Origin of the sequence: Streptococcus cristatus AS 1.3089, from assembly GCF_000385925.1 — a bacterium.
GTDB lineage: Bacteria > Bacillota > Bacilli > Lactobacillales > Streptococcaceae > Streptococcus > Streptococcus cristatus_B.
In genome coordinates, this window is sequence record NC_021175.1 from 22501 (window position 1) to 253186 (window position 230686).

Annotated in this window: 215 protein-coding genes, 2 tRNA genes, 3 rRNA genes and 13 pseudogenes (2 of these 233 running past the window's edge); 199 read left to right on the forward strand and 34 right to left on the reverse strand. The window is 42.7% G+C overall.

What is annotated here, in order from left to right; all coding sequences use genetic code 11:
* From mreC to I872_RS00180, 8 genes are all read left to right on the forward strand, one after another.
* Positions 1–334, forward strand: partial view of a rod shape-determining protein MreC gene (mreC, locus tag I872_RS00145; protein ID WP_015604170.1) — the final stretch only. Its footprint begins 482 nt before the window's first position; 334 of the gene's 816 nt are visible here — the last part of the coding sequence; its start codon lies off the left edge, out of view; the stop codon is at positions 332–334.
* A 1-nt stretch (position 335) separates the two neighbouring features.
* Positions 336–836 carry a rod shape-determining protein MreD gene (mreD, locus tag I872_RS00150; protein WP_015604171.1) on the forward strand — a complete coding sequence of 167 codons (501 nt, stop codon included), beginning with the start codon at positions 336–338 and terminating at the stop codon, positions 834–836.
* 98 nt (positions 837–934) lie between these two features.
* Entirely contained in the window at positions 935–2122 is a 1188-nt protein-coding gene (pcsB, locus tag I872_RS00155; protein ID WP_015604172.1) for a peptidoglycan hydrolase PcsB, read from the forward strand.
* A 253-nt stretch (positions 2123–2375) separates the two neighbouring features.
* Positions 2376–3341 (forward strand): ribose-phosphate diphosphokinase, encoded by a 966-nt coding sequence (locus I872_RS00160; protein WP_015604173.1) that lies wholly within the window; start codon positions 2376–2378, stop codon positions 3339–3341.
* Positions 3342–3465: 124 nt separating this feature from the next.
* Complete coding sequence (locus I872_RS00165) at positions 3466–4638, forward strand: pyridoxal phosphate-dependent aminotransferase (protein WP_015604174.1); 1173 nt, start codon at positions 3466–3468, stop codon at positions 4636–4638.
* Complete coding sequence (gene recO, locus I872_RS00170; RefSeq protein WP_015604175.1) at positions 4631–5428, forward strand: DNA repair protein RecO; 798 nt, start codon at positions 4631–4633, stop codon at positions 5426–5428. Before I872_RS00165 ends, recO begins: the two co-directional genes overlap by 8 nt.
* Positions 5409–6413: a phosphate acyltransferase PlsX gene (plsX, locus tag I872_RS00175; protein ID WP_015604176.1), complete on the forward strand. Its 1005-nt coding sequence runs from the start codon at positions 5409–5411 to the stop codon at positions 6411–6413. Before recO ends, plsX begins: the two co-directional genes overlap by 20 nt.
* Positions 6410–6652 (forward strand): acyl carrier protein, encoded by a 243-nt coding sequence (locus tag I872_RS00180; protein ID WP_015604177.1) that lies wholly within the window; start codon positions 6410–6412, stop codon positions 6650–6652. Before plsX ends, I872_RS00180 begins: the two co-directional genes overlap by 4 nt.
* 218 nt (positions 6653–6870) lie before the next feature.
* On the opposite strand, the gene I872_RS00185 is transcribed toward I872_RS00180, so the two are convergent.
* A complete protein-coding gene (locus tag I872_RS00185) occupies positions 6871–8817 on the reverse strand; it encodes a GBS Bsp-like repeat-containing protein (RefSeq protein ID WP_015604178.1) in 1947 nt (648 codons plus the stop codon).
* Positions 8818–9192: 375 nt separating this feature from the next.
* Between I872_RS00185 and purD the strand changes: the two genes are divergently transcribed.
* The 12 genes and pseudogenes from purD to purB all read left to right on the forward strand — a co-directional run bounded on the left by purD (position 9193) and on the right by purB (position 16796).
* Positions 9193–10458 carry a phosphoribosylamine--glycine ligase gene (gene purD / locus I872_RS00190; protein ID WP_015604179.1) on the forward strand — a complete coding sequence of 422 codons (1266 nt, stop codon included), beginning with the start codon at positions 9193–9195 and terminating at the stop codon, positions 10456–10458.
* Between the two features lie 224 nt (positions 10459–10682).
* A complete protein-coding gene (gene purE, locus I872_RS00195; RefSeq protein WP_015604180.1) occupies positions 10683–11171 on the forward strand; it encodes a 5-(carboxyamino)imidazole ribonucleotide mutase in 489 nt (162 codons plus the stop codon).
* Positions 11158–12249, forward strand: coding sequence for a 5-(carboxyamino)imidazole ribonucleotide synthase (gene purK, locus I872_RS00200; RefSeq protein ID WP_015604181.1), 1092 nt, complete (start codon positions 11158–11160; stop codon positions 12247–12249). The genes purE and purK overlap by 14 nt, the downstream gene beginning before the upstream one ends.
* A 1-nt stretch (position 12250) precedes the next feature.
* Positions 12251–12514 (forward strand): hypothetical protein, encoded by a 264-nt coding sequence (locus I872_RS00205; RefSeq protein WP_002931759.1) that lies wholly within the window; start codon positions 12251–12253, stop codon positions 12512–12514.
* Between the two features lie 20 nt (positions 12515–12534).
* Positions 12535–12762 (forward strand): hypothetical protein, encoded by a 228-nt coding sequence (locus I872_RS00210; RefSeq protein WP_015604182.1) that lies wholly within the window; start codon positions 12535–12537, stop codon positions 12760–12762.
* Positions 12763–12765: 3 nt separating this feature from the next.
* Positions 12766–13458 carry an aspartate/glutamate racemase family protein gene (locus tag I872_RS00215; protein ID WP_015604183.1) on the forward strand — a complete coding sequence of 231 codons (693 nt, stop codon included), beginning with the start codon at positions 12766–12768 and terminating at the stop codon, positions 13456–13458.
* A 2-nt stretch (positions 13459–13460) separates the two neighbouring features.
* A pseudogene (locus I872_RS00220) lies at positions 13461–13556 on the forward strand (phosphoribosylaminoimidazole carboxylase); the annotation flags it as partial.
* Position 13557: 1 nt separating this feature from the next.
* On the forward strand, positions 13558–13824 hold the full coding sequence (locus I872_RS00225; protein WP_095666445.1) for a hypothetical protein: 267 nt from the start codon (positions 13558–13560) through the stop codon (positions 13822–13824).
* Between the two features lie 19 nt (positions 13825–13843).
* The gene (locus tag I872_RS00230) at positions 13844–14071 is read left to right on the forward strand and encodes a hypothetical protein (RefSeq protein ID WP_015604186.1); all 228 of its coding nucleotides are present in this window, start codon (positions 13844–13846) and stop codon (positions 14069–14071) included.
* 75 nt (positions 14072–14146) lie between these two features.
* On the forward strand, positions 14147–14980 hold the full coding sequence (locus I872_RS00235) for a hypothetical protein (RefSeq protein ID WP_148284580.1): 834 nt from the start codon (positions 14147–14149) through the stop codon (positions 14978–14980).
* Positions 14981–15024: 44 nt separating this feature from the next.
* Positions 15025–15231: a hypothetical protein gene (locus tag I872_RS00240; protein WP_015604188.1), complete on the forward strand. Its 207-nt coding sequence runs from the start codon at positions 15025–15027 to the stop codon at positions 15229–15231.
* Between the two features lie 269 nt (positions 15232–15500).
* On the forward strand, positions 15501–16796 hold the full coding sequence (gene purB / locus I872_RS00245) for an adenylosuccinate lyase (RefSeq protein ID WP_015604189.1): 1296 nt from the start codon (positions 15501–15503) through the stop codon (positions 16794–16796).
* A 424-nt stretch (positions 16797–17220) separates the two neighbouring features.
* Here the strand turns inward: purB and I872_RS00250 are convergent, their stop codons facing one another.
* Positions 17221–17937 carry a GntR family transcriptional regulator gene (locus I872_RS00250; RefSeq protein ID WP_015604190.1) on the reverse strand — a complete coding sequence of 239 codons (717 nt, stop codon included), beginning with the start codon at positions 17935–17937 and terminating at the stop codon, positions 17221–17223.
* 139 nt (positions 17938–18076) lie between these two features.
* On the opposite strand from I872_RS00250, the gene I872_RS00255 reads away from it, so the two are divergent.
* The 7 genes from I872_RS00255 (at position 18077) to I872_RS00285 (ending at position 25115) form a co-directional block, all read left to right on the forward strand.
* Entirely contained in the window at positions 18077–19864 is a 1788-nt protein-coding gene (locus I872_RS00255; RefSeq protein ID WP_015604191.1) for a glycoside hydrolase family 35 protein, read from the forward strand.
* Entirely contained in the window at positions 19861–20337 is a 477-nt protein-coding gene (locus I872_RS00260; RefSeq protein ID WP_015604192.1) for a PTS sugar transporter subunit IIB, read from the forward strand. Before I872_RS00255 ends, I872_RS00260 begins: the two co-directional genes overlap by 4 nt.
* A 26-nt stretch (positions 20338–20363) precedes the next feature.
* Positions 20364–21278: a PTS mannose/fructose/sorbose/N-acetylgalactosamine transporter subunit IIC gene (locus I872_RS00265; protein ID WP_015604193.1), complete on the forward strand. Its 915-nt coding sequence runs from the start codon at positions 20364–20366 to the stop codon at positions 21276–21278.
* Complete coding sequence (locus I872_RS00270; protein WP_015604194.1) at positions 21265–22083, forward strand: PTS system mannose/fructose/sorbose family transporter subunit IID; 819 nt, start codon at positions 21265–21267, stop codon at positions 22081–22083. The genes I872_RS00265 and I872_RS00270 overlap by 14 nt, the downstream gene beginning before the upstream one ends.
* A gap of 11 nt (positions 22084–22094) precedes the next feature.
* Complete coding sequence (locus I872_RS00275) at positions 22095–22499, forward strand: PTS sugar transporter subunit IIA (RefSeq protein WP_015604195.1); 405 nt, start codon at positions 22095–22097, stop codon at positions 22497–22499.
* Positions 22500–22606: 107 nt separating this feature from the next.
* Complete coding sequence (locus tag I872_RS00280; RefSeq protein ID WP_015604196.1) at positions 22607–23770, forward strand: SIS domain-containing protein; 1164 nt, start codon at positions 22607–22609, stop codon at positions 23768–23770.
* A 307-nt stretch (positions 23771–24077) separates the two neighbouring features.
* On the forward strand, positions 24078–25115 hold the full coding sequence (locus tag I872_RS00285) for an aldose epimerase family protein (RefSeq protein ID WP_015604197.1): 1038 nt from the start codon (positions 24078–24080) through the stop codon (positions 25113–25115).
* Between the two features lie 99 nt (positions 25116–25214).
* Here I872_RS00285 and I872_RS00290 read toward each other — a convergent pair whose 3' ends face one another.
* On the reverse strand, positions 25215–25478 hold the full coding sequence (locus I872_RS00290; protein WP_015604198.1) for a YiaA/YiaB family inner membrane protein: 264 nt from the start codon (positions 25476–25478) through the stop codon (positions 25215–25217).
* A gap of 346 nt (positions 25479–25824) precedes the next feature.
* Here I872_RS00290 and ruvB point away from each other — a divergent pair, with 346 nt between their 5' ends.
* The 22 genes and pseudogenes from ruvB (at position 25825) to I872_RS00385 (ending at position 46198) form a co-directional block, all read left to right on the forward strand.
* On the forward strand, positions 25825–26823 hold the full coding sequence (gene ruvB, locus I872_RS00295; RefSeq protein WP_015604199.1) for a Holliday junction branch migration DNA helicase RuvB: 999 nt from the start codon (positions 25825–25827) through the stop codon (positions 26821–26823).
* Positions 26820–27394: pseudogene (locus tag I872_RS00300) on the forward strand (nucleotidyltransferase family protein). The gene ruvB and the pseudogene I872_RS00300 overlap by 4 nt, the downstream one beginning before the upstream one ends.
* Before the next feature lie 174 nt (positions 27395–27568).
* On the forward strand, positions 27569–27991 hold the full coding sequence (locus I872_RS00305) for a low molecular weight protein-tyrosine-phosphatase (protein WP_015604200.1): 423 nt from the start codon (positions 27569–27571) through the stop codon (positions 27989–27991).
* 3 nt (positions 27992–27994) lie between these two features.
* The gene (locus I872_RS00310) at positions 27995–28408 is read left to right on the forward strand and encodes an MORN repeat-containing protein (RefSeq protein WP_015604201.1); all 414 of its coding nucleotides are present in this window, start codon (positions 27995–27997) and stop codon (positions 28406–28408) included.
* The gene (locus I872_RS00315) at positions 28398–30212 is read left to right on the forward strand and encodes an acyltransferase family protein (RefSeq protein ID WP_015604202.1); all 1815 of its coding nucleotides are present in this window, start codon (positions 28398–28400) and stop codon (positions 30210–30212) included. The genes I872_RS00310 and I872_RS00315 overlap by 11 nt, the downstream gene beginning before the upstream one ends.
* A 278-nt stretch (positions 30213–30490) precedes the next feature.
* Positions 30491–33145, forward strand: coding sequence for a bifunctional acetaldehyde-CoA/alcohol dehydrogenase (gene adhE / locus I872_RS00320; protein WP_015604203.1), 2655 nt, complete (start codon positions 30491–30493; stop codon positions 33143–33145).
* Between the two features lie 271 nt (positions 33146–33416).
* Entirely contained in the window at positions 33417–34337 is a 921-nt protein-coding gene (locus I872_RS00325) for a helix-turn-helix domain-containing protein (RefSeq protein ID WP_015604204.1), read from the forward strand.
* Between the two features lie 187 nt (positions 34338–34524).
* Positions 34525–34673, forward strand: a pseudogene (locus I872_RS11240) (ABC transporter ATP-binding protein); the annotation flags it as partial.
* A 53-nt stretch (positions 34674–34726) separates the two neighbouring features.
* Positions 34727–34936: a hypothetical protein gene (locus I872_RS00330; protein ID WP_015604206.1), complete on the forward strand. Its 210-nt coding sequence runs from the start codon at positions 34727–34729 to the stop codon at positions 34934–34936.
* A 20-nt stretch (positions 34937–34956) separates the two neighbouring features.
* On the forward strand, positions 34957–35106 hold the full coding sequence (locus I872_RS11975) for a hypothetical protein (RefSeq protein ID WP_167320504.1): 150 nt from the start codon (positions 34957–34959) through the stop codon (positions 35104–35106).
* Positions 35107–35118: 12 nt separating this feature from the next.
* Positions 35119–35265 (forward strand): hypothetical protein, encoded by a 147-nt coding sequence (locus I872_RS11980; protein WP_015604207.1) that lies wholly within the window; start codon positions 35119–35121, stop codon positions 35263–35265.
* A 335-nt stretch (positions 35266–35600) separates the two neighbouring features.
* Positions 35601–36197 (forward strand): annotated as a pseudogene (locus tag I872_RS00335) (transposase); the annotation flags it as partial.
* Between the two features lie 466 nt (positions 36198–36663).
* Positions 36664–37662 (forward strand): acetylxylan esterase, encoded by a 999-nt coding sequence (locus I872_RS00340; RefSeq protein ID WP_015604209.1) that lies wholly within the window; start codon positions 36664–36666, stop codon positions 37660–37662.
* Positions 37663–37920: 258 nt separating this feature from the next.
* Positions 37921–38619 (forward strand): N-acetylmannosamine-6-phosphate 2-epimerase, encoded by a 699-nt coding sequence (locus I872_RS00345; RefSeq protein WP_015604210.1) that lies wholly within the window; start codon positions 37921–37923, stop codon positions 38617–38619.
* Between the two features lie 14 nt (positions 38620–38633).
* Positions 38634–39770: an ABC transporter ATP-binding protein gene (locus I872_RS00350; RefSeq protein WP_015604211.1), complete on the forward strand. Its 1137-nt coding sequence runs from the start codon at positions 38634–38636 to the stop codon at positions 39768–39770.
* A 240-nt stretch (positions 39771–40010) separates the two neighbouring features.
* A complete protein-coding gene (locus tag I872_RS00355; protein ID WP_015604212.1) occupies positions 40011–41330 on the forward strand; it encodes an ABC transporter substrate-binding protein in 1320 nt (439 codons plus the stop codon).
* Between the two features lie 95 nt (positions 41331–41425).
* Positions 41426–42313: a carbohydrate ABC transporter permease gene (locus I872_RS00360; RefSeq protein WP_015604213.1), complete on the forward strand. Its 888-nt coding sequence runs from the start codon at positions 41426–41428 to the stop codon at positions 42311–42313.
* Between the two features lie 16 nt (positions 42314–42329).
* Complete coding sequence (locus I872_RS00365; RefSeq protein WP_015604214.1) at positions 42330–43160, forward strand: carbohydrate ABC transporter permease; 831 nt, start codon at positions 42330–42332, stop codon at positions 43158–43160.
* Between the two features lie 25 nt (positions 43161–43185).
* On the forward strand, positions 43186–43638 hold the full coding sequence (locus I872_RS00370; RefSeq protein ID WP_015604215.1) for a NanQ anomerase/TabA/YiaL family protein: 453 nt from the start codon (positions 43186–43188) through the stop codon (positions 43636–43638).
* A 55-nt stretch (positions 43639–43693) separates the two neighbouring features.
* Positions 43694–44344, forward strand: a complete 651-nt coding sequence (locus tag I872_RS00375) for a DUF624 domain-containing protein (RefSeq protein WP_015604216.1) — start codon at positions 43694–43696, stop codon at positions 44342–44344.
* Positions 44345–44377: 33 nt separating this feature from the next.
* Positions 44378–45295, forward strand: a complete 918-nt coding sequence (locus I872_RS00380) for a dihydrodipicolinate synthase family protein (protein ID WP_015604217.1) — start codon at positions 44378–44380, stop codon at positions 45293–45295.
* 18 nt (positions 45296–45313) lie between these two features.
* Positions 45314–46198, forward strand: a complete 885-nt coding sequence (locus I872_RS00385) for an ROK family protein (protein ID WP_015604218.1) — start codon at positions 45314–45316, stop codon at positions 46196–46198.
* Positions 46199–46426: 228 nt separating this feature from the next.
* Here I872_RS00385 and I872_RS00390 read toward each other — a convergent pair whose 3' ends face one another.
* The gene (locus I872_RS00390) at positions 46427–47272 is read right to left on the reverse strand and encodes a MurR/RpiR family transcriptional regulator (RefSeq protein ID WP_015604219.1); all 846 of its coding nucleotides are present in this window, start codon (positions 47270–47272) and stop codon (positions 46427–46429) included.
* 350 nt (positions 47273–47622) lie between these two features.
* On the opposite strand from I872_RS00390, the gene I872_RS00395 reads away from it, so the two are divergent.
* The 16 genes from I872_RS00395 to I872_RS00460 all read left to right on the forward strand — a co-directional run bounded on the left by I872_RS00395 (position 47623) and on the right by I872_RS00460 (position 58841).
* Entirely contained in the window at positions 47623–48318 is a 696-nt protein-coding gene (locus tag I872_RS00395) for a GNAT family N-acetyltransferase (protein WP_015604220.1), read from the forward strand.
* Positions 48319–48589: 271 nt separating this feature from the next.
* The gene (thrC, locus tag I872_RS00400) at positions 48590–50074 is read left to right on the forward strand and encodes a threonine synthase (protein WP_015604221.1); all 1485 of its coding nucleotides are present in this window, start codon (positions 48590–48592) and stop codon (positions 50072–50074) included.
* A gap of 337 nt (positions 50075–50411) precedes the next feature.
* The gene (gene imm48 / locus I872_RS00405; protein ID WP_015604222.1) at positions 50412–50798 is read left to right on the forward strand and encodes an Imm48 family immunity protein; all 387 of its coding nucleotides are present in this window, start codon (positions 50412–50414) and stop codon (positions 50796–50798) included.
* A gap of 68 nt (positions 50799–50866) precedes the next feature.
* The gene (locus tag I872_RS00410; protein ID WP_015604223.1) at positions 50867–51577 is read left to right on the forward strand and encodes a hypothetical protein; all 711 of its coding nucleotides are present in this window, start codon (positions 50867–50869) and stop codon (positions 51575–51577) included.
* A 251-nt stretch (positions 51578–51828) separates the two neighbouring features.
* The gene (locus I872_RS00415) at positions 51829–52134 is read left to right on the forward strand and encodes a hypothetical protein (RefSeq protein ID WP_015604224.1); all 306 of its coding nucleotides are present in this window, start codon (positions 51829–51831) and stop codon (positions 52132–52134) included.
* A 154-nt stretch (positions 52135–52288) separates the two neighbouring features.
* Positions 52289–52471, forward strand: a complete 183-nt coding sequence (locus tag I872_RS12450) for a ribonuclease domain-containing protein (RefSeq protein ID WP_200860790.1) — start codon at positions 52289–52291, stop codon at positions 52469–52471.
* Between the two features lie 10 nt (positions 52472–52481).
* Positions 52482–52976 (forward strand): hypothetical protein, encoded by a 495-nt coding sequence (locus I872_RS00420; protein ID WP_015604226.1) that lies wholly within the window; start codon positions 52482–52484, stop codon positions 52974–52976.
* Positions 52977–53143: 167 nt separating this feature from the next.
* The gene (locus I872_RS00425; protein ID WP_015604227.1) at positions 53144–53683 is read left to right on the forward strand and encodes a T6SS immunity protein Tdi1 domain-containing protein; all 540 of its coding nucleotides are present in this window, start codon (positions 53144–53146) and stop codon (positions 53681–53683) included.
* A 118-nt stretch (positions 53684–53801) separates the two neighbouring features.
* Positions 53802–54512 (forward strand): hypothetical protein, encoded by a 711-nt coding sequence (locus I872_RS00430; protein WP_015604228.1) that lies wholly within the window; start codon positions 53802–53804, stop codon positions 54510–54512.
* Between the two features lie 77 nt (positions 54513–54589).
* Positions 54590–55075 carry an immunity protein YezG family protein gene (locus I872_RS00435; RefSeq protein WP_015604229.1) on the forward strand — a complete coding sequence of 162 codons (486 nt, stop codon included), beginning with the start codon at positions 54590–54592 and terminating at the stop codon, positions 55073–55075.
* A gap of 58 nt (positions 55076–55133) precedes the next feature.
* Positions 55134–55586, forward strand: coding sequence for an SMI1/KNR4 family protein (locus tag I872_RS00440; RefSeq protein WP_015604230.1), 453 nt, complete (start codon positions 55134–55136; stop codon positions 55584–55586).
* Between the two features lie 189 nt (positions 55587–55775).
* Positions 55776–56087, forward strand: a complete 312-nt coding sequence (locus I872_RS12105; RefSeq protein WP_231913943.1) for a hypothetical protein — start codon at positions 55776–55778, stop codon at positions 56085–56087.
* Positions 56069–56398 carry a hypothetical protein gene (locus tag I872_RS12110; protein ID WP_231913945.1) on the forward strand — a complete coding sequence of 110 codons (330 nt, stop codon included), beginning with the start codon at positions 56069–56071 and terminating at the stop codon, positions 56396–56398. Before I872_RS12105 ends, I872_RS12110 begins: the two co-directional genes overlap by 19 nt.
* A 45-nt stretch (positions 56399–56443) precedes the next feature.
* Positions 56444–56929 (forward strand): immunity protein YezG family protein, encoded by a 486-nt coding sequence (locus I872_RS00450; RefSeq protein ID WP_015604231.1) that lies wholly within the window; start codon positions 56444–56446, stop codon positions 56927–56929.
* Positions 56930–56952: 23 nt separating this feature from the next.
* On the forward strand, positions 56953–58230 hold the full coding sequence (locus I872_RS00455) for an MATE family efflux transporter (RefSeq protein ID WP_041826758.1): 1278 nt from the start codon (positions 56953–56955) through the stop codon (positions 58228–58230).
* Complete coding sequence (locus I872_RS00460; RefSeq protein WP_015604233.1) at positions 58227–58841, forward strand: HAD-IA family hydrolase; 615 nt, start codon at positions 58227–58229, stop codon at positions 58839–58841. Before I872_RS00455 ends, I872_RS00460 begins: the two co-directional genes overlap by 4 nt.
* 189 nt (positions 58842–59030) lie before the next feature.
* Here I872_RS00460 and I872_RS00465 read toward each other — a convergent pair whose 3' ends face one another.
* Entirely contained in the window at positions 59031–59516 is a 486-nt protein-coding gene (locus I872_RS00465) for a YcxB family protein (RefSeq protein WP_015604234.1), read from the reverse strand.
* Between the two features lie 202 nt (positions 59517–59718).
* On the opposite strand from I872_RS00465, the gene I872_RS00470 reads away from it, so the two are divergent.
* From I872_RS00470 to I872_RS00485, 4 genes are all read left to right on the forward strand, one after another.
* Positions 59719–63915, forward strand: a complete 4197-nt coding sequence (locus I872_RS00470; RefSeq protein WP_015604235.1) for an NACHT domain-containing protein — start codon at positions 59719–59721, stop codon at positions 63913–63915.
* A 91-nt stretch (positions 63916–64006) separates the two neighbouring features.
* Positions 64007–66649 carry a DNA polymerase I gene (polA, locus tag I872_RS00475; RefSeq protein ID WP_015604236.1) on the forward strand — a complete coding sequence of 881 codons (2643 nt, stop codon included), beginning with the start codon at positions 64007–64009 and terminating at the stop codon, positions 66647–66649.
* A 418-nt stretch (positions 66650–67067) separates the two neighbouring features.
* Entirely contained in the window at positions 67068–67505 is a 438-nt protein-coding gene (locus I872_RS00480; RefSeq protein ID WP_015604237.1) for a CoA-binding protein, read from the forward strand.
* A 51-nt stretch (positions 67506–67556) separates the two neighbouring features.
* Complete coding sequence (locus I872_RS00485; protein ID WP_231914012.1) at positions 67557–68009, forward strand: P-loop NTPase family protein; 453 nt, start codon at positions 67557–67559, stop codon at positions 68007–68009.
* A 308-nt stretch (positions 68010–68317) separates the two neighbouring features.
* Here the strand turns inward: I872_RS00485 and I872_RS12455 are convergent, their stop codons facing one another.
* From I872_RS12455 to I872_RS00500, 4 genes are all read right to left on the reverse strand, one after another.
* On the reverse strand, positions 68318–68533 hold the full coding sequence (locus I872_RS12455) for a DUF7720 family protein (RefSeq protein WP_231914027.1): 216 nt from the start codon (positions 68531–68533) through the stop codon (positions 68318–68320).
* 138 nt (positions 68534–68671) lie between these two features.
* Positions 68672–69109, reverse strand: coding sequence for a protein-export chaperone SecB (locus tag I872_RS00490; protein ID WP_015604239.1), 438 nt, complete (start codon positions 69107–69109; stop codon positions 68672–68674).
* Positions 69106–69396, reverse strand: a complete 291-nt coding sequence (locus I872_RS00495) for a hypothetical protein (protein ID WP_015604240.1) — start codon at positions 69394–69396, stop codon at positions 69106–69108. Before I872_RS00495 ends, I872_RS00490 begins: the two co-directional genes overlap by 4 nt.
* A complete protein-coding gene (locus tag I872_RS00500; RefSeq protein WP_015604241.1) occupies positions 69390–69944 on the reverse strand; it encodes a hypothetical protein in 555 nt (184 codons plus the stop codon). Before I872_RS00500 ends, I872_RS00495 begins: the two co-directional genes overlap by 7 nt.
* Before the next feature lie 158 nt (positions 69945–70102).
* Here I872_RS00500 and I872_RS10715 point away from each other — a divergent pair.
* A pseudogene (locus tag I872_RS10715) lies at positions 70103–70276 on the forward strand (N-terminal phage integrase SAM-like domain-containing protein); the annotation flags it as partial.
* Between the two features lie 92 nt (positions 70277–70368).
* Positions 70369–71835, forward strand: a complete 1467-nt coding sequence (locus I872_RS00505) for an alpha-L-fucosidase (RefSeq protein WP_015604242.1) — start codon at positions 70369–70371, stop codon at positions 71833–71835.
* 193 nt (positions 71836–72028) lie between these two features.
* On the opposite strand, the gene I872_RS00510 is transcribed toward I872_RS00505, so the two are convergent.
* Complete coding sequence (locus tag I872_RS00510; protein ID WP_015604243.1) at positions 72029–72862, reverse strand: DUF975 family protein; 834 nt, start codon at positions 72860–72862, stop codon at positions 72029–72031.
* Positions 72863–73009: 147 nt separating this feature from the next.
* On the opposite strand from I872_RS00510, the gene tgt reads away from it, so the two are divergent.
* From tgt to I872_RS00735, 46 genes and pseudogenes are all read left to right on the forward strand, one after another.
* On the forward strand, positions 73010–74152 hold the full coding sequence (gene tgt, locus I872_RS00515; RefSeq protein ID WP_015604244.1) for a tRNA guanosine(34) transglycosylase Tgt: 1143 nt from the start codon (positions 73010–73012) through the stop codon (positions 74150–74152).
* Positions 74153–74178: 26 nt separating this feature from the next.
* Complete coding sequence (locus I872_RS00520; RefSeq protein WP_015604245.1) at positions 74179–74817, forward strand: uridine kinase family protein; 639 nt, start codon at positions 74179–74181, stop codon at positions 74815–74817.
* Between the two features lie 376 nt (positions 74818–75193).
* Positions 75194–75502 (forward strand): 30S ribosomal protein S10, encoded by a 309-nt coding sequence (rpsJ, locus tag I872_RS00525; RefSeq protein ID WP_005591304.1) that lies wholly within the window; start codon positions 75194–75196, stop codon positions 75500–75502.
* A gap of 80 nt (positions 75503–75582) precedes the next feature.
* Positions 75583–76209 (forward strand): 50S ribosomal protein L3, encoded by a 627-nt coding sequence (gene rplC, locus I872_RS00530; RefSeq protein ID WP_015604246.1) that lies wholly within the window; start codon positions 75583–75585, stop codon positions 76207–76209.
* Positions 76210–76233: 24 nt separating this feature from the next.
* Complete coding sequence (rplD, locus tag I872_RS00535) at positions 76234–76857, forward strand: 50S ribosomal protein L4 (RefSeq protein WP_015604247.1); 624 nt, start codon at positions 76234–76236, stop codon at positions 76855–76857.
* On the forward strand, positions 76857–77156 hold the full coding sequence (locus I872_RS00540) for a 50S ribosomal protein L23 (protein ID WP_005591301.1): 300 nt from the start codon (positions 76857–76859) through the stop codon (positions 77154–77156). The genes rplD and I872_RS00540 overlap by 1 nt, the downstream gene beginning before the upstream one ends.
* A 17-nt stretch (positions 77157–77173) precedes the next feature.
* On the forward strand, positions 77174–78007 hold the full coding sequence (gene rplB / locus I872_RS00545) for a 50S ribosomal protein L2 (protein ID WP_002894482.1): 834 nt from the start codon (positions 77174–77176) through the stop codon (positions 78005–78007).
* Between the two features lie 86 nt (positions 78008–78093).
* Positions 78094–78375: a 30S ribosomal protein S19 gene (rpsS, locus tag I872_RS00550; RefSeq protein ID WP_000533766.1), complete on the forward strand. Its 282-nt coding sequence runs from the start codon at positions 78094–78096 to the stop codon at positions 78373–78375.
* Positions 78376–78386: 11 nt separating this feature from the next.
* Positions 78387–78731: a 50S ribosomal protein L22 gene (gene rplV, locus I872_RS00555; protein WP_005591300.1), complete on the forward strand. Its 345-nt coding sequence runs from the start codon at positions 78387–78389 to the stop codon at positions 78729–78731.
* A 12-nt stretch (positions 78732–78743) separates the two neighbouring features.
* Positions 78744–79397: a 30S ribosomal protein S3 gene (gene rpsC, locus I872_RS00560; RefSeq protein WP_015604248.1), complete on the forward strand. Its 654-nt coding sequence runs from the start codon at positions 78744–78746 to the stop codon at positions 79395–79397.
* Between the two features lie 3 nt (positions 79398–79400).
* A complete protein-coding gene (gene rplP, locus I872_RS00565; RefSeq protein WP_015604249.1) occupies positions 79401–79814 on the forward strand; it encodes a 50S ribosomal protein L16 in 414 nt (137 codons plus the stop codon).
* A 9-nt stretch (positions 79815–79823) separates the two neighbouring features.
* The gene (gene rpmC, locus I872_RS00570; protein WP_005591297.1) at positions 79824–80030 is read left to right on the forward strand and encodes a 50S ribosomal protein L29; all 207 of its coding nucleotides are present in this window, start codon (positions 79824–79826) and stop codon (positions 80028–80030) included.
* A gap of 27 nt (positions 80031–80057) precedes the next feature.
* A complete protein-coding gene (rpsQ, locus tag I872_RS00575) occupies positions 80058–80318 on the forward strand; it encodes a 30S ribosomal protein S17 (protein ID WP_002885836.1) in 261 nt (86 codons plus the stop codon).
* Between the two features lie 25 nt (positions 80319–80343).
* The gene (gene rplN / locus I872_RS00580; protein ID WP_002894494.1) at positions 80344–80712 is read left to right on the forward strand and encodes a 50S ribosomal protein L14; all 369 of its coding nucleotides are present in this window, start codon (positions 80344–80346) and stop codon (positions 80710–80712) included.
* An 80-nt stretch (positions 80713–80792) separates the two neighbouring features.
* Complete coding sequence (gene rplX, locus I872_RS00585) at positions 80793–81098, forward strand: 50S ribosomal protein L24 (RefSeq protein WP_015604250.1); 306 nt, start codon at positions 80793–80795, stop codon at positions 81096–81098.
* 23 nt (positions 81099–81121) lie between these two features.
* Complete coding sequence (rplE, locus tag I872_RS00590) at positions 81122–81664, forward strand: 50S ribosomal protein L5 (RefSeq protein WP_015604251.1); 543 nt, start codon at positions 81122–81124, stop codon at positions 81662–81664.
* A gap of 17 nt (positions 81665–81681) precedes the next feature.
* Entirely contained in the window at positions 81682–81867 is a 186-nt protein-coding gene (locus tag I872_RS00595; RefSeq protein ID WP_001085697.1) for a type Z 30S ribosomal protein S14, read from the forward strand.
* A 213-nt stretch (positions 81868–82080) separates the two neighbouring features.
* Positions 82081–82479, forward strand: a complete 399-nt coding sequence (gene rpsH, locus I872_RS00600; RefSeq protein ID WP_002899666.1) for a 30S ribosomal protein S8 — start codon at positions 82081–82083, stop codon at positions 82477–82479.
* 185 nt (positions 82480–82664) lie between these two features.
* Positions 82665–83201: a 50S ribosomal protein L6 gene (rplF, locus tag I872_RS00605; RefSeq protein WP_015604252.1), complete on the forward strand. Its 537-nt coding sequence runs from the start codon at positions 82665–82667 to the stop codon at positions 83199–83201.
* A gap of 85 nt (positions 83202–83286) precedes the next feature.
* Positions 83287–83643 (forward strand): 50S ribosomal protein L18, encoded by a 357-nt coding sequence (rplR, locus tag I872_RS00610; protein ID WP_009659213.1) that lies wholly within the window; start codon positions 83287–83289, stop codon positions 83641–83643.
* A gap of 18 nt (positions 83644–83661) precedes the next feature.
* Positions 83662–84156 (forward strand): 30S ribosomal protein S5, encoded by a 495-nt coding sequence (rpsE, locus tag I872_RS00615; RefSeq protein WP_015604253.1) that lies wholly within the window; start codon positions 83662–83664, stop codon positions 84154–84156.
* 13 nt (positions 84157–84169) lie between these two features.
* Positions 84170–84352, forward strand: a complete 183-nt coding sequence (gene rpmD / locus I872_RS00620) for a 50S ribosomal protein L30 (RefSeq protein ID WP_002894509.1) — start codon at positions 84170–84172, stop codon at positions 84350–84352.
* A 153-nt stretch (positions 84353–84505) separates the two neighbouring features.
* Positions 84506–84946, forward strand: a complete 441-nt coding sequence (gene rplO / locus I872_RS00625; RefSeq protein WP_015604254.1) for a 50S ribosomal protein L15 — start codon at positions 84506–84508, stop codon at positions 84944–84946.
* Positions 84947–84958: 12 nt separating this feature from the next.
* The gene (gene secY, locus I872_RS00630; protein ID WP_015604255.1) at positions 84959–86269 is read left to right on the forward strand and encodes a preprotein translocase subunit SecY; all 1311 of its coding nucleotides are present in this window, start codon (positions 84959–84961) and stop codon (positions 86267–86269) included.
* 93 nt (positions 86270–86362) lie between these two features.
* The gene (locus tag I872_RS00635) at positions 86363–87001 is read left to right on the forward strand and encodes an adenylate kinase (RefSeq protein ID WP_015604256.1); all 639 of its coding nucleotides are present in this window, start codon (positions 86363–86365) and stop codon (positions 86999–87001) included.
* 115 nt (positions 87002–87116) lie between these two features.
* Positions 87117–87335, forward strand: a complete 219-nt coding sequence (gene infA / locus I872_RS00640; RefSeq protein WP_001029883.1) for a translation initiation factor IF-1 — start codon at positions 87117–87119, stop codon at positions 87333–87335.
* Between the two features lie 24 nt (positions 87336–87359).
* A complete protein-coding gene (gene rpmJ / locus I872_RS10720; RefSeq protein ID WP_001808836.1) occupies positions 87360–87476 on the forward strand; it encodes a 50S ribosomal protein L36 in 117 nt (38 codons plus the stop codon).
* A 17-nt stretch (positions 87477–87493) separates the two neighbouring features.
* Positions 87494–87859: a 30S ribosomal protein S13 gene (gene rpsM / locus I872_RS00645; RefSeq protein WP_005591288.1), complete on the forward strand. Its 366-nt coding sequence runs from the start codon at positions 87494–87496 to the stop codon at positions 87857–87859.
* A gap of 19 nt (positions 87860–87878) precedes the next feature.
* On the forward strand, positions 87879–88262 hold the full coding sequence (gene rpsK, locus I872_RS00650; protein WP_001118385.1) for a 30S ribosomal protein S11: 384 nt from the start codon (positions 87879–87881) through the stop codon (positions 88260–88262).
* A 45-nt stretch (positions 88263–88307) separates the two neighbouring features.
* Complete coding sequence (locus I872_RS00655) at positions 88308–89246, forward strand: DNA-directed RNA polymerase subunit alpha (RefSeq protein ID WP_015604257.1); 939 nt, start codon at positions 88308–88310, stop codon at positions 89244–89246.
* Positions 89247–89257: 11 nt separating this feature from the next.
* On the forward strand, positions 89258–89644 hold the full coding sequence (gene rplQ / locus I872_RS00660) for a 50S ribosomal protein L17 (protein ID WP_005591286.1): 387 nt from the start codon (positions 89258–89260) through the stop codon (positions 89642–89644).
* Positions 89645–89863: 219 nt separating this feature from the next.
* Positions 89864–91135 carry a glutamate-cysteine ligase family protein gene (locus I872_RS00665; protein ID WP_111694605.1) on the forward strand — a complete coding sequence of 424 codons (1272 nt, stop codon included), beginning with the start codon at positions 89864–89866 and terminating at the stop codon, positions 91133–91135.
* A gap of 349 nt (positions 91136–91484) precedes the next feature.
* Positions 91485–93037: ribosomal RNA gene (locus I872_RS00670) — 16S ribosomal RNA — on the forward strand.
* A 52-nt stretch (positions 93038–93089) separates the two neighbouring features.
* Positions 93090–93162: transfer RNA gene (locus I872_RS00675), tRNA-Ala, on the forward strand.
* 128 nt (positions 93163–93290) lie between these two features.
* Positions 93291–96188: ribosomal RNA gene (locus I872_RS00680) — 23S ribosomal RNA — on the forward strand.
* A gap of 100 nt (positions 96189–96288) precedes the next feature.
* Positions 96289–96404 (forward strand): 5S ribosomal RNA (rrf, locus tag I872_RS00685).
* The 16S, 23S and 5S rRNA genes sit together here with 2 tRNA genes alongside, the layout of an rRNA operon.
* Before the next feature lie 5 nt (positions 96405–96409).
* Positions 96410–96483 (forward strand) — tRNA-Asn (locus I872_RS00690).
* A 168-nt stretch (positions 96484–96651) separates the two neighbouring features.
* Entirely contained in the window at positions 96652–97095 is a 444-nt protein-coding gene (locus tag I872_RS00695) for a zinc-dependent MarR family transcriptional regulator (RefSeq protein WP_015604259.1), read from the forward strand.
* Positions 97092–97802 (forward strand): metal ABC transporter ATP-binding protein, encoded by a 711-nt coding sequence (locus I872_RS00700; RefSeq protein ID WP_015604260.1) that lies wholly within the window; start codon positions 97092–97094, stop codon positions 97800–97802. Before I872_RS00695 ends, I872_RS00700 begins: the two co-directional genes overlap by 4 nt.
* Positions 97795–98601, forward strand: coding sequence for a metal ABC transporter permease (locus I872_RS00705; RefSeq protein ID WP_015604261.1), 807 nt, complete (start codon positions 97795–97797; stop codon positions 98599–98601). Before I872_RS00700 ends, I872_RS00705 begins: the two co-directional genes overlap by 8 nt.
* Positions 98602–98610: 9 nt before the next feature.
* Entirely contained in the window at positions 98611–100113 is a 1503-nt protein-coding gene (locus I872_RS00710; protein ID WP_015604262.1) for a zinc ABC transporter substrate-binding protein AdcA, read from the forward strand.
* Between the two features lie 148 nt (positions 100114–100261).
* Positions 100262–100705, forward strand: a complete 444-nt coding sequence (locus tag I872_RS00715; protein ID WP_015604263.1) for a CopY/TcrY family copper transport repressor — start codon at positions 100262–100264, stop codon at positions 100703–100705.
* A complete protein-coding gene (locus I872_RS00720) occupies positions 100705–102966 on the forward strand; it encodes a heavy metal translocating P-type ATPase (protein ID WP_015604264.1) in 2262 nt (753 codons plus the stop codon). Before I872_RS00715 ends, I872_RS00720 begins: the two co-directional genes overlap by 1 nt.
* Position 102967: 1 nt before the next feature.
* Positions 102968–103183, forward strand: coding sequence for a heavy-metal-associated domain-containing protein (locus I872_RS00725; protein ID WP_015604265.1), 216 nt, complete (start codon positions 102968–102970; stop codon positions 103181–103183).
* A 68-nt stretch (positions 103184–103251) separates the two neighbouring features.
* The gene (locus I872_RS00730) at positions 103252–103818 is read left to right on the forward strand and encodes a DUF6287 domain-containing protein (protein ID WP_015604266.1); all 567 of its coding nucleotides are present in this window, start codon (positions 103252–103254) and stop codon (positions 103816–103818) included.
* A 300-nt stretch (positions 103819–104118) separates the two neighbouring features.
* Positions 104119–105247 (forward strand): annotated as a pseudogene (locus I872_RS00735) (ABC transporter ATP-binding protein).
* Between the two features lie 76 nt (positions 105248–105323).
* Here I872_RS00735 and I872_RS00740 read toward each other — a convergent pair.
* Positions 105324–106172, reverse strand: coding sequence for a methyltransferase domain-containing protein (locus tag I872_RS00740; RefSeq protein ID WP_015604267.1), 849 nt, complete (start codon positions 106170–106172; stop codon positions 105324–105326).
* 155 nt (positions 106173–106327) lie between these two features.
* Between I872_RS00740 and I872_RS00745 the strand changes: the two genes are divergently transcribed.
* Both I872_RS00745 and I872_RS00750 read left to right on the forward strand, forming a co-directional pair.
* The gene (locus tag I872_RS00745; RefSeq protein ID WP_015604268.1) at positions 106328–106606 is read left to right on the forward strand and encodes a DUF6110 family protein; all 279 of its coding nucleotides are present in this window, start codon (positions 106328–106330) and stop codon (positions 106604–106606) included.
* Between the two features lies 1 nt (position 106607).
* Positions 106608–108671, forward strand: coding sequence for a heavy metal translocating P-type ATPase (locus I872_RS00750; protein ID WP_015604269.1), 2064 nt, complete (start codon positions 106608–106610; stop codon positions 108669–108671).
* A gap of 89 nt (positions 108672–108760) precedes the next feature.
* Here I872_RS00750 and tyrS read toward each other — a convergent pair whose 3' ends face one another.
* A complete protein-coding gene (tyrS, locus tag I872_RS00755) occupies positions 108761–110017 on the reverse strand; it encodes a tyrosine--tRNA ligase (protein ID WP_015604270.1) in 1257 nt (418 codons plus the stop codon).
* A 194-nt stretch (positions 110018–110211) separates the two neighbouring features.
* Between tyrS and pbp1b the strand changes: the two genes are divergently transcribed.
* The 18 genes from pbp1b (at position 110212) to I872_RS00835 (ending at position 130994) form a co-directional block, all read left to right on the forward strand.
* Entirely contained in the window at positions 110212–112626 is a 2415-nt protein-coding gene (pbp1b, locus tag I872_RS00760; RefSeq protein WP_015604271.1) for a penicillin-binding protein PBP1B, read from the forward strand.
* 415 nt (positions 112627–113041) lie between these two features.
* The gene (rpoB, locus tag I872_RS00765; RefSeq protein ID WP_015604272.1) at positions 113042–116614 is read left to right on the forward strand and encodes a DNA-directed RNA polymerase subunit beta; all 3573 of its coding nucleotides are present in this window, start codon (positions 113042–113044) and stop codon (positions 116612–116614) included.
* A gap of 38 nt (positions 116615–116652) precedes the next feature.
* Complete coding sequence (gene rpoC, locus I872_RS00770) at positions 116653–120297, forward strand: DNA-directed RNA polymerase subunit beta' (protein ID WP_015604273.1); 3645 nt, start codon at positions 116653–116655, stop codon at positions 120295–120297.
* Between the two features lie 257 nt (positions 120298–120554).
* On the forward strand, positions 120555–120995 hold the full coding sequence (locus I872_RS00775; RefSeq protein ID WP_234702197.1) for a hypothetical protein: 441 nt from the start codon (positions 120555–120557) through the stop codon (positions 120993–120995).
* Entirely contained in the window at positions 120992–121225 is a 234-nt protein-coding gene (locus tag I872_RS12120) for a CPBP family intramembrane glutamic endopeptidase (protein WP_234702198.1), read from the forward strand. Before I872_RS00775 ends, I872_RS12120 begins: the two co-directional genes overlap by 4 nt.
* A gap of 148 nt (positions 121226–121373) precedes the next feature.
* Complete coding sequence (locus I872_RS00780; protein WP_015604274.1) at positions 121374–122003, forward strand: hypothetical protein; 630 nt, start codon at positions 121374–121376, stop codon at positions 122001–122003.
* Between the two features lie 185 nt (positions 122004–122188).
* Positions 122189–123139 carry a dihydropteroate synthase gene (folP, locus tag I872_RS00785; RefSeq protein WP_015604275.1) on the forward strand — a complete coding sequence of 317 codons (951 nt, stop codon included), beginning with the start codon at positions 122189–122191 and terminating at the stop codon, positions 123137–123139.
* Positions 123140–123141: 2 nt separating this feature from the next.
* Positions 123142–124485: a bifunctional folylpolyglutamate synthase/dihydrofolate synthase gene (locus I872_RS00790; protein WP_041826760.1), complete on the forward strand. Its 1344-nt coding sequence runs from the start codon at positions 123142–123144 to the stop codon at positions 124483–124485.
* Positions 124466–125020 (forward strand): GTP cyclohydrolase I FolE, encoded by a 555-nt coding sequence (gene folE, locus I872_RS00795; RefSeq protein ID WP_015604277.1) that lies wholly within the window; start codon positions 124466–124468, stop codon positions 125018–125020. The genes I872_RS00790 and folE overlap by 20 nt, the downstream gene beginning before the upstream one ends.
* A gap of 27 nt (positions 125021–125047) precedes the next feature.
* On the forward strand, positions 125048–125860 hold the full coding sequence (folK, locus tag I872_RS00800) for a 2-amino-4-hydroxy-6-hydroxymethyldihydropteridine diphosphokinase (RefSeq protein WP_015604278.1): 813 nt from the start codon (positions 125048–125050) through the stop codon (positions 125858–125860).
* 94 nt (positions 125861–125954) lie between these two features.
* Positions 125955–126662, forward strand: coding sequence for an ABC transporter ATP-binding protein (locus I872_RS00805; RefSeq protein WP_041826854.1), 708 nt, complete (start codon positions 125955–125957; stop codon positions 126660–126662).
* A gap of 1 nt (position 126663) precedes the next feature.
* A complete protein-coding gene (locus tag I872_RS00810) occupies positions 126664–127452 on the forward strand; it encodes an ABC transporter permease (RefSeq protein ID WP_015604280.1) in 789 nt (262 codons plus the stop codon).
* Complete coding sequence (locus tag I872_RS00815; RefSeq protein ID WP_015604281.1) at positions 127452–128174, forward strand: ABC transporter permease; 723 nt, start codon at positions 127452–127454, stop codon at positions 128172–128174. The genes I872_RS00810 and I872_RS00815 overlap by 1 nt, the downstream gene beginning before the upstream one ends.
* 12 nt (positions 128175–128186) lie before the next feature.
* Positions 128187–128885: a response regulator transcription factor gene (locus I872_RS00820; RefSeq protein ID WP_015604282.1), complete on the forward strand. Its 699-nt coding sequence runs from the start codon at positions 128187–128189 to the stop codon at positions 128883–128885.
* Positions 128852–129889, forward strand: a complete 1038-nt coding sequence (locus I872_RS00825; protein ID WP_015604283.1) for a sensor histidine kinase — start codon at positions 128852–128854, stop codon at positions 129887–129889. The genes I872_RS00820 and I872_RS00825 overlap by 34 nt, the downstream gene beginning before the upstream one ends.
* 296 nt (positions 129890–130185) lie before the next feature.
* Positions 130186–130389, forward strand: coding sequence for a helix-turn-helix transcriptional regulator (locus I872_RS00830; protein ID WP_002896748.1), 204 nt, complete (start codon positions 130186–130188; stop codon positions 130387–130389).
* Positions 130386–130550: a hypothetical protein gene (locus I872_RS11245; RefSeq protein WP_015604284.1), complete on the forward strand. Its 165-nt coding sequence runs from the start codon at positions 130386–130388 to the stop codon at positions 130548–130550. The genes I872_RS00830 and I872_RS11245 overlap by 4 nt, the downstream gene beginning before the upstream one ends.
* A 9-nt stretch (positions 130551–130559) precedes the next feature.
* Positions 130560–130994: a DUF2178 domain-containing protein gene (locus tag I872_RS00835; RefSeq protein WP_015604285.1), complete on the forward strand. Its 435-nt coding sequence runs from the start codon at positions 130560–130562 to the stop codon at positions 130992–130994.
* Positions 130995–131047: 53 nt separating this feature from the next.
* On the opposite strand, the gene I872_RS00840 is transcribed toward I872_RS00835, so the two are convergent.
* Together I872_RS00840 and pepA are read right to left on the reverse strand one after the other, a co-directional pair.
* Positions 131048–132532 (reverse strand): DUF1846 domain-containing protein, encoded by a 1485-nt coding sequence (locus tag I872_RS00840; protein WP_015604286.1) that lies wholly within the window; start codon positions 132530–132532, stop codon positions 131048–131050.
* A gap of 119 nt (positions 132533–132651) precedes the next feature.
* Positions 132652–133716, reverse strand: a complete 1065-nt coding sequence (pepA, locus tag I872_RS00845; RefSeq protein ID WP_015604287.1) for a glutamyl aminopeptidase — start codon at positions 133714–133716, stop codon at positions 132652–132654.
* Between the two features lie 125 nt (positions 133717–133841).
* Between pepA and I872_RS00850 the strand changes: the two genes are divergently transcribed.
* From I872_RS00850 to I872_RS01020, 39 genes and pseudogenes are all read left to right on the forward strand, one after another.
* Positions 133842–134126 carry a DUF4651 domain-containing protein gene (locus I872_RS00850; RefSeq protein WP_015604288.1) on the forward strand — a complete coding sequence of 95 codons (285 nt, stop codon included), beginning with the start codon at positions 133842–133844 and terminating at the stop codon, positions 134124–134126.
* Entirely contained in the window at positions 134126–134440 is a 315-nt protein-coding gene (locus I872_RS00855; RefSeq protein WP_015604289.1) for a thioredoxin family protein, read from the forward strand. The genes I872_RS00850 and I872_RS00855 overlap by 1 nt, the downstream gene beginning before the upstream one ends.
* Before the next feature lie 30 nt (positions 134441–134470).
* A complete protein-coding gene (gene ytpR / locus I872_RS00860; RefSeq protein ID WP_015604290.1) occupies positions 134471–135097 on the forward strand; it encodes a YtpR family tRNA-binding protein in 627 nt (208 codons plus the stop codon).
* Positions 135098–135177: 80 nt separating this feature from the next.
* Entirely contained in the window at positions 135178–135573 is a 396-nt protein-coding gene (locus tag I872_RS00865) for a single-stranded DNA-binding protein (RefSeq protein WP_015604291.1), read from the forward strand.
* 260 nt (positions 135574–135833) lie between these two features.
* Complete coding sequence (locus tag I872_RS00870) at positions 135834–136130, forward strand: WXG100 family type VII secretion target (RefSeq protein WP_015604292.1); 297 nt, start codon at positions 135834–135836, stop codon at positions 136128–136130.
* Positions 136131–136209: 79 nt separating this feature from the next.
* A complete protein-coding gene (locus I872_RS00875) occupies positions 136210–136629 on the forward strand; it encodes a DUF5082 domain-containing protein (RefSeq protein WP_015604293.1) in 420 nt (139 codons plus the stop codon).
* A gap of 15 nt (positions 136630–136644) precedes the next feature.
* Positions 136645–136908, forward strand: coding sequence for a hypothetical protein (locus tag I872_RS00880; RefSeq protein ID WP_015604294.1), 264 nt, complete (start codon positions 136645–136647; stop codon positions 136906–136908).
* A 23-nt stretch (positions 136909–136931) separates the two neighbouring features.
* On the forward strand, positions 136932–137153 hold the full coding sequence (locus tag I872_RS12125) for a hypothetical protein (RefSeq protein WP_015604295.1): 222 nt from the start codon (positions 136932–136934) through the stop codon (positions 137151–137153).
* Positions 137150–137590, forward strand: a complete 441-nt coding sequence (locus tag I872_RS00885; protein ID WP_234702199.1) for a DUF4176 domain-containing protein — start codon at positions 137150–137152, stop codon at positions 137588–137590. Before I872_RS12125 ends, I872_RS00885 begins: the two co-directional genes overlap by 4 nt.
* A pseudogene (locus I872_RS12515) lies at positions 137587–138311 on the forward strand (T7SS effector LXG polymorphic toxin); the annotation flags it as partial. The gene I872_RS00885 and the pseudogene I872_RS12515, both read left to right, overlap by 4 nt.
* A gap of 120 nt (positions 138312–138431) precedes the next feature.
* Positions 138432–138980, forward strand: a complete 549-nt coding sequence (locus tag I872_RS12520) for a hypothetical protein (protein ID WP_336884610.1) — start codon at positions 138432–138434, stop codon at positions 138978–138980.
* Positions 138981–139014: 34 nt separating this feature from the next.
* The gene (locus tag I872_RS00895; protein WP_015604299.1) at positions 139015–139761 is read left to right on the forward strand and encodes a hypothetical protein; all 747 of its coding nucleotides are present in this window, start codon (positions 139015–139017) and stop codon (positions 139759–139761) included.
* A 161-nt stretch (positions 139762–139922) separates the two neighbouring features.
* Positions 139923–140237, forward strand: a complete 315-nt coding sequence (locus I872_RS00900; protein ID WP_015604300.1) for a DUF4176 domain-containing protein — start codon at positions 139923–139925, stop codon at positions 140235–140237.
* 119 nt (positions 140238–140356) lie between these two features.
* Positions 140357–140569, forward strand: coding sequence for a hypothetical protein (locus I872_RS12130; RefSeq protein WP_041826761.1), 213 nt, complete (start codon positions 140357–140359; stop codon positions 140567–140569).
* A 48-nt stretch (positions 140570–140617) separates the two neighbouring features.
* Positions 140618–141712, forward strand: a complete 1095-nt coding sequence (locus I872_RS12135; protein WP_041826762.1) for a hypothetical protein — start codon at positions 140618–140620, stop codon at positions 141710–141712.
* Positions 141652–141939: a hypothetical protein gene (locus I872_RS00915; protein ID WP_015604301.1), complete on the forward strand. Its 288-nt coding sequence runs from the start codon at positions 141652–141654 to the stop codon at positions 141937–141939. Before I872_RS12135 ends, I872_RS00915 begins: the two co-directional genes overlap by 61 nt.
* 427 nt (positions 141940–142366) lie before the next feature.
* Entirely contained in the window at positions 142367–142912 is a 546-nt protein-coding gene (locus I872_RS12140) for a hypothetical protein (RefSeq protein ID WP_234702200.1), read from the forward strand.
* Positions 142913–143362, forward strand: a complete 450-nt coding sequence (locus I872_RS00925; RefSeq protein WP_015604303.1) for a hypothetical protein — start codon at positions 142913–142915, stop codon at positions 143360–143362.
* Entirely contained in the window at positions 143362–143823 is a 462-nt protein-coding gene (locus tag I872_RS00930) for a DUF5085 family protein (RefSeq protein ID WP_015604304.1), read from the forward strand. The genes I872_RS00925 and I872_RS00930 overlap by 1 nt, the downstream gene beginning before the upstream one ends.
* A 960-nt stretch (positions 143824–144783) precedes the next feature.
* Entirely contained in the window at positions 144784–146079 is a 1296-nt protein-coding gene (locus I872_RS12145; RefSeq protein ID WP_015604305.1) for a T7SS effector LXG polymorphic toxin, read from the forward strand.
* 34 nt (positions 146080–146113) lie between these two features.
* Positions 146114–146770 carry a hypothetical protein gene (locus I872_RS00940; RefSeq protein WP_015604306.1) on the forward strand — a complete coding sequence of 219 codons (657 nt, stop codon included), beginning with the start codon at positions 146114–146116 and terminating at the stop codon, positions 146768–146770.
* 66 nt (positions 146771–146836) lie between these two features.
* Complete coding sequence (locus I872_RS00945; protein WP_015604307.1) at positions 146837–147085, forward strand: DUF4176 domain-containing protein; 249 nt, start codon at positions 146837–146839, stop codon at positions 147083–147085.
* A gap of 875 nt (positions 147086–147960) precedes the next feature.
* Positions 147961–148380 carry a type VII secretion EssA family protein gene (locus tag I872_RS00950; protein ID WP_231913956.1) on the forward strand — a complete coding sequence of 140 codons (420 nt, stop codon included), beginning with the start codon at positions 147961–147963 and terminating at the stop codon, positions 148378–148380.
* Positions 148349–148603, forward strand: coding sequence for a hypothetical protein (locus tag I872_RS00955; protein WP_041826857.1), 255 nt, complete (start codon positions 148349–148351; stop codon positions 148601–148603). Before I872_RS00950 ends, I872_RS00955 begins: the two co-directional genes overlap by 32 nt.
* Positions 148596–149732 carry a type VII secretion protein EssB gene (essB, locus tag I872_RS00960; RefSeq protein ID WP_015604309.1) on the forward strand — a complete coding sequence of 379 codons (1137 nt, stop codon included), beginning with the start codon at positions 148596–148598 and terminating at the stop codon, positions 149730–149732. The genes I872_RS00955 and essB overlap by 8 nt, the downstream gene beginning before the upstream one ends.
* Entirely contained in the window at positions 149725–150129 is a 405-nt protein-coding gene (locus tag I872_RS12150) for a hypothetical protein (protein ID WP_015604310.1), read from the forward strand. The genes essB and I872_RS12150 overlap by 8 nt, the downstream gene beginning before the upstream one ends.
* Positions 150126–154163: a type VII secretion protein EssC gene (gene essC / locus I872_RS00965; RefSeq protein WP_015604311.1), complete on the forward strand. Its 4038-nt coding sequence runs from the start codon at positions 150126–150128 to the stop codon at positions 154161–154163. The genes I872_RS12150 and essC overlap by 4 nt, the downstream gene beginning before the upstream one ends.
* A 109-nt stretch (positions 154164–154272) precedes the next feature.
* Positions 154273–157017, forward strand: a complete 2745-nt coding sequence (gene esaA / locus I872_RS00970; RefSeq protein ID WP_015604312.1) for a type VII secretion protein EsaA — start codon at positions 154273–154275, stop codon at positions 157015–157017.
* Positions 157018–157220: 203 nt separating this feature from the next.
* Positions 157221–157361 carry a hypothetical protein gene (locus tag I872_RS11985; protein ID WP_167320505.1) on the forward strand — a complete coding sequence of 47 codons (141 nt, stop codon included), beginning with the start codon at positions 157221–157223 and terminating at the stop codon, positions 157359–157361.
* 273 nt (positions 157362–157634) lie between these two features.
* The gene (locus I872_RS00975) at positions 157635–159854 is read left to right on the forward strand and encodes a RelA/SpoT family protein (RefSeq protein WP_015604313.1); all 2220 of its coding nucleotides are present in this window, start codon (positions 157635–157637) and stop codon (positions 159852–159854) included.
* A 48-nt stretch (positions 159855–159902) separates the two neighbouring features.
* Positions 159903–160346: a D-aminoacyl-tRNA deacylase gene (dtd, locus tag I872_RS00980; RefSeq protein WP_015604314.1), complete on the forward strand. Its 444-nt coding sequence runs from the start codon at positions 159903–159905 to the stop codon at positions 160344–160346.
* A 359-nt stretch (positions 160347–160705) separates the two neighbouring features.
* A pseudogene (locus tag I872_RS00985) lies at positions 160706–161295 on the forward strand (CDP-archaeol synthase).
* 1 nt (position 161296) lies between these two features.
* Positions 161297–163804 (forward strand): PEP/pyruvate-binding domain-containing protein, encoded by a 2508-nt coding sequence (locus I872_RS00990; RefSeq protein WP_015604315.1) that lies wholly within the window; start codon positions 161297–161299, stop codon positions 163802–163804.
* On the forward strand, positions 163791–164423 hold the full coding sequence (locus I872_RS00995) for a CDP-alcohol phosphatidyltransferase family protein (protein ID WP_015604316.1): 633 nt from the start codon (positions 163791–163793) through the stop codon (positions 164421–164423). The genes I872_RS00990 and I872_RS00995 overlap by 14 nt, the downstream gene beginning before the upstream one ends.
* Entirely contained in the window at positions 164416–165288 is an 873-nt protein-coding gene (locus tag I872_RS01000) for a phosphatidylserine decarboxylase (RefSeq protein ID WP_015604317.1), read from the forward strand. Before I872_RS00995 ends, I872_RS01000 begins: the two co-directional genes overlap by 8 nt.
* Complete coding sequence (locus I872_RS01005; protein ID WP_015604318.1) at positions 165273–166172, forward strand: UbiA family prenyltransferase; 900 nt, start codon at positions 165273–165275, stop codon at positions 166170–166172. Before I872_RS01000 ends, I872_RS01005 begins: the two co-directional genes overlap by 16 nt.
* A pseudogene (locus I872_RS01010) lies at positions 166172–168654 on the forward strand (phosphoenolpyruvate synthase). The gene I872_RS01005 and the pseudogene I872_RS01010 overlap by 1 nt, the downstream one beginning before the upstream one ends.
* Positions 168641–169717, forward strand: coding sequence for a hypothetical protein (locus I872_RS01015; RefSeq protein WP_015604320.1), 1077 nt, complete (start codon positions 168641–168643; stop codon positions 169715–169717). Before I872_RS01010 ends, I872_RS01015 begins: the two are co-directional and overlap by 14 nt.
* 160 nt (positions 169718–169877) lie before the next feature.
* Positions 169878–178283: an SIALI-17 repeat-containing surface protein gene (locus I872_RS01020; protein WP_041826765.1), complete on the forward strand. Its 8406-nt coding sequence runs from the start codon at positions 169878–169880 to the stop codon at positions 178281–178283.
* A gap of 84 nt (positions 178284–178367) precedes the next feature.
* Here the strand turns inward: I872_RS01020 and I872_RS01025 are convergent.
* Positions 178368–179160, reverse strand: a pseudogene (locus I872_RS01025) (nucleotidyltransferase domain-containing protein).
* A gap of 139 nt (positions 179161–179299) precedes the next feature.
* Here I872_RS01025 and I872_RS01030 point away from each other — a divergent pair.
* Positions 179300–179734, forward strand: coding sequence for a hypothetical protein (locus I872_RS01030; protein ID WP_015604324.1), 435 nt, complete (start codon positions 179300–179302; stop codon positions 179732–179734).
* Between the two features lie 52 nt (positions 179735–179786).
* Positions 179787–180416 (forward strand): GNAT family N-acetyltransferase, encoded by a 630-nt coding sequence (locus I872_RS01035; protein ID WP_041826766.1) that lies wholly within the window; start codon positions 179787–179789, stop codon positions 180414–180416.
* 82 nt (positions 180417–180498) lie between these two features.
* Here the strand turns inward: I872_RS01035 and I872_RS01040 are convergent, their stop codons facing one another.
* The 3 genes from I872_RS01040 to I872_RS01050 all read right to left on the reverse strand — a co-directional run bounded on the left by I872_RS01040 (position 180499) and on the right by I872_RS01050 (position 182116).
* Positions 180499–180909, reverse strand: coding sequence for an EVE domain-containing protein (locus I872_RS01040; RefSeq protein ID WP_015604326.1), 411 nt, complete (start codon positions 180907–180909; stop codon positions 180499–180501).
* Positions 180902–181363 carry a MarR family winged helix-turn-helix transcriptional regulator gene (locus I872_RS01045; protein WP_015604327.1) on the reverse strand — a complete coding sequence of 154 codons (462 nt, stop codon included), beginning with the start codon at positions 181361–181363 and terminating at the stop codon, positions 180902–180904. Before I872_RS01045 ends, I872_RS01040 begins: the two co-directional genes overlap by 8 nt.
* A 105-nt stretch (positions 181364–181468) precedes the next feature.
* The gene (locus tag I872_RS01050; protein ID WP_015604328.1) at positions 181469–182116 is read right to left on the reverse strand and encodes a metal-dependent transcriptional regulator; all 648 of its coding nucleotides are present in this window, start codon (positions 182114–182116) and stop codon (positions 181469–181471) included.
* Positions 182117–182319: 203 nt separating this feature from the next.
* On the opposite strand from I872_RS01050, the gene I872_RS01055 reads away from it, so the two are divergent.
* From I872_RS01055 to I872_RS01075, 5 genes are all read left to right on the forward strand, one after another.
* Positions 182320–183402, forward strand: a complete 1083-nt coding sequence (locus I872_RS01055; protein WP_373279005.1) for a DUF3114 domain-containing protein — start codon at positions 182320–182322, stop codon at positions 183400–183402.
* Between the two features lie 15 nt (positions 183403–183417).
* Positions 183418–184245, forward strand: a complete 828-nt coding sequence (locus I872_RS01060; protein WP_015604330.1) for a Cof-type HAD-IIB family hydrolase — start codon at positions 183418–183420, stop codon at positions 184243–184245.
* Positions 184246–184878, forward strand: coding sequence for an SGNH/GDSL hydrolase family protein (locus tag I872_RS01065; protein ID WP_015604331.1), 633 nt, complete (start codon positions 184246–184248; stop codon positions 184876–184878).
* A 107-nt stretch (positions 184879–184985) separates the two neighbouring features.
* Positions 184986–186059 (forward strand): hypothetical protein, encoded by a 1074-nt coding sequence (locus I872_RS01070; RefSeq protein ID WP_015604332.1) that lies wholly within the window; start codon positions 184986–184988, stop codon positions 186057–186059.
* A gap of 1 nt (position 186060) precedes the next feature.
* A complete protein-coding gene (locus I872_RS01075; RefSeq protein WP_015604333.1) occupies positions 186061–187188 on the forward strand; it encodes a hypothetical protein in 1128 nt (375 codons plus the stop codon).
* A 271-nt stretch (positions 187189–187459) separates the two neighbouring features.
* On the opposite strand, the gene I872_RS01080 is transcribed toward I872_RS01075, so the two are convergent.
* Positions 187460–187897: a GNAT family N-acetyltransferase gene (locus I872_RS01080; protein WP_015604334.1), complete on the reverse strand. Its 438-nt coding sequence runs from the start codon at positions 187895–187897 to the stop codon at positions 187460–187462.
* 338 nt (positions 187898–188235) lie between these two features.
* Between I872_RS01080 and spxB the strand changes: the two genes are divergently transcribed.
* The 4 genes and pseudogenes from spxB to I872_RS01100 all read left to right on the forward strand — a co-directional run bounded on the left by spxB (position 188236) and on the right by I872_RS01100 (position 193579).
* Complete coding sequence (gene spxB / locus I872_RS01085; RefSeq protein WP_015604335.1) at positions 188236–190011, forward strand: pyruvate oxidase; 1776 nt, start codon at positions 188236–188238, stop codon at positions 190009–190011.
* A gap of 305 nt (positions 190012–190316) precedes the next feature.
* Positions 190317–191756 (forward strand): annotated as a pseudogene (locus tag I872_RS01090) (6-phospho-beta-glucosidase).
* Positions 191757–192020: 264 nt separating this feature from the next.
* Positions 192021–192701 (forward strand): response regulator transcription factor, encoded by a 681-nt coding sequence (locus tag I872_RS01095; RefSeq protein ID WP_015604336.1) that lies wholly within the window; start codon positions 192021–192023, stop codon positions 192699–192701.
* Positions 192702–192703: 2 nt separating this feature from the next.
* Positions 192704–193579 carry a sensor histidine kinase gene (locus I872_RS01100; RefSeq protein WP_015604337.1) on the forward strand — a complete coding sequence of 292 codons (876 nt, stop codon included), beginning with the start codon at positions 192704–192706 and terminating at the stop codon, positions 193577–193579.
* Between the two features lie 41 nt (positions 193580–193620).
* Here the strand turns inward: I872_RS01100 and I872_RS01105 are convergent, their stop codons facing one another.
* The 3 genes from I872_RS01105 to pabB all read right to left on the reverse strand — a co-directional run bounded on the left by I872_RS01105 (position 193621) and on the right by pabB (position 197365).
* Positions 193621–194385: an ABC transporter permease gene (locus I872_RS01105; RefSeq protein WP_015604338.1), complete on the reverse strand. Its 765-nt coding sequence runs from the start codon at positions 194383–194385 to the stop codon at positions 193621–193623.
* Positions 194382–195311 (reverse strand): ABC transporter ATP-binding protein, encoded by a 930-nt coding sequence (locus I872_RS01110; RefSeq protein WP_015604339.1) that lies wholly within the window; start codon positions 195309–195311, stop codon positions 194382–194384. Before I872_RS01110 ends, I872_RS01105 begins: the two co-directional genes overlap by 4 nt.
* Positions 195312–195643: 332 nt before the next feature.
* On the reverse strand, positions 195644–197365 hold the full coding sequence (gene pabB, locus I872_RS01115; RefSeq protein ID WP_015604340.1) for an aminodeoxychorismate synthase component I: 1722 nt from the start codon (positions 197363–197365) through the stop codon (positions 195644–195646).
* Between the two features lie 131 nt (positions 197366–197496).
* On the opposite strand from pabB, the gene I872_RS01120 reads away from it, so the two are divergent.
* The 11 genes and pseudogenes from I872_RS01120 (at position 197497) to I872_RS01175 (ending at position 215950) form a co-directional block, all read left to right on the forward strand.
* A complete protein-coding gene (locus tag I872_RS01120; RefSeq protein WP_041826859.1) occupies positions 197497–197838 on the forward strand; it encodes a hypothetical protein in 342 nt (113 codons plus the stop codon).
* A gap of 107 nt (positions 197839–197945) precedes the next feature.
* On the forward strand, positions 197946–199040 hold the full coding sequence (locus tag I872_RS01125) for an AI-2E family transporter (RefSeq protein ID WP_015604342.1): 1095 nt from the start codon (positions 197946–197948) through the stop codon (positions 199038–199040).
* 567 nt (positions 199041–199607) lie between these two features.
* Positions 199608–202670: a type I restriction endonuclease gene (locus I872_RS01130; protein WP_015604343.1), complete on the forward strand. Its 3063-nt coding sequence runs from the start codon at positions 199608–199610 to the stop codon at positions 202668–202670.
* Complete coding sequence (locus tag I872_RS01135; RefSeq protein ID WP_015604344.1) at positions 202670–204274, forward strand: HsdM family class I SAM-dependent methyltransferase; 1605 nt, start codon at positions 202670–202672, stop codon at positions 204272–204274. The genes I872_RS01130 and I872_RS01135 overlap by 1 nt, the downstream gene beginning before the upstream one ends.
* Positions 204267–205409, forward strand: a complete 1143-nt coding sequence (locus tag I872_RS01140; RefSeq protein ID WP_015604345.1) for a restriction endonuclease subunit S — start codon at positions 204267–204269, stop codon at positions 205407–205409. The genes I872_RS01135 and I872_RS01140 overlap by 8 nt, the downstream gene beginning before the upstream one ends.
* Before the next feature lie 33 nt (positions 205410–205442).
* Positions 205443–207571: pseudogene (locus I872_RS01145) on the forward strand (AAA family ATPase).
* A 153-nt stretch (positions 207572–207724) separates the two neighbouring features.
* Positions 207725–208063 carry a type II toxin-antitoxin system RelE/ParE family toxin gene (locus I872_RS01155; protein WP_015604346.1) on the forward strand — a complete coding sequence of 113 codons (339 nt, stop codon included), beginning with the start codon at positions 207725–207727 and terminating at the stop codon, positions 208061–208063.
* Positions 208056–209141 carry a HigA family addiction module antitoxin gene (locus tag I872_RS01160; RefSeq protein ID WP_015604347.1) on the forward strand — a complete coding sequence of 362 codons (1086 nt, stop codon included), beginning with the start codon at positions 208056–208058 and terminating at the stop codon, positions 209139–209141. Before I872_RS01155 ends, I872_RS01160 begins: the two co-directional genes overlap by 8 nt.
* 379 nt (positions 209142–209520) lie before the next feature.
* Entirely contained in the window at positions 209521–211773 is a 2253-nt protein-coding gene (gene metE, locus I872_RS01165; protein WP_015604348.1) for a 5-methyltetrahydropteroyltriglutamate--homocysteine S-methyltransferase, read from the forward strand.
* Between the two features lie 103 nt (positions 211774–211876).
* A complete protein-coding gene (gene metF, locus I872_RS01170; RefSeq protein ID WP_015604349.1) occupies positions 211877–212755 on the forward strand; it encodes a methylenetetrahydrofolate reductase [NAD(P)H] in 879 nt (292 codons plus the stop codon).
* A 165-nt stretch (positions 212756–212920) separates the two neighbouring features.
* On the forward strand, positions 212921–215950 hold the full coding sequence (locus I872_RS01175; RefSeq protein WP_015604350.1) for an ATP-binding protein: 3030 nt from the start codon (positions 212921–212923) through the stop codon (positions 215948–215950).
* A 78-nt stretch (positions 215951–216028) separates the two neighbouring features.
* Here I872_RS01175 and hutG read toward each other — a convergent pair whose 3' ends face one another.
* The 8 genes and pseudogenes from hutG to I872_RS01215 form a co-directional block, all read right to left on the reverse strand.
* Positions 216029–217018: a formimidoylglutamase gene (gene hutG, locus I872_RS01180; protein ID WP_015604351.1), complete on the reverse strand. Its 990-nt coding sequence runs from the start codon at positions 217016–217018 to the stop codon at positions 216029–216031.
* A 141-nt stretch (positions 217019–217159) separates the two neighbouring features.
* Entirely contained in the window at positions 217160–218701 is a 1542-nt protein-coding gene (hutH, locus tag I872_RS01185) for a histidine ammonia-lyase (RefSeq protein WP_015604352.1), read from the reverse strand.
* A 35-nt stretch (positions 218702–218736) separates the two neighbouring features.
* Positions 218737–220077: an APC family permease gene (locus I872_RS01190; protein WP_015604353.1), complete on the reverse strand. Its 1341-nt coding sequence runs from the start codon at positions 220075–220077 to the stop codon at positions 218737–218739.
* Positions 220078–220152: 75 nt separating this feature from the next.
* Positions 220153–220752, reverse strand: coding sequence for a HutD/Ves family protein (locus I872_RS01195; protein WP_015604354.1), 600 nt, complete (start codon positions 220750–220752; stop codon positions 220153–220155).
* 12 nt (positions 220753–220764) lie between these two features.
* Positions 220765–222438 (reverse strand): formate--tetrahydrofolate ligase, encoded by a 1674-nt coding sequence (locus tag I872_RS01200; protein ID WP_015604355.1) that lies wholly within the window; start codon positions 222436–222438, stop codon positions 220765–220767.
* A 66-nt stretch (positions 222439–222504) separates the two neighbouring features.
* Positions 222505–223130, reverse strand: a pseudogene (locus I872_RS01205) (cyclodeaminase/cyclohydrolase family protein).
* A 14-nt stretch (positions 223131–223144) separates the two neighbouring features.
* Entirely contained in the window at positions 223145–224044 is a 900-nt protein-coding gene (ftcD, locus tag I872_RS01210) for a glutamate formimidoyltransferase (protein ID WP_015604356.1), read from the reverse strand.
* A gap of 119 nt (positions 224045–224163) precedes the next feature.
* Positions 224164–226194: a urocanate hydratase gene (locus I872_RS01215; RefSeq protein ID WP_015604357.1), complete on the reverse strand. Its 2031-nt coding sequence runs from the start codon at positions 226192–226194 to the stop codon at positions 224164–224166.
* A 195-nt stretch (positions 226195–226389) separates the two neighbouring features.
* Between I872_RS01215 and hutI the strand changes: the two genes are divergently transcribed.
* Positions 226390–227655, forward strand: a complete 1266-nt coding sequence (gene hutI, locus I872_RS01220) for an imidazolonepropionase (protein ID WP_015604358.1) — start codon at positions 226390–226392, stop codon at positions 227653–227655.
* Positions 227656–227792: 137 nt separating this feature from the next.
* Here the strand turns inward: hutI and I872_RS01225 are convergent, their stop codons facing one another.
* From I872_RS01225 to sstT, 4 genes are all read right to left on the reverse strand, one after another.
* Positions 227793–228212, reverse strand: coding sequence for a hypothetical protein (locus I872_RS01225; protein ID WP_015604359.1), 420 nt, complete (start codon positions 228210–228212; stop codon positions 227793–227795).
* A complete protein-coding gene (locus tag I872_RS01230) occupies positions 228193–229101 on the reverse strand; it encodes a phosphodiester glycosidase family protein (protein ID WP_015604360.1) in 909 nt (302 codons plus the stop codon). Before I872_RS01230 ends, I872_RS01225 begins: the two co-directional genes overlap by 20 nt.
* Positions 229098–230147, reverse strand: coding sequence for a bifunctional glycosyltransferase family 2/GtrA family protein (locus I872_RS01235; RefSeq protein WP_041826770.1), 1050 nt, complete (start codon positions 230145–230147; stop codon positions 229098–229100). Before I872_RS01235 ends, I872_RS01230 begins: the two co-directional genes overlap by 4 nt.
* Positions 230148–230468: 321 nt before the next feature.
* Positions 230469–230686, reverse strand: the end of a protein-coding gene (gene sstT, locus I872_RS01240; RefSeq protein ID WP_015604362.1) for a serine/threonine transporter SstT. 1000 nt of this gene lie beyond the right edge of the window; the window shows 218 of its 1218 coding nt (coding positions 1001–1218); its start codon lies beyond the right edge, outside the window — the gene reads right to left on this strand; it ends in the stop codon at positions 230469–230471.

Here is a 230686-nt window from a genome sequence, read left to right on the forward strand (position 1 = left end):
CTCTTCAAGTATTGTTAGTCTGCTTACAAATGAAAAGAATGATAGTTCTATTGCCATTAAAATTCAGACAAAGACTGGCTTTGCCTATGGCATTATTGTTGGTTTTGACACTGATAAGTCAGCTTTTATCGTCAGTCAGCTAAATACGGTGGATGGAATTGAAGAAGGAGCAACTGTGACGACAAGTGGTCTAGGTACTTATAATGCCGAGAATGTCTTGGTTGGCCAGGTTCTATCAATATCAGCTGGCAAGGATCAATTAAACAAAGAGGTTTTAGTGAAGCCTGCTGCTGATTTGTCAGATATTCAAGCGGTTCTGTTAGTGAGAAATTAGTATGAAAATTCTAAGAGAAAGCTTTTTTACAACTTTGTTTCTATTTCTAATCTTCTTTATTGATGGTCAGTTATCAAGAGGATTTGTAGATTTATTTGCTGAGAAGTGGCATCCAGCAAGTCATATCTTATTGTTCTTTACGGTTTTCTTGTTTCTAAACTTTTCTAAGGAATACATTTTTTTCCTTTTCTTTACTCTAGGTCTTTTTTACGATGTTTATTATCTACATGTGATTGGACTTTTTACCTTTATCTTGCCCTTACTGACAGTTGTCATCTATCATTTTCTTTCTGTATTTTTGCTAAATCGTTGGACACGTGTTTTGGCTATTATTACGATTGTTTTCTTTTTTGAAATGATCAGCTTTGTTTCTGCGTCGTTATTGCACCTAGCAAGCTTGACTTTCCCTGATTTTATCATCTATGCTTTGGTGCCAACTTTAGTATTTAATGCCCTTCTATTCCTACTATTACAGCCTTTGTTCGAAAAAGTCTATTTATGATGAATTAGAAATAGAAATGTAACGAATGCGTAATATATAGTCAGAATTTTTTTGATATACTATATAATGTCTTACTAAGAAGGAGTGTTAATATTTTTATGAAGAAAAAGCTACTTACATCAGTTTTATTGAGTGCAATGATCCTTTCTCAAGGTGCTGCGCTAGTAAATGTTAAGGCTGATAGTACGGATGATAAAATTGCAGCTCAAAATAGTAAAATTAGCAGTTTAACGAATCAACAAAAAGCAGCACAAGCACAAGTTGATGAAATTCAAGAACAAGTTTCAGCTATTCAAAAGCAACAAGAAGTGCTTCAAGCAGAAAATGAAAAATTGAATGCTGAGTCTGCTAAGCTTACTGCTGAGATTGAAGAGTTATCAAAGAATATTGTTGCTCGTAATGAGTCTCTTGCAAACCAAGCGCGTAGTGCTCAAACAAATGGTACAGCAACAAGCTACATCAACACTATTATCAACTCTGCTTCAATCACTGAAGCTATCTCTCGTGTAGCAGCTATGAGCGAAATCGTTTCAGCTAACAACAAAATGCTGGAACAACAAAAAGAAGATAAAGAAGCAATTGCTGAAAAACAAGTTGCTAACAATGAAGCTATCAATACTGTCATTGCAAACCAACAAAAACTTGCAGACGATGCTCAAACATTGACAACTAAGCAAGCTGAACTCAAGGTTGCTCAATTGAACCTTGCAGCTGAGAAAGCTAGTGCTGAAAATGAAAGAGATAGTCTCTTAGAACAAAAAGCAGCGGCTGAAAAAGCAGCAGCTGAGGCAGCAGCAGCAGAAGTAGCATATAGAAGCCAACAACAAGCGCAACAACAAGCTATTCTTGCTTCAGCAAATACAAGCTTTACAGCGCAAGTTCAAGCAGTAAGTAACACAGCTGAAGCTCCTGCAGCGGTTCAACCAGCAGTTGCTGCAACTCCAACATATAGCCTTTCAGCATCAACTTATCCTGTAGGTCAATGTACTTGGGGTGCTAAGACTCTGGCACCATGGGCAGGCGACTTCTGGGGTAACGGTGGCCAATGGGCAGCTAGTGCAGCAGCAGCAGGCTTCCGTACTGGTTCACAACCGCAAGTTGGAGCTATCGCATGTTGGAATGACGGTGGCTACGGACACGTTGCAGTCGTAACAGCGGTTCAATCTGCTAATAACATTCAAGTATCAGAAGCAAACTATGCTGGTAACCAATCAATCGGTAATCACCGTGGATGGTTTGATCCAACAAATGCACAAGGATATGTAACATATATCTATCCAAACTAATGAAATATGAAGGAGGCTGGGACAAAAGTCCTAGCCTCATTTTTTCTTTGGATTGTCGAGCAAGACGCAGTAGTAGAGCCCTACTCAACTGTGCGGAGGTGGAACGACGAAATCGAATTCTAACGAATTACCGATTTCTGTCCCACTCTCTCTTTTATTTTTTATTGAAAAATTACTAGAAAAGCGTTACAATGGTAGGTAGGACAAATGTAATTGGTTACAATAAAAGGCGATTTAGAATCTGGAGGGAATCATGTCTTTTTCTGAATTAAAGCTCTTTGCTCTTTCTTCTAACCAAGAATTAGCGAAACGTGTTGCAAAGGAGATTGGTATACCGCTTGGTAAATCAACGGTTCGTCAATTTTCTGATGGGGAAATTCAAGTAAACATCGAAGAATCGATCCGTGGTAATCACGTTTTTATCTTGCAGTCGACTAGCTCACCTGTCAATGACAATCTGATGGAGATCTTGATCATGGTGGATGCCTTGAAGCGGGCTAGTGCAGAGTCTATCAATGTGGTGATGCCTTACTATGGCTATGCTAGACAAGACCGAAAAGCTCGTGCTCGTGAGCCAATTACATCTAAATTAGTGGCTAATCTGATGGAAATTGCCGGGGTCGACCGCCTATTGACCATTGATTTGCATGCTGCTCAGATCCAAGGTTTCTTTGATATTCCTGTTGACCATTTGATGGGAGCGCCTTTGATTGCTGATTATTTTGAGCGTCGGGGCATGGTCGGTAGCGACTATGTGGTGGTCAGCCCAGACCACGGTGGTGTGAGCCGCGCTCGTAAGTTGGCAGAATTTCTCAAGACTTCGATTGCGATTATTGATAAACGTCGTAGCGTTGATAAGATGAATACCAGCGAAGTCATGAATATCATTGGTAAAGTTGAAGGTAAAACTTGTATCTTAATCGATGATATGATTGATACGGCGGGAACTATTTGTCATGCGGCAGATGCTTTGGCAGAGTCGGGCGCTGTAGAAGTCTATGCGAGCTGTACTCACCCAGTCTTGTCAGGGCCAGCTATGGAAAATATCCAGAAATCAGCTATTAAAAAATTAGTAGTTTTAGATACCATCTATCTTTCAGAGGAGAGATTAATTGATAAGATTGAGCAGATTTCTATCGCTCATCTATTGGCAGAAGCCATCGTTCGAATCCATGAAAAACGCCCACTTTCCCCCCTTTTTGAAAGACATAATATATAAGTATTGTGGAGTATTAGAGATTTAGCAACTTGCTAAATCTCTTTCTTATTCCTATTTGTAATAAAATTTTGCTGTAGTACTGCATTTATAGTATAATAGTTCTATTAGATTATCGGAGGCGGCTATGGATTTGACTAAGAAGTTTAATAAGAATTTAGATAAAATTGAAGTGTCTCTGATTCGTCAGTTTGACCAGTCTATTTCTACGATTCCAGGCGTTCTGCGGCTGACCTTGGGCGAGCCGGACTTTCCGACACCGGATCATATCAAGGAGACGGCCAAGGCCGCGATTGATGCCAACCAGAGCCACTATACAGGAATGAGCGGGCTTTTGGAGTTACGGCAGGCTGCGGCTGATTTTGTCAAGGAGAAGTACCATCTGAACTATCGCCCAGAAGATGAAGTCTTAGTTACTATTGGGGCAACCGAGGCTCTGTCTGCGACTCTGACGGCTATTCTGGAGGAGGGCGACAAGGTCTTGCTGCCAGCGCCAGCTTATCCAGGCTATGAGCCGATTGTCAATTTGGTCGGGGCAGAGATTGTCGAGATTGATACGACAGAAAACGACTTTGTCTTGACCCCTGAAATGCTGGAGCAGGCTATCTTGGAGCAGGGGGATGCGCTCAAGGCGGTTATTCTCAACTATCCAGCCAATCCGACTGGCGTGACCTATTCACGGGCACAGATTGAGGCTTTGGCAGCAGTATTGAGCAAGTATGAAGTATTTGTCGTTTGTGATGAGGTTTATTCTGAGTTGACTTATACGGAGCAGGGACACGTTTCTCTGGCGGAATATTTGCCTGAGCAGACCATCGTGATCAATGGCTTGTCCAAGTCTCATGCTATGACGGGCTGGCGACTAGGCTTTATCTTTGCTCCTGCTGCTTTTACCGCTCAATTGATCAAGAGCCATCAGTATCTAGTGACAGCAGCCAACACCATGGCTCAATATGCAGCTATTGAGGCCTTGACGGCTGGTAAGGATGATGCCCAACCCATGAAGACGGAATACATCCAGCGGCGAGATTACATTATCGAAAAGATGACAGAGCTGGGCTATCAGATTATCAAGCCAGATGGAGCTTTCTATATTTTTGCCAAAATTCCAGAGGGCTACAATCAATATTCTTTTGCTTTTTTGCAGGATTTTGCTGAGAAGAAGGCTGTGGCCTTTATCCCAGGAGCGGCCTTTGGCCAGTACGGAGAAGGTTATGTCCGCCTGTCTTATGCAGCTAGCATGGAAACCATCAAAGAAGCTCTGAAACGGCTCAAGGAGTACATGGAAGACCATGCTTAGACCGTTAACGAGTAAGAGTTTGATTCTCTATAATCGGAATTTTCGAGAAGATGATAAGCTGGTCAAGATTTTTACGGAACAGGCTGGCAAGCGAATGTTTTTCGTGAAACATGCGGGAAAATCCAAGCTGGCACCAGTCATCCAGCCTCTAACTACGGCAGAACTCTTGATGAAAATCAATGACGACGGACTCAGCTACATCGAAGATTACCAAGCTGTGGAAAGTTACGGGCAAATCAAGAGCGATCTCTTTGTCATGGCTTATGCTAGCTATGTGGCAGCCTTAGCAGATGCCAGTATTCAGGACAATCAGCCAGATCCAGCCCTCTTTGCCTTTCTGCAGAAGACACTAGATTTGATGAATCAAGGGCTGGATTATGAGGTTTTGACAAATATCTTTGAAATTCAGATTTTATCTCGCTTTGGCGTTTCTCTGAATTTCCATGACTGTGTTTTTTGTCATCGGACAGGTCTGCCTTTTGACTTTTCCTTTCAATATGGCGGAGTGCTTTGTCCAGAGCATTATCACAAGGATGCTCATCGCAGTCATCTCAATCCCAATATTCCTTTTTTGCTCAATCAGTTTCAGGCGGTTCAGTTTAGTGAGCTGGAGACAATTTCGCTCAAGCCTGAAATCAAGCGACAGATCAGGGACTTTATAGATCAACTTTATGATGAATACGTAGGCATTCATCTCAAATCAAAGAAATTTATCGACTCTCTGGGCGACTGGGGCAGTATTTTACAAGACAAACATGAGGAAGAACAGCATGAAAAAAATAGCTATTGATGCCATGGGCGGAGACAATGCCCCTCAGGCTTTAGTCGAAGGTGCCAATCAGGCTCTGAGAGACTTCTCGGATATTGAGATTGTTCTCTATGGGGATGAGGCCAAGATAAAACCTCTGTTGACAGCGACAGAGCGCGTTAGCATCGTTCATACGGATGAAAAGATTGATTCGGATGATGAGCCGACCAAGGCTATTCGCAAAAAGAAGCAAGCTAGCATGGTTTTGGCAGCTAAGGCAGTCAAAGACGGGGAAGCAGATGCGGTCCTGTCTGCTGGTAACACAGGGGCGCTTTTGGCAGCGGGCTTCTTTATCGTCGGACGGATCAAAAATATTGACCGACCAGGACTTTTGTCCACTTTACCGACTGGAGATGGCCGAGGCTTTGATATGCTGGATCTGGGGGCAAATGCTGAAAATACCCCTCACCATCTGCACCAATATGCTATCCTAGGTTCTTTTTATGCGGAAAATGTTCGTGGCATTAAGCAGCCACGGGTCGGTTTGCTCAATAATGGCACTGAAGCCAGCAAGGGAGATCCTCTGCGTAAGGAAACCTATGCACTGCTGGCGGCGGATGACAAGCTGAACTTCATCGGCAATATAGAGGCGCGTGACCTTATGAATGGAGTGGCAGATGTTGTCGTAGCAGATGGCTTTACGGGCAATGCTGTACTCAAGTCTATCGAAGGAACGGCCATTAGCATCCTAGGTCAGCTTAAAAAGGCTGTGCTAGGTGGTGGTCTTAAGGCTAAACTAGGGGCTTTATTGCTTAAAGATAGCTTACAAGAGATGCGCAAGAGTCTGGACTACTCCAGTGCTGGCGGGGCCGTTCTCTTTGGTCTCAAGGCGCCAGTAGTCAAGACACACGGCTCTAGCGATGCAAAGGCCGTATATAGTACTATTCGTCAGATTCGGACCATGCTGGAGACAGATGTTGTCGGAAAATCTGTGGTAGAATTTTCAAAAGAGGTGGAAAGAGAATGAATCAAGAACAAATTTATCAAAAAGTAACAGAAATTATCCAAGAACGTCAGGGAGAGGACTTTGTGGTCCAGCCAACTTTGGGCTTAAAAGATGATTTAGGCGCTGATTCTGTTGACTTAATGGAATTTATCCTGACTTTGGAGGATGAGTTTGCGATTGAAATTTCAGATGAGGATGTTGATCGCTTTGAAAATGTCGCAGATATTGTCGCGTATTTGGAAAAGAAACTAGCGAAGTAAGAAATCGACTTTGATTTGAATAGATGAAAAGAGGCTGGGACAAAAGTCCTAGCCTCTCAATTGTCTTTGGATTGTCGAGCAAGACGCAGTGGTTGAGTGGGCTCTACTACGCTGATTTCATCAGCTTTTACAGCCCTACTCAACTGTGCGGAGGTGGGACGACGAAATCGAATTCTAACGAATGACCGATTTCTATCCTACTCTCTATTTTAGTGGATTTATTTTGGATAGATATAGCTGACAGCTCCTTGACCAGCGGCGTAGGGATTGAACCAGCCGCGGAAGTTGCCAATATACTGTTTGCCCGCATAGTTGGATTCTTTGATTTGGATGCGGGTGTTGGATTCGACATGGGTGACAACACCGACATGCCCATAACCACCATCGGTCCAGCAGATGATGGCTCCGACTTGTGGTGTGCTTCCTGTTCGGAAACCAGCTGCGCGTGCGCTAGCTGCCCATTGGCCACCGTTGCCCCAGTAAGGACCAGCCCAAGGAGCCAATACTTTTGCTCCCCAAGTACACTGACCATGAGGATAAGAGGAGGCTCCCGCATAATCAGGGGTGTAGAGGGTTGGCTCAGGCGTAGTTGGTTTTTGAACCTGATAGCTGGTGCCTGTAAGTCCAGTCATCTGACCATTGAGATTACGGTAAACATGGGTATGGAAGAGTCCATTTCCAGCATGCTGTTGCGTATTGATGGTAAATTTATACAAGCCATCGCCCACTTTGTTAGCAGTGTACCATTTGATGTCATCCTGGCCATTGACCTCTGACCAAGTTGGTAGAGAAATGGTTCCTGGGCCAAAAGCATCGGAAACGGTCACTTCGTAATTGTAGGCAGATATTTTATTGACAGAAACCCTGGCTTTGATATTTTCAGCAGAGAGAGTGACGCTGTCTGTCGCATAGCTATGTTCGCTGCCATCTTTATATTTGACGTAGATATGATTGATATAATTGCCAGATAAGGCTTGGTGGTTGCGAATATTAAATTGTGCAGTAAAGGTCCCATCTCCATTATTACTTGCCTCATACCATTTGATATTGCTTTGTTTATGGGTGCTCCAGATGGGAACGCGAACGGACTGAATTGGCTTAGATGTTGAAGTCTCACTGATTTTTACAGTATAGGTTCCCTGCTCAGGATTGATATTTTCAACAGAGAAAAGCGGTTTTTGCTCTTCTGGGGAAGGCAGCTTTCCGACATCTATCGTAGCAGTTGTTCCTGCTAATCCTGTAAATTCAGGCTTGACATAGCTTTCACCGTAGAGATGGATATGGTAGGTTCCTGTATCGTAATTGTGTTTCTTCAGTTCTACTCTTACTCTGTAACTGCCATCAGAATTTTTACTTGCCTCGTACCATTGCAAATCATCCTGACCTTTGTTTTCAGACCAAGTTGGCACAGTGACCTTGTACATGGTGTCAGGAAGATTTTTGATAAGGATTTCCATAATGCCAGGTTCAGGGAAGCTTGTCTGAATGGTCGGATTAGGCTTTTCGAGATGGAAAGTGGTACCTGATTGGTAAATCATTTTGCCATTTTTATTTTCATAAGTATCTACGAAATATTTTCCATATCCCTTGTGCTTAGAAAAGTTAAATTCAGTACTCTCTTGCCCAGCTTCATACCAATTAAGGTCATCGCCACCATTTTCATCAGACCAAACTGCATGGACAATTTTTGAGTTCCCTTGGTCTTTATTTCGCGTAAAATTGATTCGGCCGATTTGTCCAGATGTTGTGACGCTTGTCTTGCTAGCAGGTTTATTAACAGTGAAGGTAGTGCCATTCAAGCCAATCATTTTCCCATTGATATTAATGTAAGTGTGCACATGTAAGGTGCCGTAGCCAGCGTGCTGCCGAAGGTCAACGGCTGTGCTGGATGTTTGAGGCGTAGTGTACCATTTCAAATCATCCTGCCCATTTTCGTCGGACCAGACCGCGTGGGAAATGGTATAGGGAACCTGAGCCTTGGAGCGGGCGTAATGAATCTGTGCCGTATCCCCAGTGACATTGACGGTTACATTGCTGGCACGATCAGTGGGACCTAGGACTTTATTCCCAGCTTCAGTCGATGCAACAGCTTGAACCGTGGAATGACTGGCAAATAGCCCAAGGACTGCTCCGGATAATAAAAACAGCTTCTGATATTTCTTCATAAATCTCCTTTGAATAAGTAATTTGGATGATTCCATTTAGATTATTCGAGAAAAAATATAAAAAAGAAAAATTTTAAAAGATGATGGAACTTGAGTTTCTAATTTATTTTAGTTTCATGAAATCTTTGATATTTGAAAGAAAAGTAATGAAATAGTCAAAATACAAAAAAATAATATAGGTAGATTTTATTTGTCAGAGATGGATATTCCTAACAAAAGTGGATTATTTCTCTTCTTTTCCTGCTCATCATGGAATAAAGCGAACGATTGTGATATAATTTAGATAAATAATTCGTAAAAATACGATGATTTTTACGTGATGTGTTGCCTTGGTGCGTAAGCACCTGTGATGATGGATGTTGAGGTATCTTAGCTATGAAGCTTTTAGTTGTTGGTTCAGGCGGTCGTGAGCATGCGATTGCCAAGAAGTTGTTGGAGTCTCAGGATGTGGAGCAGGTCTTTGTAGCACCTGGAAATGATGGCATGATCTTGGATGGGCTAGACTTGGTGAATATTGGAATTTCCGAACATTCTAAATTGATTGAGTTCGCAAAGGCGAACAATATTGTTTGGTCTTTTATTGGGCCAGATGATGCCCTTGCTGCTGGGATTGTGGATGATTTTAACCGAGCTGGGCTCAAGGCTTTTGGTCCGACAAGATTGGCAGCGGAGCTGGAGTGGTCCAAGGATTTTGCTAAGGAAATCATGGTTAAATACGGTGTGCCGACAGCAGCCTATGGCACATTTTCCGACTTTGAGGAAGCCAAGGCTTATATCGAAAAGCAGGGAGCACCTATCGTGGTCAAGGCGGACGGCTTGGCTCTGGGCAAGGGTGTGGTCGTAGCCGAGACAGTGGAGCAGGCGGTCGAGGCAGCTCACGAGATGCTCTTGGACAATAAATTTGGTGACAGCGGTGCGCGTGTGGTTATCGAAGAGTTCCTAGACGGTGAGGAGTTCTCTCTCTTTGCCTTTGTCAATGGCGACAAGTTTTACATTATGCCGACCGCTCAGGATCACAAGCGTGCCTACGATGGGGACAAGGGCCCTAATACAGGCGGTATGGGAGCCTATGCGCCAGTTCCTCACTTGCCACAGAGTGTGGTTGACACAGCGGTTGACACTATTGTCAAGCCAGTCCTTGAGGGCATGATCAAGGAAAGTCGCCCTTATTTGGGTGTGCTCTACGCGGGCTTGATTCTGACAGCAGACGGGCCTAAGGTCATCGAGTTCAACGCTCGCTTTGGGGATCCGGAAACTCAGATTATCCTGCCGCGCCTGACGTCTGACTTTGCTCAAAATATCACGGACATCCTTGATGGCAAGGAGCCAAACATCACGTGGACGGACAAGGGCGTAACTCTGGGTGTGGTTGTCGCATCTAATGGCTACCCGCTAGATTATGAAAAGGGTGTCGAGTTGCCAGCCAAAACCGATGGCGACATCATCACCTACTATGCAGGGGCTAAGTTTGCGGAAAATAGCAGAGCACTGCTCTCAAACGGCGGACGTGTCTATATGCTCGTCACCACCGCAGATACCGTCAAAGAAGCCCAAGACACCATATACAGCGAACTTAACAAACAAAACACAGAAGGTCTCTTTTACCGAACAGATATCGGAAGCAAGGCCATAAAAGATTGACAGATACTATAGTTGTCATGGCGAGCGAAAGCGAACCACTATAGGAATAATCGTCGCAGTAAAAGAAAAACTGTAAGAAAGGAGTATTCAGTTAGTTTCCCTAACTGAACACGGGACTAAATTCCTAGGAAAAAAGATAAAACTGCCTAGACGTAACGTCGTCGTTAGTTTTCCTATTTTTCTACGGGATTTTTCGCAAGCGAATCGTCCCTTTGTATCTTAATATGAAACCAATTATTTCCATCATCATGGGCTCTAAATCTGACTGGGCAACCATGCAAAAAACTGCCGAAGTCTTAGACCGCTTTGGTGTAGTCTACGAAAAGAAAGTCGTCTCTGCCCACCGCACACCAGACCTCATGTTTCAACATGCGGAAGAAGCTCGCAGCCGTGGTATCAAGGTTATCATTGCAGGTGCTGGAGGCGCAGCCCATTTGCCGGGGATGGTTGCTGCTAAAACAACCCTTCCTGTCATCGGTGTGCCCGTCAAATCACGTGCTCTCAGCGGTCTGGACTCACTTTATTCGATTGTGCAGATGCCGGGTGGAGTACCAGTCGCAACCATGGCTATCGGTGAAGCAGGTGCGACAAACGCGGCTCTCTTTGCCCTCCGTCTCCTGTCAGTAGAGGATCAGGCTATCGCGACAGCTTTGGCAGATTTTGCTGAAGAACAAGGAAAAATCGCTGAGGAGTCAAGTAATGAGCTCATCTAAAACAATTGGAATTATCGGTGGCGGTCAGCTGGGGCAGATGATGGCCATTTCTGCTATCTACATGGGGCATAGAGTTATCGCGCTGGATCCTGCGAAGGATTGCCCGGCCTCTCGCGTGGCGGAAATCATCGTGGCACCTTATAACGATGTGGATGCCCTTCGTCAGTTGGCGGAGCGATGCGATGTCCTGACCTATGAGTTTGAGAATGTCGATGCCGACGGTTTGGATGCTGTCATCAAGGATGGTCAGCTCCCTCAAGGGACAGACCTACTCCGCATTTCTCAAAATCGCATTTTTGAAAAGGATTTTCTCGCAAACAAGGCGCAAGTCACCGTGGCACCCTACAAGGTCGTGACTTCTAGCCAAGATTTGGCAGATATCGACCTGTCTAACAACTATGTCCTCAAGACTGCGACTGGTGGTTATGATGGACATGGACAAAAGGTCATTCGTTCAGAAGCAGATTTGGAAGAAGCCTGTGTGCTAGCAGATTCAGCAGCCTGCGTCTTAGAAGAGTTTGTCAATTTTGACCTTGAAATTTCTGTCATCGTATCAGGAAATGGTAAGGACGTGACAGTCTTCCCAGTTCAGGAAAATATTCACCGTAACAATATCCTCTCTAAGACCATTGTGCCAGCTCGCATTTCGGAAAGTCTAGCAGATAAGGCAAAAACCATGGCGGTGCGAATTGCAGAAAAACTGAGCCTCTCTGGAACCCTTTGTGTGGAAATGTTTGCGACAGCTGATGACATCATTGTCAACGAAATTGCCCCCCGCCCACATAACTCTGGCCACTACTCGATTGAGGCCTGCGACTTCTCACAGTTTGACACACATATCCTAGGTGTTCTCGGAGCACCATTGCCAGCCATCAAACTGCATGCCCCAGCTGTCATGCTCAACGTTCTCGGCCAGCACGTCGAGGCCGCTGAAAAATATGTCTCAGAAAATCCAAGCGCCCACCTCCACCTGTATGGTAAAATAGAAGCGAAGCACAACCGCAAGATGGGACATGTGACTTTGTTTAGTGATGCGCCGGATAGTGTGGTTGAGTTTGGTGAGGGGATTGATTTTTGAAATGACAGAAGAATTTGATGAATTGCTAGATGATGAAATAACGACCGTAACACTGACTTATACGGACGATTTGATTGTTCCAGAGATTGCGGATAGAGAGGGGATTCATATTTTAGAGAGAGCTGGCAATCAGCTAGTCTTAGAATATTCTTGTTCCGTGAAGGAAGTTAAGGATTATCTGAGTAGTTACGGCCTGCCTAGACATCCTGAGAGAATTTCATTTGAATTTTCTATACATGAAGACTCAGAAAATGATAATCTTTAAAGTTAAATGGAGACCAGTTTATGATTCAAATTATTGTCAACGCTTTTGTGGAGGAAGGAAAAGAAATCGCTGTTGTGGAAGTGCTCTTTGCCAGTACCGACCATGAAAAAGTAAAAGTCAAATATCAGGAATTAAAGATTGAATATCCAGACAATTATCTGGCTATCTATGATTTACCATTGGATACAAATCTAAGTAGCTTGCCACACTATCCGTCGGTGGCGATAAGCAAGGAGGAGTTTGATTAGTCTATGAAAACTATCGGTCTGATTGGTGGTATGAGTTGGGAAAGTACCACATCTTACTACCAAATCATCAACGAAACCATCAAAAAAGAACTGGGTGGCTTGCATTCAGCTAAGATTCTGCTTTATAGTGTTGATTTTGCAGAGGTTGAGCATTATCAAGCAGTCGGAGACTGGGAGAAAAGCGGTCAACTTTTGGCAGATATTGCTCAGCGCTTGGAGCAAGCTGGTGCAGATTTCATCGTTATTTGCACCAACACCATGCACAAGGTTGCTCCGCAGATACAAGAAAAGATTACGATTCCAATCTTGCATATTGCACAGGCAACTGCGCAGGCCTTGTTGGCTGACGGTATTCAAAAAGTCGGCCTCCTAGGGACCAAGTACACCATGACTCAAGATTTTTACAAGGAAAAATTAATAGAGTCTGGGTTAGAAGTACTGATTCCAGACCAAGCTGGTATTACAGAGGTCAATCGAATCATTTATGACGAGCTCTGTCTAGGAGATATCAGAGACAGTTCAAAGCAGACTTATCTTGCTGTTATAGATGATTTGAAAAAAGCGGGCGCAGAAGCTGTTATCTTGGGTTGTACCGAGATAGGCCTTCTCATCAAACAATTCGATACTGACCTGCCTCTCTACGACACAACGGTGATCCATGCAGAGAAAGCAGCGGAGTGGGCAGTAAATAAATGATTATAGAAGTCAAGCACAACCATAGATTAGGGCATGTAACTTTGTTTAGTGATGCGCCGGATAGTGTGGTTGAATTTGGGGAAGGGATTGATTTTTAAAATGATAGAAGAATTCGATGATGTATTTGAAGATGATATTACTACTCTAACATTTACTTATGCGGATGATGTAGTCATTCCAGAAATTCCAGATGCAGAAGGGATTCATATTGTAGAGAGAACAAATAATCAACTGATAATAGAGCATACGCGCGATGATGATGAGGTCTATGATTATATAAAGAGTTTTGGATTAACGAGCCGTCCTATAAAACTTTCGATTGAATTTTTTGCTTACGAAGATCCTGAGGAAGAAGAAGATTTTTAGAATTTAATGGAGAAAATCTATGATTCAAATCATCGTGAATGCATTTGTTGAAAAGGATAAGACCGGAGCAGTCGTCGAAGTCTTGTATGCTAGTAGCGACCACGAAAAAGTGAAAGCTAAGTATGAAGAGCTAGTTGCACAATTTCCTGAAAACTATATAGCTATCTATGATGTCCCGTTAGATACGGATTTGAATACACCGGCCCATTATCCATCTGTTTGGATTGGGAAAGAAGAATTTGAGTAGTTAAATAAGACATAAATGGAAGGTTTAATGATTTGCGTTTAGGATTGCATTCATAAAATGAAAGGACAATGCCAGGTGAAAGAATCGGAATTATATATTAGGCTTGGGATTTCAGGGGAAGACGAGCTGGGTAAAATACTTGGATTCGAAGCTAAGTACTGTGAGCAGAATACTTACTTTAAAATATTGAGAAAAAAGCCTATTGTGAGTAGGTTGGTAGGTGCTAAGTCTCAAGGATGGCGTACTATGTTAGATGGAGGAATCCCGAACAGTAAGTCTCCAAATTTAAATTTAACAATGAAACTTCCGAAGGGAAATCCTCAAAAAATAAACGGGCAGAATTTTTTTCATCAAGGACACATTCTAGCAAAAGAATTTTACAATTTCATTCCTAATAAAGACGAGGCCTATAGAAAAATTAAAAATAATTCTAAAAATGGATTTATTCAATTTAGTGTAGCTAACATGCAACAAAGTAAAAAGAATGAAGTCTTTAGATATAGTCAAGCGTACTATGAAAATAGAGTTGCGAAATATCTTACAGATACAGGAAATAAAGTTATTTATGAAGTGAGAATTTATTTTTACAATAAGAATGATAAAATTCCAATAGGAACTAGAATATTGTTCGAAGCAGAAGATAAAAGTTTAGAAAATGAATTATGTAATGATATTTTTATTCCAAATTTTGATGAAGATTTTGACCTATCAAGGATTCAGGGATATTTAGGTAGGAAGTCTTATAGAGAATTTTATGCTTATGGGTATGATGAAAGATATAAGAAATGTTTTAAAAATATTGCTATGATAGATAATGGCGATTCATTTAGTCGAACATTTGATGAAAATCATAACCAAATTTTTTATTGTGTACAAGAGAATAAAAAATTAAACCAGGTTTATTTTTAACATGTAAAGATGTGTATGAGACATATCCTTTAGAACCAGAGGATATGATAATTGAAAGTTATACGAAAGAAGAGCTATTCAGTAAATATAAGCACCGAAAGTATTGTTATTATCCTGCCAAAAAGGAAAAAAGTAATTTTTCAGCAATATTCTTTGATTGGCCTACTGTAGATAGATTGTCAGGATTTTCAATGAGAGGTTTAAAAAAACAAGGCACTTTGGAAGGAGCTTTTAAACAGTTGAGTTGGTAGCCTGAAAAAATGAGATAGATTTGTTAGGCAACTATACTTACTCTAACACATCTCTTCTTTTATAAAAGGATATATTTAAAACTATAAAAATAAAGGAACAAGAGCTCACATATTCACCAAAACTGAATACGGGCTACGGACTTCCTAACTGTAAATAAAGAAAGGGAATGGGCATCTAGTTTGCAGAACTGAACCCGGGCGGAAAGCTCGGAATTTAGATTGGTTTCCTAAAATTCAGTCGCTTTCTAGTCGCCCTTGGTATCTTAATCATGATCAACCGTTACTCTCGCCCTGAGATGGCGAACATTTGGACCGAAGAAAATAAATACCGTGCTTGGCTTGAGGTGGAAATCTTGGCTGACGAGGCATGGGCTGAGTTGGGGGAAATTCCCAAGGAAGATGTGGCTTTGATTCGCGAGAAGGCGGACTTTGACATCGACCGTATTTTGGAGATTGAGCAGGAAACACGTCACGATGTGGTAGCTTTCACGCGTGCGGTTTCTGAGACTCTTGGTGAAGAGCGCAAGTGGGTTCACTATGGGTTGACCTCTACTGACGTGGTGGATACTGCCTACGGTTACCTTTACAAACAGGCTAACGACATCATCCGTCGTGATCTTGAAAACTTCACCAACATCATTGCTGACAAGGCTAAGGAACACAAGTTCACCATCATGATGGGTCGTACCCACGGTGTCCACGCTGAGCCGACAACTTTTGGTCTTAAATTAGCGACTTGGTACAGCGAAATGAAGCGTAATATCGAGCGTTTCGAGCATGCGGCTGCTGGAGTGGAAGCTGGTAAGATTTCTGGTGCGGTTGGGAACTTTGCCAACATCCCACCATTTGTAGAGGAATATGTCTGCGAAAAATTGGGCATCCGTGCTCAAGAAATCTCTACACAGGTGCTTCCTCGTGACCTTCATGCTGAGTACTTTGCAGTTCTTGCTAGCATTGCGACTTCCATCGAACGTATGGCAACGGAGATCCGTGGCCTGCAAAAATCGGAGCAACGCGAAGTAGAAGAGTTCTTTGCCAAGGGTCAAAAAGGATCTTCAGCAATGCCTCACAAACGCAACCCTATCGGTTCTGAAAACATGACAGGTCTGGCGCGTGTTATCCGTGGTCACATGGTGACGGCCTATGAAAACGTCGCTCTCTGGCACGAACGTGATATTTCTCACTCATCAGCTGAGCGTATCATCACACCGGATACGACCATTTTGATTGACTACATGCTCAACCGTTTTGGAAATATCGTCAAGAACTTGACGGTCTTCCCAGAAAACATGATCCGCAACATGAACTCTACTTTTGGTCTTATCTTTAGCCAACGTGCCATGTTGACCTTGATTGAAAAAGGCATGACGCGTGAACAAGCCTACGACTTGGTGCAACCAAAAACAGCCCACTCTTGGGACAACCAAGTAGACTTCAAACCGCTTCTCGAAGCAGATCCAGAAGTAACCTCACGCCTCACTCAAGAAGAAATTGATGAAATCTTCAACCCGACTTACTACACTAAGCGCGTGGATGAAATCTTCAAGCGCCTGGGCTTAGATTAAACAAAAAAAGATGAGGCTGGGACAAAAGTCCCAGCCTCTCAATTGTCTTTGGATTGTCGAGCAAGACGCAGTGGTTGAGTGGGCTCTGCTAGGCTGATTTCATCAGCTTTTACAGCCCTACTCAACTGTGCGGAGGTGGGATAACGACATCGAATTCTAACGAATTACCGATTTCTGTCCCACTCTCATTTTTATTATTCTCGAATGTATTATAAAGTTTTGTTTTTGTTGGTTTTCAGTTCTAGAATAGTAAAAAAATATACGAAATTGAAAAATTCTGTTTATTTTCTATCATTTTTTGATTTTTATTAAACAAAAATCGTTCAAATGTATTGCAAATTGGTATAGATAGGTTTATAATAATGATAGGTTAGTTGGTCAGGAAATGAAAAACGACAGCTCATGAGAACCATCGTTTTTCAGATTAATGATCGCGACTAGAAGAAATAAATTTGATTTTAAAGAAATCGCCACGCTTGTAGGTTTCGCTGTACTCTAGGATTTGTCCAGTATTTTCCAGTTTTGTGATCTTGACTTGATGCACAGTTGGGAAGTTTGGATCGATTTCTAAGGTCTTGGCAATGTCTTTTGGCGTTGGAAAGACGATTTCGTTGATTTCTTCGAAATACTCATCATTCATGTGGATGTGATAATCCGTCTTGAAGCGATTGTAGATCGAGCTGTAGTAGTCCAGATCTGGATAGTTTGGATTGATGTACTGTTCAGGAATGTAGGTTTGGTGATAAATATAGACTTTATCGCCGGTCCTTCTGATACGGTCAATCTTGTAGTAGAACTGGGACGGAGTTAGTTCTAGTTTTTCCAAGATCCTCAATTCATTTCCACGTTCGATGGACAGAACAGTCACCTTATCCTTTTGGATAGGGAAAGTTTCGATATCAGAGAATTCCACACGCTTGTGTTTTCTTGCGCGTGAAACAAAAGTTCCCTTCCCTTGCTGACGGATGATGTAGCCATCATTCGCAAGTTCGTTCAAAGCGCGGACAACGGTGATGGAACTGACGTTGAACATCTTGATTAATTCAGCTTCTGTGTAGAATCTATCACCGTTTTCAAAGTTACCAGAAATGATTTGTTGTTTCAAGTCATCTTTGATTTGTTGATATTTAGGAATAGCCATTGTGCTCACCTCTCTTTTTTATTCCTCTCTATATTGATTTTAACATATTTTTTAAAAAAATGTTGACATTTATGTAAAAGTTTATTATATTAATATTATCAAGAAATGAAAGCGTTTTAAATCTAGGAGGAATAGGGAGATGAAGAGATTTGAAATAGGCTCTTCTTTCTACTTGGATGGTCAGGAGTTTAAGATTTTATCAGGAGCGATTCACTATTTTCGGATTCAGCCGGAAGACTGGTATCACTCGCTCTATAATCTTAAAGCTCTCGGCTTCAATACAGTTGAGACCTATGTTCCTTGGAACATGCACGAGCCAAAGAAAGGCCAGTTTGACTTTCAAGGGATTTTAGATATTGAGAAGTTTCTTCAGATTGCTCAAGATTTAGGATTGTATGCCATTGTTCGCCCTTCGCCCTTTATCTGTGCGGAGTGGGAATTTGGCGGTATGCCAGCCTGGCTCTTGACTGAGGATATGAGAATCCGTTCTTCTGATGCTCCTTATCTTCAAGCTGTTGCAGACTACTATGATGAGTTGCTTCCTCGCTTGCTTCCAAGGCTCTTGGACAAGGGGGGGAATATCCTCATGATGCAAGTGGAAAATGAATATGGCTCTTACGGGGAGGATAAAGACTACCTAAGAGCGATTCGGCAGATGATGTTGGATCGAGGTGTTGATTGTCCGCTCTTTACATCGGATGGCCCTTGGCGGGCCACGCTGAGAGCTGGCACGCTGATTGAGGAAGATTTATTTGTTACAGGAAATTTCGGCTCCAAGGCAGATTATAATTTTGCCCAGATGCAGGAATTCTTTGATGAGCATGGCAAAAAATGGCCGCTCATGTGTATGGAGTTTTGGGATGGTTGGTTCAATCGTTGGAAAGAGCCAATTATCAAAAGGGATCCTGAGGAACTGGCTCAAGCTGTCCGTGAGGTTCTGGAACAAGGCTCTATCAATCTCTATATGTTTCATGGCGGAACCAATTTTGGCTTCATGAATGGCTGCTCGGCCAGAGGTGTGACGGATTTACCACAGGTGACTTCGTATGATTATGATGCTCTGCTCGATGAACAGGGAAATCCAACTCCGAAATATTTTGCGGTGCAAAAAATGATGGAAACCTACTATCCTGAGCACCCACAAATGAAACCGCTCACAAAAGAATCTTTTGAATTGAGAGACATTGCTCTGAGTGAGAAGGTGAGTTTGTTTGAGACATTAGCTGATTTGGCTCAGCCAGTGGAGAGTCTCTATCCTGTCAAAATGGAGGATTTGGGACAGAGCTATGGTTACTTGCTTTATCGTACCGAAGCCAGCTGGGATGCGGATGAGGAAAAGATTCGGGTGATTGACGGGCGAGACCGGATGCAGCTTTTTGTGGACGGCAAGCTTATGGCAACCCAGTATCAAGCAGAGATTGGACAAGATATCTTTGTTGCTGGGGAAAAGAAAGCCACCCACCGTATTGACATCTTGATGGAAAACATGGGGCGGGTCAATTACGGGCATAAGTTCTTGGCAGATACCCAGCGAAAAGGGATTCGGACGGGCGTTTGTAAGGATTTGCACTTCTTGCTAAATTGGCAGCAGTATCCACTTTCCTTTGAAAATACAGAAAACATCGATTTTTCAAAAGGATGGCAGCCTAAGCAACCAGCTTTCTACGCTTTTGACTTTGAAATGAAAGCGCTTAAGGATACCTATTTAGACTTGTCTGGTTTTGGAAAGGGCCTTGCCTTTATAAACGGCGTCAACATCGGTCGTTTCTGGAATGTCGGTCCAACCTTATCGCTTTATATTCCGCATAGTCTTCTGAAAGAAGGACATAACCGAATCATCATTTTTGAAACGGAAGGGGAATATGAAGAATCAATTAACTTAGTTAAACAACCTACATTTAAAACAATAAAGGGGGAAAATTTATGACAATAGTAGGTGCACGTATCGATGGACGTTTGATCCATGGACAGGTAGCCAATCTCTGGACTACCAAGCTCAATATTTCACGCATTATGGTGATTGACGATGAGGTAGCTGAAAATGCTATCGAAAAGAGCGGACTTAAGCTGGCTACGCCACCAGGAGTGAAGCTCAGCATTTTGCCAATCGCTAAAGCAGCAGAAAACATTCTGGCTGGTAAGTATGACTCACAGCGACTCTTTATCGTTGCTCGTAAACCAGATCGTTTCCTTCGTTTGGTAGAAGCTGGTGTTCCATTGGAAACACTTAACGTCGGAAATATGTCTCAGTCAGACGAAACTCGTCCAATCACTCGCTCCATCAATGTGGTTGATGCAGATGTGGAAGCTTTCCACAAGCTGCATGAAAAAGGAGTTAAGCTGACAGCTCAGATGGTTCCAAATGATCCGATTGCGGATTTTATGAATTTGTTAAAATAAGGAAAAATTTTTAGGAGGTCATTGTCATGATACAATGGTGGCAAATTTTACTACTCACTCTGTACTCAGCTTATCAAATCTGCGATGAGTTGACGATCGTTTCTTCAGCAGGTTCACCTGTATTTGCTGGATTTATCACAGGTCTCATCATGGGAGATATGGGTACAGGTCTTTTCATCGGTGCTTCTCTTCAATTGGTAGTACTCGGTGTTGGTACATTCGGTGGTGCGTCTCGTATTGATGCTACTTCTGGTGCGGTTCTTGCAACTGCCTTCTCAGTAGCTCAAGGGCTTGATCCAGAGCTTGCTATTGCTACAATCGCTGTGCCGGTAGCAACTTTGTTGACATACTTCGATATCCTTGGTCGTATGACTACAACTTACTTCGCTCACCGTGTGGATGCTGCGATTGAACGCTTTGACTACAAAGGCATCGAACGCAACTATCTCCTTGGTGCGATTCCTTGGGCTCTTTCTCGTGCCCTCCCAGTTTTCTTTGCTCTTGCCTTTGGTGGAGCTTTTGTAGAAACTGTTGTTACAGGTCTCGCTAATGTACAATGGTTGGCAAACGGTCTGAAACTTGCAGGTCAAATGCTTCCAGGTCTTGGATTTGCAATCTTGCTTCGTTATCTTCCAGTTAAACGCAACCTTCACTACTTGGCACTTGGATTTGGCTTGACAGCTATGTTGACAGTGCTATACAGTAATGTTCAAAGCCTTGGTGCTGCAGTGTCTAGCATTGTTGGTTCTGAAGTGTTCTCTAAACTTCCAAAAGAACAAGCTATTACTTTTGTTAACAACTTCAAGAGTGTATCTATGATTGGTATCGCCATCATCGGTGTCTTCCTTGCAGTACAACACTTCAAAAACAGCCAACGTACAGTCGTAGCTGCTCCAGTAACTGAATCAGAAAGCGGGGAAATTGAAGATGACGAATTCTAATTACAAACTAACAAAAGAAGATTTTAAACAGATTAACAAACGTAGCTTGTTTACCTTCCAATTGGGTTGGAACTATGAGCGTATGCAAGCTTCTGGTTACCTTTACATGATTTTGCCACAATTGCGCAAAATGTATGGAGACGGTACACCTGAACTGAAAGAAATGATGAAATTGCATACGCAATTCTTCAATACTTCACCATTCTTCCACACCATTATTACTGGTTTTGACCTTGCTTTGGAAGAAAAAGATGGTGTGAAATCAAAAGATGCGGTCAATGGTATCAAGACAGGTCTCATGGGACCATTCGCTCCTCTTGGAGACTCAATCTTTGGATCATTGGTACCAGCTATTATGGGTTCAATCGCAGCAACTTTGGCTGTTGCAGGAAACCCAGCCGGTATCTTCCTATGGATCGCTGTAGCAGTTGCTTACGACATTTTCCGTTGGAAACAATTGGAATTTGCTTATAAAGAAGGGGTTAACCTCATCAACAATATGCAAAGTACTTTGACAGCTTTGATTGATGCTGCATCTGTACTTGGTGTCTTCATGGTTGGTGCCTTGATTGCCAGCATGATTGGTGTTGAAGTTTCATGGGCTCCACACATCGGGGACAAAGCAATTGAAATTCAAGACATGCTTAACCTCATCTTCCCACGTTTGGTACCAGCAATCATCACAGGTGTAATCTACTGGTTGCTTGGACGTAAGGGTATGAACTCTACAAAAGCTATCTTGCTCATCATTCTTGCAGCGATTGCATTCTCAGCATTTGGTCACTTCTTCTTTGGAATGGCATAATGGTGTAAATTATGAGCAAACAATTAATTTTGATTAGTCATGGTCGCTTTTGTGAAGAACTGAAAACAACTACGGAAATGATTATGGGGCCTCAAGCGGATATCCATGCCGTTGCCTTGTTACCAGAGGAGGGACCAGATGATTTCACAGCTAAGTTCTTAGACACAGTCAAGGATTTTGATGACTATATTGTCTTTGCAGATCTCTTGGGAGGCACACCATGTAATGTAGTCAGCCGCCTTATTTTAGAAGGTAAGGATATTGACTTGTACGCCGGCATGAATTTGCCGATGGTGATTGAGTTTCTCAATGCTTCTCTGACAGGAGCTGATGTTGACTATCCGAAAAATGCAGTCGAAAATATCGTTAAGGTTAATGATATCTTAGCAGGCTTATCAGATGATGAGGATGAGTAGGACTGTTTTGCAAGGAAAAAAGAAATGAAGGGGAGTGGGGAATTTTCCCATTCCCTCTTTTAAAGACAAATAACTAATATATCAATGTTTATTTTGAAAGGACTACCATGCTAGATTATTCAAAAGAGAAACTGGTTGAATTAGGCGCGGAAATCACCACGCGTGAAATCTACCAACAGCCAGATGTTTGGCAGACAGCTTTTAATCATTACAAGGCTCAAGCTGACCAAGTCGCTGCTTTTCTGAAAGGTATCGAAGAAAAGCATGATTATATAAAAGTTATCTTTACAGGTGCGGGAACTTCGGCTTATGTAGGCGATACGCTATTACCATATTTCAGAAAGCTTTATGATGAGCGCAAATGGAATTTTAATTCGGTTGCGACGACTGATATTGTGGCTGATCCTGAGGTGCATCTGCATAAGGATATTCCAACGGTTCTCGTTTCTTTTGCCCGCAGTGGCAATTCGCCAGAAAGTGTTGCGACAGTGGACTTGGCCAAGCAGTTGGTTGATGAGCTTTACCAAGTGACCATTACCTGTGCTGCAGAAGGAAAACTAGCTCAGCAGGCACATGGCGATGAACGGAATCTCCTTTTATTGCAACCAGCTCCATCAAATGATGCTGGCTTTGCTATGACTTCCAGCTTCACCTCTATGATGTTGACAGCTCTCTTGGTCTTTGATCCAGCAGATTTGGCTCGAAAAGAAGCAAGAGTAGCTGAGTTGATTGCCTTGAGTCAAAAGGTTTTGGCAGATGTGGCTGATGTTCAGGCTTTGACAGAATTAGACTTTAACCGGGTCATCTATCTTGGAGCAGGACCATTCTTTGGTCTGGCGCACGAAGCTCAGCTGAAAATTTTGGAATTGACCGCAGGGAAGGTTGCGACCATGTATGAGAGCCCAGTCGGCTTCCGCCATGGCCCAAAATCTCTGATTAACGAAGAGACGCTTGTGCTGGTATTTGGCTCAAGAGATGAGTACACCAAACGTTACGACTTGGATTTGGTGCGTGAAGTGGCAGGAGATCAGATTGCTCGCAAGGTGGTCTTCTTTACAGAGCGCAGAGAAGACTTGGAAAATGTTGAGCAAGTGGTTCTTGAAAGTGATATCTTGGAAGATAGCTATCGAGCATTCCCTTACATCGTCTATGCTCAGCTCTTCTCTCTCTTGACTTCTTTGAAAGTGAAAAATCGACCAGATACACCGTCTCCGACAGGTACGGTCAATCGGGTCGTTCAGGGAGTTATCATCCACCCTTTCCAGCAGTAGAAAGCTAAATATGGAAAAGTCAAACATTAGTCATGGGAAAGCTAGTTATTAAAAGGACTTTCAGATAAAGAGTCTGGGACAAAAGTCCTAGCCTCTCAATTGTCTTTGGATTGTCGAGCAAAACGCAGTGGTTGAGTGGGCTCTACTACGCTGATTTCATCAGTCTTTTACAGCCCTACTCAACTGTGCGGAGGTGGGACGACGAATCGAATTCAACGATTACCGATTTCTGTCCTACTCTCGTTCCGTGACTAAGTCAAGGAAGTTTTAAAAGGATGCCTTTTAAAATGAGACAGAGGGAGATTATATGAAATCTTATCAAGAATCTATTTTTGGTACTTTTAAAGGACAGGATGTCCTAGCCTATACCTTTGAAAATAAGCTAGGCTATCGCTTCAAGGTCATGAACTATGGCGCAACGATTTTAGAATATCAGACGCCGGATAAAAATGGTGATTTTGCCAATATCATTCTAGGTTTTGAGCGCTTTGATGATTATGTTGGCAATAGTCCCAAGCATGGTGCCAGCGTGGGACCAGTTGCAGGGCGGATTGCCAAGGCTACTTTTGAGCTGAATGGTCAGTCCTACCAGCTGGAAGTCAATAATGGCCAGAATTGCAACCACAGTGGCTCTACCGGCTGGGATGGCGTGATTTTCCAGACAGAGAACGTCACAAACGAGGGTGTCACATTTTACACAGAGCGCCCAGATGGGACGGGCGGTTTCCCAGGAAATTTGAAGATCTGGATTTCCTATTCTTTGACAGAAAAAGGAGAGATTGAGGTTTCCTATCAAGTTCAGACAGACCAAGATAGTCTGGTCAATCCGACCAACCACAGCTATTTCAATCTGTCAGGTGATTTTAGTCAGCCGATTGATCAGCATGTCCTCCAGCTGCATACCAAAGGGGTGTATCCGATTGCTCCTGACGGCGTGCCAGCAAAAGAAGTGGATGAGAATCGTGGCTTTGTCAAAGGCCTGCAAACAGGTCTGGCGCTGAAAGAAATTTTTGCTGACCAAGACGAGCAAATTCAGGTCGTGTCAGGGCTAGATCACCCCTTTGCTCTTGATAAAGAGCAGGAAGAGGCGGGTTACCTTTATGATTCGGCATCAGGTCGCTATCTGACTTTCCGTACAGATGCTCCTTGTGTCGTGACTTATTCGGCTAATTTTGTCGATGAGTCAGTCATCATCAATGGACAGCCAATGATTCAGCATAATGGTCTGGCGCTGGAAGCACAGGTCTTGCCTGATGCGATTCACAGTAATTTGAAGGATCAGGTCATTCTCAAGGCTGGCCACATTTTCACCAGCACCACCGTTTATTTCGCAGGAGTGAAATAAACAGTAAACTTGCTTCATTGAAGTGTATCTTACATGGCGATACTAGCCTCAGATACAAGAAAGCGGCAGATTCCCCCTCTGCCGTTTTTACTATTTATTTTATTGGTTGTCTAAGTCTTGTGGTTGGAAAAATTGATTGTAACGTTCTTCATCTTCTTGGTTATCACGGATAACTTTAGCAAGAGTGAATGAAGAAGAAATCAATCCGACAGAACCCATGAGATAGTATCCTTTAACCATCAAAGGCTCTTTCAAAGTATAGAGGCCAATGAGAACAAGAGTCACAAAGAAGGCGAATGAGCCCCAAGCCATAAACATAAAGGCTGGTGTATTCCGATAAGTTTTCTTTTTAAGGTTGTTCATATCTAAAATCTCCTTTTCGATTTTTTTTATTGTATCATGAGTTCCTGAAGCAGTCAATGAAATAGAGGTTATTTTAATCAGACTGAACAATTCGTATTAGTTTGTATCATCTTAGTAAGATGTTTAAAAGTATTTTATTTTTAAAATATGGTTTATTTAAGTAAACTTTAAGATAAGGACGTTATACTAATACCATCAAATGAAGACCTCCTAACTTTATTTGATAGAAATCCTAAAACTTTTTCATAATAATCTCCCATAAGAGCCACCAAATTCGGTGGCTTTTTTTGTATTCAGAAGCGGGTCGGATTACTTCCTCTGCCCTATTTTTTGCTATAATAGTTCTATGAGTAGAATTTTAGATAATGAATTAATGGGGGATGAGGAGCTGGTAGAACGTACCCTCCGTCCTCAGTATTTACGAGAATATATCGGTCAGGATAAGGTTAAGGATCAGCTGAAGATTTTTATCGAAGCGGCTAAATTGCGGGATGAGGCCTTGGATCATGCCTTGCTTTTTGGCCCTCCGGGTCTAGGAAAGACGACCATGGCCTTTGTCATTGCCAACGAACTCGGTGTGAATATCAAGCAGACTTCTGGCCCAGTCATTGAAAAGGCTGGTGATTTGGTGGCCATTCTCAATGATTTGGAGCCAGGTGACGTTCTTTTTATCGATGAGATCCACCGTTTGCCTATGGCAGTGGAGGAAGTGCTCTACAGCGCCATGGAGGACTTTTACATTGACATTATGATTGGGACTGGCGAGACCAGTCGCAGCGTCCATCTGGAATTGCCACCTTTCACGCTAATTGGGGCGACCACTCGGGCGGGCATGCTGTCTAATCCTCTGCGGGCTCGTTTTGGGATTACTGGTCATATGGAGTATTATGAAGCCAGCGACCTGACCGAAATCGTCGAGCGGACGGCAGAGATTTTTGAGATGGATATTACCCACGAGGCTGCTCGAGAGCTGGCTCTGCGTAGCCGGGGCACGCCGCGGATTGCCAATCGTCTGCTCAAGCGGGTGCGAGACTACGCCCAGATTATGGGGGATGGACTGGTCGATGCTCAGATCACAGACAAGGCCTTATCCATGCTGGACGTGGATCGAGAAGGGCTGGACTATGTAGATCAGAAAATCCTACGAACCATGATTGAAGTTTATGGGGGTGGTCCAGTCGGGCTGGGGACACTTTCAGTCAATATTGCTGAGGAGCGCGAAACGGTGGAAGACATGTATGAGCCTTACCTGATTCAGAAAGGCTTTGTTATGCGGACACGGACTGGGCGCGTGGCGACTCGTAAAGCCTATGAGCATCTGGGATATGAGTATATGGAGGAATGATGACCGATCAGGAGATTTTAGAGAGACTGGGTCAGGATCAGGCTATCCGAGAGATTTTGGAGATGATCCGCAGCCTAGAATTGAAAGATTCTTGGCTGGCTGCAGGCAGTGTCAGAAATTTTATCTGGAATATCTTGTCTAGCAAGCCGGGCTTTGATGCTGAAACGGATGTGGATGTCATATTCTTTGACCCAACTGTGTCCTATGAGAAAACTTTGCAGCTGGAGATGGAGCTGAGAAAAGCTTTTCCCGCTTATTCTTGGGAACTGAAAAATCAAGTTTATATGCACATTCATAGCCCCAACACCCAGCCCTATACTAGCTCGAAAGATGCCATGAGCAAGTATCCTGAGTGCTGCAGGCTATCGGTCTGCGATTGCTGGGAGATGACAAGCTAGAGCTCTTTGCTCCCTATGGTTTGGCAGATATTCGGGCATTTCAGGTGCGACCAACATCACATTTTTTAGCGGATGCAGAGCGGAAGAAGCTTTATATGCAAAGAATCCGCAAGAAAAACTGGCAGGCTAAATGGCCACAATTAAGTTTTGAACATCCTTCTGAAGAAAAGTAAAGTTGAATCTGGTGCAAGCTAGATTGAGTGGGTGACTGCCTAAATGATCTGTACTCTGAAACTCAGACACAAAAGCTAACGGCATAATTAGCGGTTTTTCAGAGTCCGCTTCCGCTGTCACAGAATAATCAAGAAAGCTCCACTGTTTTCTTTTTATTCTGGTATAATAGATTTATGAAGAAAATTGTATTTGTTTGTTTAGGAAATATCTGCCGTAGTCCGATGGCAGAATTTGTTATGAAAAGTCTGACCGATGATATACACATTGAGAGTCGAGCGACATCTAGTTGGGAACATGGCAACCCTATACATCAGGGGACTCAGGCTATTTTTAAGAAACATGCGATTTCTTATGATAAGAGAAAAAGTTCTCAGCAGATTTCCTCGCAAGATTTTGCAGAATTTGACTATATCATCGGCATGGATGAAGCCAATATTCTAGATTTGAAGAAAATGGCGCCAGTGGATTTTCAGGATAAAATCTACCAGTTTGCTGATCTCGGTGTGCCAGATCCTTGGTACACGGGCGATTTCGATGAGACTTATGAACTGGTTTTAGCTGGTTGCCACAAGTGGCTAGAACGCTTAAATGGGTGAAAAATGGATAAAATAAAAGAATTTTACGATAAATATAAAATCTATCTGACCCGTCAGAATTTAGAAATCCTAGCAGTGACTGTGATTGCTTTGTCAGCGATTTTGGTATTTACCTCCAATATCCCTGGTAAGGGTGTGCTGACGCTGGATCAGGGTAATATAAAATATGAGGGCAGTCTGGTTCACGGGAAAATGAACGGCGAAGGCACCCTGACATTTAAAAATGGGGATAGCTACAAAGGCCATTTCAAAAATGGGACTTTTGATGGTAAGGGTACTTTTACATCCAAGGCTGGTTGGAAATATGAAGGTGAATTTGCCAACGGTCAGGCCGATGGTAAAGGAAAACTGACGACAGAAAGTAATGTCGTCTATGAAGGAAGGTTCAAGCAAGGAATTTATCAAAATGCGCATTAGATGGTTTTCACTGGTTCGGATTACTGGACTGGTCTTGGTGTTGCTCTATCATTACTTTCAGGGAGTTTTTCCTGGAGGTTTTATTGGAGTGGACATCTTTTTCACTTTTTCAGGATTTTTGATTACTTCATTATTGATTGATGAGTTTACAAGAAGTCGGACGATTGATATTGTAGGCTTTCTGAAACGGCGCTTTTATCGTATCGTTCCTCCGCTCGTTTTTATGATTTTGGTCAGTATGCCCTTTACTTTATTGATCCGACGGGATTTTGTGGCAGGTATTGGGACGCAGATTGCGGCTGCTCTTGGCTTTGTGACCAATTTTTATGAAATGATGTCGGGCGGCAGTTATGAAAGTCAGTTTGTGCCGCATTTGCTGATTCACACTTGGAGTCTGGCACTGGAAGTGCATTACTATATCCTCTGGGGCTTGGCTGCTTGGGGCATTAGCAAGATTAGTAAGTCAGTTGCTCAGTATCGAGGGATGATTTCTCTGAGTTCGGCTGCTCTATTTTTGTTCAGCTTCTTGGCTATGTTTATCGGAGCCTTTTTCAGCAAGAATTACTCCAATATTTATTTCTCAAGCCTGACCCACGTCTTTCCTTTCTTTGCGGGAACAGTGCTAGCGACTTTCTCTGGAGTCGGAAATGTGGGCGTTCAGATGAAGAAACTGGAAGAAAAGGTCGAAATCAAGCAAGTCTTGATCGCTTTAGCTGGCAGTTTTGTTCTTCTTATCTTACTCAGCTTTATTTTGAAATTTGACAGCCTGTGGACTTATTTATTTGGTTTCTTGATTTCAACACTTCTGGCTTGTGTCATGATAGCAGCAACTCGCATCTTGCACGATAAATTACCAAATATTAAGGAGCCTAGTCCTCTCAACTTTATTGCAGATACTAGCTATGGTGTTTACCTCTTCCATTGGCCTTTCTATATTATTTTTACTCAGTTGATGAGCAATGGTTGGGCTGTGCTTTTGACTACAATCTTGAGTTTTGGTTTCGCGGCTCTTTCCTTCTATATTTTAGAGCCGACTTTAGCTGGACGGAAGCCTCGGATTTTTGGCAAGGAGATGAATGTAAGTTCCATCACCAAGCCGATTTTCTACAGTTTCATTCCGCTGACTTTTATCTTGCTTATTATCACCATCACAGCTCCGTCTGTGGGTGCCTTTGAGGAAAGCCTGATTGTCAATGCTTTGAATCAAGCCGATACGAAAATGCAGACAACTCGTAAGCACGCTGACCAAAAAACTGCGACAAATTATAACGTGGCAGAGGGAACGACTGTTATTGGTGATTCGGTTACCTTGCGCTCCGCTGAATGGATCCAAGAGGCTATACCTGACGCTCAAGTCGATGCAGTGGTTAGCCGTAATTTAGTGTCTGGTCTGGAATTTTTCAAGAACGATATTGCTAACCAAACACTGCTTCAAAACGTCGTTTTGGCATTGGGAACCAATCCGGTTGACAATTATGAAGAATTGCTGGATCAGTATATCGAGCTCTTGCCAAAAGGCCATCGCTTAATTTTAGTCACGCCATATGATGGCCGGACAGCCAATGATCCAAGTAGTATTCCTGTTAAGATGCGACAATACGAACTTGAACTTGCTAAGAAATATGATTTTGTATATGTAGCAGACTGGTATCAGGTCGCGATTAACAATCCGCAGATTTGGATTGGAACAGACTATGTCCATTATGGGGCAGATTCAGAGTCAATGGCAGAGGGAGGTAAACTCTACTCTAACATGATGAAAGAAGCATTGAATGCTGCTTCAAGTGGCAGTGTTAAGCCATAAAACTAGCTCGGTTATTTTGCCGAGCTAATTTTATAAACAATAAGAAAGCGCTTCCGTAAGGTTTAGAGAAAAGTTTGTGAAAATATTCATAATGAAGGAAGAGTTCAGTGGAAATGCTAATATAACGGCATTTGGGAAAATAATCAAGAAAAAGTTTGTGAACTTTCATTGGAAGTGTTTACAAATTTAGGAGAATAGGGTATAATCATATTGTGAAATAATTAACAAAGGTTAAAATCTTCATCTAACCTTTTGGCAGAAACCATTGGAGGATTATAATGGCTGATAAGAAGAAAACTGTTGAACAAGAGGACAAAGTATTAGCGGCTGAAAAGCATGTTGACGGACTTGTACAAAAAGGTCTCCTAGCTCTTGAAGAAATGAGAAAATTGAACCAAGAGCAAGTGGATTATATCGTAGCGAAAGCTTCTGTTGCAGCACTTGATGCACACGGTATCCTTGCTCAACACGCGATTGAAGAAACAGGTCGCGGTGTATTTGAAGACAAGGCAACGAAAAACCTTTTTGCCTGTGAGCACGTCGTCAACAATATGCGCGGTGTTAAAACTGCTGGTGTTATCGAAGATGATCCTGTTACTGGTTTGACTAAGATTGCTGAGCCTGTCGGAGTTGTTTGTGGTATCACTCCAACGACTAACCCAACATCAACAGCAATTTTCAAAGCATTGATTGCCTTGAAGACACGTAACCCAATCGTTTTTGCCTTCCACCCATCTGCTCAAGAATCATCTGCTCACGCAGCGCAAATCGTTCGTGATGCAGCTATCGCAGCTGGAGCACCAGAAAACTGTGTGCAATGGATTACAGAACCATCTATGGAAGCAACAGCGGCTTTGATGAACCACGATGGTATTGCAACAATCCTTGCAACCGGTGGTAACGCCATGGTTAAGGCTGCCTACTCTTGCGGAAAACCAGCTCTTGGGGTTGGTGCCGGAAACGTTCCTGCTTACATCGAAAAATCTGCTGATCTTCGACAAGCAGCTCATGATATCGTGATGTCTAAATCATTTGACAACGGTATGGTCTGCGCATCTGAGCAAGCGGTGATCATTGACAAGGAAGTTTATGACGAATTTGTAGAGGAATTCAAGTCATACCACACTTATTTTGTAAACAAAAAAGAAAAAGCTCTTCTTGAAGAATTCTGCTTCGGCGCTAAAGCAAACAGCAAAAACTGTGCGGGTGCTAAGCTCAATGCAGATATTGTTGGTAAGCCAGCTACATGGATTGCAGAACAAGCAGGCTTTAAAGTACCAGAAGGTACAAACATCTTGGCTGCAGAATGTGCTGAAGTAGGTCCAAATGAGCCATTGACTCGCGAAAAACTTTCACCAGTTATTGCTGTCTTGAAAGCTGAAGATAGAGAAGACGGTCTTAAAAAAGCTCGCCAAATGGTTGAATTTAACGGACTTGGTCACTCAGCAGCTATCCATACAAAAGATGAAGAATTGGCTAAACGCTTTGGTACTGAAATCAAAGCTATGCGGATCATTTGGAACTCTCCATCTACTTTCGGTGGTATCGGGGACGTATATAATGCCTTCATTCCATCCTTGACACTTGGATGTGGTTCATACGGACGCAACTCAGTTGGTGATAACGTGAGCGCTATTAACCTTCTAAACATCAAGAAAGTAGGGAAACGTAGAAATAATATGCAATGGTTTAAAGTTCCTTCAAAAATTTACTTCGAACGCAATTCTATCCAATACCTTCAAACATGTGAAGATATTGAACGCGTTATGATCGTTACTGACAAATCTATCGAAAAACTTGGCTTTGTTCAACGTGTGATCGATCAATTGAACGCCCGTAGCAACCGTGTAACGATCCAAGTCTTCTCAGATGTTGAACCAGATCCAGACATCACAACTGTAGAACGTGGTGCGGAAGTGATGAAAGCATTTGAACCAGATACAATCATCGCTCTTGGTGGTGGTTCTCCAATGGACGCGGCGAAAGTAATGTGGTTCTTCTACGAACAACCAGAAATCGACTTCCGTGACTTGGTTCAAAAATTCATGGATATCCGTAAACGTGCCTTCCGCTTCCCATCACTTGGTAAGAAAGCGAAATACATTGGGATTCCAACAACATCTGGTACAGGTTCAGAAGTAACACCATTTGCCGTTATCTCTGACAAGAAAAACAACCGCAAATACCCATTGGCTGACTACTCATTGACACCAACTATTGCGATTGTTGACCCTGCTTTGGTTGAATCAGTTCCTGACTTCATCGCTGCTGATACAGGTATGGACGTCTTGACTCACGCGACTGAGGCCTACACTTCAAACTTCGCTAATGACTATACAGACGGTATTGCGCTTCAAACTATCAAGCTTGTCTTTGAATGGTTGGAAAAATCTGTTAAGACAGCCGATCCAGAAGCACGTGAGAAAATGCATAATGCGTCTACAATGGCAGGTATGGCCTTTGCAAATGCCTTCCTTGGTATGAGCCACTCAATGGCCCACAAGATCGGTGGTGTTCACCACACTGTTCACGGACGTACAAATGCAATCTTGCTTCCATACGTCATCCGTTACAATGGTACTCGTCCATCTAAGACAACTACATGGCCTAAGTACAACTACTGGAAAGCTGATGAGAAATTCCAAGACATCGCGAAAATGCTTGGTTTGCCTCACTCAACTCCAGAAGAAGCAGTTGAAGCATACGCTAAAGCTGTTTACGAACTTGGTGTTGCAGTAGGTATCAAGATGAACTTCAAAGACCAAGGAATCGATGAAAAAGCTTGGAAAGATAGCTTGCATGAAATTGCTTTGCTTGCTTATGAAGACCAATGTTCACCTGCAAACCCACGCTTGCCAATGGTAGCTGACATGGAAGAAATCATGGCAGATGCTTACTATGGCTACGGAGAACGTCCAGGACGTCGTAAATAATATAGTTATCAACCACAGAGTTTGGGACAAAAAGATTTGAATTTTTAAAAATCTTAATTATTAAGCCCTTCAAATCTATAATTAAATGTGAAAAGCGAACAAAGCAGAATTCTGATTACCAGAAAACTAGTTTTGTTCGCTTTTTATATTTGAGGTCGGACTTTTGTCCCAGCCTCTTTTTTGGCGTGATTGGAGCAATTATGATATAATAAAAAACAAAGTTTGGTGATTAAATTATTTGTTTTTCAAATAATAATGAGGGTTCTGGTTGATGAATAATGTTGGAAAAAGAATAGAAGAGTTGCGCAAACAAAAAGGTTTGAGCCGTCCGGCCTTTTGTGATGATGAGTCTGGTTTGTCTGTCCGCCAGTTGGCACGTATCGAAAAAGGAGAGTTTCATCCCACTCTGAAAACTCTGGAGCATATTGCAGAAAAATTGGAGATTCCAGCCTATATCCTCATGCCTGACTATCAAGAGCTGCCAGAGCGTTATAAGGAAATCAAGTATTTTCTGCTTCATCACCCCGACTATGGAGATAAGAAGCTGCAAGAACAAAAAGATGCGTATTTTGATGAAATCTTTGAGGACTTTTATGAGAATCTCCCAAGAGATGAGCAGATAATGATCGATTGCTTGCAGGCGATTGACCAGGTGCGGGCAGGCCAAAATTCATTATATGGTCAAGGTGTGTTGGAGAATAGTTTTGACAGTCTAGTCGACGTAGAACCGTTTCATACTAGTACATTATTGAAATCAAGACTTTATTTTCTCTGTGCATTAATGGATGGATTGAATTCAGGATTTATAAAAGAAACTACGCAAGAAGAAATTGTTCTTCTATTTAAAAAGCTATGTCATCAAATAGAAGAAACTGAATTAGAAGATTTATATTTATTGCGGGATGCTCTGTTTGCAGCACTGTGCTGTTTGGAGCTTGTTGGAGAGTTCTCCTATTTCAAGATGGCAGTAGATAAGTTAAATTATATTATGAATAGAACCCGAGATTTCCAAAAGAAACCATTAATTTTAATGGTTGAGTGGAAATATTATATTCAGTGTGATTTTAATGAGGCAAATCGTAAGTATAAAGAGGCGAAAATGGTTGCTCAAATATTTGGAAATGAGGAATTGATAACGAGTCTTGATGGAGAATGGAAAGAAGATATAAAAAATATATTCAATAATTTTTGAATAGTGGCAGAAATGTCCTGATATACTAAAATTTTTGGCAAGATTTGATATTCTTGTCAATTTTTTTTATTTTGTTCGGATTTTACTATCTATTTATTAAAAAAATAGTGACATTTCTGTCATTGGTGATTTTTTGTTGCGCTGATATAATTATTCTTGTAAATAAGACATCAGGAAGGGAATGATAATGTGTGAAAAAGTTATTGACGTACAAAATATTAGTAAAAAATTTGGAAAATCTAGTGCTTTACAAGATGTGTCCTTTTCTTTTCGATTAGTAAAGGTGAAATATTTGGATTTTTAGGTCCATCTGGTTCGGGAAAAACAACAATGATTATTTGAATATTAAGTTGATTCATGGAAAAAATAGTAAATAAAGGAGTGAATTAATGAGAGGTTTTAAAAATAGTATCAGTAACAAGCTACAAGGTGTTTTTCTAACTATCATTTTGTTAGGCGGTTTAGCAATTGCTTTGGTGGAAAGAAGATTATTGATTTCGTTAATTCTTATCGTGGCTATTATGATTTTATCATTTACAAATATGATATGGCTTAGACAATTAGATCAAAATGTACATTGGGAAAATAGGTCAAAATAGAAATTTAAAGGAGTAATTTTATGGAAATGACAGACAAACATATGAATGAGATATTTTTCGAGGAAGTACCAGTAGATGAGCTTTATGGGAATGCTCGAGATTTCATTGAAGGTTTCGGTGTTGGAATTGGTATTGTAGCTGCTGCTGCAGGAATTGTAGCTTTAACTTAAAGGAGTAATTTTATGGAAATGAAAGATAAACATATGAATGAACTATTTTTTGAAGAAGTAAAAACAGACGAACTTTATGGAGATGGGTGGTTTATTGGAGGTGTTGCAGGTGGTGTTTTAGTTGGCGGAGCTATTTGGGCAGGCATAGTTTTAACTTAAAGGAGGAAGTTTATGGGAATGACATATAAACCATTTGAATAAAAATTAAGATTAGTAGTGGGTAAATCTCCTTCGGTATATTTATCCACTACAGAAATTATAGGGTCAAAAAGTTCCAGAGCCAATCAAGACTTTAGAACTTTTTCAATATACTTGGTTATCGGATATTTACGATAAAATAAAACTTTTGGCAATTATTGTCAAAAGTTTCAGATTGTAGACAAAGTCTTGAGAAAACACATTTCTCAGGGCTTTTTGTCGTTTTTAGGAGTATAATAGAGGTAAGAGGTGCAGCTGATGTTTCATAAAAACCAAGTAGATTTAGAGCGGCAACAGCTGGAAATGTGCATGACAGCCAGCTTTTTCTGCTCCTCTTTGCCAAGCTGGAACTTTTTGAGCCCCAAACTATTGTCATGGACTCTGGTTTTAAGACGCCCAGTATTGCCAAGTTCCTGCTGGACCAGGAGCTAACGCCAGTTCTGCCTTACACCCGACCAAGGGGAGATAAGCACATGTTTCGCCCTAAAGATTTTGTTTATGATGAATACTATGACTGTTATCTCTGTCCGCAAAACCAGGTATTAAGCTACAGCACAACCAATCGTGACGGCTACCGAGAATACAAAAGCGATTCCTCTATTTGTCAAAACTGCCCTCTTTTGACTGTCTGCACCAGAGCTAAGAATCATCAGCGGGTCATCACCCGGCATGTTTGGAAGGATTATTTAGATAGATGTGAAGATATTCGTCATACCTCTGTGATGAAGGAATGGTACAAGCGGCGCAAGGAGACTATTGAGCGAGACTTTGGGACCGCCAAAGAATATCACGGTATGCGCTACACTAGACAGATTGGTAAGGCCAAAATGGAAGATCGGGTTGGTCTGACTTTTGCCTGCCTGAATCTCAAAAAACTGGTGAAAATGATTGCCTAGAGGGGCTTTTTATTTTGCCTGAATCGCAAGATCTTAGCTATATGACTAGTGTACAAGGAAAATCAGATAGAAATGATGAACAAAAAAAGACAAACCACTTCGAGAAAAGTAGTTTGTCTACGGTCTGAAGTTTTTTTATTTTGTTTGGAATTATAGCTAAGGAACTCATCATCAGTTGCTACTTAGAAATCAACTCTATCAAGAATTTCTATCAAATGTTCAAAAAGCAGGTTAAAAGGTGTGATTCTTTATTTACCTCGCTTGCTTTGTTTTTAGTAATGTGACATTAAAAAGAGGTCAGGGAATTTCTCCGACCCCTTTTTTTGAAACTAGTTTCAAAAAGAAAAAGAATCACAGCAAAAACAGAAATTAAATTCTTAATATTGCAAAGGATTGAAAAAGGGAAGGCGCTGTGCTATTATTTATGTAAGGGTTTACAAAAACAATATTGTTGGAGGATAAGATGCGCAATCCAGATTTATTAGCAGAAGCAAAGGATTACAGAGGCAGAGATGAAGTTCCAGCGGATTTTGATACTTTTTGGGATTGTCAGATTAGCAGTTTGAGTGGCTTGCCGGACTATCAGCTGATTGAAAAAGACTTTCAAATCGCTGGGGTGACCTGCTATGAGCTAGTTTTTGAGGGAACGAATCGGGGGCGAACCTATGCCCGTATAGTTCTTCCCAGATCGAGTAAAAAAGTTCCAATTATCTTTCATTTCCATGGCTATATGGGGCGTGGCTGGGATTGGGCCGATATGCTGGCCTATACAGTGGCTGGCTATGGTGTTGTATCTATGGATGTACGCGGCCAGTCAGGCTATTCCTTGGATGGAGGGGCGCTTGTAAGGGGCAATACGGTCAAGGGTCAGATTATCCGTGGGGCAGTGGATGGACCAGAGCGTCTCTTTTATAAGGATGTCTATCTAGATATTTACAGCTTGGTTGAGATTGTGGCGAGTTTGGACTTTGTGGACGAGGAACGTTTATCCAGTTACGGTGCTTCTCAGGGCGGAGCCTTGGCTTTGGTGGCAGCGGCTCTCAATCCGCGTATTAAGCAGACCGTGGCTATCTATCCTTTCTTGTCAGACTTCCGGCGGGTGTTGGAGATTGGTAATAGCAGCGAGGCCTATGATGAGCTCTTTCGTTATTTTAAGTTCCACGATCCTTTCCACGAAACGGAGGATGAGATTATTCAGACCTTGTCCTATATCGATGTGAAAAATATGGCTCACCGCATTCAAGGGAGCGTGCGGATGATAACAGGACTTGCTGACGATGTTTGTTATCCGATTACCCAGTTTGCGATTTACAACCGGCTGGAGTGTACTAAGGAGCACCATCTCATGCCAGAGTACGAGCATGAAGCCATGAATGTCTATGTCAATGATAAAGTTTTCAACTGGCTTTGCGGCTCAAAGATTGACCATCCTTCTTTGTTGGAAGCTTTTAAAGACTGGTAAAAATAGATAGTAGTAAGAAAGAAACTAAGCCTGAGATTAGCATAATCTCAGGCTTTTTATGGTAAATTATTCAAAATCTATTACAACTTTTTTGTAGAAACACTTCTAATCCTGAAAGTAGTTTCAGCTTTTAAGAAAGGAAGTCGGTTTTTAGAAACTAAAATCTAAATCTCAAAACGTATTGAAAGCGCTTTATTTTTTGTATATAATGACATTATAAAAAGAACGGAGAAAACATAGAAAAAGGAGAGATTATTTATGTCACAGATTAGCAAAGATCAATTAATTGCAAAAATCAAAGATGGCATTATCGTTTCCTGTCAAGCTCTGCCTCATGAGCCCCTCTATACAGAGGCTGGTGGAGTCATCCCTCTCTTGGTCAAGGCGGCTGAAGAAGGCGGGGCAGTTGGTATTCGAGCTAACAGCGTGCGAGACATCAAGGAGATTAAGGAAGTAACCGAGCTCCCGATTATTGGGATTATCAAACGGGACTATCCGCCACAGGAGCCTTTTATCACTGCGACTATGCGGGAAGTGGATGAGCTGGCTGCCCTTGATATCGAGGTCATCGCTCTGGACTGCACCCAGCGGGAACGCTATGATGGTTTAAAGATTGAGGACTTTATCCGACAAGTCAAGGAGAAATATCCGCAGCAACTGCTGATGGCCGACATTAGTACCTTTGAGGAAGGTGTGGCAGCTGTAGCAGCTGGTGTTGACTTTGTCGGTACGACCTTATCAGGCTACACATCCTACAGTCCTAAGGTAGACGGACCAGACTTTGAACTGGTCAAGAAGCTCTGTGATGCGGGAGTAGATGTGATTGCTGAGGGCAAGATTCACTATCCAGATCAGGCTAAGCAAATCCATGATTTAGGTGTTCGCGGTATTGTAGTAGGCGGAGCTATTACTCGACCAAAGGAAATCACCGAGCGTTTCGTTGCAGCAGTAAAATAAAGTGAGGTAAAGCAATGACGACCTTAAAGTTAAATAAGCTCTACAAAAAATATCCTAATAGTGATTTCTACTCTGTAGAAAATTTCGACTTGCAAATCAAAGACAAAGAATTTATCGTCTTTGTTGGCCCTTCTGGATGTGGGAAATCCACAACGCTTCGTATGATTGCGGGATTGGAGGACATCACTGAGGGCGAGCTCTATATCGATGAGACACTAGTCAATGATATTGCTCCCAAGGATCGTGATATTGCCATGGTTTTCCAGAACTATGCCCTCTATCCACACATGACAGTCTATGACAACATGGCGTTTGGATTGAAACTGCGCAAGTACAGCAAGGAAGATATCGACAAACGGGTGCAAGAAGCAGCTGAAATCCTTGGTTTGAAAGAGTTTCTAGACCGCAAACCAGCGGACTTGTCTGGTGGTCAACGTCAACGGGTAGCTATGGGACGGGCCATCGTCCGAGATGCCAAGGTTTTCCTGATGGATGAACCTTTGTCAAACTTGGATGCGAAACTGCGGGTGTCCATGCGTGCTGAGATTGCCAAAATCCACCGCCGTATCGGAGCAACAACCATCTACGTTACCCACGACCAAACCGAGGCAATGACCTTGGCCGACCGCATTGTTATCATGTCAGCGACGAAAAATGAAGCGGGAACGGGAACTATCGGTCGTATCGAGCAAGTCGGAACTCCGCAAGAGCTTTACAATGAACCAGCGAATAAGTTTGTTGCAGGCTTTATCGGCAGTCCAGCTATGAACTTCTTTGAAGTGATGGTATCTGGTCATCAACTGACTGATGGTGATCAACTCAATCTTACCCTGACAGGTGGTCAAGAGAAGCTTTTGACAGAAAAAGGCTACCAAGGTAAGAAAGTTATTTTGGGTATCCGACCAGAGGATATCTCAGCCGACTTGATTGTAGAGGATACTTTCCCTGGCGATGTGGTCGATGCGGAAGTTGTCGTGTCAGAGTTGCTGGGTAGTGACTCAGTGCTCTACTGTAAGGTGGGTAGCCAAGAGTTTTCAGCCAAGGTAGATGCTTCTAATTATCTGGAGCCAGGTTCGAAGCTTCGCTTCACCTTCAAACTACCTAAGAGTCATCTGTTTGATAGTGAGACTCAAAAACGAATTACTTTGTAAAACAACCTAAAATGAACTGACTGACTTTATTTTAGGATAAAAGAAAGGTCACAGAAAAGGAGTGATTGTACTTTTAAAAGTTTAGGATTTTAATCAAATATAGGTGGACGCTTGTCCAGAGAATAACACAGGAAAAACGAGGCTGGGGCGCCTAATGAAAGAGGTCTGTCCCACTCTCCAATAGGCAGGTAAAAGCTGTTTAGGTCAGCTTGGAATCTTAATTTTAAAGGAGAAAAACACATGAAAATGAAGAAATTGCTTTGTTCATTGGTAGCGGGAGCTACAGTTCTTACGTTAGCAGCTTGTAGCGGTGGTGGTAGCTCAAATAAAGCAGCTAGCTCTGGAGATAAATCTGGTAAGACAGAGATTACTTGGTGGGCATTCCCAGTCTTCACTCAAGAAAATGCTAATGACGGTGTGGGAACTTATGAGAAATCCATCATTGAAGCATTTGAAAAAGCAAATCCAGATATTCATGTTAATTTGGAAACAATCGACTTCAAGTCAGGTCCAGAAAAAATTACGACAGCTATCGAGGCTGGAACAGCGCCAGATGTGCTCTTCGATGCACCAGGCCGGATTATTCAATACGGTAAAAACGGTAAGTTGGCAGACTTGAACGACCTCTTCACAGATGATTTCGTCAAAGATGTTAACAACGACAATATTATCCAAGCCAGCAAGGCTGGAGACAAAGCTTATATGTATCCAATTAGCTCTGCTCCATTCTACATGGCAATGAATAAGAAAATGTTGGAAGATGCTGGTGTCCTCAACCTAGTTAAAGAAGGCTGGACAACAGATGACTTTGAAAAAGTTTTGAAAGCGCTTAAAGATAAAGGTTATACACCTGGCTCTCTCTTCAGTAACGGTCAAGGTGGAGACCAAGGAACTCGTGCCTTCATCGCTAACCTCTACGGTGGATCTGTTACAGACGAAAAAGTAACTAAATATACAACTGATGATCCGAAATTTGTCAAAGGTCTTGAAAAAGCAGTGAGCTGGATCAACAATGGCCTCATGATGAACGGTTCTCAATACGATGGTGGAGCAGACATCCAAAACTTCGCTAACGGTCAAACTTCTTACACTGTACTTTGGGCACCAGCACAAAATGGTATCCAAGCTAAATTGTTGGAAGCAAGTAAAGTAGAAGTGGTTGAAGTACCATTCCCATCAGACTCAGGCAAACCAGCCCTTGAATACCTTGTAAATGGTTTTGCAGTCTTTAACAACAAAGACGACAAGAAAGTAGAAGCAGCCAAGAAATTTGTGAAATTCATCGCTGATGACAAAGAATGGGGACCTAAGGACGTTGTTCGTACAGGTGCTTTCCCAGTTCGTACATCATTTGGTAAACTCTATGATGACAAGCGTATGGAAACAATCAGTGGCTGGACTAAATACTACTCACCATACTACAACACCATTGATGGATTTGCAGAAATGAGAACACTCTGGTTCCCAATGTTGCAATCTGTATCTAATGGAGATGAAAAAGTTGAACCTGCTTTGAAGACATTTACTGAAAAAGCAAACGAAACGATTACTAAAAAATAAGCAAGTTTAAAATCCGCCCCTTTTTCTGTTGTCAGTCTCTAAAAATAGAAAAAGGGGTATTTTGTTAGAAAATCTTGAAAGAGGGGTACCTCATTGTGAAAGTCAATAAAATCAGAATGAAAGAAACCCTAATATCATATGCGTTTTTAGCTCCAATTCTTATATTCTTTACAGTATTTGTTTTGGCGCCTATGATAATGGGATTTATCACTAGTTTCTTTAATTATACAATGACCTCATTTACATTCGTTGGGTTTGATAACTACATTCGGATGTTCAATGATCCAGTTTTTGTTAAGTCACTCATTAATACAGTCATTATTGTAATCGGCTCTGTGCCGGTAGTTGTGCTCTTCTCTTTGTTTGTGGCTTCACAGACCTATGAGATGAATGCTGTTTCTCGCTCCTTTTACCGTTTCGTCTTCTTCCTGCCAGTTGTTACAGGTAGTGTTGCCGTGACGGTAGTGTGGAAGTGGATATACGATCCCCTGTCTGGTATTTTGAACTTTGTTTTGAAATCTGGGCACATCATCAACCAAAACATTTCTTGGTTGGGAGACAAACACTGGGCTCTGATGGCTATCATCGTTATTTTGCTGACAACATCTGTCGGTCAGCCGATCATTCTCTACATTGCAGCTATGGGAAATATCGATAATTCTCTAGTGGAAGCTGCGCGTGTGGATGGGGCAACAGAGATGCAAGTCTTTTGGAAAATCAAATGGCCGAGTCTTTTACCAACGACACTTTATATTGCTATCATCACAACTATTAACTCATTCCAATGTTTCGCCTTGATTCAGCTGTTGACATCAGGTGGACCAAACTATTCAACTAGTACGCTTATGTACTATCTATATGAAAAAGCCTTCAAGCTATCTGAATATGGCTATGCAAACACCATGGGAGTCTTTCTAGCGATTATGATTGCGATTATCAGTTTCGCTCAGTTCAAGATCCTCGGTAACGATGTGGAATATTAAAGAAAGGAGCAGGAATATGAAACCTCAAAAAATTAGTTCATTTAAAGTGTTCTCATCTGTGATTTTAGCACTTTTGACCGTGCTCTTTATCTTTCCATTCTATTGGATTCTGACTGGAGCATTTAAATCTCAGCCGGATACAATTATGATTCCGCCTCAATGGTGGCCACAAAACCCGACAACAGAGAACTTCCAGCAATTAGCCGTTCAAAATCCAGCTTTGCAGTGGATGTGGAACAGTGTCTTTATTTCACTGGCGACCATGTTCTTGGTTTGTGCGACATCATCTCTAGCTGGTTACGTTTTGGCTAAGAAACGCTTTTACGGGCAACGGATTCTCTTTGCCATCTTTATCGCGGCTATGGCCTTGCCTAAGCAGGTTGTCCTAGTGCCTCTAGTGCGGATTGTCAATTTCATGGGAATCCACGATACCCTTTGGGCGGTTATTTTGCCTTTAGTTGGCTGGCCGTTCGGGGTCTTCCTCATGAAGCAGTTTAGTGAAAATATCCCGACAGAGCTTCTAGAATCAGCTAAGATCGACGGTTGTGGTGAAATCCGGACCTTCTGGAGTGTAGCCTTTCCTATCGTCAAACCAGGCTTTGCTGCTCTGGCTATCTTCACCTTTATCAACACTTGGAATGACTACTTCATGCAGCTCGTAATGTTGACCTCGCGGAACAATCTGACGATTTCGCTAGGGGTTGCGACTATGCAGGCTGAGATGGCAACCAACTACGGTCTGATTATGGCCGGTGCTGCTTTGGCGGCAGTGCCAATCGTAGCAGTCTTCCTCATCTTCCAAAAATCCTTCACTCAAGGGATTACTATGGGAGCTGTCAAAGGATAAGGTACTCAATAGAGGAAATAAGACTATGATTTTTGATGATTTAAAAAATGTGACTCGTTACAAGGGTCTTCATCCCAATCTGGATAAAGCGATTGATCATCTCTATGAGCATCGCAAAGACAGCTTTGACTTGGGACGCTATGAAGTGGATGGAGACAAGGTCTTTCTCTTGGTTCAGGAAAATATCCTCAATCAAGAGGCCAATGATCAATTTGAATATCATAAAAAATATGCAGATTTTCATCTGCTAGTAGCAGGGCATGAATATTCTGTCTATGGTAGCCAGATGGTCGATGAGGCAGTGGCTTTTGATGAAGAGGCGGATATCGGCTTTGTTCATTGTCAAAATCGTTATCCTCTCTTGTTGGGTTACCATAATTTTGCGATTTTCTTTCCAGAAGAGGCTCATCAGCCAAATGGCTATGCGGGTCTGGAAGAAAATGTCAGAAAGTATCTTTTTAAAGTTTTAATAGACTAGCCCCAGGTTAGCGAGATTTTTGAGTGTGCTAGGCTAGCAGAGAAAGGAGAAACTTATGTCAGATAAAGGAACAGGACTCATCAGAGCTATATTTGATACGGATAATTTTTTCATGCAAATCTGTGAGAAAATCCTAGATTTGATGACGGTCAATCTTCTCTTTCTCTTGTCTTGCCTGCCCTTGGTGACCATTGGGATTGCCAAGATCAGTCTCTATCAAACACTTTTTGAAATCAAGGGAAACCGTCGAGTAAAAGTAATCAGAACTTACACTCGAATCTTTCGAGAAAATTGGAAGCAAGGACTCAAACTGGGCTTGCTGGAATTGGCTTTAGTCGGCATTAGTCTCTTTGACCTCCTGCTTTTTCGGACGCAGGAAGCCCTGCCTTTCCAAGTTTTAAAGGCGGTTTGTTTTGGAATGATTATTTTTACAATCCTGCTTTCTCTTTGCGTCTATCCCTTGGCTGGTAAATTTCTCATGTCTTTTAGAGACGTTTTACAGACTAGCCTAGTGATTGTAAGTCTGAATTTTCCTTGGTTCTTTATTATGATGGCGGTCATAGCTGCGATCCTCGTCATCATCTATAGTTCAGGCTTTGTGTTGCTGTTAGGATTTTCCCTCTTTGCCTTTATCGGCTTTGCAGGTCTGGCTTTTTTGCAGCTTCCTATTTTGGAAAAAATCTTCGCTAAATATAGCAGTCTATAATCTAGAATTAGTACATTTGGAGAAAATTTGAAAATGAAAGATTTAAAGAAATATCACGGTGTCATCCCAGCTTTTTATGCTTGTTATGACGAGGAGGGTGAAATCAGCCCGGAGCGGACTCGCGCTTTGGTGGAGTATTTCATCGACAAGGGCGTGCAAGGTCTCTATGTCAACGGCTCGTCAGGCGAATGTATCTACCAGAGCGTGGCCGACAGAAAAGTAATTTTGGAAGAAGTAATGAAAGTTGCTAAGGGCAAACTGACTATTATTGCTCATGTGGCCTGCAATAATACTAAAGACAGTATCGAGTTGGCCAAACACGCTGAGGCTCTAGGAGTTGATGCCATTGCGGCTATTCCACCGATTTATTTCCGTCTGCCAGAATACTCTGTCGCTCAGTACTGGAATGATATCAGTGCGGCTGCCCCACATACTGATTTTGTGATTTATAATATTCCGCAATTGGCTGGCGCAGCGCTGACTCCGAGTCTTTATAAGGAAATGCTGAAAAATGAGCGCGTGATTGGGGTGAAAAATTCCTCTATGCCAGTTCAGGATATCCAAACTTTTGCAGCACTTGGAGGCAGTGACCATTTGGTCTTTAACGGTCCAGATGAGCAGTTCTTGGGCGGTCGTCTCATGGGAGCGGCAGCTGGAATTGGTGGCACCTACGGGGCTATGCCAGAGCTCTTCCTCAAGCTTAATCAACTGATTGCAGACAAGGAACTAGAAAGAGCTAAAGAGCTGCAGTTTGCCATTAACGACATTATCGGCAAGCTAACCAGTGCTCATGGCAATATGTATGCTGTTATCAAAGAAGTTCTCAAGCTCAACGAAGGACTGACTATCGGCTCTGTCCGTGCTCCTCTGACACCAGTCGTAGATGCAGACCGTCCAGTCGTAGAAGCAGCAGCGGCCTTGATCCAAGAAACTAAGAAGCGCTTCCTCTAAAAAGAAAGAAGGATGCTTATGGGAAATTATGTTACGATTGACATTGGCGGTACTAATATCAAATACGGCCTGATAGACGACCAAGAAACGCTAGTAGAAGCCCATGAAATACCTACGGAAGCCCATAAGGGTGGTCCAGAGATTATGCGTAAGGTTCAAAAGATAGTTTCTGATTATGTGCAGGCTGGTTCAATTGAGGGGATTTGTATCTCCTCAGCTGGCATGGTCGATCCAGACAAGGGAGAAATCTTTTACGCTGGTCCTCAGATTCCTAACTATGCTGGGACGCAATTTAAGAAGGTCTTGGAGGAGGAATTTTCCATTCCTTGCGAGATTGAGAATGACGTCAACTGCGCCGGTCTGGCTGAGGTCATGTCTGGCCACGGTAAGGGAGCAAAAATTGCTGTCTGCCTGACAATTGGGACAGGGATTGGCGGTTGTCTAGTAGCGGATGGTCAAGTTTTTCACGGCTTTAGCAACTCAGCCTGCGAAGTAGGCTATTTACACCTGCCGGACGGGGCTTTTCAGGATGTAGCTTCTACCACAGCCTTGGTTCAATATGTCGCTGACTTGCACGGAGATGATCCATCTCTCTGGAATGGTCGAAGGATTTTCAAAGAAGCGACCGAGGGCAATACCTTCTGTATCAAAGGAATTGACCGCATGGTAGGCTATCTGGGGCAGGGCATTGCCAATATCTGCTATGTCGTCAATCCGGAAATCGTCATCTTGGGCGGTGGTATTATGGGACAAGAGGCCATCCTCCGGCCGCGTATCCAAGCGGCTCTCAAGGATGCTCTGGTGCCGAGCATAGCTGAGAAGACCAAACTAGCCTTTGCCTATCACCAAAATACGGCAGGCATGTTCGGAGCCTACTACCACTTTAAAAGTAAACATCAGTAATACAAGCAAACCTGGGAGTGACCTCAGGTTTCTTTTGTTTTAGTAATGCTTCTTCCATCGATAGTTAGACGACTTTCAAGTGGCTGGGGTGAGTTGAGTCTGGTTTAGATTTTAAGGAGTTACGTAGAAAACCAGTACAACCAGAATCTTACTCTAAGCCAGTTTAGTCATTGTTTAGAGTAAGGCTGTAAAGAACATGCAAAAAATCCAACAGGTTTCTGCTGGATTTTATTGATGTCTACGGTAATAACCGTTAAGTTTGTGGTTTTCCCAGTAACTATTGAAGATTTTTTCCTTTCTCTCTCGATCTATTTCTAGGAAAAAGGCGTAAAGTATGTCAATCATCAGCAACATTGGGAACTGAGCTGAGATTCGTTGGATGAACTGGGGTTTATTTTGAATTGCAACTGGGATGATTTCTGAAAAATCTTCTTTAATCAAATCAGGCTGGCCAGTGATTAACACGGTCTTGGCTCCCATGCCCTTAGCATCAATCAGGCTGTCAATAATGGATGGGGTTTGACCTGAAAGAGAAAAGCCGATTACTAGGCAGTTTTTGTCTAAAATGCTCGTTGTCCAAGCAAAGCCATCCGCATCTGTCAGAGCTTCACAAATAACCCCTAAGCGCATGAAGCGCAGTTTCATATCGCGAGCGACAAGCCCCGAGCTTCCCGTGCCAAAAAAATAGACACGATCTGCTTTTTCAATCAGCTGGGCTACGCGCTCCAATCTTTTTTCGTCAATCAAGTCCTCGGTTTGTTGCCGAATTTGAATATAGTTGCGTAGCACTTGGCGGGACGAATCATTTTTTAGATTTGTATGCTCCGTTTTGCTAATTTTTAGCTGTTGGAGATATTGGAAGTTGAACTCCCGATAGCCCTTAAAGCCACATTTTTTTGCAAAACGAGTCAAGGCCGCCTGTGAGATGTGCAAGGTTTGCGCTACTTCGAGGGAGGACAGATCCCCTCCTATATCGGTCGGATTCAAAAAATAGTCGGCAATCCGCTTTTCGACATCGGTCATAGTGTCGTAACAGCTTTCGATGATGGCCAAGATATTTTGCTGGTGTCTCATGGTGGGTCACTTTCTTTGGTCAAAATAATAAAAACGTATTTTCATTATAACATAGTTTAGCGGAAATAAAGCGTTTACAAAACCGATAATTGTCAGATCTGGCTTTCCATTAAAGTATGAGCAGACTGTAATCTCAATATTTATAGATATTATGACCGCCTTTTTCTGAAGAGGTATTTCCTAAAGTTTGCGTCGGATGAAAAAAAAGTGATATAATTTACACAAGTAATGTTCCAAGTTTGGATCTGAAGCAAGGGAGATAGGAGCTGATGGCAAGTGTAGCTTCCAATCTGTTCAAGCCTTTTTATCCAGCTTTTGGAAATCAGTAGAGCTAGATTGTGAGGTTTTTTATGCGAATCAATGAACTAGGCCAGCCTATTGGGGAGGGGTTGCCGGACTTTAAGCCGGGAGATCTGCCCAAGCTGGAGCGAATAGAAGGTCAGTATGTCGTCATCGAGCGGTTGTCCAAGGACAAGCATGGAGTGGATTTATACGAAGTATATGGTCCGGATTCTCCTGCTGACATGTGGACCTATCTCTTTCAAAATCCTGTTCAAAGTCAGGGTGAGTGGTCGGCCTTGCTAGATCAGATGCTGGCAGCTCAGGATCGTTTCCACTATGCCATTGTGGACAAGGAGAGTGGCAAGGCGCTGGGAACCTTCGCTTTAATGAGGATTGACCGAGGCAACCGTGTCATTGAAGTGGGGTCTGTGACCTATTCGCCCAAGTTGAAGCGCACCAGACTGGCTACGGAAGCTCAATATTTACTGGCTCGCTATGTCTTTGAAGAGCTGGAGTATCGCCGCTACGAATGGAAATGCGATGCACTCAATCAGCCCTCAAGGCGAGCGGCAGAGCGGCTTGGTTTTACCTACGAAGGCACCTTCCGTCAGGCGGTTGTCTATAAGGGGCGCAACCGAGACACTGATTGGCTCTCCATGATTGATAAGGACTGGCCAGCTGTCAAGAGTCGTTTGGAGAAATGGCTGAGTCCAGACAATTTCGATGAAAAGGGACAGCAAATAAAAGCCTTGTCTGAGTTTTAACATTTGATTGAGAGTGGGCCAGAAATCGGTAATTCGTTAGAATTCGAGTTCGTCGTCCCACCTCCGCACAGTTGAGTAGGGCTGTAAAAGCTGATGAAATCAGCCTAGTAGAGCCCACTCAACCACTGCGTCTTGCTCGACATCCAAAGACAATTGAGAGGCTAGGACTTTTGTCCCAGACTCTTTTTGCTTTTTAATTTTGATAAAAAGCGGGAATTTTCTGATAAATTTTGATATAATAAAACGAACTACAGATAAAGGATGAGAAAGAATGACTTTAGTTTATCAATCAACGCGCGACGAGAAGAATAGAGTAACAGCCAGTCAGGCGATTCTGCAAGGTTTGGCGACAGACGGCGGTCTGTTTACGCCCATTACCTATCCGCAGGTCGATTTGGACTTTGCCAAGCTCAAAGACGCTTCTTATCAGGAAGTAGCCAAGCTGGTTTTGTCTGCTTTTTTGGATGATTTTTCTGAAGCGGAGCTGGACCACTGTATCAACCATGCCTACGACAGCAAGTTTGATGATACGGCGATTGCTCCTTTGGTCAAGCTGGATGGTCAGTACAATCTAGAGCTTTTCCACGGAGCGACCATTGCCTTTAAGGACATGGCTTTGTCCATCTTGCCTCACTTGATGACAACCGCAGCCAAAAAGCACGGCTTGGAAAACAAAATTGTCATTCTGACAGCAACTTCTGGCGACACAGGTAAGGCGGCTATGGCAGGCTTTGCGGACGTTCCTGGGACAGAAATTATCGTCTTTTATCCCAAAGACGGTGTCAGCAAGGTCCAAGAGCTGCAAATGACGACGCAGACAGGTGCCAATACGCATGTGGTTGCCATTGACGGCAACTTTGACGATGCCCAGACCAATGTCAAGCACATGTTCAATGACACAGACCTACGAGCTCGTCTCTTGGAGCACAAACTGCAGTTTTCATCAGCCAACTCTATGAATATCGGCCGTTTGGTGCCGCAGATTGTTTACTATGTCTATGCCTATGCTCAGTTAGTGAAGACGGGAGAAATCACAGCAGGCGACAAGGTCAACTTTACAGTTCCGACAGGTAATTTTGGGAATATCTTGGCGGCCTACTATGCCAAGCAAATCGGTCTGCCAGTTGGCAAGCTGATTTGTGCGTCGAATGAAAACAATGTCCTGACAGACTTCTTCAAGACCCAGGTTTATGACAAGAAGCGGAGCTTTAAGGTGACGACTAGTCCATCCATGGATATTTTAGTTTCCTCTAACTTGGAGCGCTTGATTTTCCATCTGTCTGGTAACAGCGCTGAGAAAACAGCTGCCCTAATGGCGGCTCTCAATGAGCATGGACAGTATGAATTGACGGACTTTGACGCTGAAATTTTAGAGCTCTTTGTAGCTGACTATGCGACAGAGGCAGAGACAGCAGCTGAGATCAAGCGGGTCTATCAAACGTCTGACTATATCGAAGACCCTCATACTGCCGTTGCGTCTGCTGTCTATCAAAAATACTTGGCAGAAACAGCTGATCAGCGCAAGACTGTTATCGCATCTACCGCTAGTCCTTATAAATTCCCAGTCGTGGCTGTTGAAGCTGTGACCGGTCAGGCAGGACTCAGTGACTTTGAGGCTTTGGACCAACTGCACGAACTTTCTGGCGTAGCCCTGCCACCAGCTGTGGATGGCTTAGAAACAGCCCCAGTGCGTCATAAAACGACAGTCGCTGCAGACCAAATGCAGGCAGCAGTCGAGGATTACTTAGGATTATAAAGTTTGCTTAAAAAGACTAAAATCAGCTGGATATCTGGCTGATTTTTTAGTATCGTGGAGCCTTCAATCTTTTTGCAGTCCAAGAGCTTGGCAATCTCTAAGATAGTTCTCTCACATACAGAAGAAGTTGTCATGTTATTTATGCTATACTAGAGTTATAAAGTTAGTAAACTTCGCTTGTAGTAAGCGGGTGGTTCTTACTGCTTAGTTATTTATTTGAATTTGGAGATAAAATTGATTCTGCCTACTATAATGGCCTGTATGAGCTTGATCAAGTAGGAGAGATTCCTTGTGGATATTGCAAAGGAATCGATTGGTATTCTAGAAAGGATTTGTTATGAACGAAACTATCGTCAATGAAACCATTAAAATGGTCGATAAATTTTTAAGTTTGGTCACGATTGATTTGGCTGACGATCTTGACAGACAGTTGGCGGCAGCCTATATTTTCGGGATGTTAAACGGAAAGGCGCAAAAGGATTCCATTAGTCCAGAAAATGTCCAAGCCTTGATGATTCGTATCGGTATTGAGAAGCTTCAGTATGCTCCCGAGGTAGCCTTTGAAATGACACAGTTTGTCATCAATGCGACGGATAAGGAATTTCACCCAACGGTTCATGCGATTATCCACAGAGGTCTAGAAGGCTACTTCCTATATTCCGACAGTCAATTTGGCGCTCTCTCAGATGATTTTGATGATATTGTTCAAGTAGTGAAAAGTTAATATTTACAGGGACTACATTTGATTTTATAATAGGACTTATTTCATCAGTTTTCAAATCGGAGGATAAAATGGAAAAACAAATTAATGAAAAAATTGCGTTTTTAAATAAATACACGCTATCTTCTGAGAAAAAAGTAGAGTTTATAACCGATAAATCTACTATTTTGAATGCTCCTATTCCAGAATATTGGAAAAAGGCATTTGTAACGAGAGATATGAAAGAAAGAAAATCAATTATCCTCTCAGAATGGAAGAAATATGATGCACAAGAATTAAGGAATACTATTCTTTATTTGCAAACTTATTTAACTAATATTGAGTTGATGAAAATCGGAAATGAATATTCTGTTTTGTATACTATTCTTGGTTTCAAAACTAAAATGGAATTTTTCTATGAGGGGAAAAATCCAGTAACTGAACAAGAATTTAAGGAAAAGATAAAGTATCCGATAGAAAAAATTGATAATAGTATTATTGATTTCTATACGAAAATTCATAATGGTTTTTATGATTTTACTAGTAAGAGTATGGGATTGGATGCTTTGAAAGTCATTAATCCAGTTTCTGATTTTGAATGGGAATATGAAGACCAATTGGATATGGATTTGACCTCTTGCTATAACTTTTTCAGTAACGGAATGGGGACCTATGTGGTACTTGATTTAAACCAAAATCTGGAGACAGGAGCTTATCTTTGGTCCACCAAAGAGCTTCCCCAAGGAAACTTAAATTTTTGGGATATCATTGATGAATGGATTATCATTGGACTGGATTTTTAAGTTTTTGAATTAAAATTGAATGACCAAACGAGGCAACCTGAATTAGTTGTTGATTTAGATACAAACCAAGTTGTACACTTTAACTTTACTAATAGGTAGGAAAATATGTTTAAAATAATAAAAAAGAGTATAATCAGCAAGAGGAGTTAATATATAAAACAGATACAAAGGAATTAATAGCTACGCCAACAATAAATAGCGATATTACTTTTAGTTTTATATATTTATTTTTAGGTTTTAATTCAGAAAATATGGAATCCACTCAATTTTGGGGTTATCATAACGACTTTTCTTGGATTAAAAGAAGTTTGGTGTCTCCTAAATCTGATAAAGGTGTTATTATTACAGATAATGGCATTAATGGGGGAGATAGTTTACGCATTGACTATGCTTACAATTGGGAAACATATTATGATGAGCAATCAGGTTGGCTTAAAATTGGCTCTGAAATTTTGAGTGAAGATCTTAGCTATGTTGAATTTTTCAGAAACACTATTGCTGGTATTGATAGGTGCGGTAATATTCAAGAATTTTGGCTTAAACCTAAATTTAAATGATATTAAACTAATTAGTCTCTCCAAGAATATGGATTTTCCTGATACGAATAATTGGTCTTCAATTACAGATTGGTTGACTGATTTGTCTTGGATAGAGGGAGGCAACTATACTTTTATTTTCAAAGATTATGATTTCTTTTTTTGACTAATGATGATGAGAAATAGTAAACTTTTAAATGGTGAAGAACTTCTTCCCGATGGAATCAAGTATAAAGAGTATGATGTTTATCCATATCAAAAAGGAGTGCCAAGAGGAACGGAAAGAATTGTTATAGGTGAAGATGGATCCATATGGTATACTCAAGATCACTATCAAACTTTTATAAGAATAAAATAAGGGGAATATAATGTCAAAGAAATTTAATAATAGAACATTTAGAAAGATAGAAGAAATTTATAGCGTTTATTTGCCTGACGAATTTAAAAAAGTTTATGGAAATATGGAGGAACTTCCTGAAAACTGGTATGATTGGAGTGATTTTTCACCTCAGAATGTTAAGGTGTTGAGTAATTATATACAAGTAATAAAAGAAAATATAACAGAAGACATAGAATATGTTGATTGGAGCGATAATTGGGGAGAAGCTCCAAGCAATTTAGAACTTACAAAAGGAGAAATACTAAGTTGTTTAATGAATTCCCCAACATTATTGCCCATTTTTGGTCATCGGTATATTGCATCATGTAATACTCCAATTTCGCCTGTATTTTCAATTGTTGGTTCAGATATCATTTATTATTCAAAAAGCCTAACTGATTATTTCCATGGAATCACAGTCAGCAGAGAGACAAATCTATCTAATTTACCCCAAATTCCTTTTTGGTCCGATATTGCACAGTAAATGAAGATGTTTTTTCCGTGATTCCAGATGAAGAAATTTTTTCCGCTTCGTAGAGTTACTCGACTTGCTAGGGGATGATCAAGAGCCTGATTTATCTAATTTTCTAGGTAGCGAATTCGGAAAATAGTATCTAATGTTCTTGTCTATAAAGTGAAATGGAGGATAAAATGTTAGAAAACTTTGTAAAAGTGGCGGATATGCCCCAAGAAGTTATTGAAAAATACAAAGATCAAGTCCCAGCTGAGTTAGTTCAAATTTGGCAGGAAGATGGTCTGGGAACTTTTCTTGATGGTTATCTAAAAGTCATCAATCCAGATGACTATCTTGAACTTCTCCAAGATAGTTATTTCAGAGGAGATGTCGCTTTTCCTATGTTCGTAACAGCATTTGGAGATATTATTACATGGGAAGAGAACGCCTACGTGGGAATTGTCCAATATAATATTCAAGATTTAGATATTATTTGTAAGGGTCTGGATTTATTCATTCGATTTTTAGATAACGAATATATTACAAAGAAATTTGAACTTGATTTATATAGACAAGCTGTAGCAAAACATGGTCCCCTGCCTTATGACCAATGTTTTGGTTTTGTACCGCTCCTAGCATTAGGAGGTTTTAAAGATGTGGACCATATGGATAAGGTAAAAACCTTGGAGCACATTTACCTCATGTACCAGCTTACAGGCGGAGTGTTTGACGATTGATAATAAGTAACCACCCTTTGGGGTGGTTTTCTTGTAGTTTGATAAAAGCTTGTACATACGGTTTATGGTATACTTGGATTATAGTGAAACGATGTTAAAATCCAAATCGGAGGATAAAATGGAAGAACAAATGAATGAAAAAATTGCGTTTTTAAATAAATACACGCTATCTTCTGAGAAAAAAGTAGAGTTTATAACCGATAAATCTACTATTTTGAATGCTCCTATTCCAGAATATTGGAAAGATGCTTTTCTAACTGATGATTTAGACGATAGAAAAGCAGTTATTCTAGGAGTTTGGAGGAAATATCTTGCAAGGGAATTGAGCAATACTATTCTTTATCTACAAACATACCTGACTGATATTGAGTTGATGAGAATTGGAGAAGAGTATTCTATTTTGTATACCATTCTTAGTTACAAGACTCAAAAGACAGCTTTCTACGAAGGGAAAAAACCACTATCTGAATCAAATTTTGGTGAAAAATTTGATTGTCCAGTTGAAAATATAGATAAAACAATTGTAGACTTTTACACAAAAGTTCATAATGGTTTTTATTACTATCCGAGTAAAACAATGGGCTTGGATAGCACTGAAAATATCGATTCCATGGCTGATTTTGAATGGGAATATGAAGACCAGCTGGAGATGGATTTGACCTCTTGCTATAACTTTTTCAGTAACGGGATGGGGACCTATGTGGTACTTGATTTAAACCAAGATCTGGAGACAGGAGCCTATCTTTGGTCCGCCAAAGAGCTTCCTAAAGGAAACTTAAATTTTTGGGACTTCATTGATGAATGGATAATCATTGGTTTGGATTTTTAAAAAGAAACGTGTCTCAACTAGGTTGAGTATGGGGAGGATTTGCCAGACACAACTTAGCAAACTAGAAAGAGGAAAATATGGAAAAACAAATTAACGAAAAAATTATTGAGATCGTGCATCAAGTAAATGATATGATTCCAGTTGAGTGGGATGATTTGTATATTGTAATCGAGATGGACAAGACCTACAGTGGAGGAGCTTATTTCTTTTTCAAATATAAAAATCAATATCGTTACCATCTTGAAATGTCAGAAGATTTTGGTCTATCAATGGTGGAAGTTTTAAACGAAAATAAGGTTTTATTTAAAAAATCAGAAGATCTGAAAAGAGTGTTTATTGAAAATGACTTGGCAGATTGGTATATTTGTATCATTCATTTGGATGAAAATAATAAGTTATCAGTAGACTTTGACTACGCGCCGTGGTTAGAAAGTGGTTATGGGCCAAGTGCACGTATGGATTTCTTTGAGTATAAATATTTAGGCAAGCAACCAGCGAATGAAAAAGAGCTTGAACAGTTCAAGGCCATGGAGACCTTCCAGCAGGAACATAATGGAAAATAGTTATTTCTAAGACGTTGGAAACGCTCTAGTCCAGTAGCAGGTGAGGTAAGTGATTGTGATGTTAAATAATTTGAAATGTTTTGGTAAACTTTCTAATTTTGAGATAAATGAACTGGAACAAAGGTTAGACTTGAAGTTTCCATCGGATTATAAAGAATTTTTATCCCTTTCAAATGGTGGTCATGTAGAGAATGGATATATGGTTATTCAGGCACCTAGCTTGACAGATGAGCTAGTCATTAATTTCTTTCTGGGCAAAAATGAGGATAAGAATATTGATCTAGTTTCCTGGAATCATGACTTTAATGATGAACTTCCAGCGTCCACTTATATTTTTGCGGTCGAATATGGTGGAGGTATGTTTATCCATATTTTGGAAGGAGCGGATAGAGGTATTTATTTTTGGGACAGTAATTTTGGTCTTCCAGAAACATCTGATGAAGAGAATGTATTTTTATTGGCAAATACCTTCTCAGACTTTCTAGCAATGATAAAAGTTGAAAAGGAATAAGTTCAGCGCCACCCTCGAGGTGGTCTTCTTATTAGCAGAAGAAGTTCTCATTTTATTTATGTTATACTAGAATCATATAATTAGCAAAGGTCATTTTAAGTTTTGAAGAAGTAAGCTTGAAAGGTGGCCTCGAGCTATCAGAGAATATCAATATAAAAAGTTATCAGACCAGATTAGTGAGGTGATTGAATGGTTAAGTTTTCAAAGATTGATAAACAACTGGAAAAAGAGCTTAAACAAGCAGTTCGTAATGCTGCGAAGCGATTGAAATTTAAATCAAGAAGTAAAAATGTTTTTGATAGAGTAGGAGACTATTTCGTACGTTACATGATTAATATTAATTTCCCAGATAATAAGTTTCGTCTAATCATTCGTCCTTATATCAAACCCTATGTTATTGATGATATTTTTTGGGAAGTCTTTGATATGGCGAGTAATTCTCAAGCACCTAACCAACTAAGATCGCCGAAGAAGACTGGACGATGGAGGATCTCGACCTAGAAAAGGTTGAAACCAAGGTTTTCGAAGTGCTCTCAGAGACCCATGAAGAAGTCTTAAAACTAATAAATAGCTTCTCAACTTTTGAAGATTCTTACGCTTATGCAGTTGAAAATTCGCCAAATCCTGCCCGTCATGACTTGATGGGAATGCTGTTAATGATCCACCGGGAGCAGTATACAGAGGCACTCCGAATGGCCGAAGGTTTGATCGCAAAGCGTAAATTCGGAGGATCCCAAAATAAGGGTAAATGGATTAATGAATATATCGTTGATTATTGTAAAGAAAGGCTTGAGCTAGACAGTGGCATCTAAGCCCAGTTTTCACTTGAAATTAACACAAGCAAATCGGAGGATAAAATGGAAAGACAGATTAATGAAAAAATTCGTGAGATTGCACAGAGTGTTAATGAGACAATACCAGTAGCATGGGATAATCTTTTTATTAACATAAGTTTAGCTTTTGATGGGGGAGAGGTATATTATTTCTTTAATGAAGAGGGGGAAAATGAGTATATCTACAATCTCTATATTCCAAAGCGGTATGGTATTCCTAATTTAGAATTTCAGAATCAAGAAAGACGCACCTTTAGATTGGCTTGGGAGTTGAGAGAAATCTTTGAGAAAGAAGGCCAACCTTTGTGGACTTCTTGTACGATAAAGGTAATTGGCACGAAATTATCTGCTGAATTTGACTATGCACCTTGGAATGAAAGTGATTATAGTTCAGGTCAACAAATGGACTTTTTTGAATATAAATATCTCGGAAAGCAACCAGTTAACGAAAAAGAACTTGAGCAGTTCAAGGCCATGGAAGCCTTCCAGCAGGAGTATAATGGAAAATAGAATGAATTAGAATTTTTGTGTGAATAATGACTTATAAAAAAATCATAAATATTGCCTTGCCAGCTATGGCAGAGAACTTTTTGCAGATGCTTATGGGAATGGTCGACAGCTATCTGGTGGCTAGTCTGGGGCTGATTGCCATTTCTGGTGTCTCGGTGGCCGGCAACATCATTACGATTTATCAGGCGATTTTTATCGCCCTGGGTGCTGCTATTTCCAGTCTTATCTCTAAGAGTCTGGCTCAGGGAGACAAAGAGCGTCTGGCCTATCATAGAGCTGAAGCCATCAAGTTGACGCTGCTTCTGAGTGCTTTCTTAGGCCTGCTTTCTCTGTTCTTTGGCAGGCAGATGTTGGATCTTCTGGGGACGGAAAAAGCGGTAGCCGAGGCTGGTGGTCTGTATCTAGCTCTGGTTGGTGGGACTATTGTCCTGCTGGGCTTGATGACCTCCTTTGGAGCTCTGGTGCGGGTCACGCGCAATCCTCGATTTCCCATGTATGTCAGTCTTCTGACCAATGTCCTCAACGCCCTTTTTTCAGCTCTGGGCATTTATGTCTTTCGGCTTGGGATTGTCGGTGTAGCGCTGGGAACAGTGCTGGCTCGCTTGGTTGGGGTGATGATTCTCTGGCGGGAGCTGGATTTGTCTACAATTCGCTGGAGTTGGGGGTTAGATGGAGAGCTCCTGCGCCTGTCTCTGCCGGCTGCTGGAGAGCGGCTCATGATGCGGGCGGGCGATGTGGTGATTATCGCCATTGTGGTCGTCTTTGGGACGGATGCAGTAGCGGGGAATGCCATCGGTGAAGTCCTGACTCAGTTTAATTACATGCCGGCTTTCGGGGTCGCGACAGCAACCGTCATGCTGGTAGCCCATGCGGTTGGTGAGGGAGATATGCAAGCGGTCGATCTGATTCGTCAGCGGGCCTTCTGGCTGTCTTTTGCTTGCATGCTGCCCTTGGCTTTAGGGATTTTCACCCTTGGTCGACCGCTGACCTTGCTCTATACGGACAATAGCGGAGCAATCACAGCTAGTCTTTCAGTTATCCTCTTTTCCCTGCTGGGAACTCCCATGGCAGTGGGAACCATTATTTATACAGCGGTTTGGCAGGGGCTGGGCAATGCCAGACTGCCCTTTTATGCCACGACTATTGGCATGTGGCTGATTCGCATCGTTGCGGGTTATGTGCTGGGAGTGACTTGTGGCTTGGGTCTGCCGGGGGTCTGGGCTGGGACGCTCTTGGACAATGGCTTCCGCTGGCTATTTTTAAAGGTTTTATTTGACAGAAAAATGAGGGAAATTGCATGACAAAAGCGTTTATTTGGGATTTGGACGGCACCTTGCTGGACTCCTATGATGCTATTTTGGCGGGGATTGAGGAAACCTATGCCCACTATGGTCTGGACTTTGACAGGGCAAGTATTCACAGCTATATCCTAAAGCACTCTGTCCAGAAGCTTTTGGAAAAAGTAGCGTCTGAGAAAGGCCTAGATGCTGCCGAGATGAATGCCTTCCGTGGAGCAAGCCTAAAGGAGAAGAATGCTCAGGTCTATCTGATGGCAGGAGCTGCGGAGATACTGTCCTGGGCTGAAGAGCAGGGCATTGCCCAGTTCGTCTATACCCACAAGGGACTCAATGCCCATCAAATCTTGCAAGACTTGGGTATCCATGATTATTTCACAGAAATTGTCACGACAGCTAACGGCTTTGAGCGCAAGCCCCACCCAGAAGGTGTCGACTATCTACTAGAGAAGTATGGTCTGGACAAGCAGGAAACCTACTATATCGGCGACCGGACGCTGGATGTGGATGTTGCCGTCAACAGTGGCATCCAGAGCATTAACTTCTGTGACTACCGACCAGAAATTAATCAGAAGATAGAGAAGTTGGTGGATATCAAGCAATTATTTACAAGATAAAAAGAGGCTGGGACAAAAGTCCTAGCCTCTCAATTGTCTTTGGATTGTCGATCAAGACGCAGTGGTTGAGTGGGCTCTACTAGGCTGATTTCATCAGCTTTTACAGCCCTACTCAACTGTGCGGAGGTGAGACGACGAAATCGAATTCTAACGAATTACCGATTTCTGTCCCACTTCTTCTTTTTTCTTTTACATATGCTCAATGTGAAGTTCTAGCAAGAACTCAAGAGCCTCGGGAGTACAGTTCTTTTTTTCAATAGGGAAGCCGACATTTGGCCCCAACATGATATAAAAATCTTCCTTGGTATTAAAAACTTTGACGATATCATTATAGCTATAAAGAAACTCTCCTCGTTTGCTTTTCACAGAAAAGTTATCTTTCTCAAATATAAGAGTTTGCTCCATATCCTTCCAGTAAGGAGTTTTTTGATAGGCTTTCTTTATCTGAAAGTCCGTGCCAAAGTACATTACTGGGAATATAATCAAAGATGCAAATAGCACGGTAAACACAGAGAATCGCTTCAGTTGCTCAGGTATAAAGGTTAGATAGAGAGCCAGAATTCCTATCAAAATGAATAGATTCAGCAAAAATCTTTTCCCGCGTAAGAAAACAGACCATGCAAATCGTTGATACACTTCCTCAGTTACAAGAGTTGGAATGGTTATTGGGAACATGCTTCACCTCCTAGTTTTTATTATTATACCACACAGGATTGATAAGATGTAGGGAATGTTGCGACTAAACTAGATGAAGCAAGAGACTTTTAGAAAATGGGAGTGATTTTTCGGTTTTATTTATGTATTTTATGGGAATTTGATATTTTTTATATTATAATTACGACATAACGATCATAACAAGGAGAAGTTATTATTAGTAATGAAAAATAAAATAACTTGGAAAAATTTTGAATCTATACATAGCGGTGTAACAGATACTTTTGAACAATTATGTAGGATACTATTTAAAAGGCAATTTTTAGATAATACTTCTGTCTTAACTTCAAGTCCCAATCATCCAGGAATTGAAGTTTCACCTATTTATAGTCCTAAAGAGAAAAGAATGATTTCTTTCCAGGCAAAATATTTTCTTAATAGAGTAGATTATTCTCAAATTCAAAAATCAGTAAACAAAACTATCGAAAAATATGCTGGTCAACTTAACGTCTTCTATCTATACTGTAATAAGGATTTAACATTAACAAGTAAAAGTTATAAAAGAATTGAATCAACTTTGAAGAGTGCTGATATTGAACTAAGGGTTATTAGCAATAATGAAATTCTAACTCAGGTTGCGCAGTATACCGATTTACAATCCTTCTTTTTTGAGAATCACATAATAACGAGAGATTGGTTTGAAAACTATAATCAATTATCATTTGATTCATTAGGTATGAGGTATAATCCGGGGTTCAATGTTGAAACCGAAACGGATGAAAAACTTCATCTTTTTACTAGAAAGCAAAAAGCTATTGATAAAATTAATAGTAAAAAAATAGAACTAATCAAAGAGCTAGATACGCTTTATAACTTAAGAGAAAGTCAAATAATTCCTAAAATTAAGGAATTTATTAATAGCCTAGGAGATGTAACAATTGAAAATATTGATGAGTGTTTGGATTGGAATGCTAAGGTTAATCGAAGTTTTAAGTCAGAACTTGAAGAATTAGCTAAAAATAGGGAAGAACTAAAAATTAAAATAGGTCAAACTAGCGATTTGTCTCAGGAGAGTCGTAATAAAATCTTCAGTAAGGTACGTGATATAGATGGATTGATAAATTATTTATATTGGTTTGGTTGTTTAAAACAGGAAGAGGCCCTTATTAGTAATAAAATTCTTGTTGTCACTGGTGAAGCAGGTATGGGTAAAACTCAATTACTCGCAAATTCTGTAGAGGAAACAATGAGTGAGGATGGGTATGCACTTCTTTTGTTAGGCCATCACTATTTATCTAGTAGTGATATTTCTAAACAAATTATGGAGAAATTTGAATTAAATTATGAATTTCGTGAATTTTTAGATATATTGGATACTCTGGGAGATGTTGAGAATAAACATATTTATATTTTTATTGATGCAATCAATGAGACTCCAAATAGAAGTGTGTGGCAGACTGGTTTATCAAAAATTACTTCAGAAGTATGTAAGAGAAAACATATTAAACTTGTACTGTCTGTAAGAACAGGGTATGAAAAACTCGTTTTTGAAGAAAAAATGATAGAGCGACTAAACAGTGGGGAACTTTTAAGAATTACGCATCATGGTTTTCAAGATGATTCTGTAGTAGCAATTAAAGAATTTCTAAATTTTCACAATATTCCATTTTCGCCATCTGAGTTATTAAACTATGAGATGACAAATCCGTTGTTTTTAACTTTATTCTGTAAAACATATAATGGAGAAGAATTAAATCTTTTTCAAATGTTTGAGCGTTTTATTACTTTAATTGATGAAGAAATTCAGAAAGCCTTAGGTATTCCGGATTCGGGTAAAATATTAAAAAAATTATTATTAGAAATTGCCGAATGTCAACTTAGTAATAGCAATAATTATCTTGTTGAGGAAGACCTATTTCAAATGAAATTTTGGTCATATTACGGCATTCAGAATAAATCATACTTTCTTTCTTTTCTCCTGAAATCAGGTTTAATGATTGGTAATGTACGTCAAGATAAAGAAGTGTATTCCTTTGGGTATAATCTATTAGAGGATTATCTTAAAGCTCAAAAGATTATGGAGTTTCCGTTTAATAAGAAAGAATTAGAGTCTTATCTTGAAAAAGAGTTATTGAAAATTGAAAATGGAGAGATTCAAAATAACAATAACATAGATACTTTTTTCTTTGTATCTTGTTTCTATTTTAAAAAATATGATGAAGACTGTATAAAGTTGATTGAAAAGATTTCTAACGAATATGATTGTTATGATTTAGCCAACAGATATTTAAAGAGCTTTTCTTGGCGACCAGTAGATACAGTAAGTAGAGAGCTTTTTAGAATTATTGCAAATAATTACCCTACAAATTATCAAGATGTTTTCAATGTTTTAATCGAAAATGCGATTAAAGAAAACAGCCCTATAAATTCTGAGTACTTACATGAAATTCTTTTTCCTAAGCAGTTAAATAAACGCGATAGTCTTTGGCTACCATTTATAAATAATTTAACAAATGAATATGAGAGAGTTTTTCAATTGATTTGCCTTTTTGATGAAGGTAATAAAATTGATTCCCTTTCGAAAGAGAAAATTAAGTTGCTTTTAATATTGTTCACATGGTTGCTAGCTTCTTCAAATAGAAGGTTACGTGATATAACATCAAAAGCAATGATTGAAATTTTGAAGAATAATTTTGAGTTTAGTGAATATCTATTACAAAAATTTGAAACAGTTAATGACCCTTACATTATTCAAAGATTATATGGCATTGTTCTTGGTGCCTGTACGAAAAAAGAAATTCCATATGAAAATGAGTTTCAATCTTTAGCAGAGTTTATCTATTCAAGTATATTTGATAAAAAATTCAACTATCCAGATATTTTACTGAGGGATTATGCAAGATTGATTATTGAAAGATATTTATTTGAATTTCCTAAAAATAGTGTCAAAATAGACCGTTTAAATATAATTCCTCCTTACAATTCTAAGCCGATTCCTATTGTTACTCCTAGCACCTATAGTAGCTCGGATAGTAAAAGAGGAGGCTTTGACAGAATAGATACTTCTATGAGACCAGAAGGTGTCGGTATGTACGGTGATTTTGGAAGATATACTTTCCAATCAGCACTAAATCGGTTTAAGAACGTTGACATTGAGAATCTATATCATTATGCAATGCAATATATTCGAGATGAGTTAGGATATTCAGATGAATTGTTCACTGAATATGACATTTCATGCGGGCACCCTCTTGATAGAGGAAGAAATCACACTATTGAGAGAATTGGAAAGAAATACCAATGGATTGCATTTTATAATATTCTAGCAAGGGTTTCAGACCTTCATAAGTTAAAGGGTTGGAGTAACTCATCTGATGAGGAATATAAAGGTGCTTGGGAACCATATGTTAGAGATTTTGATCCTACTTTAAATTGTCATTTCATGCTTCCTTTAGAATCACTTCCGAAATTCACTATTGAATATAATGAAAACTTTATCGAAGATACAGGAGTTAATAACCAACAAATTAATGAGTGGATTTTACACAAAACAAGTTTGTTTGATATGCCTTTAATTTATAAAGATAATAATGGGACAGAATGGGCATTGCTTTATCAACATAAAGAAATTAAAAACCAAAAAGATGAAGCTTCTGATACATTTTCATGGTTTTGTGAAGGTCATCAGAGAACGTGGAGAATTATTGAAGCATATTTTGTAAAAAACAGTGAATTCGATTCTTTAAAATCTAATTTTGAAAAAAGTGAGATGTTCAAAAATGGAATACAGTCTGAAGTAACCTCTCTATATCAGATATATAACAGAGAGTTCCCATGGTCACCAGGTGTGAAAGAAATTGCAGAAGATTCTTGGTTCAACTATAATGTAGAAACTGGTGAGGAAGAAATTAAACGTCAAAAAGTTTTTGATTTCATTCAATCTGGTGAAGAGGTTGAACTTGTTGAAAAAGAAGAGTATGTTACTGTTAAAGAAAAAAAGACACTTGCCAAACTTTTACCTGCTCATATTCATTTTTGCTGGGAAGAAGAATATGATGCTTCTAAAAAAGAAACAATTTCATTCGATATCCCCTGTCCAGAATTGCTTGACAAGTTACATTTAGTTCAGAAGAAGTATGATGGATATTTTTTTAGTCAAGATGGAGACTTAGTAGCTTTTGATGGTGAACTAACAAATTCTATAAATGGATTAATTATCAGAAAAGATTATCTTGATAAATTTTTACAAGAAAATGATTTAAGTATATTTTGGAATTTTGTTGGAGAAAAACAATACTTTACAGAATCTCCACGAGACCAATATTACAGTCGCTGGAAGGGCTTTCTCTGGATGGTTAATTCTGAAATTCAATCAAATATTGCTTTAGATGAGCAGAAACTAGGGAGTACTGATTTTTAACCTAATTGAAACTTGATTTAATTTTATTTCATATGAAGAATGCTGAATTTATGGCTTTGGGGTGTTGCTTGATGTGTGTTATAATAAACCTATGGAAAAAAAGAACAAATTACTATTAATTGACGGTTCGTCCGTTGCTTTTCGCGCTTTTTTTGCGCTTTATAATCAAATCGACCGCTTCAAGAGTCCATCGGGTCTGCATACTAATGCTATTTATGGCTTCCACCTCATGCTCAATCATCTCTTGGAGCGCGTGCAGCCGACTCATGTCTTGGTAGCTTTTGATGCTGGTAAGACGACTTTCCGGACCGAGATGTACGCCGACTACAAGGCTGGTCGGGCCAAGACACCGGATGAATTTCGTGAGCAGCTGCCTTTTATCCGAGAAATGTTGGACTACTTAGGCATCCGCTACTATGATCTGGCTCAGTACGAGGCGGATGACATCATCGGAACCTTGGACAAGATGGCTGAAAAGACGGCTGTGCCTTACGATGTGACTATTGTCAGCGGCGATAAAGATTTGATTCAGCTGACAGATGATAATACCGTGGTGGAAATTTCCAAGAAAGGCGTGGCCGAGTTTGAGGAATTTACCCCAGCCTACCTCATGGAAAAGATGGGTATCACACCGGAGCAGTTCATTGACCTCAAGGCACTGATGGGTGATCAGTCGGATAATATCCCCGGCGTGACCAAGATTGGCGAGAAAACCGGCCTCAAACTCCTCTTGGAGTATGGCTCTCTGGAAAATCTCTATGAAAACATTGACCAGCTCAAGGCTTCCAAGATGAAGGAAAACCTGATCAATGACAAGGACAAGGCCTTTTTATCAAAAACCCTAGCTACCATCAATACTCAGGCTCCGATTGAAATCGGACTGGATGATTTGGTGTATAATGGTCCGCAGCTAGAGGCCCTGAGCAAGTTCTATGACGAGATGGGTTTCAAGCAGCTCAAGGCTCAGCTAGGAACGACTCAGGAGCCAGTAGAAGTCAAACCAATTGAATTTACCAAAGTGACTGAGGTGACAGCGGATATGCTGGTACCAGAGCAATTTTTCTATTTTGAAATCTTGGGCGACAACTACCATAAGGAAGAGATTGTTGGTCTTGCCTGGGGCGATAGCCGTCAAATTTATGTCGGCACCAGCGATTTACTGCAGCAGCCTCTCTTTCAGGAATTTTTGACAAAAACAGCTCTGAAAACCTACGACCTCAAGCGGACCAAGGTACTGCTCAGTCATTATGGCATCGAACTGCCAGCAGCATCCTTTGATGCGCGCCTGGCCAAGTATCTGCTTTCGACGGTCGAGGATAATGAGCTGGCGACTATTGCTCGCCTCTACGGCCGAACAATTCTGCCGACGGATGATGAGGTTTATGGCAAGGGAGCCAAGCGCGCTCTGCCAGAACAAGAGCAGCTCTTTGAGCATCTAGCTCGTAAGGTTCAAGTACTGCTGGAAACAGAAGAGCCTATGCTGGAACAGCTCCGTGCCCACGACCAGCTGGATTTGTTGCTTGAAATGGAACAGCCCCTGGCCTTTGTCTTAGCCAAGATGGAGATTGCGGGGATCAAGGTTGAGCGGGAAACCCTGCAGGGCATGCAGGCGGAAAATGAAAAAACGCTGGAAAGTCTGACCCAAGAGATTTATGATCTGGCTGGTCAGGAGTTCAATATCAACTCACCGAAACAGCTGGGAACCATTCTCTTTGAGGATATGGGCTTGCCACTGGAGTACACTAAAAAGACCAAGACAGGCTACTCGACAGCGGTGGATGTGCTGGAGCGTCTAGCTCCCATTGCACCGATTGTGTCTAAGATTCTGGAATACCGTCAAATCAGCAAACTCCAGTCCACTTATATCATCGGACTGCAGGAGGCGATTGCAGCTGACGGCAAGATTCACACTCGCTATGTTCAGGATTTGACTCAGACGGGCCGCCTGTCCTCGGTTGACCCTAACTTGCAGAATATCCCTGTTCGTCTGGAGCAAGGGCGTCTCATTCGCAAGGCTTTTGTGCCAGAGTGGGCAGACAGCGTACTACTCAGCTCGGATTATTCCCAGATTGAGCTGCGGGTGCTGGCTCACATTTCGCAGGACGAGCATCTGATTGCTGCCTTTCAGCATGGAGAAGACATTCACACGGCTACAGCCATGCGAGTCTTTGGTATTGAAAAGGCAGAGGATGTGACGCCTAATGATCGCCGCAATGCCAAGGCCGTTAACTTCGGAGTCGTCTATGGAATTTCCGACTTCGGTCTGGCCAATAACCTCGGCATTTCCCGCAAGGCTGCCAAAGATTATATTCAGACTTATTTTGAGCGTTTCCCAGGAATCAAGAATTATATGGAAACCATTGTCCGTGAAGCGCGTGATAAGGGCTATGTAGAGACTATTTACCATCGCCGTCGCTCTTTGCCGGACATCAATTCCCGCAACTTTAACATCCGAAATTTTGCAGAGCGCACAGCCATTAACAGTCCAATCCAAGGCTCCGCCGCAGACATTCTCAAAGTCGCTATGATCAATCTAGATCGAGCACTGACAGAGAAGAATTTCAAGTCTCGCATGCTCTTGCAGGTGCACGATGAAATAGTGCTGGAAGTGCCAAATGACGAGCTAACAGCCGTCCGCCAGTTAGTCAAAGAAACCATGGAAGCTGCGATTGAGCTGGCCGTTCCACTAGTAGCTGATGAAAATGCCGGCCAAACTTGGTACGAGGCAAAGTAAGACAAGATACAAAGATCGTCAAAAAACGACTGAAAATCAGGAATCTGGACGAAGGAGTCATGCTCATAGAACGGATTATATATTTCCAAGGTTTTAGCTCGTATTCAGTTTAAGATATCAAGGGCCTAAAACACAAAGTGAAAATAGAAAGCTGACACAGAGAGTGGGACAGAAATCGGTAATTCGTTAGAATTCGATTTCGTCGTCCCACCTCCGCACAGTTGAGTAGGGCTGTAAAAGCTGATGAAATCAGCGTAGTAGAGCCCACTCAACCACTGCGTCTTGCTCGACAATCCAAAGACAATTGAGAGGCTAGGACTTTTGTCCCAGCCTCGAGGGAAACCACTTTTTTGTACCGTATTCAGCTAAGTTATCATTGTTAAAAAGTTAAAAATTATTTATAAACAGGAGGAAGCTTATGACTTACCATTTTCAAAATCCCAGTGACGGCGTTGTCAAGCGCTATTTAGAAACCAGCAAGGTGATTGCTGTTGTCGGTCTATCAGACCGTGAGGAAACAACCAGTAACCGTGTGTCCAAGGAAATGCAAGCGCGGGGCTATCGTATTATTCCAGTCAACCCGCGAGCAGCGGGCAGTCAGATTTTTGGTGAAACGGTTTATGCCAGTCTCAAAGACATTCCTTTCCCAGTGGATATTGTCGATGTTTACCGTCGTAGCGAGTTTTTGCCAGATGTGGCGCGTGACTTTCTGGAAGCAGACGCCAAGATTTTCTGGGCTCAGTTGGGATTGGAAAATGAAGAAGCTGAGCAGATTTTGCGGGCAGCTGGTCACGACGATATCGTCATGGATCGCTGCATTAAACGCGAGCATACCCGCTTGATTCTAGGCGAATAAATGGCCAAGTTAGTCATCATTCGTGGCAATTCCGGCTCTGGCAAGTAGAGTCTGGCTAAGAAACTGCAGGCACACTATGGTCGAGGGACTCTTTTGATTGCGCAGGACACAGTTAGACGGGACATGCTCAAGGAAAAAGTAGAGCCGGGCAACCTATCTATTGATTTGACGGAAAGCCTAGCTTGTTTTGGCTACGAACATGATTTGCTGGTCTTGGTAGAAGGTTTCTACGAGACCGATATCTATGGAGAAATGCTGGAACGACTACGGAATTTGTTTAATTCTCAGACTCTAGCCTATTACTATGATTTGACTTTTGAAGAAACCGTCCGCCGCCATCAGACCAGAGCCAAGCAGGAGGAATTCACCCCAGCCGATATGAGACGCTGGTGGAAAGATCGAGATTTTTTAGGTTGGCAAGAAGAATCGTTCTTTAGGAATGAAAATTCTTTAGAGGCAGCCTTTGAGCGGATTGTTCAGGATTTAGAGGAAATTTCAAAATAGAGGCTGGGATAAAAATCCCCCAGCCTCTATTTTGTTCGCTTTATAGGAAAGATTGCTAGAAGGATTGCTTTGAATTATTTTTTTGTATCGCTTTTTTGAACATTAAGTAAGTTGCTTTATATTTCCTTAATGCTTGATACTAGGGTGTTTATTGGTTTTTGTTTTTTCTTTGAATATGTTGGAGTTTCTTCCTTACTCCATAAATCACTGTACATGAAACTCTACTTTTTTTAATGAGTTCAGCAGGCAAGAAACTAGCACTATTTAAAAGTGCTTTTTTATTCCTAATTTAATAGGAAATAATTATATCATATCTTACTCTTTATTTCCATTTCATGCATTTGTATTGAATGTTTCACTAAATCGCGATACTTCCAAGTTGATACCAGGTAATCTAGTAACTCTTTATCATCTACCTTGAAATCTAATAGGAGTAATAACTTAACCTTGTATACGTTCTTTAGTATCGGTACACTATAAACTACTTCTACCCATTGTTCAAAGCCTAGTTTAGTTTTTTCAATTCATGTAAGTTCAGCGTTCATAATACTACTATATACTTATTGTTAATACAAAAGAAAAACCCTAGAAATTTTCCAAGGTTTTATATTATGATCGGGAAGAATACTAATTGAGTTTATAAACTTTTTCGCATGAATATCTTATTTTGTATTATTAGATTCAGATAGATTTTGCATAAGATCGTAAACGTTGATTGCCGGAATCTGTACATTTTGAATCCCAAACATCCCTGTTGTAGCTGATATATATGATCTGATGTATGGATATAGGATACTAATCATATTCGGGAAATACTTTTCAAAAACGTTCATATTTGACGTTTGATCAGAGTCAGTAAACATCCCTTGAACAACAATTTCAATATGAAAAGGTTTATTGTTTTCTACATAAAATTCATCAAATAACTCAACTGATAATTCTACAACACCTGAATGGATATCATCTTTGACTAATTTAGGTGTTGGTGATATCAAAATATCGACATCTTTTATCTCAGACAAATCAATTGCCTCGTTAATTGAATAATTTAAAGACTTGACTCTAACATTTTTTAAAATTAATTCACTATCTATGCTCATGCAGCATCACCTAATTTATTCATTTCTATATTTCTAATATTTGCAGAGTTACTACCTAATTTTGATTTAATTAAAAATTCAAAGTTGATTTGTTCAACACTAACTTTAGTTTTTATCTTTGGATATATACTTTGATTCAAATTAGATAAATATCCACTTGGTAATTGAGTTTCTTCGTATTTTTCAATTTGTCCATTTCTATATATAATAGATGGCTCTTCTTGGTCTACTTCAAAATGAACATCTGCACCATTTAAAAGCTTTATTAATTGTTCTCTACTTAACATATTTTACCTCCTTCATGTACCAATCGAATTAATTCTATATCCTCAAACGGGATTACGCTCTGATCAATAATACACAACTGATCAGATAATAAGTTAAAGCCAGCACCGTTTTCCTTCAAACTTGTTTTAGTTGAGTTAAAGGTTCTATGAACTGCTTTATATCCCTTGTTTTCTTTCAAAAACATATCAATCACTTTACAATTTTTTTCATGTATATCTTTAAATTTGATAGTTATTTTCTCTCTTTTCAAGGATTCAAAGAAATCTATAGCAAAATCATCAAGTTTGATAAGGTCTCTCTCAGTATTTAAATCTAATAATTCTGAGTTTTTTAGTTCAACCTCACATTTTAGCACTACTGGACTTGTTGCTTTATTAGGTCGATTATGCTTCGCCCACCATTCAGCCTTATCATAATCATTAATAAAAAAATAAACTCCTTGCCCTAACCAATGATTCGATCGATAGGTGAATTTAAATTCCTTAGAAGATTGGATTTGTTTAGAATTACTTTCGCCAGTACCATGGTAACATTGATATTTAATCAATTATCGACCTCAGTTCTCGCCACTAAATTATAAAATTGTTTTTATATATAGATTAATTTTCTATACACTATTCCAGTATATCATAAAACACTCATTACGTGTATTAATTTATTTATTTATTTTAGAAATATTTTTTCAATACCTTGATTTGATAACACAAACCTAACACACAGTTAAACGTTAGAAGATTGCTAGATAACCATATCTTACCTTTATTTGGTGCTTATAAGTTGGATAAACTAACTACTCCACTTATTCAAAATGTAGTCAATAAACTTGCTGACAAAACCAATAAAGGGGAAGAAGGCGCTTTTCTATACTACGATAGCTTATCTTAAAGCATTTTTTTGTAAAATGGCTCTTTCTTCTCAAAAAATTGGTACAATAAAAGAAAGCGTTTTAATCGAATGATGAGGTAGTAATGATGAAAATATCTTTAGAAGAAATCCAAAGAGTTGCCAACCAAGGCCCCTTCTATCCAGACTGGGATTCTCTTGCGACCTATCAAGTTCCCAACTGGTTCAAAAGGGCTAAGTTTGGGATTTTTATCCATTGGGGACTTTACAGCATTCCGGCCTTTGGGAGCGAGTGGTATTCTCGAAATATGTATATCCAAGGTACGGAAGTGTTTGATCACCATATCAAAACTTATGGACCCCACAAAGATTTTGGCTACAAGGACTTTATTCCACTCTTTACTGCCGAAAATTTTCATGCGGACGAATGGCTGCGCATCTTTAAAGAAGCGGGAGCCCAGTATATTTTTCCAGTGGCAGAGCATCACGACGGCTTTCAACTCTATGCCAGCCAGCTTTCTCCTTTTAATAGTGCGAAAATGGGACCAAAACGTGATATCTTGGGGGAATTGAGTCAGGCAGCTCAAAGAGAGCAAGTTCATTTTTGTACTTCCTCTCATCGGGCGGAGCATCACTTTTTCTTTTCGCATGGAAAGGAATTTACCAGTGATATTGCCAGCGAAGTTAGTCGCGAGGAGCTCTACTGGCCGGCCATGCCAGAGCCAGACCACCATGATTTGTTTGGTCAGCCTTATCCGAGTCAGGAATTTCTGGATGACTGGCTCCTACGTACCTGTGAGCTGGTTCGAGATTACCAGCCTGAGATTTTGTATTTTGACTGGTGGATTCAGCATGCCGCTTTTAAAGAGCACACGAAGCTTTTTGCGGCCTATTATTATAATTTAGGTGCGGCCTCTGGGAAGCCGACTAGCATTTGCTACAAGCATGATGCCCTGGCCTTTGGTTCGGGGATTGTGGAAGTGGAACGTGGTGGTTTCGCAGAGATCCAGCCTTTCACTTGGCAGACGGATACGGCTATCGCGCGAAACTCTTGGGGCTACACAGAGAACCTTGACTATAAGTCAGCTAAAGAAATCATCCAGACCTTGATTGATGTGGTGTCAAAAAATGGGAATTTGCTGCTCAATATCGGGCCAAAAGGAGACGGGGCGATTCCAGAAAAAGATCAAGAAATCTTGAGAGAGATCGGGGCTTGGCTCCAAGTGAATGGCCAAGCGATCTATGATTCACGCGCGTGGAGGCAATTTGGAGAAGGACCAACGCAGCCAGCTAGCGGGCCGTTTTCAGATGGAAGCGCCGTGATTTACACGAGTCAGGATTTCCGTTTCACGGCCAAGGGCGGAGCAATTTATGCCTTTTTGATGGAGCCTGCAGTAAATCAGTGGCTGACGATTCAGGCCTTGGCTGACGAAAGAGAAAATCCCGCTTCTCGCTTTCATGGCATCATAGAAGAGGTAACCTTACTAGGCTATGATGAAGCGCTCGAATGGGAACAAAGGCCCCAAGGTTTACGCGTCTTCATGCCGAGTGTAGTAGGCGACTTACCCTTGGTGTTGAAGGTCCAACTGCGTTAAATCTAGACGAAAAAAGAGAGTGGGACAGAAATCGGTAATTCGTTAGAATTCGATTTCGTCGTCCCACCTCCGCACAGTTGAGTAGGGCTGTAAAAGCTGATGAAATCAGCCTAGTAGAGCCCACTCAACCACTGCGTCTTGCTCGACAATCCAAAGACAATTGAGAGGCTAGGACTTTTGTCCCAGCCTCCTTTTACTTACTTAGTGATTTTAAATTTTCATAAAAGAGCACCCGAGCTGTTGTGATGTAAGGATAGGCCACGACACCAGCGATTCCCAGTGTGATACCAGTCAGGATATACCAGCCGATAAAGCTCAGATCCAGCAAGAAACGTTTCCACTTATAGCCTTTCATCATGCGTCTACTTTGCGCAATGATTTGCCAAGGCCCTTGGTAGGTGCCAGTGCTCAGCTGATCGTAAAGGATGAAGTCGGTCTGAGAGTATGCGTAGTTGGCCATCAGGAATACTGCCGTACCAGCCACGACGATAAGAGTGCCGAGAAACATCATGGGCGCATAGCTGACGATTTGCTCCACCTCAGGACTAGCAGCTGTTAATTGAGACCAATCGGATACTTTTCCATAAATAGCCAGCACCTTGTAACTGCTGAAAATAAGGAAAAATGAACCAACAAGACTGATAGAATTCCACAGCAAGAGGAGGATGCTTTTGGTCAGTTGTGTGATAAAAATCGGCGAAAAAAGCTCAGCAGAAAAGATTCGACCAATATCCGTAAAGCCAACCGTATCGCGTTTTTTCCGGACGACTTCCATCATGCTGAAGCTAGCAGATAAAAAGAGCAGGGCGATGATAAATTCTACGATTTGTGGAAAAATTTGACGACCAAAAATTACAATAAAGGCCTGATTGATCTCCAGCTGGGGGACAATTTCCTCTAAATGACGGTTGGGAGACAGATAGGTAGATAAGATGGTTACTAGAGTTGGAATGGCAAAGAGCGAGTAAATGCCGTTGGTTTGATTTCGGATGGTGCGTGCCTGGGCACGGATTTCGCTTAAATTCATACAGATCTCCATTTCATGATTTTTATTATACCACATATCGTGACAGACAAGACTTTTTTTGGTAAAATCATACGGTATCTTATGAGCGTTTGTCGCTTATTTTATAGAAGAAAATATCTGGGACTGTCTTTCCCAGCAGGAGGAAACATGTCAACATCACCGATTCAGTATCGTTTGATCAAAAAAGAAAAGCACACAGGTGCTCGTTTGGGGGAGATTATCACGCCCCACGGAACCTTCCCAACACCTATGTTTATGCCGGTCGGCACTCAGGCTACGGTCAAGACTCAGTCGCCAGAAGAGCTCAAGCAAATGGGTTCTGGTATCATCTTGGCCAATACTTACCACCTCTGGTTGCGGCCGGGTGATGAGCTGATTGCCCGTGCAGGTGGCCTGCACAAGTTCATGAACTGGGACCAGCCTATTCTGACCGATAGTGGTGGTTTTCAGGTTTATTCTCTAGCTGACAGCCGCAACATCACAGAAGAAGGGGTGACTTTCAAAAACCACCTCAACGGCTCCAAGATGTTCCTGTCGCCAGAGAAAGCCATCTCTATCCAGAACAATCTAGGTAGCGACATCATGATGTCCTTTGATGAGTGCCCGCAGTTCTACCAGCCATATGATTATATCAAGAAGTCCATCGAGCGGACTAGCCGTTGGGCAGAGCGGGGACTCAAGGCTCACACTCGTCCCCACGACCAAGGTCTCTTTGGGATTGTTCAGGGCGCTGGCTTTGAAGATTTGCGCCGCCAATCTGCTCAAGACTTGGTCAGCATGGATTTCCCAGGCTACTCTATTGGAGGTCTGGCTGTCGGTGAGTCTCACGAAGAGATGAATGCGGTGCTGGACTTCACAACGCCCTTGCTGCCTGAAAACAAACCTCGCTATCTCATGGGAGTTGGAGCGCCAGATAGTTTGATTGACGGTGTTATTCGCGGGGTCGATATGTTTGACTGCGTTCTGCCGACTCGGATTGCCCGAAACGGTACCTGTATGACCAGCGAGGGTCGTCTGGTTGTCAAAAATGCCCAGTTTGAGGAAGATTTCACACCGCTGGATCACGACTGTGATTGCTACACTTGTACAAACTACACGCGGGCCTATATCCGCCACCTGCTCAAGGCAGATGAAACCTTTGGTCTCCGCTTGACTAGCTATCACAACCTCTATTTCTTGGTAAATCTTATGAAGAAGGTTCGTCAAGCCATTATGGATGATAATCTATTGGAATTCCGCGAAGACTTTGTCGAGCGCTACGGCTACAACCGCTCCAAGAGAAATTTCTAAGAGTCCTCATTTAGAAGGGAAGAAGTATGTCTGATGAAGGAAAATTGTTGGAAAGCTTGGTAGACTATCTGTCGGATGGTCAAAAGCACACCCTGCGTATTTACGGTCACGGAGCTTCGGGTAAGTCAACCTTTGCTCGAAAACTCCAGCTAGCCTTGGGTGAGGAAGGAACCAATCTTTTGGAAACAGATCCTTATGTAATTACTGGGGAGTATCGCGATTTGCTCAGTTCTAAAGACTTTCCTCATCAAAAAGTAACGGCTTGTATTCCAGCCGTTCATGAACTCAGTAGTCTGGAGCGCGATATTTGTGCTTTGCAGTCTGGTCTGGATATTCTGACCATTGGAAAAGCTTGGTCACCGAGTTTGCGTTTGTCAGCTCAAAAGCCGACTTTAATAGTAGAAGGCATGTCAGCAGCTTTTTTGCCTAAAGGCTTGTTTGATTTATCGATTTGCTTTTACACGGATGATCAAACTGAGTTAGAACGCCGCTTGGCGCGGGATGTGGCTGTGCGAGAACGCAGACCGGAGTGGATAGAGCAGACGCATTTAGATCGGAGAGAGCAATATCAGCACTTTTATCAGCCCTATCTAGCAGCTGCAGACCTTGTTATCTGCCAGTCGGGCAACAGCTTTCGCATCGAAAAGGACAGCACCTTGTTATAAAATAAAGTAGCTAAAAGCAAATTTTTCATTCTTAATCTCACTGATGTGCGTCAGTGAGCATTTTTATTTTTTGAGCAAAAACTCAAACGAATAGGTAGAATAATCTAAATTTTCTTCTATATAAATGATTACAAGAATTATAAGTCGCTTAGAAAACGCTTTTATAAAAAATTATCCTAAAAATCCTTAAAAAACTTGCTCAAATCCCTTGCAATGCTTGGTTCTTTGTGTTAAGATACTATGGTGCTGTGAAAAACAGCGTGTAGCTTTGATGCAAGAGGTTGCGACACGCTCGGTTGCATTGCCACGCAATCACCTGTCGGTTTTCTTGTGGAGCTAGCCTATTATCTTAAATAGACGAAAAAAGGAGAAAAAGATGGCAAACAAAAAAATCCGCATCCGTTTGAAAGCTTACGAACATCGTACACTTGATACAGCGGCTGCAAAAATCGTAGAAACTGCTGCACGTACAGGTGCTGAAGTTGCGGGTCCAATCCCACTTCCAACTGAACGTAGCCTCTACACAATCATTCGTGCGACTCACAAATACAAAGACTCTCGCGAACAATTTGAAATGCGTACTCACAAACGCTTGATCGACATCATCAACCCAACTCAAAAAACAGTTGACGCTTTGATGAAGTTGGACCTTCCAAGTGGTGTGAACGTAGAAATCAAACTTTAATCTAAAGCTTGATATCTTGAGCATAAAAAACGCTCGTTAAAAACTTTTTAGACAAAAAATAGAAAAGGAAACATTTTCTCATGACAAAAGGAATCTTAGGGAAAAAAGTGGGAATGACTCAAATCTTCACTGAAGCTGGCGAATTAATCCCTGTAACTGTTGTTGAAGCAGCTCCAAACGTTGTTCTTCAAGTAAAAACAGTTGAAACAGATGGTTACAACGCAGTTCAAGTTGGTTTTGACGACCTTCGTGACGTATTGAGCAACAAACCTGCTAAAGGACATGTAGCGAAAGCTAACACGGCTCCTAAGCGCTTCATTCGTGAATTCAAAAACATTGAAGGCTTGGAAGTTGGTGCGGAAATCACAGTTGATACATTCGAAGCTGGTGATGTTGTTGATGTAACAGGAACTTCAAAAGGTAAAGGTTTCCAAGGTGTAATCAAACGCCACGGCCAATCTCGTGGTCCAATGGCTCACGGTTCACGTTACCACCGTCGTCCTGGTTCAATGGGACCAGTTGCGCCAAACCGTGTTTTCAAAAACAAACACTTGGCTGGACGTATGGGTGGCAACCGTGTAACGATTCAAAACCTTGAAATCGTTCAAGTTGTTCCAGAGAAAAACGTTATCTTGATCAAAGGAAACGTACCTGGTGCTAAGAAATCTCTTATCACTATCAAATCAGCAGTTAAAGCTGGTAAATAATAAAGAAAGGGGAAATCAGTCACAATGGCAAACGTAAAATTATTTGACCAAACTGGTAAAGAAGCTGGTGAAGTAGTTCTTAACGACGCAATCTTTGGTATCGAACCAAACGAATCAGTTGTCTTCGACGTGATCATCAGCCAACGCGCTAGCCTCCGTCAAGGAACTCACGCTGTTAAAAACCGTTCTGCAGTATCAGGCGGCGGACGCAAACCATGGCGTCAAAAAGGAACTGGACGTGCTCGTCAAGGTTCTATCCGCTCTCCACAATGGCGTGGTGGTGGTATCGTCTTCGGTCCAACTCCTCGTTCATATGCCTACAAACTTCCACAAAAAGTTCGTAGATTGGCATTGAAATCAGTTTACTCTGAAAAAGTTGCTGAAAACAAATTCGTAGCTGTAGACAGCCTTTCATTTACAGCTCCAAAAACTGCTGAGTTTGCAAAAGTGCTTGCAGCATTGAGCATTGATACAAAAGTACTTGTTGTTCTTGAAGAAGGAAATGAATTTGCTGCACTTTCAGCACGCAACCTTCCAAACGTTAAAGTTACAACAGCAGCATCTGCAAGTGTTCTTGACATCGCAAACAGCGACAAACTTCTTGTTACTCAAGCAGCTATCTCTAAAATCGAGGAGGTTCTTGCATAATGAATTTGTATGACGTTATCAAAAAACCTGTAATCACTGAAAGCTCAATGGCTCAGCTTGAAGCAGGCAAATACGTATTTGAAGTAGACACTCGCGCTCATAAACTTTTGATCAAGCAAGCTGTTGAAGCTGCTTTTGAAGGAGTTAAAGTTGCTAATGTCAACACTATCAATGTAAAACCTAAAGCAAAACGCGTTGGACGTTACACTGGTTTTACTAACAAAACTAAAAAAGCTATCATCACTCTGACAGCAGATTCTAAAGCAATCGAGTTGTTCGGAGCTGCTGAAGCAGAATAATCTAAGGAGGAAATATCGTGGGAATTCGTGTTTATAAACCAACAACAAACGGTCGCCGTAATATGACTTCTTTGGATTTCGCTGAAATCACTACTAGCACTCCAGAAAAATCTTTGCTCGTTTCACTTAAGAGCAAAGCAGGTCGTAACAACAACGGACGTATCACTGTTCGTCACCAAGGTGGCGGCCACAAACGTCACTACCGTTTGATTGACTTCAAACGTAACAAAGATGCTGTTGAAGCAGTAGTTAAAACTATCGAGTACGATCCAAACCGTTCAGCAAACATTGCTTTGGTTCACTATACTGACGGTGTGAAGGCATACATCATCGCTCCTAAAGGTCTTGAAGTAGGTCAACGTATCGTTTCAGGTCCTGAAGCAGATATCAAAGTCGGTAACGCACTTCCACTTGCTAACATCCCAGTTGGTACTTTGGTTCACAATATTGAGTTGAAACCAGGTCGTGGTGGTGAATTGGTCCGTGCTGCTGGAGCTTCTGCTCAAGTATTGGGTCAAGAAGGTAAATACACTCTTGTTCGTCTTCAATCAGGCGAAGTTCGTATGATCCTTGGTACTTGCCGCGCTACAGTTGGTGTTGTCGGAAACGAACAACATGGCTTGGTTAACCTTGGTAAAGCAGGCCGTAGCCGTTGGAAAGGTATCCGTCCAACAGTTCGCGGTTCTGTAATGAACCCTAACGATCACCCACACGGTGGTGGTGAAGGTAAAGCACCAGTTGGTCGCAAAGCGCCATCTACTCCATGGGGCAAACCTGCTCTTGGTCTTAAAACTCGTAACAAGAAAGCGAAATCTGACAAACTTATCGTTCGTCGTCGCAACGAGAAATAATCTAAAACAATCCATCCGCCAGCTCGGTAGCGCTGCCTAGCAGCGCAGGCCGCTGTGGTACTTATTTTAAAGGAGAAAACATAAAAATGGGACGCAGTCTTAAAAAAGGACCTTTCGTCGATGAGCATTTGATGAAAAAAGTTGAAGCTCAAGCTAATGACGAAAAGAAAAAAGTTATCAAAACTTGGTCACGTCGTTCAACGATCTTCCCAAGTTTCATCGGTTACACAATCGCAGTCTATGACGGGCGTAAACACGTACCTGTTTACATCCAAGAAGACATGGTAGGTCACAAGCTTGGTGAATTTGCACCAACTCGTACTTACAAAGGTCACGCTGCAGACGACAAGAAAACACGTAGAAAATAAGGAGAACATAAATGGCAGAAATTACTTCAGCTAAAGCAATGGCTCGTACAGTGCGTGTTTCACCTCGTAAAACTCGTCTAGTTCTTGACAATATCCGTGGTAAAAACGTCGCTGACGCAATCGCAATCTTGAAATTCACTCCAAACAAAGCTGCTGGCATTATCGAAAAAGTATTGATCTCAGCAATCGCTAATGCTGAAAACAACTTTGGTTTGGAAAAAGCTAACTTGGTAGTATCTGAAGCTTTCGCAAACGAAGGACCAACTATGAAACGTTTCCGTCCACGCGCTAAAGGTTCAGCTTCACCAATCAACAAACGCACAAGCCACATCACTGTGGTAGTTGCAGAAAAATAAGGAGGTAACATCGTGGGTCAAAAAGTACATCCAATTGGTATGCGTGTCGGCATCATCCGTGATTGGGATGCCAAATGGTATGCTGAAAAAGAATACGCGGATTACCTTCATGAAGATCTTGCAATCCGTAAATTCGTTCAAAAAGAATTGGCTGACGCAGCTGTTTCAACTATTGAAATCGAACGCGCAGTAAACAAAGTTAACGTTTCACTTCACACTGCTAAACCAGGTATGGTTATCGGTAAAGGTGGAGCAAACGTTGATGCACTTCGTGCAAAACTTAACAAAATGACTGGCAAGCAAGTTCACATCAACATCATCGAGATCAAATCTCCAGATTTGGATGCTCACCTTGTTGGTGAAGGAATTGCTCGTCAATTGGAGCAACGTGTTGCTTTCCGTCGTGCTCAAAAACAAGCAATCCAACGTGCAATGCGTGCAGGAGCTAAAGGAATCAAAACTCAAGTATCAGGTCGTTTGAACGGTGCAGATATCGCTCGTAGCGAAGGATACTCTGAAGGAACTGTTCCACTTCACACCCTTCGTGCGGATATCGATTACGCTTGGGAAGAAGCTGATACTACTTACGGTAAACTTGGTGTTAAAGTATGGATCTACCGTGGAGAAGTTCTTCCAGCTCGTAAAAACACTAAAGGAGGTAAATAACCAATGTTAGTACCTAAACGTGTTAAACACCGTCGCGAATTCCGCGGAAAAATGCGTGGTGAAGCCAAAGGTGGTAAAGAAGTAACTTTTGGAGAATATGGTCTTCAAGCAACTACTAGCCACTGGATCACTAACCGTCAAATCGAAGCTGCCCGTATCGCTATGACTCGTTACATGAAACGTGGTGGTAAAGTTTGGATCAAAATCTTCCCACACAAATCATACACTGCAAAAGCAATCGGTGTACGGATGGGATCTGGTAAAGGGGCTCCAGAAGGTTGGGTAGCACCAGTTAAACGTGGCAAAGTGATGTTTGAAGTCGCTGGCGTATCAGAAGAAATCGCTCGCGAAGCTCTTCGTCTTGCAAGCCACAAATTACCAGTTAAATGTAAATTCGTAAAGCGTGAAGCAGAATAAGGAGAAAGCATGAAACTTAAAGAAATTCAAGATTTTGTTAAAGAACTTCGTGGTCTTTCTCAAGAAGAACTCGCGAAGCGTGAAAATGAATTGAAGAAAGAATTGTTTGACCTTCGTTTCCAAGCCGCTACTGGTCAATTAGAGCAGACAGCGCGTTTGAAAGAAGTGAAAAAACAAATCGCACGTATCAAAACTGTTCAATCAGAAGTTAAATAATAGACTTGGGAAAGGAGAAATTCTAAAATGGAACGTAATCAACGTAAAACCCTTGTCGGACGCGTCGTTTCTGACAAGATGGATAAGACAATCACAGTTGTAGTTGAAACAAAACGTAACCACCCAGTCTATGGTAAGCGTATTAACTACTCTAAGAAGTACAAAGCACATGATGAAAACAATGTTGCCAAAGAAGGCGATATCGTTCGTATCATGGAAACTCGTCCGCTTTCAGCTACAAAACGCTTCCGTCTTGTAGAAGTTGTTGAAGAAGCGGTTATCATCTAATCAAGCCAGAAAGGAGAAAACTTAAATGATTCAAACAGAAACTCGTTTGAAAGTTGCTGACAACAGCGGTGCTCGCGAAATCCTGACAATCAAAGTTCTTGGTGGTTCAGGACGTAAGTTCGCCAACATCGGTGATGTCATCGTTGCATCTGTAAAACAAGCTACTCCTGGTGGTGCGGTTAAAAAAGGTGACGTTGTAAAAGCGGTTATCGTTCGTACTAAATCAGGTGCTCGTCGTAAAGATGGTTCATACATCAAATTCGACGAAAACGCTGCAGTCATCATCCGTGAAGATAAAACTCCTCGCGGAACTCGTATCTTCGGCCCTGTTGCTCGCGAATTGCGTGACGGCGGCTTCATGAAGATCGTATCATTGGCTCCAGAAGTACTTTAATCTAAACAAATCAAACAAGTCCCCTGGAAGTTTTCCAGGGTGCCCTCGTGGGCGTAAGAAATTAAAGGAGAAACCTAAGAATGTTTGTAAAAAAAGGCGACAAAGTTCGCGTAATTGCTGGTAAGGACAAGGGTGTTGAAGCACTTGTTGTTGCAGCTCTTCCAAAAGTAAACAAAGTTGTTGTTGAAGGTGTTAACCTTGTTAAGAAGCACCAAAAACCAAATAGCGAAAACCCTCAAGGTGCTATCGTTGAAAAAGAAGCACCAATCCATGTGTCAAACGTTCAAGTTCTTGACAAGAATGGTGTTGCAGGACGCGTTGGTTACAAGTTTGTAGACGGCAAAAAAGTTCGTTACAATAAAAAATCAGGCGAAGTGCTTGACTAATCACGAAGGAAAGGAGAAGTATAATGGCAAATCGTTTAAAAGAAAAATATCTTAAAGAAGTAGTTCCTGCTTTGACTGAAAAGTTCAACTACTCATCTGTTATGGCTGTGCCAAAAGTGGATAAAATCGTTTTGAACATGGGTGTTGGTGAAGCAGTTTCAAATGCTAAAAACCTTGAAAAAGCAGCTGAAGAGCTTGCTCTTATCTCTGGTCAAAAACCACTGATCACTAAAGCTAAAAAATCAATCGCCGGCTTCCGTCTTCGTGAAGGTGTAGCGATCGGTGCTAAAGTAACCCTTCGTGGCGAACGCATGTATGAATTCTTGGATAAATTGGTTACTGTATCTCTTCCACGTGTACGTGACTTCCACGGTGTTCCAACAAAATCATTTGATGGACGCGGAAACTACACACTTGGTGTGAAAGAACAATTGATCTTCCCAGAAATCAACTTTGATGATGTTGATAAGACTCGCGGTCTTGACATCGTTATCGTAACAACAGCTAATACTGACGAAGAGTCACGCGCGTTGCTTACAGGCCTTGGAATGCCTTTTGCAAAATAATATAGGAGGTAAAACAAATGGCTAAAAAATCAATGATTGCTAAGAACAAACGCCCAGCTAAGTTCTCTACGCAAGCTTATACTCGTTGTGAAAAATGTGGCCGTCCACATTCAGTATACCGCAAGTTTAAACTTTGCCGTGTTTGCTTCCGTGAATTAGCATACAAAGGACAAATTCCTGGCGTTACCAAAGCATCTTGGTAATATCATGATACAAAGAGCGTAACAACCACAGCAAAAATAGGAAATTTGGTGAAGGAGCGATGCTCCAAAACAAATTTATCTTTTTTGCCCAGGTTGTAGCTCGTGTTCAAATAAGAGTTTTCTCATTTGAATGTGTCAATACTATCTGAGCCCAGCTCAATCATTAACTAGCAAGTGCAACTTGCAAACTACTAGTAAGAGGAGAAATATAAAATGGTTATGACTGACCCAATTGCAGACTTTTTGACTCGTATCCGTAACGCTAACCAAGCGAACCACGAAGTACTTGAAGTACCTGCATCAAATATCAAAAAAGGGATTGCTGAAATCCTGAAGCGTGAAGGTTTTGTAAAAAACGTTGAAATCATCGAAGATGACAAACAAGGCATCATCCGTGTATTCCTTAAATACGGTCAAAATGGTGAAAAAGTTATCACTGGTTTGAAACGTGTTTCAAAACCAGGTCTGCGTGTTTACAAGAAACGCGAAGATCTTCCAAAAGTCTTGAACGGACTTGGAATTGCTATCCTTTCAACATCTGAAGGTTTGCTTACTGATAAAGAAGCACGCCAAAAGAATGTTGGTGGAGAAGTTATCGCTTACGTTTGGTAATATTTAGCTCCCAATTTCTTTGTGACTCTTCGTTATCGTCTCTTGCCTAACTCAAGTTATGCCTGCGAGATGATGCCTAGATTCACTTTGAAATTGAAACCTAAATGTTCCTTTAATCGAGAAATCGATTTAACCCCGTGAAAACTGGCCGTCATGGCCTGACAATCTAACAGGAGAAAATAAACATGTCACGTATTGGTAATAAAGTTATCGTGTTGCCTGCTGGTGTTGAACTCACTAACAATGACAACGTTGTAACTCTAAAAGGACCTAAAGGAGAACTTACTCGTGAGTTCTCAAAAGATATTGAAATCCGTGTGGAAGGTACTGAAGTAACTCTTCACCGTCCAAACGATTCAAAAGAAATGAAAACTATCCACGGAACTACTCGTGCACTTCTTAACAACATGGTTGTTGGTGTATCAGAAGGCTTCAAGAAAGAACTTGAAATGCGTGGGGTTGGTTACCGTGCACAACTTCAAGGAAATAAACTTGTCTTGGCTGTTGGTAAATCTCATCCAGACGAAGTTGAAGCTCCAGAAGGAATTACTTTTGAACTTCCAAACCCAACAACAATCGTTGTTAGCGGAATTTCAAAAGAAGTAGTTGGTCAAACAGCTGCTTATGTACGTAGCCTTCGTGCACCAGAACCATACAAAGGTAAAGGTATCCGTTACGTTGGTGAATTCGTTCGCCGTAAAGAAGGTAAAACTGGTAAATAATCTTGATTGGCTGATGATTTCAGCCAGCCAGTTTATTTTCCGATTTTGTGCTGAGGCACGTCAATAATAATAAGAGGTGAAAATTGTGATTACGAAACCAGATAAAAATAAAATCCGCCAAAAACGCCACCGTCGCGTTCGCGGAAAACTCTCTGGAACTGCTGATCGCCCACGTTTGAACGTATTCCGTTCTAATACAGGCATCTACGCTCAAGTGATTGATGACGTAGCGGGTGTAACGCTCGCAAGCGCTTCAACTCTTGACAAAGAAGTTTCAAAAGGAACTAAAACTGAACAAGCCGTTGTTGTAGGTAAACTCGTTGCAGAACGTGCAGTTGCTAAAGGTATTTCTGAAGTGGTGTTTGACCGCGGTGGATATCTCTATCACGGACGTGTAAAAGCTTTGGCTGATGCAGCTCGTGAAAACGGATTGAAATTCTAATAGGGAGGACACTAGAAAATGGCATTTAAAGACAATGCAGTTGAACTTGAAGAACGCTTAGTTGCAGTCAACCGTGTTACTAAAGTTGTTAAAGGTGGACGTCGTCTTCGTTTTGCAGCTCTTGTAGTAGTTGGTGACCGCAACGGTCGTGTTGGTTTCGGTACTGGTAAAGCTCAAGAAGTACCAGAAGCTATCCGTAAAGCAGTTGAAGATGCGAAGAAAAACTTGATCGAAGTCCCAATGGTTGGTACAACTATTCCTCACGAAGTTCTTTCAGAATTTGGTGGAGCGAAAGTATTGCTTAAGCCAGCTGTTGAAGGTTCTGGAGTTGCTGCTGGTGGTGCTGTTCGTGCCGTCATCGAATTGGCAGGTGTGGCAGATATTACATCTAAATCACTTGGTTCAAACACTCCAATCAACATCGTTCGCGCAACTGTTGAAGGTTTGAAACAACTTAAACGCGCTGAAGAAGTTGCTGCCCTTCGTGGTATTTCAGTTTCTGACTTGGCTTAAGAAAGGGGAACTCATGGCTCAAATTAAAATTACTTTGACTAAGTCTCCAATCGGACGCATCCCGTCACAACGTAAAACTGTTGTAGCACTTGGACTTGGCAAATTGAACAGCTCAGTTATCAAAGAAGACAATCCAGCGGTACGCGGTATGATCACTGCTGTATCTCACTTGGTAACTGTTGAAGAAGTTAAGTAAGCCTTAGCTGAAAAACTTTAATTAAGATACGTTAGGGGATTTGAGAAATTTTCTCAGCCCCTAAAACTAAATATATGTATAGGCGAGTTTGTATCAGAGACACCTTTTCTCTGGTACGAGCGCTAGCATTTTACAAAAGAGGAGAAAAAATTAATGAAACTTCATGAATTACAACCTGCTGCAGGTTCACGTAAAGTTCGTAACCGTGTTGGTCGCGGTACATCATCAGGTAACGGTAAAACATCTGGTCGCGGTCAAAAAGGTCAAAAAGCACGTAGCGGTGGCGGTGTTCGCCTTGGTTTTGAAGGTGGACAAACTCCATTGTTCCGTCGTGTACCAAAACGTGGTTTCTTGAATGTAAACCGTAAAGAATACGCGATTGTTAACCTTGACCAATTAAATCTTTTCGAAGATGGTGCAGAAGTAACTCCAGTGGTTCTTATCGAAGCAGGTATTGTAAAAGCTGAAAAATCTGGTGTTAAGATTCTTGGTAACGGAGAATTGACTAAGAAGTTGACTGTTAAAGCAGCTAAATTCTCTAAATCAGCTGAAGAAGCTATCACTGCTAAAGGTGGTTCAGTCGAAGTCATCTAAGAGAGGTGACCTATGTTTTTCAAGCTATTAAAAGACGCACTTAAAATAAAACAAGTACGGTCTAAGATTTTGTTCACACTGTTCATCATCTTAGTTTTCCGTATTGGTACAACTATAACCGTTCCAGGAATTAACGCCAAAGCATTGAATAGTTTAAGCGATTTACCTTTCTTAAACATGCTTAGTTTGGTTTCTGGGAATGCCATGCGTAACTTCTCTGTTTTCGCCCTTGGGGTTAGTCCCTATATCACGGCTTCAATCGTGGTTCAGCTCTTGCAAATGGATTTGCTTCCAAAATTTGTAGAGTGGGGCAAGCAAGGAGAAGTCGGACGGAGAAAGCTTAATCAAGCAACTCGCTATATTTCTCTGGTATTGGCCTTTGTCCAATCCATCGGGATTACAGCTGGGTTTGCGACTTTGTCGAGAACCAAATTAGTAGCGAATCCAAATTGGCAAACCTATCTTTTGATTGGTGCTCTCCTCACGACAGGTTCAGTAATTGTGACCTGGCTAGGTGAGCAGATTACAGATAAGGGTTATGGTAATGGTGTATCCATGATTATCTTTGCAGGGATTGTATCTGGTATTCCTGGTATGATCAAAGGAATCTATGAAGATTACTTTGTTAATATCCCGAGCGATCGACTCAATTCGTCTTTGATTTTCGTTGGGATTTTAATTGTTGCTGTTCTGGTGATTATCTATTTCACAACCTTTGTGCAACAAGCTGAGTACAAAATTCCAATTCAATATACGAAGATTGCTCAAGGTGCCCCTTCAAGTTCCTACCTACCGTTAAAAGTGAATCCTGCTGGTGTTATCCCAGTTATCTTTGCAAGTTCGATTACAGCTGCTCCAGCAGCCATCTTCCAATTTGTAAGTGCTATGGGCTATAACGCATCCTGGGTTCGGACAGCGCAGTCGCTTCTTGCGACAACAACCATCAGTGGTATGTTTACCTATGCTCTCTTGATTATTCTCTTTACTTTCTTTTATACATTTGTACAAATTAATCCTGAAAAAACAGCAGAGAATTTACAAAAGAGTGGAGCCTACATCCCAGGTGTTCGTCCAGGTAAGGGAACGGAAGAATATATGTCTAAATTGCTTCGTCGCTTGGCGACAGTTGGCTCACTATTCCTAGGGATTATCACAATCATTCCGATCCTAGCCAAAGATCTTTTCGGTCTGACCGATGCAGTTGCTCTTGGAGGAACTAGTCTTCTTATCATCATTTCAACAGGTATTGAAGGAATGAAACAGTTGGAAGGTTATCTTCTGAAGCGTAAGTATGTCGGATTTATGGATACTACAACAGAATAGAAATAGGTTGACTTAGTCAACCTTCTATTTGTTTTTAAAAAGTTTATTAAGTGTTTTAATAGATTGCTTTAAAAACAAAAAAGGAGACAAAACATGAATCTTTTGATTATGGGCTTGCCAGGTGCAGGCAAGGGAACACAAGCAGCCAAAATTGTGGAACAATTCCACGTGGCACATATTTCAACTGGAGATATGTTCCGTGCTGCTATGGCCAATGAAACAGAAATGGGTGTTTTAGCGAAATCCTACATTTCTAAAGGTGAGTTGGTGCCAGATGAAGTGACAAACGGAATCGTGAAAGAGCGCTTGGCACAAGATGATATTAAAGAAACTGGTTTCTTGTTGGACGGTTATCCACGGACAATCGATCAAGCTCATGCTTTGGATCAAATCCTTGCGGAACTTGGTATTCAGCTTGAAGGCGTGATCAATATCGAAGTGAATCCAGATAGCTTATTAGAACGTTTAAGTGGCCGGATTATCCACCGCGAAACAGGGGAAACCTTCCACAAAGTTTTCAACCCACCAGTGGATTACAAAGAAGAAGACTACTACCAACGCGAAGATGACAAACCTGAAACAGTTAAACGTCGCTTGGATGTCAATATCGCTCAAGGTCAACCAATTATTGATCATTACCGCGCTAAAGGACTCGTTCACGACATTCAGGGCAATCAAGAGATTGAGGCAGTTTTCTCAGATATCGAAAAAGTCTTGTCAAATTTGAAATAAAGCGTTTTTCTCGCTTGCAATATTTGACAAGTAGTGATACAATGAGTTAGTCTGACTTATAATTGTTACCTCTGTGCTCAGAGGAATCTATCGAAATTTAGGGAGGTGCTTTTGCGTGGCAAAAGACGATGTGATTGAAGTCGAAGGCAAGGTAGTCGATACTATGCCGAACGCAATGTTTACGGTTGAACTTGAAAATGGACATCAGATTTTAGCAACAGTTTCTGGTAAAATTCGTAAAAACTATATTCGTATTTTAGCGGGAGATCGTGTTACTGTCGAGATGAGTCCTTATGATTTGACACGTGGACGGATCACGTACCGCTTTAAATAATCGAAAAACTTGGAGGGATAAGAAATGAAAGTAAGACCATCGGTCAAACCAATTTGCGAATACTGTAAAGTTATTCGTCGTAATGGCCGTGTTATGGTAATTTGCCCAGCAAATCCAAAACACAAACAACGTCAAGGATAAGATAGAAAGGAGAAAACATGGCTCGTATTGCTGGAGTTGACATTCCAAATGACAAACGTGTAGTCGTTTCACTTACTTATGTGTACGGTATCGGACTTCCAACTTCTAAGAAAATTTTGGCAGCAGCTGGAATCTCAGAAGACATCCGTGTCAAAGATTTGACATCAGATCAAGAAGACGCAATCCGTCGCGAAGTGGATGCAATCAAGGTTGAAGGTGACCTTCGTCGTGAAGTAAACCTTAACATCAAACGTTTGATGGAAATCGGTTCATACCGTGGTATCCGTCACCGTCGTGGACTTCCTGTCCGTGGACAAAACACTAAAAACAATGCTCGTACTCGTAAAGGTAAAGCCGTTGCGATTGCAGGTAAGAAAAAATAATATAAGGAGGTAAAAAGTCTTGGCTAAACCAACACGTAAACGTCGTGTGAAGAAAAATATCGAATCTGGTATTGCACATATTCACGCTACATTTAATAACACTATTGTTATGATTACTGATGTGCATGGTAACGCGATTGCTTGGTCATCTGCTGGTGCTCTTGGTTTTAAAGGTTCTCGTAAATCTACACCATTTGCTGCCCAAATGGCATCTGAAGCAGCTGCTAAGTCTGCACAAGAACACGGTCTTAAATCAGTTGAAGTTACAGTTAAAGGTCCAGGTTCTGGTCGTGAGTCAGCTATTCGTGCACTTGCAGCAGCTGGTCTGGAAGTAACTGCTATTCGTGATGTGACTCCTGTGCCACACAATGGTGCTCGTCCTCCAAAACGTCGCCGTGTATAATCATAAACAATTACACTGCTTTTCGTTTAAGAGGGAGTTAACTAAATGATTGAGTTTGAAAAACCAAATATAACAAAAATTGATGAAAATAAAAATTATGGCAAGTTTGTAGTTGAGCCGTTAGAACGCGGTTATGGTACAACACTTGGAAATTCTCTTCGTCGTGTACTTCTCGCCTCACTTCCAGGTGCAGCAGTGACTTCTATCAACATTGATGGAGTATTGCACGAATTTGATACGATTTCTGGGGTCCGTGAAGATGTGATGCAGATTATTCTGAACATCAAAGGGATTGCTGTAAAATCTTACGTCCAAGACGAAAAGATGATTGAATTGGATGTTGAAGGTCCTGCAGAAGTAACTGCTGGAGACATTTTGACAGACAGTGATATCGAAATTGTAAACCCTGATCATTATCTCTTTACAATCAGTGAAGGTGCTCGCTTCAAAGCGAAAATGGCTGTGAATAGCGGTCGTGGATATGTACCAGCTGATGAAAATAAAAAAGATGATGCACCAGTGGGCACACTTGCGGTAGATTCTATCTATACGCCTGTGACAAAAGTAAATTACCAAGTTGAGCCAGCTCGTGTTGGTAGCAACGATGGTTTTGATAAACTTACCCTTGAAATTTTAACGAATGGAACTATCATTCCCGAAGACGCTTTGGGACTATCAGCTCGTATCCTGACAGAGCATCTGAATCTTTTTACAGATTTAACAGAAGTTGCTATTTCAACTGATGTGATGAAGGAAGCAGAAAAATCTTCAGATGATCGCATTTTGGAACGTACTATTGAAGAATTGGATCTATCAGTTCGTTCATACAACTGTCTGAAACGCGCAGGAATTAATACTGTCTTTGATTTGACAGAAAAATCAGAGCCTGAAATGATGAAAGTTCGTAACTTGGGCCGCAAGAGTCTTGAAGAAGTTAAAGTTAAACTTGCTGACCTTGGTCTTGGGTTAAGAAACGATAAATAAAGGAGGAATACATGGCTTACCGTAAACTAGGACGCACTAGCTCACAACGTAAAGCAATGCTTCGCGATTTGACTACTGACTTGATTATCAATGAATCAATCGTAACAACTGAAGCTCGTGCTAAAGAAATCCGTAAAACAGTTGAAAAAATGATTACTCTTGGTAAACGTGGTGACTTGCATGCTCGTCGTCAAGCAGCAGCTTTTGTACGTAACGAAATTGCATCAGAAAACTACAATGAAGAGACTAACAAATACACTACAACTACAGCTCTTCAAAAATTGTTCTCTGAATTGGCACCTCGCTATGCTGAGCGCAATGGTGGATACACTCGTATTCTTAAAACTGAACCACGCCGTGGGGATGCTGCGCCAATGGCAATTATTGAATTAGTATAATTTTTATCAATTTTGTTGAGTGTTATGATGATGGAGTTCTTAAGCTCTTAGTCTAGCTCTGGTCTACCGCTAGGAATTTTCCTAGCGGGAACACTCATCATCATGATGAAAGCGTAGACGCTTGTTTACGAAATTGCTTTTAGTGAAAAACAATTTCGTAAGCAGGCGTTTTTGAGTTTTAAGTAGGAAAGGAAAGGCTTTATGAGGGAAGGAGAAGAGATGCAAGATTCAATTGATATTTTGAAAGAGCGCTATTTAACCAATATTAAAGAAAATCCAGACTTATATATTGGGATTGAGTTGGAATTCCCAATTGTGAATCTTGAAGGTGGAGCAACAGATACCCGTGTTACAAAAGAGCTCTTGGCAAGGCTAAACTCCGATTATAGTTTTATTGTCGAACGCAGGGACTTAGACGGCAATCCTATCCAATTAAAAGCTTCAGATAGTGAAGATCGGATACTTTTTGAAGTGTCTTACAATATTTTAGAATTTGCATTTGAAAAAGCGAAAATAATTCAGGAAGTTGAAATACGCTTCAATCACTACTTAGACATTATTCAACAAATCTTGCGCAAAGATCATCATGAGCTTCAGGGGCACGGTCTGCATCCATTCTGGAAGGAAAATGATAATCAGCCCGTGAAATATCCTCGCTATCAAATGTTGATGCAATATCTGGCTTTGAGTGAGAAAATTGGCGGAGATTTCTTCCATCGCCATCCTGATTATGGTGGCTATATCTGTGGGAGTCAGGTACAGTTGGATGTTTCGCGGGCAAATTTCATCCAGGTAATCAATGCCTTTAATCAGATCGAGGCAGCTAAAGCCTATTTTTTCGCTAATTCGGAATTGATAACAGAAGATTTCCAGACTAAAATTGCCAGAGACCGTTTTTGGGAAGAGTCCATGCACGGCTTGTTAGTAGAAAATGTCGGTGTCAATCCCTATGATTTCAAAAATGAGGAAGATTTTTTCAATTATTTAAATCATACGGCTATTTTCAATGCTGAGCGAGAGGGTGACACTTACTATTTCCCTCCTATTGCAGCTGGAGAGTATCTAAAGCAAGGGCAAATCAAGGGATACAATTTGAGTGGTAGGGAAAGCCTAGTCAGTCCTCGTTCAGATGATTTTTATTATCACAGAAGCTACCAATATCAGGATTTGACGACGCGAGGAACGATCGAATTTAGGAGCACTTGCGCTCAGCCTCTTAATAGAACCTTCGCACCAGCAGCCTTTCATTTAGGCTTGTTAGCTAACCTTGAGGAAGTGACTGCATATCTGAAGGATTGCGATTTCTTTAAATTGGAAGGCCGTGCTTATAAAGATCTTCGCAGAAAGTATTCTCAAATCGACTTGACGCAAACGGAGCAAGATGCTATTAGATCATTTGCATCTGACCTCCTTCAATTAGCTATTAAAGGTTTAAAAATGCGAAAAAAAGGGGAAGAGCGCTACCTGTTTCCGCTTGTAAATGAAGTATAAAAAATTTAATAGCAACACAAAGTACATTTCCAGCACGCTTTTATAGTGGTTAAATACAAAAGGGAGAGGCGAGTATAGGTAACCTTTCCCTTTTGTTTATTGATTTATCAGTGATTTTGGGGTGTTAGGGAATAAAATTGCAAAAAAAGTAAAAAAAGTTTCAAAAAAGTGTTGACAAGATATTGGATAGGTGATATACTGATATAGTTGTCGCTTGAGAGGGCGACAAAGACCTTTGAAAACTGAACAAGACGAACCAATGTGCAGGGCACTACAACTTTAGTTGTAGTACTGAACAATGAAAAAACAATAAATCTGTCAGTGACAGAAATGAGTGAGAACTCAAACTTTTAATGAGAGTTTGATCCTGGCTCAGGACGAACGCTGGCGGCGTGCCTAATACATGCAAGTAGAACGCTGAAGGAAGGAGCTTGCTCTTTCCGGAAGAGTTGCGAACGGGTGAGTAACGCGTAGGTAACCTACCTTTTAGCGGGGGATAACTATTGGAAACGATAGCTAATACCGCATAAGACATTTTACTGCATGGTAAGATGTTAAAAGATGCAAATGCATCACTAAGAGATGGACCTGCGTTGTATTAGCTAGTAGGTGAGGTAACGGCTCACCTAGGCGACGATACATAGCCGACCTGAGAGGGTGATCGGCCACACTGGGACTGAGACACGGCCCAGACTCCTACGGGAGGCAGCAGTAGGGAATCTTCGGCAATGGACGGAAGTCTGACCGAGCAACGCCGCGTGAGTGAAGAAGGTTTTCGGATCGTAAAGCTCTGTTGTAAGAGAAGAACGAGTGTGAGAGTGGAAAGTTCACACTGTGACGGTAACTTACCAGAAAGGGACGGCTAACTACGTGCCAGCAGCCGCGGTAATACGTAGGTCCCGAGCGTTGTCCGGATTTATTGGGCGTAAAGCGAGCGCAGGCGGTTAGATAAGTCTGAAGTTAAAGGCTGTGGCTTAACCATAGTACGCTTTGGAAACTGTTTAACTTGAGTGCAGGAAGGGGAGAGTGGAATTCCATGTGTAGCGGTGAAATGCGTAGATATATGGAGGAACACCGGTGGCGAAAGCGGCTCTCTGGTCTGTAACTGACGCTGAGGCTCGAAAGCGTGGGGAGCAAACAGGATTAGATACCCTGGTAGTCCACGCCGTAAACGATGAGTGCTAGGTGTTGGGTCCTTTCCGGGACTCAGTGCCGTAGCTAACGCATTAAGCACTCCGCCTGGGGAGTACGACCGCAAGGTTGAAACTCAAAGGAATTGACGGGGGCCCGCACAAGCGGTGGAGCATGTGGTTTAATTCGAAGCAACGCGAAGAACCTTACCAGGTCTTGACATCCCGGTGCCCGTCCTAGAGATAGGATTTTGCTTCGGCACACCGGTGACAGGTGGTGCATGGTTGTCGTCAGCTCGTGTCGTGAGATGTTGGGTTAAGTCCCGCAACGAGCGCAACCCTTATTGTTAGTTGCCATCATTCAGTTGGGCACTCTAGCGAGACTGCCGGTAATAAACCGGAGGAAGGTGGGGATGACGTCAAATCATCATGCCCCTTATGACCTGGGCTACACACGTGCTACAATGGCTGGTACAACGAGTCGCAAGTCGGTGACGGCAAGCTAATCTCTTAAAAGCCAGTCTCTTAGTTCGGATTGTAGGCTGCAACTCGCCTACATGAAGTCGGAATCGCTAGTAATCGCGGATCAGCACGCCGCGGTGAATACGTTCCCGGGCCTTGTACACACCGCCCGTCACACCACGAGAGTTTGTAACACCCGAAGTCGGTGAGGTAACCTTTTAGGAGCCAGCCGCCTAAGGTGGGATAGATGATTGGGGTGAAGTCGTAACAAGGTAGCCGTATCGGAAGGTGCGGCTGGATCACCTCCTTTCTAAGGAAAATGGAAGCCATTGGTCGTCATGTTTAGTTTTGAGAGGTCTTGTGGGGCCTTAGCTCAGCTGGGAGAGCGCCTGCTTTGCACGCAGGAGGTCAGCGGTTCGATCCCGCTAGGCTCCATTAGGATAGTGATGACTATTCTAAACTTGTCCATTGAAAATTGAATAACTATATCAAATAGTAACAAGAAAATAAACCGAAAACGCTGTGAATATTAATGAGTTTAAGACTGAAAGGTCTAAAAATAAGGTTAAGTTAGTAAGGGCGCACGGTGGATGCCTTGGCACTAGGAGCCGAAGAAGGACGTGACAAACGACGAAATGCCTCGGGGAGCTGTAAGTAAGCGCAGATCCGGGGATGTCCGAATGGGGGAACCCAGCAGGTACTACCTGTTACCCATCTCTGTTAAGGAGATGAGGAGGAAGACGCAGTGAACTGAAACATCTAAGTAGCTGCAGGAAGAGAAAGCAAAAGCGATTGCCTTAGTAGCGGCGAGCGAAACGGCAGGAGGGCAAACCGAAGAGTTTACTCTTCGGGGTTGTAGGACTGCAAAGTGGACTCAGATTTTATAGAAGAATGACATGGGAAGGTCAGCCAAAGAGAGTAAGAGCCTCGTATTTTAAATAGAATCTGTACCTAGCAGAATCCTGAGTACGGCGGGACACGCGAAATCCCGTCGGAATCTGGGAGGACCATCTCCCAACCCTAAATACTCCCTAGTGACCGATAGTGAACCAGTACCGTGAGGGAAAGGTGAAAAGTACCCCGGAAGGGGAGTGAAATAGAACCTGAAACCGTGTGCCTACAACAAGTTCGAGCCCGTTAATGGGTGAGAGCGTGCCTTTTGTAGAATGAACCGGCGAGTTACGTTATGATGCGAGGTTAAGTTGAAGAGACGGAGCCGTAGGGAAACCGAGTCTGAATAGGGCGGTTTAGTATCATGATGTAGACCCGAAACCATGTGACCTACCCATGAGCAGGTTGAAGGTGCGGTAAAACGCACTGGAGGACCGAACCAGGGCACGTTGAAAAGTGCTTGGATGACTTGTGGGTAGCGGAGAAATTCCAAACGAACTTGGAGATAGCTGGTTCTCTCCGAAATAGCTTTAGGGCTAGCGTCGACATGAAGATTCTTGGAGGTAGAGCACTGTTTGGGTGAGGGGTCCATCCCGGATTACCAATCTCAGATAAACTCCGAATGCCAATGAATTATGGTCGGCAGTCAGACTGCGAGTGCTAAGATCCGTAGTCGAAAGGGAAACAGCCCAGACCACCAGCTAAGGTCCCAAAATAATTGTTAAGTGGAAAAGGATGTGGGGTTGCACAGACAACTAGGATGTTAGCTTAGAAGCAGCTATTCATTCAAAGAGTGCGTAATAGCTCACTAGTCGAGTGACCCTGCGCCGAAAATGTACCGGGGCTAAAACAATTTACCGAAGCTGTGGATACCTTTATAGGTATGGTAGGAGAGCGTTCTATGTGTGGTGAAGGTGTACCGTGAGGAGCGCTGGAACGCATAGAAGTGAGAATGCCGGTATGAGTAGCGAAAGATGGGTGAGAATCCCATCCACCGTAAGACTAAGGTTTCCAGGGGAAGGCTCGTCCGCCCTGGGTTAGTCGGGACCTAAGGAGAGACCGAAAGGTGTATCCGATGGACAACAGGTTGATATTCCTGTACTAGAGTATGAAGTGATGGAGGGACGCAGTAGGCTAACTCGTGCGTACGAATGGATGTACGTCTAAGCAGTGAGGCGTGGTATGAGTCAAATGCTTATACCTGTAACGTTGAGCTGTGATGGGGAGCGAAGATTAGTAGCGAGTGAGTGATGTCACACTGCCAAGAAAAGCTTCTAGCGTTGTATCATACTCTACCCGTACCGCAAACCGACACAGGTAGTCGAGGCGAGTAGCCTCAGGTGAGCGAGAGAACTCTCGTTAAGGAACTCGGCAAAATGACCCCGTAACTTCGGGAGAAGGGGTGCTGACTTTGGTCAGCCGCAGTGAATAGGCCCAAGCAACTGTTTATCAAAAACACAGCTCTCTGCTAAATCGTAAGATGATGTATAGGGGGTGACGCCTGCCCGGTGCTGGAAGGTTAAGAGGAGTGCTTAGGAGTAATCCGAAGGTATGAATTGAAGCCCCAGTAAACGGCGGCCGTAACTATAACGGTCCTAAGGTAGCGAAATTCCTTGTCGGGTAAGTTCCGACCCGCACGAAAGGCGTAATGATTTGGGCACTGTCTCAACGAGAGACTCGGTGAAATTTTAGTACCTGTGAAGATGCAGGTTACCCGCGACAGGACGGAAAGACCCCATGGAGCTTTACTGCAGTTTGATATTGAGTGTCTGTGCCACATGTACAGGATAGGTAGGAGCCTACGAGATCGGGACGCCAGTTTCGATGGAGGCGTTGTTGGGATACTACCCTTGTGTTATGGCCACTCTAACCCGGATAGGTGATCCCTATCGGAGACAGTGTCTGACGGGCAGTTTGACTGGGGCGGTCGCCTCCTAAAAGGTAACGGAGGCGCCCAAAGGTTCCCTCAGACTGGTTGGAAATCAGTCGCAGAGTGTAAAGGTATAAGGGAGCTTGACTGCGAGAGCTACAACTCGAGCAGGGACGAAAGTCGGGCTTAGTGATCCGGTGGTTCCGCATGGAAGGGCCATCGCTCAACGGATAAAAGCTACCCTGGGGATAACAGGCTTATCTCCCCCAAGAGTTCACATCGACGGGGAGGTTTGGCACCTCGATGTCGGCTCGTCGCATCCTGGGGCTGTAGTCGGTCCCAAGGGTTGGGCTGTTCGCCCATTAAAGCGGCACGCGAGCTGGGTTCAGAACGTCGTGAGACAGTTCGGTCCCTATCCGTCGCGGGCGTAGGAAATTTGAGAGGATCTGCTCCTAGTACGAGAGGACCAGAGTGGACTTACCGCTGGTGTACCAGTTGTCTCGCCAGAGGCATCGCTGGGTAGCTATGTAGGGAAGGGATAAACGCTGAAAGCATCTAAGTGTGAAACCCACCTCAAGATGAGATTTCCCATAACGCAAGTTAGTAAGAGCCCTGAGAGAAGATCAGGTAGATAGGTTAGGAGTGGAAGTGTGGTGACACATGTAGCGGACTAATACTAATAGCTCGAGGACTTATCCAATTTTCATTGAGCGCAGCGTTCGATAAGACTTGTTAGGATTGAGTAGTTATTCAATTTTGAGTTGACAAGGCAATGTAAGATTGCAAGTTAATTCAGAAAGTTAAGTGACGATAGCCTAGGAGATACACCTGTACCCATGCCGAACACAGAAGTTAAGCCCTAGAACGCCGGAAGTAGTTGGGGGTTGCCCCCTGTGAGATATGGAAGTCGCTTAGCTATTATCCGCCATAGCTCAGTTGGTAGTAGCGCATGACTGTTAATCATGATGTCGTAGGTTCGAGTCCTACTGGCGGAGTAAATGAGCATATGAGAAAAGAGCAGTTGGCTCTTTTTTCTTTCCCTCTATTAATGCTTTTGCATTGTTTTAGAATCAGAGTGTTACTATAGTTGGAGCTTGACTCTTTTCTTTTTTGTGGTATAATTAACCGGTAAAGTTTCAACTGGTTAAGAAGGGTAGCGAAGAATGGGTCATTTAGCAGAAAAAATTAATCATTTTTTGAATGAGGTCATATTGACAGCCGAGAATCAACATGAAATTTTGATTGGTTCTTGTACGAGTGATGTACGGCTAACGAACACGCAGGAGCACATTTTGATGCTTTTGTCTCAGGAATCTTTGACAAATTCTGATCTGGCGAAAAGCCTGAATGTTAGCCAGGCTGCTGTGACTAAAGCTGTTAAGGCTTTGGTGGAGCAAAAGATGTTGCAAACTTTCAAGGATAAGAAAGATGCTCGTGTGACTTTTTATCGTTTGACTAACTTGGCGCGACCGATTGCGGAAGAGCATCAGCACCATCATGTGCACACTTTAGACACCTACCAGAGATTGGCAGAGCAATTTTCTTCTGATGAGCAGGAAGTAATTGTGAAATTTTTGGATGGTTTGATTGGAGAAATTGGGAAATGAGATATATCACAGTGGAAAATCTGTCCTTTTACTATGACAAGGAGCCTGTGTTGGAGCATATACACTATTTTCTGGATAGTGGCGAGTTTGTAACCTTGACGGGGGAGAATGGGGCTGCCAAGACGACACTTGTCAAGGCTAGTCTGGGAATTTTACAGCCTAAGCATGGTGAGGTTAAGATTTCTAAAACTAACGAACGAGGTAAGAAACTGCGGATTGCCTATCTTCCTCAGCAGATTGCTAGTTTTAATGCGGGTTTTCCTAGTACAGTTTACGAATTTGTCCAGTCTGGCCGCTATCCGCGCAAGGGCTGGTTTCGCCGTTTGAATGAACACGATGAGGAGCATATCAAGGCTAGTCTAGAGTCGGTGGGAATGTGGGAACATCGAGATAAGCGGATTGGTTCACTTTCGGGTGGCCAGAAGCAGAGGGCTGTTATCGCTCGGATGTTTGCTTCAGATCCGGATATTTTTGTCCTAGATGAGCCGACAACAGGGATGGATGCAGGCAGTAAGGAGGAATTTTACAAGCTCATGCACCATAGTGCTCATAAGCATGGGAAAGCTGTCTTGATGATCACGCACGATCCAGAGGAAGTTCGTAAATATGCTGACCGCAACATTCATCTGGTTCGTAATCAGGACTCGCCTTGGCGCTGTTTCAATGTGCATGAAAGTGACAGCGGACAGGAGGTAAGCCATGCTTAATTTATTTTCCTATGATTTTATGCAGCGTGCCTTTCTGGCAGTTATTGCCATGAGCCTTTTTTCGCCGATTTTGGGGACCTTCCTGATTTTACGTCGGCAGAGTCTTATGAGTGACACGCTTAGTCACGTTTCACTGGCAGGTGTGGCCTTTGGCTTGGTTCTAGGTTTGTCACCTACCTTCACAACGGTGGTGGTGGTTATAATCGCAGCAGTCTTCTTAGAGTATCTGCGGACTATCTATAAAAATTTCATGGAAATCGGGACGGCCATTCTTATGTCAACCGGCTTAGCTATTTCCTTGATTGTTATGAGTAAGGGCAAGAGTTCTAGCTCGATGAGTTTGGACCAGTATCTATTTGGTTCCATTGTGACTATCAGTAGGGAGCAGGTGATTTCTCTTTTTGTCATTGCTGCTGTGGTGCTTGCCTTGACCTTCCTCTTCATTCGCCCCATGTACATCTTGACCTTTGATGAGGATACGGCCTTTGTGGATGGACTTCCGGTGCGGACCATGTCTATTCTCTTCAATATCGTGACGGGTGTTGCGATTGCTCTCATGATTCCGGCTGCGGGAGCCTTGCTTGTTTCGACCATCATGGTCTTGCCGGCTAGTATTGCCCTGCGGATTGGGAAAAATTTCAAGTCGGTCATTTTGCTGGCAAATGCCATTGGTTTCTTTGGTATGATTGCTGGACTTTATATTTCTTACTATGCAGAGACGCCAGCTAGTGCTAGCATTACGATTATTTTCGTCAGTTTGTTTTTGCTGGTCAATCTGGTCAAAAAATTTATGAAATAGGAGCAGAAAATGAAAAAAATTAGCCTACTATTAGCAGGTTTACTGGGTATTTTCTTAGTGGCTTGTTCCAATCAAAAAAATGCAGATGGCAAGCTCAATATTGTCACAACTTTTTATCCGGTTTATGAGTTTACTAAGCAGGTGGCTGGAGATGAGGCCAATGTTGAACTTCTAATCGGGGCTGGTACAGAGCCGCATGATTATGAGCCTTCAGCTAAGGCAGTTGCTACGATTCAGGATGCAGATGCCTTTGTCTATGAAAATGAAAATATGGAGACTTGGGTTCTGGATTTGCTAAAAACCTTGAAAAATAAGGAAGAAAAGGTTATCAAGGCGACTGGAAATATGCTTCTGCTGCCTGGTGGTGAAGAGGAAGAAGACCACGACCATGGTGAAGAGGGGCATCATCATGAGTATGACCCCCACGTTTGGCTGTCTCCGAAGCGGGCTATTAAAATGGTGGAACACATCCGTGATAGTCTGAGCAAGGCCTATCCTGACAAGAAAGCTACTTTTGAGAAAAACGCAGAGGCTTATATCAAGAAGCTGGAAGCTTTGGATAAGGAGTTTGAAGATGGTTTAGCCAATGCCAAGCAAAAGAGCTTTGTCACTCAGCACGCAGCCTTTAACTATCTGGCGCTGGACTATGGCTTGAAGCAGGTGCCAATTTCTGGACTTTCACCAGACAGTGAGTCATCGGCTTCACGCTTGGCTGAATTGACTGAGTACATCAAGAAAAATAAAATCAAGTATATTTACTTTGAAGAGAATGCTTCCCAGGCTTTGGCTTCTACTCTGGCTAAGGAAACAGGGGTAGAGCTTGATGTCTTGAATCCGCTGGAAAGCTTGACCGAAGAGCAGACCAAGGACGGGGCAGACTATATTTCGATCATGCAGGCTAATCTAAAGGCTCTCAAGAAAACGACTGACCAAGAGGGAGCAGAGATTGCTGCTGAGAAAGAAGAGGATACTAAGACAGTTCAAAATGGCTACTTTGAAGACAGTGCCGTCAAGGATCGAACCTTGTCTGACTATGCTGGTGAGTGGCAGTCTGTTTACCCTTATCTGAAAGACGGTACCTTGGACCAAGTCTTTGACTACAAGGCTAAGCTGACTGGCAAAATGACGGCAGCTGAATACAAGGACTACTATGACAAGGGCTACAAGACAGATGTTTCCAATATCAATATCACAGACAAGACCATGGAATTTGTGGTAGATGGAAAATCCAAGAAATATACTTATAAATACGTTGGCAAGCACACTCTGACTTACCCTAAGGGCAATCGTGGAGTTCGCTTTATGTTTGAAGCGACAGATGCGGATGCTGGGGAGTACAAGTATGTTCAGTTTAGCGACCACAACATTGCACCGACCAAGGCAGCTCATTTCCATATCTTCTATGGCGGCGAAAGCCAGGAAGCACTCTTTGATGAGCTGGAAAACTGGCCAACATATTATCCAAGTAAGTTGACAGGTCAAGAAATTGCCCAAGAGATGTTGGCGCATTAATATGGACAAACTTGAGAAGACGGGACTATCCCGCCTTCTTTTTTCTATATCAGGAAATAATGATAGAAATACTTGACAAATCACGATTACAGATGTAAACTAATGTAGAATTAAATTACAAATGTAAACAACGAGGAAGTGTTAGACAATGGAACAGCAAAATATGAGCCAAGCAGAATGGCAAGTGATGCGTGTGCTGTGGGCCTACCCACACAGTCGCAGTACAGAGATTATAGAGCGTTTGGAAGCCGACTTTTCTTGGAAGCCAGCAACCATTAAGACCCTTTTGAATCGTTTGAAGACCAAAGAATTTATCGCTATGGAAAAAATTGAGGGGAAGTTTTACTACGATGCTCGGATTTTAGAAGCGGATCATCTGGAAAGTACTTGGCAGGCGCTTTTTGACAATATCTGTAACACTAAACACGGAGATCTTTTGATTTCGATGATTGAGAGAAGTCAGTTCAGTCAAGGGGACTTGGAGCGGCTCAGCCAAGTCATTGATAAGAAAAGAGCCTCGGCTCCTTTGGAAATCAAATGCGACTGCCCACAAGGCCAGTGTCGTTGCGGGCACGGAAAGGAGGTGCATTGATGAGCGAGAAGAAAGAATATAAGCTCTCAGGCATGACCTGTGCTGCCTGTGCTATGACGGTAGAGATGGCAGTCAAGGACTTGGATACGGTAGAGGATGTCAGTGTCAATCTAGCGACAGAACGTCTCAGTTTGCTGCCTAAGGCGGGATTTGACAGTCAGCAAGTGCTGGATGCAGTAGCCGAGGCTGGTTATCAGGCGCAAGAAAAAGGAAAAGACCGACTGTCCCATGTAAGCGAAGAGGCTGCGATGAAAGCGCAGGAATTGGAAAGGAAAAAGCAAGAATTACTAATTCTTTTGGTTACAGCTCTGCCCTTACTTTATATCTCTATGGGCAGTATGGTCGGTCTTCCTCTGCCCAGCTTCTTGAATCATATGGCGCATCCCTTGGTTTTCGTTCTGTCACAACTGCTGTTAACGCTGCCTGCTGTGTGGATTGGTCGCGGCTTCTATCAGAGAGGTTTTCGCAATTTGATCAAAAAACATCCCAATATGGATAGTTTGATTGCGGTGGGGACCAGCGCAGCATTTTTCTACAGCCTCTACTCGGTCGGTCAGGTTTTTCTTGGTCATCATGCCTTTGTTCATCAGCTCTATTTTGAGTCGGTTGCAGTGATTATTACCTTGGTTCTTCTGGGTAAATATATGGAAAGTTCAGCTAAGGGGAGAACGTCTCAGGCCATTCAGTCTCTGCTTGAGCTAGTGCCTAGTCAGGCGACAGTGATTCGTTATGGTGAGGCTGTGACCATTGATACGGAGGATATACGAGTTGGAGACATTATCCGTATCAAGCCAGGGGAGCGTATGCCAGTAGATGGCCTTGTGACAGAGGGGCAGACCTTTGTGGATGAGTCCATGATGACTGGAGAAAGTGTCCCGATTGAAAAGAAAGTCGGCGACACCATTACCAGTGCAACAATCAATCAAAATGGTAGTATTGACTATCAAGCAACTAGGGTGGGCTCGGATACGACCTTAGCTCAGATTGTTAGATTGGTGGAAGAAGCGCAGGGGTCTAAGGCGCCGATAGCGGCTTTAGCCGATAAGATTTCGCTTTATTTTGTTCCAATCGTGCTGAGCTTGGCTGCTTTGTCCGCGATGGGCTGGTATTTTCTGGCTGGTGAGAGCCTTAGCTTTTCTCTGTCAATCTTTATCGCAGTTCTGGTCATTGCCTGCCCTTGTGCGCTGGGATTAGCCACTCCGACAGCTATTATGGTTGGGACTGGCAAAGGGGCTGAAAATGGAATTCTGATTAAGTCTGGTCAAGCTTTGGAAGCAGCTTATCAACTGGATACCATTGTTCTTGATAAGACGGGGACGATTACGGTAGGAAAGCCCAGCCTGACGGATCTACTGCCCTTGGGTGATTTGAATCGGTCCGACCTGTTGAGACTAATAGCTAGCGCTGAGCAGCATTCTGAGCACCCTTTGGCTCGGGCTATTTTGGCAGCTGCTGAAGAGGAGGGGCTTGACTTGCTGCCTGTCAGTCATTTTGAGGCCATTATTGGACGAGGTTTGTCAGCTCGGGTTGAGGACAGACAGATTCTGGTCGGCAATGAGTCTCTGATGAAAGAAAAGAACATTGACAGCAGTGCTTTTCAAGAACAGTTGTTGGAGCTATCCCATGAAGGAAAAACAGCCATGTTTGTTGCAATAGATGGACAGCTGGCTGGTATTCTAGCGGTAGCAGATGAGATGAAATCCAGCAGCCTGTCGGCTGTGCAGGAGCTCCATTCTATGGGACTAGAAGTCATCATGCTGACAGGGGATCGTGAAGAAACAGCGACAGCTATTGCCCAGAAAGCTGGAATCCAAAAAGTCATCGCAGGTGTATTGCCAGATGGGAAGGCCGCTGCCATCAATAACTTACAGGGAGCTGGGAAAAAACTAGCCATGGTCGGAGACGGTATCAATGATGCACCAGCTCTGGTTCAGGCAGATGTTGGAATTGCCATCGGTTCAGGCGCAGATGTAGCTATTGAGTCGGCAGATGTAGTGCTCATGCATAGTGATTTGCAGGATGTAGTCAAGGCTATCAAGCTCAGCCAGGCGACCATCCGCAATATCAAGGAAAATCTCTTCTGGGCTTTTGCCTACAATACACTAGGCATCCCGATTGCTATGGGGTTATTGCATCTTTTCGGCGGTCCCTTGCTTAATCCGATGCTGGCTGGTCTGGCCATGAGTTTGAGCTCAGTGTCAGTTGTTGCCAATGCTCTGCGTCTAGGACGCTTTAAAATGAAGGGATATACGGAGAAATAACATGAAACAAACAGTCCAATTAGAAAACTTATCTTGTCAAAATTGTGTCAAACACGTCACCCAGCACTTCCTATCTATGGAGGGAGTGTCAGATGTGACAGTAGATCTTTACAAGCAGACTGCAGAAATTATTACAGAGAGACCCCTGACTGTAGAGGACTATCAGGCGGCTTTGAGCAAAACCATCTATAAGGTCTTAGGGGTGCAGGATAACTGAGCTAACTTGTAAAATAGGCCGAAAAAGTCTATAATATTAGTAATCATTTAATGGATAAGGAGAAAGCCATGAAGCAGAAAATAGTCTATCCTTTGTTATGTTGCCTCGCTCTATCGACTTTGGCGGCCTGCTCTAGCAAGGAAGTCAATTCTACTCAGACGAGTTCGAGTACTACTCAGGAAACTTCTCAAGTAGCTTCCAGCCAGAAGGTTACAGAGTCGTCGTCTTCTTCTGCTGCAAGCAGTCAAAGCTCAGCGGAAGCTAGTTCGGAAAAGACGCAAGAGGAGAAAAAAGCAATGGATATTTCGGCCTTGGTTAATGGAGACTACTCCAGTGTAAAAGGAACCTGGCAAAATACTGCTGGTCATCAGCTGGTGTTCAATGACAAAGGGTTGGTTTCCGATAGCTATGAGCTGTACGGAGCATCTCTGACAGACTATGGCACTGCTGCTGGCGGTGTGTACGGTGGTGAGACCGGTGGTTTCTTGCTAGAGTTCATTCCAAAAGGTATCAAGCTTGCAGACAGAGAGAACTTCCAAGATAACTCAGATGCTAGCCAAGATCGGCTTTGGACGGGTGTCGGGCTGAATAGCTTTGATGAGCAAGGTCAATTTTACTATCGTGTCAATGACTAGTCCTGTAGAGAGTGGGACAGAAATCGATAATTCGTTAGAATTCGATTTCGTCGTCCCCACTCAACCACTGCGTCTTGCTCGACAATCCAAAGACAATTGAGAGGCTAGGACTTTTGTCTCAGCCTCTCTTTTTTTTATTTTGAAAGAAGGATTTTTCAAGAAATGATAAAAAATTGTGCAAACGTTTGAATAAATGCTTGAAATAATGATTAAAAAAGGATATAATATTTTTATGAAAGCGCTTTGAAACTTTTAGGGGCTTCAAGGGCAACTATTTTCACATAAAGTAAAGGGGAACTTATGGTTGAGTTAAATCTGAAAAATATTTATAAAAAGTATCCAAACAGTGAGCACTATTCTGTTGAAGACTTTAATTTGGACATCAAGGACAAGGAGTTTATCGTTTTCGTTGGTCCGTCAGGATGTGGGAAATCTACAACGCTGCGTATGATTGCGGGTCTTGAGGATATCACAGAAGGAACAGCGTCAATTGACGGTAAAGTGGTCAATGACGTGGCACCGAAAGATCGTGATATCGCTATGGTCTTCCAGAACTATGCCCTCTACCCACACATGACAGTCTATGACAACATGGCCTTCGGGCTGAAACTGCGCAAGTACAGCAAGGAAGATATTGACAAACGGGTGCAAGAAGCGGCTGAAATTCTTGGCTTGAAAGAATTCTTGGATCGCAAGCCAGCGGACTTGTCAGGTGGTCAACGTCAGCGTGTTGCCATGGGTCGTGCCATTGTGCGTGATGCAAAGGTTTTCCTAATGGACGAGCCTTTGTCAAACTTGGATGCGAAGTTGCGTGTGTCCATGCGCGCTGAGATTGCCAAAATCCACCGCCGTATCGGAGCAACAACCATCTACGTTACCCACGACCAAACCGAGGCAATGACCCTAGCTGACCGCATTGTTATCATGTCAGCAACCAAGAACCCTGCTGGAACTGGAACCATTGGTCGAGTAGAGCAAATCGGTAGCCCACAAGAAGTCTACAACCACCCAGTTAACAAATTTGTGGCAGGCTTCATCGGTAGCCCAGCGATGAACTTTATCACTGTGACACTTGAGGGAAATCAAATTGTTGCCAATGGCTTGCGTTTGACGGTTCCAGAAGGAACACTGAAGGTGCTGCGTGAGAAGGGCTATGACGGTAAGAAATTGATCTTCGGTATTCGTCCAGAAGATATCAATACAGAAGCTGCTTTCTTGGAGACCTTCCCAGATTCTGTGGTTCATGCGACCATTTCTGTCTCTGAGCTTTTGGGTTCTGAGTCTCTACCTTTACTGTCAAGTTGGCGACAGCGAGTTCATCGCACGTGTAGATGCTCGTGACCACTTGGAGACAGGTGTTGGAATTGACCTTGGCTTCGACTTGAACAAGGCGCTATTTTCTTTGTATTTTGAAACAGAAGAAAACTAGTTTATTAAAATATGAGTTTAAAAAAGATAGTCAGCAAGCCAAACGGAATGCATTTGGTCTGCGGACTATCTTTTCTTTATTTTGCTTTTCCGATAAGAATGGTGGCGGCAATGGTAACTTGGGTGAGGTCAGTCCAGTCGATCTGATCTTGCTCGACATGAAAGAGCAGCGGTGTCATTGCTAAAAGAGCTGTTCGGCTTTCGGCAGTCAAGGATTGGCTGGACTCGACAGTAATCTCGGAGATTATATCGAAGTGCTCTTGGAAATGCTGGATGACTTCTTGGTTAGAGTAATCCTTGTTGCTGAGCTGTCTAGCGGCTTTTTGGCGAATTTCCTGAAGGTGACGCTCGGTGGGGATGACCTTGATGAGGAGGGCATTGTCAGACATGACTCTCCGAAATTCCTGATAATTGGCTGGAGAAAAGATATCTAAAATGATGTCCATGCTGGCATCTTGCAGTGGTAACTTAGCCAAATCACCGACGAACCAATTGACTGCGAAACTACTGTCGCTCTTGGCTGCCAACTGGATAGAATCTTTTGAAATATCGAAGGCATAGAAGGTTTTTTGGGAATGGATTTCTTGGAGTTTGCGAGAGTAGAAGCCCTCGCCGCAGCCGATATCTAAGACTGTTTTGGCAGATTTTGAGTTAGCAAGCAAGTTTGAGACAGCTTCTAAGATAGCTTGGTAAAATCCCGCTTCTAAAATCAACTGCCGATTTTGAAAACTGGCCTTATCGTAGTCTTTGGGCTGCTTGATTTGAGGTGCTAGATTGACATAGCCAAACTTGGCCAAGTCGTAAGAATGGCGATGGTGGCATTTGAGGCTATTTTCCATCAGCTGTAGTTCTTCCTTGCAGATGGGACAGGCAAAAGCGGTCGCAGTAGCAAAGCGCTGGAGTTTGGGTTTGAGGTTTGTATTCATAGTTTTAAGTCTAGCAAAAGTGAATCTTGAAATCAAGATTTGCTTCAATTTTCTTGATACAAAATGAAGAAATATAAAGGGATATCCTGTAGGAGTATCTCTGGTTGCTTTTGAACTTAATTTTATATATAATGATTACAAAGGAGGAAATCAACATGTTAAAAGAAGCATTAACAGTGGCAAAGATTGCTAAAAAATCAGGTCTCTTTTTAGGAGGCTTAGCATTTGGTACAATTGGTTTGAAGGTTCTAGCGAGTAAAGAAGCTAAAAAAGGTTATTCTAGGGCCTTGGCTAAAGCCTACAAATTGAAAGATGAACTGGATGCATCTGTTTCTGTTGTAAAACAACACGGTGATGATGTGTTACAAGACGCTAAATATTTATACGAACAGGAAAAGAAAGAAGAACAATTAGATAGCCTGACAGGTGAATAATATGTCTTTTAAAGTGCTACATAGAGGATACCAACATATCCGATTATCATCCTCTTTTTCACTGACCTTGGATATTCAAGATTATCTTCGTTCCTTGGCTAGAGATGAAAAAGGGATCGACTCTATTCAGTTTTATATAGATCAGCAGCACTTTACTCTACGTATGAAAGAGGGTTTCTCTGTATTAGAAAATGCAGAGGCCTTTTTAAAAAGAATTGATAAGGGGAAAGTTTCGGACTTGATGACTCTTCCCATTCGTAGAGAAGAGAGTGCCTATTCTATTGTATCGGGTGCAGCGATTAAGCGTTGGTTATTTAGAAGTTTTGTCCCTTATCCTGTTCGTTATATTTGGACTTGTTATCAGGCTCTAGGCTATGTCAAAGAGGCCTATCAAACTTTAGCGCGCAAGGAACTAACCATGGAGGTCTTGGACTGTTCAGCCATTTTGTTGTCCTTGTTTATGAACCAATCCAAGACAGCAAGCAACATCATGTTTATGCTTGATTTGGGTAATCATCTGGATCAGTGGTCTTTGAAAAAAACAGCGACAGATTTGGAACAGAGCCTTCTTGCTAAAGAAAGTGATGTCTTCTTAGTGCAGGGGGGCATGGTCATCAGCATCAAGAGCTCTGATGTTCAAGTAGGCGATGTATTAGTTGTCTCCCAAGGGAATGAAATCTTGTTTGATGGCCAAGTGGTTTCAGGATTAGGAATGGTCAATGAAAGTTCCTTGACCGGCGAGAGCTTTCCAGTTGAAAAAAGAGAAGCCGATCTCGTTTGTGCTAATACTGTCTTAGAGACTGGCGAATTGCTCATTCGTGTAACGGACAACCAAATGAATAGTAGGATTTTACAACTGATTGAGTTGATGAAGAGATCCGAAGAGAACAAGAATACCAAACAACGCTATTTCATTAAGATGGCGGACAAGGTTGTCAAATATAACTTTTTAGGTGCTGCCTTGACTTATCTGTTAACAGGTTCGTTTTCAAAAGCCATTTCTTTTCTATTGGTGGATTTTTCATGCGCTTTGAAAATCTCCACACCTGTAGCCTACCTGACAGCTATCAAGGAGGGATTGAACCGTGAAATGGTTATTAAGGATGGGGATGTTCTAGAAAAATATCTAGAAGTTGATACTTTCCTCTTTGACAAGACAGGAACCATCACAACTAGCTATCCTCTAGTTGAAAAGGTTCTACCTTTTGGTGATTATAACGAGGAAGATATTTTAAGAATTAGTGCCTGTCTAGAGGAGCATATCTATCATCCAATCGCTAATGCAATTGTCAAGCAAGCTGAAATAGAAGGTATTGAACATGAGGAAATGCATGGGAAACTCCAATATATCGCAAGCAAGGGAATTAAATCTCAAATTGATGATGAATCGGTTGTCATCGGAAATTTTGTCCTGATGCAAGACGAGCAAATCAATATTAGTCCTGAACAAAATGCCCTGATCGAAGACTATAAGAATCACTACAATCTACTGTTCTTGGGCTATCGCAACGATCTTATTGGAATGTTCTGTATCCATACTCCTTTGAGAAAAGAAGCAAAAGTTGCCTTGGAAAAACTCAAAGCTCAAGGAAAGAAACTGATTTTAGCAACAGGTGATACCTTGGTTAGAACGGAAGAACTTGTAAAAGATTTGCCGTTTGATCTAGTTTATACAGATTTGAAACCTGATGGAAAATTTGAATTGGTGCAGGAGTTACAGCAAGCTGGTCATACTGTCTTAATGGTCGGAGATGGCCTGAATGACTCGGCAGCTCTAACCCTTGCGGATATTGGTGTTGTGATGAATGAAAGTGCAGATGTTTCTAAGCAAATGAGCGATATATTATTATTAGATAATCGCTTGGATTTTTTTGAAGAATTAGACTCTCTGTCATCGTCTTTGCAAAAACTGATTCAGAAGAATATCCAAGAAACTGTCGTCGTAAATAGTAGTTTGATTGGCTTTGGTTTATTTAACTGGCTTAGTCCTTCCAATCTTTCTATCTTACATAACCTCACAACTTTGCGAATTGTACTTCGTAGTCTTTCTGTTAAGAATAGATAAGTAAGAAGATTTTAATCTACTATGAGCAAAAAGGAGTTATCTCAGGGAAGAGTAACTCCTTTTGTTTGTGTGGATAAGTTTTGAATGTTTTAGTATGTAAGGACGAAGTATTTCTTCTTACCACGGCGGATAACGGTGAGTTCATTTTCAAGTTTGTCTGCGCCACCCAAAACATAGTCCAGGTCTTGGATGCGGTCGCCGTTGACATAGATAGCTCCGTTTTGAACATCTTCGCGAGCTTGGCGTTTTGAGTTGACAACGCCAGCTGATACGAGGATTTCGACGATGTTGAGGTTTTCGTCAGCTTGTACTTGGTAGTTTGGCACGCCACGAAGTCCTTGTTTGAGTTCTTTGACAGAAAGGTTTTTGATGTTTCCAGCAAAGAGTTGTTCGGTAATATTGAGGGCTTCCTTGTAGGCTTCTTCACCATGGACAAGAGTTACCACTTCACGAGCGAGGATTTTTTGAGCCAAGCGTTCGTGTGGAGCTGCTTCGAATTGTTTGCGGATGTCTTCAATCTCATCCAGTGACAAGAAGGTAAAGATCTTCAAGAAGCGAACAGCGTCAGCGTCCATGACGTTCATCCAGAATTGGTACATTTCGTATGGAGAAGTCTTGTCAGCATTGAGCCAAACTGCGTTTCCTTCTGATTTACCAAATTTCTTACCAGTCGCATCAGTGATAAGGGGAACAGTGATAACGTGGCCAGTCTTGTCAGCCTTACGACGAAGCAATTCAGTACCAGCAGTCATATTGCCCCACTGGTCAGAACCACCGATTTGCAGGGTGACGTTATGGTCTTGGTTGAGGACAAAGAAGTCGTAACCTTGCATGATCTGGTAGGCAAACTCAGTGTAAGAAATCCCTGTTTCAATCCGTTTTTTTACGGATTCCTTGCTCATCATGTAGTTGACAGTGAAGTATTTACCGACATCACGGAGGAAGTCAATGAAACTGATGCTGCCAAACCAGTCGTAGTTGTTGACCATGACAGCCTTGTTTTCACCATTTTCAAAGTCAAGAAAACGAGAAAGTTGTCCTTGGATAGACTTGACCCAGCCATCTACTGTGTCTTTTGTTTGGAGACTACGCTCTACATCTTTAAAGGATGGGTCGCCAATCAAACCTGTTGCACCACCGACGAGGGCATAAGGCTTGTGCCCAGCTAACTGTAAGCGGCGGCTGGTCAAAATAGCCACCAAGTGACCTAAGTGAAGACTGTCCGCTGTTGGATCGTATCCAGTATAATAAGAGACTTGCCCTTCTTCTAAGGCTTTACGCAAAGCTTCTTCATCAGTTGTTTGAAAAATCAAACCACGCTCTTGCAGCTCATCAAAAATGTGCATAGTTGTCTCTCCTTTTCTAAGATAGCAAAGATCTTGCCCTTGCTCAAGTATTTTTTTGTTTATCCCTCTATTGTATCACAAACCCGATAAATAGCAATGAGTAGCCAGAAAATAATTCCCGCAAAAGCGCTAGAATTAGCTCTTTCTTGATATAATCTGCTGATGTTTGCTATAATAGTCGAGAAGGAGAATCTATGTTGAAAGAATTTATAAAAAAGTTAAGGCAGTTTGGTAAGGGGGCACCCTCGCCCGTTACGCAGCCTAAGTCAAAAGGAGAGACATGGTCGGTACTTGATATTGTTTCCGTAATCTTTCGGACAATGAAATTACTCTTAAATGTCGCTTTTGTATTTATCTTTTTTGGGGTGGTATTAGGAGCTGGACTTGGTTTAGGCTACGCAGCCAGCCTTTTTAGTGATGTCTCCGTGCCGAATCAGGAGGAGCTGGTAAGTCAGGTCAATAAGCTTTCTGGGATTTCCAAGCTGACCTATGCCGACGGAGAGTTGATTTCCGAAATTGATAATGATTTGTTGCGGATTCCAGTTGCTAGCGATGCGATTTCTGACAATGTCAAAAATGCCGTCATTGCGACTGAAGATGAAAATTTTGAGATTCACAATGGTGTTGTGCCCAAGGCTGTTCTGCGGGCGACCTTGGGTTCTGTAGTTGGAGTTGGTTCATCCAGCGGGGGATCGACCTTGACTCAGCAGTTGATCAAGCAGCAGGTCGTGGGAGATGCTCCGACCTTCAAGCGGAAGGCGGTCGAGATTGTTGATGCTTTGGCTCTGGAACGCTATATGTCCAAGGATGATATTTTGACCACCTATTTGAATGTGGCACCTTTTGGTCGAAATAATAAGGGGCAAAATATTGCCGGTGTGGAAGAAGCGGCTCAAGGGATTTTTGGTGTATCAGCCAAAGATTTGACTATTCCGCAGGCTGCCTTTATTGCAGGATTGCCTCAGAGTCCGATTGTCTATTCGCCTTATGCTTCTGATGGTAGCATGAAGAGTCCAGATGACATGGCTTTAGGTCTAGAGCGGGCTCGGCATGTTTTGTATAATATGTACCGCACAGGCCGACTGAGCGAGGCCGACTATCAGCAATATAAAGACCATGATCTGACGCAGGATTTTAAGCAGACGGAGAGTCTGCAAAAGAGCTCGCATAGTTACCTCTATCATACAGCCTTTTCAGAAGCGCAGACGGCCATGTATCAGTACTTGATCCAGCGGGACAATGTATCCCAGCAAGAATTAAAAAATAATGCAACGGTTGAAGCTTATCAGGAGTTGGCTCGAAAAGAGCTGAGCGAGGGTGGCTATACGGTTACGACAACTATCAATCATTCCATTCATCAGGCGATGCAGAACGCAGTTGCCAACTATGGTGGTCTCTTGGATGATGGAACAGGAATGGTCGAGGTTGGGAATGTCCTTCAGGACAATAAAACAGGAGCAATCATTGGCTTTGTCGGTGGTAGAGACTATAGCTCTAATCAAAACAACCATGCTTTTGATACGGAAAGATCTCCTGGTTCGACTATCAAGCCGATTTTAGCTTATGGGATTGCCGTTGACCAAGGGCTGATGGGAAGTGCGAGCGTGCTCTCTAATTACCCGACGAACTTTTCTAGTGGTGAGCCGATTATGCACGTGGACAGTCGCGGGACGGGCATGATGGATCTGCAGGAAGCCCTCAATACTTCTTGGAATATTCCAGCTTATTGGACCTATCGTGCACTTCGTGAGAAGGGTGTGAATGTCCGAGGCTATATGGAAAAAATGGGCTACCATATTGACAACTACGATATTGAAAGTCTACCAATGGGTGGGGGAATTGAGGTTTCAGTTGCCCAGCATACCAACGGCTTCCAGACCTTGGCTAATAATGGCTCTTACCAAGAAAAATATATGATTGAAAAGATCACAGCTCCAGACGGCAAGGTAGTTTATGAGCATAAGGCCAAACCAGTTCAGGTTTACTCACCTGCTGCTGCGACGATTATGCAGAACCTGATGCGAGGCGTGCTCAACTCTGGCGCAACTACGACCTTTAAATCGAGAATTAGCCAAGTCAATGGCACTTTGGCAGGTGCAGATTGGATTGGCAAGACTGGTACAACCAACAGCAATGGTGATATGTGGCTCATGCTTTCCACTCCTCGGATGACCCTTGGAGGCTGGATCGGTCATGATGACAATACCTCTATGGCTGCCTTGACAGGCTACAATAACAATGCGGCCTATATGGCTTATCTGGCCAATGCCATTTATGAAGCGGATCCAGAGGCCTGGGGAATCGGAGAGAAGTTCAATCTTGATTCGAGCGTTATCAAGTCTGATGTTCTCAAGTCTACTGGAGAAAGACCAGGAACCGTCACAATCAATGGTCGCTCCATCAATCTAAGCGGTCCGACCGTTCCTAGCTACTGGGCTAAGAATGGCGCGCCTACGACGAGCTACCGCTTTAGTATTGGTGCATCAGATGCGGATTATCAGAGAGCTTGGGGAGCAATTTTGGGAAGCTATACCTCTAATTTTAGCTCTAATTCCAACTCCAGTTCCAATAATGGGACTAATTCCAGCAGTAACCGGCAGGGAAACTAGGACATCAAGAACGGCTTTTCAACTTTTCAGAAAGCAGAGGAAAGCCTTGCAATTTCTAGATAAATGCGGTATAATAGTATCAATAATTTGTCGTGTGCTTTAATTGAAATATTGTCCGATTAAAGCTTGCAGCAGTTAAATCAAACTTTTTATAAGTCAGATTTAGCTGCTCTTTTTGTGTCTATTTTTCAGAATTCTAAGATTTGTAACGCAAACTTAAAGATTCTAAAAACTTAGCAAAAGGGACTGATTGTAGCTGTTTTGACGAGAGTCAATAGCGTAGAAAGGGGTCTCCCCTTGGTAAGAGTGAAGAAGAGTGTGATATGAGAGGTAGGTGGTTATTATTTCAGTAATCGGTAAATCTCAATTCTCTCCGATTCCTCCCTCTGTACTTTATAAAAAAGGAGTTAGAAACTTGGCAGGACATGACGTTCAATACGGGAAACATCGGACCCGTCGTAGTTTTTCAAGAATTAAAGAAGTTCTTGATTTACCAAACTTGATTGAAATTCAAACAGACTCGTTTAAAGATTTCTTGGACCATGGTTTGAAAGAAGTCTTCGAGGATGTGCTTCCTATTTCAAACTTTACCGACACCATGGAATTGGAATTTGTCGGCTATGAAATCCGTGAGCCTAAATATACGCTGGAAGAAGCTCGTATCCACGATGCTAGCTACTCAGCGCCAATCTTTGTGACTTTCCGCCTGATTAACAAGGAAACTGGTGAAATCAAGACGCAGGAAGTCTTCTTTGGTGATTTCCCAATCATGACTGAAATGGGGACCTTCATCATCAACGGTGGTGAACGGATTATCGTGTCTCAGTTGGTGCGTTCGCCAGGGGTTTACTTCAACGATAAGGTTGACAAAAACGGTAAAGTTGGCTACGGTTCAACTGTTATTCCTAACCGCGGAGCTTGGTTGGAGCTAGAAACAGACTCAAAAGATATCGCCTATACTCGTATTGACCGGACTCGTAAAATTCCATTTACTACTTTGGTGCGTGCGCTTGGTTTCTCAGGTGATGATGAGATCTTGGACATCTTTGGTGACAGTGACTTGGTGCGCAACACCATCGAAAAAGATATTCACAAGAATCCAATGGACTCTCGTACAGATGAAGCTCTGAAAGAAATCTACGAGCGCCTTCGTCCAGGTGAGCCTAAAACGGCTGAAAGTTCACGTAGCTTGCTTGTGGCTCGTTTCTTTGATCCACATCGTTATGACTTGGCGGCAGTTGGTCGTTACAAGATTAACAAGAAGCTCAACATCAAGAATCGCCTACTCAATCAAACATTGGCAGAGCATCTGGTAGACGCTGAAACAGGGGAAATCCTTGTTGAAGCTGGTACAGTTATGACTCGCAGTGTGATCGACAGCATTTCAGAGCAACTGGACAATGGCTTGAACAAAATCACTTACATTCCAAACGATTCAGCTGTTCTTCTTGAGCCAGTTGAATTGCAGAAGTTTAAAGTTGTAGCTCCGAATGATCCAGATCGCGTTGTGACGATCATTGGTAACGCAAATCCGTCTGACAAGGTTCGGATTGTAACACCAGCTGATATCTTGGCTGAAATGAGCTATTTCCTCAACTTGGCAGAAGGCATCGGTCGCGTGGATGATATTGACCACTTGGGGAACCGTCGTATTCGTGCGGTTGGTGAGCTGTTGGCTAACCAAGTCCGTCTGGGACTTTCTCGAATGGAGCGTAACGTTCGCGAACGGATGAGCGTTCAGGACAATGAAGTGCTGACTCCGCAACAAATCATCAACATCCGTCCAGTAACTGCTGCTATTAAAGAATTCTTTGGTTCTTCACAGTTGTCTCAGTTCATGGACCAACACAATCCACTGTCTGAGCTCTCTCACAAGCGTCGTCTTTCTGCCTTGGGACCTGGTGGTTTGACACGTGACCGTGCTGGTTATGAAGTGCGGGACGTGCACTATACTCACTATGGTCGCATGTGTCCGATTGAAACGCCTGAAGGACCAAACATTGGTTTGATCAATAACTTGTCTTCTTACGGACACCTTAACAAATATGGCTTTATTCAAACGCCTTACCGTAAGGTAGACCGTGAAGCTGGTGTGGTAACCAACGAAATCGTTTGGCTGACAGCTGACGAGGAAGATGAATTTATCGTAGCGCAGGCAAACTCTAAGCTTAATGAAAAAGGTGGCTTTGCAGAGCCTATCGTTATGGGACGCCACCAAGGTAACAACCAAGAATTCCCATCAGACCAAGTGGACTACATGGATGTATCACCTAAGCAGGTAGTTGCCGTGGCGACAGCATGTATTCCTTTCTTGGAAAACGATGACTCCAACCGTGCCCTCATGGGTGCCAACATGCAACGTCAGGCTGTGCCATTGATCGATCCAAAAGCGCCTTATGTTGGTACTGGTATGGAATACCAAGCTGCCCACGATTCTGGTGCAGCGGTTATTGCCCAGTATGATGGTAAAGTTACCTATGCGGATGCAGATAAGGTAGAAGTTCGCCGTGAAGATGGTTCGCTAGATGTTTACCATATCCAAAAATTCCGTCGTTCAAACTCAGGAACTGCCTACAACCAACGTACCCTTGTAAAAGTTGGCGATGTCGTTGAAAAAGGCGACTTTATCGCTGACGGACCTTCTATGGAAAATGGAGAAATGGCGCTTGGACAAAACCCAATCGTTGCCTACATGACATGGGAAGGTTACAACTTCGAGGATGCCGTTATCATGAGTGAACGCTTGGTCAAAGACGATGTCTACACCTCTGTCCACCTCGAGGAATACGAATCAGAAACACGCGATACAAAGCTTGGGCCTGAAGAAATCACTCGTGAAATTCCAAACGTTGGTGAAGATGCCCTCAAAGACCTTGACGAGATGGGAATTATCCGTATCGGTGCTGAGGTTAAAGAAGGCGATATCCTTGTAGGTAAAGTGACACCTAAGGGTGAAAAAGACCTTTCAGCTGAAGAGCGCCTCTTGCACGCTATCTTCGGAGACAAGTCTCGTGAAGTCCGTGACACTTCTCTTCGTGTACCACACGGTGCCGATGGTGTCGTTCGTGATGTCAAGATCTTTACCCGCGCTAATGGTGATGAGTTGCAATCAGGTGTTAACATGCTGGTTCGCGTCTACATCGCTCAAAAACGTAAGATCAAGGTCGGAGATAAGATGGCCGGACGTCACGGAAACAAAGGGGTTGTCTCTCGTATCGTTCCCGTGGAAGACATGCCATACTTGCCAGACGGAACACCAGTTGATATCATGTTGAACCCACTCGGGGTACCATCGCGTATGAACATCGGTCAGGTTATGGAGCTTCACCTTGGTATGGCAGCGCGTAACTTGGGTATCCACATTGCGACACCGGTCTTTGACGGAGCTAGCTCAGAAGATCTCTGGGATACGGTCCGTGAAGCTGGGATGGATAGCGATGCCAAGACGATTCTTTATGATGGCCGTACTGGTGAGCCATTTGACAACCGCGTTTCTGTCGGTGTCATGTACATGATCAAGCTCCACCACATGGTTGACGACAAACTCCACGCCCGCTCAGTCGGTCCTTACTCAACCGTTACTCAACAGCCACTCGGAGGTAAAGCTCAGTTTGGTGGACAACGTTTCGGGGAAATGGAAGTTTGGGCCCTGGAGGCTTACGGTGCGTCAAACGTTCTTCAGGAAATCTTGACCTACAAGTCTGACGATATCAATGGTCGTCTCAGAGCCTATGAAGCTATCACCAAAGGGAAACCAATTCCAAAACCAGGTGTTCCGGAATCCTTCCGCGTCTTGGTAAAAGAATTGCAGTCTCTCGGATTGGATATGCGTGTGCTCGACGAAGATGACAACGAAGTAGAATTGCGTGATTTGGATGAGGACATGGATGAAGATGTGATCCATGTGGACGATCTGGAAAAAGCACGTCAAAAACAGGCTCAAGAAGCGAAAGCGGCTTTTGATGCTGAAGGAAATGAAGAAAAATAATTTGTCGCTGATTAGATAAATAAGAAAGGTAAGAAATAGTGGTTGATGTAAATCGATTTAAAAGTATGCAAATCACCCTAGCTTCTCCAAGTAAGGTCCGTTCATGGTCTTACGGGGAAGTGAAGAAACCTGAGACAATCAATTACCGGACCTTGAAGCCAGAACGTGAAGGTCTCTTTGACGAGGTGATCTTCGGGCCAACCAAGGATTGGGAGTGTGCCTGCGGTAAATACAAACGGATTCGTTATAAAGGGATTATTTGTGACCGCTGTGGTGTCGAAGTAACACGGACCAAGGTTCGCCGTGAACGTATGGGCCACATTGAGCTCAAAGCACCAGTTTCTCATATCTGGTATTTCAAGGGAATCCCAAGCCGAATGGGCTTGACTCTGGATATGAGTCCGCGCGCCTTGGAAGAAGTCATTTATTTTGCGGCTTATGTGGTGATTGATCCTAAGGAAACACCACTGGAGCATAAGTCTATCATGACAGAGCGTGAGTACCGCGAGCGTCTCCGTGAATATGGTGCAGGTTCATTCGTTGCTAAAATGGGAGCAGAAGCGATCCAAGACTTGTTGAAACAAGTGGATTTGGAAACAGAAATTGCGGCTCTCAAGGAAGAATTGAAAACAGCTTCTGGTCAAAAACGAATCAAGGCTATTCGTCGATTGGACGTTTTGGATGCCTTCTACCGCTCTGGCAATAAGCCAGAATGGATGATTCTCAACATCCTGCCGGTCATTCCACCAGATCTACGTCCAATGCTCCAATTGGACGGTGGCCGCTTTGCCTCATCTGACTTGAACGACCTTTACCGTCGTGTTATCAACCGGAACAACCGTTTGGCTCGTTTGCTTGAGTTGAATGCACCAGGTATCATCGTTCAAAATGAGAAACGGATGCTGCAAGAAGCGGTGGATGCTTTGATTGATAACGGTCGCCGTGGTCGTCCGATCACAGGTCCAGGTAGCCGTCCACTCAAATCTTTGAGCCACATGCTCAAAGGTAAACAAGGTCGCTTCCGTCAAAACTTGCTGGGTAAACGGGTTGACTTCTCAGGACGTTCCGTTATCGCCGTTGGTCCGACATTGAAAATGTATCAATGTGGTGTGCCACGCGAGATGGCCATCGAGCTCTTCAAGCCATTTGTCATGCGGGAAATTGTTGCCCGTGATTATGCACAGAATGTGAAAGCTGCTAAGCGCATGGTAGAGCGTGGCGATGAGCGCATCTGGGATGTCTTGGAAGATGTTATCAAAGAACACCCAGTGCTCCTTAATCGCGCACCGACCCTTCACCGTTTGGGTATCCAAGCCTTTGAGCCAGTTTTGATTGACGGTAAAGCTCTTCGCTTGCACCCATTGGTCTGTGAAGCCTACAATGCCGACTTTGACGGTGACCAAATGGCCATCCACGTTCCATTGTCTGAAGAAGCACAGGCTGAAGCTCGTATCCTCATGCTGGCTGCTGAGCACATCTTGAATCCGAAAGACGGAAAACCGGTTGTAACACCATCTCAGGATATGGTCTTGGGTAACTACTACCTGACCATGGAAGAAGCAGGTCGCGAAGGCGAAGGTATGGTCTTTAAAGACCGTGATGAAGCCGTGATGGCCTTGCGTAATGGCTATGTCCACTTGCACACTCGTGTGGGTATCGCGACAGATAGCCTCAACAAACCTTGGACAGAAGATCAAAAACACAAGATCCTCATGACAACAGTAGGTAAGATTCTCTTTAACGACATCATGCCAGAAGAGCTGCCTTACCTGCAAGAGCCGACAAATGCTAACTTGACAGAAGGCGTTCCAGCTAAATACTTCTTGGAACCAGGAAAAGACATCAAATCTGCTATTGAAGCTCTAGAGTTAAATATTCCGTTCAAGAAGAAAAATCTAGGAAATATCATCGCTGAAATCTTCAAACGCTTCCGCACCACAGAAACATCTGCCCTCCTGGACCGCTTGAAAGACCTAGGTTACCACCATTCTACTCTGGCTGGTTTGACAGTGGGTATTGCGGATATTCCAGTCGTGGAAGACAAGGCAGAGATCATCGAAGAATCTCACAAGCGTGTAGAACAAATCACCAAGCAATTCCGTCGTGGTATGATTACCGACGATGAACGCTACAACGCAGTTACTGCTGAATGGCGTGCTGCCCGTGAAAAATTGGAAAAACGTTTGGTTGCCAACCAAGATCCGAAGAACCCAATCGTTATGATGATGGACTCTGGAGCCCGTGGTAACATCTCAAACTTCTCACAGCTTGCCGGTATGCGTGGTCTGATGGCTGCTCCAAACGGACGTATCATGGAGTTGCCAATCTTGTCTAACTTCCGTGAAGGTTTGTCCGTTCTGGAAATGTTCTTCTCAACTCACGGTGCTCGTAAAGGTATGACCGATACAGCCCTTAAGACTGCCGACTCAGGTTACCTGACTCGTCGTCTGGTTGACGTTGCTCAAGATGTGATTATCCGTGAGGACGACTGTGGTACAGACCGCGGCTTGCTCATCACTTCTATCACAGAAGGCAAGGAAATGATTGAGTCTCTGGAAGAGCGTCTCAATGGTCGTTACACTAAGAAGACGGTTAAACATCCAGAAACGGGTGCTGTCATTATTGGTCCAAATGAATTGATCACCGAAGACAAGGCGCGTGAGATTGTTAATGCTGGTGTTGAAGAAGTGACGATTCGCTCTGTCTTTACATGTAACACCCGTCATGGTGTCTGCCGTCACTGTTACGGTATCAACTTGGCGACTGGTGATGCAGTTGAAGTCGGTGAAGCAGTCGGAACCATCGCTGCCCAATCTATCGGGGAGCCTGGTACACAGCTGACCATGCGTACCTTCCACACGGGTGGTGTTGCCTCAAATACCGATATTACTCAGGGTCTTCCTCGTGTCCAAGAAATCTTTGAAGCCCGCAATCCGAAAGGGGAAGCGGTCATCACAGAAGTCAAGGGTGAAGTTACTGCTATCGAAGAAGATGCATCTACTCGTACTAAGAAAGTCTTTGTCAAAGGTGCAACTGGTGAAGGTGAATATGTAGTGCCATTTACAGCCCGCATGAAGGTGGAAGTGGGCGACCAAGTCTCTCGCGGTGCTGCCTTGACCGAAGGGTCTATCCAACCTAAGCACTTGCTGGCTGTCCGTGATGTCTTGTCTGTTGAAACTTACCTGCTTGCTGAGGTACAAAAAGTTTACCGTAGCCAAGGGGTAGAAATCGGCGACAAACACATTGAGGTAATGGTTCGTCAAATGATTCGCAAGGTACGTGTCATGGATCCAGGAGATACAGATCTCCTCATGGGAACTCTCATGGATATCACTGACTTTACAGATGCTAACCGTGATGTGGTTATCTCAGGCGGAGTGCCTGCGACAGCCCGTCCAGTTCTCATGGGAATCACCAAAGCTTCCCTTGAGACAAATAGCTTCCTGTCTGCAGCTTCCTTCCAGGAAACAACTCGTGTTCTGACAGATGCTGCTATCCGTGGTAAGAAAGACCATCTCCTTGGCCTCAAGGAAAATGTTATCATCGGTAAGATTATCCCAGCCGGTACTGGTATGGCTCGTTACCGTAACTTGGAACCACAAGCAATCAATGAAGTTGAAATTATTGACGAAGTTGTGGAAACAGCAGAGACTGAAGAAGTCGAAACAAGCGTAGAATCATAAAAACTTGCTTGAGTTTACAATATAAAAGTCTATCAGGAAGAGAATCTTGTATTCTCTTCTTTTTTGTTAGCTTGGACGGAGGAGGCGCAGTTAGAATACAATTGGAAGTTTCAGAGATCCATTTTGTTACTAGACTGAATCAAAAGCTGAGGGGAGGAGCTTCCTAGTGAGTATGATGGCACATTTTTTTGATTTTACATGGCTCTTAGCTGTACAGGAAGGGGAAAATTCGATATACTAAGTAAAAGGAGGAAAAAATGAAAATTTTTTTGCAAAAAGTAGAATATAGTTTACTGGCTTTATTTTTAGCCGTACAGACTCAAGTTCCTTTTGTGATGATCCAGTTTTACAAAGGTCGAGATCAAAGTTTTTCAATGGGTTACACCTTGCTTGTCCTGATGGTTTATTTTCTGATTATTTTTTATGCCCTGCGAATGGCCAAAAAAGAAGGCCTGCTGACCCTTGATTTTAGCTTTTTTAATTTAAAATCAGTGATCTGGCTAGTATTATCCTATCTGATAACTTTCGGAGTTAGTATTTTTGCTGCGATTATTATGCTTCTAGAGGGGCAACTTTCAGGAACGACAGCCAATCAAACTGCTTTGCAGAACTTGTTTCAGAGTACGCCCGTTATTTGCTTGTTGTGGGAGCTTGTTTTTTCAGCGCCAATTTTGGAAGAAATTCTTTCCGTGGTTTGATTCCCCAAAAGCTATTTCCCCAGCATGAGTTGATTGGCTTGGTGGTTGGTTCCATTCTTTTTGGTTTTTTCCACGGTCCGACCAATATCGGTAGTTTTATCCTTTATGCTGGTATGGGGGGCGTTCTAGCTTTGGTGGTTCACCAGACTAAGCGTTTGGAAATGGGAATTTTAGCCCATATGTTGCGGAATGCCATTGCTATTCTAGTGATGATTGCCGCACAAGGCTAACGATAGATAATTGACAGATGAAGAGGTCAGCTTGACCTCTTTTTTGACATTTCAGGGATAAAAAGTGACTTTTTAGGGCAGCGAGCCAACAGGGCAAATCTTTTGCTTTATAATGAGAATTGTATCTTAGCTTTAGGGAGTGAAAAATATGCGTCTCAAATTTCAAAAATCTATCCAAATCTTATTGGTAGTTATGCTAATGCAATCGGTCTTGCTGCTTTTGGTTCAGCCAATGACCGACCGCTTGGTTTTATCAAGGCCTAGTCTGCTCTTTATCTCTCTGTTTTTGCTCATTCTTTTTGGGTACGCCTCTTACTTTTCTCGTGAGTGGCGGGATTTTAAGATAGAGCTGCGTGCTTCCAAGCGATTTCCACACTTGCGCTATCTCTACTTTTTGATGATTGCAAGCAATGCAGCAGGCCTTGTTCTTCTTTGCGGTCAGGCGAGTTTGGTGCAAGCACCCTTGCAGCAGCTAGTTTCAGACAGTTTTTTGGCTTCCTCCTTGCTGCTACTTGGCATGGACCTACTGGCTTTGTCGCCGCAGGTTGGCCAAAATAGGCAGATGAAATATGGGAAAAGTTGGGCTTTTGCTTTGGGAATCACTCTCTTTGCTTTCCTGAGAAATCTCGGAGAATCATCTTGTTTTCTAATTTACCTAAGTTTAGGCATGGCTTTTGTCCAAGTCTTGAAAGCTTGGGTTGGATCTCTGGAATTGTCCCTGCTGGCTCATCTTCTGCGAAATCTGATTCTAATCTTCCTTTTGCCCTTCTGTTTGTAAAAATTGTTTTCTTAAATAGTGGAATTGTGGTAAAATGATAAATGACACAAGAGTCTGAGAGGGCTGCTTGTAGGATCAAGTGCAGTTTGTAAAACTGATGCTGCATCTGCTGTTGGCTTTGCGGTACACTAGATGAGTGTGCCTTTTTGTTGAAAGGCAGAAGTAGCAAAAGGAAAGGAAATACGATGAATCTAAGACAGCTTGCACCAGATGGCAAGACGGCCCTTTGCGGGATTCTCAATGTTACTCCAGATTCCTTTTCGGATGGGGGCAGATATGATACGGTGGAAAAGGCTCTGGAGCAGGCAAGCAAGATGATAGCTCAGGGAGCTCACTTGCTGGATATCGGTGGTGAGTCGACTCGTCCGGGCAGTCATTTTGTGGACATTGAGGCGGAAATAGGGCGTGTTGTGCCGGTCATTGAGGCTCTTCGTCGGGAGAGTGATATCCTCATTTCTGTGGATACTTGGAAGGCGCCAGTTGCAGAAGCAGCTTTGGCCGCTGGAGCCAATATCATCAATGACATCACGGGACTCTTAGGTGATGAGAGAATGGCAGCCGTGGCCGCCAAGGCTGGAGCGCCAGTCATTGCCATGTTCAACCCAGCCATGGCTCGGCCCCAACATACTAGCTCGAAAATCTTTCCGACTTTTGGCTTTGGACCTGCTTTTACGGAGTCAGAATTAGCAAATTTTGAGCAGCTGGATATTCAGGCTCTTATGTGGGCATTTTTTGAAAAGACACTGGCAAGAGCTGAGAAAGCTGGGCTAGAGCGGGAGCAAATCATGCTGGATCCAGGGATAGGCTTTGGTTTGACTAAGCGGGAGAATCTCCTGCTCTTACAGGAGTTGGGGAGCATTCATCAGGCTGGCTTTCCCATTTTTCTGGGTGTCTCTCGCAAACGCTTTTTGGTCAATATCTTGGAGGAAAATGGTTTTGAGACCGACCCAGAGACGGAAGCTGGTTTTCAAAACAGAGACCTTGCTTCAGCTCATTTGACCAGCATTGCAGCTAGTCAGGGTGTTGAGGCTGTGCGGGTGCATGATGTGGGAGTCCACCGAATGGCAGCCGAGGTTGGCGATGCCATTCGACTGGCTCAGAAAATGGAAGATCTAAATTTACGGCAGTATAAATGAGTATGATAAAAGAAGAATTGCCAGATTTAAGCTGGCTGGAAGCCTATCGGACGGATAGTCCTAATTTTGGCTTGGAGCGGATGGAGCGGATGCTGGCGCTGCGGGGAAATCCTCATTTGCAGCTGTCAGTGATTCATATAGGGGGTACCAACGGGAAGGGCTCAACCATTGCCCACCTGCGTCAACTCTTGGAAATGCGAGGTCTGCGTGTGGGAACCTTTACCTCCCCCTATCTGATCAGCTACAATGAACAAATCGCCATCAATGGGCAGCCGATTTCTAATCAGGATTTGGGGCGCCTGCTAGATACTTATCGAGCTCTCTTTGAGGAGCAAGCGCACGATGAGGTTTTACAAGGTGTGACTGAGTTTGAAATCATGACAGCTTTGGCCTATGATTATTTGGCTCAGGAGCGAGTCGATGTGGCCATTATGGAGGTCGGCATGGGCGGCCTCTTGGACAGTACCAATGTCTGTCGCCCTGATTTGACAGCCATTACGACCATTGGCTTAGATCATGTGGCTCTGCTGGGGCATTCTCTGGCAGCAATTGCCGAGCAGAAAGCTGGGATTATCAAGCCAAATGTGCCCTTGGTGACTGGGCGGATTGAGCCAGAAGCTCTGGCAGTTATCGAGTACAAAGCTCATCAAATGCAAGCCCCCCACTATGTGTACGGTCAATCTTATCAAGTGACAAGCTTGGGAGGGACTGACTCAGGAGAGCATTTTAGCTTTTCCAATGCCCATCGGGAGGCGGAGCCCTATCTGACGTCTCTGTTAGGACAACATCAGGTAGATAATGCTGGTTTGGCGATTCAGCTCTGTGACCTCTATTGTCAGAGCAAGCAGCTACCGCTTTTAACAAAAGAGCAAATAGACGCCGCTTTACTGGCGACAAACTGGCCGGGGCGGATGGAGCAGATTTCGCACCAGCCTCGCATCATTCTCGATGGCGCCCACAATCCTCATGCTATGGAGAGATTGACGAGGACTTTGAACCAACATTATCCAGACCTGGATAAGAAAATCCTTTTTAGCTGTATCCAGACCAAGTCTCTGGAGGAAATGGTAGGTCAACTCAAGCAAGTACCTAAGAGTCAGCTGATTTTGACCAGTTTTGCAGATCCACGGAGCTTTTCCAAAGAAAAAATGGAGGCGCTGGCTTGCGAGCAGGGCTTGAACTATGCTGCTTGGCAAGACTTTTTAGAGGCTTATTTGAAAGCTGAGCATAGGAACGATGAGCTTTTGCTGATTACGGGTTCTCTTTATTTTCTGGCTCAGGTCAGGGCCTATATCATTGACAAAGAAAAAGAACATAGGAGTATATATGGACACGAAGAAAATTGAAGCAGCTGTTGCTCAGATTATTGAGGCGATTGGCGAAGATGGAAGCCGCGAAGGCTTGCAGGAGACACCGCAGCGCATTGCCAAGATGTATCAGGAAATTTTTGCTGGGCTGGGCGAGACGGCTGAGGAGCATCTGGCCAAGTCTTTTGAAATCATTGACAATAATATGGTAGTGGAGAAGGCTATTTTCTTTCATTCCATGTGTGAGCACCACTTCCTGCCGTTTTACGGGAAGGTTCACATCGCCTATGTGCCTAATGGTCGGGTAGCAGGCCTGTCTAAGCTGGCTCGTACGGTAGAAGTATATGCCAAGAAACCGCAGATTCAAGAGCGATTGACTGTAGAGATTGCTGAAGCCTTGATGAACTATCTGGGTGCTCAGGGGGCCTTGGTCTGGGTGGAAGCTGAGCATATGTGTATGAATATGCGGGGAGTCAGAAAGCCTGGCACTGCAACGGTTACTACAGCAGCGCGTGGTGTTTTAGCGACGGACAAGGATCTAAAAAATGAAGCTTACAAACTGATGGGACATTAAGGACTTGACAATAAGGAGAGGAAAGTCATGGATCAGCTACGGATTAAGGATTTGGAAGTGTACGCCTATCATGGTGTTTTTGGAGCGGAAAAAGAACTGGGGCAGCGTTTTGTGCTGGACTTGATTTTGGACTATGATATGACTCGAGCGGCCAAAACAGGCGACCTGACAGCTTCTATCCACTATGGAGAATTGGCTCAAGATTTGACCCACTGGTGTCAGGCAAGCAAGGAAGACTTGATTGAGACGCTGGCTTACAAGCTGATTGATCAGATTTTTCTGACCCATCCTTTAGTGCAGAAGGTCAGCTTGGAGGTCAAGAAGCCTTGGGCGCCGGTGCCGCTGCCTTTAGAGACCTGCTCCGTCAAGCTAGTGCGTCAAAAGCGGAAGGCCTTTATCGCTTTGGGAAGCAATCAAGGCAACCCAGCTGCCAATCTGGATGCGGCTTTGGAAAAAATGGCAGAGCAAAATATAAGAATTTTGCAGGCATCAAGCCGCATCGAGACAGAGCCTTGGGGTGGCGTTGAGCAGGATCCATTTCTCAATCAAGTTGTTGAAGTTGAGACTTGGCTCAATCCTGAGGAGTTAATGCAGACCTTGCTAGCTATAGAAGCAGATCTAGGGCGCGTGCGGGAGATCAAATGGGGACCTCGTGTGATTGATCTGGATATTCTTTACATAGGGCAAGAAGAGTTATACAGTCCAAACTTGATTGTTCCTCATCCTTATGTGGCTGAGCGAGCTTTTGTCTTGCAATCTCTGGTGGAAATCGCTCCACATTTTGTCGATCCCGTGCAGAAAAAAAGCATCCGCCAGCTCTGGGATGCGGTTGAAAGATGAAAAAAGAAACTTGTCGCAAGGCAAGTTTCTTTTCTTGTCTGAACTTTCTCTGAACTTGTCCTTGTATACTAAAGAAAAACAAAAGGAGTTCAGTATGGAACATATGGTAAAAATAGAAGTAGTCTGCAAAAAGCATGGAAGCAAGCAGATTTTAAAAGATATTTCTTTTACAGCTAGAAGTGGTCGGATTACAGCTTTTTTGGGTCCAAATGGTGCAGGGAAAAGTTCTACCTTGAGGATTCTCTTGGGGTTAGATCGGGCGACAGCAGGAACTGCGACTTTTGATGGGCGAACCTATCAGTCAATGACTTATCCGCTCAGAACGGTGGGTGCAGCCTTTGACGGCATTGGCGGTCTGCCCAATCGAAAGGTCTATGACCACTTGAGAATTATTGCGGCGAGTAATGCTATTCCCAAGTCTCGGATCGATGAGGTTTTGGAGATGACTGGAATCGCTCATAAGAGGAAGGACCTCTTGTCAAGCCTGTCTTTGGGGGAAGGTCAGCGGTTGGGGTTAGCAGCAGCTTTGCTGGGGGATCCTCAGTTTCTTATATTAGATGAGCCGACCAATGGACTGGATCCAAGTGGGATTAAGTGGTTTAGAAAGTTCATCCGTCAGCAGGCTGATTTAGGGAAAACGGTACTTCTATCTTCCCATATCTTGTCAGAGGTGCAAATGGTGACAGATGATGTGGTCTTGATTCATCATGGGCGAATTATTGAGCAGGGACGATTGGAAGAGGTGCTGCAAGATTCAGACAGTCTAGAAGATCTCTTCTTTGATTTGACAGAGGAGGTTTAAGATGAAAGAAACGCTGTCCTTATTGCATTCAGAGTGGTTGAAAATCCGCTCAACCAAGGCTTTCAGAGTGAGTATGGTCTTCATGCTGCTATTGGTGCCTGCCGTATCCTGGCTGGAGGGCCGACAGTATTTGTCTATTGGCTTGGATGCCACACCTGAGACGGTTCCCGGTCTGGCAGAAGCCATTGATCCGCTGGAATATCTGGGCCTCAATGGAGCCTCTATGGCGGGCATGGTTTTGGTCATCTTAGCTGGAATTTTAGGAGCTATGGAATTTCAGTCTCATAGCTTGAGAACTAGCCTCTTGACCTGTAATAACCGCCTAAAGCTGCTTGTGGGGAAACTCATGACCTTTACTTGCTTTTCTCTTGCCACTAGCTTTTTATCAATTTACTTTAGTTATATGGCCATGCATCTGGCTTTAGGAAAGGAAGGGCTTGATCCGATTCTGCTCAATCAGGCAGCTTGGAGTCTGATTTTGTGGAAAACCTTATCTCTGACCTTGTTGGGAATCCTTTCATTCTTGCTAGGTTTATTGGCTCGGACCATGCTAGTTCCTCTGCTTTTTCTCGTACCCCAAATCTATAATCTGGGAAACTACCTGGCAGCTCACACGAGTTGGGGAGCTTATTTGCCACAGCCAGCAGGAGAGTTGTTCACCGCAACGCCAACTTCCCAATATGTCAACAATCCCTTGCAAGGGCTGTTGATACTTGGTGCATGGTTACTAGTCATCGGCGGTATGACTTCTCTGCGCTTTTTGAAGACGGATTTAGGAGGGCGCTACTGATGATCAAAGCTCTGCTTAGAAGTGAATGGATTAAGTTCCGTTCTTACTATCTCGCTCTTGGTGCCGCCTTGGTGGTTCTGGTAGCTGTTCCATTTTTTCTGATGAATCTTGACTATAGTCAGACAGCAGTTGGCCATACAAAGGCTCTGAGCGAGGCTTTGCATGCCCTCTATCTGGCGCAACCTGTCATGGTCATCTTTACTTCTCTCTATTTTGCCCAGGAGTTTGTCAAGTCTGGGATGCGAACTAATTTTCTAACCGTATCAAATAGAAAGGCTTGGTTGGCTGGGAAATTCCTTTTTCTGACCTTGCTGCTCTTGGCTCTCTACAGTGTCATGATAGGCAGCTGTTTCCTTGTTATGCTGGCTCGTTTTGACCTAGACTTTAGCTGGTCCTTGCTGGGGAAATTCCTCTATTACAGCTCTTTTGGTCTTCTCAGCAATCTTTTTCTGGCTTTTTTAACTGCTGGCCTCGCTTTGCTCTTTCAATCTTGGGTTGTGCCGGTGTCGGTGCTCTTTCCTCTCTTGATTGGTCTCAGCCGTTTATTGGCAACTTTTATCAAGGAAGCAAAATACCTGCCCGATCTGGCTACGCTAAATCTTTTTGAGTATGAAGGACTTCAGCATTCAATAGATCTATCAGGGCTAGGAATACAGCTGTTATGGCTAGCTTTGGTTTGGAGCTTTGCTATAGTCTTAACCTTGAAACGAGATGTTCGCTAGAGGTATGCTATAATGGAAATCATGAGACAGTATCGTATTTTGGCGGTTGATGACGACCAAAGCATTTTGAAGTTGGTGAAAAACGTCCTAGAGCTCGATGCTTATGATGTGACGACGCTTGATCGGGTAGAAGACCTAGAGCTGACGCATTTTGTCGGATATGACTTGATTCTACTGGATGTGATGATGGAGCCTGTTAATGGTTTTGAGCTGTGTTCCTACATTCGTCCTCATCTTTCGTGTCCAATCATCTTCCTGACAGCCAAGGAATTGGAAGCGGACAAGGTGGAAGGGCTCTTTCGCGGAGCAGATGACTATATTGTCAAGCCTTTTGGGACTAAAGAATTGTTGGCGCGTGTCAGGGCTCATCTTCGGCGTGAAGAAAGACGTGAGGAGCGATATTCTGAAATTGCTTCTTGTCAATTTTATCCAGAGCGCTATGAAGTTGCCTGTTTTGGTAAAGTCTTGAAATTTTCAGAGCGAGAGTTTAAGTTGCTGCATTTACTAGCTAGCAATCCCAAGCAGACCTTTTCAGCTGAACGCCTGCATACCTTGCTTTATCCAGAAAGCTCAGAAACACAGCTTCGCTCCATCTCAGAATACGTATATCAGATTCGCCAAAAATGCAAACAAGAAGGGCTGCAAGCAATCGCAACTGTGAGAGGAGTAGGCTATAGATGGCAATTAGAACCCGAAATTTCAAAAGCCTAGTCTGGACAACCAGTTTAAAAATCGTCTTTTTCCATGTTTTGATTTTTGTGCTTATAGGCTATGAATTTACGCAAGGAAGTGATTACGCCCTTTTCACCTTGTTCTTTTGGGCAGGGAGCTTGCTGCTGATTACTTTTTATCATATTTTGAAATTGCTCCGAAAAATCGATAGGGAAATAAAAATGCTAAAGAGCGAGAAGCTTTTAGAAGAAAATCAAAGCCGGCTTTTTCGGATTGAGGAAATGCTAGAAGTCTATAACGATTTACGGAGCAGCCACCAAGAAAATGCTCGTCTTCTAGAAAAAGAGCAGCAGCATAATCAGGAGTTGATTTTACAGTTATCAGCGACATCGCACGATTTGAAAACGCCCCTAACTGTGATCAAGGGGAATGCTGAGCTCTTGGAGTTGACGCAGTTGGACCAGCCACAGGCAGACTATGCTGCTGAGATTTTGCAGGCTAGTCACAAGATGGAAGAGTATTGTGGCTCTTTGATTGATTACGCTAAGACTTTTCAGATTGATGCTAATCAGTTCAGTCAGCTTTCCTTAGGGGACTTTTTGGCTGATCTCCTGGACGATTGGGCACTGTTCAGCAAACAGGAAAGCCATCATTTTTCTCTCCAAGAAGATTGTGATCTTAGTCTGATTTTGTCCATTCATTTGGACTATCTCAAACGGGCTTTGCTCAATATTTTACTGAATGCGCTTGAACATGCAGACCAGGATCAAAAGGAAGTCAAGCTAAGGGTATCAGTGCAGCAGGACCAGTTGGTTTTTGCTATCTGGAACAACGGCCCTTCATTTTCAGAGGAGATGCTGCTGGGAGCGGAACGACTCTTTTACCAGAGTGACCAAAGCCGCAATTCAGCTAATCCCCATCATGGTATCGGCTTAGCCTTTTCTAAGCAGGTGGCTCTCTTGCACGGTGGTCGTCTGACCCTGCTCAATCCGGACCAAGGAGGAGCTTGTGTCGAATTGGCTGTAGCTTTGGAAAGCAAATAACAAAGGAAATCAATCAAGATGATAAAAGAGAGTGGGACAGAAATCGGTAATTCGTTAGAATTCGATTTCGTCGTCCCACCTCCGCATAGTTGAGTAGGGCTGTAAAAGCTGATGAAATCAGCCTAATAGAGCCCACTCAACCACTGCGTCTTGCTCGACGATCCAAAGACAATTGAGAGGCTAGGACTTTTGTCCCAGCCTCTTTTTTGCCGCTTTCTTCTTGACAAGAGATGTAAAGGAAGCTATACTATACTTGTAAAGTAAAGTTTATTTTACATTACAGAAAGGAGGCAGCCTTGGAAAATAGAATTCAAGAATTACGGAAAAGAAAAAAGCTCAGCCAGGAGGAGCTGGCTGAGAAGCTAGAGGTCACGAGACAAACGATTATTTCTTTGGAAAAGGGCCGCTATAATGCTTCGCTGCTTTTGGCTCATAAAATTGCCTCCTTTTTCAATTTAAGGATTGAAGAAGTTTTTCTCTTTGAGGAGGATGAATCATGAAATGGACTTATTTGTGTAAATGGCTATTGGCTATTTTGGTGGTGGTTGGCTTATCTTATCTCCATTTCACCGCCAATTTTATCCCTAAGGAAATCCTGCCTTTTGTGGGAATGTTCCTGATTGTGGTGATCTTGAAAATATTTCAAGCGTATGAAAAATAGGAGGCTGATATGGAAATACTAACGAAACAAGAATTTCGGAAAAAACTTCAAAAGAAAGTGATCACGGGTCGCATCCTAATCCTAGTCCTCTGGCTGGGGCTGGGATGGAGCTACATTCATTCTCTGGATGATTTACAGGAAGGCATCATGGTTGGTCTGCTTTTAGGTATTTCTTTGATGGTTCTGCGTTATAATCTTGCCTTGAAACGGGAGGAAGCCTTTAATAGGCTCTACATTCAGGTGACGGATGAGCGCAATCGCATGATTGACGAAAAGACTCGTACCCTGCTTTTTGATATCCTTTTGCTGCTGGCAGCAGGCCTGAGCCTTCTATCTATGATTTTTCCTATCATTTTAGATCTTAATCAGTTTCTGACCTTGACCATTATTCTGGTTTTGGCCCTTTACTATCTCTTGCGTTTTCTCCTGTCTAAGCGTTATTAACAAAAAAGCTGGCAGAGCCAGCTTTCCCAACAAGCTTTTAACAGAGCTTGTTTTTATTTTCTATAGAGTCGATCATACTGGTAAACAGGGTCCATAGTCACATGGATGCCTAGTTTGCGTAGGACATTTTTGTCTTCATCAGTCAGCATCACGGTCGAATGAGCTTCGCTGCCCTTGAGGTTGCCCAGTTGCTGCATAGCGTGTGCGGCATCTTGATTTTCCATAGCTGTGATTGCCAGAGCCATCAAGATTTCGTTTGAGTGGAGGCGAGGATTACGGCTGCCCAGATGATTGATTTTCAGACCTTGGATTGGTTTAACGTACTCGGGTTCGATCAGCTTGGTCTCTTTAGCAATATTGGCTAATTTCTTAATAGCATTAATCAATACAGCAGCCGTTGGGCCAAAGAGTTCAGAGGTTTTACCGGTTACGATTTCACCATTTGGCAATTCCAAAGCCAGAGCGGGGTCACCAGTGCTTTCAGCCTTGGCACGCGCAGCCACGGTTACTTTCCGATCCAGCGGTGTGATGCCCAAGTCGTTCATCAAGAGTTCGATTTTCTTGATAGCAGATTCAGAAACGCGCTCCGCCTTGAAGTCCAGAATAGTCTGGTAGTAGCGGCGGATGATTTCCTGTTGAGATGCCTCGATAGCTGCATCATTATCTACAATGGCAAAGCCGACCATGTTGACGCCCATGTCCGTTGGGGATGCATAAGGAGATTCGCCTAGGATGCGCTCCAGCATGCGTTTGAGGACTGGGAAAATTTCGATATCACGGTTGTAGTTGACGGTGGTTTTTCCGTAGGTTTGCAGATGGAAAGGGTCAATCATGTTGACATCGTCGAGGTCTGCCGTCGCTGCCTCGTAAGCTAAATTGACCGGATGGTGCAGGGGCAGATTCCAAACTGGGAAGGTCTCAAACTTGGCATAACCTGACTTGATGCCATTGATTTGGTCGTGGTACATGTTGGACAAGCAGGTAGCCAATTTACCAGAACCAGGACCAGGCGCAGTCACTACGACCAGATTTCGACTGGTCTTAATATAGTCGTTCTTGCCCATTCCCTCAGGTGAGATGATATGGTCCATATCAGTAGGATAGCCCTTGATTGGATAGTGGATATAGGAGTCAATTCCATTCTTTTCTAGCTGAGCGCGGAAGAGATCAGCTGCTGGCTGACCGGAATACTGAGTGATGACCACTGAGCCCACATAAATATCCAGCTCATTAAAGGTATCGATTAGGCGCAGCACTTCTTGGTCATAGGAAATGCCCAAGTCCCCACGTGCTTTAGAGTGTTCGATATTATTAGCATTGATAGCAATGACAATTTCCACTTGGTCCTTGAGCTCTTTGAGCAGTCTGATTTTATTGTCCGGCTCATAGCCTGGCAGGACGCGGGCAGCATGGAAGTCTTCCAGCATTTTACCGCCGAATTCCATGTACAATTTGCCCTCAAATTGATTAATGCGCTCCAAGATATGGTCGCGCTGTAGGTTTAAGTATTTTTCTGAATCAAAAGCAATTTTTTTCATGTATAGTTTCACCTCTGCTAAGCATTATAACAAAATTTTCTTCAAATTGGAAAATTAAAAGAGAGTATATTATATAAAATAGATAGCAGCCCGAATGAAGAACGGGCTGCTTCTCGAAATCAGTAGCTGGTAATCGTGTCCACCGTTGAGCGATCCAGCTTTTTGACCAGCGCTTGCAGGAAGGCTTGGGCTTGCAGGAAATCGTCCATGGCATAGAGAGTTTGGTGGGAATGAATGTAGCGGGCGCAGACACCGATTGTGGTAGATGGCACACCGCCGCTTTGGAGATGGGCAGCGCCAGCATCGGTTCCCCCTTTTCCGCAGTAATATTGATACTTGATGCCAGCTTCTTCTGCGGTTGTTAGGAGGAAGTCCTTCATAGCTGGCAGCATGAGATGACCGGGATCAAAGAAACGAATCAGCGTTCCATCACCGATGGCTCCTTGGCCGCCATAGATGTCACCTGCTGGGGAGCAGTCTACAGCTAGGAAGACCTCAGGGGCAAATTTTGTCGTAGAAGCATAGGCACCACGCAGGCCAACTTCTTCTTGAACATTGGCACCGACATAGAGTTGGTTACCTAGTTCTTGACCAGACAAGGTTTGAGCCAATTCACCGACCATAAGGACGCCGTAGCGGTTGTCCCAAGCTTTAGAGATGACATTTTTACCGTTAGCTGTGAGAATTGCAGAGCTGTCTGGCACGATCGTGTCTCCTGGACGGATGCCGTAGCTTTCGGCTTCTGCCTTATCCGCAAAGCCACCGTCAAAGACAATATCAGCAATTTGTGGCATGACTGGTCCGCCAGCACCGCGTGTCAGATGAGGAGGAACAGAGCCTGAGATGACAGGAATTTCCCGGCCTTCACGGGTAAAGAGTTTAAAGCGTTGGCTGCTCACGACCAATGGATTCCAGCCACCGATTTCCACCACGCGGAAAGTCCCGTCAGGCTTGATCTCGCTGACCATGAAGCCAACCTCGTCCATGTGGGCCGCAACCAGAACTCGGGGAGCATTTTCAGCTTGAGAATGCCGAACCCCAAAGATGCCGCCTAGACCGTCGGTAACGACCTCATCAACGTGAGGAGTGAGTTTTTCTCGCAGATAGCTGCGGACAGGTGCCTCGTGACCAGAGATTGCTGAAAGCTCGGTCACTTCCTTGATTTTTGAAAATAAGTCAGACATAAATTTACCTTCTTTCTGCCTCTATTTTATCACTTTTTAGAGGGAATAACAGGATGAACTAGAAGAAGCTGAGAAATATGCAATATTGTTTGTCGCCTCTGCGCTTTTGTGTTAAAATATTCTACATGAAAGCTAAAAAAATCATTTTAACCACAACAGCTCTTTTGGGAGCAGGAGCCGTGGCATTTGGAGCTGCCAAGCTTGTGCAGGAGCAAAAAAGACTGCGCAATAGAGAAGAAATTGTTCAAATCGTGCGGGAATTTTTTTCCAGCCGAGGACCGATTGCAACGGTTTATGTGGAACTTTATGAATCAACTGACAGTCGTACAGTTGGAGGGGTTGTCCTAGAAGATGACCGTCATTTCACCTTCGTCTATGAAAATGGTCAGTTGACCTACGAGGAAGAGTGATGATTCAGCCACAAAGCATGGAGGAGCTGGCTTCTTATGTAGAGCATAAGGGGAAGACTGTCTTCTTTTTCACAGCAGACTGGTGTGGAGACTGTCGCTTTATCAAGCCTTTTCTGCCAGAGATAGAAGCTGAAAATCCTGATTTTACCTTTGTCGAGGTGGATCGGGATCAGTATATGCCTGTCGCCCAAAAATGGGATGTTTATGGGATACCTAGTCTGGTTGTTGTGGAAGATGGCCGAGAGATTGGTCGCTATGTCAATCGTGACCGCAAGACCAAGAGTCAAATCAATGATTTTTTAGCGAGTTTATAAGAAGATTTAAAAGTATTTTTGGAGGAAGAAATGATTTTTACATACAACAAAGAGCATGTCGGAGATGTTCTCATGGTCATCGCTGCCGATAATCAGGGAGCTAAACTAAGCGCTGAGCGCAAAGGAAATGTAGCGCGTGTTTACCGTGAAGATAATGGACAGACAGTAGCTTGGAACATTTTTGAACTGTCAAATCTTTTTGAAATTGTAGAGCGCGGACAAGTTCAGCTGACGGATGAGCAAGTTGCGACTCTCAACCAAGAATTGACCAAAGAAGGCTTCGCAGCTGAGCTAGTTAAGGACCCAGAGCCTAAGTTTGTTGTGGGGGAAATCCTTGAGATGGTAGCCCACCCTGACAGTGACCACCTCAACATTTGTCAGGTGCAGGTGGCAGCCGACAAGACAGTTCAAATCGTGGCTGGTGCTCCGAATGCTCGTGTCGGCCTCAAGACCATCGTGGCTTTGCCTGGTGCTATGATGCCGAAGGGTAATCTCATCTTTCCAGGAGAACTCCGTGGCGAAAAGAGTTTTGGCATGATGTGCAGCCCACGGGAGCTTCAGTTGCCAAATGCGCCGCAAAAACGTGGCATCATTGAATTGGCGGATAGTGAAACGGTCGGAACGGCCTTTGATCCAGCTAAACACTGGCAGTCTTAAAAATTGGTATAGAAAAGGAAATCGTGATTTTCACGATTTTTTTGTCTTTTCTCGCGAATAAATAGATAGGAGGAAAGAATATGTATAATAAAGTTATCATCATTGGCCGGTTGACGGCTACACCAGAGTTACACAAGACAGCAAATGACAAGTCGGTTGCGCGTGCGACAGTGGCTGTGAATCGCCGCTACAAGAGTCAAAATGGAGAGCGTGAAGCGGATTTTATCAACCTTGTCGTTTGGGGACGCTTGGCTGAAACCTTGGCAAGTTACGCTAGTAAGGGGAGTCTGATTTCTCTGGATGGAGAATTGCGGAGCCGTCGCTATGAAAAGGATGGAACCACTCATTATGTGACAGAAGTTCTTTGCAGTGGTTTTCAGCTTTTAGAAAGCCGAGCCCAGAGAGCACTCCGTGAGAATAATACTGGAGCAGACCTAGCAGATTTGGTACTGGAAGAAGAGGAACTTCCTTTTTAAAAGTGATTTTTCTGGTCTCGAGTGTTCATAATAAAAGAGAAAGTAACAAATAAAGAATTAGGTAAATAGGCTACTACAGCAACTAGCGATTCTTCTCAGAGGAACGCTAGTTGTTTCTAATTTTGAAGATTGAAGCATTATCATTATACATACGGAAAGTAAATTTGATTAGGAAAAACTTGACAATTATTAATAAAAGAAGTAAAATACCCTTGTACACTGTTCTATTAGGAACAAAAAATGTAAAAAGGAGTCCAATTATGGCAGAAATTTCATTATCCCCAGAAGAACTCACCTCGCAAGCTTCGGTTTATTCTAATGCTCGCGATCAAATTGAAGCAGCTATTCAAGCAGTAAATAGTGCTAATGGTGAAATGCAAGCACACTGGCAAGGTAGTGCCTTTAATTCTTATCTTGAGCAATATCAACAATTGCACGGAGATGTGGTTAAGTTCCAAGAGTTGTTGACTTCTATTAATCAACAATTGGTTAGTTATGCAAACACTGTATCAGAACGTGATACAGCGGATGCAAATAGTTTTGGTTTCAAAGGATAAGGGCGCTCTGAAATGGAGGGATAGGATTGCTTCCTACCCCTCTTTTATTTTAGTCAAAAGTAAATAGAGGAGAATGAACATGTCAGATGCATCTTATTACCAAGAACTAGCTAATCAGGAATCTCAAAATTACAACAATACAATTTCTCAAAAAGTAGCCGTAGATAAAAAGATTGATAGGCTAGAGAAAGCCAAAACATCCTTGTCAACACAGATAAATAATTTTCAAACAGGTATTATAGATGCTTTAGAGAAAGTTAAAGTAGAAGATGAATCCCAGTTTAAAGGGGATCGGAAAACTAAGTACGTAGAAAAGTATGATTCTGCTAATACTGCTGCTACAACCAATAAAGCAAGCCATGAAGCAAATTTAGATAGTATAAATACTGAAATTGCTAATCTTCAAGCTGAATCGGATCGTTTAGCAATAGATGTAAAAACGGCTTATGAAAATATGAATTATTATCAGTCTATGGCAAATTCAGCTAGTTCAGAATAGAGGATGGGAAGATAAATGGCAAATACAGGAACGGATTATGGAGTTTGGACAGGACTTACTTCTACAGTCAGTACAAGCATCTCTGGCATTTCAGATATGGCAGAGTTAACTTTTTCAGCAACGACAATGGCACCTTTTACATCCTTTAATAATGATATTAAGTCATTTAATACAGCAATTAGCAGTCTCAAGACTTTCACGACAACCGATGTAACGCGTATGAATCAGGCAGCTGAGAACAAGGTGACGGATGACCGAAATCAGGCGAATGCCAAATAAAGTGTTAGAAAGGAGCTATATAAATGAATGAAATAAGTGCTTTATACAAAACTTCTTTAGCTCGAGTGGGAGTAGAAGAGGATAAAGGATCTATCTTGGAGCAAGTTGGTCATTCCTTGGTCAGTCAAGGTGATGCTTTCCGTAGACTTCAGTTGGTGCTTCTCAAGAACGAGTCTTTTTATAGTTACAATAGTCTGCTTGGTACATCTGTGACGATGAAGCTTGATTGGGAAAAGAGGAAGTGACTCTAACTTACTTAGATTCAGAGCTCATTTTGTCAATGGAAGACTTTCGGATTTGGCTAGCCTACACCGATTTACTCTTGTCTCCCATTCTTCCTTTAGGTACCTTGGTAGAGTTAGATCGCGAGTTGCTTCCAGAAGAGCTGGTGTCTGAGATGGAGAAAGCTAAAGTCCCTTTTATGGCGATGATTATGGGACGCAGACTGCTTTCTGATCCAGATGATCGGGAATATATTGATTATCTAGCCAGCATCTATCCCTATGGTCTAAGGTTAGATGTAGATCCTTTGTTTATACCGAGTTATTTGATTTCACGGGTTATTCAAGAGGGTTATAGTGATAGTCTAGATCAAACCTATGTGGACCAGCAGTATCGTAGAGATTACTTTCAGCATAATATCCTTTCTATGACCCATAGTATCGAAGGAGGAGATAGATGAAAATCGATATGAAAGAGGTTTATGAACAAAAGACAGCCTTGTCTAATTCAAAAACCTCGATTGATGCTCAGCTCAAGACAGCTAAGACCTCTTTTGTGAATTTGGTACATTCAGAAAGCCTCAAAGGAGATGTTAAGGAAGCAATCAATGCAAAAATCACTAATCACCAAGTCCCGCTATTGACAAATTTCACGAATGCCTTAGCGGTTCTCTTAGCTCAGTACGAGAAGACAATTAAGCAATTTCAATCAACGGTATCAGAGAATGCGGTGGATGCGATTATTGATACGGAATATCTGCAGGGGCTTTTGGATGGCTTTTCTGGTTTGTCTATGAACATTAGTGTTGTGAATCGCGAGACAGAAAAGATTTATAGCTCTATCTCTGACATTATCAGTCTGACGAATCCAGATGCTAGTACGATAACGACCCCTTTGTCAGAAGGTAAAAAGATCTTAACAGATACCAAGACGAATATGGCTAGCTTCAATGGTTGGAAGCGAGGAGATGAGTATAGCAAGGTACTGCAAGTCCAAACAAGTGCTTTGAAAGGATTGGAGGCAGCAGGCAAGAGTTCCTTTACGTCGAAAGAAGCAAAAGCGTTTTATAATAACAATGAATTTTGGGTGGGGTAGAGGAAGTTACTAGTGCTGTGTCAAGTTCGACACCTTTAATGTTGTTAAACTTTATTGCAGAAGAGATAAACTCTATTGCGCAATCTTTAGGAATAGAAGGCCTTAAAGCAGCTTCAACTAAGAGTGGCGCGATAGCAAATGCATTAATTAGAAAAATGACGGGTCGTAAACTACTTCAATACGGTGTTAGAGGAGCTGGTTTTGTTATGATTAATTCTAGCACTCGGACTGGGACTCGAGCTCTTGCAAGAGCAGCTAAATCTCTTGCAAGAGGAGAAAAGATTGCTAGTATGGCTACCAAATTTGGTAAATTCATAGGTGGCCATGTAGACGATGTTCGCTTTGTAAAAGATTCTCTAGGGAATATGAATTGGAAATTAGCTGGGCAAGATATTATGAAAAATGCGAAGTCAGCATTTTCTCAAAAGGGATTAGGAGCGGCGAAAAATGTAGGCGCTATTAGCACAGTATTGGCGTTGAAAGATGGTTTGGATACATTCCAACAGAATCGTGGGAAATATGGGGATGCTCATGCATTAGCAGACGGAGTCGCCCATGCGGCAGGTACCTTTAGTGGAGCAGTAGTCGGAGCTCAGGCTGGAGCAATTATAGGGTCCTTTATTCCAATCCCTGTAGTAGGAACGGTACTAGGAACAGTAGCAGGAACGATTATCGGAGATGCTGTCGGAAAAGGGCTCAATCATGTATGGGATAAGTTTTCACATGGAGAGTGGAAGCTACCCAAGCTGTGGTGACGGGAATAGGATAAGTATTAGAAAGAAGAAATATATGTTTTTTAGAAGACGTCGTTTTTATTTGAATCAATATTACGACAAAGCTATTTATTATGATCGTAAGACCCATGAAGTTTTAGAAGCTCCAAAGAGTAAACTATTAGATACAGAGAAATCGAGCAGGATGAATCGGCATATTCCTCTATTAGTTGTTCTCTTTATAGCTAGCGGAAGTGGCATTTCTTCCTTCTTTAGTCTATTTTTACAAGGAACTTATAGTATGACAACTTTTTGGAGTGTTATTCTTATCTGGATAGCAGAATTTGCTTTTATTACTCTCCTTGTAGAACGAGCCTTGTATAGAAATGTCAATAAAGCTCAAGTGACTACCCAAACGGTTTGTCTGACTACTATGATTTATCCCGATGACGAAAATCAAGACGAAGAGGAAAAGACGGAAAAAGGTTTTAGTAAAGGTGCTTTTTTATATTTTAATGCACTCTTATTTACTATTCCTGCAGTAGGTTTCTACTATGTCTATGATTTTATTTCCCGCTTTAAAGACTTGTTGGGGCAACCGATTGGAGGAGAGATTTTTAAGATTGTTTTTGCAGGTCTTTTGTTGGGAGTTGCTTTTGTTGGGTTCAATCAAAATAATTTCGTTAGAATCTTGAAATTGTCACAACGGTTTGAAGAGGGAAAAATTAGTGTGATATGTAGAGCTGATGACGATCCAGATGTCTATCTAGAAGTGAGTGTTGGACCAGATGGAGCTATTTTGACAAAAGAATTACATAAGTAAAAAAGGAAGTTTTGAGATGCTTTAAGCTATTTTAAAATATGGAGATTAATGTTTGTTTTAAAGTCAAGAGATGCAATAGTGACTTTTTGACTTCTAGTGAATATTGTTAAACTTTATTGCGCTAAGCAATGTAGAAAAATTGGAAAAACAAGGAGAATAAAATGACAGATAAAATTTTACCTTTGGGTTCAGTTGTAACCCTCAAAAATGGTGACGGTACTGAAGTGATGATTGTATCACGTGCTAGTGTGATTGGAGTGGATGATGGGAAAGGTGGAGCTAAAAGCGTCTATTTTGACTATGGTTCAGTTGTGATTCCAAATGGTATGCAGACACCAGATAATCTGTTCTTTTTCAATAGAGAAAATGTCAAAGAAGTTTTATTCGAGGGATACAGAAACGAAGATGAGAAGGCTTTTGAAGAGCATTACGATACTTGGATGAAGTCAGCAGAAGTTCCAAAAGGATCTATTTAAATAATGATATGAGAAGAATCGCTATATTATAGCGTATTTTTTTAGTTATCGGTTTCTAGATTCATGGTATAATTAAGAGTGGATAGCTTTGTTTTTCTATGCCACATAGGGAAGGTAGATTGAAAGAGGTTCATAACCAGAAGACAGCACTGTCTAACTCACAAACCTCGATTGATGCTCAGCTCAAGACGGCTAAGACCTCTTTTGTGAATTTGGTACATTCGGAAAGTCTCAAAGGAGATGTTAAGGGAGCAATCAATGCAAAAATTACGAATCACCAAGTCCCACTATTGACAAATTTTACGAATGCCTTAGCGGTTCTCTTAGCTTAGTACGAGAAGACCATTAAGCAATTTCAATCAACGGTATCAGAGAATGCGGTGGATGCGATTATTGATACGGAATATCTGCAGGGGCTTTTGGATGGTTTTTCTGGTTTGTCTATGAACATTAGTGTTGTGAATCGCGAGACAGAAAGGATTTATAGCTCTATCTCTGACATTATCAGTCTGACAAATCCAGATGCTAGTACAATTACGACCCCTTTGTCAGAAGGTAAGAAGATTTTAACAGATACCAAGACGAATATGGTTAGCTTCAATGGCTGGAAGCGAGGAGATGAGTATAGCAAGGTATTACAGTCGCAAACTCAAACTTTGGAAAGTCTTTCTACTATGGCTGGTCTTTCATTTACTGATGCAGAAGCCAAGGCGTTCTACAATAGCCAAGATTACTTAAAGGCAGTTAAGAAAATCTCCTCCAAAGCAGATGGCACAACACCAGTAGAACTGTTAGGGTTAATTTCTAAGACTATTAATAAAGATTTAGGAAAGAGAAAAGGAAGTCAGGAGTCTGATGCAAAGAAGGCTGCAGAGTTTTTAGGGATTTCTGTTGAAGAATGGAATAACTTAGTTAACAAGGTTAAAGATGGAAACGAAGGGGTTTCGACTTCAATTACTTTCTTAAAAGGGAAGATGTACCTAAACGGCATGGAAATTGTGAAAGATGCCCAAGGTTTTGCGATTCCTATTAAGGATGGGGAAGTGATTCCTGAATTTATTAAAAATTTCAAAAAATACTTTAATAAGAAAGGGACTCAGTTAGAGTTTGTAACAAGTACAGGCAATTATCGTGCTCTTGATAAGGTTGTATTTAATCAAGGAGGAGGTGGAAGACAAGTCACAGCTCCAGGGAGAACCTTTGAGAAAGCGTTGGACATTGATTTGGCTGGTATAAATTATGCTTTTAAACCAGGTGGTGGTCTTAATTTTAAAGCAATAGGCAACGCAGCTAAGTCAGGATTTACAGAGTCTATTAAAAGTGTGGTAACAGATTTCAAACCAAGTACTTGGAAAAATGCTTCTACCTTTACCAAACTGGTAAATTTCTTGGTGCTCTTGGAACTGCATTTACTGTGGTTGAAAGTGCTACAAATAATATTGATTTTAGTGATGGAATCCAAGGACGTGAACTAAGAAATGCAACAATTGATGCGACTATCTCAATCGGTGCAGGTGCAGCTATAGGCTCTTTCTTCTTACCTCCGTTAGGAACTGCTGTCGGTGCTTTGGCTGGTATAGGAATAAACACTCTAATTAATACGAATATTGGTAATACTGGTAAAAGTGCAGTTCAGCATGTACAATCATTTGCAAAAGGTATAGGCGATTCTATTGCTAATTTCTTTGGAGGTGGGAAGTGATTAAATATGGAGAAGACTTTCGGTCAGAAGCATTAAATAAGGAATATTTTCAAGCGCTGGGTTCCACGCGAGCTTCTGTTAGAATGTTGAGTTTGGCCTGGGCTGGTTTGTTTGTATTGAGCATCGACCTGACTCACATATATTTTTTTATCAAGGAGCAATTCACAGTAGATCCCTTTTCTAATGTCCCTTTCTTTTTCTATGTCTCCTTCTATTGCTCATGCTGGGCTGTCAGATTATGTCATTCAGCAAGACGTTCATCTATAAACATCAACTCTTTAGTACTGCGATGCTCTTTGTACTAATCAATGGGATCCATCTTTCATTGGTTTTAATGAATTATATTCTCACTATTTTAACGAATGAGGTTCTAAAAAATTCGCTGATCTACTCGCTGATTTATTGGTTAAGTTCCATTGGTTTATTCATGGGGTTAATTGTTTATAATGCCAGTTGGTTAAAAAAGCAACTAAGAAAAGGATTTTCAGAAAAACGAACAACTGCTAACTATATAGCCTTTTCAAGTGTTTACAGTAAACCATCCCTTTGGATTATTCTAGGAGTTACTTTGTTAGGCGGAGGGTTGGCTAGTTTATCCGGTTATTATGTGCAAACATTTGGGATTGTGAGCAATATAGTGTTTATTTCAGCTTTTTCAAGATTAATCGTCGAAGTTGGTTATCTACTTTATCTAAGAAGTAAGGATAAGACCTATTGGGAAGAAGTACCTAAGGAAGCCAAGAGAGAGTCCTTTTTGAAAACCATAGACCTTAAAAAGGCCAAGTATCGCTTGGTAATAGAAATTGTCTTATTTTTGACTCTTGCAGTGTGTTTGAAGATACTTAAGATAAATGCTGAAAATAGCCCGATTTGGCTTATATGGACAATAAGAATTTTTGGTTATTCAATTCTTTTGGATACCGCTATTAGTTTTATTTATTATCAGGTCAAAAAGATGAAACGAGGAAAATAAATGAAATTTAAAAGAAGGCAATTAAGCTTAAAAAATGCGATTGGATTTGAACTTACCATTGAGTCGGAGTCCTCTTTCTACAGTCAGTTAAAGGAAGCTTCAGAGGGATTTAAGCGTTTAATGATGGGAGATGACCTATATTTTGATGGTCCTACCTACTTTACATATTTACCATCAGACGACATTCAAGATATTTTGGTTTTTACAACATTAGGTAATAAACTTGAGCAAGTGAAAGAAAATACCTCGGGTATTTTCTTTCAGAAATCTTTAAATTTAATAACCGACTTTTATTATCGTCATTATGATCAAGAAGAAGCTATTCCTTACGAGGAGATTGAAAGAGAAATTTCGAAAGAAGGATATAGATTGGTAAATATTTTTCATGTTGTTTTGGACCTTTATGGTGACTATGTTGTAGACTTGTATTGTGAGGTTGAGAAAGTGTAATGAGATTGCCCATAGATGTTGTAAAAGTTGAAAAAATAGCTTTCCAAAACGTAGTTAGAAAAAAAGTATCTTTTCACTACAATGAAATGGATAAAAATTTAGAAAATTTTATTTCAGGCATTATAGAGTCAGGCTATCAAGTGAAAGGTCCATTTTTTTATAGTTTAAACAATGTTCCACTCAATGAAATAGTTGATCTTGAATTATTCGTACCTATCTGGAATGATTATTTCCAATTAGAAGGATATGAATTTTCAACATATTTTGAGGTTGACAACTTATTGAAAACTGTTATTCAAGGAAATTTTGCTGAATTGACAGAGATAGGATTTGCTAAGTTAATCCTGACGTTGGAAGAAAATAATTTAGACATAGCAACGCCTTTCTACCATATTATTTCACAAGGTGAATTGCAATATATAGAATTATTTGTTGGCTATTTTAAAAAAGAAGACTCATAGAACAACTGGCCGGTGTTGAATTGCTTATTATAAAAGACTTTATTTCATAATTAATTTTTAATAGTTCGGAGTATTTATAGAAAGTATCTATGGAAGAGTTTTTATCTTGTAACTAACTTGGTATTTATTTTTTCTGATTTCATATATCCGTATCTTATAGAATTATTGGGCTCTAGAAAATATAAGCCTTTCTTTTGTTTAAAGTACTAGGTAGACATCTTGATTTTCAAGCAAGTTTTGCCTATTCATCTGTAAACATACTTTTTTGCTATACTTATAAAAAGAAATCTTTGTAATGAGAGTGAGTAAACCTTGCCAACTGTATGGACGATTCTCTGTGCATTTAATCATTAGGACAGTAATCCTATTTTGATATTTGACTAAAATAGTTAAAATTATTTTCTATTGGAAGTAACTATATTAAATTGATGAAAATTAGAGAGAGTGATTGAGCTACTCCCGAAAGTTAGATACTAAAAATCTAACTTTTGGTTTTTTTATTATGAAATTTACTAACAAGCACAAAGTCCAAAATTATCCGTATAATAAGTGAAGTATTATGTATAAGTGACTGATAGAAAAACATGAGTTAAACCCTTAAATCGTTCATATCAAATCTGATTCATTGGTAGTTTCGGAATAGATGTTATCCCAAAATAGAAATATCGTTAATACCCCCTTGTATTAAAATCAAAAATGATTAGTTAAGTTTTACTCTAAGGTTGTTTGTAACGAAGTGTAGTCCTGGATTATGTGTTATTGAATAGTTGATTGTTTCCAAATTGACTCGAACAATCTAACAAATACAGGTATACAATTACTAAAAAAATAAGAAGTAGAACATTAAAAATACTACGTGAACGTATTTATTCCTTTTATTAAGGAGAGTTTGGCAAGAAGACTAATAAACTCATCTGACATTAATTTGAGGTTCTAATCCAATTGAAAAGTGCTATACAGATGTTACAGTATTTTTTATTCTATGTAGCCAAAGAGATTACATTTTCGCTAGTTTTAAATAGCTTTTGCAACGAAATTATCAATCATCAGGTTCCCTTATTGATGAATTTTTCTAATGCTTTAGCCGTTCTTTCTGCTCAGTATGATAAGACTATCGAACAGTTTAAATCAACAGTCTCAGAGACAGCGGCGGATGCGATTATTGATACGGATTATTTGCAGGGGCTTTTGGATGGTTTTTCTGGCTTGGATACTAATATTAGATTTGTGGATCGGGAGACATCAAGGATTTATAGCTCTATCTCTGATATTATCAGTCTGACAAATCCAGATGCCAGTACAATTACGACCCCTTTGTCAGAAGGTAAGAAGATTTTAACAGATACCAAGACGAATATGGTTAGCTTCAATGGTTGGAAGCGAGGAGATGAGTATAGCAAGCTCTTGCAAGTCCAAACAAGTGCTTTAAAAGGATTGGAGACAGCAGGCAAGAGTTCCTTTACGTCGAAAGAAGCAAAAGCGTTTTATAATAATAATGAATTTTTGGGTGGGGTAGAGGAAGTTACTAGTGCTGTGTCAAGTTCGACACCTTTAAAACTTCTAATAAATGTTGCCAAAGCAGTCAATAAGGTATGGAGTAATAATTATGTTCAGAAAGGTGTAAATAAAGCGAAGGCCAATGTTAAAGAAAAGCTGACAGATCCTTTTTGGTTATCTAGACAATTTGCAAAACAAGTTAAGAAATACGGAATCAAAATGAAAGGTGATTCTTGGAAACGTTTGACTAAAGAAGGTTTGGATCGTTTTGGCTCTCGTACGAAGAGAAATATTTTAGGAGATATCAAAAAAGGCTCTCAACTCAAAAGAGGCGCTACTCAAGCTTTGGGTACTTTATCTGATTTAAGAACGGATAAAGGGATTAAGACTGCACTGCAGGATGTTAAAGATAGTTATAAAAACTTAAAAACACCAAAGGGTGTCGTAAAATCTATTGGTATTATCGGGACGGTTGAAGCCCTATGGGAAGGTAAGGAAACGTATGACAAGAGTCTGAAAAAATATGGACAAGCGACAGCTATTCGAGATGCAGCAGCTCACACAGCTAGTAGTGTGACTGGTCAGGTTATCGGAGCACAACTCGGAGCAATTTTTGGATCTGCGATTCCAGTTCCAGTCGTAGGGACTGTTCTCGGTTCGATGGCAGGTAGTTTTCTAGGAGGTGTGGTTTCAGATGGAATCAATCATGTATGGGATAAATTTTCTCATGGAGAGTGGAAGTTGCCTAAACTATGGTAATAGAATTTGGATGAGTAATTAGAAAGAGGTTAGAATGTTTTTTCTTAGACGTCGTCGAGTGTTTATAGGCGAATGTGATGGTCAGGCGGTCTACTATGACCAGCAGACTGGGGAGGCTTTGGCTGCTCCAAAGAGTATCCTGCTCAATACGGAAGGAGCTTATAAGACTAATGCTTACATTCCTGAAATGGTTATTTTTCTGATGGCAGGTGGGCCAGGGGTTTTTGGATTCTTTTCAGCTATGTCCATTGGTGTCTATAACTGGACCAGTTTGACCTATATCCTACTATTTTGGTTGGCTGAATTTTTGCTTTTGGTTGCTATTATTGAGCGAGCGCTTTATAAAAATGTTCGCAAGGCTGTTCCGACAACAGAGAAGGTGTTTTATTATGCAGTGTCACATAATTTGATGGTAAGGGATGAACATTTTGACCCAGCTAAGGCATCTGCCACGGTCTACCGAATTGTTCGATGGATCCTTGTGCTTATGAATTTATATTCTATATATGTTATTTATAGTTACATCCGGTTATTTGGTCAGCCTATTGAGACTAACTCTGACTTTTGGGGGACTGGGATAATCTGGTATACAATGATAGCATTTTATAACCAAAACAACCCGGTTCGTTTTGTGAAGATTATGAAGCTATACAGTCAAGGGAAAGTACGTTTTAAGGAAGAAGGAGAATAAAATGACAGCTAACATTTACCTTTGGGTTCCGTAGTAACTCTAAAAAATGGTGATGATACAGAAGTGATGATTGTTTCACGAGCTAGTGTCATCGAAGTGGAAGATGGTCAAGGAGGTACTAAGAGTGTCTATTTTGACTACGGATCAGTGGTTATTCCGAACGGGATGCAGACACCAGACAATTTGTTCTTTTTCAATAGAGAAAATGTCAAAGAAGTTTTATTTGAGGGATATAGAAACGAAGATGAGAAGGCTTTTGAAGAGCATTACGATACTTGGATGAAGTCAGCAGAAGTTCCAAAAGGATCTATTTAAATAATGATATGAGAAGAATCGCTATATTAAGCGCTTCTTCTCTTTTTCTGTCTCTTTTGTTAAGTGGCTAGAAAGATGTTAGATGTAGCCAGTTTTTTTGCTAATAAAATGGGGTAATAATATATAGAACGCACATGAGGATTTGTTTAGCATTAAGAAATTCTTGATAATACTGGAGGCCAGTCAAGCTAATAATACAGACTTTTAATGGTGATTATATCGAGATTAGATTTTTAGTTTCAGCTTATAGTAGGGAATGTAGCGGTTCTTTTTCTAGTATCGACAGTATAAAATATGAACAATGTGTTCAGTTTTAAAACTTACCATAATTTTCGGATAGTTAGAAGAGTATAAAATCTATATAAATATTTCAAGCCAAGAGTACTATAGTAAATAATATTATAAGAAGTGGATCTGGAGTGATTGGGCACAAGGAAAAGTAAAGAATTTTGACCATTGGGGATGGTATATCTAAAGAAACTAAGGTAGCTTGTTTAGATATTTGATAAAAATAGCAGGTCGGTGCCAAAAAAGATAAAGTAAAAATCACCTGTTTGAATGGCGTCTAAATAAATTTGGGTACGATATATTATCTATTAGAACGAAATAATGAGATCCTTACACATCTGTTTAAGGGTTTGAATATTGATCCGATTCATGCTAAAATAAAACTAGTCTTTGAGTGAGACTAAATAGGAAATACATTAAAGATATTTGCGATAGGTCAATGCTATTAATGAATATTTGTAACGTATTTATTTGCAGAAGACAGCTGTCTCTCTTAGTTTCTTAAGTTAGAAAGTAGGGCTTGTATCTTGAAGCGATTATACCAAATTATAGCATTATTTTTATTATTTTTATTTACAGGTGGTACTGTGTATGCTAAAGATGGCGAACTAGACTTAAAAACAGATTCGATGACGCAAAAGAAACAGCGTTCTCAAGGAAATGAGATCGAGCATATGTATGCACCAAATCTATTCATGGATAGGATAGAACAAGAAGCAATAAAATCTAAAACGGATGCTCAGAAAATGCTCAAAACTGCAAATCGAGTTAATTTCAGCAAAGCAGAAATTTTGAGTGGCGATGGACTAGATTTTAAGGCGTATCGCCAAGCTCTTTTTAAGAATTATCAAGTCTCTGACAGTATCATCGTAGATAAAGAGGAATCGGGCGACATGATGATATGGACAGTCTTTGGGGCAATATCATTTGTTACAATCATGCTTTTAATTGGAATTTATTTAGGAAGGAATTTTCATGGAGGAAGAATATTTAAACGCAACCATTAGATACAAAGATAAGGAAATAGATATTCGCTTTTCCAAATTATTATCTCTACAGAAAGTTAAGATGTTAATTTGCCTAAATAATCTAGATAAAGCATTGTCTATTATTCCCTCAAATTGGCATTTAGAGATTCAGGGAAAACTTCTGAGAATAGAGCAACATCGAGCTTTAAAAGAATATCCGCTAGGAGATGGCGATGTATTGGAGGTAATCATAAATGAGTGATAAAATCGAAATTAAATACAGTAAGGAAAAGGTCAAGGTTATTTTACCAGCAAGTCACTTTTCTCGTCAAAAATTATCTACTATAGAAAATTATATGGATGCCACTGTGACATTGGAAGACAGTGGTTCTTTATCACTGATTTATGACAAACCAAAATATTCTTATAGTCTTAAAGATTGTATCACAGAAGAGATGTCAGAAGTGAAACGTTTGGAATTGGCTCAAAAGATGGAATCTTTAACATTCTCTGAGCATCATTTTAAAGTTCCTTATATACATCCGAAAAATATATTTTTACAAGGAAGTGTTGTTAAGATCCTTCATTATGGTTTAGAAGGAATTATGAGTCCGATTCCGTATACCTTAGAAACTTTTCTAATGAGCTATAAGGCTTTGATTGTTTCTATATTGCGACCGAAACTTGATTTTGACTTACTGATAAATGGTGTAGCTGCAATAGGAGATTCGTTAATACAGGATATAGCCGCATGTGAGACATATGATGAGGTAGTAAAATACGTTAACGAAGCTTATGACAAAGCTTACCAAGAAGAAAAGAAAACAAAGATAGTTGTTTCGAAACGTAACTGGCATATTTTTTCTATTGGAATGGGAATTTTTTGCGCAGCAAGTATTGCTTTGGGGACTTTTGCAGCCTACTTTTATTTTTGGTCTGTTCCTGTTCAGCGAGCGACAATAAATGCTCAAAGCCATTTTATTTCTAAACATTATGACGATGTGGCAGATGATTTACAAAAGTTTCAAGTAGGTCGTTTAGGTAAAGAAGCAAAGTATGTCTTAGCATCTTCCTATGTTCATTTAGATGATCTATCTGAGAATCAGAAAGCAAGTGTTTTAAATACAATTACACCCTCCAGTGAGGATAACCTCTTGGAGTATTGGATTTATCTTGGAAGGGGAAACTATAAAAAATCTTTAGATTTGGCTCAGAATATTGGAGATGATCAGTTAACTCTGCATGCTTATACAAATCTATATGAGCAAGTTCGTGAAGATAAAAATATGAAGGGTGCTGATAAACAAAAGAAATTAAGCGAGTATCGTAAAGAGATTGAGAAACTCTCGAAAAAACTTGGGGTTAAAGTAGGTGAAGAAAAAGATGAGTAGAGATGATAAAAGTTTTTTTCACAACACAGAAAAGAATCTAGTTTCTGGTAAAATGTTAGGTCAGCTCAAAGTAGTCATTTTTTCTGAACGCCTATCGATACTCACGTTTATGGAAGGAACGAATGCTGAGGAGCAGGGGTTCTCTTTCTACATGAAGGATGGCAATATATACGCTGACGAAAAAGAGTTGATAATGGGAAAAATACCATTGAAAATAAGACTGTTTTTGTTATTGAAGAAGAAAGAAACATATTTGTCAGTTACATTTCTCCTCCAAACGAAGATTTTATTATTTCAAAAGATCAAGAAGCAAATCTCCTCATTTGCTCGAAAGCTTATATTCTGTTTTCCAACGGAAAGGTTTATCTCTATCCAAATGACAGTGTATGTTATTTGAATGAGCGTTTGATTTCCTCTGATATTATTTCCGAGTTTAAACAGGGAGATAGTATTTTTATAGAAAATTACTTTATAGAGTTTTTGGACAATCAATGGCAGATTTCGTCTTTCTTTGAAAAAGCAATTTTCAATAGTCAAACTGTCCTGTTACAAGAAAGAAAATCAATTTATCAATCTAATTTCCCAGTCTATCGGCGTAGTCCTCGAGTACTTCCTACGATATATGATAAACGTCAGAGGATAGAAAAGCCAAAAAATCCTCCAACGAAACCAAAGAATGCTATTTGGCGTGCAATTGTTCCTCCTCTAGGTATGTTTGCTCTTTCTGGGCTAGTAGTAGTTTTAATGGGACGAAATGCGATTATGATGTTGAGCATGGGGGGGATGAGTGTTCTCACTGCTGCATTTTCAATTACGAGCTATTTTACTGATAAAAAAGAGTATAAACAAAAGAAGATAACAAGGCTCGAAGATTACGAGGCGTATCTATTACAGCAAGTATCTACCTTACATAAGCACTACATAGAGGAAAGGAACATTCTTTTCTATCAGCAACCCAATATTGAAACTCTGATTGAAATGATTATGCGTTATGATGAACGTCTTTATGAGCGTCTGCCTTTTAATGAAGATTTTATGACTGTCTCGCTTGGTTTGGGAGATATTGATAGTCAGCTTCAAATTGATTACCAAACAGACTTTTTAACTAAGGACAAGCTGACAATTTTTTCTCAAGATTTGCTAAAGACTTATGAGAAACAAAAGAGTGTTCCTGTTACAACAACGCTTACCCAAAATATCATTGGACTCGTCGCTCAACATGATATAGGTCAGCTATTTCTCCAGCAACTTTTATTGCAGATTGCGGCTTTTCATTCTTATCATGATGTAATATTTGTTAATTTGACTTCGCAGGAAGATTATGATCAAATTTGGAAGAAATGGAGATTTCTACCTCATTTTCTGTTACCAATGATTAATGTTCGTGGTTTTGTACATGATGATCGTACGAAAGATGCAGTACTTACCAGTCTTTATCAGGTTTTGCAGTCTCGTTTTCAAGAAAAGGATCAGAAGGAAAGAACTTATTTACCTCAGATTGTCATTGTTATTTCAGATGATCGCTTGTTGTCTGGTCATGCTATCAATGAAAGTCTTTCACGAGCAGATTTGGCTTCTTTTGGTGTAACTGTTATTTGGGTGAAAGAAAGTCGCCGTCAATTACCTGAGACGGTAACGACGCTTATCGATTTGAGGAGTAGAGATACAGCAACTTTAATCAATAATAGAGGAATATATGTAAACCAAGCCTTTACTCCGTATCCATTAGTAGATAATTATGAAGGTGCTGTACGTAGATTAAGTAACCTAATTCATGAGGAGACCCAGAAAAATGCTCTTCCAGATGCGATTACATTTTTAGAATTATATAATGCAGAGCAAGTTGAAGACTTAAATATTTCCAGCCGATGGGCACGAGGAGATACATCTAAGAGTCTTGCAGTTCCACTTGGGGTTCGAGGAAAAGATGATATTGTCTACCTGAACTTACACGAACGCGCTCACGGCCCTCACGGCCTCGTTGCTGGAACAACGGGATCTGGGAAGTCAGAAATATTACAATCTTACATTTTATCGTTAGCATTAAACTTTAGCCCAGAGGATATCGGTTTTCTCCCAATAGACTTTAAAGGTGGTGGTATGGCAAATTTATTCAAAGATTTGCCACATTTGATGGGTGTTATCACCAACTTAGATGGGGCAGGGATCCAGCGCGCTCTGGCTTCCATTAAAGCAGAATTACAAAAGCGTCAGCGTCTATTTGGTAGATTTGGAGTCAACCATATTAATGGATATACAAAATTATACAAGGAAGGTCGTACAGGGATAGAGGGAGATTTTCCTACAGAGCCACTCCCACATCTATTTTTAATTTCAGATGAATTTGCTGAGTTAAAGCAAAATGAACCAGAGTTTATGACAGAACTTGTGACAGCGGCTCGTATTGGTCGTTCCCTAGGGATCCATTTGATTCTAGCTACTCAGAAGCCTTCGGGTGTTGTTAATGATCAAATTTGGTCTAATTCACGATTTAAGCTGGCGCTAAAAGTAGCGGAAAAAGCAGATTCGAATGAGATCATAAAGACACCAGATGCTGCAAGCATTACACAGCCAGGCCGTGCTTATTTGCAAGTTGGGAATAATGAGATATATGAACTATTCCAATCGGCATGGAGTGGGGCACGTTATGCACCGAAAGCGAAAGCAAGTACTGAAGAAGTTGATAATAGACTTTGGGTAATTAATGAGCTAGGACAATATGAGCTTGCGACTACAGATTTGTCTTATCTAGACGAAGAGATGGTTAGTAGGGATGCTGATAATGATGAGACTGAATTGGATGCTGTTGTAGATTATATTGCACAGTATGCAAAAAGTGTGAATCTCTGTATTCCAACTAAACCATGGCTACCTCCACTTAATGAGGATATTCCTTCTCCGATTTTAACTACAAATTGGGGGGATAAAAAACTTCACAAAGCTCCTTTTGCTTTAATGGATATTCCTTCGGAACAGGATCAGCGGATGCTAGAGTTCGATTTAGAAGAATTTAGTCACAGTATCATTTATGCTTCTCCAGGATTTGGAAAATCACAAGCTCTTCAAACATTAGTCATGAATTTTGCTAGACTTAATAAACCAGATCAAATACATTTTAATTTATTTGATTTTGGGACGAATGGACTATTCCCTCTGAAAGGATTACCACATGTGGCAGATATTGCTACATTAGATGATGCAGAAAAACTAATAAAGTTCCTTAAAAGTTTACAAAAGGAAATACAAAAACGACGGGATTTATTGGCTGAATATGGAGTCACTTCTATTGAACAGTATGAGCAGAAGACAGGACAAACTTTACCATTTATTTTGAATATTGTTGACTCTTATGATACTGTACGTGATCATCCGCTTGAAAGTTCTGTTGAATCTGCTTTTCATCAGGTACTGCGTGAGGGAGCGAGCCTAGGTATTTATTTGATAGCAACAGTTCTCCGAAATACTAGTATGAAATTAAGTATGCGAAGTAATTTTGCTACACAGTTTGTTCTATATTTGGTAGATAAGGACTCCAAAAAAGATCTTATTGGTTTTGATGCTCTGGCTGATCAAGTTGTTCCTGGTCGCGGTCAGATTAGATTTGAGGAACCAATTCGTTTTCAAGTGTACCTTGCAACGGAAGGAGGTTCAAATCTTGAGAGACTGCAGAGTTTAGAAAACGCTATTGAATCAATGGACAAGTCATGGAATGGATCCAGACCCGAAGCTATCCCGATGCTGGCTAATGAGATTACATTTGAAGAATTTGAAAATGATGTAGCTGTTCAAGAAGAACGGGAGAGATTCAATATTCCAATTGGTTATGATAAAGAAACAACAATGATTCGCTCTATTGAACCAATGAATTATGACTTTATTCTTCTCATGGATGACACTCCTTCTCAAACATATAGTATTGAGCGAGCAATATTGTCAGCTTTTTCAGAGTTTTCTGGGAAAATGGACCGTGTAGTGGTTGATACGGATGGACGTTTTGCCGGTATGAATGAATATTTTGACACTATAATTGATGAGGCGAATATTAGCCAATTCCTTGGTGAACTCTTAGGAATCATCCAATCTGGTAAGCGTAGAGAGCAACCAATGTTTGTTTATCTTCCAGATATACACTTAACTGGAGATAAGATTGTGTTAACGGATAAAGATGTAAATACTTTGTTCACCAAATCTTCGGTAGTTAACATCCATTTAATTTTCCATGGTTATCAAAGCAGCATAGTTAGTAAATTTACACCATTCTTCAAGCGACTTCGACAAAATGTTCCGATGGGAACGTTTGGTACTACCTTTAATGAACAAAAGGTCGTACCAGGTCGTACTCAATACAATGAGCCCTTGGTGGAACTTAATGAAACACAGTTCTTCGTTGGTAGAAGTGTTCATCGCCTGAGAATAGCGCAAGATAAGTAGTTACAAAAAGTTTTCATAATAAGCCTTAAATGTGCTATAATAGACAGAGGGATTCCTGTTAACAAGTAACGATGATGCGGCTAAAATCAATTTAGGAGAAAGAATTATAATGAGTCTAAAAAAAGAAAAAAAACATTTGTTTGGAAAAGTGTTAATTATTTTATGCTTGATGCTTACTGTGGGAGTTCTTATCTATGTAAGTAAATCAGATAGTTTTTCTTTTATTTTAGGAACTAAGGAAAAAACACATCTTCGAATTGGAATTGTCAATCAAGATGAGGGTGAGCAATTAAATAGTGTCCAATATAATTTTGGAGATGATTTTACAAAATTACTAGCGAAGGATGAGAAAAAAGAGGCGAGTTGGAAAGTCCTATCTAGGAATCAAGCAGAAAGCCAGTACAAGGATGATTCACTTGAAGCTATCATTTACATACCTAAAGATTTCTCGCACAATATATTGCAATTGTCAAGTTTTAATCCTGAAAAGGCCAAAATAACGTATAAGGTAAAAGATTCTGTAAAAAAAGAGCAGTCTCTTGAAATGGCTCAACAAGTCGGGGATTATGTTAATAGCTTGAATCAGAAAACCATTCGTCTATATTTTACAAGTGTCATTAATAATCTTGATGATGCCAAACTTCGGATGAAAACAATTGTTGATGATGAATCAGATGTGTATAGTTCCTTATCTACTTCAATCTTTCAACCTGCTGATAGGAGTATTAAATCAATAGATTCCATTCCTTCGATCGCACAGAGTGTTCAGTCTTCTAATAGAGCATTTGAACAATCAACGTCAAGTTTCAAAACCTCAACCTCTGATTTGTTGAAAAAAAATTCGGAGTCCTTACTCGGTCAAGCAGATCCAATTTTAAAGTACAAACAAGTTCAATCACAGGTTGCTAATCACAATGCTCGAGTCGCAGGAAATTCTATTAAGAATCAATATGATAAAGATAATGAATTGTATCTAACCCTTTATAGAAATTCAATGAATTATTTGCATCTTTTCAAAAATACAGACTCCTCTACTGATCCAGATAATTCAGAACCTTATTTTAAACGTTTAGCTCAGCGTATAAATAGTTATAATGAGAAGATGGACCAATATCAAGCGAAGATAGAGCAGTCTCGAAAAGAACTAGGATCCATTCGGAGCTCTCTTGAGGAGTCTCGTAGACAAGTATCTCAGAACTATTTTGACGGCAAAGTGATTGATACATCGACCTTAGGAAGTGATGAGGCAGCGATTTTAAAAGCAGTCAGTGATGAAGCAGATCAAAATAGTGTAAGACAAGCTTTAGCTAAGCAGGTTGTTAATACTTTATCAGATTCAGATGAATTGCCTATAGATTATACTAATCAAGTAGATAGCACGATTGCTTCTATTAGTGTTAATCCTAGTGATTATGGAATCTTATTTAATAAACTAAAAGAGTTTGGAGCTTTAACAGATGGACAAATCAATTCATATTACGCAAAATTAAGCCTATTGTCGAAATATGCGAGCATTAAAGGTAGGACTACTGGTTCGATGCCAGGCTATACGTTTATAACAGTAGCTAATGATGTGTTGCCACCTACAGAGACTCAAACGGTTACAATGACTCATGTTTATCCTGAGCTCTCTTCTGCAGGAACTGGAGCTAAGAAATATATTGAAACTCCTATTCGTGTGACAAATGTACGTGTTAAGGGTGCCAAGGGAGCCACAGTAGTCCCAAGCGTTGATAAGATTTCAGCACCGACTACCCTCCAACTTCAAATTCAACTTTCTCCTAATTATGGACTGAATACTATTATGTTTGAACTTGAAATTGGTAGCGAAAGAATTCCTTTGGAGTATAGTTTCTTTTATGATGATAATAAAGGAAATGTTGCGTTAGTAAAGAAAGATTTATCCCATATTTTTGACCAACTATCTCGAATTGATATAGCGTCGACTATGGTTAAGAATTTATATGGTAGCCCAACATCATCGTATAACAATGTTGACATAGCTAATCCAGCGAGTGACTCAGTTGCGAAGATGTATGGGAACATTTCACCATCATCTGTAGCGGATAAGTTGCAACAGAAAGATGTGGATCAATATAGACAGTCAGGAATTGACCTATATGTTAAATTAAGTGTAGAGATAAATAGACTTCAGGCAAATATAGCCTCTCTTCCTCAACTGGCAAAAGAAGAATTACCTAGCGATTATTTTGCAGCAATTGTTAAAGACTTAGACGATTGGCACCAAGAGGCATCTAATAAGTTGAATGAGGAGTATGAGAAGTGGAAAAAAAATGGCCCAGAGCTTTTAGAGATTTCTCCAACAAGTTCAGGTGACGGTTTGTCAAATAGTAGACTTTATACAACAGATGATAGTAGTAATAGTCTATTGGATATTGTTACAAAACTTGCCTCTAATACTCGAAACACTTCTGATACAATCATCTCTAATGGGAACACAATTGGATCTATGGATACGCAATTTAATACTTTAGCAGAGCAAGCTAAAAGAGTTCAAGGAGAAGTGAAGGAAGTTCATCAGCAAACGGAATCACTTATTAAGAATCAGGCTAAGAATGTTGAAGATAGTACTGAATTTAATAAGAACTTCCAAGGAGTACTATCAAATGCTCGTTCGAACGGAACGGATAACCAAGCTGTTTTAAACTTCTTATCCAACCCAGTTGTAACTGAAAAAACCAATCAATCTGGTGTTTTATCAAATACACCGATCTGGGTTTATCTACTTGTAATCTTACTTTTAACCAATATTGCGACTGGTCTAACAATTAGAGAGTATGCTCATAGAAAGAAAGAGAAAATAGTTGAAAAGGAAGAAGAGCACTTCGAATAGATAAGAATTATTTTCTCATTAAACCTTACAAAATTGTCAGGAAAAAGTGCTTTTACAAAGGGATTTTTATTGTTTTCCTATCTTAAATTTGGTATAATAAAGGTGAATCCAGAGGCAGGCTAGAAAGGAAAAAATCGGAAACGAAACAGCCGCTGATGGTCGCTTTGCACATTGCAGTTTGAAATAAGGAGAGGAGGTTTATCATGTCTTTGTCTACCTTATTTGAAGTATCAATAGCTATTTTGGGTGTGGCCTCTGCTGGTTACCTCATCTATGCCTATTATGAGTTTCTAAAGGATATAGCTCATATGGAGAAAGTACATCATTTTCATCACGGAGGTTGAGACAAAAGTGTCTCAGCCTCGCTTTTTATTAGAAAGAGATCCTTGAGGTTGCAGCTGCTTGCTCAATAGTCATGGATTGTCGAGCAAGCTCGCGGGGCTGGGACTATTTGTAAGGTCTGGGAAAGCTTTTAAAGCTGTGCTCAGAAACAGGGAGCCAAGCTGGATGTTTGAAACTTTAGTGCTATCCTAGCGCCTTCCTGATATTCTAGTCCTCTTGGTTTTCATATTGATTTAAAAATGTTAAAATAGTAGGCAAGAAAGCGGAGAGAATGCATGCCAAAAGAAGAAAATTTAACGGGTAATCAGGTTGTAGCCCTAACAAAAAAATATTTAGCTGCAGAGGATGTGGTCTTTGTTCAAAAAGCACTGATTTATGCGGTAGAATGCCATAGCGGGCAGACTCGCAAGTCAGGAGAACCCTATATTGTCCATCCGATTCAGGTGGCGGGAATTTTAGCTAAGCTCAAGCTGGATGCTGTTTCAGTAGCCTGTGGTTTTTTGCATGATGTTGTAGAGGATACGGCGGCGACCTTGGACGATCTGGAGCGGGAATTCGGCCATGATGTGCGCGTGATTGTGGATGGTGTGACCAAGCTTGGGAAAGTCAAATACAAGTCTCACGAAGAACAGTTGGCGGAAAATCATCGCAAGATGCTCATGGCCATGTCAGAAGACCTTCGAGTGATCTTGGTCAAGCTGGCTGACCGTCTGCATAATATGCGTACTCTGAATCATTTACGGCCAGACAAACAAGAGCGGATCTCGCAGGAAACTATGGAAATCTATGCTCCTCTGGCTCATCGTTTGGGGATTTCCAGTGTCAAATGGGAATTGGAAGACTTATCTTTCCGTTATCTCAATCCGACGGAATTTTATAAAATTTCCCACATGATGAAGGAGAAGCGCCGAGAGCGGGAAGCTCTGGTAGAGGAAGTTGTCCACAAGATTGAAACCTACGCGGGAGAGCGCAATCTTCATGGAAAGATCTATGGTCGTCCCAAGCATATTTATTCCATCTATCGCAAAATGCAGGACAAGAAGAAGCGTTTTGATGAGATTTATGATCTGATTGCTATTCGCTGCATTTTGAGCACTCACAGTGATGTCTATGCCATGCTGGGCTATATCCATGAGCTTTGGAAACCCATGCCTGGTCGTTTCAAGGACTATATTGCCAATCGTAAGGCCAACGGCTACCAGTCCATCCATACGACCGTTTACGGACCTAAAGGTCCGATCGAGTTTCAGATTCGGACCAAGGAAATGCACGAAGTGGCAGAATACGGGGTCGCTGCTCACTGGGCTTATAAAAAGGGGATAAAGGGTCAGGTTGACAGCAAGGAATCTGCCATCGGGATGAATTGGATCAAGGAACTGATGGAGTTACAGAATCAGTCTGGTGATGCTAAGGAATTTGTTGATTCGGTTAAGGAAAGCTATCTGGCGGAAGAAATCTATGTCTTCACACCGGATGGAGCAGTGCGTTCTTTGCCTAAGGACTCAGGCCCCATTGATTTTGCCTATGAGATCCATACCAAGGTCGGGGAGAAGGCGACAGGAGCCAAGGTTAATGGTCGCATGGTGCCGCTCAATACCAAGCTGAAGACTGGGGATCAGGTGGAAATCATCACCAATGCTAACTCCTTTGGACCGAGCCGCGACTGGCTCAATATCGTCAAGACCAGCAAGGCCAGAAATAAAATCCGTCAGTTCTTTAAAAATCAAGACAAGGAGCTATCTATCTCTAAAGGACGGGAGCTCTTGCAGGCTCAATTCCAGGAAAATGGCTATGTAGCCAATAAGTACATGGATAAGAAGCACATGGAAGAAGTGCTGCAAAAGACCAGCTATAAGACCGAAGAAGCGCTTTTTGCGGCAATTGGTTTCGGTGAGATCGGTGCCATTAGTATTTTCAACCGCTTGACGGAAAAAGAACGCCGTGAGGAAGAGCGGGCCAAGGCCAAAGCAGAGGCGGAGGAATTGGTCAAGGGCGGTGAAGTCAAGGTCGAGAACAAAAAAGACACCCTCAAGGTCAAGCACGAAGGTGGCGTGGTCATTCAAGGAGCATCTGGTCTCCTCATTCGGATTGCTAAATGCTGTAATCCCGTACCGGGAGACGACATTGTCGGCTATATTACCAAGGGGCGCGGTGTGGCCATCCACCGGCAGGACTGCATGAATCTCAAGGCTCAGGAAAATTACGAGCAGCGCCTGCTTGATGTGGAATGGGAAGAAAATAACTCGACCAAAGAGTACACGGCCCACATTGATATTTATGGTCTCAACCGATCTGGTCTTCTCAACGATGTGTTACAGGTCCTATCCAATACTACCAAAAATATTTCAACGGTGAATGCTCATCCAACCAAGGATATGAAGTTTGCCAATATTCACATTTCCTTTGGCATTGCTAACTTGTCCATGCTGACGACGGTGGTGGACAAGATCAAGAGTGTGCCAGAGGTCTACTCGGTCAAACGGACCAATGGCTAAGTTGGAGCTTGTCAGAGTGGATGTTCGTCAGAAAATAAAGGAAAAAATATGAAAATCGTCATTCAGCGTGTCAAACATGCCCAGGTCAGTATCGACCAGCAACTGTACAGTAGGATTGAACAGGGTCTCCTGCTCTTAGTAGGTGTCGGGCCTGAGGATAGTCAGGAAGATATGGACTATGCAGTCAGGAAGATTGTCAATATGCGGATTTTTTCCGATGCTGAGGATAAGATGAATCTTTCTGTTCAAGATATTGGAGGGGAAATTCTTTCCATTTCCCAATTTACCCTCCATGCAGATACCAAAAAGGGAAATCGGCCAGCCTTTACAGGTGCAGCCAAGCCGGATATGGCTAGTCCCTTTTATGACAAGTTTAACCAGCTGTTAGCTGAGCAAGTGCCAGTCAAGACGGGCGTGTTCGGCGCAGATATGCAGGTGGAATTGGTAAATGATGGCCCAGTGACCATTCTGCTAGACACTAAAAATAGATGAAAGAATTGCGCGCCTTTTGAAGGTTAGTGGTTTACGACCAAGCAAAAATAGTTTACTTCTTTCCTAGGGACAAGGCGCAATTCATAGGCTTCATAAGTAACTTTTAATAGACCAGATGCTGGTTTCCTTAGAAGTTCTTATGAGGCTTTTTGTGTTGTTTTAAAAAGATATCATTCTAGTAGGTGGCTTTGGAGTTGATAAAGCGGGATGGCAGACAAGCGTTGCTCCTTGTCAGATGCGACAGATGTCTAGGGCTTATTGGAAAAGGGTTTTACGACTTATGGTATAATGATATATATAAGTTTGAGGAATCTCTTGATTTTTCAGACTGATCTTCATAAAAAGAATAGGAAATAAGTATGAGTTGGATTCTTGCCTTGTATGTCACCTTGATGCCGGTCATTCTGGCTGGGGTTCTCAATATGATCTTTTGCAAGTCTTCACTGCTAGAGGCGGCATACCGACCCATGGATAGCGGCTTGGTTTTGAAAGATGGAAAGCGACTGTTCGGAGCTAACAAGACCTGGAAAGGTTTCTTTGGCATGATTGTCTGGGGAGCTTTGGCTCAGCTCCTTTGGGGCTTGCTCTTGAAGAGTATTCCTACCCTAGAGAAACTGCACCTGGTCTATGCTTTCTACGAAAATACTGTGCTCTTTAATCTGGTGCTTGGGGCTCTTTTGGGGCTGGCTTATGTTTTGTTTGAGCTGCCCAATAGCTTCATCAAGCGCCGTTTGGAGATCAGAGAGGGCAAGACGGCGGAAAATGGCTGGAAATGGATTTTTATTGGATAGACCAGATTGATTCCCTGATTGGTTGTATCATTTTCTTGCTTTTCTATATCCCTCTGTCTTGGCAGCAGATGCTGGGCATACTCATCCTAGGGGCGGGTACGCATCTAGGAGTCAATCGTCTGCTCTACTGGGCCAAGCTTAGAAAAAACCGTATGTGAGATGGAAGTTATGACGAAAGAACTATGGCTGGAAAAAGAGCCTTCGGCCGTCTATGGCGGTAAAATCAATCAGTTAATAAACCTCTATCAGCTGGGGCTTTCGGTTCCTAGAGCCTTGATTTTGCCAGCAGATCAAGTCATGTCTTGGCTAAGAGCGGCTCTGCCAGAATACTCAAAACAGGGACTTGAAAAGTTAATAAACCTGGGCAAAGAGGATATTGCGGAGCGTTTGCAGCAATATCCCTTGGATTCAGCTTGGCTACAGGAGTTGGCAGCTTTTTGTCAGGAAAATCAAGCTTATATCGTTCGCAGTAGTGCCCTTTTAGAAGACGGACAGGCTATGTCATTTGCCGGCCAGTATGATTCGATTGGCAATTGCCGGACACTGTCAGAAATCGAGCAGGGTATTCGTTCTTGTCTGCTTTCCCTCTTTAATCCAGAAGCCTTGGCCTACTGGCAGCGCCAGGGTCTGGCTGATAAGGATTTTGCTATGGCGGTGCTGATTCAGGAGCAGATAGAGCCTGATTTCAGCGGTGTCTGCTTTTCCCTAGATGTGGCGACTAATCAGGACCAGACCATGCTTTTGGAGTATGTGGAAGGCTCGGCTGAGAGCTTGGTTAGTGGTCAAGTCAATCCTGAGCGCCTGACACTTCCTTGGTACAAGCCAGACTGGATCCAGTTTGAAGAGCTTGAAATCCCTCTGGCCGTCTTGCAGAAACTGCACGCGCAAGTTTTGCAGATTGTGGCGTATTTTGGTCGGCCGATGGATATCGAGTGGTGTGCTGTCCAAGAGCAAGTCTGTCTGCTGCAGGCTCGGCCTATCACGACAGTACCAACTAAAATTGACAGTGGTCGCTGGACGACGGCGAATTTTCGGGATGGAGGAGTGGCGGCTCAGCCTTGTCCAAATCTCATGTGGAGCCTTTATCGCCATTCTTGGCAAGAGGCACTCTCCAGCTTTTTGCTGGCTATTGGCCTAGAGCCTGAAGGTGTGATGCCACCGCTGATGCGCCTGCATTATGCTCGGCCCTTCTGGAACTTAGGTGTGGTTAAGCAAGGTATGGAACAGATTCCGGGCTATATTGAGCGAGACTTTGATGATGAGCTGGGAGTTAATAAAGACTACCAAGGCCAAGGTTTTACCAGCAAATTAAGTCCAGCCTTGCTCTTGAATTTCCTGCGAGTAGCCTTGAAAACGCAAAAGGTAACTAAGACTTTTCTGCATCATGCGCCAGACAAGCTGCAAGAGCTGCGCCAGCAATTTAACCGTCTTCATCAAGAAATACGAGAACTGAACGACCAAAGCCCGCTGCAGCAGGTCGAGAGCCTTTGGCAGTTAGTGCTAAATCAGGCTTATTTAGACAGTGAGGGAACTTATTTCTGGCAGGCCTACATCAATACGGTCCAGCTGTCCATGAAAAAGACCAGTCTCCTCAAATGGCTGACGGTTGATGAATTTTTCCAACTGATAGCTAAGTTGGGAAATGTTTCGCATACCAAGCCTTTGGCTAAAATGTTGGAAGCTGCGGATCTTGTTTTGGCAGACGAGAAACTGACAGACGATTGGTTGGAGCTATCGGTGGAAGAATTGCAGGAACTGGCTGCACAATATCCTGAGCGAGCAGATTTTATCAAGATTCAGGATTTCCAAAAGGATTTTGGCTATCACTCGGCACGGGAGCTGGACTTGCGAGTAGCTAGTTATGAAGAAGATGCTCATCAGGTTATGACAGCGGTCCAGCAGTTGATTGCTGATTCAGCTTACTACCAAGCGGCCAAATCTTCTCTCAGTCCTGGCTCAAAGTCTGAGCTGGATTTGGCTCGTCTATCTCGAGCCAAGCAGAAAAAGATAGAAAAAATCAGTCAAGACCTGCGGAACTTGCTCTGGTGGCGAGAGGAGTTCAAGGATATTTCCACGTGCTATTACCACCTCATTCGTCAGATTAGCCTAAAACTCGGTCGAGCTTATGAAAAGCGAGGCTTTCTGAAAAATGAACAAGATATTTTTTACATTAAGAAAGAAAGTCTGATTGCCTTTATGGAAGGGCAAAAGACTGCTGACCAGTTGCAAGAAGAAGCAGCAGATAATCGGCATTATTGCCAGGCCTATCGGAATTTTGAGCCAGTGGGGGATTTGACCGACAAAGAGATGAGCCTGGAAGAGGTGGCCCATGAGAGTCAGGCTCTGTTGACGGGAATGCCAGCCAGCAGCGGTCAGGTAACCGGTCGGGTTAGAGTTCTCTTGGATTTGGCGGATATTGAGACAATTGAACCGGGAGACATCCTTGTCACTCGCTATACAGATACTGGCTGGAGCTATGTTTTCGGTATTCTAGGTGGTCTTGTAACAGAGTATGGTGGAGTTCTCTGCCATGCCTCCATTGTCGCTCGGGAATGTGGGATTCCAGCTCTGGTCTGCGCCAAGAATGCAACTCAGCTGCTAAAAACTGGCATGCTGGTTACTTTAGATGGAAGAAGAGGAGAAATAAGAATTCATGAAGAAGAATGAACCTTTGTTTATCGGTGAATACGATAAATCCGTTATCCTGACCTATACGGGCGCTGCTTTTGCATTGTTGGCAGTCTATGCCATCATTCAGTCCCAGCTGCGGCTAGCCATGATGGCCTTTATCGTTAGCGGTATCTGCGACCTCTTTGATGGTGTGGTGGCGCGGCGGATGAAGCGGACTGAAAGTCAGAAACGATTTGGCATTGAGATTGATTCGCTCTGCGATATGATTAGCTTTGCAGCTCTTCCGGCTGTGCTCCTCATGACCCAGCTGCCCTTGGGAGCGGTCAATATCATCTTGGCTGTCCTCTATGTCTTGGCTGCGGTTACGCGCTTGGCTCATTTTAATCGCTTGGCCAAGCATGATGAAGGATCTGACTCTTATTTTGTCGGCTTGCCCGTGACCTACAGCGCCCTATTTTTCCCATTTACCTATCTGGTCTGTCAATGGCTGGCGCCTGGTTTCTTTGCTTGGGTGTGGCTGGGCTTGTCTCTTTTGCTGACCTTCCTATTTGTCTACAACTGCCGGATTCCCAAACCGAATAAGCTGGCCTACCTGGCCTTTGCGATTCTGGCTGTTGCAAGCCTGATTGGTCTGGGGGGTCTTCCTCATGGTTAAGGTCTATCAGAGAAGGACTGGCCAAGTACAGGAACCGATAGAATACAAGGCGGGTCTGTTAGACAAGCTTTATGGTACTGCTTGGGGTCGCTTCTTATTGCCTATCTTGACCCGACCTAGTCTGTCTTATCTGCTGACTTTGAAAGACTACACTCCTTTTTCTCGCAAGAAATTAGCAGCTTTTGTGGAAACTTATCAGCTGAATCTGGCTGACTATGAAGATGGGCCCTATCCTAGCTTTGCGGCTTTCTTCAAGCGAAAAATCAAGCCTGATCTGCGTCCAGTCTGCCCTAACAGTCAAGTACTGGCAGTTGCGGATGCTAAGTTGGAGGCTTTTACCGTTAGTCAGGACTTGCAGCTGACAATTAAGGGGCAGATTTATAGTCTAGCTGACTTATTGATGGATGAAGAGTTGGCTCAGCTATTTAGAGGCGGAACAGCGCTGGTTTATCGACTGGGAGTGGAAGACCTGCACCGCTATCTGGCAGCTGAATCGGGCAGAATTACCCGAAGACGAAAAATTAAAGGCCGCCTGCATACGGTCAGACAGGTAGCCCAGAAGCGGCGCTTGATTTACAAGGAGAATAAAAGAAAATACTGTCTTTTAGATACCGAGCTAGGGCCAGTCTTGCAGATGGAAGTAGGGGCGCTCTTGGTCGGCAGAATATACAATCACAATCGGGACCATTTGGTCAGGGGACAGGAGAAGGGCTGCTTTGGTCTGGGCGGTTCAACCATTCTTGTCCTCTACCCGGCAGACACGATTCGCTTGGATCAGGATATCCTGACTTACTCAGACCTTGGAATAGAAACCCAGATTCAAATGGGTGAAAAGATTGGAGAAAAGCTATGTTTAAACGATTAGCCGTTTATTATAAGGAAATGTTCCCTTTGTTGCCGCGCTTTTTTGTGGCTGCCATCATGTTTTTTGAGATTTATTTTGTCCTCTTGCTCAATGACGGAGTGACCACCTTTCACTTTGACCATCAGGAGTTGATTGGGATTTTTACCATTTTTGTCTTTCTGATGATTCTGCGGATTGCGGATGATTTCAAGGACTATGAGACTGATAGACGCCTCTTTCCTCATCGGGCTCTGCCATCTGGACGAGTGAAAAAGAAGGACTTAGCTATTGCCCTCAGCTTTATCGTAGCTGTCTCTGTACTTCTCAATATCCTCTTTATGAACAATATCGGCTGGTTCCTCTTCCTCTATATCTACGGGACCCTCATGTCCTTCTGGTTCTTCAAGCGTGACAAGATTCAAAATTCCTTGCCGTTAGCTCTGGTGACCCATAATCCGGTCATGATGATTTTGAATCTCTATACCATCTCTTTTGTCTGCTACAAGTACAATCTGCCTCTCTTGTCCCTACCGACCGTCTTGCTGGCCTTTACCATGTATTTCCCAAGTCTGATCTGGGAAGTCTGCCGCAAGATTCGGGCGCCAAAAGACGAGACCGAGTATGTGACTTATTCTATGCTTTTTGGCTACAAAAAAGCTACTCGCTTTATCGAGGTGGTGACGCTGCTGGATATCTTGACCAATTTTGCTCTCCTCTGGAATATTTCCCATATCGGAGTGGTAGTCTTGGTGCTGAATGTCATCTGGATGACTGTCCAGTTTGAGCAGTTTATCAAGGATCCGACTCGCTTTAATATCCGGGAGCGGGTGGAGCGTTATACTTATATCACGGAGACGACCATGGTTCTGTCCGTTGCTGTTTATCTCTTGATGGGGGTGCTTTGATGAAAAGAATCAAGCAGACAGGGCTTGACCAGGTCGGAGGCAAGGCCTATCATTTGCTGAAAATGCAGGCTGCTGGTTTGCCGATTCCTGACTTTGCTGTGTTTGCTTTTGACTTTTTTCAAAAATCTGCCAGCTCTGCTGACTTGGAGCGGATGGAGGAAGCCTATCGGTCTGGAGAGTTGGACTTGTCCCAGCTCAGTCAGCAGCTGCAGGATTGGGCCATAGAGCAGTTTAGTCAAGAAGATTTGACGGCGGCTGAAAACTGGATTCGGCAGGAGTTTTCTCAGAAAGACTGTCGCTTTGCAGTCCGCTCATCTGCTACCATTGAGGATGGGAAGGCTTCATCCTTTGCCGGTCAGTTTGAGAGCCAGCTCAATGTGAAGCCAGAGGGGCTTAAAGAAGCTATCCAAGCAACCTTGCTCTCTCTTTATCAGGAGTCAGCTCTTAGTTATCTATTTGAGCAGGGACTATCTTTGAAGCAAGCGCAGATGATTTGCCTTGTGCAGGTCATGCAGGAGGGAGACTTGTCTGGGATTTACTTCACAGCTAATCCCAAGGGCATTCTGAACGAGCATATCATTGTCATCGGTCGAGGCTTGGGCAATAAGGTTGTTGAGGATAAGATTCCTACAACCATGGTTACCCTCCATCCTAAGGACCAGCTCTTTTATACGGAGCAGACGGAGGACTCACCAGACCTATCACAGGAACAACTTGAGAAGTTACAAGCCTTGGCTAGTCAGGTAAGTCAGCTTTTCGGACCCTATATGGATATGGAGTTCACCTTCGCAAATGATCAACTCTATCTCTTGCAGGCGCGACCTATTACCACCTTGCCAGAGGGACAGCAGATTATTCTGGATAACAGCAACATTGTCGAGAGTTATCCAGGCGTTTCCAGTCCTCTGACTATTAGCTTTATCCAAGAGGCTTATGCCAGCATTTTTCGCAGTCTGGCCCAGCGCTTGGTTGGCAAGGATGCCCCTGAGTTGGCTGCCTATGAAGCCACTTTTCAAAATATGCTGCAGCCGGTCAATAGCCGAGTCTATTACCAGATTCAGAGTTGGTATCAGCTCTTGCAGCTTCTGCCTTTTTCTAAGAAAATCATCCCTATCTGGCAGGATATGCTGGGAGTACGAGAGACAGAGGTGCCTCAGATGCCGGTGCACCTGTCTGCTTTCAAACGCTTGCAAATCATGCTCCACATCATTCGAGAGTTTTGGACGGCACCCAAGCAAATGCGGCAATTGGAAGAGCAGTTTGCCCAGATTCAGCGCGAATACGAAGCGAGCTTTTCTCCCGACGCAGATGCAGAGACCTTGATTGCCTTGGTCAGCAAGTTGAAAGAGGATATTCTGGCTCACTGGGACATTACGCTGGTCAATGATTTGTATGCTTTTGTCTATACTGGACTCCTGAAGAAGTCGCGTCGCGGTGGGGTTGTTCAAGCTGAGATTGCGGGAATCGAGCAGATTGAAAGTATGCGGCCGGCTTTGGCTCTGCAGGCTTTAACAGCTCAGCTAAAAGCAGAAGAAAATGCAGAGATTAGACAGGCCATGGCAAGTGAAAGTCCAGCAGTCTTTCTAAATCGCCAGCATCCTTTAGTTCAAGAAATAGTCCATTTTATCCATGAATTTGGTGATCGAGCTCCGGAAGAGTTGAAGTTAGAAACTCCCACCTTCCGAACGCACCCAGAGCGTCTACTTAAGCTCCTGCTGCAAATGTGCCAGCAAGAGGAGAAGAAGTTGGCTCCTCAGAAACTTGAAGAAGAGGTGCAAAAATCAGGCTGGTGGACGAATTTTCTTCGCAAGCGAGCCATGACTGGTGTTAAATATCGGGAAAGCTCCCGCTTAAACCGCACACGGATCTATGGCATGATGCGGCAGATTTTCCGAACGCTTGGACAGCAATTAGCCGAGCAAGGGCTGCTGGCTACGCCTGACGATGTTTTTTACCTGACCAAGGAAGAGTTGTTTGAGCTGACCAGAAAGCCCAGAGATATTAGCGGCTTGATAGCCGAGCGTCGGGAGAAGTTGGAGGCTGATAAGGAACTGCCAACCTTTAGTCGCTATGTTTTTGCTGGACAGGTCTTTGAGAAATATCTGAAACCGCAAAACCGCACCAGCAGTCATAATACGGGCACTCAAGCCTTACAAGGGATTGGCTGCTCACCTGGCTGCGTTAAGGCTCAGGTTTTGGTCGTGGAAGATGTGCAGGAGATTGAGTCTGCTCAGGACCGGATTATCGTGACCAAGATGACCGATCCGGGCTGGGTTTATCTTTTGACCCAAGCCAAGGGTGTCATTGCCGAGCAAGGGTCTTTGCTCTCGCACACGGCCATTATTTCCCGCGAGTTGGGTATTCCTTCCATTGTCAATGTCAGAGGTGCCTGCAGCCAGCTCAAAACGGTGATTGGATTGAGATGGATGGCCTGACTGGCAAGATTCGACTGATCAAGGAGGAAGACCATGCTGGAAATTAAACCGGTCAAACCCAATACGACAGAGATGGATGATTTTCTAGCCCTGCCCAAGAAGATTTACCAGCCTGAGCACCTCATGCAGTCAGAAGAGGAAGAACTGGCTCTGATTGAAGGCAGTCACCCGCTGAGTTCTGACTTAGATACCTATGCCTTTGTTGGCTATACGGATGGTCAGCCTTGTATTCGAGGCCTCCTGACCTTTTATTCAGATGATGAGGCTGCTTACTTGGGATTTTTCGAGTCGATCAATAATCAACAAATTGCATCTGCTTTTATCGATCATTTAGCAGGTTTTGCCCGCAGTCTCGGAGTGATTAAGATAATTGGTCCTGTGCAGGCAAGCTTTTGGCTGGGTTATCGAATGCAGTTGACTGGAACAGAGGAGCTCCCTTTTACTGGAGAACCTCATAATCCAGACTATTATCCTCAGCTGTGGCAGGCTGCTGGTTTTGAGCTCAAGGAGCGCTATCTGTCGAATTTTTATCCCAAGGTCAGCAATCAAACTCATCAGGACAAGCTTGCTCATCGCTTTGAGTCTTTTGAAAAAGCAGGTTTCACCATTCGCTCTCCAAAGAAGCAGGAGTGGGATCAAGCTTCGTTGCAAGTTTTTGAGCTCCTCAATCGCCTCTATCAAGATTTCCCGATTTATCGGTCAATTTCCAGTCAGCAGTTCAGTCAGATTTTTCAAAAATACCAGTATATTCTTGATTTTTCCATGGTTAAGCTGGCTTATAAGGAGGGCAGGCTAGCTGGTTTTCTGATTGCCATGCCGGACTATGGCTCTTTGGTTTATCAAAAGCTGACTCCTCTCAACCTAGCCAAGCTTTTCTGGACCAAGCGCTTTGCCAAACGTTATACGATTATGTATCTAGGAGTAGATGAAGAATTCTTGGGCTTGGGCTCTGCCTTGGCCTATCCGATTTTTAAAGAAGCGCAAAAGCGGCAAGCCTCGGCTATCGGTGCCCTGATTCACCAAAATACCGTCACGCGCCACTATGCAGCAGAATTGCAAGGGGACAAGCATGAGTACGGCCTCTTTGAGTTGGATTTGGGGCTTGGATGATCTGTAAACAGTAGGTTCTCTCTCAGGGAATCTGCTTTTTGCTTTTCGCTAAAAACAAAAGCCTTCCTCTCCCTGTCGACAGCTGAAAGAAAAGTATTTTATAAGGCTAAGGGATTGCAATTTTGAGTAAAATTCAGTAAAATTTTTATTAGCTTATTATATGAAGAAAAGGGAATTTTATGAAAAAAGAGTCACTGGTGACATATACCAGCGCTATTCTTTTAGAAAGCTGTCTGTAGGTCTAGTTTCCGCTACTATCGGAAGCTTCTTTTTGTGTACCACAATGGGAGGAGCTATCAGCTCTGTTGAGGCAGCGGAAGTGTCTGCCAATCATTCTACCGTCGTTCAGTATCACTATGTGGTGGAAAGCGATCTGACTGAGGCTGAAAAAGCTGCTATTGTGAAGGAACTTCCCAAATTTGCGGAAGAAAATTCGGACGCTTATTATTTGGTTTACCGTCCGACAAAGCAAGAAAGCTTGTTAGGAAAGCTCCCTAAGACAGGAGAGTCAGGCCTTTTGGGAGCGGCTTTTGCAGCTACAGGACTGGCCTTGGTCGTTTTAGTGCTGGCGCGAGGAAAAAATGGCAAGAGATACCTGTCTTCTATTTTGCTTGTGACAGGCTTGGGTTCTGTGCTTCTGCCAGCTTCTGTTTTGGCAGTCAGCAGTATGGATTTGGCTGCCTATAATCAAAGCCTGACGTTGGCCGTTGGCGATCAGTTGCCAGAACCATTGAAAATTGCTGGCTACCAGTATATTGGTTACCTTAAAAAAGAAGCGCAGCATCAACCGGCTCAAACGGGAAATTCTCAACTTCCAGCTCCGCAAAAGGAGACTCCAGCGAGTCAGCCTGATCAACAGTTGAAAGATTTAGCAGGTCGCCCTAAGCATACTGAAGCTCTGAAAGAGGCGCAGCCTGCTGGCGGAGACCATCTCTCCCAGAAGGAAAGGGAGGAAATTGCTGCTAAAGAAGGGCAATTTGCTCGTCAAACGCCTGTTCATGAGCGACCAGAACTGCAATTTACAAGTCAAGCAACGACCCAGACCCAAGAAATTCCCTATAAAACGGAGTATCAGTATTCAGACGACTTAGCCGAAGGACAATCCCGAGTGATTCGCGCGGGCATTCCAGGAACTCGCAAGATCGTTACACGTCATTATAGTGTTGAGGGAAAAGTCGTAGAGAGCAAGCAGGTTTCCGATCAAGTAACCACTGAGCCTGTTTCAGAAGTTGTTTTAGTCGGGACTGCAGCAAATAAGACTGTTCCTAAAGAAGCTCCAATCCATGAAGTTTCAGAGCTCACTAGTTATGGCACCGTTCCAGATACCGCTCCCGTGCATGAGAAATCAGAGTTGTCAGGCTATGGTACGGTACCCGATAGCGCTCCCGTGCACGAGAAACCTGAGTTAACTAGTTATGGTACAGTCCCAGATATCGCTCCTGTGCACGAGAAACCCGAGTTGTCTGCCTATGGCACAGTTCCAGATACTGCTCCCGTACACGAGAAACCTGAGTTAACTAGCTATGGCGTTGTTCCAGATAGCGCTCCCGTGCAAGCGAAACCCGAGTTGTCTAGTTATGGCACGGTACCTGCTAGCGCTCCCGTACACGAGAACCCTGAGTTAACTGACTATGGTACAGTACCTGCTAATGCTCCGGTGCACGAGGTTCCCGAGTTGCCTGGTTATGGCATGGTCCCAGATACCGCTCCCGTGCAAGAAGTCCCCGAGTTAACTTCGTATGGTACAGTCCCCGATAGCGCTCCCGTGCATGAAGTTCCAGAGTTAACTGATTATAGCACGGTTCCAGATAGCGCTCCCGTGCATAAGGTTCCCGAGTTGTCTGGTTATGGCACGGTACCTGCTAGCGCTCCTGTGCACAAGAAGCCGGAGTTAACTGGTCATGGTACGGTACCCGATACCGCTCCTGTGCACGAGGTTCCCGAGCTTACTAGTTATGGCACAGTCCCTACTAGCGCCCCCGTGCAAGAAGTCCCCGAGTTGTCTGATTATGGCACGGTTCCAGATAGCGCTCCTGTGCACGAGAAACCAGAGCTGTCTGTCCATGGTACAGTTCCAGATACGGCCCCTGTGCACGAAGTCCCAGAGCTCACTAATTATGGCACAGTCCCTGATACCGCTCCAGTACATGAAGTTCCCGAGTTGTCTGATTATGGCACAGTCCCCGCTAGTGCTCCTGTGCACGAGAACCCCGAGTTGTCTGGTTATGGCACAGTCCCCGCTAGTGCTCCTGTGCACGAGAAACCAGAGTTAACTGCCTATGGTACAGTTCCAGATAGCGCTCCAGTTCATGAGGTTCCCGAGCTCACTAGTTATGGTACGGTCCCAGATAGTGCTCCTGTGCATGAAGTCCCCGAGTTAACGGAGTATGGTACGGTACCCGATAGCGCTCCTGTGCACGATAAACCCGAGTTAACTGATTATAGCACGGTCCCTGATACCGCTCCCGTACACGATAAACCCGAGTTGTCTGATTATGGCACGGTTCCTGCTAGCGCTCCTGTACACGAGAAGTCTGAGTTAACTGCCTATGGCACCGTTCCAGATAGTGCTCCCGTGCATGAGGTTCTCGAGTTAGAGTTGGTTACAAAGGATGAAACTCGGGTGGAGAAGACTGCTTTTAACATCGAGGAACAATATACTGATGAGTTACCTCAGGACGCTCGCCAAATCGTCACTCCAGGAGTACCAGGCGAGCGAACCATCAAGACTCGTATCTATACTTCCAACGGCCAAGAGATTGCCCGCCAAGAATTGTCCAACGAGGAAACTTTAGCTCCAGTCACACAAGTTGTCAAAATTGGCACCGCCAAGTCCTATATGGTACCGAGCACCGCTCCGCAAGAGTCCGCTTTACCAGAATATCCGCTGACTTATAAGGATGAAACGCGCGTAGAGAAAATCGATTTCACCACGCGAGAGGAAGAAACGGATGATCTTGTCCAAGGCGCTCGTCAAATCGTCACTCCAGGAGTGCAGGGCGAGCGAATCATCAAGACTCGAGTTTATACTTCTAACGGCCAGGAACTTGCCCGCCAAGAATTGTCCAACGAGGAAACTTTAACTCCGGTCACACAAGTTGTCAAAATTGGCACCGCCAAGTCACATATGGTGCCAAGCACCGCTCCGCAAGAGTCTGCTTTACCAGAATATCCGCTGACCTATGCGGATGAAACGCGCGTAGAGAAAATCGATTTCACCCCGCGAGAGGAAGAAACGGATGAACTTGTGCAGGGTGCCCGCCGCATCGTCACTCCAGGAGTGCCAGGCGAACGAACCATCAAGACTCGTGTTTATACTTCCAATGGTCAAGAGATTGCCCGCCAAGAATTGTCCAACGAGGAAACTTTAGCTCCAGTCACACAGCTTGTCAAAATTGGCACCGCCAAGCCACATATGTTACCAAGCACTGCCCCGCAAGAGCCCGCTTTACCAGAATATCTGCTGACTTATAAGGATGAAACGCGCGTAGAGAAAATCGATTTCACCACTCGAGAGGAAGAGACGGATGAACTTGTGCAGGGTGCCCGCCAAATCGCAACTTCAGGTGTTCAAGGCGAGCGAACCATCAAGACTCGTGTTTATACTTCCAACGGCCAAGAACTTGCTCGTCAAGAATTGTCCAACGAGGAAACTTTAGCTCCAGTCACACAAGTTGTCAAAATTGGCACTACCAAGCCACATATGGTACCGAGCACTGCCCTGCAAGAGCCCGCGTTACCAGAATATCCGCTGACTTATAAGGATGAAACGCGAGTAGAAAAAATCAACTTCACCACGCGAGAGGAAGAAACGGATGAGCTAGTTCGTGGCGCTCGCTACATCGTCACTCCAGGCGTTCAGGGCGAACGTACCATCAAGACTCGAGTTTATACTTCTAATGGTCAGGAAATTGACCGTCAGGAACTTTCTAATGAGCAAACGCGGGCAGCAGTTGCTCAGCTTGTCAAAGTTGGCACAATGAAACCGCATAGGGTACCAAGTGATGCCCCGCAAGTGGAAGCCTTGAAAGAGTTCGAGCTGATTTCGCTTCACAATCTACTGACAGAAGCAGAGAAAATCAAGACTCAGGCTCGTTATTTCAACGATAGTCCAAGTCACCAAGCAGCCTATGATACCGCTTTGGTGGCAGGTCAAGCGCTTCTGAGTCAATCACAAGCCAGTCAAGCGGAAGTCGACCAGCTGGTGGCTCAAATCAATCAAGCCAAGGCTCAGTTACAGGGGCTTGAAGTGGACAAAACACGCTTGCGGAATGAACATGATTTGGGCAGAACTGTGCAGACGACCGTCCAATACAAGAATGCGGATGCAGATAAGAAAGCAGCCTATACAAACGAATTGGCCAAGGCAGAAGGAATTCTGAATAATCAAACTGCCACACAAGTGCAGGTCAATCAAGCTTTTGCCAGCCTGACAGCAAGCAAGACTACTCTAAATGGTGTGCCTAAGGTCAAGCCGACAGTTTCGATCTTAAGTCTGACAGAAAATCCAGAGGACAAGTCGGTCACGGTTCAATATAGCTTAGAAGACAAGACAAAATCCTTCCGTTCAGCGACTGCTGAATTGTACAAGGGAGACCAGCTTGTCCGCTCGCTTCCGATTGACAATGTGGCAGGAAGTCTGAAAATCGATGACTTGGATTATTACACAGGCTATACCCTGAAAACTAAGCTGACTTATGAGCTGGATGCTGGCAGCCTGACTGATCTTGAAAAAGATAGCCGCAACTTTGAGTTGCAATACAAGAAGATTGCCTTCCGTGATATTGATTCGGCAGAGTTTTACAGAAAAGAAAAGGACCAGTTCAAGCGTGTCGTTTCCATGAGTGCTATACCTACGGACCTGTCTAACTATTTTGTTAAAGTCAAATCAAGTGAAGCCAAGGACATGCTTCTGCCGGTTCACAGCATGGCAGAAGGCCAGAAGGATGGTAAGGCTGTCTACAAGGTAAGGGTCTCTCTGCCTGAGCTGGTGCAAGAGGGGGAAACAGGCTACAAGTCTGGCTATGACTTCTATATCAGCAGGGCAGTGCCTAGTCAGCAAAATGTCTACACGAGCTTTGCTGGTTTGGTAGACGCCATGAAGAAAAATATGGCTGGCAACTTTGTTCTAGGAGCCGATTTGGATGCTAGTGAGGTCAGTCTGGCACCTGCAGATTATGTCTACCTCCGAGGGAACTTCACAGGCAGTCTGACTGGCAATCACAATGGCAAGCAGTATGCGATTTATAATCTAGCCAAGCCTTTGTTTGAAAACCTCAAGAGCGGTTCCTCTATTTCTAATCTGGACCTGAAAGAGGTCAATATTGTCGGAACCTATGACTCTGCTGCATTGGCTCGTAGTGCAGATAATGCGCGAATCACTGATGTTTCTGCTCAAGGTAGGGTGTCGGTAGTGGGCAATGCTTCCCAAGTAGCTGGTTTGGTCGTTGTTGCAAGCAATAGCCAAATCACCAACAGCTCCTTTACAGGAACTATCCAGACCAATGACAAGCAGTACAAGGCCTATAATGTCGGCGGTTTAGTTGCCAACCTCAAGGGAGGAAATTCCTTGCTCAGTCAGAGCAGGGCAGATGTGACCATTCTGGCAGGTGCTCGAACAAACGAACAGCGCTTCGGCGGTTTAGTCGGTCGCTTGGAAGACAATGCCCGCATCAGCCGTTCTTATGTGACTGGAAAGATCCAAAATTCCACCAAGAACGGTCAAATCGGGGGAGTAGTTGGTTCCAATTACTTTAATGGCTTGATTGACAATGTCATCAGCAATGTCAGCGGTACAAATGTTTACAGCATTTCTGGCGACCAAGATTACAAGAATGATCGCATCAGAGAAGCCTATGCCGTTGAAGGAAACGAAACTCTAGGCAATGATCAGTTTGTCACGTCTACTCTAACTTTGGACCAGGCAGAAGAGAAGCTGGCGAGCCTAAATATCACAACCACGCTAGAAGACAGCAATCTCAATCTCCATACTGTTGACTACAGCAAGGAAAAGAATGCTCGTGAAGACCGTCTGATAGCCTATGCCAATATGGAAAAACTCCTGCCATTCTACAATAAGGAAACCATCGTTGCCTACGGAAATAAACTTCCAGATAATCACAAGCTCAATACAGAGTATCTGCTGGATGTGGTTCCGATGAAAGGCGATCAGATGATCACTGATATCCATAGCAACAAGACTGCGATTAACCGCCTGATGCTGCACTTTGAGGATAAGACGGTTGACTACCTGAATCTGACCTATAAGGGAGACTTCAAACATCAAGCTATCGCAGAATACACTGTAAATGGCTTAGACCTCCTTTATACACCAGAAGCCTTCCTATCAGACTATAGCAGGGTTCTCAATCAAGTGCTGCCAGAGTTGAACAAGGTTGCCCTTGACTCACCAGCCATGAGGACTGTTTTAGGAGTGAATGCGGATGCTTCTCTGGATGAGCTCTATCTGGACACAGCCTTTGAGCAAGTCAAGACCAAGCTGGCAGAAGAGTTACGCAAGGTGTTAACTATGGACCAGTCCATCAATACGGAAGGCGATGTTGTAGCTGACTATGTAGCCCAGAAGATTACAGCCAATAAGGAAGCCTTCCTGCTGGGTCTGACCTATCTCAACCGTTGGTATAATATCAACTATGACAAGACCAATGTCAAGGATTTGTCGGCCTATAAGTTTGACTTCTTTGGCAATCATAAGGCTTCAACGCTAGACACCATCATTGCACTCGGTCAGTCTGGTTTTGAAAATCTCAAGGCCAAGAATAATCATCTGGCTTACGATAACTCGCTCGCTGAAGCGACTGGTAAGCGCGGTCTCTTCAACTATCTGGAAAGCTATCGTCAGCTCTTCCTGCCAGACAAGACCAATAACGAATGGCTCAAGACCAATACAAAAGCCTACATTGTTGAGTCTAAGTCGGATATAGCAGAAGCTAGACAGCTTCAGGATGCAGCTAAGGACAAGAGCAAGTATTCTGTCGGCGTTTACGACAAGATTACTGCGGATAATTGGGAACACAAGGGCATGCTCCTGCCACTCTTGACCATGACTGAGAAGGGTGTCTATGTCATCTCCAATATGTCCACCGTCTCCATGGGAGCTTATGATCGCTACCGTGATCTGGTTGATGGCAAGGTACGGACAGATGCAGAGCTGGCTGAGTATGTCGAAGACCGAGTTAGAAAGTCAGCTGAATGGCAGCGTGACCACTATGATTTCTGGTATAAGATTTTAAGTCCTGAAAGCAAGGACAAGCTCTTCCGTTCTGTTCTGGTTTATGATGGTTTCTTATTGAAAGATAAGACTGGGCAAACTTACTGGGCTTCAGCTAATGACAAGAAATCACTGGCTATGCAGGAATTCTTTGGACCAGCCGGCAAATGGTACCCAAGTAAGGGCTACAATGCCTATGCTACGGGAAGTGTTACCCACTTTGATAGGGCACGCTTGTTAGAAGACTATGGGAACTCCGTCTATACCCATGAGATGACCCATAATTCCGATGGTTCTATCTACTTTGAAGGTTATGGTCGCCGCGAAGGACTGGGGGCTGAGCTCTATGCGCGTGGTCTCTTGCAGTCTACACCAAGTCCAAATGAGCCTACCATTACCCTCAATACCCTCTTCAAGACGGACAAGGATTCTAAGACACGGATGCATACCTACAACTTCAAGGAACGTGTCCAAAATGCGGCAGATTTGCAGCACTATGTCCATGGCATGTTTGACATGATTTACACGCTGGATTACCTAGAGGGGACTTCGATGGTCAAGCAGAGCGATGCAGCCAAGCTCCAGTGGTTCAGAAAGATGGAGAATTACTATATCACAGATAAATATGGTAAGCAGACCCATGCTGGTAACCAGACACGCAGCTTCACTGCTGAGGAAATCAAGCAGCTGACCAGCTTTGAGTCCCTGATTGACAATGATGTCATCACCCGTCGGGAGAATAAGGATAGCGGACAGTACCCACGCAATGGCTACCTCAGTCTCAGTCTCTTCTCGCCAATTTACTCAGCCTTGAGCAACCCGACTGGGGCGCCGGGTGATGTCATGTTCCGTCGCACGGCCTATGAATTACTAGCAGCCAAGGGCTACCATGAAGGATTTGTCCCTTATGTTTCAGGTAAATTCTCCGAAGAAGCTGTCTCAGAAGGCAAGACAACTTGGGATGGCTGGCTCAGGAGAGATGTTGGTCTGGTGACAGACCAGAAGGTCTTGGAAAATGTATTCAAGGGTGAGTATGCTTCATGGGCAGCCTTCAAGAAGGCCATGTACCAAGAGCGGATTGACCAGCTGACCAAGCTCAAACCAATCACCATTGAGTACGAACTCAGAAATCCAAACAGTACCAAGCAAGTAACCATTCGTTCTTATGCAGAGATGCAGAAGCTGATGGACGAAGCAGTCGCAGAGGATGTGCGCAACATTACCAATGCGACAAATCGTGTGGAAGCTAGCTGGGTCAACCTGCTCAAGAAGAAGATTTACAACGCCTATCTTCGTGAGACAGACGACTTCAGGCAGTCAATCTTTAATAAATAAGCCTTAGGTGGCTTGTCGAAAATAGAAAAAAGCTCATGAATCAGCTGAAAAACTGGCTTCATGAGCTTTTTATTTGTTGAAATTCTAGATGGATGCTTCAATCAAGCGCTTAAGATTGTCTAGGAGGCTATCCAAGGCTAGGACCGCTTTCTGTTGCTGATCTGGCTGGTAGAGATGTTGGAAGTAGTCTTGGATATTGGCTTCAAAATCCCGAGGCAGACGGGAGCAATTTTCTTTGGCATACTGGAGCATGCGCTTTTCGCCTGGATGGAGCTGCTCATTGAGGGTAAAGAGGACATCAAAGTAAGAGGCGAAAAACTCACTGCTGCGGTGATTGATACTGAGCAGGTCTTGGCGCTTGAGAGTCTTTTTTAATCTGTCTTGAAAAAGCTGGCATGGCTTGGTCGAGGAGCAGGAGCTGCTTGCTGATGATATTCTTTTTCAGCTCAGCTGGATAGGGCAGGCTGTACTTGCTCTGGAGGGCAGCGTAGCGGCCATCTCGATCGTAGAGAATCTTGCTGTGAACCAGATTGTACCACATACAGGTGGTGTAAGAATTCTGGGCTTGGTGCTCTAAGACGACGGTCTGCAGGTCTTGGTCAAAGTCGTCCAGCGAGCGGTAAATCAGCTCAATCTCGATACCATTATTGAGGACGCAGTCGTCCTCTAGTTCCCAAAATTGATTGCCAATTTCCATATAGGAGCAGTACTTGCTGAGGATTTCTTGGCGGATGGCTGGCGCGAGAGGAGCGCTCAGGTAGACATAGACATCATAGTCTGAGTCTTGGTCAAAATGTTGCCCGGCCCGTGAGCCTCCTAGAGCCAGAGCTTCTACTTGCTCCAGTTGGGCTAATTCTTTAAAGAGATTTTGTGGCATAATCTTGTCCTTCTTATTTTTTTTGACATCATTCTAGCAAAAAGTGAAAAGGTTTGCAAGGGGGTAAATGGGATCTTTTCTTTCTTTTTCTTCAAAAACTTGCTATATTAGAAATGACTAAGTAGAAGGAGTTTTGGCTATGTGTGTAGAGTGTTATATTGACCAGAGCAGGGTGACACCCTTGCTTCATCCCTTGGACTGTCTGAGAGAGCATAGGCAGTATATCTGTGGGCATTGTGGACGTTGTATCTGCATTGAGCAGACAAAAAATGGTCTGCAACGCTGGAATTTCCCTTTCAAATCTTTAGAGATTGCCAAGTATTATTTGCGGGTAGCGGATGTGACCATGCAGGCGCCCTGCGGTATTTATCAAATCCAGTCAGACAAGGGACGAGTGTCTTACAAGATTTTTGCCAATCTGACTGATTTAGAAGCCTATCTGAAGAAGAATCCCGATAAAAGCTGTGCCAGCCGTCAGCCTAGCTTTATCATGCCTTCTTATCAGGAATTTCCTGAGAGTCAGGTAAGGAAGCTAAGCGCCCAAGAAGTAGACACATATATGGCAGAGAGATGAGAATTTTCTGCTTAGAACAAATGAAATACGTTAAAAATATAGAGGAGAAGCAATGATGATTGAAATTCGCAAGGAATATCCTTCAGAATACCATGAGGTTGAAAATCTAGTTAGAGAGGCCTTTTGGAATGTCTATCGGCCGGGTTGTGCGGAACATCTGATTTTGCACCAATTTCGTCAGCATCCAAACTATTTAGAAAACCTATCCAAAGTTATTTTGGTAGATGGTCAACTTGCAGGGCAGATTATGTTTAGCAAAGCCCAGCTTCGCCATGAGCAGACTGGACAGGTCAAGGAAATTGCTACCTTTGGTCCTTTTGCTATCCTACCAGTTTTTCAAAAGCAAGGTTTTGGAGAAAAATTAGCTCAGGCAGCTATCCGTCAGGCGAGGGAGGAAGGTTTTTCCCATATCGTTCTCTTCGGCAATCCAGCCTACTATCCCAAATACGGTTTTGTGACGGCTAGTGATTATGGTATTTATCTGGACGGTCAGGACAAGGAGGAGATTTTGGATTTTGTCATGGCGCTGGACCTCCAGAGGGACGGCAGTGTGACTCGGGAAAATGGACCTTGGCTCTATCGAGATCCAGAAGGTTATGAAGTAGATGAAGCGGAGCTGGAAGTGTTTGACCGCAAATTCCCACCCAAGAAGAAGGAAAAACTGCCGGGACAGCTGGGCTAGGAAATCCAATCTTGGATTTCGCTCGTTTTAGCCTCTGCCCGATTTTCATGCTGATTTAGCAAGGTTAGGATGTACCAGCCTCCTATTCTTCCTTCATCTGTTCAAAGACATAGAGAAAAAATTCTTTCGAAACTTCAAAATGTCCATAACGTAGTTGAGAAGCATACTGGCGCCATTCGGGATGTGGCCGTACCTGCTCGATTGGGCAGTCTTTGACAGGTTGGTAGTAGCTGACATCTCGCCGAAATGGGACAAAGCCTTCGAACATCTCTACTTGGTAGGCAGTGTCATCTAGAATCTTACCAACTGCTGTAAAGGCCTGCAATTTTTCCTGACCATTCAGCTGATACTTGGGGCTGTAGTACAGAAGGTAGTCCCCCTTTTCCATTCGGTTCAATGGTGCTTTTTTTCCATGACAGACTTGGCAAAATCCACCTTCTACACCTCTTAGTACATGTTCTTTTGATACGACACCAATCCAAAATCTAGTCATTTTCTGCCTCCAGTTTGATTAAGAGTTGGTTTAATATTTCTGTTTTATCTTCTAATTTTCCAAAGAATGCCTGATCAATGCCTTCTACCAAAGGAAGGGCTTGGTTGACCTTTTGCAGACCCGTATCCGTTAGAAGTATGATGTTGGCGCGGCTGTCCTTGGGATGGACTTCCCGCATTATCAAACCTTTCTTGACCAAGAGGCGGATGATTTGGGATACGGTCATAACATCCATGTCAGAAAAGCGAGCAATGTCGATCTGACTCACCCATTCTTGCTGGCTCAGAAGCGCTGCAAGAGTGGTCAGAACGACAAACTGGGGATGGGTCAAATCAATTGTTCTCAGTTTGTTTTTTATCAGCCCATGCCACTTGTGGTAGGCACGGATAAAGAGCAGACCGGTTGATTTTTTGTATTCATCCTTGTAGATGGAGTTAAACTGCGATTTTTCCATTAGCTTTCCCTCTAGATTTTTTGTAAGTGCACTTATTATAATCCGACATCTTGTTTTTGTCAATAAAAACCCAGTTTAGACTAAAAAGTCCGAACTGGGTTCTGTTTATATTTTCTCCACATAAATCTGCTGGGCAATCATAGGGCTGACTTGAATTTCTTGGCCGTCTACTTCTAGTTGATAGAGCTGGCTGTAGTCGTCATACTGGAGGAAACGGATTTCTTGGTTTATGTTCAGATTGTGCTTTTCCAGATAGGCCAAAAGCTCAAAGTTATCGTGGACACGGCAGATGAGGTAGTTGCCAGGCTCTTGAGCGGAGGCAAGGGATTGATGGTATTTTTCTTCCAACAGTTGGTGCTTGGCTGGGATTGTTCCACCATGTGGGCAGGTTTCAGGGAAATCCAGCATTTTTTCTAAGCCTGCGACAAAACGCTCAGAAACGGTGTGTTCTAGAATCTCGGCTTCCTGATGGATTTCGTCTGTGGTGTAGCCCAGCTTTTGAACCAGAAATACCTCGATCAGTCGGTGCTTGCGGTAGAGGTCAGAGACCAGCTGCAGGCCTAGGTCGGTTAGCAGATAGCCCGCCTTTTTGTCCTTGCTTAGGAGTTCTTCAGCCAGCATTTTCTTCATCATCTCCGTCACGGCTGGCGGGGAAACCTGCATGTGCTGGGCGATTTCCTTATTGGTGATTTTTTCCTGGCGCGTGCCAATTTCATAAATACATTTTAAGTAGTCTTCTTTATTTGGCGTCATTTTCAGTCCTCGTTGTTTTCCTAAGACTAGTATAGCAAAAAATGCCGAAAGAATACAATTTGAGCTTGGATGTTCCTTTGTACATTGACTTTTAGCTGAAATTTTGGCATATTTAGAGGTAAATAGGAGAGGTATCGAAGGCTGCATGAGCCTGCTAGCGAAGCCTCGAACGGTACTGAAGAAATTTTATATGATGGATGTGGATGGTGATGAAAGTAGAAATAGAGCAATGCTATACAGAATTACAAGCGCTCGGCTGGTCTCAAGCTACTCTCGATACAGTTTTTCTAGCAGAAATGGTGTCATTACCGTATGAATCAACCCGCCAGAGTCTTTTTGAGGAGGCCTTTCTATTTGGCAGTCCCCTCTTTCAGAAGCTATGGTCTTTTGAATGCCGAGTAGCCCAGCCCCAGCAAGCTGAGAAGTTGTTAGAGCTAGCTATGCTCTATATGGATATGCCTGATGAATTGAGCGGAGAGGCAGCAGAAATTACCAAACTGCTCTTGCGTATGCATCCGAACTTATCGCCTCACACTCCCTTTTGGCGCCAGTTTTCTCAAACGATTCGGCAGGCTTTTTCTCCAGCAGACTTTATTGCAGACAGTGGCAATCAAAGGTTAAAAGGTCAGTTGCACCAGTTTCGCTACCTTATTTCCAGTCAGCAAGCCCAGTGGGTTAGAGAGCATTTTCGTAAGTCGGGGATGACAGATGGCCAGGCTCTCGTAGCCTATTTTCAGACGCATCCTGAACTGGATTGCCAGCTTTGGGAATCTTCGCGGCTGCACAATAAAGCCTTTGTCGATAAGGACAAGGTGACCTACCCAGACCATCAGCCCTATCAGGCCAATATCAAGATCCTCCATCGTTTCCATACCGAGTTTATTCTGGATAGGGAAGGTCGGTTTCTCAATATCCTAGATCCAGAAGGAAGCAGTCAAAATGGGCTAGTCAATGGAGCTAGTTTTAATTATGGGAAGAAACCTTCGTTTTTCAATCACAGTTCCCATTATTACTACGATGTCAAAAGTCCAGCCCAGTGGGATCCCCAGTTTCGCAGGCTGGCGATTCGAAATGGCGGGCAAGCCTTCAAAGCCCCTCAAAATAATCGCGGCTTGGATGGTTACCATATGGCTAAGAGTCATTATGCGATTGAGGGGAAAAGCGTTAAAAGTCAAGTTGATGCCCAAGTAAAAGATTTTGAAAAATCATTAGTCGAAAAGTTAAAAGGGAAAGATTATCTCAAATATTTATGGAATAAAGTGAAAAATAAATATCTGAGATTATAGAAATGAGGTGGAAAGATGCCAATTAAAATGATCGCTACGGATATGGACGGCACCCTTTTGGACCCAAGAGGAGAGCTGGATTTGCCACGCCTGACAGCAGTTTTAGACCAGCTGGAGGAGCGGGACATCAAGTTTGTCATTGCGACGGGCAATGAAATCCAACGAATGCGCTTATTGTTGGGCGATTTGACAGAGCGTATGACCCTGATCGTCGCCAACGGCGCTCGAATCTTTGAAAAGAATGAAATGTTGCTGGGCACTTTCTGGCAGCCTGATTTGATTGCGGATACGCTGGCTTATTTTCAGGGTCAAGAACGAGAGGTGCATCTGGTGGTCACTTCCACTAAAGGTGGCTTTGTTCAGGACGGAACTGATTTTCCGATGATTAGCAAGATTATGACAGAAGAAATGGCGGCCCATTTTTACAAACGAATGAATTTCGTGCCTAATCTGCAAGAGCATCCGTTTGAAGAAGTGCTAAAGATGAGCGTTATGGTCGATGAAGCGCAAGCGGCAGAGATTACGCAGCAGATCAATACAGCATTTGCTGGACGATTGAGTGCTGTGACCAGCGGTTATGGCGCGATTGACATTATCCAAGAAGGTCTTCACAAGGCTTGGGGGCTTCGTCAGCTCATGGATCGGTGGCAAATCAAAAGCAAGGAAATCATGGCTTTTGGTGACAGCGAAAATGACTTGGAAATGCTGGAACTAGCGGATTTCTCCTATGCTATGGAAAATGGGGATGAGAAGCTTAAGCGCATTGCCAGTCGCTTGGCACCAGCCAATGCAGAGGCCGGTGTTTTGCAGGTGATTGAGCAATACTTAGAAAAAGGAGTCTAAATGGCAGTTCAATTATTAGAACAGTGGCTTTTGAATGAGCAGGCAAAGATCCAGAAAAATTATCGGGATCTGAATCAGCTTGCGGTCAAAGAGCCAGCGATTATTTTTATCGGTGATTCGATTGTGGAATATTTCCCGCTGCATGAGCTATTGCAAAGCCCTAAAACCTTGGTCAATCGTGGCATTCGTGGCTACAAGACTGATTTGCTTTTAGAAAACTTGGATGCCCATCTCTTTGGACAGGCTCTGGACAAGGTCTTTCTCCTGATTGGAACCAACGACATTGGCAAGGAGATGCCTCAGGCTGAAACGCTGGCCAATCTGGAAGCAGTTGTTCAGGAGATTTCTCGCGACTATCCTCTGGCTCAGATCCAGCTGCTGTCCGTCCTGCCTGTGAATGAGCAGGAGCAGTATAAAGGAACGGTTTATATCCGAACGAACGAGAAAATCCAAGCCCTCAATCGTGCCTACCAAGACCTAGCAAGCATCTATACCAATGTCCATTTTATCGACCTTTATGATAACTTCTTGGATGAGAACGGTCAGCTGCGGGAGGATTTTACTACGGATGGCTTGCACCTGACTATTGCTGGCTATGTGACGCTGTCAAAGGCTTTGCAGCGATATCTGTAGTTTCTTCGAAAAATATATCATAAATTGAATATATTGCTTTTAAATTATGAGGATGATACTGAAAAATCTTGAATTTAGGATAAAAGATTATGATTAGGAGATTATTTATGAAAAAAGAAAGCTTTCTCATAGTAGCTTGGGTATGCATTCTGAGTCTAATACCATTCGTGAGTATTTTTTCTGATGAACAAAGATTTTACGATGGTTCAAACGTACAAATAACAGATAAAGAATTTGGGAAACCAGAATCTGTCCGTTCTAAAGATAGGCATGCTGGGTGGAGGCTAGGAGATTTTGTTGTATCAGACTACTCTGATTGGGTGACTGATAAAACAGGTGAAGATGTATTTTTAAAGAAAAGAGGAGATAAAATTACGGTATCTTTCAAATTGCAGCAAGATATCAAAAAATTAAATGGCAACCAGAATTTTCAAATTGTTGATATCAAAAAAGGTGATATGACTGAGCCAGTAATTAATGGTGGAGTAAATGGTTTAGGAACACTTTTTGTAGAAAAAGAAGATTACAATGGTAAGAAATTACCAGTAAAGAAATACGCTGACTATTTAAAAGCTGTTTCATTAAATGCAAATACTAAAGTATTAACCTTGGAAGAAGGAAACTATCATTTTGTATTGGTTTACGCTATTGATGATACATCTCTGTTTGGAGATTTTTTGAATCGTCATCAATACTATCGGATTGATTATCGTTTTAAAGTCCGTAATGGAAATGCAATGGCTTTTATTAAGGACGCAGAGACTGATGAAGAATTGAAGCATGACTCAACGACTAAAGGTTTTGTGGTTGATACAGCTCAGTCACACTATCTAAATATCCAAATATCAAAAAGAGACAAAAATGGTGATGTTAGAAAAAATGTTCCATATAAAAACGGTGAAATCATTTCTGAGGAAGGAGATTATACTATTTCTATCTCAACGGACTATTCAAATGAACCAACTCAAAAACAGATTCATGTTAGTGGAAGTAGTCAAAATAGTATTGATAAAGGAGAAATAATTTCTTCTACTAAAATATCCGAAGCTTCAGGAAGCAAAAAAGAGGTAAAACAACGAGAAAATAAGAGTAGTATTGTTTCGTCTTTACTGATTTTAGGGATTTGTTCAGCAGGATTCATAGTTTTGAAAGTCATAAGTAAAAAAAGGGAAAATAAATAGTATGAAAATTAGTAAGAAAATTTTTCATTTCCTCTTAATTTGTATAGTTTTATTACCATCACTACTAGCATGTTCATCAGTAAATAATCAAAATCAAGAAAATTCAAAAACTAAAGACACTAATACTCGAATTAATAATGTAGAGGAAGTTGATAAAAGTAATCTATCTTATCTAGTCTCTGAGAGCCTTGAAAATAGTAAATATCCAGTTTTAGTAGAAGATATTGCTATTCAAACAATGTCACAAGAATATTATGAGGAGTTAGAATTTAATTCTCAAGAGAACATTTATTTTGGTCATACTGAAAACCAGCTACTCCAAATGTTTGATACCGCTAAATATAGTTTTACTGTTAATTCAAATGGAGAAACAATTGTAGGATTAGATAGTGACTTGTTTACAGAAGACTATCTAACCAAAGCGATGAAGAATGTCGCAATTGGTAGTGGCGTTATCATTGTTTGTGCCTCGGTTTCTGTAGTTTTATCAGGTGGTGCAACAACTCCAATGGCAATAATGATAGTAGCTGGGGAACTAACAACTGAGGCGGCGTTAGCATCAGTTATATCGGGTGTTGTGACAGCGGGTATTGCTAAGTTTAATGGTGAGTCGAATGAGAAAATTTTAGAAAATACAATAACTTCGGCATCTGAAGGATTTAAGTACGCAGCTCTCTTTTCAGGTGCAACAAAAGTATTAACAAGTACAGGAAAATATATTTCAACAAATATTTATCCGAAAGCAAACAGTTTCTTAACCCAGAAACAGGCAATTAAAGAAGGCGGTACTTATCGTGAATTGTTTTCTAAGTTTAAAGGAAATTTAAAAGATAACAAATTACAAATTCATCATGTTCCTGCTAATGCATCTAGTTCGGAGACTGTTATGAGTCGATTGGATGGTCCGAGTATCTTAATGACAGAAAAAGATCATGCCTTGACAGCTAGTTATGGAAGTTCACTAAGCGCACAAAGTTATCGAGCTAAACAAGCTAAGTATATTGAAGAGGGGAATTGGAAAAAAGCTTTTGAGATGGATGTTAATGATATCCGATCCAAATTTGGAGAAAAATATGACGAAGCGTTGAAAGCAGCAGAGAGAGCTGCAAGAGAGAAGAAACTTTGGTAGTGATTTGTTTAATAAACTATTTTTTGTAAAAGGAGACTTTAGTGTCTTTCATAAGAGGTAATAGAAACAGATTTTGATAACTAATAGGCTCTTTTTATACCATTTGTCAAGTATATCAATGATTTTTATAGGAAAATAATAATGAGGTAGTAGAATTGTAGGTCTACTATCTTATTTTCTACTCTATTCCACCAATTAATCTTGAAATTTCAAAACGAGTGTGACTTTTTCCACACTCGTTTTCTATATTTATTAGAGATTTTTACTTGCTTTAGTCTAGCCACTGGATAAAGGCCATTTTATCTTGGTGATTGTAGCCAGCCCGTTTATAAAATTTCCAAGTGCTTTCTTTCTTGGAGCCCGTCAGTAGCATCATTTTGTAGCAATTGGCTTCGGTCGCTATTTTCTTAGCAAAATCAAGGCATTCACTAGCATAACCCTTGCCTCTAAAGTCATGATGAGTAACGACATTTTCGATCAGAGCGTAGGGACGCAGTCCTCTCGTGAGATTGGGAATGACGACACAAATACAAGAAGAAACAATCTTTCCGTCAAGTGCTTTGACAATAATATGGTGGTCTGGATCTTCTACCATCCGCTGCCAGACCTTTTGTAAGGTTGGGCTTTTTTCTGGAATGGCCGTCTCGTGCAAGGAGAGGTACAAATGGAGTAATTCATCTAGGTCGTTTGGAATGGCTTCTCTGATCATCTTTTCACCTACTATTTTGGAATCTTTTCGTTTACTTAGCAGTATTATAGCATGTTTAGCCCTTACATTTCTAGCTTACTCCAAATTAAAATCTTCCACAGCTCCAAAGATGAGCGAGAGGCGCTTTCATCTTTTTTTGAAATCTATTATAAAATACATTCCAAAATTCAGAAAAATCTCATAATTGTTATGTAATAGTTCTAAAGCAATCCTGAGCATATTCTTATACAAGAGTTGGAAAAAGTGATAAATTTGTAGAGTAAGTTTATTGAAACGTTTTCATTAACCTATCTGAAAGTTTTCAATAAATAATTTAATTTTGAAGGAGAGTTATCATTATGACTCAAGGGAAAATTACTGCATCAGCAGCAATGCTCAACGTATTGAAAACATGGGGCGTAGACACAATCTACGGTATCCCATCAGGAACACTCAGCTCATTGATGGACGCTTTGGCTGAAGACAAAGATATCCGTTTCTTGCAAGTTCGCCACGAAGAAACAGGTGCTCTTGCAGCGGTTATGCAAGCTAAATTCGGTGGCTCAATCGGGGTTGCAGTAGGTTCAGGTGGTCCAGGTGCGACTCACTTGATTAACGGTGTTTACGATGCAGCTATGGACAACACTCCATTTCTTGCTATCCTTGGATCACGTCCAGTCAACGAACTCAACATGGATGCCTTCCAAGAATTGAACCAAAACCCAATGTACAACGGTATCGCTGTTTACAACAAACGTGTAGCTTACGCTGAGCAATTGCCAAAAGTAATTGACGAAGCTTGCCGTGCTGCAGTTTCTAAAAAAGGTCCAGCTGTTGTTGAAATCCCAGTAAACTTTGGTTTCCAAGAAATCGACGAAAACTCTTACTACGGATCAGGTTCTTATGAGCGTTCATTTATCGCTCCTGCTTTGAACGAAGTTGAAATCAACAAAGCAGTTGAAATCTTGAACAATGCTGAACGCCCAGTTATCTACGCTGGTTACGGTGGTGTTAAAGCTGGTGAAGTGATTACTGAATTGTCACGTAAAATCAAAGCACCAATCATCACAACTGGTAAAAACTTTGAAGCTTTCGAATGGAACTATGAAGGGTTGACAGGTTCTGCTTACCGTGTTGGTTGGAAACCAGCCAACGAAGTGGTCTTTGAAGCAGATACCGTTCTTTTCCTTGGTTCAAACTTCCCATTTGCTGAAGTTTATGAAGCCTTCAAGAACACTGAAAAATTCATCCAAGTCGATATTGACCCTTACAAACTCGGTAAACGCCATGCTCTTGACGCGTCTATCCTTGGTGATGCAGGTCAAGCAGCACAAGCGATCCTTGATAAAGTAAACCCAGTTGAGTCTACTCCATGGTGGCGTGCAAACGTTAAGAACAACCAAAACTGGCGCGATTACATGAACAAACTCGAAGGTAAAACTGAGGGTGAATTGCAATTGTATCAAGTTTACAATGCAATCAACAAACATGCTGATCAAGACGCTATCTATTCAATCGACGTAGGTGATACTACTCAAACATCTACTCGTCACCTTCACATGACACCTAAGAACATGTGGCGTACATCTCCACTCTTTGCGACAATGGGTATTGCCCTTCCTGGTGGTATCGCTGCTAAGAAAGACAATCCAGATCGCCAAGTATGGAACATCATGGGTGACGGTGCATTCAACATGTGCTACCCAGACGTGATTACCAACGTTCAATACGACCTTCCAGTTATCAACGTTGTCTTCTCAAATGGTAAATATGCCTTCATCAAGGACAAATACGAAGACACAAACAAACACTTGTTTGGTTGTGACTTCCCTAATGCTGACTATGCGAAAATCGCTGAAGCGCAAGGTGCTGTTGGATTTACAGTAGACCGTATCGAAGACATCGACGCAGTCGTTGCAGAAGCTGTGAAACTCAACAAAGAAGGTAAAACTGTTGTTATCGATGCCCACATCACGCAACACCGTCCACTTCCAGTAGAAGTACTTGAATTGGATCCAAAACTTCACTCAGAAGAAGCTATCAAAGCCTTCAAGGAAAAATACGAAGCAGAAGAACTCGTACCATTCCGCCTCTTCTTGGAAGAAGAAGGTTTGCAATCACGCGCAATTAAATAATTCCTCTCGTCGAAAATCAAATGTAAACTTTGTAGACCTTATTCTATGATTTTCTTAGAGCGGAACTTGAAAGATCGGAGCAATCCGGTCTTTTTGCTTGTTTTGCTTCATATGTCTTTTTGGAGGAGAGCTGAGGCTTATTATCTGGGTAAATGATAGGAAGCCTAGAAAGAGAAAGATTAGAAAACAGATGGGACAAAGCATAGGATAATATCATTATTTAACAGTATTTCACAAGTAAAGGTCTGGATATTGGGGTATAATATAAGTAAATGAAGTAGTAAAATAAGAAAGTGGGTAGAGATATGACTGAAAAACTGACTTTTCCTGATGGTTTCTTGTGGGGCGGAGCGACAGCTGCCAACCAGTGTGAAGGAGCTTATGATGCGGACGGTCGCGGACTGGCCAATGTAGATGTGGTGCCGATTGGTGAGGACCGTCTGGCCATCATCACGGGTAAGAAAAAGATGTTTGACTTTGAGGAAGGCTATTTCTACCCAGCCAAGGAAGCTATTGACATGTACCATCGCTTCAAGGAGGACATTGCCCTTTTTGGCGAGATGGGTTTTAAGACCTATCGTCTGTCCATTGCTTGGAGCCGGATTTTCCCTAAGGGGGATGAGCTGGAGCCCAATGAAGCTGGCTTGAAATTTTACGAAGACCTCTTTAAGGAATGCCACAAGTATGGCATTGAGCCTCTGGTGACCATTACTCACTTTGACTGCCCCATGTACTTGATTGAGCAATATGGCGGTTGGCGCAGCCGTAAAATGCTGGAATGTTACGAGCGTCTCTGCCGCACTCTCTTTACCCGCTACAAGGGCTTGGTCAAGTACTGGCTGACCTTTAATGAGATTAACATGATCCTCCATGCACCATTTATGGGGGCGGGGCTCTGCTTTGAAGAAGGCGAAAATGAAGAGCAGGTCAAGTACTAAGCAGCCCATCATGAGCTGGTCGCGTCAGCCATTGCCACTAAGCTAGCTCATGAGATTGACCCGGAAAACAAGGTCGGCTGTATGCTGGCAGCGGGTCAAAATTATCCTAACACCTGCCATCCGCGTGATGTATGGGCTGGTATGGAGGAAGACAGGAAAAACTATTTCTTCATCGATGTGCAAGCGCGTGGTGAATATCCCAACTACGCCAAGAAAGCTTGGGAGCGCGAGGGCATTCAAGTGGAAGTGACAGAAGAGGACCTGCAGCTGCTCAAGGAGCATACGGTGGACTTCATTTCCTTCTCTTACTACTCTAGTCGAGTGGCTTCGGGCGACCCTAAGGTCAATGAGCTGACCGAGGGCAATATCTTTGCTTCTCTGAAGAACCCTTATTTGGAAGCTTCTGAGTGGGGCTGGCAGATCGACCCTCTGGGCCTGCGTATTACGCTTAATACCATCTGGGATCGCTATCAAAAGCCCATGTTTATTGTGGAAAATGGGCTGGGTGCAGTGGATAGTCCGGATGAAAATGGCTATGTAGCTGATGATTACAGGATTGACTACCTGGCGGCCCATGTCAAGGCTATGCGGCAAGCCATCAATGAAGACGGCGTGGTGCTGTGGGGTTACACGACTTGGGGCTGTATCGACCTAGTATCAGCCGGTACTGGCGAGATGAAGAAGCGCTATGGATTTATCTACGTGGACCGAGACAATGAAGGCAAGGGAACGCTCAAACGCTCCAAGAAAAAATCCTTTGATTGGTACAAGGAAGTTATCGCGACTAACGGAGCATCTGTGAAATAACATCAAGGAGGCTGGGACAAAAGTCCTAGCCTCTCAATTGTCTTTGGGTTGTCGAGCAAGACGCAGTGGTTGAGTGGGCTCTACCAGGCTGATTTCATCAGCTTTTACAGCCCTACTCAACTGTGCGGAGGTGGGACGACGAAATCGAATTCTAACGAATTACCGTTTTCTGTCCCACTCTCTTTCTTTTGTATCGTTTATATTTTATTGACTTGCTGGCTCATCCTTGCTACACTAGTTTTATCAAGCTATTGGAGAATGATGATGGCCAAACTTTTACTAATTGAAGACAACAATGATATTCATGAGATTTTAAAAAATCTCTTTACGCAGGAGCACGTCGTATTTTCAGCTTATTCTGGGACCGAGGGACTGCGGATTTTTGCGGAAGAAGAGATTCATCTAGTCCTGCTGGATATTATGCTACCGGGCAAAAATGGCGATGAGGTGCTGAGGGAAATTCGCAAGACCAGTCAGGTGCCAGTGGTCATGCTGACAGCTCTGGGCGAAAAGAGTCTCGTGAGCCAGTATCTGCTGGACGGTGCGAATGACTACATTGTCAAGCCTTTTAATCTAGACGAAGTGGCAGCGCGTGTCACTGTCCAACTGCGAGGCAGTCAGCAGTCCCAGTCTAAGCCTGCTGGGGAGACCTTGATCAAAAACATTCGCCTTCTGCCAGATACCTTTGAAATTGCTTCTGGGGACCAGTCCATGCGGCTGGGGAAAAAGGAATTTCAGATCTTCCAGACCTTGCTGGCTCATCCTAAAAAGATTTTTACCAAGGAGGAGCTGTATGAGTTGGTCTGGGAGGAGACCTATCTGCCAGGCGATAATACGCTCAATGCCCATCTCAGCAATCTTCGTAAGAAATTAGCCCAGCTGGATAGTTCGACAGACTATATCGAGACCATCTGGGGTCTGGGCGTGCGGCTCAAGGAGGATTAGCTATGTGGTTGATTTTAGCCTTCGTGCTCATACTCTTCTTGTCAATCATGCTGGTTCGCTATCATCTGACGATTCGTAGTCTGACCAGCCAGATTCGTGACAAACGTTGTACAGGAAGTCAGGTTCGCTTGACCTTGAGAGATCAAGCTCCTAGTCTGGTGGCTCTGACTAACGAGGTGGAGCAGCTTTTTCAGGAAATTGATAAGATGTCCTTTGTGACCCAGCAGGAAAAGAAAACCTTGGACATGGCCATCAGCAATATTGCCCACGATATCCGAACGCCGCTGACCATTGCTAGTGGCTATACGCAACAGCTACTCAAAGACGCTGATAAGGAGCAGATGGATCAACAGCTGCAAAAGATTGCAGATAATTTAAGTATGGTATCCAGACGCTTGGAGGCTCTGATGGAATACCGTCGCTTGATGGAAGGAGCCATTCGACCGAAGTTGCAGCGAGTAGATCTATCCCAGCTGGTCACCCAGCAACTCTTTGCCTACTATGATGCCTTTCAACGCGCAGGGATTGATTTAGAGGTGGATTTGTCTGAAAATCTGTTTCTGGAAACGGACAGTGATATCTTTGATCGAATCGTCCAGAACATGCTCAGCAATGTCCTCAAACACGGACGAGAAGCAGCCAGCATCAGTCTGAAAAATAAAGGGCAAAAGGTTATTTTCCAGGTCAAAAATAAGGTTCAGAAGCCTATTTTGCATCTGGATAAGCTAACCAATCGCTTTTATTCTGAAAATCTCTCCAGCAGTGAGGAATCGTCTGGGCTGGGCCTTTATATCACCCAGCAGCTGGTCGAAATCTTAGGTGGTGATTTGACCATGCAAGCAGAGGACGATTGGTTTGAATTGATTGTGGCTTTATAAAAAATAATCAGCTAGTCAGAAGATTAGCTGATTATTTGGTCTTAGAGATCTTTTTTCTTGAAAATGAGGAGGCTGTTGCCTAGGAAGAAGACTGCTATGCCAATCGCTACCAAACTAGCTTTCACAACTACAGCAGGATCTGCAGCCATCTCTATTACAAATTGCAAGGTTAAATAGCGGAACCATTCTATATGGGGATAGAGTAAGACTGGAAGGAGGAGAAGGACGCCTCCGATAAAATAGGAAACTAAGCCAGCAGCAATAGAATGGCTGATATAAAGGACGAAAGACACAATACTAATCCAAGCGACGGTTATAATGAGCTGGACGAGAATAGTTAGTAAAAATTGGCCAAAGAAGCCTGTCGGAGCTGTCCCAATTCCATTGATAGCGCTAGCGATGATGAATGAGATGCCTAGCGAGAGGATGAATTGGAAGATGGCGACAACAAAGGAGACCAAAGTTTTAGATAGGAAGAACTCTGTCCGTGAAATACCGTGAGCGAGGCTGTTTTTATAAAGCTTACGGGACAAGTCCACACCTAATAAGAGGCATACGATAATGAGAGTGAAAAATATAACACTGTCAGAATTTCCAGAGAAATGGGCAAGAGCATTGATACCCGTCATTTTTTCTGGTACTTGCTGAGCGACGTTTTGTCCATCCGTTGAGATGGATATGCCAAATCTGCTCGTAACCTTATAGAGGCCACTGATCAGGATATTGGCTAGCAAAACGAACTCGGTAATCCAAAAGCCCTTGGAGTGGAAGAGACGGTAAAAGTCAGCGCGAATGGTTTGAATCATGATAGACCTCCCTGGTTTTGATCAAGTAAATCTGTAAAGAAATTTTCGAGATTTTGCCGTGCGTAGTAGATTTCTTGAATGACTAAGTCAGCTGTGGCTAGCTCTTTTACGATATTGTTGATGTTGTGCGAATGGGTAAAGACATGGATTTCATTTTGTGCATTGACCACCTTGATGCGGTAGCCTAATTGGTCTTGGAGCAGCTGGCTGGCTTCCTCCAAATGATCCGTTTTCAAGACGATATAATCTTCGCTTTGCTCTTCAAATTCAGCCTTGGAAATTTCCTTGATCATATGACCTCGGTCGATGATACCAAAGCGCGTAGCGACTAGATAGAGCTCGGATAGGATATGACTGGAAATAACAAAGGTCATGCCCAGCTCTTCATTAAGCTTTTGGACAAGCTGGCGAAATTCCTTGATGCCGACAGGATCTAGTCCGTTGATAGGCTCATCTAAAATCATCAGATCTGGCTTGGATAGTAGGGCGATAGCGATGCCTAAACGTTGCTTCATCCCGAGGGAGAAGTCGCGAAATTTCTTCTTGCCTGTGTCCGTCAGGTCTACATAGTTGAGCGTTTCTTGGATGGCCTTATCGGCATTAGGAATCTGGCGCAGTTTGCAGTAGTAGCTGAGATTTTCGTAGGCGGTCAAGTGGTTGTGGGCAACGGGCGTTTCAATGACCGAGCCGACCCGCTTGAGGGCTTGTGTCCATTCGGCCTGATTGCTGGAACCAAAGAGAGACACGGTTCCGTTGCTGGCATGCATCAGCTGGGTCATGATTTTGATCAGGGTGGTTTTACCAGCCCCGTTTTTACCGATGAGACCGTAGATATCTCCTTTTTTGATGGTTAGGTTGACATCGCTCAGAGCTTGCTGCTGGCCGAACTTTTTACTGACCCCTTGTAAAACTAAAATATTTTCCATGGTTTTACTTCTCCTTTTTGATTTATTCTTGGAAATCCTTTCCTCACTATCCAGTATATCGGACACTTATTAAGTATTCATCAAGCATTTCTAAAATATTTCTAAAATCTTGAAATAGAAATTATAATTCTTGTTTAAGCGGATTGAGGCCTATAGAAAAGAGAGTGGGACAGAAATCGGTCATTCGTTAGAATTCGATTTCGTCGTCCCACCTCTGCACAGTCGAGTAGGGCTGTAAAAGCTGATGAAATCAGCGTAATGAGCCCACTCAAGCACTGCGTCTTGCTCGACAATCCAAAGACAATTGAGAGGCCAGGACTTTTGTCCCAGCCTCAATTATCTATTTCCAATTCATAAAGGCCGCGTAGTGCGTTGCAGGCGTAGATTCTTTCTGCTGATTTCAAGTCGTCTAGGCTGAGAATTTTTTCTGTGGCCTGACCTGTTGCCAAGAGGTGCTGCCGGTAGATACCGTTCAGGAGACCTAGCTCGACTGGTGGCGTATAGAGGTGGCCGTCCAATTGGAGGACTAGGTTACCGATGGAGCTTTCTAGTAGCTGGCCTTGGGCATTGTAGTAAATCTGCTCCTGCTGGCCTAGGGATAAGTGTGGTCGATAGCTGGTTTTAAAGTAGGTGAAAGGCTGCTGTAAGTTGGCATTTTGTGGAACGAGAATGGCCTTGCAGAAAGCTTCTGGGAGTGCCTGTAGCTTATCTAGCTGGTAGCTCACTTTTCCAGATTTGGCGATGGAGATCCGCAGGCGGTAGTCCGTACTTGGCTCCAGTTCTGCTAGGGTTTGGTTCAATTCTGCCTTCAGTTTTTCCTCATCAAATGGATAAGCAAAGTAACGAGCGGCTTCCCGTAGACGCTTCAGATGTTGGTCTTGGAAGATCAGGCTGCCTTTCTCAATCTTCCCTGTCGTAATTAGGTCAAACTGCGGATTTTTCCGATAAAGAACAGCCGATTTTTGCTGGGTTTCGATGTACTCGGATTCCCATGTGCTATCCCAAGTGATGCCGCCGCCGACACCGTAAATCGCCTTGCCAGCCTGTAGCTGGATGGTGCGGATGGCGACGTTGAAAATGCGTCTCTGGTCTGGCAAACAGATGCCAACAGTACCGCAGTAGACACCGCGGGCGACTTTTTCTGTCGCCTTGATGATAGCCATGGTTGAAATCTTTGGAGCGCCTGTGATAGAGCCGCAAGGAAAGAGCGCATCAAAAATTTCTCCTAGGCCAATCTCAGGTCGCAGCTGGCTTTTGATGGTGGAGGTCATTTGCCAGACAGTTGAATACTGCTCGACCTGACACAGCTGCTCGACTCGTTCGCTGCCAATCTCTGAAATGCGGTTCATGTCGTTGCGAAGCAAGTCGACGATCATCATATTTTCCGCTCGGTTTTTAGGATCCTGACGCAGCCAGTCCGCCTGCTCCAAGTCCGCAGCGACCGTCAGACCGCGATTGGTAGTGCCCTTCATCGGTCGCGTTGTCAGCTCACCTCGGTGCTCCTCGAAAAAGAGCTCAGGACTGATGGATAAGATTGCCTGATTATCGTGCTCTACGTAGGCATTGTAGGCGGCGTTTTGCTCGACGACCAGACGGTTGTAGATAGCCCAGCTGTCCTGTGGATTAAGCTCTGCGCCTAGCTGCACCGTGTAGTTGACCTGATAGGTATCGCCCTGACGGATATGATGGTGAATGGTTCCGATTGCCTTTTCGTACTCTTGCTCAGTCGTCAGGCTCTGCCATTGCGCTGGCATTTCTACCTCGTCGTAAGCTAAAGGAAATGGGGCTTCATCAGCTCTGTCATGAATGGTAAAGTAAATCAGGTACTCGCCCAGAAGAGGGGCTTTGTGGACCTGTAGCTTTTCCTCAAAAGCAGGAGCGGCTTCGTAGCTGACATATCCGACTGCATAAAAACCCTTTTTCTGCCAGTCCTCGACCTCTTGCAGAATTTCTCTGACCTCAGTCAGCTTGCGCGTTTTGAGTTCTTTGATGGGCTGGCTGAAAATCAAGCGCCGACCCAGTTCTTTAAAATCAATAATCGTTTTCTTGTGCATGAATTTATTGTATCATAAGATAATTTGAATGAAAACGGATTTATCGGATGAGACACTGTTTATTTTATAATAGTTGACAGATTAGTAAGTGTGTCGGTATACTAATTTAAAAAAGAAAGAGTGAGATGCTTATGAAATCAAACAAACTGCTATGGATAAATGGAATTGTTGGCATCTTAGGAGGCCTTCTGATCCTTTACGCTTCTTTAAATAGATGGCACTGGGAAATTATTTATTTAGTTCCTAAACTAATCGAAAACCCTGGCTGGGGCGATATGGTTATATTGACCAGCTGGCTGCTTTTGGGACTTTCTATCGTCGGAATGTATCACTATAGCAACGACCCAAGAGTCAATAAGACGAGTCATGAGCTTCTATTCTGCGCCTCTGTCATGGGATTTATTCCTTTTCTAGCTATATTTGCAGGTCTTCTATCTATAGGAGCTGGGGTTCTCTATCTTCAAGATTTTTAAAAATTTAAGAGTGATGGCAAAGTTGACTGACCCATGTTTACTCCTGCTCGAAAGGCCTTGAAATTTATGATAAAATAAGGAAATGACAAAATTGTAAAGGAAGTCTTATGAAAAAAATCAATGAATCTTATAAACTCATCGTCTTTGCGGCGCTTGCTCTGGCTCTGGTTCTCTATATCGGGAACATCTGGTCCGGTCTGCAGAGTCTGACTTCGGTTTTTTCACCCATTATACTGGGTGGAGTCCTGGCCTTTATCTTCAATGTTCCGATGAAAAAACTGGAAGATTTCTTGGACAAATGCCGAGTCCCTCAAAAGTTGCAGCGCGCTTTGGCCTTGGTTTTGGAGGTGCTGATTTTAGCTCTCATCATGACGGGGATTGTCTCTATCGTCGTGCCAACTCTGACCACAGCGGTCAATCAGCTAAGCGCAACAATCGGCAAGGTAGCGCCTCAGGTAGCCAAGTGGCTGCAGCAGTCTGGCTTGCTTTCCTCTAGCCAGCTGAAAGATTTGACCAAGCAACTGCAAAATAGTGACATTGTCAACAGGGCCATTTCTCTTCTGGGCAGTCTGACAGGCAATATCTCTGCCATCTTTGGCAATTTCTTCTCTGTCATCATGTCTATCTTTCTCATGTTTGCTTTCTTGAGCAGCAAGGAGCATTTGCAGACGATTACTAGCCGTCTCTTGCAAGTCCTGCTTCCTGAGAAGGTTGTGAAGCGCCTATCCTATGTCGGTTCTGTCATTGTTGAGACCTATGATAAGTTTCTGATGGGGCAGATGATAGAGGCCGTCATTGTTGGTGTTTTAGTCTTCATCGCTTACTCTCTGACAGGCCTACCTTATGCTGCCCTGACTGGGGTTTTAGCTGGAGTGCTCTCTTTCATTCCCTACATCGGGCCTTTCTCAGCTTGTGCTCTAGGTGCTATCTTTATCTTCACCGACAGCCCTTGGAAAGCCCTTCTTTCAATCGCAGTCTTTCAGCTGGTGCAGCTGATTGAGGGCAATATCATCTATCCGCGCGTGGTCGGCCAGTCCGTTGGTCTCCCAACTCTCTTTACCCTAGCCGCAGCCCTGATTGGAGGCAATCTCTTTGGCTTGGTCGGCATGATTTTCTTTACGCCTATCTTCGCAGTTATCTACCGTTTGGTCAGAGAGTTTGTTGCGGAGAAGGAGGAGGCTGAAGGGGACACAAGTAGGTGAAGAATAAAGTTTAGTGGCTTCATTCTGACGGCTGTTTTTGTTCCTGCTCCTGCTCTAAAAGATCCTCTCAAAGTAAGTGTCATATAAACCGTTTGTTCTAAAGTTCATCAACTATTAAATAATCGTAAATGAAAAGAAATTATCTTTGACAATGTTTCTGCAGTTTACTTTTCTTTATCTGGAGACTTCTATTTAGGTATATTTAAAAAGTTTATAAATGCCCCCAAAAAGTTAGATACAAAAATCTAACTTTTTGGGGTGTTTTATTATGACATTTACTTATCTTATAAGGACAAAGGTCGACCTATAGTCTACGAAAACAAGGAATCGGCTCTTAGATACTTAATCCGATTTATGAAACGTCACGAAATAGAAAATGTTAAGAATGGGGAAATTCTCACTATTCTTCTGAATTGAAGAAATAAATAATAGACGAAAGATTTGACTTGCTACAGAAGGGGAAGTAGATGATGGGATTCTAACTTTAAATGTGTTACAATGAGATTAGTATAGAATTTGGGAATATCATGATATGAATATTTTAATTAAAGTATAAGAAGGTTTTTAATGGCAAAACGAAAAGATTTTTCTGAATTAACGAGAGTACAAATCCCAGCAGCACTGCACTTGATGCGACTGGGTTATACTTACCTGCCTCACAATGGTAAGATTTTAAATGAAAGAGATCCTGAAACAAATATTCTGGTATCTGTTTTTAGAGACCAATTTTTAAAATTCAACAATTATGCAACTGATGAAGATGTTGACCGAGAACTGAGTAATATTAAGTTGGAACTAGATCAAAATGATTTGGGGCGTTCTTTCTTTAAACGATTGCAAGGTCAGGAAAATACCGTATATATTGACTGGGAAAATCCAGAAGCTAACACCTTCCATCTGGCACTGGAAGTGACCTGTCACAATGGTCAGGATGAGTTCCGTCCAGATGTAGTTGTGTTTATCAACGGACTCCCCCTTTCTTATATCGAAGTCAAACAGCCAAATGCTATCCGAGATGGCAAGACGGGGATTCAGTCAGAGCAGGATAGAACCCGATATCGTTTTGAGAATCGCAAGTTCCGTCGCTTCAATAACATTACTCAATTGATTGCGCTCTCTGATAATTTGCCTTATATCAATGGACAGGGACAGCAAAAACAGGGTTCCTATTACGGTTCAAACGCCTATTCAAAAACAAAATTTAATGCTTTCAAGGAAGAAAGAGAAGTAGATTTTCTGCATTCAATTGGACCTTTAACAGACGAACAAATTGACTTCGTCCTTGAAGATATGAAGCGCTTTGCCCTCAAATCTCAACCCGAGTTTACAACAAACCTAAACCATGATACACCGTGTAATGCCTTTCTCTCATCTTTGTATACCAAAGAACGCCTGCTCTTTCTACTTCGTTTTGGTCTGGTCTATGTAGAAGAAGAGAGCAAGGATGGCCAGATGCAACTACAGAAGCATGTCATGCGCTATCCTCAGTATTTTGCGACCAGAGCTATCGAGGAAACGATCGCAAAGGGTATCAAGAAAGGGGTTGTCTGGCATACACAAGGTTCAGGTAAGACTGCCCTCGCTTTCTTCAATATCCGCTATCTAACCAACTATTTTTCAAAACAAGGAATAGTCCCTCAGTTTTACTTTGTCGTGGATCGTTTGGATCTGGCAGACCAAGCCTTTAAAGAATTTACCAAACGAGGGCTCAAGGTTAAGCGAATCAAAAGCCCTCAAGAGCTCAATCAAAAACAAGATGGCTATGACGTAGCCGTTGTCAACATCCAGAAGTTTAAAGACGATTCTGACCTGACAGACCGTTCTGGCTATGATCTCAATCGCCAAAACATCTACTTTATTGACGAGGCCCACCGTTCCTACAATGAGCGTGGTTCCTATCTACCAAATCTCTATCAAGCAGATACCAATGCTATCAAGATTGCTTTGACGGGAACGCCTCTCATCACCTATAAGAAAGACGGAAAAACAAAAGAAAATCATGCGACAACACGCGATATCTTTGGAGATTACATCCATAAATACTACTACAACCAGTCTATCGATGATGGCTTTACCCTACGCTTGATGCGAGAAGATATCGAGACTTCTTATAAAGACAATCTCAGATCCATCAATGAAGAGATCCAACGTGGCGGGTTGTCCAAGGAAGATATCTTTGCTCATCCCCACTATGTGGAACCTATGCTTGATTTTATCCTTGAGGATTTTAATCGTGCACGTGATATAATTTTTGATGATCAGACCATCGGTGGGATGATCGTCTGTGACTCTTCCAAGCAAGCCCGTGAGCTCGAAAGACAGTTGGAAGAACGCAGACAAAATGGCAGTACCCAGCTGACTTCTGTCCTTATCCTCCATGACGAAGGAGACAAGGAAGAAAAGAAAGACAAGGTAGATGCCTACAAGGAGGGCAAGATTGATCTCATCATCGTCTATTCCATGTTATTGACTGGTTTTGATGCTCCACGCCTCAAGCGGCTCTATCTGGGGCGTAAGATCAAGGCCCACAATCTCCTTCAAACCTTGACACGGGTCAATCGTCCTTACAAGGACTATCTCTTTGGCTATGTCATCGACTTTGCGGATATCTCAAAAGAGTTTGACAAGACCAATCGTGCTTATTTGGAAGAACTTAACCAAGAATACGATATCACTCTGACAGGAGAAAATGGCGAGGATATCTTTGGTTCTCTCTTTGTGCCAGCAGATGAGATTGCGCAAGAGTTGAGCAAGACCAAGCATGTCCTCCTGGACTATCCGACGGGAAATCTGGAGTTCTTTTCACAGGCTATCAATGACATCAAGGATAGAAAGCAGTTAAATGAGCTACGGAAAGCCCTAGAGTCGGTCAAGCAGTACTATAACGTTGCACGCTTACTGGGCTATGATCAATTGCTCCAGCAGATCGATGTCGCACAGATTGCAACCCTGCTCAATATCATCTCTAGACGCTTGCTGACCCTGTCCTTGATGGATAAACCAGACGAGTTTTCAAGCCGTACCCTTCTAAACCTAGCCATGTCTGAAACTAGTTTTAGCTTTATCAAGATTGCTGAGGAAGAGCTCCGTCTTGCTGCCAATGACTTGGACGACTTAAAACGCCGAGTCGCTGGAGGAATCCAAGGCCAACGTGATGAAAAAGATCCCGAGTGGGTCTCTCTCTACGAAGAATTCCAGCGCATCATGAAAAAACACTTGATCCATGGGCAAGAAGGCTTTACCATGGAAAATATCAAGGAAACCCAAAAAGACTACGAAGAACTCTTTAAGTCCGTGGAGGACTATCGTACTCGTATGAGACGCCTAACCATGAACTTTAACGGAGATGAGATGGCAGCGCGTTCCTACAAGCATGTGACCCACTCGACCATGGTCAGTGACTTCCCTGCTATCTACCATGTCATCAAGGGTTCTAAAGTCAGACTAGACCGTAAAATCGGTCAAAACCAAGGAGTGCTCGATAACGAGGACTTCCTCAAGAAAATGATTCGAGAAGAAGCTCGGATTGAAATGAAAACCCACCAATCTGAAAGTGTTTTGACAAGAGAGGATTTTAACTATATCGTTGAATCACTATTTGAAGGATATGAAGAGGAATACCAACACTAATGAATGAAACATACAAGGTCCAAGTCCAAGACTTGGTAGATGATTTAAAAGCCGTCTTTACCCACGCAGGACTAGGAGGGGAAGCGGGGGAATACAAACTCCTCACCCAGTCCTTCCTCTACAAATTTTTAAATGATAAGTTTTTATATCTAGCACAGGTGCTAGATGCAGGGAACACCTATGAAAACTTGTTGACCATGAGTGAGGAAGACTATGACTGGCTCTTAGAGGATATCGGTACCAGCACAGCCTGGCTCAAGCCAGACCAGTTGATCGAAAGTCTCCACCGTCAGCAAAACGAGGCGACTTTCTATGAGATTTTTGAAAATACTCTTAACCAAATCGCCATTGACAATAATGATATTTTCTCTGTGCATACGGACGGAGATACGGCTATTCGTCTTTTTGACGAGCGTCTGATTACCGATACTATCTCAGATAGCAGTAAACGTAACGAGGTAGCAAAAGCCATCATCAATCTCCTTACTCGAGTGAAGTTTGATGAGACCATTTTTTCACAAGGTTTCGACTTTTTCTCTACCCTCTTTGAGTACATGATCAAGGACTACAACAAAGACGGCGGTGGTAAGTACGCTGAGTACTATACACCTCACTCTGTGGCAAAGATTATCGCTGATATCTTGGTGGGAAATGACCAACCATCAAACGTGCGGATTTATGACCCGTCTGCTGGTTCGGGGACCTTGCTTATGAACTTGGCTAGTCGTATCGGTGTGGATAAGACGACTGTCTATAGTCAGGATATCTCGCAAAAATCGTCTAATCTCCTCCGTCTTAATCTAATTTTGAATGGACTGCAACACTCCATCCATAATATCGTACAGGGAAATACTATCATCGCCAATCGTCACCCTGAAAAGATGGACTATATCGTCTCTAACCCTCCTTTTAAACTGGACTTTTCAGAGTGGCGTGACCGAGTGGAAAGCTTGCCAGAAGCTAGTGAGCGTTTCTTTGCAGGAGTACCAAAGGTTCCTGCTAAGTCTAAGGACAAGATGGCTATTTATGAGCTCTTTGTTCAGCATATCATCTACTCCTTGAAGTCAGATGGTCAAGCAGCCGTTGTCTTGCCAACAGGATTTATCACTGCCCAGTCAGGGATTGATAAGGCCATCCGCCAACACTTGGTAGATAATCAAATGCTGGCAGGTGTCGTTTCCATGCCGTCCAATATCTTTGCGACGACAGGTACCAACGTATCTATCCTCTTTATCGATAAGAAAAACAAGGGTGATGTCGTCCTCGTCGATGCCTCAAACCTCGGAACCAAGGTCAAGGAAGGCAAGAACCAAAAGACCGTGCTCTCTCCTGAGGAAGAGCAGAAGATCGTCGAGACCTTTATCCAGAAAGAAGCCGTCGAAGACTTTTCTGTCACGGTCTCTTATGATGATATCAAGGAGAAAAACTACTCTCTCAGCGCAGGCCAATACTTTGACATCAAGATCGACTATGTAGATATCACAGCAGAAGAGTTTGAAGCCAAGATGACCGCCTTTCAAAACAAACTGTCAGACCTTTTCCAGCAATCGCACCAACTTGAGCAGGAAATTGAGAAGCAGATGAAGGGGATCAAGTATGAGTGAAGTAGAATTTGAATTACGTAAGTTAAGTGATTTAATTGAAATTTATAATAACAAAAGGGTCCCGCTCTCAGCTAAACAAAGAGAAGGTCTTGAAAAAATTTATCCATATTATGGGGCACAAGGTATTGTAGACTATGTAGATGATTATATTTTTGATGGTAAGTATATTCTAATTGCAGAAGATGGTGAGAATCTAAAATCTAACAATAAATCAATTTGTACTCTAGCAACAGGCAAATATTGGGTAAACAACCATGCGCACATTATCAAGGGGAATGATGAAACAAATACGGATTTTCTTTATTACAAATTGAATTCCATTAGCTTTGCTCCCTATATAACTGGAAGTGCACAACCGAAATTAAATAAAGAAAATTTATTAAATATAGAAATATACATCCCTTCAAGAAAATATCAAGATAAAATAGCAAGAGTCCTAGCTTTACTTGACCATAAAATCCAAACCAATAACCAAATCAACCAAGAATTGGAAGCCATGGCTAAGACCCTCTATGACTACTGGTTTGTGCAGTTTGATTTCCCAGACCAGAATGGTAAACCCTACAAATCATCAGGCGGAAAGATGGTCTATAACTTAGAACTCAAACGCGAAATTCCAGAAGGGTGGGGAGTGACAAAAGTAGGTGAACTCCAAATTGCTACAGGAAAAAGAGATGCAAATTTTGGGACTGAAAATGGGAAATATGATTTTTGGACTACAGCAAATTCACCTATTAAAGCTGATGAATTTTCGTTTGAAGGGAAAGCAATTCTAATAGCTGGGAATGGCAATTTCTATGTGAATTTTACTGAAGGAAAATTTGAAGCATATCAGCGTACATATGTCATACAGTCTGAAGATGAAAATATGCTTATTTTCATGTATATGGCATGTTTACAATCGGTAGAAAAACTTCGTAAGGGATCTAATGGCTCTATTATTAAATATATTACCATTGGAGATGTTAATAACATAGCGTCTCCGTATAATAAAAATGTAGTTAATGAGTTTGTTAGAATTTACAGTCCATTAATAGATTTGATTTCAAAAAATAAAAGACAAAACCAAGAACTCACCCAACTTCGCGATTGGCTCTTGCCAATGCTGATGAATGGACAGGTGAAGGTGGAGTAAATCAGTTGTAGATAAGTAAATAAAGGAGAAAGAATGATTACCGAATTGCAACTCCCTTCAGATCGGTTTATTGATACTACATATAGCGGATTGAAGCAAAAGAATTTCATTTACGGAAAAAACGGAACAGGAAAATCAACAATCACTCAAACAATATCTGATTCATTCCACGATACTCATGATGTACGAATTTTTCAAGGATTTGATTCTGTGGCGGAAAATTCAGTATTAAACGCTATTTCGTTAGGAAAAGAAAATGCAAGTATACAACCTCAAATTGATCAAGTAAATCTTGATATTTCTAAATTAGAGAGTGAACTTATTGCTAATGAGAGTAGACCAGATAATCTTTACGCTAGATTTAAAGCTAAGGAAAAAGAATATGAGGAACAAGATAAATCTATAAATAATAATTGTAGATCCTCGGCTAGTGAGCTAAAAAGAGAGCATACTAATGTAACTGGAGTTAGCTATGATATTCGAAACTTCAAAAATGATATAGAAAGTATTGAAAAAAGCATTTCAAGTGTTTCTTTAAGTGATACTGAAAAAGAGCAGTTTCAACAATTAATAAATCAAAAGGAGATTAAGATTGATTCAAAACAATCATTTCCAAATATTGATATAAGTGGATTTTTAAAAGCTACAAATGAAATTATCACAACAGAATTAGCAAAAAGTATCATATTAGAATTTTCAACAATCGAAGAACAAAACTGGGTTAGACATGGTTTAAACTATCATAATAAAGGAGATGTTTGTGCGTTTTGCAACAATCCAATTTCTGATAAACGTTTGGACCAATTAAATCATTTCTTTAGTGATAATGTTAAGAATTTTGAAACGAGATTATCACATGCTATCGAACTTTTAAAAATAAAAAAAGATGAGCTTAGTAAAATAAAAGTGATTGACTCTTCTCAATTCTATCCTGTTTATCATGAACAAATTTCAGATTTAAATACTTCTATCTCGGAATTGATTCGAAAGTATACTTACTTTCTTGATTTCCTTATTGAAGCTCTGGAACAACGTAAATCGGATCTTTTTACAACTATGTCTGAAATATCTTATGAGTTACCAGATAGCTTTGAATCGATTAAGGAGCAGTACAGTGAAATTTATGAAGTTAACAAAAGATACGGTCAAGATTTAACCTCAAAAAAAGAAGATGCAAAAAATAAGTTGAGACTCAATTTGGTAAATATTGAGCTATCTAAAATGAAATATAGTCAGGATGTATCTGATTTAGAGAAATTAGATATAGAAAAGAAAAGGTTAGCTGATGAGTTACAACTCAATCAAAATAATTTGCTTGAGTTGAGAAAACAAAAACTTAATCTAATTTCTCAAACTATTGATGAAAGTATTGCTGCAGAGAGAATTAACAAATCATTAAGAAGTCTAGGAAACCATTCGTTTCAGTTAGACTTAGTTTCAGGGGAACAAAGAGGTCAGTATAGGATAAAAAATATTGATGGCAGCACACGAGATGTAGACACATTAAGTACAGGAGAAAAAATATAGTTTCATTTTTGTGGTTTTTAGCAGATTTAGATAATCCTTCAAAAATGTCAGAAAAGCCACAAGTTATAGTTTTCGATGATCCTATGAATTCTAACGATGATACGACGCAATACTTAATAATTTCGTATTTGCAAGATTTGATAATTAATTTATCTGAAAATCGCCAATTATTTATTTTAACTCATAACATTCATTTTTACTTAAATGTAAGATATGATTGGTGGAGGAGGGCACCTACTACTAAGTTGACTTTACACCTTAAAAAGATTAATGGGAAAAGTAAGATTGACCTAATTGAAAATCAAAATAAAGATTTAAAAACTAGTTATGATGCCCTATGGGCAGAGTTAAGATGGCTTTATCAACAGGATAAACCAAATTTCATGTTAAATCCTATCCGACGTATTTTTGAAACATTCGCAAAATTCAATAACATATCACCTGATGTTTTATTTGAAAGTGATGTTGAAGCTAAAAAATTATTTAATGTTAATTCTCATTCAATTGACGATTTAGAGGCTGAGTTAAATGGTAAAACTAATCAAGATATTATTTCAAAAGTCAGTGCTATTTTCCGTAGCAATAATGCACAGTCGCATTTTGAAAAATACTGGATAGTATCAAATGAAGAATAACTATTACTTAAAAATTATCTATCAATTAATATTTAAATTAAAAATATAGAGATTTAATATCCCAGCCAAATTAACTTTTGGCTGGTTTTTATTGTCTAAAGGTGCTATAATTAAATTACCCAAAAGGTAATTTAATTTAACAAAAAGGGACTTATGAAGCTTATCTATACAAACAAAACTGTTAAAAAGCAGTGCACAGAGCTGAGACAGGCGAAAAAGGATTTTTCGGATAAGGTTGCTGTAAAGTTGCATCTCTTGATCAACTTTTTGGAAGCGGCAGATTCTTTGGCTAGTGTGACAGCTTTTCCTAAATACCACTTTCACCAACTCAAGGGAAAGAGACAAGGACAGTTTGCTTTGGATATAGATGGTCGAAGGAGTTCCTATCGTTTGATTGTGTGTTTTCGTGAAGAGGATGTAGAAAAGGTGTTTCCAAATCCTGTTGAAATCGAAATACTAAAAATAGAGGAGGTCAGCAATCACTATGAGTAATAAAATTGTTGAATACAAAGACCTGATTGCTTTTCATCCAGGTCAGTATGTTGAAGAGTTGATTGAAGATTACAACGTAACGCAGAAAGAATTTGCAGAGCGTTTGGGAGTTTCAGCAAAGACTGTCAGCAAGCTCGTCAATGCGGAGGAGTCTATTAGTAAAGAAACGGCACATAAGTTAGCCAAGCTAAGTGGAGTTTCCATGCAAACTTGGCTCAATCTTCAAAATGCTTATGATGTAAAAGTGGCTGAGATTGTAGAACAAAAAGAGCTAGAAGAAGGTAGCGAGAAAGAAATCTGCGAGATGATTGATTTCAAGTATTTTAAGGAAGAAGGTTACGTTCCAGACAAACGCTATACTTTGAAAGAAAAGATTGTCGAGCTTCGAAAGATCCTAGGTGTGGCGAGTTTAGAAAATCTCTTGACTTTCAATCATCTAGTAAGTTATCGAAATACACGTGAGTTTACACCTAAAAGTATAGTAAACTCCAATATCATGCTAGAGTTAGCATCTAAAAAGGCGCGTGATAAAACGACTACTAAGCTTAATCGCAGAAAGCTGGAGAAAAGCTTGTCTGCTTTAAGAGAATTGACCAGACAAGATCCAGAGGTCTTTCCTCAACGCTTGTTTGACATCTTGCTAGATTGTGGTGTTGTCCTAGTCGGTCTACCTGCTTTGGCAAATGCTAATCTGAATGGTGCTACAAAAAAATTCGGAAATGGTAGTGCCTTGCTATTATTGACAGACCGAAACAAGGCATCCGATATTTTCTGGTTCTCACTTTTCCATGAGATTGGGCACATTTTACAGAACGATTTTTCATCTGAAGACGGAAACAGTGACTCATACCGACGTTCTGAGGAACAGGCAGACCAGTTTGCAAAAGATTTCTTGATTAGACCTGAAGACTATCAAACTTTTGTAGAAAAAGGAAACTTTGATAAGTCAGACATCCTTCAATTTGCTGAAGAAATAAATATTCACCCGAGTATTGTTCTAGGAAGATTACAAAATGAGGGCATTCTCAGTTTTGATCGTTTCCGAGAACTAAAAGCCAATTATTACTTTGTTTCTTGATTGTTTTGGAATTCTTAGAAGATGAAAAGATGCTTAAAGTTTAATACAGTTAGCAGTGGTGGCCAATTGATTCGCTCAAATTCCGCTCGTATTATTAAAAAGCGATAAGAGAAATCAAAATTTAAACAAGCTATAGTCTTTTCTAATAACAAGGCATAGTTGCTTATAAGAATTAGCGATACCCTATTTTAAGCTACAAACGAGTATGTGACTTAAAAACAAACAACACAAGGGATTTGAGACAAGTGCCTCAAATCCTTTTCTTTTGTCCATAATAGGGATATAGTTTAAAACTATATCAAATCTTAATTTTTTCCAATTATACAGACGGGTTCTTTTCTGTTAAGATAGTTTCAACAACAATTTTTGGAGGACGTTTATGTCAACGACTATCATTGGTTTCCCTCGTTTGGGTGAATTCCGCGAATTAAAATTTACAACTGAAAAATACTTTAGAAATGAAATCTCAGCAGATGAACTCTTGGCAGCAGCAAAAGACTTGCGTGCGAAACACTGGAACATTGTCAAAGAAAAAGGCATCACTGAAATCCCATCAAATGACTTTTCTCACTATGATAACTTCCTAGATGCAGCCTTCCTCTTCAACGTGGTGCCTGCTTCAGTTCAAAACTTGGACTTGACTGATCTTGAGCGCTACTTTGCCTTGGCGCGTGGTTACCAAGGTGAAAAAGGGGATGTTCGTGCCCTTCCGATGAAGAAATGGTTCAACACCAACTACCACTACATCGTTCCTAAATTTGAAAAAGACACTCAAGTCAAACTTGCAGGTCACAAAATCTTTGATGAGTTCCAAGAAGCCAAAGAACTTGGATTGAACACTCGTCCTGTCCTTGTAGGTCCATTCACTTTCCTTCAATTATCAGACTTTGAAGAAGGCGTGAAAGCAGAAGACTTCGTAGATAGCTTAGTAGCTGCTTATCAAGAAGTTTTTGCGAAATTAGCTGAACTTGGTGCGACACGTGTCCAACTCGATGAAGCGGCTCTTGTCAAAGACTTGACTGCTGAAGAAAAAGCGCTCTTCTTGAACCTCTACAACAAACTTTTGGCTGACAAGAAAGGTCTTGAAGTCTTGCTTCAAACATACTTCGGTGATGTGCGTGACGTTTACGCTGACCTTGTCAACTTGCCAGTTGATGCTATCGGTCTTGACTTCGTTGAAGGTAAGAAAACCCTTGAACTGGTTAAAGGTGGTTTCCCAGCTGACAAGACTCTCTATGCAGGCATCGTCAATGGTAAGAATATCTGGCGCAATAACTATGAAAAGAGCTTGGCTGTTCTTGAGCAAATCCCAGCTGAAAACATCGTTTTGACAAGCTCATGCTCACTTCTTCATGTGCCATTTACAACTGCTAATGAAGAATTTGAACCAGCTATCTTGAACCACTTTGCTTTTGCGGTGGAAAAATTGGATGAGATCCGTGACTTGGATGCTATCCGCAATGGTCAAGGTCAAGAAGCCCTTGCAGCTAATAAAGAACTCTTTGCAACTGAACGTGTTGGTGAAAATGCAGAACTTCGTGCGCGTATCGCTGGTTTGACAGACGCTGACTACACTCGTTTCCCAGCCTTTGCTGAACGTGAAGCCATCCAAGAAGAGGCCTTCAAACTTCCAGCTCTTCCAACAACAACCATCGGTTCATTCCCTCAAACCAAGGAAGTCCGTGCCAAACGTTTGGCCTTCCGTAAGGGTGAGTTGTCAGCAGAAGACTATGACAAGTTCTTGGCAGAGCAAATCGACGAATGGATTAAATGGCAAGAAGAAGTTGGATTTGACGTGCTTGTACACGGTGAGTTCGAGCGTAACGACATGGTTGAGTACTTCGGTCAAAACTTGTCAGGTTACCTCTTCTCTAAGAATGGTTGGGTACAATCATACGGTATGCGTGGGGTGAAACCACCAATCATCTGGGGCGATGTCACTCGTCTCAACCCAATCACTGTCAAATGGTCTAGCTATGCGCAAAGCCGTACAGACAAACCTGTCAAAGGTATGTTGACTGGACCTGTTACCATCCTCAACTGGTCATTCCCACGTGAAGACATCTCTATCAAGGATTCTACTCTTCAAATCGCTCTTGCTATCAAGGATGAAGTGCTTGACCTTGAAGCTGCAGGTGTGAAAATCATCCAAATCGACGAGGCTGCTCTTCGTGAGAAATTGCCACTCCGTCGTAGCGACTGGTACGAAGACTACCTTGACTGGGCTATTCCAGCCTTCCGTTTGGTACACTCAACAGTAGCGCCAGACACACAAATCCACACTCACATGTGTTACTCAGAATTTACAGATATCATCCCAGCTATCGACAACATGGATGCGGACGTTATTTCCTTTGAAGCAAGCCGTTCAAACCTTGAAATCTTGGACGAACTCAAAGCGAAAAACTTCCAAACAGAAGTGGGACCTGGGGTTTACGATATCCACTCTCCTCGTGTGCCGAACGAAGGGGAAATCGACAACACAATCGAAGCCATCCTTGCCAAAGTGCCAAGCAAGAAAGTTTGGATTAACCCTGACTGTGGTTTGAAAACACGTGGTATTCCAGAAACAAAAGAAAGCTTGATCCGCCTTGTCGAAGCGGCTAAAGCAGCTAGACAAAAACTGAATTAATATTATTTCTACATTTAAACTCAGCTCTGATAAACCTGCAACAAAGCTGTTTGCAGGTTTGTTATAGGCTGCTAGTTAGTAGATTGAAAGGAATTTTATCTCTATGGTGAATCGCCAAACTCCTAGTCTCTCATTTGAAGTATTTCCTCCTAGTCCGGCAGTAGGCAATGATAAGATTTTTCAGGCGTTGAGGGAGATGCAAGATCTGGCTCCCCACTTTATCAGTGTGACTGCCAGCAATAATAAATTTGATATTGAGGAGACAACGGTTCGTTTGGCTGAGTTCATCTCCAATGACCTTGAGATTCCAACGATTGCCCATTTGCCAGCTGTTTATCTAACCAAGGAAATGGTATCCAATATCTTGCAGGCTTTGGATCGTGTTGGGGTCAATCAGATTTTGGCTTTGCGAGGCGATATTTTTCCAGATGTGGCTCCTAAGGATGATTTTAAATATGCGACTGACTTGATTGAGTATATCAAGACAGAAGCACCACATTTTGATATTATCGGTGCTTGCTATCCAGAGGGGCACCCAGACTCACCAAACCAGATCTCAGATATTCAGAATCTCAAGAAGAAAGTGGATGCGGGCTGCTCTAGTCTTGTCACTCAGCTCTTCTTTGACAATGAACGTTTCTATGATTTCCAAGACAAGTGTACCTTGGCTGGGATCGATGTTCCGATTCATGCAGGTATCATGCCTATTCTGAATCGAAACCAAGCGCTTCGTCTTTTGAAAACGTGTGAGAATATTCATCTTCCGCGCAAATTCAAGGCTATTCTGGATAAGTATGAACATGATCCAGAATCCCTGCGGACAGCTGGTTTAGCCTATGCGGTGGATCAAATTGTTGATTTAGTGACCCATGATGTAGCAGGGATCCATCTCTATACGATGAATAATGCGGCAACAGCTTACCATATCTATAAGGCGACCCATGCGCTCTTTAACCATACCCCATCCGTTCAATCTTTTTAAGATGAATGAAGAAACCACTAATCAGATTCATTTGCTGTTTAGTGGTTTTTGTTTATAGGTTTTGATCATTTAGAAGCTGATAAATGATAGAGTCGTTTTTTCTTGCTTGCTAAAATGTCTTATTTTGTTTATATTAGTTTTATAAGCTTTCTTGGAGGCGTTTACATGACGAAAAATCTGTTGAGGTTGAAATTACTGGGAAGTCCGAGTATTTTTCTTAATCAGGAGAAGCTCTATTTTCCTTTTGCCAAAATCAATGCTCTGCTCTATTATCTCCATATCAATGGAACAGTCAATCGGGAGGAGATTGCAGGAATCCTCTGGGAAAACAAGGATAATCAGACCGCCAAAAAGAATCTGCGGAATACCATTTATCAGGCTAACAAGCTATTGGGCGGAGAATGGATTATTGGTCCCAACCGGACTGTGCTGTCGCTTAATCCCGAGTGTGCGATTGAAAGTGATGTAGAAATTTTCACGGACCATCCAGCAGAGCATCTGTCGCTCTATCAGGGTGATTTTCTGCAGGGCTTCTATCTCAAGGACAGTGAAGCCTTTGACTATTGGGTGTCCAAGATGCGGACGCGATATGAGCAGCTCTATATCCAGGCTTGCTACCAAAAGTTGGAAAAAGATCCGTCGAATTTGGAGGAATCAGAGCGAAATCTGCGTCGTATGATCAGTATTGATGAGTTTGATGAGAAGAATTATCATCTGCTGATGAAGCTTTATCAGGAGAATGATCGACCTGGTAAGGTGATTGAGACTTATTATAACTTGGTCAATCTCTTGGACAAGGAATTGGGGATTAGTCCGAATGAAGCAATCCAACAGCTGTATCATGAAGTGATGGCCAAGGATCGCAGTGAGCGTAAGATCAAGCAATTTTTACGTAATACAGACCACTTCTTTGGCCGAGTGGATGAAATCAAGCGTTTGGAATCTTATTTTTCTAAGATTATAGAGAGGCAAGAACCTCGTGCGCTGCTCTTAGTCGGTGGTACTGGCATCGGTAAACGGACAGTGACTCGACAAGTACTGGCTAATCAGACCAAGTATTTCCAGATTGTTATGGCAGAGTGCTTCAAGGAAGAAATGACGGTTGGATTGCAGCCTTGGCGCAGTCTGCTAGATGGCTTGGGAGACTTAGTCATTCAGCATCAGATCCTTTCGACCAGCCAGTGGCAGGTTATTTTGGATAGTTATTTTCCGATTATGGCAGGTGAAGCTTCGGATTTTGAGCTGAATACGGATCGTCTGGCTTGGTTTGTACTGGATATTTTGCAAAAGATTTCTAAGAAAAAGGCTCTGGTGATCTTGGTTGAGGACTGTCACTGGATGGATGAGGCTAGTGTGGCTGTTTTAGAGCAGGTTATGAACCATTTGAGGGATTATCCAGTAGCCTTTGTGCTGACCAAGCATCTGAGTACGCCACCTTATCTTGGACGTTTTTTCAATCGCTTATTGCTTCGTAGCCAGCTAGACTGCATTGAACTGCAGCCGCTGGATTTTAAGGCAAGTGTGGCTTATTTACAGGCCCAGACTGGACAGTTAACCATATCTGAAGAACGGCTTGAGGCTATTTATCGGGTCAGTCAGGGCATTCCTTTCTTTCTGTCGGAGTATGCGGAACAGCTTCTTCGGGGTGAGAAATTCCAGCCATTGACCTCAGCTATTAAAGCAAAACTATCTCTGAAATTAGGCTATTTGAGCAGCCAGGAGGAGGAATTGGTTGACTATCTGGCTTGCTTTAGTTCCCCTGCTTCGGTAGCGCTCTTAGCTAAGTTGCTAGGCCTATCTGTGGAAGAAGCGGTCGAAATTGCTGAAGGATTTGGGCAAAAACAGCTTTCAATAGAAGAGGAGCAGGAGGAATTGGTTTTACGGTTCAGCCAGGAGCTTTTGAGGATTTATGCTTATGAGCGCTTGCCGCTTGCCAAGAAGCGAATGCTACATCACCAGATTGCCCAAGGCATGGAAGACCAGCTGGGAGCCTCTCTTTATCATGCCCAGCTGCTCAATGACATTGCCTATCATTATAAGATGTCTAAACAACCGATTAAGTCTTTGGAGTATGAGTTGCATTATCTCGAGGCCACCTTGCAGTTTCATCATGAGCTCTTTCCGATTTATTCACGGGAGTTTGGCTTTATCGAAAAGACAGATGATACTGATCAATCAGCGGTTTTAGACCAGTTTGACCGTATCCGTAGGGAAATAGAAGGCTTAGAAAGAAAACACCAGAATCACAAAGATTTTCAGCTATTGGTTCTCCGCTTTCTCTATCTGGAAGGGCGTTATGCTATCCGGACGGGGAATTACCAGCAGGGAATGGACAATATCCAGCAGGTGATTGCTTCTGCTAAAGAGCTGCAGCAGATGGATTTTCTCCTAGAAGGCTATCGGCAGATGATCTACTATTGCATCCAGACGGAGAATATTCCTGAGATGCGCTACTATACGGAGTTGGCTCTGGATGCTTCAGTTCAGGCCAATAATCACGAAGCTATTGCAATGAATCTTCGACTTAAGGGGCTTTATCATCTCATGATTGGAGATGAGGAGCAGTCGCTCCGTCATCTCTACCAGTCTATCGATTGCTTTAGTTTGACGGCTTCGTTGCGTTCAAAGTATTCGATTCAGATTGCGGCGGCTCTAGATTATCTGGCAGAGATTGAGCAGATTCGTGGGAATTTCAAGACAGCGCTGGCTCATCAGAAAGAGGCGATTGAGCTGACGGAAAATAAAACAGCGGAGCCTTCGATTTTTGCTTTCTACATAGGATTGGGTCTGACTTATTATCAGCTAAAAGATTATGAACAGGCGGAGCGGATCTTGCTGAAAGCGAAAGTAGCCCTAAAGTCGCTCAGCTTTCCTTGGAAGGAGACCCAGCTGGAAGTTTATTTGGCCTTGATTGGCTGCGAGAAGGGGGATTACCAGCCGGTGCTTGATCTGCTGCGGAAAAAGGATAGTCTCATTAGTCGCTATGGCAATCCGCGGGACAAGGGCTTGATCTACTATCTGATGGCTGTGATCAAGTATCGCCAGCTGGCTGGCAGTTTGCAAGAAGCTGGTTTTGAAAATTTATTAGCTCAGGACTTTGAAACTTATTATGAAACAGCCAAAAGTCAGCTCAATCCCTACCGGGATCGTCATCAACTAAAGGAATTAGAAAACTTACGCCGTACCTTGTCTTAAGAATTGAACACAAATAAAAGAGGATGAAAGCAATGTTCATCCTCTTTTGATGTTTGCAATGAAGTTTTTAAATGCCTATCAGTCATGGGCTTGCGCCCAGACTTGGGTCAGGTAAAAGACAAAACTGGCCGCTAGATTAGCCGTATGGTTGTCTATATCGTGAGGGGGAGAGACTTCGACGATGTCAAAGCCAATTAGCTTGCCTGAAGCAGCTATGTGCTGGAAGACCAGCACAGCCAGATTGGGATCCACACCGAGCGACTGGATGGCACTGACACCAGGAGCGGCGCCAGCTGCAAAGCAGTCAATATCAATGGTTAAATAGACCTGCTCCTTATCGGCTAGAAAAGCATCAACTACCTTGCAGACTTCCTTATGTCCCATTTGGTAAATATCCATTCCAGTCAGGAACTGGATAGCCTTAGACTTGGCTACAAAGTCAAAGAGAAAGAGGTTGTTATTGTGCTCCTGAATCCCTAGGATGAGGTAGTTAAAGATCTGTTTCTGAGCTAAGGTGTCATCGAACATTTGACGAAAACCGGTACCGGAGTTGGGACCCGTCTGATCGTAGGGGCGTAGGTCAAAATGGGCATCCATATTGATCACAGCTAAGTTTTGGTCAGGATTTAGTGACGACTTGAGCCCCAGATAGTTGCCGTAGGCTGTTTCGTGGCCGCCGCCTAGAACGATGGGTCGGAGATTAAGCTCTCGCAGGCGTTTGACTGCTCGTGCCAAGCTTTGCTGCAGTTGTTCCAAAGAGCGGTTAGGCCCGTCGATATCGCCAACGTCAAAGACGCGAACGTTTCTACCTAGATGCCAAGGAAGTTTGGCCAGCTGAGTTCGGATAGCTTGTGGTCCTTCGACAGCCCCCACTCGGCCGTTATTGATATAGACACCCTTGTCGCTCTTGAAGCCAATCAGGGCAAAGTTCACCCCTTCAAAAGGAGTTAAGCTAGGATCATTTAAGTCCAGAAACTCAATGACCATGCCCCACTTAGCAGTATATAGATTGTCCTCTGGACCTCGCTGATAGTAACGGTTGTCTAGCTGATAGTAATCTTCTAACATGATTTTGTCCTTTTCCATAACGATACTTGCGACTTTATTATAAGAGTTTCCGCTAAGCCTGTCAATGGCTTTTGGCGGGAAAAGAAGCCCAGCTGCATGAGAGCGGGCTTCTTAGGTTAACTTTTTACAGAGTCATCAGCTTTAGAACTGAATGCTCAAGTCCACAGCCTTTTCAACGGCTGCTAGGAATTCATCGCTTTCAATCAGCTCAGAAGCCTTGTTGAGTTCTTCATAGATCTCGATGTCCTTATCAAACTCGATAAAGCGGACATGCTGACGGAAGAGGTCGTAGGCCGGCTTGGTTCCTTTACCAAGTTCATGGTTTTCTGGTTTCAGATCCAGAGCTTGGCAGGCTGCCATGATTTCTGTTGCCACGATGCGGCGAGAATTCTTGAGAATTTCAGCTGCCTTGCGTGCTGCTGTAGTTCCCATGCTGACAAAGTCTTCTTGGTTTTCACAAGATGGGATAGAGTCTACGCTGGCTGGATGAGACAGAACCTTGTTCTCAGATGCAAGCGAAGCACAAGCATACTGGGTAATCATAAAGCCAGAGTTGAGGCCAGGGTGTTTAACCAAGAAGGATGGGAGCTTGCTCAGTTGGCTATTGACCAGACGTTCTACACGACGCTCGGAGACATTTCCGATTTCAGAAATAGCGATACCGAGGAAGTCGAATGGCTGAGCCATTGGTTCACCGTGGAAGTTACCGCCTGAGATGACATGGCCTTCCTTGGTGATGATAGGGTTGTCTGTAACGGAGTTGATTTCAATCTCAACCTTGGTCTTGACATAAGCGATAGAGTCCTTGCTGGCACCATGAATCTGCGGAATACAGCGTAGAGTATAAGGGTCTTGGACCCGTTGTTGAGTGGCTACGGTCGTATTGCCACTGCCTTCTAGAAGGTTGCGGATATTGCGGGCTGTAGCTAGCTGACCGCTCTGAGGTCGAATGGTATGCAGGTCTTCTTCGAAAGGACTGGTAATACCATTATGGACTTCCATGGAAAGAGCGCCAGCGACATCTGACAGTTTAAGAAGCTGGATGGCATCATAGGTAGCCAGAGCTCCGATACCTGTCAGGACAGTCGTACCGTTAATCAGCGCCAGCCCTTCCTTAGCTGCTAGAGCAATTTTCTCGATACCGGCCTTGTCCAAAGCTTCTTGTCCAGAGAGCAATTGGCCTTGATAGTAAGCGCGCCCCAGTCCTAGCATAGGCAAAACCATGTGAGCTAGCGGTGCTAAATCTCCAGAAGCTCCCAAAGAGCCTTTTTCCGGAATGTAAGGCACGACACCTTTATTGAGCAATTCCAGAAGTTTTTCGACAGTAGAGAGACGGATACCAGAATAGCCCTTGACCAGAGAATTAATCCGAATTAACATGATAGCACGGACTGCATCTTCAGGAAGAGGATCGCCAAATCCTGAAGCATGGGTGCGAATCAAGTTTTCTTGCAGTTGAGTCGTATCTTCTGGTGAGATGCTGACATTGCAGAGAGAGCCAAATCCAGTCGTAACACCGTAGACTACCCGCTTTTCGCGGACGATGTCATCTACGATTTTACGGGAAGCTTCTACAGCTCTCTTAGCTTCTTGGTCGATTTCACAGGTGGCTCCATGGCGAGCCACTGCGATAACATCTTCAAGTGTTAGACTGTTTCCGTCTAAGTGAATCAATTTTGACATATAGAATCCTCCATTATGGGATATAATGCTTTGAGTTAGTCAGGGTTAGTAGGAACCTGTTTTCGACCGTGCATGAAGTAGTAGACTAAGCTGGCAACGGCAGCACCAATGACACCGTAGACTACGTTCATCGGATTATCAGCTACAATCATAACCAAGCTGATAACAACAGCTAGGATAGGGATGATAGGGCCGAATGGTACACGGAAGACAACCTTCTTTTCTGGATACATTTTTCTGAGTTTCAAGACCGCCAAAGCAGTTGGAATGTATTGGAAGAAACGGAAGACCACGCTGAGGGTAGCCAATTCTTCAAATTTTCCAGAGAAGAGCAGAGCGATTGAGAATGCTCCAGAGATTAAGATAGCAACTACAGGAGCGTTTTTAGCATTGGTTTCTGCAATTTTTTTAGGCAGCAAGCCTTCATCTGCGATGGCTGCACCATAACGCGGTACCATGATGGATTCACCGATATTGAGTCCAGCGATAGAGATGAGAGCTCCGATGGAGACAATCCATGCTCCAGCAGGACCAATCATTTCGACAAAGGCGTCTTGCACAGAGGCATCTGTTTGTAGGATTCGGCTACCTAGCATGGCGATAGTTCCTGCGATAATCAGCATATAGAGAACAGATACAATACTGATAGAGCCCAAAATAGCCCGAGGCACATTCTTTTCTGGGTTGCGCATTTCACCAGCAACGATAGACATGGTTTCAAAACCGATGAAACCGTAGAAAATGTAGATAGCTGTACTAGAGATGGCTTTCATGATATCCACGCCAGGTTCTAGCTGAAGAAACGGAGTGAAGTTTCCTTTGTCAATTCCTCCTTTGATGAAGAAAATTGCACATAGACTGAAAGCGACAATTGGGATGAGCTTTGCTACGGTTGCGGTCAAGGTGAACATTTTGGAGGTCTTAAGACCTGAGATATTCATCAGACTAAGTAGGATAATCAGGCTTACACTGAGCAGAAGTTCATAAGGGGCAAAGGATTTAAAAGTAATGACAAAAAGTCTCGCAAATCCTGCTGCCATTGCTGACCAAGCGATGATGGTAACCGCCCAGCCTAGGAAGCCAACATTAAATCCGACAAAGTCTCCAAAGGCTGCTTTGGAATATTGGAAGGCTCCGCCGTTTTTATTAAAATAACCAGCAGTTTCTGCCAAGCAGACGGCTAAGAGAATAACGAGAAGGGCAGTTCCCAGCATGACAGCTAGAGAAGCAGGACCCAGTCCTTTATAAATTTTTTGAGGTAGGAGGAAAATTCCTGAACCGATAACAGCATTGATACCATAGAGAGTAGCGCCAGAAAAGCTGAATTTCGCATTTTCTCGCTCTTGTTCTTGTGCAGTGAGTTTAGTCGCATTCATAATAATGTTTCTCCTTTAGAGATGTGGGATCCTTTCCAAGTAAAGATAGAACGATGATAGGACATCCCTGTATCTTTACTTAGTAGGGATATGGGTCAAACCAGCCCATATAGCAAGGGGAGCACCCGTTGGCTGGTTACTCGAAAACATTATTTGCAGCTCAGTTTCCTGAGCCTCTTTTTCCACTATCAGAAGTTGCCCTGTCTCTAGGTTAAGCGATGGCAGGCCTGTTCCTGTCACCATCAAATCACTCAAGGCATAGATAAATTGAATTGCTTCATCTTGAGTAAGTTCTTGTCCATCCGAGATGGCAAGCATCTGTCCCTGATAATGGTCGCTGTAAATTAAATTAAAGTCGGTACAAGTCCCACGACTTGTGATAGAATCACTCCCTTCGAAAAAATAGGGGGCAAAGGGAGCTAGAACCGTTTCCTCCTGCCGACTGGCATTGTGGAGATGAAGTGTGTGGTCCAGGCTCATGAGAATGCGGTGAAAGCCGCTGAGGTCAGAAAACTGACTTTCAGCTAACTCCACAGTCGCTGTTGAGAGGCGATAGTCAAAGTTACGCTTGCCATAGTGGCCAGTTGGCGGGGAAAGATAAAGCTGTTTTGTCTTTCCCCCCGACCAATCGGAAACTTGAAAATCGTTTGATTTTAGAAGGGTTATATGTGTCATTTTTAGTATTTATTAGAACAAACCGCTGATATTGCCATCTTTGTCGACGTCAATCTTTTCGCTGGCTGGCACCTTAGGCAATCCTGGCATGGTCATGATTGCACCAGTCAGAGCAACGATGAAGCCTGCACCAGCAGAAACTTTGAGCTGGCTGATCGTCACGACAAAGTCTTTAGGAGCGCCCAGTTTCTTAGCATCGTCTGAGAAAGAGTACTGAGTCTTGGCCATACAGATAGGATAGTTGGAGAAGCCCAGTTCTTCCAGTTGTTTGAGCTCATGTTTAGCGGCAGGAGTCAGGCGAACGCCTTTGCCTCCATAGACCTTAGTAACAATTTTGTTGAGCTTGGTCTCAATGGAGTCCTCTTCATTATATACAAATTGGAAGTGATTGTCTCCTTCGGCCAGTTCAACGACTTTTTCAGCTAATTCTTTACCGCCGGCTCCGCCATTTGCCCAAACGTCGGAAATTACTACGTCAACTCCGCGTTTTTGGCAGGCGTCATAAACTGCTTGCAATTCTGCTTCGGTATCCAGCGGGAATTTATTGATGGCAACGACTGCTGGCAGGCCATAAACATCTTGAATGTTTTCCAGATGTTTTTCCAAGTTTGGCAGACCATCTACAACGGCTTGGACATTTTCTTCAGCCAAATCACTCTTAGCCACACCACCGTGCATCTTGAGGGCGCGGATGGTAGCAACCAGAACTACAGCCGATGGACGAAGGCCAGATGTACGACACTTAATGTCGATGAATTTCTCAGCACCTAGGTCAGCACCGAAACCAGCTTCTGTGACTGTATAGTCGGCATATTTAAGAGCCAGCTTGGTAGCTAGGACACTGTTACAGCCATGGGCAATATTGGCGAAAGGTCCGCCGTGAATCAAGGCTGGTGTGTGTTCCAGAGTTTGAACCAAGTTTGGATGGATAGCGTCTTTGAGGACAGCCGCCATAGCGCCACCAGCTTTCAGATCCTTAGCAGTTACTGGCTTACCTTCAAAGCTGTAGCCAATGATAATCTTTTCCAAACGGTTCTTGAGGTCAGTGATATTTTCTGACAGACAAAGAATAGCCATAACCTCAGAAGCAACTGTAATGTCAAAACCGTCTTCACGCGGAACACCGTTGACCTTGCCCTGCAAGCCATCCACAATGTGGCGCAACTGCCGGTCATTCATATCAACTGCCCGCTTCCAAGTGATGCGGCGAGAGTCTATGCCTAAGGCATTGCCATGGTGGATGTGGTTGTCAATGAGGGCTGCCAGCAGGTTGTTGGCAACACCGATGGCATGAAAGTCACCAGTGAAGTGGAGGTTGATGTCCTCCATGGGTACAACCTGGGCATGACCTCCGCCAGCAGCTCCGCCCTTGATACCAAAGACAGGTCCGAGCGAAGGTTCCCGCAGAGCGATAATAGCTTTTTTACCGATAGCAGCTAGAGCATCAGCCAATCCGACAGAAGTCGTAGTCTTACCTTCTCCAGCTGGTGTCGGGGAAATAGCGGTCACGAGAATCAGTTTGCCGTCTGGCTTGTCTTTTAAAGCTTCCAGTTGGCCGGCACTGATTTTTGCCTTGTAATTTCCATAAAGAGACAAGGCGTCTTCAGCAATTCCTAGCTTTTCTGCCACTTCTTTGATGGGCTTCATTTGAACCGAGTTGGCAATTTCAATATCTGATAAAACCATATTGTTACCTCTTGAGAAAAGAAAGTCCATTCATGGGAAAGAGCGAACTTCTCTTCCGTTTATCTATTAGACAACTTTCAAAATTTCTTGATAAATTTCATCGGCTAGAGAGCAGCCTTTTTGGAGGAGTTCTTCACCCTTGCTGCGGTAGTCTGCGACGAATGCTTCATCCTTGACACCTGACAGGTTGATGAGGACATTGAGCCAAGCCCCTTGCAGGCCAGCCTTAAGGTTGAGAGCTGCTACTCCCAGGTCGCTAGCAGCATTGGTATTGGACTTACCGACAGCCTTTTGAGTCGTTTGCAGGGCAGCCAAGATGTCTTCCATCATGCCATAAGGTGATTTGGTCGCTTCCTTGAGAGCATTCTGCATCGCTTCTCGACGAGCAGCCTTGTCTTCCTCAGTTTCCTTAGGCATATCAAAGACAGCGGAGACTAGATTGAAGGCTTCAGTGTCCTTGTCGATAGCTGCGAGCAAGCTTTCTTGCAGGCGGGCACTTTCTGCGTGCACTTGAGCAATTTCTGCTTCAAATTCTGCGTATTTTTCTTGCCAAGGGTCAATTCACAGACCATTTTAGTAAGGGAAATACCGTTGGCTGCTGAAAGAGCAGCGGCAGAGCCGCCTCCTGGTGCAGGAGCATCTGAGCCTAGGACTTTGGCAAATTCTGTCAAGCTTAAATCTACTAATTTCATAGGTTTCTGTCCTCCTAGCCCAGCAAATGGTTTTCCAGAACTTGCTTGCCGTAGTCAAAGTCTTCGATTTGCAGATAGTATTCTGCTGCGTCAATCAGAGCCTTAGCTGGCGCCAAACCAATGACTTCTGAGCCGAGGATTCCAACTCCATAGCGTTTGGCTTCAAAGCGAACAGTTTCAAAGACACGATAGAGTGGGAATTTTTCCAGATTGACCATGTTGATGGAAACCTGAGCAATGTTGCGGTCTTCCAGCATAACGCCGATAGCTTTACAGTACTTGTAGCCACCGCTTGATCCACGGATGATTTTGGCAATATTGTTGGCAATTTCCAGATTGTCTGTATCCAAGTTGATGTTGTAGGCGATAAGTGGCATTCTAGCTCCGACAGCAGTGACACCAGCAGTTGGGTGAATCTTTCTTTCACCGTAGTCAGGTGCCCAGTCAGCTTCCAAGAGTTTTTCAGGCATGCCTTCAAATTGTCCTTTGCGAACCTTAGCCAAGTTCTTGCGCTCTGGACGAGTTGCAGCATCTTCATAGAGGAAGATAGGAATACCGAGTTCGCGATTGATTCGCTCAGATACGGCCTTCGCAATTTCTACGCATTCCTCACTTGTAATGTCCTTGATCGGTACAAAAGGCAGGACATCAGTTGCGCCCATACGAGGGTGTTCACCCTGGTGCTTGGTCAAGTCAATATTTTCAGAAGCGTATTTAACCAAACGGAAGGCAACTTCCTGAATGTTTTGATCGTCGCCGACCAAGGTAAAGACACTGCGGTTGTGGCTGGCATCAGAAGAGTGGTCCAAAAGTGTCACTCCTGGCACGCTCTTAGCTGTTTCCACTAGACCGTCGATGACCGCTTGGTTGCGGCCTTCAGAAAAGTTAGGAATACATTCAACAATTTTTGCCATAAGATATTACCTCGTGATATCAATAATTTTAATTTATAATATGAACTTAATAAAGTAGAACCTCCTCTTGAGCCAGGTTGATACCCAGCTCAGGTCGGAAGTTGGGGGACAAGTTTTTCCTATTCGAACAATTTCTTAACAGATTCTTTGACCAAATCTTCGTCAGTTAAGTACGGAATGGTAATGTGGTCTGTTCCTTGGTGGAGGCGGTTGTACTCGATAGCTGTCTCAATAGCATGCTCATTACGTGCCCAGTTACGACGTGCAACTCCGCCGATTGTATCCCAAGCGATAGCAGATTTGATGATTTCATCAATGCGTTCGCTACCGTCCAGTACCAAGCCAAAGCCACCGTTGATTGCTTTACCGATACCAGTTCCGCCACCGTTGTGGAGAGCTACCAGACTCATACCCCGAGCTGCGTTACCAGCATAACATTGCACAGCCATGTCGCAGGTAACATTAGAACCATCCTTAATATTAGAAGTTTCACGGAATGGAGAATCGGTACCAGATACGTCGTGGTGGTCACGGCCGATCATGACAGGACCAATCTTGCCTTCGCGTACTAATTCATTGAACTTGAGGGCGATATTGACACGACCCATACAGTCTTGGTAGAGAATCCGAGCCTGAGTTCCAACAACCAGCTGGTTCTTTTCTGCATCTCGGATCCAGTTGTAGTTGTCGCGGTCTTGGTAGCGGCGGTTAGGGTCGATCACTTCCATAGCTGCATGGTCAGTAGCGACTAGGTCTTCGTGCTTACCGCTCAGACATACCCAACGGAAAGGACCATAACCATAGTCAAAGAGCATTGGCCCCATGATATCTTCTACATAAGATGGCCAGATAAAGCCGTCTTTGTCATCAAAGCCATTCTTAGAAATTTCCTTGATGCCAGAGTCATAGACGGCCTTCATAAAGGCGTTACCGTAGTCAAAGAAGTAGGTGCCGTTGTTAGTCAAGGTCTTGATTGCCTTGAAGTGACGTTCCAAGGTTTGGTCAACCAACTTAGTAAAGGTTTCCTTGTCTTCAGCTAGGAGGCGTGTCCGCTCTTCAAAGCTGATACCAGCTGGACAGTAGCCGCCGTCATAGACATTGTGGCAAGAAGTTTGGTCAGACAGCAGATCTACATGGATATTGTTCGCGTTGACATATTCTAAGAGGTCTACGATGTTACCATGATAGGCGATAGAAGTGGATTCGCCAGCTTCCAGAGCTTTCTGAGCCAAGTCAATTGCTTCTTTTGGACTTTCGGCTAATTGACTAATCCAGCCTTGGGAGTGGCGAGTTTCAATCCGAGATTGGTCTACTTCGGCTATAATTGCTACAGCTTTAGCAATTTCAGCTGCTTTCCCTTGAGCTCCACTCATACCGCCCAGACCAGAAGAGATGAAAAGTTTGCCAGTCAGGTCGCCATCATCGGCTACACCCAGTTTCAAACGTCCAGCATTGAGGAGGGTGTTGAAAGTACCATGGACGATACCTTGAGGGCCGATATACATCCAGCCGCCGGCTGTCATTTGACCGTAGTTGGTCACGCCCATTTCTTCCGCAATTTCCCAGTCCTTCATATTGTCGTATTCACCAACCAAGAGACCATTGGTGATGATGACACGCGGAGCTTCTGGTTTAGATTTGAAAAGTCCGAGCGGGTGGCCAGATTCCACGACCAAGGTTTGATGGTCGGTCATGACTTCCAAGTATTTCTTGATGAGGTTGTACTGCATCCAGTTAGCGCAGACAGATCCAGTTTCTCCATAGGTAACCAATTCATAAGGATAAAGGGCGATTTCAAAGCTCAGGTTGTTGTCAATCATAACCTGCATAGCCTTAGCTGCGGTACAGTTCCCTTTATACTCGTCAATTGGTTTGCCGTAGATGCGTTCTTTTGGACGCCAGCGGTAGCCATAAATCCGTCCGCGAGTTTTCAGTTCTTCCAGAAATTCTGGAATCACTTCCTCATGGAATCTCTTCGGAATATAGCGAAGGGCATTTTTAAGAGCAATTTCGGTTTGAGCTTGAGTCAAACGGAAGCCTCGGTCAGGTGCGCGACGGATGCCTTCTTGGAAAACCGTTTTTTCAGGTAATACATCGTCTAATTTGACGGTCATTGCTGCTGCAATATCTTGTTCGCTGTAGAATGACATGTTTATTTCCTCCTTGTAAAATAACTTAAGATTTGACCTTATTTTATAACAGCGCCGTCAGTACAAAGTCAAGAAAATATTTCTAAAGATAAAAATATCAATATATCCAATATATATTGGTTTTTGACTATAATTTGACGATAGTGTATTATGATGGAAAGCGAATAAGTTGGAAAATGAAATGGAGGAACAAGCATGACTGCTGATTTACTATTAACTCACTTTAATCAAGTCTTCTGTCCCAAGGACCTCGGGCATCCCCTTTTTGGCGAGGAGATGAAGGAAGCTCAAGTCTTTGAGGACGGCTACATTGCAGTCAAAGACGGCAAAATCCTAGCAGTTGGCAGCGGAGAGCCGGATGCCAGTCTGATTGGACCAGATACTAAGATTCAGTCTTATGAGGGCAAGATTGCTACGCCTGGCTTGATCGACTGTCATACTCACTTGGTCTACGGTGGCAGCCGGGAGCATGAATTTGCTAAGAAGTTAGCTGGAGTCCCTTATCTGGAAATTCTTGCTCAAGGCGGCGGTATTCTCAGTACGGTTCGCGCAACGCGAGAAGCTTCTTTTGACACTCTCTATGATAAGTCTAAGAGATTGCTGGACTATATGCTGCTACATGGGGTGACGACTGTTGAGGCCAAGAGTGGCTATGGTCTGGATTGGGAAACAGAGAAGCGCCAGCTGGATGTTGTTGAGGCTCTGGACCGTGACCACGAAATTGACCTCGTTTCTACCTTTATGGCTGCCCACGCCGTTCCACCAGAATACAAAGGACGTTCTCAGGAATATCTAGAGCTTATCGTCGAGGAAATGCTTCCTCGGGTAAAAGCAGAAAATCTAGCTGAGTTCTGTGATATTTTCTGTGAAAAAGGCGTCTTTACAGCTGACGAGTCACGCTACTTGCTTTCTAAGGCTAAGGAAATGGGCTTCAAGCTTCGTATCCATGCTGATGAAATCGAGTCTATCGGTGGAGTAGATGTGGCAGCTGAGTTGGGAGCAACCAGTGCAGAGCACTTGATGGTAGCGACAGATGAGGGCATTCGCAAGATGGCGGAAGCCAAGGTTATCGGTAATCTCCTGCCAGCAACTACCTTCAGTCTGATGGAAGATACCTATGCACCAGCTCGCAAGATGCTGGAAGCTGGTATGGCCATCACTCTGACTACCGACAGCAATCCAGGCTCTTGTCCAACAGCTAACCTGCAGTTTGTCATGCAGCTGGGCTGCTTTATGATGCGTCTGACGCCAGTAGAAGTTCTGAACGCTGTAACCATCAATGCGGCCTACTCAGTTAACCGACAAGATAAGATTGGCAGCTTTGACACTGGCAAGCAGGCTGATATTACCATCCTAGATGCTAAGAATATCGACTATCCACTTTATTTCTTTGCGACTAACCTGACCCATCAGGTTTATAAAGCAGGCAAGTTGGTTGTTGATCAGGGTAGAATCGTCTAATTTTATAAGTCGATCTCATTCTCACTTGATGGCAAAGATTTTCTTAGAAGTTCTATCGTTGATCATAGAAAAAGCAGATTTGTGTTCAAGAAAAGGTCGTGGCTTCAACACCACGACCTTTCTGTTTTTTTATGAGATTAAGACATTGAGCTGGTTTCTTTATTTCCCCACACACTGCGCGTAAAGACCATGGAGAATAGAGCTAGAGCCGCAAAGGCTGCTCCTATATACCAGTAGGGTATATCCAGTGTCGTGGAGCGTCCAGAGAGATTGACGATACCACGGAAGAGCATGCCGGCTGTTATGATGGCTACAGCTGAGTTCCAGAGGTTGAGGCTGAGCCGAGAGAGGTTGGGAATCATTTTCATGAAGAGCAGGAGGAGGATACCGCCCGCTAGAGGAAGGGCAAAGAGATAGTGCATGTGGACAGATGTTTCCCCGAAACTGAAGGATTCATAGATTCTGCTGAATGCAAAGAAGAAAATCGTTAGCAGGATGTAGGAGATAGCCGTTTTTTTGAAACGTTTTTTGCTGGGATTAGTAACCGATGTAGACAATGTCGCTCACCGCCCTTTCTGAAATATTTCCGTTGGTGGTAGGCTTGTTGATGACCTGACCGTTGAAGTACATAGTGGACGAGCCGCCGCCGTCAAGGTTGTAGGCAGTCTTGACGCCATAAGATTTCATGACTTCAGCCATTTCATAGAGGGAAAGCCCCTGACTTTCTGAAGTGCGTCCGTCTGAAACGATGATGATATAGTGGTTTTCATCAATGATACCGATAGCTGTCCGGGGATTGGAAGCCATGGACTGGCCGACTTCGGACTTGGTATTCACGACAATCTCACCATTTTCTACAAGGGCTGGGCCGAAGGCCAAGAGATTGACCACACCGTCTTTGACCAGTTGTTCGGCAGAGATTTCATTTTCATAAATGATTTTAAAGGAGCCGTCTTTGTAAATGGCCAAGTCCCCATTGCTGGCGTCCTCTCGGACGGTATCACGGTAGACGACGCCGTTGCGGATGACGTATCCGGTAGAATTGGCCCCGTAGTAGTCTCCGTTAACCGCTAGAATAGCCTTGTTATTAGCCGCTGTTTCTGAAGTCTTGGCCGTGACATTGGTTCCGTAGGTGTTATTGGCGAGGGCTGTTTTCAAGTATTCAGCGGAGCTGACGGTCACATCGGCAACGTAGACTTGGGTATTGTTGACGGTCTTTTCAGTCAGGGTGACCGAGATATTGTCGTCTGAGTAGCTGGTATCTGTTACTGTGGCTGTTTCGGCAGCCTTGCTGGCAGCCTCGGCATTGGACGAAGAAGCGGTGCTTGAGACTGTGGAAATGGTCTCTGCAATGACAAAGGTTTTCAGCATGGAGTAGCTAAAGGAAGCTGTCAGAAGTAGGCTAAAAATGGAGGCGTAGGCATAGCCTTTCTTTAAAAATTTCATGATGCAGTGTGTGTCCTTTCCTTAAAAATAAATCTCTTTTGTACCATCCAAGAGACGGTGAAGAGCAGCAGTCCGACGATGATTTTGACAATCAGAAGATTGAGACCGAAGACAGCATAGAAGAGGCGAATCAGCAGTGTGTCTAAGATGAAGAGTCCCAGAGCTAGGCTGAAATAGCCAGTTCCTGTCTTGAGTATACTGTCGTCGTTCTTAAAGACCAGCTTTTTATTGGTCGAATAGTTAAAGATTGAGCTGGTCACGCGGGCAATCCCATTGGCTAGGAGAATTCTCAGGCTGGTCGGAGCAGCAGCTAAAAATAAGAGAGCCAGTGCGTAGACCGTGTAGTCCACGATGAAGCTGCTGAGAGAAGTCAGGGCGAATTTAAAGATATTTTTATAAATCATGAGTCCGTCTCTAACAGGTCGGAAGTGCGATCCTTGATTGTCATTGATATAGACCGTCTCAATGGGCACTTCCAAAATGGGGTATTCCTTGCTGGCTTCTAAGAGCATGTTCATTTCATACTCATAGCGCTGACCTTCTACCTTCAGCATAAAGGGAATCATGTTGGTCGTAAAGGCTCGTAAGCCTGTCTGCGTATCGGAGACCCCCACCCCAGTCTGGAGCTTGAAGAGAGTCCGAGTCAGACTGTTACCGAATCGGCTGCGCAGAGGCACCTTGCCAGTAAAGGCGCGTGCTCCCAGAATCAGCCGATTGGGATGTTCAGCAGCCTTGCTTGCCACGCGGAAAATATCCCAGACCTTGTGCTGGCCATCCGCATCTGCTGTGATGACGGTTCCGTATTGACCCAGAGACTGGATGTAGGTGAAGGCAGTTTTCAGCGCTTGCCCCTTGCCTTGATTGTTCTCGTGATGGAGAACAGTCGCATATTGTTCAGCCTTGTCAAAGACTGTCTGGCGCTTGGCTGAGCTACCGTCATCGATGACAATGATATGAAAATCGCTCTTGCTCTGAATTTTTTGAATCAGTTTAATCAAATTATAATCGGGCTCGTAAGCTGGAATCACTAGATAGTCCATATCCATACCTCTTTCTTAGATGATTTGTAGAAAGTATACAGATTGCGGCTTAAAGCTAGCTGATATCAGTTATCTTTAAGAAAAAGTTAAATCTTCTTTAAGGAAAAGGCGAGGAAATTGTTTCTCAGGCCAAAAAAAAACTGAGAGTGGGACAGAAATCGGTAATTCATTAGAATTCGATTTCGTCGTCCCACCTCTGCACAGTTGAGCAGGGCTGTAAAAGTTGATAAAATCAGCCTAGTATAGCCCACTCAACCACTGCGTCTTGCTCGACAATCCAAAGACAATTGAGAGGCTAGGACTTTTGTCCTAGCCTCAGCGCTTTGTTTAATAACGTTTTTCCTTGGGCCAGGTGCTCATTTCAGCAGTAGCTGTAAAAAGCACGTCTGTGGATGAGTTGAGGGCAGTTTTGCAAGAGTCTTGGATGACACCGATGACAAAACCAACACTGACGACTTGCATGGCCAGATCGTTTGGGATGCCAAAGAGGCTACAAGCCACAGGAATCAGGAGAAGCGAGCCTCCAGCCACTCCAGAAGCCCCGC

Coding starts and splice junctions, on each gene's coding strand:
- mreD (WP_015604171.1), top strand. CDS start 336: ATGAAAATTCTAAGAGAAAGCTTTTTTACAACTTTGTTTCTATTTCTA.
- pcsB (WP_015604172.1), top strand. CDS start 935: ATGAAGAAAAAGCTACTTACATCAGTTTTATTGAGTGCAATGATCCTT.
- I872_RS00160 (WP_015604173.1), top strand. CDS start 2,376: ATGTCTTTTTCTGAATTAAAGCTCTTTGCTCTTTCTTCTAACCAAGAA.
- I872_RS00165 (WP_015604174.1), top strand. CDS start 3,466: ATGGATTTGACTAAGAAGTTTAATAAGAATTTAGATAAAATTGAAGTG.
- recO (WP_015604175.1), top strand. CDS start 4,631: ATGCTTAGACCGTTAACGAGTAAGAGTTTGATTCTCTATAATCGGAAT.
- plsX (WP_015604176.1), top strand. CDS start 5,409: ATGAAAAAAATAGCTATTGATGCCATGGGCGGAGACAATGCCCCTCAG.
- I872_RS00180 (WP_015604177.1), top strand. CDS start 6,410: ATGAATCAAGAACAAATTTATCAAAAAGTAACAGAAATTATCCAAGAA.
- I872_RS00185 (WP_015604178.1), bottom strand. CDS start 8,817: ATGAAGAAATATCAGAAGCTGTTTTTATTATCCGGAGCAGTCCTTGGG.
- purD (WP_015604179.1), top strand. CDS start 9,193: ATGAAGCTTTTAGTTGTTGGTTCAGGCGGTCGTGAGCATGCGATTGCC.
- purE (WP_015604180.1), top strand. CDS start 10,683: ATGAAACCAATTATTTCCATCATCATGGGCTCTAAATCTGACTGGGCA.
- purK (WP_015604181.1), top strand. CDS start 11,158: ATGAGCTCATCTAAAACAATTGGAATTATCGGTGGCGGTCAGCTGGGG.
- I872_RS00205 (WP_002931759.1), top strand. CDS start 12,251: ATGACAGAAGAATTTGATGAATTGCTAGATGATGAAATAACGACCGTA.
- I872_RS00210 (WP_015604182.1), top strand. CDS start 12,535: ATGATTCAAATTATTGTCAACGCTTTTGTGGAGGAAGGAAAAGAAATC.
- I872_RS00215 (WP_015604183.1), top strand. CDS start 12,766: ATGAAAACTATCGGTCTGATTGGTGGTATGAGTTGGGAAAGTACCACA.
- I872_RS00225 (WP_095666445.1), top strand. CDS start 13,558: ATGATAGAAGAATTCGATGATGTATTTGAAGATGATATTACTACTCTA.
- I872_RS00230 (WP_015604186.1), top strand. CDS start 13,844: ATGATTCAAATCATCGTGAATGCATTTGTTGAAAAGGATAAGACCGGA.
- I872_RS00240 (WP_015604188.1), top strand. CDS start 15,025: ATGATAATTGAAAGTTATACGAAAGAAGAGCTATTCAGTAAATATAAG.
- purB (WP_015604189.1), top strand. CDS start 15,501: ATGATCAACCGTTACTCTCGCCCTGAGATGGCGAACATTTGGACCGAA.
- I872_RS00250 (WP_015604190.1), bottom strand. CDS start 17,937: ATGGCTATTCCTAAATATCAACAAATCAAAGATGACTTGAAACAACAA.
- I872_RS00255 (WP_015604191.1), top strand. CDS start 18,077: ATGAAGAGATTTGAAATAGGCTCTTCTTTCTACTTGGATGGTCAGGAG.
- I872_RS00260 (WP_015604192.1), top strand. CDS start 19,861: ATGACAATAGTAGGTGCACGTATCGATGGACGTTTGATCCATGGACAG.
- I872_RS00265 (WP_015604193.1), top strand. CDS start 20,364: ATGATACAATGGTGGCAAATTTTACTACTCACTCTGTACTCAGCTTAT.
- I872_RS00270 (WP_015604194.1), top strand. CDS start 21,265: ATGACGAATTCTAATTACAAACTAACAAAAGAAGATTTTAAACAGATT.
- I872_RS00275 (WP_015604195.1), top strand. CDS start 22,095: ATGAGCAAACAATTAATTTTGATTAGTCATGGTCGCTTTTGTGAAGAA.
- I872_RS00280 (WP_015604196.1), top strand. CDS start 22,607: ATGCTAGATTATTCAAAAGAGAAACTGGTTGAATTAGGCGCGGAAATC.
- I872_RS00285 (WP_015604197.1), top strand. CDS start 24,078: ATGAAATCTTATCAAGAATCTATTTTTGGTACTTTTAAAGGACAGGAT.
- I872_RS00290 (WP_015604198.1), bottom strand. CDS start 25,478: ATGAACAACCTTAAAAAGAAAACTTATCGGAATACACCAGCCTTTATG.
- ruvB (WP_015604199.1), top strand. CDS start 25,825: ATGAGTAGAATTTTAGATAATGAATTAATGGGGGATGAGGAGCTGGTA.
- I872_RS00305 (WP_015604200.1), top strand. CDS start 27,569: ATGAAGAAAATTGTATTTGTTTGTTTAGGAAATATCTGCCGTAGTCCG.
- I872_RS00310 (WP_015604201.1), top strand. CDS start 27,995: ATGGATAAAATAAAAGAATTTTACGATAAATATAAAATCTATCTGACC.
- I872_RS00315 (WP_015604202.1), top strand. CDS start 28,398: ATGCGCATTAGATGGTTTTCACTGGTTCGGATTACTGGACTGGTCTTG.
- adhE (WP_015604203.1), top strand. CDS start 30,491: ATGGCTGATAAGAAGAAAACTGTTGAACAAGAGGACAAAGTATTAGCG.
- I872_RS00325 (WP_015604204.1), top strand. CDS start 33,417: ATGAATAATGTTGGAAAAAGAATAGAAGAGTTGCGCAAACAAAAAGGT.
- I872_RS00330 (WP_015604206.1), top strand. CDS start 34,727: ATGAGAGGTTTTAAAAATAGTATCAGTAACAAGCTACAAGGTGTTTTT.
- I872_RS11975 (WP_167320504.1), top strand. CDS start 34,957: ATGGAAATGACAGACAAACATATGAATGAGATATTTTTCGAGGAAGTA.
- I872_RS11980 (WP_015604207.1), top strand. CDS start 35,119: ATGGAAATGAAAGATAAACATATGAATGAACTATTTTTTGAAGAAGTA.
- I872_RS00340 (WP_015604209.1), top strand. CDS start 36,664: ATGCGCAATCCAGATTTATTAGCAGAAGCAAAGGATTACAGAGGCAGA.
- I872_RS00345 (WP_015604210.1), top strand. CDS start 37,921: ATGTCACAGATTAGCAAAGATCAATTAATTGCAAAAATCAAAGATGGC.
- I872_RS00350 (WP_015604211.1), top strand. CDS start 38,634: ATGACGACCTTAAAGTTAAATAAGCTCTACAAAAAATATCCTAATAGT.
- I872_RS00355 (WP_015604212.1), top strand. CDS start 40,011: ATGAAAATGAAGAAATTGCTTTGTTCATTGGTAGCGGGAGCTACAGTT.
- I872_RS00365 (WP_015604214.1), top strand. CDS start 42,330: ATGAAACCTCAAAAAATTAGTTCATTTAAAGTGTTCTCATCTGTGATT.
- I872_RS00370 (WP_015604215.1), top strand. CDS start 43,186: ATGATTTTTGATGATTTAAAAAATGTGACTCGTTACAAGGGTCTTCAT.
- I872_RS00375 (WP_015604216.1), top strand. CDS start 43,694: ATGTCAGATAAAGGAACAGGACTCATCAGAGCTATATTTGATACGGAT.
- I872_RS00380 (WP_015604217.1), top strand. CDS start 44,378: ATGAAAGATTTAAAGAAATATCACGGTGTCATCCCAGCTTTTTATGCT.
- I872_RS00385 (WP_015604218.1), top strand. CDS start 45,314: ATGGGAAATTATGTTACGATTGACATTGGCGGTACTAATATCAAATAC.
- I872_RS00390 (WP_015604219.1), bottom strand. CDS start 47,272: ATGAGACACCAGCAAAATATCTTGGCCATCATCGAAAGCTGTTACGAC.
- I872_RS00395 (WP_015604220.1), top strand. CDS start 47,623: ATGCGAATCAATGAACTAGGCCAGCCTATTGGGGAGGGGTTGCCGGAC.
- thrC (WP_015604221.1), top strand. CDS start 48,590: ATGACTTTAGTTTATCAATCAACGCGCGACGAGAAGAATAGAGTAACA.
- imm48 (WP_015604222.1), top strand. CDS start 50,412: ATGAACGAAACTATCGTCAATGAAACCATTAAAATGGTCGATAAATTT.
- I872_RS00410 (WP_015604223.1), top strand. CDS start 50,867: ATGGAAAAACAAATTAATGAAAAAATTGCGTTTTTAAATAAATACACG.
- I872_RS00415 (WP_015604224.1), top strand. CDS start 51,829: ATGGAATCCACTCAATTTTGGGGTTATCATAACGACTTTTCTTGGATT.
- I872_RS12450 (WP_200860790.1), top strand. CDS start 52,289: ATGAGAAATAGTAAACTTTTAAATGGTGAAGAACTTCTTCCCGATGGA.
- I872_RS00420 (WP_015604226.1), top strand. CDS start 52,482: ATGTCAAAGAAATTTAATAATAGAACATTTAGAAAGATAGAAGAAATT.
- I872_RS00425 (WP_015604227.1), top strand. CDS start 53,144: ATGTTAGAAAACTTTGTAAAAGTGGCGGATATGCCCCAAGAAGTTATT.
- I872_RS00430 (WP_015604228.1), top strand. CDS start 53,802: ATGGAAGAACAAATGAATGAAAAAATTGCGTTTTTAAATAAATACACG.
- I872_RS00435 (WP_015604229.1), top strand. CDS start 54,590: ATGGAAAAACAAATTAACGAAAAAATTATTGAGATCGTGCATCAAGTA.
- I872_RS00440 (WP_015604230.1), top strand. CDS start 55,134: ATGTTAAATAATTTGAAATGTTTTGGTAAACTTTCTAATTTTGAGATA.
- I872_RS12105 (WP_231913943.1), top strand. CDS start 55,776: ATGGTTAAGTTTTCAAAGATTGATAAACAACTGGAAAAAGAGCTTAAA.
- I872_RS12110 (WP_231913945.1), top strand. CDS start 56,069: ATGGAGGATCTCGACCTAGAAAAGGTTGAAACCAAGGTTTTCGAAGTG.
- I872_RS00450 (WP_015604231.1), top strand. CDS start 56,444: ATGGAAAGACAGATTAATGAAAAAATTCGTGAGATTGCACAGAGTGTT.
- I872_RS00460 (WP_015604233.1), top strand. CDS start 58,227: ATGACAAAAGCGTTTATTTGGGATTTGGACGGCACCTTGCTGGACTCC.
- I872_RS00465 (WP_015604234.1), bottom strand. CDS start 59,516: ATGTTCCCAATAACCATTCCAACTCTTGTAACTGAGGAAGTGTATCAA.
- I872_RS00470 (WP_015604235.1), top strand. CDS start 59,719: ATGAAAAATAAAATAACTTGGAAAAATTTTGAATCTATACATAGCGGT.
- polA (WP_015604236.1), top strand. CDS start 64,007: ATGGAAAAAAAGAACAAATTACTATTAATTGACGGTTCGTCCGTTGCT.
- I872_RS00480 (WP_015604237.1), top strand. CDS start 67,068: ATGACTTACCATTTTCAAAATCCCAGTGACGGCGTTGTCAAGCGCTAT.
- I872_RS00490 (WP_015604239.1), bottom strand. CDS start 69,109: ATGAGCATAGATAGTGAATTAATTTTAAAAAATGTTAGAGTCAAGTCT.
- I872_RS00495 (WP_015604240.1), bottom strand. CDS start 69,396: ATGTTAAGTAGAGAACAATTAATAAAGCTTTTAAATGGTGCAGATGTT.
- I872_RS00505 (WP_015604242.1), top strand. CDS start 70,369: ATGAAAATATCTTTAGAAGAAATCCAAAGAGTTGCCAACCAAGGCCCC.
- I872_RS00510 (WP_015604243.1), bottom strand. CDS start 72,862: ATGAATTTAAGCGAAATCCGTGCCCAGGCACGCACCATCCGAAATCAA.
- tgt (WP_015604244.1), top strand. CDS start 73,010: ATGTCAACATCACCGATTCAGTATCGTTTGATCAAAAAAGAAAAGCAC.
- I872_RS00520 (WP_015604245.1), top strand. CDS start 74,179: ATGTCTGATGAAGGAAAATTGTTGGAAAGCTTGGTAGACTATCTGTCG.
- rpsJ (WP_005591304.1), top strand. CDS start 75,194: ATGGCAAACAAAAAAATCCGCATCCGTTTGAAAGCTTACGAACATCGT.
- rplC (WP_015604246.1), top strand. CDS start 75,583: ATGACAAAAGGAATCTTAGGGAAAAAAGTGGGAATGACTCAAATCTTC.
- rplD (WP_015604247.1), top strand. CDS start 76,234: ATGGCAAACGTAAAATTATTTGACCAAACTGGTAAAGAAGCTGGTGAA.
- I872_RS00540 (WP_005591301.1), top strand. CDS start 76,857: ATGAATTTGTATGACGTTATCAAAAAACCTGTAATCACTGAAAGCTCA.
- rpsS (WP_000533766.1), top strand. CDS start 78,094: ATGGGACGCAGTCTTAAAAAAGGACCTTTCGTCGATGAGCATTTGATG.
- rplV (WP_005591300.1), top strand. CDS start 78,387: ATGGCAGAAATTACTTCAGCTAAAGCAATGGCTCGTACAGTGCGTGTT.
- rplP (WP_015604249.1), top strand. CDS start 79,401: ATGTTAGTACCTAAACGTGTTAAACACCGTCGCGAATTCCGCGGAAAA.
- rpmC (WP_005591297.1), top strand. CDS start 79,824: ATGAAACTTAAAGAAATTCAAGATTTTGTTAAAGAACTTCGTGGTCTT.
- rpsQ (WP_002885836.1), top strand. CDS start 80,058: ATGGAACGTAATCAACGTAAAACCCTTGTCGGACGCGTCGTTTCTGAC.
- rplN (WP_002894494.1), top strand. CDS start 80,344: ATGATTCAAACAGAAACTCGTTTGAAAGTTGCTGACAACAGCGGTGCT.
- rplX (WP_015604250.1), top strand. CDS start 80,793: ATGTTTGTAAAAAAAGGCGACAAAGTTCGCGTAATTGCTGGTAAGGAC.
- rplE (WP_015604251.1), top strand. CDS start 81,122: ATGGCAAATCGTTTAAAAGAAAAATATCTTAAAGAAGTAGTTCCTGCT.
- I872_RS00595 (WP_001085697.1), top strand. CDS start 81,682: ATGGCTAAAAAATCAATGATTGCTAAGAACAAACGCCCAGCTAAGTTC.
- rpsH (WP_002899666.1), top strand. CDS start 82,081: ATGGTTATGACTGACCCAATTGCAGACTTTTTGACTCGTATCCGTAAC.
- rplF (WP_015604252.1), top strand. CDS start 82,665: ATGTCACGTATTGGTAATAAAGTTATCGTGTTGCCTGCTGGTGTTGAA.
- rpsE (WP_015604253.1), top strand. CDS start 83,662: ATGGCATTTAAAGACAATGCAGTTGAACTTGAAGAACGCTTAGTTGCA.
- rpmD (WP_002894509.1), top strand. CDS start 84,170: ATGGCTCAAATTAAAATTACTTTGACTAAGTCTCCAATCGGACGCATC.
- rplO (WP_015604254.1), top strand. CDS start 84,506: ATGAAACTTCATGAATTACAACCTGCTGCAGGTTCACGTAAAGTTCGT.
- secY (WP_015604255.1), top strand. CDS start 84,959: ATGTTTTTCAAGCTATTAAAAGACGCACTTAAAATAAAACAAGTACGG.
- I872_RS00635 (WP_015604256.1), top strand. CDS start 86,363: ATGAATCTTTTGATTATGGGCTTGCCAGGTGCAGGCAAGGGAACACAA.
- rpmJ (WP_001808836.1), top strand. CDS start 87,360: ATGAAAGTAAGACCATCGGTCAAACCAATTTGCGAATACTGTAAAGTT.
- rpsM (WP_005591288.1), top strand. CDS start 87,494: ATGGCTCGTATTGCTGGAGTTGACATTCCAAATGACAAACGTGTAGTC.
- I872_RS00655 (WP_015604257.1), top strand. CDS start 88,308: ATGATTGAGTTTGAAAAACCAAATATAACAAAAATTGATGAAAATAAA.
- rplQ (WP_005591286.1), top strand. CDS start 89,258: ATGGCTTACCGTAAACTAGGACGCACTAGCTCACAACGTAAAGCAATG.
- I872_RS00665 (WP_111694605.1), top strand. CDS start 89,864: ATGCAAGATTCAATTGATATTTTGAAAGAGCGCTATTTAACCAATATT.
- I872_RS00695 (WP_015604259.1), top strand. CDS start 96,652: ATGGGTCATTTAGCAGAAAAAATTAATCATTTTTTGAATGAGGTCATA.
- I872_RS00700 (WP_015604260.1), top strand. CDS start 97,092: ATGAGATATATCACAGTGGAAAATCTGTCCTTTTACTATGACAAGGAG.
- I872_RS00705 (WP_015604261.1), top strand. CDS start 97,795: ATGCTTAATTTATTTTCCTATGATTTTATGCAGCGTGCCTTTCTGGCA.
- I872_RS00710 (WP_015604262.1), top strand. CDS start 98,611: ATGAAAAAAATTAGCCTACTATTAGCAGGTTTACTGGGTATTTTCTTA.
- I872_RS00715 (WP_015604263.1), top strand. CDS start 100,262: ATGGAACAGCAAAATATGAGCCAAGCAGAATGGCAAGTGATGCGTGTG.
- I872_RS00720 (WP_015604264.1), top strand. CDS start 100,705: ATGAGCGAGAAGAAAGAATATAAGCTCTCAGGCATGACCTGTGCTGCC.
- I872_RS00725 (WP_015604265.1), top strand. CDS start 102,968: ATGAAACAAACAGTCCAATTAGAAAACTTATCTTGTCAAAATTGTGTC.
- I872_RS00730 (WP_015604266.1), top strand. CDS start 103,252: ATGAAGCAGAAAATAGTCTATCCTTTGTTATGTTGCCTCGCTCTATCG.
- I872_RS00740 (WP_015604267.1), bottom strand. CDS start 106,172: ATGAATACAAACCTCAAACCCAAACTCCAGCGCTTTGCTACTGCGACC.
- I872_RS00745 (WP_015604268.1), top strand. CDS start 106,328: ATGTTAAAAGAAGCATTAACAGTGGCAAAGATTGCTAAAAAATCAGGT.
- I872_RS00750 (WP_015604269.1), top strand. CDS start 106,608: ATGTCTTTTAAAGTGCTACATAGAGGATACCAACATATCCGATTATCA.
- tyrS (WP_015604270.1), bottom strand. CDS start 110,017: ATGCACATTTTTGATGAGCTGCAAGAGCGTGGTTTGATTTTTCAAACA.
- pbp1b (WP_015604271.1), top strand. CDS start 110,212: ATGTTGAAAGAATTTATAAAAAAGTTAAGGCAGTTTGGTAAGGGGGCA.
- I872_RS00775 (WP_234702197.1), top strand. CDS start 120,555: ATGAAAATTTTTTTGCAAAAAGTAGAATATAGTTTACTGGCTTTATTT.
- I872_RS00780 (WP_015604274.1), top strand. CDS start 121,374: ATGCGTCTCAAATTTCAAAAATCTATCCAAATCTTATTGGTAGTTATG.
- folP (WP_015604275.1), top strand. CDS start 122,189: ATGAATCTAAGACAGCTTGCACCAGATGGCAAGACGGCCCTTTGCGGG.
- I872_RS00790 (WP_041826760.1), top strand. CDS start 123,142: ATGATAAAAGAAGAATTGCCAGATTTAAGCTGGCTGGAAGCCTATCGG.
- folE (WP_015604277.1), top strand. CDS start 124,466: ATGGACACGAAGAAAATTGAAGCAGCTGTTGCTCAGATTATTGAGGCG.
- folK (WP_015604278.1), top strand. CDS start 125,048: ATGGATCAGCTACGGATTAAGGATTTGGAAGTGTACGCCTATCATGGT.
- I872_RS00805 (WP_041826854.1), top strand. CDS start 125,955: ATGGAACATATGGTAAAAATAGAAGTAGTCTGCAAAAAGCATGGAAGC.
- I872_RS00810 (WP_015604280.1), top strand. CDS start 126,664: ATGAAAGAAACGCTGTCCTTATTGCATTCAGAGTGGTTGAAAATCCGC.
- I872_RS00815 (WP_015604281.1), top strand. CDS start 127,452: ATGATCAAAGCTCTGCTTAGAAGTGAATGGATTAAGTTCCGTTCTTAC.
- I872_RS00820 (WP_015604282.1), top strand. CDS start 128,187: ATGGAAATCATGAGACAGTATCGTATTTTGGCGGTTGATGACGACCAA.
- I872_RS00825 (WP_015604283.1), top strand. CDS start 128,852: ATGGCAATTAGAACCCGAAATTTCAAAAGCCTAGTCTGGACAACCAGT.
- I872_RS11245 (WP_015604284.1), top strand. CDS start 130,386: ATGAAATGGACTTATTTGTGTAAATGGCTATTGGCTATTTTGGTGGTG.
- I872_RS00835 (WP_015604285.1), top strand. CDS start 130,560: ATGGAAATACTAACGAAACAAGAATTTCGGAAAAAACTTCAAAAGAAA.
- I872_RS00840 (WP_015604286.1), bottom strand. CDS start 132,532: ATGAAAAAAATTGCTTTTGATTCAGAAAAATACTTAAACCTACAGCGC.
- pepA (WP_015604287.1), bottom strand. CDS start 133,716: ATGTCTGACTTATTTTCAAAAATCAAGGAAGTGACCGAGCTTTCAGCA.
- I872_RS00850 (WP_015604288.1), top strand. CDS start 133,842: ATGAAAGCTAAAAAAATCATTTTAACCACAACAGCTCTTTTGGGAGCA.
- I872_RS00855 (WP_015604289.1), top strand. CDS start 134,126: ATGATTCAGCCACAAAGCATGGAGGAGCTGGCTTCTTATGTAGAGCAT.
- ytpR (WP_015604290.1), top strand. CDS start 134,471: ATGATTTTTACATACAACAAAGAGCATGTCGGAGATGTTCTCATGGTC.
- I872_RS00865 (WP_015604291.1), top strand. CDS start 135,178: ATGTATAATAAAGTTATCATCATTGGCCGGTTGACGGCTACACCAGAG.
- I872_RS00870 (WP_015604292.1), top strand. CDS start 135,834: ATGGCAGAAATTTCATTATCCCCAGAAGAACTCACCTCGCAAGCTTCG.
- I872_RS00875 (WP_015604293.1), top strand. CDS start 136,210: ATGTCAGATGCATCTTATTACCAAGAACTAGCTAATCAGGAATCTCAA.
- I872_RS00880 (WP_015604294.1), top strand. CDS start 136,645: ATGGCAAATACAGGAACGGATTATGGAGTTTGGACAGGACTTACTTCT.
- I872_RS12125 (WP_015604295.1), top strand. CDS start 136,932: ATGAATGAAATAAGTGCTTTATACAAAACTTCTTTAGCTCGAGTGGGA.
- I872_RS12520 (WP_336884610.1), top strand. CDS start 138,432: ATGATTAATTCTAGCACTCGGACTGGGACTCGAGCTCTTGCAAGAGCA.
- I872_RS00895 (WP_015604299.1), top strand. CDS start 139,015: ATGTTTTTTAGAAGACGTCGTTTTTATTTGAATCAATATTACGACAAA.
- I872_RS00900 (WP_015604300.1), top strand. CDS start 139,923: ATGACAGATAAAATTTTACCTTTGGGTTCAGTTGTAACCCTCAAAAAT.
- I872_RS12140 (WP_234702200.1), top strand. CDS start 142,367: ATGGGGTTAATTGTTTATAATGCCAGTTGGTTAAAAAAGCAACTAAGA.
- I872_RS00925 (WP_015604303.1), top strand. CDS start 142,913: ATGAAATTTAAAAGAAGGCAATTAAGCTTAAAAAATGCGATTGGATTT.
- I872_RS00930 (WP_015604304.1), top strand. CDS start 143,362: ATGAGATTGCCCATAGATGTTGTAAAAGTTGAAAAAATAGCTTTCCAA.
- I872_RS12145 (WP_015604305.1), top strand. CDS start 144,784: ATGTTACAGTATTTTTTATTCTATGTAGCCAAAGAGATTACATTTTCG.
- I872_RS00940 (WP_015604306.1), top strand. CDS start 146,114: ATGTTTTTTCTTAGACGTCGTCGAGTGTTTATAGGCGAATGTGATGGT.
- I872_RS00945 (WP_015604307.1), top strand. CDS start 146,837: ATGATTGTTTCACGAGCTAGTGTCATCGAAGTGGAAGATGGTCAAGGA.
- I872_RS00955 (WP_041826857.1), top strand. CDS start 148,349: ATGGAGGAAGAATATTTAAACGCAACCATTAGATACAAAGATAAGGAA.
- essB (WP_015604309.1), top strand. CDS start 148,596: ATGAGTGATAAAATCGAAATTAAATACAGTAAGGAAAAGGTCAAGGTT.
- I872_RS12150 (WP_015604310.1), top strand. CDS start 149,725: ATGAGTAGAGATGATAAAAGTTTTTTTCACAACACAGAAAAGAATCTA.
- esaA (WP_015604312.1), top strand. CDS start 154,273: ATGAGTCTAAAAAAAGAAAAAAAACATTTGTTTGGAAAAGTGTTAATT.
- I872_RS11985 (WP_167320505.1), top strand. CDS start 157,221: ATGTCTTTGTCTACCTTATTTGAAGTATCAATAGCTATTTTGGGTGTG.
- I872_RS00975 (WP_015604313.1), top strand. CDS start 157,635: ATGCCAAAAGAAGAAAATTTAACGGGTAATCAGGTTGTAGCCCTAACA.
- dtd (WP_015604314.1), top strand. CDS start 159,903: ATGAAAATCGTCATTCAGCGTGTCAAACATGCCCAGGTCAGTATCGAC.
- I872_RS00990 (WP_015604315.1), top strand. CDS start 161,297: ATGGAAGTTATGACGAAAGAACTATGGCTGGAAAAAGAGCCTTCGGCC.
- I872_RS00995 (WP_015604316.1), top strand. CDS start 163,791: ATGAAGAAGAATGAACCTTTGTTTATCGGTGAATACGATAAATCCGTT.
- I872_RS01000 (WP_015604317.1), top strand. CDS start 164,416: ATGGTTAAGGTCTATCAGAGAAGGACTGGCCAAGTACAGGAACCGATA.
- I872_RS01005 (WP_015604318.1), top strand. CDS start 165,273: ATGTTTAAACGATTAGCCGTTTATTATAAGGAAATGTTCCCTTTGTTG.
- I872_RS01015 (WP_015604320.1), top strand. CDS start 168,641: ATGCTGGAAATTAAACCGGTCAAACCCAATACGACAGAGATGGATGAT.
- I872_RS01020 (WP_041826765.1), top strand. CDS start 169,878: ATGAAGAAAAGGGAATTTTATGAAAAAAGAGTCACTGGTGACATATAC.
- I872_RS01030 (WP_015604324.1), top strand. CDS start 179,300: ATGTGTGTAGAGTGTTATATTGACCAGAGCAGGGTGACACCCTTGCTT.
- I872_RS01035 (WP_041826766.1), top strand. CDS start 179,787: ATGATGATTGAAATTCGCAAGGAATATCCTTCAGAATACCATGAGGTT.
- I872_RS01040 (WP_015604326.1), bottom strand. CDS start 180,909: ATGACTAGATTTTGGATTGGTGTCGTATCAAAAGAACATGTACTAAGA.
- I872_RS01045 (WP_015604327.1), bottom strand. CDS start 181,363: ATGGAAAAATCGCAGTTTAACTCCATCTACAAGGATGAATACAAAAAA.
- I872_RS01050 (WP_015604328.1), bottom strand. CDS start 182,116: ATGACGCCAAATAAAGAAGACTACTTAAAATGTATTTATGAAATTGGC.
- I872_RS01055 (WP_373279005.1), top strand. CDS start 182,320: ATGGTGATGAAAGTAGAAATAGAGCAATGCTATACAGAATTACAAGCG.
- I872_RS01060 (WP_015604330.1), top strand. CDS start 183,418: ATGCCAATTAAAATGATCGCTACGGATATGGACGGCACCCTTTTGGAC.
- I872_RS01065 (WP_015604331.1), top strand. CDS start 184,246: ATGGCAGTTCAATTATTAGAACAGTGGCTTTTGAATGAGCAGGCAAAG.
- I872_RS01070 (WP_015604332.1), top strand. CDS start 184,986: ATGAAAAAAGAAAGCTTTCTCATAGTAGCTTGGGTATGCATTCTGAGT.
- I872_RS01075 (WP_015604333.1), top strand. CDS start 186,061: ATGAAAATTAGTAAGAAAATTTTTCATTTCCTCTTAATTTGTATAGTT.
- I872_RS01080 (WP_015604334.1), bottom strand. CDS start 187,897: ATGATCAGAGAAGCCATTCCAAACGACCTAGATGAATTACTCCATTTG.
- spxB (WP_015604335.1), top strand. CDS start 188,236: ATGACTCAAGGGAAAATTACTGCATCAGCAGCAATGCTCAACGTATTG.
- I872_RS01095 (WP_015604336.1), top strand. CDS start 192,021: ATGGCCAAACTTTTACTAATTGAAGACAACAATGATATTCATGAGATT.
- I872_RS01100 (WP_015604337.1), top strand. CDS start 192,704: ATGTGGTTGATTTTAGCCTTCGTGCTCATACTCTTCTTGTCAATCATG.
- I872_RS01105 (WP_015604338.1), bottom strand. CDS start 194,385: ATGATTCAAACCATTCGCGCTGACTTTTACCGTCTCTTCCACTCCAAG.
- I872_RS01110 (WP_015604339.1), bottom strand. CDS start 195,311: ATGGAAAATATTTTAGTTTTACAAGGGGTCAGTAAAAAGTTCGGCCAG.
- pabB (WP_015604340.1), bottom strand. CDS start 197,365: ATGCACAAGAAAACGATTATTGATTTTAAAGAACTGGGTCGGCGCTTG.
- I872_RS01120 (WP_041826859.1), top strand. CDS start 197,497: ATGAAATCAAACAAACTGCTATGGATAAATGGAATTGTTGGCATCTTA.
- I872_RS01125 (WP_015604342.1), top strand. CDS start 197,946: ATGAAAAAAATCAATGAATCTTATAAACTCATCGTCTTTGCGGCGCTT.
- I872_RS01130 (WP_015604343.1), top strand. CDS start 199,608: ATGGCAAAACGAAAAGATTTTTCTGAATTAACGAGAGTACAAATCCCA.
- I872_RS01135 (WP_015604344.1), top strand. CDS start 202,670: ATGAATGAAACATACAAGGTCCAAGTCCAAGACTTGGTAGATGATTTA.
- I872_RS01140 (WP_015604345.1), top strand. CDS start 204,267: ATGAGTGAAGTAGAATTTGAATTACGTAAGTTAAGTGATTTAATTGAA.
- I872_RS01155 (WP_015604346.1), top strand. CDS start 207,725: ATGAAGCTTATCTATACAAACAAAACTGTTAAAAAGCAGTGCACAGAG.
- I872_RS01160 (WP_015604347.1), top strand. CDS start 208,056: ATGAGTAATAAAATTGTTGAATACAAAGACCTGATTGCTTTTCATCCA.
- metE (WP_015604348.1), top strand. CDS start 209,521: ATGTCAACGACTATCATTGGTTTCCCTCGTTTGGGTGAATTCCGCGAA.
- metF (WP_015604349.1), top strand. CDS start 211,877: ATGGTGAATCGCCAAACTCCTAGTCTCTCATTTGAAGTATTTCCTCCT.
- I872_RS01175 (WP_015604350.1), top strand. CDS start 212,921: ATGACGAAAAATCTGTTGAGGTTGAAATTACTGGGAAGTCCGAGTATT.
- hutG (WP_015604351.1), bottom strand. CDS start 217,018: ATGTTAGAAGATTACTATCAGCTAGACAACCGTTACTATCAGCGAGGT.
- hutH (WP_015604352.1), bottom strand. CDS start 218,701: ATGTCAAAATTGATTCACTTAGACGGAAACAGTCTAACACTTGAAGAT.
- I872_RS01190 (WP_015604353.1), bottom strand. CDS start 220,077: ATGAATGCGACTAAACTCACTGCACAAGAACAAGAGCGAGAAAATGCG.
- I872_RS01195 (WP_015604354.1), bottom strand. CDS start 220,752: ATGACACATATAACCCTTCTAAAATCAAACGATTTTCAAGTTTCCGAT.
- I872_RS01200 (WP_015604355.1), bottom strand. CDS start 222,438: ATGGTTTTATCAGATATTGAAATTGCCAACTCGGTTCAAATGAAGCCC.
- ftcD (WP_015604356.1), bottom strand. CDS start 224,044: ATGGCAAAAATTGTTGAATGTATTCCTAACTTTTCTGAAGGCCGCAAC.
- I872_RS01215 (WP_015604357.1), bottom strand. CDS start 226,194: ATGTCATTCTACAGCGAACAAGATATTGCAGCAGCAATGACCGTCAAA.
- hutI (WP_015604358.1), top strand. CDS start 226,390: ATGACTGCTGATTTACTATTAACTCACTTTAATCAAGTCTTCTGTCCC.
- I872_RS01230 (WP_015604360.1), bottom strand. CDS start 229,101: ATGAAATTTTTAAAGAAAGGCTATGCCTACGCCTCCATTTTTAGCCTA.
- I872_RS01235 (WP_041826770.1), bottom strand. CDS start 230,147: ATGGATATGGACTATCTAGTGATTCCAGCTTACGAGCCCGATTATAAT.